The sequence below is a fragment of the Streptomyces sp. NPDC004327 genome (assembly GCF_042873935.1).
In the GTDB taxonomy this organism is placed as follows: domain Bacteria; phylum Actinomycetota; class Actinomycetes; order Streptomycetales; family Streptomycetaceae; genus Streptomyces.
The window spans coordinates 288,357-508,919 of sequence record NZ_JBIAME010000001.1 but is presented as its reverse complement, the minus strand read 5'-3'; the positions used below and the strand labels follow the sequence as shown (position 1 = coordinate 508,919).

The 220,563-nt window shown below is 73.0% G+C and carries 209 protein-coding genes and 3 pseudogenes (1 of these 212 cut by a window edge); 100 read left to right on the top strand and 112 right to left on the bottom strand.

The window, feature by feature from the left end; genetic code table 11:
• Positions 1-77: 77 nt before the first annotated feature.
• A complete protein-coding gene (locus ACFYU9_RS02170; RefSeq protein ID WP_389210034.1) occupies positions 78-698 on the bottom strand; it encodes an L-threonylcarbamoyladenylate synthase in 621 nt (206 codons plus the stop codon).
• A gap of 169 nt (positions 699-867) precedes the next feature.
• Here ACFYU9_RS02170 and ACFYU9_RS02165 point away from each other — a divergent pair, with 169 nt between their 5' ends.
• Positions 868-3,678 carry a hypothetical protein gene (locus ACFYU9_RS02165; RefSeq protein ID WP_389341534.1) on the top strand — a complete coding sequence of 937 codons (2,811 nt, stop codon included), beginning with the start codon at positions 868-870 and terminating at the stop codon, positions 3,676-3,678.
• A gap of 80 nt (positions 3,679-3,758) precedes the next feature.
• Here the strand turns inward: ACFYU9_RS02165 and ACFYU9_RS02160 are convergent, their stop codons facing one another.
• A complete protein-coding gene (locus ACFYU9_RS02160; protein ID WP_389341531.1) occupies positions 3,759-4,583 on the bottom strand; it encodes a helix-turn-helix domain-containing protein in 825 nt (274 codons plus the stop codon).
• A 558-nt stretch (positions 4,584-5,141) separates the two neighbouring features.
• Here ACFYU9_RS02160 and ACFYU9_RS02155 point away from each other — a divergent pair.
• Positions 5,142-5,750, top strand: a complete 609-nt coding sequence (locus ACFYU9_RS02155) for a TetR/AcrR family transcriptional regulator (protein ID WP_389210028.1) — start codon at positions 5,142-5,144, stop codon at positions 5,748-5,750.
• A gap of 132 nt (positions 5,751-5,882) precedes the next feature.
• Here ACFYU9_RS02155 and ACFYU9_RS02150 read toward each other — a convergent pair whose 3' ends face one another.
• Entirely contained in the window at positions 5,883-7,484 is a 1,602-nt protein-coding gene (locus ACFYU9_RS02150; RefSeq protein ID WP_389341528.1) for a M4 family metallopeptidase, read from the bottom strand.
• A gap of 146 nt (positions 7,485-7,630) precedes the next feature.
• Complete coding sequence (locus ACFYU9_RS02145; RefSeq protein WP_389341525.1) at positions 7,631-8,611, bottom strand: LysR family transcriptional regulator; 981 nt, start codon at positions 8,609-8,611, stop codon at positions 7,631-7,633.
• A gap of 374 nt (positions 8,612-8,985) precedes the next feature.
• Between ACFYU9_RS02145 and ACFYU9_RS02140 the strand changes: the two genes are divergently transcribed.
• The 4 genes from ACFYU9_RS02140 (at position 8,986) to ACFYU9_RS02125 (ending at position 15,002) form a co-directional block, all read left to right on the top strand.
• A complete protein-coding gene (locus tag ACFYU9_RS02140; RefSeq protein ID WP_389341522.1) occupies positions 8,986-10,551 on the top strand; it encodes a hypothetical protein in 1,566 nt (521 codons plus the stop codon).
• A gap of 86 nt (positions 10,552-10,637) precedes the next feature.
• Complete coding sequence (locus tag ACFYU9_RS02135; RefSeq protein ID WP_389341519.1) at positions 10,638-13,094, top strand: penicillin acylase family protein; 2,457 nt, start codon at positions 10,638-10,640, stop codon at positions 13,092-13,094.
• Between the two features lie 142 nt (positions 13,095-13,236).
• Positions 13,237-14,292 carry an alpha/beta hydrolase gene (locus tag ACFYU9_RS02130; protein WP_389210394.1) on the top strand — a complete coding sequence of 352 codons (1,056 nt, stop codon included), beginning with the start codon at positions 13,237-13,239 and terminating at the stop codon, positions 14,290-14,292.
• A 44-nt stretch (positions 14,293-14,336) separates the two neighbouring features.
• Positions 14,337-15,002, top strand: coding sequence for a cutinase family protein (locus ACFYU9_RS02125; protein WP_389210018.1), 666 nt, complete (start codon positions 14,337-14,339; stop codon positions 15,000-15,002).
• A gap of 107 nt (positions 15,003-15,109) precedes the next feature.
• On the opposite strand, the gene ACFYU9_RS02120 is transcribed toward ACFYU9_RS02125, so the two are convergent.
• Positions 15,110-16,168, bottom strand: coding sequence for a BTAD domain-containing putative transcriptional regulator (locus ACFYU9_RS02120; RefSeq protein ID WP_389341516.1), 1,059 nt, complete (start codon positions 16,166-16,168; stop codon positions 15,110-15,112).
• A gap of 399 nt (positions 16,169-16,567) precedes the next feature.
• Here ACFYU9_RS02120 and ACFYU9_RS02115 point away from each other — a divergent pair, with 399 nt between their 5' ends.
• The 4 genes from ACFYU9_RS02115 to ACFYU9_RS02100 all read left to right on the top strand — a co-directional run bounded on the left by ACFYU9_RS02115 (position 16,568) and on the right by ACFYU9_RS02100 (position 21,116).
• On the top strand, positions 16,568-17,380 hold the full coding sequence (locus ACFYU9_RS02115; RefSeq protein WP_389341513.1) for a serine/threonine protein kinase: 813 nt from the start codon (positions 16,568-16,570) through the stop codon (positions 17,378-17,380).
• Entirely contained in the window at positions 17,377-18,810 is a 1,434-nt protein-coding gene (locus tag ACFYU9_RS02110) for a serine/threonine-protein kinase (protein ID WP_389341510.1), read from the top strand. Before ACFYU9_RS02115 ends, ACFYU9_RS02110 begins: the two co-directional genes overlap by 4 nt.
• 310 nt (positions 18,811-19,120) lie before the next feature.
• Entirely contained in the window at positions 19,121-20,092 is a 972-nt protein-coding gene (locus ACFYU9_RS02105) for an LGFP repeat-containing protein (RefSeq protein WP_389341507.1), read from the top strand.
• A gap of 13 nt (positions 20,093-20,105) precedes the next feature.
• A complete protein-coding gene (locus ACFYU9_RS02100; protein ID WP_389341504.1) occupies positions 20,106-21,116 on the top strand; it encodes an NlpC/P60 family protein in 1,011 nt (336 codons plus the stop codon).
• An 81-nt stretch (positions 21,117-21,197) separates the two neighbouring features.
• Here ACFYU9_RS02100 and ACFYU9_RS02095 read toward each other — a convergent pair whose 3' ends face one another.
• The 3 genes from ACFYU9_RS02095 to ACFYU9_RS02085 all read right to left on the bottom strand — a co-directional run bounded on the left by ACFYU9_RS02095 (position 21,198) and on the right by ACFYU9_RS02085 (position 25,991).
• A complete protein-coding gene (locus ACFYU9_RS02095; protein WP_389210006.1) occupies positions 21,198-22,415 on the bottom strand; it encodes a DUF4185 domain-containing protein in 1,218 nt (405 codons plus the stop codon).
• A 17-nt stretch (positions 22,416-22,432) separates the two neighbouring features.
• A complete protein-coding gene (locus ACFYU9_RS02090; RefSeq protein WP_389210004.1) occupies positions 22,433-22,918 on the bottom strand; it encodes an RICIN domain-containing protein in 486 nt (161 codons plus the stop codon).
• 247 nt (positions 22,919-23,165) lie between these two features.
• Positions 23,166-25,991 carry a BTAD domain-containing putative transcriptional regulator gene (locus ACFYU9_RS02085; RefSeq protein ID WP_389341501.1) on the bottom strand — a complete coding sequence of 942 codons (2,826 nt, stop codon included), beginning with the start codon at positions 25,989-25,991 and terminating at the stop codon, positions 23,166-23,168.
• Positions 25,992-26,163: 172 nt separating this feature from the next.
• Between ACFYU9_RS02085 and ACFYU9_RS02080 the strand changes: the two genes are divergently transcribed.
• Positions 26,164-26,379 (top strand): hypothetical protein, encoded by a 216-nt coding sequence (locus ACFYU9_RS02080; RefSeq protein ID WP_389210000.1) that lies wholly within the window; start codon positions 26,164-26,166, stop codon positions 26,377-26,379.
• Between the two features lie 348 nt (positions 26,380-26,727).
• Here the strand turns inward: ACFYU9_RS02080 and ACFYU9_RS02075 are convergent, their stop codons facing one another.
• Both ACFYU9_RS02075 and ACFYU9_RS02070 read right to left on the bottom strand, forming a co-directional pair.
• The gene (locus ACFYU9_RS02075; RefSeq protein WP_389341498.1) at positions 26,728-27,345 is read right to left on the bottom strand and encodes a hypothetical protein; all 618 of its coding nucleotides are present in this window, start codon (positions 27,343-27,345) and stop codon (positions 26,728-26,730) included.
• Between the two features lie 108 nt (positions 27,346-27,453).
• A complete protein-coding gene (locus tag ACFYU9_RS02070) occupies positions 27,454-28,194 on the bottom strand; it encodes a DJ-1/PfpI family protein (protein WP_389341495.1) in 741 nt (246 codons plus the stop codon).
• A gap of 151 nt (positions 28,195-28,345) precedes the next feature.
• Here ACFYU9_RS02070 and ACFYU9_RS02065 point away from each other — a divergent pair, with 151 nt between their 5' ends.
• From ACFYU9_RS02065 to ACFYU9_RS02055, 3 genes are read left to right on the top strand one after another with little or no spacing between them, the layout of a single operon-like run.
• The gene (locus tag ACFYU9_RS02065) at positions 28,346-28,981 is read left to right on the top strand and encodes an ATP-binding cassette domain-containing protein (protein ID WP_389341492.1); all 636 of its coding nucleotides are present in this window, start codon (positions 28,346-28,348) and stop codon (positions 28,979-28,981) included.
• A complete protein-coding gene (locus ACFYU9_RS02060; protein ID WP_389209992.1) occupies positions 28,978-29,856 on the top strand; it encodes a metal ABC transporter permease in 879 nt (292 codons plus the stop codon). Before ACFYU9_RS02065 ends, ACFYU9_RS02060 begins: the two co-directional genes overlap by 4 nt.
• Positions 29,805-30,614 (top strand): metal ABC transporter solute-binding protein, Zn/Mn family, encoded by an 810-nt coding sequence (locus ACFYU9_RS02055; RefSeq protein WP_389341489.1) that lies wholly within the window; start codon positions 29,805-29,807, stop codon positions 30,612-30,614. The genes ACFYU9_RS02060 and ACFYU9_RS02055 overlap by 52 nt, the downstream gene beginning before the upstream one ends.
• Positions 30,615-30,666: 52 nt before the next feature.
• Here ACFYU9_RS02055 and ACFYU9_RS02050 read toward each other — a convergent pair whose 3' ends face one another.
• Both ACFYU9_RS02050 and ACFYU9_RS02045 read right to left on the bottom strand, forming a co-directional pair.
• On the bottom strand, positions 30,667-32,328 hold the full coding sequence (locus ACFYU9_RS02050; RefSeq protein WP_389341486.1) for a class I adenylate-forming enzyme family protein: 1,662 nt from the start codon (positions 32,326-32,328) through the stop codon (positions 30,667-30,669).
• A complete protein-coding gene (locus tag ACFYU9_RS02045) occupies positions 32,325-34,094 on the bottom strand; it encodes a CoA transferase (protein ID WP_389341483.1) in 1,770 nt (589 codons plus the stop codon). Before ACFYU9_RS02045 ends, ACFYU9_RS02050 begins: the two co-directional genes overlap by 4 nt.
• A 118-nt stretch (positions 34,095-34,212) precedes the next feature.
• On the opposite strand from ACFYU9_RS02045, the gene ACFYU9_RS02040 reads away from it, so the two are divergent.
• Positions 34,213-35,397 carry an acyl-CoA dehydrogenase family protein gene (locus tag ACFYU9_RS02040; RefSeq protein WP_389341480.1) on the top strand — a complete coding sequence of 395 codons (1,185 nt, stop codon included), beginning with the start codon at positions 34,213-34,215 and terminating at the stop codon, positions 35,395-35,397.
• Here the strand turns inward: ACFYU9_RS02040 and ACFYU9_RS02035 are convergent.
• Positions 35,384-36,481, bottom strand: a complete 1,098-nt coding sequence (locus ACFYU9_RS02035) for a sugar ABC transporter permease (RefSeq protein ID WP_389341478.1) — start codon at positions 36,479-36,481, stop codon at positions 35,384-35,386. The two genes, ACFYU9_RS02040 and ACFYU9_RS02035, sit on opposite strands and share 14 nt — an antisense overlap.
• Before the next feature lie 243 nt (positions 36,482-36,724).
• Positions 36,725-37,951: an MFS transporter gene (locus tag ACFYU9_RS02030; RefSeq protein WP_389341475.1), complete on the bottom strand. Its 1,227-nt coding sequence runs from the start codon at positions 37,949-37,951 to the stop codon at positions 36,725-36,727.
• Between the two features lie 238 nt (positions 37,952-38,189).
• Between ACFYU9_RS02030 and ACFYU9_RS02025 the strand changes: the two genes are divergently transcribed.
• The 3 genes from ACFYU9_RS02025 to ACFYU9_RS02015 all read left to right on the top strand — a co-directional run bounded on the left by ACFYU9_RS02025 (position 38,190) and on the right by ACFYU9_RS02015 (position 42,444).
• Positions 38,190-38,924: a hypothetical protein gene (locus ACFYU9_RS02025; protein ID WP_389341472.1), complete on the top strand. Its 735-nt coding sequence runs from the start codon at positions 38,190-38,192 to the stop codon at positions 38,922-38,924.
• 150 nt (positions 38,925-39,074) lie between these two features.
• Positions 39,075-39,761: a sigma-70 family RNA polymerase sigma factor gene (locus ACFYU9_RS02020; RefSeq protein WP_389341469.1), complete on the top strand. Its 687-nt coding sequence runs from the start codon at positions 39,075-39,077 to the stop codon at positions 39,759-39,761.
• 448 nt (positions 39,762-40,209) lie between these two features.
• Positions 40,210-42,444 (top strand): heavy metal translocating P-type ATPase, encoded by a 2,235-nt coding sequence (locus tag ACFYU9_RS02015; RefSeq protein WP_389342941.1) that lies wholly within the window; start codon positions 40,210-40,212, stop codon positions 42,442-42,444.
• Positions 42,445-42,477: 33 nt separating this feature from the next.
• Here ACFYU9_RS02015 and ACFYU9_RS02010 read toward each other — a convergent pair whose 3' ends face one another.
• The 6 genes from ACFYU9_RS02010 to ACFYU9_RS01985 form a co-directional block, all read right to left on the bottom strand.
• Positions 42,478-42,702: a hypothetical protein gene (locus tag ACFYU9_RS02010; protein WP_389209974.1), complete on the bottom strand. Its 225-nt coding sequence runs from the start codon at positions 42,700-42,702 to the stop codon at positions 42,478-42,480.
• A gap of 194 nt (positions 42,703-42,896) precedes the next feature.
• The gene (locus ACFYU9_RS02005; protein ID WP_389209972.1) at positions 42,897-43,559 is read right to left on the bottom strand and encodes a deoxynucleoside kinase; all 663 of its coding nucleotides are present in this window, start codon (positions 43,557-43,559) and stop codon (positions 42,897-42,899) included.
• A gap of 871 nt (positions 43,560-44,430) precedes the next feature.
• Entirely contained in the window at positions 44,431-45,462 is a 1,032-nt protein-coding gene (locus ACFYU9_RS02000) for a LacI family DNA-binding transcriptional regulator (protein ID WP_389209970.1), read from the bottom strand.
• 109 nt (positions 45,463-45,571) lie between these two features.
• Entirely contained in the window at positions 45,572-46,405 is an 834-nt protein-coding gene (locus tag ACFYU9_RS01995; RefSeq protein ID WP_389209968.1) for an ATP-binding cassette domain-containing protein, read from the bottom strand.
• Positions 46,402-47,397, bottom strand: coding sequence for an ABC transporter permease (locus ACFYU9_RS01990; RefSeq protein WP_389341466.1), 996 nt, complete (start codon positions 47,395-47,397; stop codon positions 46,402-46,404). Before ACFYU9_RS01990 ends, ACFYU9_RS01995 begins: the two co-directional genes overlap by 4 nt.
• Positions 47,398-47,513: 116 nt before the next feature.
• On the bottom strand, positions 47,514-48,524 hold the full coding sequence (locus ACFYU9_RS01985; protein WP_389341463.1) for a sugar ABC transporter substrate-binding protein: 1,011 nt from the start codon (positions 48,522-48,524) through the stop codon (positions 47,514-47,516).
• A 179-nt stretch (positions 48,525-48,703) separates the two neighbouring features.
• Between ACFYU9_RS01985 and ACFYU9_RS01980 the strand changes: the two genes are divergently transcribed.
• Together ACFYU9_RS01980 and ACFYU9_RS01975 are read left to right on the top strand one after the other, a co-directional pair.
• Complete coding sequence (locus tag ACFYU9_RS01980) at positions 48,704-49,675, top strand: carbohydrate kinase (protein WP_389341460.1); 972 nt, start codon at positions 48,704-48,706, stop codon at positions 49,673-49,675.
• A 154-nt stretch (positions 49,676-49,829) separates the two neighbouring features.
• Positions 49,830-52,388, top strand: coding sequence for a GH32 C-terminal domain-containing protein (locus ACFYU9_RS01975; RefSeq protein ID WP_389341457.1), 2,559 nt, complete (start codon positions 49,830-49,832; stop codon positions 52,386-52,388).
• A gap of 26 nt (positions 52,389-52,414) precedes the next feature.
• Here ACFYU9_RS01975 and araD read toward each other — a convergent pair whose 3' ends face one another.
• From araD to ACFYU9_RS01955, 4 genes are all read right to left on the bottom strand, one after another.
• The gene (gene araD / locus ACFYU9_RS01970) at positions 52,415-53,119 is read right to left on the bottom strand and encodes an L-ribulose-5-phosphate 4-epimerase AraD (protein ID WP_389209959.1); all 705 of its coding nucleotides are present in this window, start codon (positions 53,117-53,119) and stop codon (positions 52,415-52,417) included.
• Between the two features lie 41 nt (positions 53,120-53,160).
• A complete protein-coding gene (araA, locus tag ACFYU9_RS01965; protein WP_389341455.1) occupies positions 53,161-54,669 on the bottom strand; it encodes an L-arabinose isomerase in 1,509 nt (502 codons plus the stop codon).
• Positions 54,670-54,744: 75 nt separating this feature from the next.
• Positions 54,745-56,451, bottom strand: coding sequence for a ribulokinase (araB, locus tag ACFYU9_RS01960; RefSeq protein ID WP_389341453.1), 1,707 nt, complete (start codon positions 56,449-56,451; stop codon positions 54,745-54,747).
• A gap of 416 nt (positions 56,452-56,867) precedes the next feature.
• Positions 56,868-57,914: a LacI family DNA-binding transcriptional regulator gene (locus ACFYU9_RS01955; protein WP_389209953.1), complete on the bottom strand. Its 1,047-nt coding sequence runs from the start codon at positions 57,912-57,914 to the stop codon at positions 56,868-56,870.
• A gap of 223 nt (positions 57,915-58,137) precedes the next feature.
• Here ACFYU9_RS01955 and chvE point away from each other — a divergent pair, with 223 nt between their 5' ends.
• Genes chvE through mmsB form a run of 3 tightly spaced genes read left to right on the top strand, consistent with a single transcriptional unit; the run spans position 58,138 to position 62,074 of the window.
• Positions 58,138-59,247 carry a multiple monosaccharide ABC transporter substrate-binding protein gene (chvE, locus tag ACFYU9_RS01950; protein WP_389341450.1) on the top strand — a complete coding sequence of 370 codons (1,110 nt, stop codon included), beginning with the start codon at positions 58,138-58,140 and terminating at the stop codon, positions 59,245-59,247.
• Positions 59,244-60,833 (top strand): multiple monosaccharide ABC transporter ATP-binding protein, encoded by a 1,590-nt coding sequence (mmsA, locus tag ACFYU9_RS01945; RefSeq protein ID WP_389341447.1) that lies wholly within the window; start codon positions 59,244-59,246, stop codon positions 60,831-60,833. The genes chvE and mmsA overlap by 4 nt, the downstream gene beginning before the upstream one ends.
• Positions 60,830-62,074 (top strand): multiple monosaccharide ABC transporter permease, encoded by a 1,245-nt coding sequence (gene mmsB, locus ACFYU9_RS01940; protein ID WP_389341444.1) that lies wholly within the window; start codon positions 60,830-60,832, stop codon positions 62,072-62,074. Before mmsA ends, mmsB begins: the two co-directional genes overlap by 4 nt.
• Positions 62,075-62,211: 137 nt before the next feature.
• Here mmsB and yjfF read toward each other — a convergent pair whose 3' ends face one another.
• The 6 genes and pseudogenes from yjfF to ACFYU9_RS01910 form a co-directional block, all read right to left on the bottom strand.
• Positions 62,212-63,213: a galactofuranose ABC transporter, permease protein YjfF gene (yjfF, locus tag ACFYU9_RS01935; RefSeq protein WP_389341441.1), complete on the bottom strand. Its 1,002-nt coding sequence runs from the start codon at positions 63,211-63,213 to the stop codon at positions 62,212-62,214.
• On the bottom strand, positions 63,210-64,325 hold the full coding sequence (locus tag ACFYU9_RS01930) for an ABC transporter permease (RefSeq protein WP_389342938.1): 1,116 nt from the start codon (positions 64,323-64,325) through the stop codon (positions 63,210-63,212). Before ACFYU9_RS01930 ends, yjfF begins: the two co-directional genes overlap by 4 nt.
• Positions 64,322-64,447 carry a hypothetical protein gene (locus tag ACFYU9_RS01925; RefSeq protein ID WP_389343032.1) on the bottom strand — a complete coding sequence of 42 codons (126 nt, stop codon included), beginning with the start codon at positions 64,445-64,447 and terminating at the stop codon, positions 64,322-64,324. Before ACFYU9_RS01925 ends, ACFYU9_RS01930 begins: the two co-directional genes overlap by 4 nt.
• Positions 64,448-64,451: 4 nt before the next feature.
• Positions 64,452-64,811 (bottom strand): annotated as a pseudogene (locus ACFYU9_RS01920) (ATP-binding cassette domain-containing protein); the annotation flags it as partial.
• Positions 64,812-64,878: 67 nt separating this feature from the next.
• Positions 64,879-65,871 carry an ABC transporter substrate-binding protein gene (locus ACFYU9_RS01915; protein ID WP_389341438.1) on the bottom strand — a complete coding sequence of 331 codons (993 nt, stop codon included), beginning with the start codon at positions 65,869-65,871 and terminating at the stop codon, positions 64,879-64,881.
• 493 nt (positions 65,872-66,364) lie between these two features.
• The gene (locus ACFYU9_RS01910; RefSeq protein WP_389341435.1) at positions 66,365-67,378 is read right to left on the bottom strand and encodes a LacI family DNA-binding transcriptional regulator; all 1,014 of its coding nucleotides are present in this window, start codon (positions 67,376-67,378) and stop codon (positions 66,365-66,367) included.
• A 298-nt stretch (positions 67,379-67,676) separates the two neighbouring features.
• Between ACFYU9_RS01910 and ACFYU9_RS01905 the strand changes: the two genes are divergently transcribed.
• Positions 67,677-68,642 (top strand): glycoside hydrolase family 6 protein, encoded by a 966-nt coding sequence (locus ACFYU9_RS01905; RefSeq protein ID WP_389341432.1) that lies wholly within the window; start codon positions 67,677-67,679, stop codon positions 68,640-68,642.
• 145 nt (positions 68,643-68,787) lie between these two features.
• Complete coding sequence (locus ACFYU9_RS01900) at positions 68,788-70,068, top strand: glycoside hydrolase family 6 protein (protein WP_389341429.1); 1,281 nt, start codon at positions 68,788-68,790, stop codon at positions 70,066-70,068.
• Positions 70,069-70,177: 109 nt separating this feature from the next.
• Here the strand turns inward: ACFYU9_RS01900 and ACFYU9_RS01895 are convergent, their stop codons facing one another.
• The 5 genes from ACFYU9_RS01895 to ACFYU9_RS01875 all read right to left on the bottom strand — a co-directional run bounded on the left by ACFYU9_RS01895 (position 70,178) and on the right by ACFYU9_RS01875 (position 73,775).
• Positions 70,178-70,699 carry a universal stress protein gene (locus ACFYU9_RS01895; RefSeq protein WP_389209931.1) on the bottom strand — a complete coding sequence of 174 codons (522 nt, stop codon included), beginning with the start codon at positions 70,697-70,699 and terminating at the stop codon, positions 70,178-70,180.
• A 3-nt stretch (positions 70,700-70,702) separates the two neighbouring features.
• Positions 70,703-71,962: an SLC13 family permease gene (locus ACFYU9_RS01890; protein ID WP_389342935.1), complete on the bottom strand. Its 1,260-nt coding sequence runs from the start codon at positions 71,960-71,962 to the stop codon at positions 70,703-70,705.
• A 381-nt stretch (positions 71,963-72,343) separates the two neighbouring features.
• Positions 72,344-72,787, bottom strand: a complete 444-nt coding sequence (locus ACFYU9_RS01885; RefSeq protein ID WP_389209929.1) for a DUF2267 domain-containing protein — start codon at positions 72,785-72,787, stop codon at positions 72,344-72,346.
• A 58-nt stretch (positions 72,788-72,845) separates the two neighbouring features.
• On the bottom strand, positions 72,846-73,241 hold the full coding sequence (locus ACFYU9_RS01880) for a DUF2267 domain-containing protein (protein ID WP_389209927.1): 396 nt from the start codon (positions 73,239-73,241) through the stop codon (positions 72,846-72,848).
• 102 nt (positions 73,242-73,343) lie between these two features.
• Positions 73,344-73,775, bottom strand: a complete 432-nt coding sequence (locus ACFYU9_RS01875) for an Hsp20/alpha crystallin family protein (protein WP_389209925.1) — start codon at positions 73,773-73,775, stop codon at positions 73,344-73,346.
• Between the two features lie 128 nt (positions 73,776-73,903).
• Between ACFYU9_RS01875 and ACFYU9_RS01870 the strand changes: the two genes are divergently transcribed.
• Positions 73,904-74,533, top strand: a complete 630-nt coding sequence (locus ACFYU9_RS01870) for a type III effector protein (RefSeq protein WP_389209923.1) — start codon at positions 73,904-73,906, stop codon at positions 74,531-74,533.
• A 208-nt stretch (positions 74,534-74,741) separates the two neighbouring features.
• Here the strand turns inward: ACFYU9_RS01870 and ACFYU9_RS01865 are convergent, their stop codons facing one another.
• A complete protein-coding gene (locus ACFYU9_RS01865) occupies positions 74,742-75,707 on the bottom strand; it encodes a pirin family protein (RefSeq protein ID WP_389341426.1) in 966 nt (321 codons plus the stop codon).
• 188 nt (positions 75,708-75,895) lie between these two features.
• On the opposite strand from ACFYU9_RS01865, the gene ACFYU9_RS01860 reads away from it, so the two are divergent.
• The 4 genes from ACFYU9_RS01860 (at position 75,896) to ACFYU9_RS01845 (ending at position 78,714) form a co-directional block, all read left to right on the top strand.
• Positions 75,896-76,183, top strand: coding sequence for a tetratricopeptide repeat protein (locus tag ACFYU9_RS01860; protein WP_389210387.1), 288 nt, complete (start codon positions 75,896-75,898; stop codon positions 76,181-76,183).
• 255 nt (positions 76,184-76,438) lie between these two features.
• A complete protein-coding gene (locus ACFYU9_RS01855; protein WP_389341423.1) occupies positions 76,439-76,879 on the top strand; it encodes a DUF6153 family protein in 441 nt (146 codons plus the stop codon).
• Between the two features lie 94 nt (positions 76,880-76,973).
• Positions 76,974-77,630, top strand: a complete 657-nt coding sequence (locus tag ACFYU9_RS01850) for a DUF305 domain-containing protein (protein WP_389341420.1) — start codon at positions 76,974-76,976, stop codon at positions 77,628-77,630.
• A gap of 193 nt (positions 77,631-77,823) precedes the next feature.
• Positions 77,824-78,714, top strand: coding sequence for a F510_1955 family glycosylhydrolase (locus ACFYU9_RS01845; RefSeq protein WP_389341417.1), 891 nt, complete (start codon positions 77,824-77,826; stop codon positions 78,712-78,714).
• 49 nt (positions 78,715-78,763) lie between these two features.
• Here the strand turns inward: ACFYU9_RS01845 and ACFYU9_RS01840 are convergent, their stop codons facing one another.
• The 5 genes from ACFYU9_RS01840 to ACFYU9_RS01820 form a co-directional block, all read right to left on the bottom strand.
• Entirely contained in the window at positions 78,764-82,528 is a 3,765-nt protein-coding gene (locus ACFYU9_RS01840; RefSeq protein WP_389341414.1) for a choice-of-anchor D domain-containing protein, read from the bottom strand.
• A gap of 272 nt (positions 82,529-82,800) precedes the next feature.
• The gene (locus ACFYU9_RS01835) at positions 82,801-83,205 is read right to left on the bottom strand and encodes a VOC family protein (RefSeq protein WP_389209910.1); all 405 of its coding nucleotides are present in this window, start codon (positions 83,203-83,205) and stop codon (positions 82,801-82,803) included.
• Positions 83,202-83,717: a cupin domain-containing protein gene (locus ACFYU9_RS01830; RefSeq protein WP_389341411.1), complete on the bottom strand. Its 516-nt coding sequence runs from the start codon at positions 83,715-83,717 to the stop codon at positions 83,202-83,204. The genes ACFYU9_RS01835 and ACFYU9_RS01830 overlap by 4 nt, the downstream gene beginning before the upstream one ends.
• Before the next feature lie 227 nt (positions 83,718-83,944).
• The gene (locus ACFYU9_RS01825; protein ID WP_389209906.1) at positions 83,945-84,448 is read right to left on the bottom strand and encodes a hypothetical protein; all 504 of its coding nucleotides are present in this window, start codon (positions 84,446-84,448) and stop codon (positions 83,945-83,947) included.
• 518 nt (positions 84,449-84,966) lie between these two features.
• Positions 84,967-86,400 carry a dihydrolipoyl dehydrogenase family protein gene (locus tag ACFYU9_RS01820; protein ID WP_389209904.1) on the bottom strand — a complete coding sequence of 478 codons (1,434 nt, stop codon included), beginning with the start codon at positions 86,398-86,400 and terminating at the stop codon, positions 84,967-84,969.
• 120 nt (positions 86,401-86,520) lie between these two features.
• Here ACFYU9_RS01820 and trxA point away from each other — a divergent pair, with 120 nt between their 5' ends.
• Positions 86,521-86,886 carry a thioredoxin gene (gene trxA / locus ACFYU9_RS01815; RefSeq protein WP_389209902.1) on the top strand — a complete coding sequence of 122 codons (366 nt, stop codon included), beginning with the start codon at positions 86,521-86,523 and terminating at the stop codon, positions 86,884-86,886.
• An 88-nt stretch (positions 86,887-86,974) separates the two neighbouring features.
• Here trxA and ACFYU9_RS01810 read toward each other — a convergent pair whose 3' ends face one another.
• From ACFYU9_RS01810 to ACFYU9_RS01800, 3 genes are all read right to left on the bottom strand, one after another.
• Entirely contained in the window at positions 86,975-88,162 is a 1,188-nt protein-coding gene (locus ACFYU9_RS01810) for a thiolase family protein (protein WP_389341408.1), read from the bottom strand.
• 127 nt (positions 88,163-88,289) lie between these two features.
• A complete protein-coding gene (locus tag ACFYU9_RS01805; protein WP_389209899.1) occupies positions 88,290-88,616 on the bottom strand; it encodes a hypothetical protein in 327 nt (108 codons plus the stop codon).
• A 33-nt stretch (positions 88,617-88,649) separates the two neighbouring features.
• Positions 88,650-89,672, bottom strand: coding sequence for a LacI family DNA-binding transcriptional regulator (locus ACFYU9_RS01800; protein ID WP_389209897.1), 1,023 nt, complete (start codon positions 89,670-89,672; stop codon positions 88,650-88,652).
• A gap of 248 nt (positions 89,673-89,920) precedes the next feature.
• On the opposite strand from ACFYU9_RS01800, the gene ACFYU9_RS01795 reads away from it, so the two are divergent.
• From ACFYU9_RS01795 to ACFYU9_RS01785, 3 genes are all read left to right on the top strand, one after another.
• Positions 89,921-91,192: an MFS transporter gene (locus ACFYU9_RS01795; RefSeq protein ID WP_389341405.1), complete on the top strand. Its 1,272-nt coding sequence runs from the start codon at positions 89,921-89,923 to the stop codon at positions 91,190-91,192.
• Between the two features lie 119 nt (positions 91,193-91,311).
• Entirely contained in the window at positions 91,312-91,536 is a 225-nt protein-coding gene (locus tag ACFYU9_RS01790; RefSeq protein ID WP_389209892.1) for a hypothetical protein, read from the top strand.
• Between the two features lie 82 nt (positions 91,537-91,618).
• Entirely contained in the window at positions 91,619-93,025 is a 1,407-nt protein-coding gene (locus tag ACFYU9_RS01785; protein ID WP_389341402.1) for a flotillin family protein, read from the top strand.
• A gap of 70 nt (positions 93,026-93,095) precedes the next feature.
• Here the strand turns inward: ACFYU9_RS01785 and ACFYU9_RS01780 are convergent, their stop codons facing one another.
• The 3 genes from ACFYU9_RS01780 to ACFYU9_RS01770 all read right to left on the bottom strand — a co-directional run bounded on the left by ACFYU9_RS01780 (position 93,096) and on the right by ACFYU9_RS01770 (position 94,632).
• Positions 93,096-93,470, bottom strand: coding sequence for a hypothetical protein (locus tag ACFYU9_RS01780; RefSeq protein WP_389209888.1), 375 nt, complete (start codon positions 93,468-93,470; stop codon positions 93,096-93,098).
• An 82-nt stretch (positions 93,471-93,552) separates the two neighbouring features.
• A complete protein-coding gene (locus tag ACFYU9_RS01775) occupies positions 93,553-93,729 on the bottom strand; it encodes a hypothetical protein (protein ID WP_389209886.1) in 177 nt (58 codons plus the stop codon).
• A gap of 81 nt (positions 93,730-93,810) precedes the next feature.
• Positions 93,811-94,632: a TIGR02452 family protein gene (locus ACFYU9_RS01770; RefSeq protein ID WP_389341399.1), complete on the bottom strand. Its 822-nt coding sequence runs from the start codon at positions 94,630-94,632 to the stop codon at positions 93,811-93,813.
• Between the two features lie 164 nt (positions 94,633-94,796).
• Between ACFYU9_RS01770 and egtA the strand changes: the two genes are divergently transcribed.
• From egtA to egtD, 4 genes are read left to right on the top strand one after another with little or no spacing between them, the layout of a single operon-like run.
• Entirely contained in the window at positions 94,797-96,065 is a 1,269-nt protein-coding gene (gene egtA / locus ACFYU9_RS01765) for an ergothioneine biosynthesis glutamate--cysteine ligase EgtA (RefSeq protein WP_389341396.1), read from the top strand.
• A complete protein-coding gene (egtB, locus tag ACFYU9_RS01760) occupies positions 96,062-97,381 on the top strand; it encodes an ergothioneine biosynthesis protein EgtB (RefSeq protein WP_389341393.1) in 1,320 nt (439 codons plus the stop codon). The genes egtA and egtB overlap by 4 nt, the downstream gene beginning before the upstream one ends.
• Complete coding sequence (gene egtC, locus ACFYU9_RS01755; RefSeq protein WP_389341390.1) at positions 97,381-98,133, top strand: ergothioneine biosynthesis protein EgtC; 753 nt, start codon at positions 97,381-97,383, stop codon at positions 98,131-98,133. Before egtB ends, egtC begins: the two co-directional genes overlap by 1 nt.
• Positions 98,130-99,095 (top strand): L-histidine N(alpha)-methyltransferase, encoded by a 966-nt coding sequence (gene egtD / locus ACFYU9_RS01750; protein WP_389209877.1) that lies wholly within the window; start codon positions 98,130-98,132, stop codon positions 99,093-99,095. The genes egtC and egtD overlap by 4 nt, the downstream gene beginning before the upstream one ends.
• Here the strand turns inward: egtD and ACFYU9_RS01745 are convergent.
• The 3 genes from ACFYU9_RS01745 to ACFYU9_RS01735 form a co-directional block, all read right to left on the bottom strand.
• Complete coding sequence (locus tag ACFYU9_RS01745; RefSeq protein WP_389342932.1) at positions 98,990-99,979, bottom strand: lysophospholipid acyltransferase family protein; 990 nt, start codon at positions 99,977-99,979, stop codon at positions 98,990-98,992. The genes egtD and ACFYU9_RS01745 overlap by 106 nt on opposite strands.
• Before the next feature lie 14 nt (positions 99,980-99,993).
• On the bottom strand, positions 99,994-100,782 hold the full coding sequence (locus tag ACFYU9_RS01740; RefSeq protein ID WP_389210383.1) for a GNAT family N-acetyltransferase: 789 nt from the start codon (positions 100,780-100,782) through the stop codon (positions 99,994-99,996).
• Between the two features lie 201 nt (positions 100,783-100,983).
• Complete coding sequence (locus tag ACFYU9_RS01735) at positions 100,984-102,231, bottom strand: extracellular solute-binding protein (RefSeq protein ID WP_389209875.1); 1,248 nt, start codon at positions 102,229-102,231, stop codon at positions 100,984-100,986.
• Positions 102,232-102,466: 235 nt separating this feature from the next.
• On the opposite strand from ACFYU9_RS01735, the gene ACFYU9_RS01730 reads away from it, so the two are divergent.
• Entirely contained in the window at positions 102,467-102,682 is a 216-nt protein-coding gene (locus ACFYU9_RS01730; protein WP_389209873.1) for a dodecin, read from the top strand.
• Positions 102,683-102,897: 215 nt separating this feature from the next.
• Here the strand turns inward: ACFYU9_RS01730 and ACFYU9_RS01725 are convergent, their stop codons facing one another.
• The gene (locus tag ACFYU9_RS01725; protein ID WP_389341387.1) at positions 102,898-103,386 is read right to left on the bottom strand and encodes a hypothetical protein; all 489 of its coding nucleotides are present in this window, start codon (positions 103,384-103,386) and stop codon (positions 102,898-102,900) included.
• Positions 103,387-103,824: 438 nt separating this feature from the next.
• Here ACFYU9_RS01725 and ACFYU9_RS01720 point away from each other — a divergent pair, with 438 nt between their 5' ends.
• Both ACFYU9_RS01720 and ACFYU9_RS01715 read left to right on the top strand, forming a co-directional pair.
• Positions 103,825-103,995 (top strand): hypothetical protein, encoded by a 171-nt coding sequence (locus ACFYU9_RS01720; RefSeq protein ID WP_389209869.1) that lies wholly within the window; start codon positions 103,825-103,827, stop codon positions 103,993-103,995.
• Positions 103,996-104,070: 75 nt separating this feature from the next.
• A complete protein-coding gene (locus tag ACFYU9_RS01715) occupies positions 104,071-104,331 on the top strand; it encodes a GlsB/YeaQ/YmgE family stress response membrane protein (protein ID WP_389209867.1) in 261 nt (86 codons plus the stop codon).
• Between the two features lie 219 nt (positions 104,332-104,550).
• Here ACFYU9_RS01715 and ACFYU9_RS01710 read toward each other — a convergent pair whose 3' ends face one another.
• The 8 genes from ACFYU9_RS01710 to ACFYU9_RS01675 all read right to left on the bottom strand — a co-directional run bounded on the left by ACFYU9_RS01710 (position 104,551) and on the right by ACFYU9_RS01675 (position 108,432).
• Entirely contained in the window at positions 104,551-104,946 is a 396-nt protein-coding gene (locus tag ACFYU9_RS01710; RefSeq protein ID WP_389341384.1) for a gas vesicle protein K, read from the bottom strand.
• The gene (locus ACFYU9_RS01705; protein ID WP_389341381.1) at positions 104,943-105,152 is read right to left on the bottom strand and encodes a gas vesicle protein; all 210 of its coding nucleotides are present in this window, start codon (positions 105,150-105,152) and stop codon (positions 104,943-104,945) included. The genes ACFYU9_RS01710 and ACFYU9_RS01705 overlap by 4 nt, the downstream gene beginning before the upstream one ends.
• On the bottom strand, positions 105,149-106,060 hold the full coding sequence (locus tag ACFYU9_RS01700; protein WP_389341378.1) for a GvpL/GvpF family gas vesicle protein: 912 nt from the start codon (positions 106,058-106,060) through the stop codon (positions 105,149-105,151). Before ACFYU9_RS01700 ends, ACFYU9_RS01705 begins: the two co-directional genes overlap by 4 nt.
• Positions 106,057-106,488 carry a gas vesicle protein gene (locus ACFYU9_RS01695; protein WP_389341375.1) on the bottom strand — a complete coding sequence of 144 codons (432 nt, stop codon included), beginning with the start codon at positions 106,486-106,488 and terminating at the stop codon, positions 106,057-106,059. Before ACFYU9_RS01695 ends, ACFYU9_RS01700 begins: the two co-directional genes overlap by 4 nt.
• A gap of 18 nt (positions 106,489-106,506) precedes the next feature.
• Positions 106,507-106,755 carry a gas vesicle protein GvpG gene (locus tag ACFYU9_RS01690; RefSeq protein ID WP_389341372.1) on the bottom strand — a complete coding sequence of 83 codons (249 nt, stop codon included), beginning with the start codon at positions 106,753-106,755 and terminating at the stop codon, positions 106,507-106,509.
• 63 nt (positions 106,756-106,818) lie between these two features.
• Positions 106,819-107,529, bottom strand: a complete 711-nt coding sequence (locus ACFYU9_RS01685; protein ID WP_389209855.1) for a GvpL/GvpF family gas vesicle protein — start codon at positions 107,527-107,529, stop codon at positions 106,819-106,821.
• Positions 107,530-107,532: 3 nt separating this feature from the next.
• Complete coding sequence (locus ACFYU9_RS01680; protein ID WP_389341369.1) at positions 107,533-108,018, bottom strand: gas vesicle structural protein GvpA; 486 nt, start codon at positions 108,016-108,018, stop codon at positions 107,533-107,535.
• A 27-nt stretch (positions 108,019-108,045) separates the two neighbouring features.
• A complete protein-coding gene (locus ACFYU9_RS01675; RefSeq protein ID WP_389209851.1) occupies positions 108,046-108,432 on the bottom strand; it encodes a gas vesicle protein in 387 nt (128 codons plus the stop codon).
• A 234-nt stretch (positions 108,433-108,666) separates the two neighbouring features.
• Between ACFYU9_RS01675 and ACFYU9_RS01670 the strand changes: the two genes are divergently transcribed.
• Entirely contained in the window at positions 108,667-109,629 is a 963-nt protein-coding gene (locus ACFYU9_RS01670) for a histone protein (RefSeq protein WP_389341366.1), read from the top strand.
• Positions 109,630-109,632: 3 nt separating this feature from the next.
• Complete coding sequence (locus tag ACFYU9_RS01665; RefSeq protein ID WP_389341363.1) at positions 109,633-110,682, top strand: SRPBCC family protein; 1,050 nt, start codon at positions 109,633-109,635, stop codon at positions 110,680-110,682.
• A 174-nt stretch (positions 110,683-110,856) separates the two neighbouring features.
• Here the strand turns inward: ACFYU9_RS01665 and ACFYU9_RS01660 are convergent, their stop codons facing one another.
• Together ACFYU9_RS01660 and ACFYU9_RS01655 are read right to left on the bottom strand one after the other, a co-directional pair.
• Positions 110,857-111,030, bottom strand: coding sequence for a CsbD family protein (locus ACFYU9_RS01660; protein ID WP_389209845.1), 174 nt, complete (start codon positions 111,028-111,030; stop codon positions 110,857-110,859).
• A 131-nt stretch (positions 111,031-111,161) separates the two neighbouring features.
• Positions 111,162-113,615, bottom strand: a complete 2,454-nt coding sequence (locus ACFYU9_RS01655; RefSeq protein WP_389341360.1) for a SpoIIE family protein phosphatase — start codon at positions 113,613-113,615, stop codon at positions 111,162-111,164.
• Between the two features lie 383 nt (positions 113,616-113,998).
• Between ACFYU9_RS01655 and ACFYU9_RS01650 the strand changes: the two genes are divergently transcribed.
• From ACFYU9_RS01650 to ACFYU9_RS01640, 3 genes are all read left to right on the top strand, one after another.
• On the top strand, positions 113,999-115,225 hold the full coding sequence (locus ACFYU9_RS01650; protein WP_389341357.1) for a PP2C family protein-serine/threonine phosphatase: 1,227 nt from the start codon (positions 113,999-114,001) through the stop codon (positions 115,223-115,225).
• A 120-nt stretch (positions 115,226-115,345) separates the two neighbouring features.
• Positions 115,346-116,395 (top strand): mechanosensitive ion channel family protein, encoded by a 1,050-nt coding sequence (locus ACFYU9_RS01645; RefSeq protein ID WP_389209839.1) that lies wholly within the window; start codon positions 115,346-115,348, stop codon positions 116,393-116,395.
• Positions 116,396-116,480: 85 nt separating this feature from the next.
• Entirely contained in the window at positions 116,481-117,941 is a 1,461-nt protein-coding gene (locus ACFYU9_RS01640) for a catalase (RefSeq protein WP_389341354.1), read from the top strand.
• 113 nt (positions 117,942-118,054) lie between these two features.
• On the opposite strand, the gene ACFYU9_RS01635 is transcribed toward ACFYU9_RS01640, so the two are convergent.
• Together ACFYU9_RS01635 and ACFYU9_RS01630 are read right to left on the bottom strand one after the other, a co-directional pair.
• Complete coding sequence (locus ACFYU9_RS01635; RefSeq protein WP_389341351.1) at positions 118,055-118,309, bottom strand: hypothetical protein; 255 nt, start codon at positions 118,307-118,309, stop codon at positions 118,055-118,057.
• Positions 118,310-118,335: 26 nt separating this feature from the next.
• On the bottom strand, positions 118,336-118,521 hold the full coding sequence (locus tag ACFYU9_RS01630; RefSeq protein ID WP_389209833.1) for a hypothetical protein: 186 nt from the start codon (positions 118,519-118,521) through the stop codon (positions 118,336-118,338).
• 66 nt (positions 118,522-118,587) lie between these two features.
• On the opposite strand from ACFYU9_RS01630, the gene ACFYU9_RS01625 reads away from it, so the two are divergent.
• Complete coding sequence (locus ACFYU9_RS01625; RefSeq protein WP_389341348.1) at positions 118,588-118,989, top strand: CDGSH iron-sulfur domain-containing protein; 402 nt, start codon at positions 118,588-118,590, stop codon at positions 118,987-118,989.
• Entirely contained in the window at positions 118,986-120,017 is a 1,032-nt protein-coding gene (locus tag ACFYU9_RS01620) for an iron-containing redox enzyme family protein (protein WP_389341345.1), read from the top strand. Before ACFYU9_RS01625 ends, ACFYU9_RS01620 begins: the two co-directional genes overlap by 4 nt.
• 96 nt (positions 120,018-120,113) lie before the next feature.
• On the opposite strand, the gene ACFYU9_RS01615 is transcribed toward ACFYU9_RS01620, so the two are convergent.
• The gene (locus ACFYU9_RS01615) at positions 120,114-120,413 is read right to left on the bottom strand and encodes an STAS domain-containing protein (RefSeq protein ID WP_389209827.1); all 300 of its coding nucleotides are present in this window, start codon (positions 120,411-120,413) and stop codon (positions 120,114-120,116) included.
• A 199-nt stretch (positions 120,414-120,612) separates the two neighbouring features.
• On the opposite strand from ACFYU9_RS01615, the gene ACFYU9_RS01610 reads away from it, so the two are divergent.
• From ACFYU9_RS01610 to ACFYU9_RS01595, 4 genes are all read left to right on the top strand, one after another.
• Complete coding sequence (locus tag ACFYU9_RS01610) at positions 120,613-120,942, top strand: MarR family transcriptional regulator (protein WP_389209825.1); 330 nt, start codon at positions 120,613-120,615, stop codon at positions 120,940-120,942.
• Between the two features lie 170 nt (positions 120,943-121,112).
• The gene (locus ACFYU9_RS01605; RefSeq protein ID WP_389209823.1) at positions 121,113-121,451 is read left to right on the top strand and encodes an STAS domain-containing protein; all 339 of its coding nucleotides are present in this window, start codon (positions 121,113-121,115) and stop codon (positions 121,449-121,451) included.
• A 147-nt stretch (positions 121,452-121,598) separates the two neighbouring features.
• Positions 121,599-122,204: a hypothetical protein gene (locus ACFYU9_RS01600; protein WP_389341342.1), complete on the top strand. Its 606-nt coding sequence runs from the start codon at positions 121,599-121,601 to the stop codon at positions 122,202-122,204.
• Positions 122,201-123,223, top strand: a complete 1,023-nt coding sequence (locus tag ACFYU9_RS01595; protein ID WP_389209819.1) for an NAD-dependent epimerase/dehydratase family protein — start codon at positions 122,201-122,203, stop codon at positions 123,221-123,223. The genes ACFYU9_RS01600 and ACFYU9_RS01595 overlap by 4 nt, the downstream gene beginning before the upstream one ends.
• 267 nt (positions 123,224-123,490) lie before the next feature.
• Here the strand turns inward: ACFYU9_RS01595 and ACFYU9_RS01590 are convergent, their stop codons facing one another.
• From ACFYU9_RS01590 to ACFYU9_RS01545, 10 genes and pseudogenes are all read right to left on the bottom strand, one after another.
• Entirely contained in the window at positions 123,491-124,594 is a 1,104-nt protein-coding gene (locus ACFYU9_RS01590) for a glutamate--cysteine ligase (RefSeq protein ID WP_389341339.1), read from the bottom strand.
• A gap of 427 nt (positions 124,595-125,021) precedes the next feature.
• A complete protein-coding gene (locus ACFYU9_RS01585) occupies positions 125,022-126,059 on the bottom strand; it encodes an SDR family oxidoreductase (RefSeq protein ID WP_389341336.1) in 1,038 nt (345 codons plus the stop codon).
• Positions 126,060-126,142: 83 nt separating this feature from the next.
• Positions 126,143-127,099, bottom strand: coding sequence for a TIGR03557 family F420-dependent LLM class oxidoreductase (locus ACFYU9_RS01580; protein ID WP_389209813.1), 957 nt, complete (start codon positions 127,097-127,099; stop codon positions 126,143-126,145).
• A gap of 67 nt (positions 127,100-127,166) precedes the next feature.
• Entirely contained in the window at positions 127,167-128,912 is a 1,746-nt protein-coding gene (locus ACFYU9_RS01575) for a glycoside hydrolase family 15 protein (RefSeq protein ID WP_389341333.1), read from the bottom strand.
• Between the two features lie 57 nt (positions 128,913-128,969).
• A complete protein-coding gene (locus ACFYU9_RS01570) occupies positions 128,970-130,079 on the bottom strand; it encodes an enolase C-terminal domain-like protein (RefSeq protein WP_389341330.1) in 1,110 nt (369 codons plus the stop codon).
• Positions 130,076-133,165, bottom strand: coding sequence for an FAD-binding and (Fe-S)-binding domain-containing protein (locus tag ACFYU9_RS01565; RefSeq protein WP_389341327.1), 3,090 nt, complete (start codon positions 133,163-133,165; stop codon positions 130,076-130,078). Before ACFYU9_RS01565 ends, ACFYU9_RS01570 begins: the two co-directional genes overlap by 4 nt.
• A gap of 3 nt (positions 133,166-133,168) precedes the next feature.
• Complete coding sequence (locus tag ACFYU9_RS01560; RefSeq protein ID WP_389341325.1) at positions 133,169-134,953, bottom strand: thiamine pyrophosphate-requiring protein; 1,785 nt, start codon at positions 134,951-134,953, stop codon at positions 133,169-133,171.
• 123 nt (positions 134,954-135,076) lie between these two features.
• The gene (locus ACFYU9_RS01555; protein ID WP_389341323.1) at positions 135,077-135,562 is read right to left on the bottom strand and encodes a flavin reductase family protein; all 486 of its coding nucleotides are present in this window, start codon (positions 135,560-135,562) and stop codon (positions 135,077-135,079) included.
• A 117-nt stretch (positions 135,563-135,679) separates the two neighbouring features.
• Positions 135,680-136,345 carry an HAD family hydrolase gene (locus ACFYU9_RS01550; RefSeq protein ID WP_389209802.1) on the bottom strand — a complete coding sequence of 222 codons (666 nt, stop codon included), beginning with the start codon at positions 136,343-136,345 and terminating at the stop codon, positions 135,680-135,682.
• Positions 136,346-136,675: 330 nt separating this feature from the next.
• Positions 136,676-137,134, bottom strand: a pseudogene (locus ACFYU9_RS01545) (SRPBCC family protein); the annotation flags it as partial.
• A gap of 222 nt (positions 137,135-137,356) precedes the next feature.
• On the opposite strand from ACFYU9_RS01545, the gene ACFYU9_RS01540 reads away from it, so the two are divergent.
• The 7 genes from ACFYU9_RS01540 to ACFYU9_RS01510 all read left to right on the top strand — a co-directional run bounded on the left by ACFYU9_RS01540 (position 137,357) and on the right by ACFYU9_RS01510 (position 145,670).
• Entirely contained in the window at positions 137,357-138,478 is a 1,122-nt protein-coding gene (locus ACFYU9_RS01540) for a glutamate--cysteine ligase (RefSeq protein WP_389341320.1), read from the top strand.
• 231 nt (positions 138,479-138,709) lie between these two features.
• A complete protein-coding gene (locus ACFYU9_RS01535) occupies positions 138,710-139,648 on the top strand; it encodes a SigB/SigF/SigG family RNA polymerase sigma factor (RefSeq protein ID WP_389341317.1) in 939 nt (312 codons plus the stop codon).
• 200 nt (positions 139,649-139,848) lie between these two features.
• On the top strand, positions 139,849-140,310 hold the full coding sequence (locus tag ACFYU9_RS01530) for an ATP-binding protein (RefSeq protein ID WP_389209796.1): 462 nt from the start codon (positions 139,849-139,851) through the stop codon (positions 140,308-140,310).
• Positions 140,311-140,430: 120 nt separating this feature from the next.
• The gene (locus tag ACFYU9_RS01525) at positions 140,431-142,857 is read left to right on the top strand and encodes an ATP-binding cassette domain-containing protein (RefSeq protein ID WP_389341314.1); all 2,427 of its coding nucleotides are present in this window, start codon (positions 140,431-140,433) and stop codon (positions 142,855-142,857) included.
• A 134-nt stretch (positions 142,858-142,991) separates the two neighbouring features.
• Positions 142,992-143,765: a CPBP family intramembrane glutamic endopeptidase gene (locus ACFYU9_RS01520; protein WP_389341311.1), complete on the top strand. Its 774-nt coding sequence runs from the start codon at positions 142,992-142,994 to the stop codon at positions 143,763-143,765.
• A gap of 16 nt (positions 143,766-143,781) precedes the next feature.
• Positions 143,782-145,074: a sensor histidine kinase gene (locus ACFYU9_RS01515; protein WP_389341308.1), complete on the top strand. Its 1,293-nt coding sequence runs from the start codon at positions 143,782-143,784 to the stop codon at positions 145,072-145,074.
• Positions 145,026-145,670, top strand: a complete 645-nt coding sequence (locus ACFYU9_RS01510; protein WP_389209788.1) for a response regulator — start codon at positions 145,026-145,028, stop codon at positions 145,668-145,670. Before ACFYU9_RS01515 ends, ACFYU9_RS01510 begins: the two co-directional genes overlap by 49 nt.
• Positions 145,671-145,679: 9 nt before the next feature.
• Here the strand turns inward: ACFYU9_RS01510 and ACFYU9_RS01505 are convergent, their stop codons facing one another.
• The 3 genes from ACFYU9_RS01505 to ACFYU9_RS01495 are packed head-to-tail and all read right to left on the bottom strand — an operon-like array spanning position 145,680 to position 149,081.
• Complete coding sequence (locus ACFYU9_RS01505; RefSeq protein ID WP_389341305.1) at positions 145,680-146,426, bottom strand: succinate dehydrogenase/fumarate reductase iron-sulfur subunit; 747 nt, start codon at positions 146,424-146,426, stop codon at positions 145,680-145,682.
• Positions 146,423-148,366, bottom strand: coding sequence for a fumarate reductase/succinate dehydrogenase flavoprotein subunit (locus ACFYU9_RS01500; protein ID WP_389341302.1), 1,944 nt, complete (start codon positions 148,364-148,366; stop codon positions 146,423-146,425). The genes ACFYU9_RS01505 and ACFYU9_RS01500 overlap by 4 nt, the downstream gene beginning before the upstream one ends.
• Position 148,367: 1 nt before the next feature.
• Positions 148,368-149,081, bottom strand: coding sequence for a succinate dehydrogenase (locus ACFYU9_RS01495; RefSeq protein WP_389341299.1), 714 nt, complete (start codon positions 149,079-149,081; stop codon positions 148,368-148,370).
• Positions 149,082-149,176: 95 nt separating this feature from the next.
• On the opposite strand from ACFYU9_RS01495, the gene ACFYU9_RS01490 reads away from it, so the two are divergent.
• Positions 149,177-150,073 carry a LysR family transcriptional regulator gene (locus tag ACFYU9_RS01490; RefSeq protein ID WP_389209781.1) on the top strand — a complete coding sequence of 299 codons (897 nt, stop codon included), beginning with the start codon at positions 149,177-149,179 and terminating at the stop codon, positions 150,071-150,073.
• An 85-nt stretch (positions 150,074-150,158) separates the two neighbouring features.
• Here ACFYU9_RS01490 and ACFYU9_RS01485 read toward each other — a convergent pair whose 3' ends face one another.
• The 3 genes from ACFYU9_RS01485 to ACFYU9_RS01475 all read right to left on the bottom strand — a co-directional run bounded on the left by ACFYU9_RS01485 (position 150,159) and on the right by ACFYU9_RS01475 (position 153,866).
• Positions 150,159-152,396, bottom strand: a complete 2,238-nt coding sequence (locus ACFYU9_RS01485; RefSeq protein ID WP_389209779.1) for a putative bifunctional diguanylate cyclase/phosphodiesterase — start codon at positions 152,394-152,396, stop codon at positions 150,159-150,161.
• Entirely contained in the window at positions 152,396-153,208 is an 813-nt protein-coding gene (locus ACFYU9_RS01480; RefSeq protein ID WP_389209777.1) for an SAM-dependent methyltransferase, read from the bottom strand. Before ACFYU9_RS01480 ends, ACFYU9_RS01485 begins: the two co-directional genes overlap by 1 nt.
• Before the next feature lie 529 nt (positions 153,209-153,737).
• On the bottom strand, positions 153,738-153,866 hold the full coding sequence (locus tag ACFYU9_RS01475) for a hypothetical protein (RefSeq protein WP_389209776.1): 129 nt from the start codon (positions 153,864-153,866) through the stop codon (positions 153,738-153,740).
• A 292-nt stretch (positions 153,867-154,158) separates the two neighbouring features.
• Between ACFYU9_RS01475 and ACFYU9_RS01470 the strand changes: the two genes are divergently transcribed.
• The 3 genes from ACFYU9_RS01470 (at position 154,159) to ACFYU9_RS01460 (ending at position 155,878) form a co-directional block, all read left to right on the top strand.
• On the top strand, positions 154,159-154,323 hold the full coding sequence (locus ACFYU9_RS01470) for a hypothetical protein (protein WP_389209774.1): 165 nt from the start codon (positions 154,159-154,161) through the stop codon (positions 154,321-154,323).
• Between the two features lie 48 nt (positions 154,324-154,371).
• Positions 154,372-155,136, top strand: coding sequence for a hypothetical protein (locus ACFYU9_RS01465; protein ID WP_389209772.1), 765 nt, complete (start codon positions 154,372-154,374; stop codon positions 155,134-155,136).
• Between the two features lie 178 nt (positions 155,137-155,314).
• Positions 155,315-155,878: a hypothetical protein gene (locus ACFYU9_RS01460; protein WP_389341296.1), complete on the top strand. Its 564-nt coding sequence runs from the start codon at positions 155,315-155,317 to the stop codon at positions 155,876-155,878.
• Between the two features lie 89 nt (positions 155,879-155,967).
• On the opposite strand, the gene ACFYU9_RS01455 is transcribed toward ACFYU9_RS01460, so the two are convergent.
• Positions 155,968-156,498 carry a hypothetical protein gene (locus ACFYU9_RS01455; protein WP_389209768.1) on the bottom strand — a complete coding sequence of 177 codons (531 nt, stop codon included), beginning with the start codon at positions 156,496-156,498 and terminating at the stop codon, positions 155,968-155,970.
• Between the two features lie 386 nt (positions 156,499-156,884).
• Between ACFYU9_RS01455 and ACFYU9_RS01450 the strand changes: the two genes are divergently transcribed.
• On the top strand, positions 156,885-157,547 hold the full coding sequence (locus ACFYU9_RS01450; RefSeq protein ID WP_389341293.1) for a class F sortase: 663 nt from the start codon (positions 156,885-156,887) through the stop codon (positions 157,545-157,547).
• A 74-nt stretch (positions 157,548-157,621) separates the two neighbouring features.
• On the opposite strand, the gene ACFYU9_RS01445 is transcribed toward ACFYU9_RS01450, so the two are convergent.
• Positions 157,622-158,509 (bottom strand): polysaccharide deacetylase family protein, encoded by an 888-nt coding sequence (locus ACFYU9_RS01445; RefSeq protein ID WP_389341290.1) that lies wholly within the window; start codon positions 158,507-158,509, stop codon positions 157,622-157,624.
• 91 nt (positions 158,510-158,600) lie between these two features.
• Between ACFYU9_RS01445 and ACFYU9_RS01440 the strand changes: the two genes are divergently transcribed.
• A complete protein-coding gene (locus tag ACFYU9_RS01440; protein ID WP_389341288.1) occupies positions 158,601-159,047 on the top strand; it encodes a universal stress protein in 447 nt (148 codons plus the stop codon).
• 15 nt (positions 159,048-159,062) lie between these two features.
• On the opposite strand, the gene ACFYU9_RS01435 is transcribed toward ACFYU9_RS01440, so the two are convergent.
• Positions 159,063-160,280 (bottom strand): CapA family protein, encoded by a 1,218-nt coding sequence (locus ACFYU9_RS01435; RefSeq protein WP_389341285.1) that lies wholly within the window; start codon positions 160,278-160,280, stop codon positions 159,063-159,065.
• Between the two features lie 241 nt (positions 160,281-160,521).
• On the opposite strand from ACFYU9_RS01435, the gene ACFYU9_RS01430 reads away from it, so the two are divergent.
• From ACFYU9_RS01430 to ACFYU9_RS01420, 3 genes are all read left to right on the top strand, one after another.
• Positions 160,522-161,112 (top strand): sigma-70 family RNA polymerase sigma factor, encoded by a 591-nt coding sequence (locus tag ACFYU9_RS01430; protein WP_389209758.1) that lies wholly within the window; start codon positions 160,522-160,524, stop codon positions 161,110-161,112.
• A gap of 5 nt (positions 161,113-161,117) precedes the next feature.
• Entirely contained in the window at positions 161,118-161,537 is a 420-nt protein-coding gene (locus ACFYU9_RS01425; protein WP_389209757.1) for a PaaI family thioesterase, read from the top strand.
• A gap of 187 nt (positions 161,538-161,724) precedes the next feature.
• A complete protein-coding gene (locus tag ACFYU9_RS01420) occupies positions 161,725-162,168 on the top strand; it encodes a hypothetical protein (protein WP_389341282.1) in 444 nt (147 codons plus the stop codon).
• Positions 162,169-162,175: 7 nt separating this feature from the next.
• On the opposite strand, the gene ACFYU9_RS01415 is transcribed toward ACFYU9_RS01420, so the two are convergent.
• The 7 genes from ACFYU9_RS01415 to ACFYU9_RS01385 all read right to left on the bottom strand — a co-directional run bounded on the left by ACFYU9_RS01415 (position 162,176) and on the right by ACFYU9_RS01385 (position 170,914).
• Positions 162,176-163,381: a sensor histidine kinase gene (locus ACFYU9_RS01415; RefSeq protein WP_389341279.1), complete on the bottom strand. Its 1,206-nt coding sequence runs from the start codon at positions 163,379-163,381 to the stop codon at positions 162,176-162,178.
• Positions 163,378-165,204: a cation acetate symporter gene (locus tag ACFYU9_RS01410; protein WP_389341276.1), complete on the bottom strand. Its 1,827-nt coding sequence runs from the start codon at positions 165,202-165,204 to the stop codon at positions 163,378-163,380. The genes ACFYU9_RS01415 and ACFYU9_RS01410 overlap by 4 nt, the downstream gene beginning before the upstream one ends.
• Positions 165,205-165,220: 16 nt before the next feature.
• Positions 165,221-165,604, bottom strand: coding sequence for a hypothetical protein (locus ACFYU9_RS01405; RefSeq protein WP_389209749.1), 384 nt, complete (start codon positions 165,602-165,604; stop codon positions 165,221-165,223).
• Positions 165,605-165,699: 95 nt separating this feature from the next.
• Positions 165,700-166,458 (bottom strand): LytR/AlgR family response regulator transcription factor, encoded by a 759-nt coding sequence (locus ACFYU9_RS01400; protein WP_389209748.1) that lies wholly within the window; start codon positions 166,456-166,458, stop codon positions 165,700-165,702.
• A 29-nt stretch (positions 166,459-166,487) separates the two neighbouring features.
• Positions 166,488-167,363, bottom strand: a complete 876-nt coding sequence (locus tag ACFYU9_RS01395; protein WP_389341273.1) for an Fpg/Nei family DNA glycosylase — start codon at positions 167,361-167,363, stop codon at positions 166,488-166,490.
• Positions 167,364-167,432: 69 nt separating this feature from the next.
• Positions 167,433-169,502: a SpoIIE family protein phosphatase gene (locus tag ACFYU9_RS01390; RefSeq protein ID WP_389210381.1), complete on the bottom strand. Its 2,070-nt coding sequence runs from the start codon at positions 169,500-169,502 to the stop codon at positions 167,433-167,435.
• Between the two features lie 200 nt (positions 169,503-169,702).
• Positions 169,703-170,914: a DUF6777 domain-containing protein gene (locus ACFYU9_RS01385; RefSeq protein ID WP_389341270.1), complete on the bottom strand. Its 1,212-nt coding sequence runs from the start codon at positions 170,912-170,914 to the stop codon at positions 169,703-169,705.
• 214 nt (positions 170,915-171,128) lie between these two features.
• Here ACFYU9_RS01385 and ACFYU9_RS01380 point away from each other — a divergent pair.
• From ACFYU9_RS01380 to ACFYU9_RS01365, 4 genes and pseudogenes are all read left to right on the top strand, one after another.
• Positions 171,129-171,941, top strand: a pseudogene (locus tag ACFYU9_RS01380) (YndJ family protein); the annotation flags it as partial.
• Positions 171,942-172,111: 170 nt separating this feature from the next.
• Complete coding sequence (locus ACFYU9_RS01375) at positions 172,112-172,693, top strand: DUF1990 family protein (protein ID WP_389341267.1); 582 nt, start codon at positions 172,112-172,114, stop codon at positions 172,691-172,693.
• A gap of 48 nt (positions 172,694-172,741) precedes the next feature.
• On the top strand, positions 172,742-172,912 hold the full coding sequence (locus tag ACFYU9_RS01370; protein WP_389209740.1) for a hypothetical protein: 171 nt from the start codon (positions 172,742-172,744) through the stop codon (positions 172,910-172,912).
• A gap of 34 nt (positions 172,913-172,946) precedes the next feature.
• The gene (locus ACFYU9_RS01365) at positions 172,947-174,374 is read left to right on the top strand and encodes a lipase maturation factor family protein (RefSeq protein WP_389209739.1); all 1,428 of its coding nucleotides are present in this window, start codon (positions 172,947-172,949) and stop codon (positions 174,372-174,374) included.
• Between the two features lie 95 nt (positions 174,375-174,469).
• Here ACFYU9_RS01365 and ACFYU9_RS01360 read toward each other — a convergent pair whose 3' ends face one another.
• From ACFYU9_RS01360 to ACFYU9_RS01350, 3 genes are all read right to left on the bottom strand, one after another.
• Positions 174,470-174,643 (bottom strand): hypothetical protein, encoded by a 174-nt coding sequence (locus ACFYU9_RS01360; RefSeq protein WP_389209737.1) that lies wholly within the window; start codon positions 174,641-174,643, stop codon positions 174,470-174,472.
• Positions 174,644-174,917: 274 nt separating this feature from the next.
• Positions 174,918-176,399, bottom strand: coding sequence for an SDR family NAD(P)-dependent oxidoreductase (locus ACFYU9_RS01355; protein WP_389209735.1), 1,482 nt, complete (start codon positions 176,397-176,399; stop codon positions 174,918-174,920).
• A gap of 88 nt (positions 176,400-176,487) precedes the next feature.
• Complete coding sequence (locus ACFYU9_RS01350; RefSeq protein WP_389209733.1) at positions 176,488-177,210, bottom strand: (2Fe-2S)-binding protein; 723 nt, start codon at positions 177,208-177,210, stop codon at positions 176,488-176,490.
• Between the two features lie 120 nt (positions 177,211-177,330).
• Between ACFYU9_RS01350 and ACFYU9_RS01345 the strand changes: the two genes are divergently transcribed.
• Together ACFYU9_RS01345 and ACFYU9_RS01340 are read left to right on the top strand one after the other, a co-directional pair.
• On the top strand, positions 177,331-178,050 hold the full coding sequence (locus tag ACFYU9_RS01345) for a carbonic anhydrase (protein WP_389341264.1): 720 nt from the start codon (positions 177,331-177,333) through the stop codon (positions 178,048-178,050).
• A 116-nt stretch (positions 178,051-178,166) separates the two neighbouring features.
• Complete coding sequence (locus ACFYU9_RS01340) at positions 178,167-179,150, top strand: DMT family transporter (RefSeq protein WP_389209729.1); 984 nt, start codon at positions 178,167-178,169, stop codon at positions 179,148-179,150.
• On the opposite strand, the gene ACFYU9_RS01335 is transcribed toward ACFYU9_RS01340, so the two are convergent.
• Complete coding sequence (locus tag ACFYU9_RS01335; RefSeq protein WP_389341261.1) at positions 179,031-180,392, bottom strand: transglycosylase family protein; 1,362 nt, start codon at positions 180,390-180,392, stop codon at positions 179,031-179,033. The two genes, ACFYU9_RS01340 and ACFYU9_RS01335, sit on opposite strands and share 120 nt — an antisense overlap.
• 704 nt (positions 180,393-181,096) lie before the next feature.
• Positions 181,097-181,522, bottom strand: a complete 426-nt coding sequence (gene panD / locus ACFYU9_RS01330; RefSeq protein ID WP_389341258.1) for an aspartate 1-decarboxylase — start codon at positions 181,520-181,522, stop codon at positions 181,097-181,099.
• A gap of 843 nt (positions 181,523-182,365) precedes the next feature.
• Here panD and ACFYU9_RS01325 point away from each other — a divergent pair.
• Entirely contained in the window at positions 182,366-182,575 is a 210-nt protein-coding gene (locus ACFYU9_RS01325; RefSeq protein ID WP_389341255.1) for a DUF6479 family protein, read from the top strand.
• Between the two features lie 47 nt (positions 182,576-182,622).
• Positions 182,623-182,904 (top strand): hypothetical protein, encoded by a 282-nt coding sequence (locus ACFYU9_RS01320; protein WP_389341252.1) that lies wholly within the window; start codon positions 182,623-182,625, stop codon positions 182,902-182,904.
• A 120-nt stretch (positions 182,905-183,024) separates the two neighbouring features.
• On the opposite strand, the gene ACFYU9_RS01315 is transcribed toward ACFYU9_RS01320, so the two are convergent.
• A complete protein-coding gene (locus ACFYU9_RS01315) occupies positions 183,025-183,168 on the bottom strand; it encodes a hypothetical protein (RefSeq protein ID WP_389341249.1) in 144 nt (47 codons plus the stop codon).
• Positions 183,169-183,597: 429 nt separating this feature from the next.
• Between ACFYU9_RS01315 and ACFYU9_RS01310 the strand changes: the two genes are divergently transcribed.
• The 4 genes from ACFYU9_RS01310 (at position 183,598) to ACFYU9_RS01295 (ending at position 186,480) form a co-directional block, all read left to right on the top strand.
• Entirely contained in the window at positions 183,598-183,822 is a 225-nt protein-coding gene (locus tag ACFYU9_RS01310; protein WP_046910562.1) for a DUF6458 family protein, read from the top strand.
• A 60-nt stretch (positions 183,823-183,882) separates the two neighbouring features.
• Positions 183,883-184,257, top strand: coding sequence for a PRC-barrel domain containing protein (locus ACFYU9_RS01305; RefSeq protein ID WP_389341246.1), 375 nt, complete (start codon positions 183,883-183,885; stop codon positions 184,255-184,257).
• A gap of 86 nt (positions 184,258-184,343) precedes the next feature.
• Complete coding sequence (locus ACFYU9_RS01300; protein ID WP_041132393.1) at positions 184,344-184,796, top strand: SRPBCC family protein; 453 nt, start codon at positions 184,344-184,346, stop codon at positions 184,794-184,796.
• A gap of 481 nt (positions 184,797-185,277) precedes the next feature.
• Complete coding sequence (locus ACFYU9_RS01295; RefSeq protein WP_389341243.1) at positions 185,278-186,480, top strand: IS110 family transposase; 1,203 nt, start codon at positions 185,278-185,280, stop codon at positions 186,478-186,480.
• A gap of 18 nt (positions 186,481-186,498) precedes the next feature.
• Here the strand turns inward: ACFYU9_RS01295 and ACFYU9_RS01290 are convergent, their stop codons facing one another.
• From ACFYU9_RS01290 to ACFYU9_RS01280, 3 genes are all read right to left on the bottom strand, one after another.
• A complete protein-coding gene (locus tag ACFYU9_RS01290; RefSeq protein WP_389341240.1) occupies positions 186,499-186,732 on the bottom strand; it encodes a hypothetical protein in 234 nt (77 codons plus the stop codon).
• A 936-nt stretch (positions 186,733-187,668) separates the two neighbouring features.
• On the bottom strand, positions 187,669-187,845 hold the full coding sequence (locus ACFYU9_RS01285) for a thiamine pyrophosphate-binding protein (protein ID WP_389341237.1): 177 nt from the start codon (positions 187,843-187,845) through the stop codon (positions 187,669-187,671).
• Positions 187,846-187,897: 52 nt separating this feature from the next.
• Complete coding sequence (locus ACFYU9_RS01280; RefSeq protein WP_389209710.1) at positions 187,898-189,490, bottom strand: FMN-binding glutamate synthase family protein; 1,593 nt, start codon at positions 189,488-189,490, stop codon at positions 187,898-187,900.
• Positions 189,491-189,612: 122 nt separating this feature from the next.
• Between ACFYU9_RS01280 and ACFYU9_RS01275 the strand changes: the two genes are divergently transcribed.
• The gene (locus ACFYU9_RS01275; RefSeq protein ID WP_389341234.1) at positions 189,613-189,963 is read left to right on the top strand and encodes a hypothetical protein; all 351 of its coding nucleotides are present in this window, start codon (positions 189,613-189,615) and stop codon (positions 189,961-189,963) included.
• Positions 189,964-190,071: 108 nt separating this feature from the next.
• Positions 190,072-190,233, top strand: a complete 162-nt coding sequence (locus ACFYU9_RS01270; RefSeq protein WP_086829420.1) for a DUF5670 family protein — start codon at positions 190,072-190,074, stop codon at positions 190,231-190,233.
• Positions 190,234-190,336: 103 nt separating this feature from the next.
• Here ACFYU9_RS01270 and ACFYU9_RS01265 read toward each other — a convergent pair whose 3' ends face one another.
• Positions 190,337-190,564: a DUF5133 domain-containing protein gene (locus ACFYU9_RS01265; protein ID WP_389209705.1), complete on the bottom strand. Its 228-nt coding sequence runs from the start codon at positions 190,562-190,564 to the stop codon at positions 190,337-190,339.
• Between the two features lie 280 nt (positions 190,565-190,844).
• On the opposite strand from ACFYU9_RS01265, the gene ACFYU9_RS01260 reads away from it, so the two are divergent.
• The 4 genes from ACFYU9_RS01260 to ACFYU9_RS01245 all read left to right on the top strand — a co-directional run bounded on the left by ACFYU9_RS01260 (position 190,845) and on the right by ACFYU9_RS01245 (position 198,392).
• Positions 190,845-194,321: a HAMP domain-containing protein gene (locus ACFYU9_RS01260; protein ID WP_389341231.1), complete on the top strand. Its 3,477-nt coding sequence runs from the start codon at positions 190,845-190,847 to the stop codon at positions 194,319-194,321.
• Complete coding sequence (locus ACFYU9_RS01255) at positions 194,318-196,720, top strand: SpoIIE family protein phosphatase (protein ID WP_389341228.1); 2,403 nt, start codon at positions 194,318-194,320, stop codon at positions 196,718-196,720. Before ACFYU9_RS01260 ends, ACFYU9_RS01255 begins: the two co-directional genes overlap by 4 nt.
• 51 nt (positions 196,721-196,771) lie before the next feature.
• Positions 196,772-197,140, top strand: a complete 369-nt coding sequence (locus ACFYU9_RS01250; RefSeq protein ID WP_389341225.1) for an STAS domain-containing protein — start codon at positions 196,772-196,774, stop codon at positions 197,138-197,140.
• Between the two features lie 79 nt (positions 197,141-197,219).
• Entirely contained in the window at positions 197,220-198,392 is a 1,173-nt protein-coding gene (locus tag ACFYU9_RS01245; RefSeq protein WP_389341222.1) for a PP2C family protein-serine/threonine phosphatase, read from the top strand.
• 117 nt (positions 198,393-198,509) lie between these two features.
• Here ACFYU9_RS01245 and ACFYU9_RS01240 read toward each other — a convergent pair whose 3' ends face one another.
• Positions 198,510-199,022 carry a MarR family winged helix-turn-helix transcriptional regulator gene (locus ACFYU9_RS01240; protein WP_389341219.1) on the bottom strand — a complete coding sequence of 171 codons (513 nt, stop codon included), beginning with the start codon at positions 199,020-199,022 and terminating at the stop codon, positions 198,510-198,512.
• 107 nt (positions 199,023-199,129) lie between these two features.
• On the opposite strand from ACFYU9_RS01240, the gene ACFYU9_RS01235 reads away from it, so the two are divergent.
• Both ACFYU9_RS01235 and ACFYU9_RS01230 read left to right on the top strand, forming a co-directional pair.
• Positions 199,130-200,332 (top strand): PP2C family protein-serine/threonine phosphatase, encoded by a 1,203-nt coding sequence (locus tag ACFYU9_RS01235; protein ID WP_389341216.1) that lies wholly within the window; start codon positions 199,130-199,132, stop codon positions 200,330-200,332.
• Between the two features lie 112 nt (positions 200,333-200,444).
• The gene (locus tag ACFYU9_RS01230; RefSeq protein ID WP_389209692.1) at positions 200,445-200,930 is read left to right on the top strand and encodes an ATP-binding protein; all 486 of its coding nucleotides are present in this window, start codon (positions 200,445-200,447) and stop codon (positions 200,928-200,930) included.
• 68 nt (positions 200,931-200,998) lie between these two features.
• Here ACFYU9_RS01230 and ACFYU9_RS01225 read toward each other — a convergent pair whose 3' ends face one another.
• On the bottom strand, positions 200,999-201,256 hold the full coding sequence (locus ACFYU9_RS01225; protein WP_389209690.1) for a WhiB family transcriptional regulator: 258 nt from the start codon (positions 201,254-201,256) through the stop codon (positions 200,999-201,001).
• Positions 201,257-201,817: 561 nt separating this feature from the next.
• Here ACFYU9_RS01225 and ACFYU9_RS01220 point away from each other — a divergent pair.
• From ACFYU9_RS01220 to ACFYU9_RS01210, 3 genes are all read left to right on the top strand, one after another.
• Positions 201,818-203,488, top strand: a complete 1,671-nt coding sequence (locus tag ACFYU9_RS01220) for a SpoIIE family protein phosphatase (RefSeq protein ID WP_389341213.1) — start codon at positions 201,818-201,820, stop codon at positions 203,486-203,488.
• The gene (locus tag ACFYU9_RS01215; protein ID WP_389341210.1) at positions 203,485-203,637 is read left to right on the top strand and encodes a hypothetical protein; all 153 of its coding nucleotides are present in this window, start codon (positions 203,485-203,487) and stop codon (positions 203,635-203,637) included. The genes ACFYU9_RS01220 and ACFYU9_RS01215 overlap by 4 nt, the downstream gene beginning before the upstream one ends.
• 225 nt (positions 203,638-203,862) lie before the next feature.
• Positions 203,863-204,285 (top strand): SsgA family sporulation/cell division regulator, encoded by a 423-nt coding sequence (locus tag ACFYU9_RS01210; protein ID WP_389209684.1) that lies wholly within the window; start codon positions 203,863-203,865, stop codon positions 204,283-204,285.
• 22 nt (positions 204,286-204,307) lie between these two features.
• Here ACFYU9_RS01210 and ACFYU9_RS01205 read toward each other — a convergent pair whose 3' ends face one another.
• Positions 204,308-204,730, bottom strand: coding sequence for an ATP-binding protein (locus ACFYU9_RS01205; protein ID WP_389341207.1), 423 nt, complete (start codon positions 204,728-204,730; stop codon positions 204,308-204,310).
• Between the two features lie 170 nt (positions 204,731-204,900).
• On the opposite strand from ACFYU9_RS01205, the gene ACFYU9_RS01200 reads away from it, so the two are divergent.
• From ACFYU9_RS01200 to ACFYU9_RS01190, 3 genes are all read left to right on the top strand, one after another.
• Positions 204,901-205,758, top strand: coding sequence for an RNA polymerase sigma factor SigF (locus ACFYU9_RS01200; RefSeq protein WP_389341204.1), 858 nt, complete (start codon positions 204,901-204,903; stop codon positions 205,756-205,758).
• Between the two features lie 231 nt (positions 205,759-205,989).
• Complete coding sequence (locus ACFYU9_RS01195; RefSeq protein ID WP_389341201.1) at positions 205,990-207,072, top strand: YihY/virulence factor BrkB family protein; 1,083 nt, start codon at positions 205,990-205,992, stop codon at positions 207,070-207,072.
• Between the two features lie 121 nt (positions 207,073-207,193).
• Complete coding sequence (locus ACFYU9_RS01190; RefSeq protein WP_389209680.1) at positions 207,194-208,027, top strand: class II glutamine amidotransferase; 834 nt, start codon at positions 207,194-207,196, stop codon at positions 208,025-208,027.
• A gap of 187 nt (positions 208,028-208,214) precedes the next feature.
• Here the strand turns inward: ACFYU9_RS01190 and ACFYU9_RS01185 are convergent, their stop codons facing one another.
• Entirely contained in the window at positions 208,215-208,646 is a 432-nt protein-coding gene (locus tag ACFYU9_RS01185) for a VOC family protein (RefSeq protein ID WP_389341198.1), read from the bottom strand.
• A 477-nt stretch (positions 208,647-209,123) separates the two neighbouring features.
• On the opposite strand from ACFYU9_RS01185, the gene ACFYU9_RS01180 reads away from it, so the two are divergent.
• A complete protein-coding gene (locus ACFYU9_RS01180) occupies positions 209,124-210,410 on the top strand; it encodes a hypothetical protein (RefSeq protein WP_389209676.1) in 1,287 nt (428 codons plus the stop codon).
• 97 nt (positions 210,411-210,507) lie between these two features.
• Here the strand turns inward: ACFYU9_RS01180 and rpsR are convergent, their stop codons facing one another.
• The 4 genes from rpsR to rpmG are packed head-to-tail and all read right to left on the bottom strand — an operon-like array spanning position 210,508 to position 212,402.
• Complete coding sequence (rpsR, locus tag ACFYU9_RS01175) at positions 210,508-210,744, bottom strand: 30S ribosomal protein S18 (protein WP_389209674.1); 237 nt, start codon at positions 210,742-210,744, stop codon at positions 210,508-210,510.
• Between the two features lie 43 nt (positions 210,745-210,787).
• Complete coding sequence (locus ACFYU9_RS01170; RefSeq protein WP_389341195.1) at positions 210,788-211,939, bottom strand: CobW family GTP-binding protein; 1,152 nt, start codon at positions 211,937-211,939, stop codon at positions 210,788-210,790.
• Positions 211,939-212,184: a type B 50S ribosomal protein L31 gene (locus ACFYU9_RS01165; RefSeq protein WP_389209670.1), complete on the bottom strand. Its 246-nt coding sequence runs from the start codon at positions 212,182-212,184 to the stop codon at positions 211,939-211,941. The genes ACFYU9_RS01170 and ACFYU9_RS01165 overlap by 1 nt, the downstream gene beginning before the upstream one ends.
• 53 nt (positions 212,185-212,237) lie before the next feature.
• Positions 212,238-212,402, bottom strand: coding sequence for a 50S ribosomal protein L33 (rpmG, locus tag ACFYU9_RS01160; protein ID WP_362529086.1), 165 nt, complete (start codon positions 212,400-212,402; stop codon positions 212,238-212,240).
• Positions 212,403-212,500: 98 nt separating this feature from the next.
• On the opposite strand from rpmG, the gene rpmB reads away from it, so the two are divergent.
• The 4 genes from rpmB to ACFYU9_RS01140 all read left to right on the top strand — a co-directional run bounded on the left by rpmB (position 212,501) and on the right by ACFYU9_RS01140 (position 214,865).
• On the top strand, positions 212,501-212,737 hold the full coding sequence (gene rpmB, locus ACFYU9_RS01155; RefSeq protein WP_389209667.1) for a 50S ribosomal protein L28: 237 nt from the start codon (positions 212,501-212,503) through the stop codon (positions 212,735-212,737).
• A complete protein-coding gene (gene rpsN, locus ACFYU9_RS01150) occupies positions 212,737-213,042 on the top strand; it encodes a 30S ribosomal protein S14 (protein ID WP_389341192.1) in 306 nt (101 codons plus the stop codon). The genes rpmB and rpsN overlap by 1 nt, the downstream gene beginning before the upstream one ends.
• 485 nt (positions 213,043-213,527) lie before the next feature.
• Positions 213,528-213,698 carry a 50S ribosomal protein L32 gene (gene rpmF, locus ACFYU9_RS01145; protein ID WP_389209663.1) on the top strand — a complete coding sequence of 57 codons (171 nt, stop codon included), beginning with the start codon at positions 213,528-213,530 and terminating at the stop codon, positions 213,696-213,698.
• Between the two features lie 6 nt (positions 213,699-213,704).
• Positions 213,705-214,865: a GTP-binding protein gene (locus ACFYU9_RS01140; RefSeq protein WP_389341189.1), complete on the top strand. Its 1,161-nt coding sequence runs from the start codon at positions 213,705-213,707 to the stop codon at positions 214,863-214,865.
• 90 nt (positions 214,866-214,955) lie between these two features.
• Here the strand turns inward: ACFYU9_RS01140 and ACFYU9_RS01135 are convergent, their stop codons facing one another.
• Entirely contained in the window at positions 214,956-215,783 is an 828-nt protein-coding gene (locus ACFYU9_RS01135) for a TrmB family transcriptional regulator (protein WP_389341186.1), read from the bottom strand.
• 233 nt (positions 215,784-216,016) lie between these two features.
• On the opposite strand from ACFYU9_RS01135, the gene ACFYU9_RS01130 reads away from it, so the two are divergent.
• A complete protein-coding gene (locus ACFYU9_RS01130) occupies positions 216,017-218,038 on the top strand; it encodes a putative Ig domain-containing protein (protein ID WP_389341183.1) in 2,022 nt (673 codons plus the stop codon).
• Positions 218,039-218,126: 88 nt separating this feature from the next.
• Here the strand turns inward: ACFYU9_RS01130 and ACFYU9_RS01125 are convergent, their stop codons facing one another.
• The 3 genes from ACFYU9_RS01125 to ACFYU9_RS01115 form a co-directional block, all read right to left on the bottom strand.
• On the bottom strand, positions 218,127-218,522 hold the full coding sequence (locus ACFYU9_RS01125; protein WP_389341180.1) for a hypothetical protein: 396 nt from the start codon (positions 218,520-218,522) through the stop codon (positions 218,127-218,129).
• A 232-nt stretch (positions 218,523-218,754) separates the two neighbouring features.
• Positions 218,755-219,297 carry a contact-dependent growth inhibition system immunity protein gene (locus ACFYU9_RS01120; protein WP_389341177.1) on the bottom strand — a complete coding sequence of 181 codons (543 nt, stop codon included), beginning with the start codon at positions 219,295-219,297 and terminating at the stop codon, positions 218,755-218,757.
• 157 nt (positions 219,298-219,454) lie between these two features.
• Positions 219,455-220,563: the end of a hypothetical protein gene (locus ACFYU9_RS01115; RefSeq protein WP_389341174.1), read on the bottom strand. It continues 2,296 nt past the right edge of the window; the window shows 1,109 of its 3,405 coding nt (coding positions 2,297-3,405); its start codon lies off the right edge, out of view — the gene reads right to left on this strand; its stop codon occupies positions 219,455-219,457.

Below are 220,563 nucleotides of genomic sequence, written 5' to 3'. Positions count from 1 at the left end.
TGTTCGGCCGCACCTAACGGCCGCCGCGGTCCGGCCGACCCGGTTCGGCCGTCGCCGTCCGGCCGGGGCGGGCGGCTCTACTCGAAGCGGCTCGGGTCGCCCGCTCCGCGCCGGACGATCTCCGCCTCGCCACTGGAGAAGTCGACGACGGTGGTGGGTTCCGTGCCGCAGTCGCCGGAGTCGACGACGGCGTCGAGGACGTGGTCGAGGCGCTCCTTGATCTCCCAGCCCTGGGTCATCGGCTCGTCCTCGTCGGGGAGCAGCAGGGTGCTGGAGACCAGGGGTTCGCCGAGGGCGGCGAGCAGGGAGAGCGTGACGGCGTGGTCGGGGATGCGGACGCCGACGGTCTTCTTCTTGGGGTGCTGGAGGCGGCGCGGGACCTCCTTGGTGGCGGGCAGGATGAAGGTGTAGCTGCCGGGGGTGGCGGCCTTCACGGCCCGGAAGACGTCGTTGTCGAAGCGGACGAACTGACCGAGTTGGGCGAAGTTCTCGCAGACCAGGGTGAAGTGGTGGCGGTCGTCGAGACGCCGGATGGTGCGGATCCGCTCCATGCCCTCGTGGTTGTCGATGCGGCAGCCGAGCGCGAAGCAGGAGTCGGTGGGGTAGGCGATCAGGGCGCCGGCGCGGAGGCTGTCGACCACGGTGCCGATGGTGCGGGGCTGGGGCGAGATCGGGTGCACGTCGAAGTACTTGGCCATTTCCCGACCCTACGGGATGGGTCGCCGGGCGGGTCGAGGCAACCCGCGGGCCCGTGGCACCGTCCTCCCGGGGCGAGGGGGGAACTCGGGGCCGGTGATGCCCGGGAGACCGGGCGACGGGGAGGTCCCAGGCGTTTCCCCACGAGAACCGATCGTGAGGAAGACCGCTTTGATACGTGTCACACGCGGAGTGACCACCGCAGTGGCCTTACTGGCTCTGACGGCTGCGGCGCCGGGCATCGCGTCCGCGCAGCCGGCGCCGCACCAGCCGCCGACGGCGTCGCCGGACGGCGGGCTCGGCCTGCCCGACGGATGGCACTTCGCCGGGACCGGCGCGGGCCGGCAGCTGGTCTGGACGTCGCCGGAGCCCGTACCCATGGGCGATGCCCGGGTCGAGTTCCGGGACGGGGACCGGCTGCTCGGGCATCCGGTGGCCCAACCCGATGGAAAAACGTTTCGGTTGACGCTCGGGGCGACCTCCGTCGACCGGGGCGCCGAGCTGAGCGTGACCGCCGCCGGCCGCCGTCTCGACGCACCCGCGTCCGCGTCGGGCGCCGCCCGCGTGCCCGGGCTCGCCCCCGCCCGCCCGCTCGCCCCGTCCGTACGGCCGGAGCCGCCGCTGCCGGCGAACCCGGTGGACCCCGGCGTGCCCGGCCGCTACCGGACCGTACGCGGCGAGTACGACCTCGACGCGGTGAAGCTGCCCGGCTTCCCCGCGCCCGTCGAGATGCGCGCCACCGTCGTCGGCCCGGCGAACGCGCCGGGCAAGCGCCCGGTCGCGCTCTTCCTGCACGGCCGCCACGGCACCTGCTACACCCCGGGCAGTGCCGAGGTCAGCGGCGCGTGGCCCTGCCCGGCCGGCACGAAGCCGATCCCGAGCCACCAGGGCTATCTGACGGCCCAGAAGCTGCTCGCCTCGCAGGGCTACGTCACCGTGTCCATCTCCGCCAACGGCATCAACGGGCAGGACTACCAGGCCCAGGACGGCGGCGCCCAGGCCCGCTCGTCGCTGGTCCGGCTGCACCTCGCCCGCTGGGCCGACTGGGCCGCGCACCCGGACAGGGCACCGGCCGCGGTGCGGGGCACCGCGCCCGCCGACCTCTCCAAGGTGCTGCTCGTCGGCCACTCCCGGGGCGGCGAGGGCGTCAACCGGGCCGCGCTCGACAGCCTCTACCCGCCGCCGGCCGACCAGGACGGCTACCGGGGTCCCGTGCGGTGGAAGATCCGCGGCAACGTCCTGATCGGGCCCACGATCTTCGGCCAGAACCCGGTCCCGGACGTGCCGTCCATGACGATCCTGCCGGGCTGCGACGGTGACGTCTCCGACCTCCAGGGCCAGATCTACGTCGACGGCACCCGGGGCGTCAGCAAGGGCGCGGCGCTGCACAGCGCCGTCTACGTGGTGGGCGCCAACCACAACTTCTTCAACAGCGAGTGGACTCCGGGGCAGGCCAAGGCGCCCGCCGAGGACGACTTCGGCACCGAGCCGGGGACGACCGACCGGGTCTGCTCGCCGGGCACCGCGAGCCGGCTGACCGCCGCGAAGCAGCAGGCCGCCGGCGCCACGTACATCGCGGCCGCGGCCCGGGTGTTCGTCGACGGCGACGACAAGGTCCGCCCGCTGATCGACGGCACCGGACGCCGCGCGCCCTCGGCGGGCCCGGCGCGGGTGCTCACCCACGCGGTCGGCGGCCGGCGCACGCCCGCCTTCCTGCCGGGCTCCTCGGTCACCGTGTCGGGCGCGGGCCGGCTGTGCGCCCAGATCGACCCGGACCCGGCGCGCTCCTGCCTGAAGCCCGACGAGGGCGGCCAGTCGCCGCACTTCGCGTTCTGGGAGACCGGCCGCGAGCCGGGCCGCGACGCGATCGCGCTGCGCTGGACCCGTCCGGGCACCCCGGTGACCGTGCGCTCCGCGCGCCCGGTCGCGGTGAACGGCGCCGAGTCCCTCGCGCTCCGGCTGTTCGTGCCGCCGAACACCGCGGGCACCGAGTTCGACGTGGCCGTGACCGACGCCTCGGGCCGCCGCGCGTCCCTCGGCAGGGTCCGCGTGGACGGGCTGCCCGCCAGCGAGCGGACCACCGCGCTGTGGGCCCGCGAGGTCCGCGTCCCGCTGTCCGCCGCCACCCGGGCCCACCTGGACCTGGGGAAGATCACCGCGCTCGGCCTCACCCCGCGCAGCGCGGCGGGACAGGCGTGGCTGATGGACGTCTGGGGCTGGCGCCCCGGTCTGCCGGCGGTCACCGCGGCGCAGCTGCCGCGCGTCGACATCGGGCGGCTGACGGTCAAGGAGGGCGACTCCGGCGTCCGCACCTACCGGGTCCCGGTGCGGGTCTCCGGCCAGGGCAGCGGCCAGGTACGGCTGTTCGTGCCGAAGCCCGGCACGGACGAGGTCGTCTCGCGCCTGGTCACGGTCCGCCCGGGCCGCCAGGACATCGACGTGAAGGTCGAGGTGCGCGGCAACACCCGCTTCGGGTACGACGTGTCGCAGGACGCCTTCGTCAAGGCGGTGCGCGGCGCGGTGGTCGGCGCCCACCACGGCGGCGTGACCGCGAAGAACGACGACCCGATGCCGAAGGTGCGGCTCACCCCGGTCGCGGCCGACGTGACCGAGGGCGGCACGCTGACCTGGCGGGTGACGCTGTCCGAGGCGGCCGACGCCGAGGTCTCGGGCGGGATCACCTTCCTGCCGGTCACCGGCGGCGCGGAGCTGAGCACTGCGGACCTCGACCCGGCCTGGCTGGAGATGTACTTCGGTCATGTCCCGAACCCGGCGGTGCCGCTGTCCGCGCTGACGGCGGACATGTACGTGGGCTTCTCCGTCCCGGCCGGCCGGACCTCCGCCGACGTGACCCTGCCCACCGCCAAGGACACGCTACGGGAGCCCGTCGAGTCGCTGCGCGCGCGGATGTTCACGTACGACGACAAGTGGGAGCAGGTCCAGGGCCCGGAGTTCACCGGGACGGTGCGCGACGCCGCCTGAGCCGGAATGAGTCGGCACGACCCGGCGGCCGCCGGCCCCTCCGGGGGCCGGCGGCCGTCCGCCGTTCACGGCGCGTCGCGTCAGCGGGGGGCGCGGAGCACGGGAAGGCGGGCCTGGTCACGGGGAGCGCCCGGGTGGAAGACCAGGATCATCAGCCGTGAGCCCGGGGCCGTCATCGGCTGCGCGGCGCACATGGTGACGTACCCGGGCCCGTGCCGGGCGTGCCGCAAGGGGCGTTCGTCGCCGTCGGGGTGGACCTGGGCCCCGCCTGCCTCCCACAGCGGCCGCAGGGCCGGGTCCCCGACCGCCTCCCGGGCGATCCGCAGCAGCGTCTCGTCGTGGGGGCGCAGTGCGAGCGCTGCCCGCAGCTGCGGCAGCACCAGCGGCGCCCAGACGGTCCGCCAGTTCATCAGGGTGACGCGGCCGTCGGGGTCGAGCAGCATCCAGCTCATCATGTTGTCCGGGGTCCGGCCGCCCGGGAACGCCTCGGCCAGCGGCTCGTTGTAGGCGAGCAGGTTCCAGGAGGCGTCGGTGACGTACGCCATGTGCGCGATGCCGTCGACGGCCTCCTGCCAGGCCGCGTGCACTTCGAGGCCCGAGACCGTGGAGAGCGGGCCGGGCGGGTCGCCGATGCCGGCGTAGCGGCAGAGACTGTCCCACTCCTGCTCGTTGAGCCCGAAGAGCCGGCCGATCTGGCGCAGGTAGTCGACCGGCGGGTTGGGATAGCGGCCGGTCTCCAGTCTGCTGTAGGTGTGCAGCGCCCGCGCGGTCAGCCAGTCGACCTGCTGCTGGGACAGGCCGTGGGCGCGGCGGCCCTGGCCTCTGGGGCGGGTGAGGCCGTGTTCCGCCGGGTCGGTCAGCGCCCGGCGTTCGGTCAGCAGCGCCTTCAGCGCGGGTTTGTTCATGGCCATCGTCGTGTCGTCCCCCCGTGGTACCGCCGGCGCCGCCGGCGAGGGAATTAGTGGCGCCGGTATTCCTCATAAAAACTGCGCGTAGATATCGCCCGGCCGACGGGACAAGCTGGGTGGTGTGGACGTCTGACCTGCCGGGAAGCGGGGCGGGACGGCCACACTGCATCACGGCGGGGCAATGTGCGAGCCGGGCGGCCAGATCCGTCACGTCGGCTCGTTGGGGCAGCCCCGTCCGTCCTCGCCGAAGCTCCGGCGGGGCGGCCGGCCGGCGCTCGGGCGCCGCACCGGCCCGCCCGCGCCGGTGGTTCGGGGGGCCTACCGCTGCGGTCGGTGCCGACAATCGCCACGATGTCGCGTCCTCGGCACCGACCGTACGAGCGGCCGTCGGCGTACGCCCGTGGCGCCGGCCGGCCGGTTCGTGGGCCCCGGGCAGATCCCTCCACCTCTGCCCGGGGCCCCTCCTCGTCTCCTCGCGCGAAGATCCGCACCGGTGGGGTAGCGTGCCCGGAGCCCGCCCACCGGCACGCCACCGACCGCATCCTGGAGCCGCGCATGACCCGACGTTCGGCCGACGAGCGCCGCGAGGAGCTGATCGAGGCGGCGATCCGGGTCATGATCCGCGACGGCGTGGCCAAGGCGACCACGCGCGCGGTCGTCAGCGAGGCCGGACTGCCGCTCGGCGCGTTCCACTACTGCTTCCGCTCCAAGGAGGAGCTGCTGCAGAGCGTCATCGAGCGGATCATGGTGCGCGCCTCGACGCCGGCCGTCGCGGCGGCCGGCGAGGGCGCCTCGGCCGAGGAGACGATCAGGGCGGGCCTGCGGGCCTACTGGGAGGGCATCCGCCGCAGCCCGGACGAGCACCTCCTCACGTACGAGCTCACCCAGTACGCGCTGCGCCAGCCCGGTCTCGCGGAACTCGCGCGCCGGCAGTACGCGCACTACGCGGAGGTCACCGTCGCCTCCCTGGAGACGATGGCCCGGCTGGCCGGCGTCGAGTGGACGGTACCGCTGCCGGTCCTCGCCCGGCACGGCCTGGGCGTTCTCGACGGTCTGACGCTCACCTGGCTGATCGACCGCGACGACGCCCTCGCCCTCGCGGCCCTCGACGAGTACGCGGCCTATCTGGTCACGGTGGCCCGGCCCCGCGACGCCCGGGCGTAGTCCGGACGAAGGCGCCCTCTCCCGGCCCTGCCGTGGAACGCCGAGGCCCGGGCGACGGCCGAGGGGGTCCTCGGCGCCGTCCGGGCCAGGGTGTCACCGGACCAGGCGGTCCGGCGGTGCTTCTCGGTCGCGTCAGGCGACGTTGACCGCGCTCCAGGCGGCGGCGACGGTGGCGTACTCGGGGCTGGTGGCGCCGTACAGGTCCTTCGCCGCGCTCAGGGTCGCGACGCGGGCGCCCTTGTAGTCCGTGGTGGAGGTCATGTAGACGGTCAGCGCCCGGTACCAGATGGCGGACGCCTTCTGGTTGCCGATGCCGGTGACGGTGGAGCCGTTGTACGTCGGGCTGTTGTAGGTGATGCCGTTGATGGTCTTGGTGCCGCTGCCCTCGCTGGCGAGGTAGAACCAGTGGTTGCCGACGCCGGAGGAGTTGTGCACGTCGAGGCGGCCGACGGTCTTCGACCAGTAGTCGGCGGAGCGGCCGTCCAGGGACGGCTTGTCGAAGCGGCGCAGCCACGGCGGGGTGGACTGGTCGCTGAAGAGGTAGTCGGGGGTGTCGACCGGGCTGTTGGCGTACCACTCGACCATGGTGCCGAGGATGTCGCTGGTGGCCTCGTTGAGGCCGCCGGACTCGCCGCTGTAGCGAAGGTTGGCGGTGGCGGAGGTGACGCCGTGGGTCATCTCGTGGCCCATGGTGTCGAGGTCGACCTGCTCGGGGTCGGTGGTGCCGTTGCCGTCGCCGGTCATCATGCAGAAGCAGGCGTCCGACCACTGGGCGTTGTCCCAGTTGGTGCCGACGTGGACGAAGACGGTGGCGCCGCGGCCGTCGTTCTTGATGCCGTTGCGGCCGAAGGTCGCCTTGTAGTAGTCGAACGTCTTCGCCGTGTTGGCGTGCGCGTCGACGGCGGCGGTGGCGCGGTCGGTGGAGAACTTCTTGCCGTCGCCCCAGATGTTGTCGGCGTCCGTGTACAGGGTGCCGGAGCCGGCGTTCAGCGACGAGGACGCGACGTTGTGCGCGTCCTTGGTGATGTGGCCGCGGACCGGGTCGATCAGCGCGTAGGTGCCGTTGGCCTGGAGCGTGGTGTCGAGGCTGATGTCGCCGGTGTACTCGGAGTGGCCGGTGCCGGTGGCCTCGTGCTCGGTGTCGTAGTTCTCGATCGCCGCGCCGGTGGTGGCGTCGGTGACGAAGACCTCGCCGTGCGGCTGGCCCTTGTCGCCCAGGCCCTGGACGGTGGTGCGCCAGGCGAGGCGCGGGGTGCCGTCGGCGGCCCACACGATCAGCTCGGGGGTGGACTTGGCGTCGCTGATGACGCCCTGCGAGCGCTTCAGGGCGCCGGCGGCGGTGCCCTTGGCGTCGGCGGTGGGGGTGACGGACTTGAGCGCCACGCCGTGCGCCTTGGCGTGGCTGGAGCCCTTGAGCGAGCCGTTGGCCTTCTGGTGGACGACGAAGTCGCCGCCGACGACGGGGAGGCCCTGGTAGGTCCGCTCGAAGCGGACGTGCTGGGTGCCGTCGGCGTCGATGATGACGTCCTTGACGTGCAGCGCCTGGCCGGCGCCGAAGCCGAAGGTGGCGGCGTGCCGGGTCACGTTCGCCTCGGCCCGGGCTATCGCGGTGTCGCGGACGGAGGTCACGCGCTGCGTCGCGTTGGGCTGCGAGTAGGCCGGCGCGGCCAGCGCACCCGCGGTGATGACGCCGGCGGCGACCATCGTGGAAAGGGCAAGGAGGGGACGGGACATGGCGGGTGGTTCCTTCGCTCGTCGTGGGGGTGACGACGTCCTGGGACGTTGACGCGAAGTGTTCACCAGGTGACATGTTCCTGACGTGATCCCATGTGGGATATAACCGCGGCGCTATAGGGCCTGGTGCGGCGTGACGCAGCAGGTCACAGGTCCGCGCCGAGCGCGAACCCCTCGCCGCCGTCCTGCCACCAGGCCAGGTACTGCGGCCGCTGCCGCACCAGCGACAGATAGGCGTCCAGCACCCGCTCGCCCGCCGCCTCGGCGAGCTCGGCCGGGACCGAGTCCGTGTTCCACGCGAGCAGCAGCCGCCGGTGGAACGGCACGTCCACGAGCGGCCGCAGCACGGTGCCCTGGGTGGGGACCTCGGCGGTCGGCCAGACTCCGCAGACGGCGCGCCCGCTGGCGACCAGGATCTGCGCCACGGCCAGATCCGGTGTCACATGCGCGATGCGCGGGGTGAAGCCGGCCGCCTGGCAGGTGAGGTGGAGGTACGCGTGCACCCCACTCTCGTCGGCCTCCGGCATGGCCCACTCCTCGCCCGCCAGCTCGTGGAGGCCGACCTTCTCCTTGCGGGCCAGCGGATGGTCCTCGGCGAGCAGGACGAAGACCGGCTCGCGCAGCAGGGTGCGCGTCGCCACCGACTCGCCGACCGGCAAGGGGAAGCCCGGAAACTCACCGAACGCCGCGATGTCGCATTTCGACTGACCGAGCGCTTTGACCAGAGTGTGCACGGAACGCCGGGAGTCGATGGTGAGCCGCCGCTCCGGGTCGAGTTCGAAGAGGGCGGAGATCAGCAGCGACACCAGGGGCCCGGCGGTCCCGCCCGCCCGCAGCGGCGCGACGGCCTCCCGGTGCGCCTCCGCGGCCGACCGGGCGTGCTCGCGCAGCCGGTCGAAGCCGACCACGAGGTCCCGCGCGCAGCGCAGCACGTACTGACCGTTCTCGTTGGGCTTCACTCCGTCGGCGCTCCGGATGAAGAGCGGGCCGCCCAACTCCTGCTCGATCCGCTTCAACTGGGCGCTCGTGGCCGGCTGCGAGAGCTGCAGCCGCGCGGCGGCCTTGCGGATGCTACCGGCCTCGGCGACGGTGAGCAGGACACGGAGGTGGCGGAACTCGAGGTGCATGTACATTCCCCGCTCAGGGCGAAGGGCCTCTCGCACCCCCCGTGACCAGCAGAAATCAGCTGCGCAACCGCATGGTGACCAAGCGTCTGACGGCGCCGCGGGAGCGGCAACCACGGGACGGCAAAATCTGCGTGCGCATGCCATGGACGCGGCGCGTTCCCGCAGGTGAACGTCGCATCGGCGGAGCCGGCGGGCGATCGCCCGGACCGCGGCCCGACAGCGGGATCCACCCGTCACCCGGAAGGACTTCGGCCGTCTCCGCGCTACACTCCCGAGCACCTTGAACCATTTTGTCCATATTTACCCTCGCTTCGAACACCGACATTCCATTCCCTTGGGTATGAATCGCCCACCACCTTGCAGGGGGCAGCCGGATGACGGCCACCGCGACGATCGAATCCCGCTCCCGTCCGGGCCGGCGGGGACCGGGACCGAGCGGCACGCTCCTTCTCGCGGCGGTGGCCGCGATGTTCTTTCTGGCCCAACTCGTCCTCGTGGGTCCGGATATGGGCCTCGGCTGGGACGAGACGGTGTACGTCAGCCAGGTCAGCGGCCACGCCCCGGCGGCGTTCTTCAGTGCGCCGCGCGCCCGTGGCGTGTCCCTGCTGGTGGCGCCGGTCACCTCCTGGTCGTCGTCGACGGCGCTGCTGAGGGTGTACCTCGCCGCGTTGTCCGGACTCGGACTGTTCCTGGCCCTGCGCGCCTGGCGGGGACTCTTCCCGGTGCGGGTGGCGGCCCTGGGCGGGGCGCTGTTCGCCTCGCTGTGGGTGACCCTCTTCTACGGGCCGCAGGCCATGCCCAACCTGTGGGTGGCGCTGGCCGCACTCGCCGGTGTGGGCTGCTTCCTGCGCGCACGGGCGGACCGGACGCTACGCGGGCCGGTGTGGGGGCTCGTCGCGAGCGCGGCGCTGGCGGCGTTGATGCGGCCCATGGACGCGGTGTGGGTGAGCCTGCCCCTCCTGCTCGCGCCGGTCGTCGTACGCCGGTGGCGTGGCGGATGGCTGCCGGTCGCGGTCGCCGCGGGGCTCGCGGCCGGTGCTGCCGCGTGGGTGATCGAGGCGTACACGGGCTACGGCGGCCTGAGCGGGCGGCTCCACGACGCCTCACAGATCCAGGGCGGGCTCAGCTGGAACAACGCCGTCGACGACCAACTGCGCAGCCAGAGCGGGCGCACCCTGTGCCGGCCCTGCACGGGCGGGTGGCCGAATCCGGTGCTGTTCGCCTGGTGGCTCGCCCTTCCCGCACTCGCCGCGGCCGGACTCGCGGCGGCCGTCCGGGCACGGCGGGCGGCAGCCACCGCGCTGCCGCTGGCCTGCGCGGCGACGGCCGCCTTTCCGTACCTCTTCCTGATCGGGTACGCCGCTCCCCGCTTCCTGCTGCCGGCCTACGCCCTGCTGGCGATCCCGGTCGCCGACGGGCTGCTCGCCCTGGTGCTGCGCCGGCGCGGCACCCGGCGGACGGTCGCGGTGGGACTGGCGGCGGTCGCCCTCGCCGGGCACCTGGCGGTCCAGTTCGCCGTGCTGCACCAGCTCGTCGGCCGTGCCACGGCGAGCCACCGCGAGTGGGCCCGGACCGCCGCCGCGCTGCACCGCGCCGGGATCGAGCCGCCGTGCGTGCTCACCGGCGACGGAAAGGCCGCACCGCACATTCCCATCGCCTTCTACGCGGCGTGCCGGTCCGCCGACACCGACGGCCACAACGCCAACACCACGGCGGCGTGGCTCGCCGGCACGGCCGGGCGGATCCCGGTCGCGCGGCTCACGGCCCGGGCGGCCGCTCCCCCTCCGTACGCCCGCGGCTGGCGGCTGATCCACGTGCGCGGACAGGTCTACGCGTATGTGGGCCCGGCCGTCCGGGAGTCCGGCACAGCCGGGAAGGCCCGGCGCGGGGCGGCGCCGGCGGCCCCGGCCACCGGGACCACGGCGCCCCCGGGCACGTGAACCGGCGCCGTCATCGGGATTTCATCGCTCCTTCTTAGCGTGACCGGGTTCGGACAACGGCTGAACCACAAGGGGAGGACGACTCGATGGCGCGGTGGAGACTCAGCGCGAGGCTGCCGATGGCGGCCATGGCCGCGGTGGCGGTGATCAGCACGGTGTCGGCCGCCGGACCGCGGGCGACCGCGGCACCGGCCGCCGGACCGGACAGACCGGTGATCCGTTACACCGAGTACGGCATCCCGCACATCATCGCCTCGGACTGGGAGGGGCTGGGTACGGGCTACGGATACGCGGCGGCCAAGGACAACATCTGCACCCTGGCCCAGACCTATCTGATGGTCAACGCCCAGCTGTCCCGCTATCTGGGGCCCGACGGCCGGGCGAGCCCCGGCGAGCAGCAGAACACCACGACCAACCTCAACAGCGACATCTACTTCCAGCGGATCAACGACAACCGGGTGGTGGAGCGGCTGCTCGACAAGCCCGCGCCCGAAGGGCCGGAGCCGGAGGTCGAAGAGGCCATCCGCGGCTACGTCCAGGGGTACAACAGGTATCTGGCCGAGACGGGCGTCGGCAACATCACCGACCCGGCCTGCCGCGGTGCGGCCTGGGTGCGGCCGATCACCGAGCTGGACGTCTACCGGCACGCGCACGCCGAGATCATCATGGGGACGGCCGACGCGCTCCTGGACGGCGAGGTGAACGCCGCGCCGCCGGGGGCGTCGGCCGCCGCCGCGGCTCCGGCGCCCCCGCCCGAGCGGACCGCGAGGAAGATCCGTGACGCCATGGCCGCCGCCCGCCGGCAGAGCATGGGCAGCAACGCGCTGGCGGTCGGATCCCAGGGCGTGTCCGGAGGCACCAGCATGATGCTGGCCAACCCGCACTTCCCGTGGCAGGGCAAGAACCGTATGTGGCAGAGCCAGCTGACGATCCCGGGAAGGATCAACGTCACCGGGGGCAGTCTGCTCGGCTTCCCCGCGGTCAACATCGGCCACAACGACAACGTCGCCTGGAGCCACACGGTCGCCACGGTGGCGCCGTTCGGGCTGTTCGACGTCCAGGTCGATCCGCTCGACCCCACCAGCTACCTGGTGGACGGCGCCTGGCAGAGGATGACCTCGCAGCAGGTCAGCGTGGACGTGCTGAACAAGGACGGCTCCCTCGGCAAGGTCACCAGGACCCTGTGGGCCACCCGCTACGGCCCCGTCACCGCGTCGGTCCAGGGCATCGCGCTGCCCTGGGTGGTCAGCGCGCACGCGGTGCGCGACGTGAACATGGACAACCTGCGGGCGCTGAACACCTGGTTCCACCTCGACCAGGCCACGGACGTCCACGACGTCGTGAACACCCTGGAGACCACCCAGGGCGTGCCCTTCTTCAACACCATCGCCTCCGACCGCGAGGGCAACGCCCTGTACGCGGACATCCAGGCCACCCCGAACATCACCGACGAGCACGCCCAGTCGTGCCTCACCGCGACCGGCCGGCTGCTGTTCTACCAGTCGCTGCGGCTGCCGAACGTCCCGCCGGTCTCCGTCTTCGACGGCAAGCGCAGTGAGTGCGACTGGCCCGACGACCCGAACGCGGTCGCGCCGGGCCTGCTGGATCCGCACAAGCAGCCGCGGCTGATCCGGTCCGACTACGCGGGCAACGCCAACGACAGCGCCTGGCTGCCCAACCCCGAGCAGCCGCTGACCTTCCCCAGGGTCATGGGCGACATGGCGGCGCCGCGCTCGCTGCGCACCCAGGAGCTGCTGCTGACCGCGCAGAACCGGATCGACGGCACCGACGGCCTGCCGGGCCGCGGCTTCACCCCGGCGAACATGCGGCAGTTGCTGTTCGCCGACAACAGCAGGGCCGCCGACCTGGCACTGGACGCCACGGTCACGGCGTGCCGGAACACCCTGTTCGGGCTCGTCGTGGTGGACGGCAACCTGGTCGACATCAGCGGGGCGTGCCCGGTCCTGGCCGCCTGGAAGAGCCACAAGTACACGTCGGACAGCAGGGGTTCCTGGCTGTTCGAGAACTTCTGGGCCTACCTGCAGAACGGGCAGGCGATCGAGAAACTGCCGTGGCGGGTCGGCTTCGACGCCAAGGATCCCGTACACACGCCCAATTCGCTGGACTTCGGGAACGACGTCGTACGCAACTCGCTCGCCCGCGCGGTCCTCGCGCTGCGCAACGCGGGCATCGCGCTGGACGCGCCGCTGTCGAGCATCCAGAACGTCACGCGCAACGGCGAGAAGATCCCGGTCCACGGCTCACTGCACGAACTGGGCGTGCTCAACGTGGTGACCCCGGCGATGGTCGACGGCACGGTGGACATCGTCTTCGGGTCCAGTTTCATCCAGCAGACGCGGTTCACCGCCGACGGGCCGCCGGAGGCGTACTCGCTGCTGGCCTACTCCCAGTCGGCCGACCCGACCTCACCGCACTACTCCGATCAGACCCGGCTCTACTCGGCGGGCCAGTGGGTGCCCGAGCGGTACACCGAGGAGCAGATCGCGGCCTCGCCGGTACTGGAGATCAAGGTCCTTTCCTGACTCCCCCGGTCCCGTCCTTCATCGGCGTTTCATCGCCGCCTCATAGCTTTCGATTCCCGCGACGACGACGTCCAGCTCCACGTCCAGGTCCAGGCCCAGAAGGGGGAACTCCGTGACGAAGAAGCCGAGTCGATGGTGCGTGATGCCGGCGGTGATGGTCGCCGTCCTGGGACTCGCCGCGCCGGCGGCCACGGCAGAGGCCGCCGACGGCGGGACCGCGCCGCCGCCGCTGACGGACGGCTACGGCCTGACCCAGGTCGACACGGCGCAGGGCGGTCCGAACAACTTCACCCTCACCGTGACCACGCCCGAGGTCTCGGGCAGACACCACATCAAGATCATTCTGCCGAGCGGCTACTACGACGACCCGGCGAGGCGCTACCCCGTGCTCTACTTCCTGCACGGCTCGCCCGACGACCCGATCCAGCAGAACTATCCGGCCCTGACCACCTCGGACCAGATGATCACCGTCATTCCCGACGGCGGGGCCCGGGGCTGGTACGCCAACTGGCTCAACCAGAACACCGCGATCGGCGCCCAGAACTGGGAGAACTTCCACCTGGGGCAGGTCATCCCGTTCATCGACGCGAACCTGCGGACGATCGCCACCAAGAAGGCGCGGGCCGTCGCCGGCGTCTCCATGGGCGGGTTCGGGGCCTTCCACTACGCCCAGGACCGGCCGGACCTGTTCAGCCAGACCGCCTCCCTGTCGGGCGACATCGACCTGTCGGCCGACTCGATGGACCTGCGGCTGGCCGCCGTCGCCACCGTCGTCGACGCGCAGGGCGCGGTGTGCGCCTCGTCGTCGGGTGTCTGCGACCCGAACGACGACCCCTACAAGCCCGGTGTGGACAGCGACGCCCTGTTCGGTTCGCCCTACCCGGTGTTCAACGTCGACTGGCGGTGGAACGAGGTCGACCCGTCCCAGCACATGGACAAGCTCAAGGCCGGCGGGGTCGGCGTGTCCGTCTACGTGGGCAACGGGCGCGGCGACGCCACGAACCTGGAGTTCTGGGTCGAGGGCGCGTCCAAGCACGTCAAGGACCGCATGGACGCCCTGGGCATGTCGTACCACTACGTCGACTACGGCGACGGCGCCGCCTGGGGCCCCCACTGCAACGGCGGCCACAACGGCTGGTGCTGGGAGAGGGACCTCCAGGACCTGATCCCCCGGCTGGAGCGGTCCTTCGCCTCCTGAACAGAACAACACCCTTTCCACCCAAGCGATTCGAGGAGCTGCACATGCGCAGGAAAAGGATCACGTCCGCGCTGGCCGGTCTGCTGCTGGCCGTGGGGGTTTCGGCGACTCAGGCGTCCACGGCCACGGCCGAGGCCACGGCCTCCTGCGACGGCACGTACACGATCGTCGTCGGCGGCACGGGCAGCTCGTGGAACAACGACGGCTTCCGGGGCGACATCCAGCAGCACGTCGGGTATCCCACCCAGATCCCCAACGGCGCGAGCGCCCGCGCGGGCGTCACCGAGCTGAACCGGCTCGTCCGCAACCAGCGTGCCGCCTGCCCCGACCAGCACGTCAAGATCGGCGGATACTCGCTGGGCGCCGGCGTGGTGCACATCTGGGTCACCGAGAACTGGCAGACCTTCGGCAACGTCAACGCGATCCTCATCGCCGACCCCAAGCGCCAGGGCCCTCCCGGGGCCAACGGCGGGGCCGTGCCCTTCGGCGGCTTCGTCGGCGCCCCGCTGGCCGGCGCCGACAGGTTCTTCGGCGACATCCCCGTGAAGACGATCTGCAACTGGGACTACGTCTGTGACGAGTCCGCCGGCATCTGGACCTACCCGGGCAACCACATGCACAACTACGACGTGGACTTCGACATGGATCACCACAACGACGTCGCCAACGAGGAGTGGTACAACGGCGCCTGGAATCCCGCCTCCTGGTAGCCCTACGCCTCCCCCGCGCCTCCGAACCCCCGCGCGCCCGGTGACCGTCGGCGTCCCGGGCGCGCGGTGACGGTCGGCGTCCCGGGCGCGCGGGGTGAGCGTTCCGGTCAGCTCGCGTTTCCGGTGCGGCCGAGGCCCGCCTCGTCCCCGCGCCGGATCATCTCGTACGTCCCGCGCAGCATCCGGCTCGGCGGCACCCCGAGGTCGTCGGCCAGCCGGCGGCGGGTGCGGTCGAACACGGCCAGCGCGTCGGCCTGCCGTCCGCCGCGCGACAGCGCACGCATCAGCATCGCCGCCACCGGCTCGTGCAGGGGGTGCGCGACGGACAGGGCGGACAGTTCGGCCGTCGCCTCGGCGAGCCGGCCGAGCCGCAGCCGCGACTGCGCCCTGCGCTGTCCGAGGGAGATCCCGAGTTCGGTGAGCCGCACCCGCTCCAGCTCGGCGAGCGGCCCGGGCAGGCCCGCCAGCGGCTCCCCGCGAAACAGGTCCAGGGCCTGGGAACAGAGCCGGACCGCCTCGGCCGGGTCATCGGCGCGGACGGCCGCCCCGGCCTCGGCGGCCAGCCGCTCCAGGCGGGCGACGTCCACCTCGGCGGCGCCGGGCACCAGCCGGTAGCCGTACGGGCCGTGCTCGATCAGCGCGTGCGGGCCGTCGCCGACGCGCAGGGCCTTGCGCAGGCGGTACACGTACACCGGCACCACGTTCGTGGCCGGCTGCTCCGTCCCCCATACGCCGTCGAGCAGTTGCCGCCGGCTGACCGCCCGCCCCGCGGACAGCGCGAGCGCCGCCAGGACGGCCTGCTGGCGCGGGTGCCCCGGCTCCAGGGGCCGCCCGTCGGCCCATGCCCGCAGCGGCCCGAGGGCGGAGATCCGCACCTTCGGTCCGGCCACCCGGCCCCCGCCCGGCGCCGGCCCGGCCGTGCGGGGACCCCGGCCGGGCACGACCAGTCCGCAGTCGAAGGCGTGGACGATGGCGGCTGACCGGTCGCGCAGGCCGAGTGCGGCGAGGATCCGCGCGACGTGTCCGGCCACGGTGTCCTCGGGGACGCCGAGGGCGGCGGCGATCTCGTCGTCCCGCAGCCCGCAGCCGATCGAGTGGAGCACCTCTCGCTCCTGCCGCCCGAGGGCGGCGCCCAGGGGCCGGCCGATGGTCGCGGTCGTCGGCATTCACTGCTCCCCGGGTTCCGGGCGGATCGGGCTGGCGGACTCGGCGGACAACGTAGCCGCGGCGGCACCGGGCGGGGCATCCGGAACGATCCGGGGTGACAGGGCTCCGAGGTTCGACTGGCCGGAAGTCGAGGTACCTTCAACTCCTCCCGCGCCCTGCCTCCCCCGTCGAACGAGAACGCGTTCTACTGCGCGGATCCGGTGTCCGCGGGCCACCGAACACCCCCTCGGGAGCCGTGGATCAGCCGGTCTCGGCCTCCCGTATTTGTGACGGGAAACGTGATGGACCCGCGCGCTTCGGCCGCGCCATCCTTCATGGGTGCCGCGCCCACCAGGGAGGTTGGTCCGTGTGTGGCGGACGGGCCGGGCGTGCACGGGGGTGCCGAGGCAGTAGGGGTCATGAGCGGGATAGTCATTCATCTGCCGGAAGGCGGCCGCGGCCCGCAGGCCGGGCCGGACGCGGGCCCCGTGACGCTGCGGCTCGGCCCCGGCGAGGTGGCCCGGTTCGGGCGGGGCTCCGCGACGTGCCCGGTGGAGCTGCGCCTCGTGGACGCGGCGATCTCCCGCCTCGCCGGCGAGATCCGGGTGACCGACGACCACTGGCAGCTCAGCAATCACAGCGCAACCCAGAGCTATCTGGTGGAGAACCCCGAGGGCGCCGGGGAGTACCTGAGGGTGCCGCCACGGCGGGCCGGGGCACCGATCCCGTTCGAGTTCGCCCGCGTCGTGCTGCCCACCCGCAGCGGCAGCGCGGTCGCCTTCCAGGTGTTCGCGCCCGACCACGTCTACCTCGACCCGGACCGCGCGGGCGGCCCCCGGGACAGCCACACCCTCATGGCGTACTCGCTGGACGAGACGGCCATCTACTTCCTCGTGCTGGTCGCGCTCTGCGAACCACGGCTGCGCGACGAGTCGCCGCTCGCGGTGCCGACCACCCCCGAGATCGTCGCCCGACTGGGAGGCCATCCCGGCTGCTCCGGCCTGACGTCACGGGCGGTCAGCTCGCACATCGACTACCTGGCCGAGGAGAAGATGCGGCTCACCACCCTCACCGAACGGCAGGAGCAGGGCCGGGGCGCCCGCCGCAACGGCAAGCGCGAGGCGATCGTCTCCGTCGCGCTGCGCTTCGGCCTCGTGCGCGAGGAGCACCTCGCGCTCCTCCCGCCCCGGGGCGCCACCGGGGCCCGGGAGGAGCGGGCAGCGGCGCGATGAGGGCGGAGAGCGGTGCGACGGCGGCCACGGCCGGCGCCCCGGGCGGCGGCGAGCGCACGGACGTGCTCCCGCGCGGTCACCGCGTGGGGCGCTGGGAGGTCGGGGAGCCGATCGGCGCCGGCGGCTGGGCGACGGTCCACGCGGGCCGGGACACCGAGGGCGACGGGAGCCTTCCGGCGGCTGCGCGCGAGGTGGCGCTGAAGTTCCTGCCGACGGCCGGGCTCGCGCCCCGCCAGGCGCGGAAGGTCGCCGAGGCGGCCCGGCGCGAGGTCGAGCTGGCCCGCACCGCCGGCCACCCCCGGCTGATCCGCCTCCTCGACTCCGTCGTGCTCAGCGAGCCGGACCGGCCGTCCCTGGACGGCGCGATCGTCCTGGTCATGGAGCGGGCCCGGGGCAGCCTGCGGGACGTTCTCGGCGCCGGGATCGCCGAGGCCGAGGCCGCCCGGCTGTTCGCCGGGATCTGCGAGGGCCTCGACCATCTGCACCGCAGCGGCTGGGTGCACGGCGACCTCAAGCCGGACAACGTCCTGCTGATGCCGGACCGTTCGGTCAAGCTCTCCGACTTCGGGCTCGCCACGGAGCTGACGGGCGCCGACGGCACCCACGGCTACGCGCCGCCCATGGGCACCATGGACTACCTCCCGCCGGAGCGCTGGAAGGCCTCGCTCGGCGAGCAGGGCGTACGGATCCGGCCCACGGCCGACATCTGGGCCCTCGGCGTCATGATCCACGAGGTGTTCACCGGTGGCGCCTCCCCGTTCCCGGGTGCCACGCCCGTCTCTCGCGGCGCAGCGGCACAGGAGTACGCGGACGGGCGTGCCCCGCTGCGCATGGACGACGCCGTGCCGCCGTTCTGGCGCGCGCTGGCCGCCGACTGCCTGGCCCCCGGCCATGCCGAGCGCGCCGCGCACACGGCGGAGGCCCTGCTCGCCCGGATCACCGCCCACCGGGCCGCCGGACCGGCCGGGCGGCCCCGGCACCGGGGCCGTGCCGCGCTCGTCGCCCTCAAGGCGGGTGCGGCGGCCGCGGTGCTCTGGGCGGCCGCCGGCGGCGACGGCGCGGCGGCCCGGCCGGTGCCGCTCGACGGCGGAACCGTCGCCCACGTACGGGTGTTCAACGCCGACCTGCCGTGCCGGCTGCGGCCCACCCGGGATCCCGAGTGCAGCCTCGGCCTCGCGGTCGACCCGACGCGGGCCTACACCGCCGACAACGTGGTGGCGCACCGGGTGTGGCACGGCGATGTCCTGGACGCCGACTGCGCGCTGGCGGACGGCAAGCCCATCATCGACGAGAGCGATGTCGTCTCCACCGAGTGGTTCCGCGTGCGCCTCGCCCCGGACGCCACCCCGCCGGTCGCCTGGCTGCCCGCGGTCCGCACCCATGACCACCCCGCGCTCCCCGCCTGCCCCGCCCCCTCCCGGCACCGGTAGGCGCCCCTTCGACGCACCCCGACGCACCCCGACGCACCCCGACGCACCCCGACGCACCTCGGCCCCCTCGGCATTCCTCGACGCGTCGCATGCTCTGCGCCTCCCGGCGGCGCTGTCACTCCGGAGCGTTCCGGGTGCCGGGTGCGGCGCCCCGCTGGCTAGCTTGCCTGCCCGGTGCCGGGTGTTCCGCCCGGGCATCCGAACTCCCTTCGCCTCAGGGCTACTTACGGAGCAGAGGAGCAGGAACGTGTCTGGTACAGCCTCACGTCGTACGAGCCGCGCGAGACGCGGCGCAGCGGTTCTGCTGATCATGACGGCCCTGTCGCTGCCGGGCGGCCCGGCCTGGGCCCACGGCCCGAAGCCGCTGCCCGGCCCGCTCGCGCACGCCGCGCCGGCCACCACGTACTGCGACATCCCGCCGGACCGGGACATCGCGGTGACGCGCAAGGTGTACGAGGTCGGACAGCGCCGGGGCGTCTCCGACAAGGTGATGCTGGCCGGCTTCGAGACCGGCTGGATCGAGTCCCGGATGAACAACCTGGCCTGCGGGGACCGGGACTCGCTCGGCGTCTTCCAGCAGCGGCCCTCGCAGGGCTGGTGCGAGCCCGCGCAGTGCCTCGACGTCGACTACGCCGCGAACAGGTTCTTCGAGGTCGCCCAGCAGATGGAGCCCGACTGGGTGGGCAGCACCGCCGGCGAACTGGCGCAGGCCGTGCAGCGTTCCGCCTACGGCTGGAAGTACGACACGGCCGAGGACAAGGCCCGCGCCATGCGGGACGAGGCGTTCCAGCCGTACGGCACGATCGGCGCGAAGTACGCGGCGACGGGCGGCGACGGCGGTCCGCTCGGCGCTCCGGTGCGCGCCGAGGAGGACGCGTCGCTGGGCGGTCGCTTCCAGCTGTTCCGGAACGGGATCGTGATCTGGCATCCGGACGTGGCGTACGCCGTGTACGGGGACATCCTGCAGCGGTTCTGGGCGACCGACGCGGAACGCCGCTGGGGCTTCCCCACCATGGACGAGGCCGACGCTGCCACCGCGCCCGACGGCACCCGGGGCCGCTACCAGTTCTTCGAACACGGCCTCTTCCTCTGGTCACCCCAGACCGGCACCCACATCGTCCACGACGCCATCTACGACGCCTTCCACAACGCCGGACACGAGGCCGCCCTCGGCTACCCCACCACCGACGAGGTCGCCGAACCCGGAGGCGTCAAGCAGACCTTCCAGAAGGCCACCATCCACTGGAGCGCCACCCGCGGCACCTGGATCACCACCAACTGACCTGGAGGCACTGATGAGATCATCGAATCTCCGGCGAGCTCTGGGTGCGCTGGCCCTGCTCCTCGGCGTGCTCACGGCGACGCTGACCACGGCGCCCGCCGCGAGCGCCTCGGTGCCGGACGGCGCGATCGGGCGCGGCGAGGTGATGGACCGCTCGTGGTCGTGGGTGGCCGAGCAGGTGCCGTACAGCTGGGACGGCTGCCACGAGAACCAGTACGGCTGCTACCGCCCCGACTGCTCCGGCTTCGTGTCGATGGCCTGGAACCTCGGCAGGGCGCTGACCACCTGGGACCTGTGGAACGTCACCCACGACATCCCCGCGAGCGACCTCCAGCCCGGCGACGCCCTGCTCATGGACGTCGACGGCGGCACGCACCACGTGGCGCTGTTCGTGCGGTGGGCCGATCCGGCGCACACCCAGCCGGTGGTGCGCGAGGAGTACGACTTCGGGCACGTGGCCGAGGAGCGCGTGTGGGGCAACGGGCTGCGCGGGTTCTCGCCGCGCCGCTACGACCGGATCGACGACCTGGTCCCGTACGGCAGGATCGCCGTGAAGTACGACAGCATGGGCGGCCCGAACGGCGTCCTGGGCACGCCGGCCACCGGTGAGCGCGACTCCGCGCTGGGCGGTCGCTTCCAGGTCTTCCAGAACGGCATGATCATCTGGCATCCGGACGTGGCCTACGCGGTGCGCGGGGACATCCTGCAGCGGTTCTGGGCGACCGACGCGGAACGCCGCTGGGGCTTCCCCACCATGGACGAGGCCGACGCTGCCACCGCGCCCGACGGCACCCGGGGCCGCTACCAGTTCTTCGAACACGGCCTCTTCCTCTGGTCACCCCAGACCGGCACCCACATCGTCCACGACGCCATCTACGACGCCTTCCACAACGCCGGACACGAGGCCGCCCTCGGCTACCCCACCACCGACGAAGTGGCAGAACCCGGAGGCGTCAAGCAGACCTTCCAGAAGGCCACCATCCACTGGAGCGCCACCCGCGGCACCTGGATCACCACCAACTGACGCCCGGCGCGGCACACGTGAGGCGCGGCCCCGGTGTCCGGGGCCGCGCCTGTGCCGTGTCCGGGCCTCCCGCTCAGCGGATCACGGGTTGATGCCGTCGTACTGGAGGACCCGGTAGGCGGTGGTCTGCCGGTTCGCGTCCGAGGACCACTGCGACACGATCAGGGTCAGCGACGTCGCACTGGCGCTGCCCGGGTGGATGTACCCGCCGTACAGGAAGGGCAGTTGGGGCTTGCCCCAGTGGCTGACCGGCCACGAGCCGTCCCCGACGATCTGCACCTTGGGGGCGGTCCAGACGGCGTCGGGCCGGGCGGCGGTGCGGGTGCAGATCGAGTAGTCGGTCACGTCCAGGTAGCTCATGCAGTACCTGCCGCCGATGCGCTTCACGGAGAACTCGCCGATGTTGTTGCCGGAGAGGATGACCGACGGGCCGACGTCCCTGGTCCACTGCCAGCGGTCGTTCAGGTAGGCCCAGTTCTCCTGGGCCCCGAAGTTCCCCGCCCGGAAGTCGTCCGGCGTGATCCGGAACAGCTGGATCGCGCCGCCGTCCCCGGTGTTCTTGTGCCCGCCGTTCCAGCGCTTGGAGAAGATGTACAGATAGCCGTTGTCGATGCCGGCGAACGACCACATGCCGTACATGCTCTGGTTGGCGCCGAGACGGTCCCCGGGCCAGTGGTACGGGTAGTCGTGCCAGGTCACGCCGTGGTCGTCGGAGTAGGCCACGCCGGACATCAGCGACCCGTCCCACCCGGGCGGCGGGTCCCAGGTGAACACCGAGGTGTACTGGATGTAGGTGCGCCCGCCGAACTCGATGCAGTCGTTGGGGATGCGGGAGACCTCGGTGTCGCCGTAGCCGTTGTCCTCGTTGTGCCGGTAGTCGAAGAGCTGGCGGGCCGCGCCGCCCGTGGGCATCGCCCAGGTGAAGGAGATCGGCGTCCGGCCGGAGCTGTCGAAGCTCGCCTGGTTCAGCATCACCGGCGAGCCGATCCAGTCACCGGTCTGCCGGGGCCCCGTCCAGCTGTCGCCGAAGACGTAGCCCCATGTGCCGTCGTGCTCCCGGTAGTACGGGATGCCCAGGTCGCCCGAGACCAGGCCCTGCGCGCTCGCCGAGTCCCCGGGCTGTTCGCACAAGGGGGCACCGACCTGCCCCATGAGGGTGGCGCCCTGAGCGCCGCGCGGCGCGGCGGACGCGGTGCCGGGCGCGGCCACGGCCAGTCCCGCGCCCACCGCGAGGCCCATGCCGGCCTTCAGCGCGGTCCGCCTGCTGGGCACGCGGCCGGGCTGGGACGGGTTCGTCATCTCTCGGTCCTCCATGGTCACGACCAGCTCTGGAACGGGGTGGAGTTGCACGCGAAGGTGCGGAAGCCGTAGGCGTCGCTGTCGTCGATGCAGCGGCCGGTGAGCTGGTTCTGGAAGCGGACGGTGCCGTCGCCCCACACCTTGACCCACCAGCTCTGCTCGGCGTTCGAGTTGCAGTACACGGTGCGGAACCCGTTGTCGGTGTCCTCCACGCAGCGCCCGGTGTTCACGTTCCTCAGCTGGCGGGTGCCGTCGGCCCAGACGTGCACGGACCACTGCTGGGGGCTGGTGCCGTTGCAGCCCCACGTGCGGAAGCCGTTGGAGGTGTCGTCGATGCAGCGGTGCGTGGCCTGGTTCTGGAACGACTGGACGGCGTCCGCGGCGATCCCGGCGGCCGGCCGCGCTCCCGGGGCGCCGGCCTCGCCGGCGAAGGCGCTGGGCGCCACGGTCAGGGAGGTGAGCGCGACGAGCGCTCCCAGCAGGGCAGTTCGCGTTCTGCGCACGGGACCTCTTCCTCGTAGGGAGTCGTGTGCGCGGCGGCGTGGTCCGCCGTCGGCGACCCGCAAGGTAGCCAGCGCCATGCTGCGCGAGGCATCCGGAACGTTCCGGGTTTCGCCCCTTCTCCCCCGCGGCTAGAACCTGTCCGGCAGGGTCGGACAGGCCGTGATCCGCCGGACAGGCCCCAGCGCACCGCCCGGCGTCGCGGACCGACGGCCGTGGGCGGGCTTCGATGAGTCGGGCGGGCTTCGGTCAGTCGTCCGCCGCGGCCGGACCGCTCAGCGCGGCCCCCAGGCGGCCCACTCCCCCTGCCTCGACCAGCGAGGCCCCGTGGGCGTCCACCCGCCGCATCAGCGGTGTCATCAGAGGCAGCCCCTCGGGCGGCCGGTCCGCGCCCACGGCGACGTGCAGGCGGGCCACGAAGCGGGCGAAGCCGGCCGGGCTCGCCGGGTCGTCCGGATCGCCCGCGAAGCGCTCGGCCCTGGCCATCGCCGCCTCCGACTCCCCGACGCGTCCCATGGCGCGCAGGGCGAGCGCGAGCAGCACCCCCGACATGTGCAGGCGCCGGGCGCTGCCGGCCGCCTCCGCCCAGTCGAGCGCCTCGCGCAGATCCGTCTCCGCCGCCGCGTGGTCGCCCACCAGAGAGGAGAGCCAGGCCCGCGAGTGCAGCGCCCGGGCCCGGTACTCCGGTTCGCCGGCCTCCGCCGCGTGCCGGGCGACCGATCCGGCGAGCCGGCAGGCGTCCTCGTAGTGGCCCCGGCTCGGGAACAGGCTGCAGACCGCGATCAGCGTCAGCAGGTCCACGGCCGTCCGCAGGGCGCCGGGAACCGAGGCGAGCGCCTGTTCCACGGTGGAGGTCAGCACGGCGTGCTCCGCGCGGAACCAGGCGCGGGCCTGCTCGGTGCCTTCGAAGGCGATGCCCGGGTGGCCGGCCGGGTGGAGCCAGGGGGCTGCGGGGATGTCGTCGGCCAGTGCCGTGCGTGCCACCCTCACCGCGGTGGCGTGCAGCAGGGCCAGGACCCGGCGCAGTGCCGCGGCCCGGTCCTCGGCGGGATCGGTGGATTCGGCACGGCGCCGGCCGTAGAGCCGGAGCAGGTCGTGCAGGCGATAGCGCCCCGGGGCCGGGGACTCCAGCATTCCGGCGTCGACCAGGTCCTCCGCGAGCTTCTCGGCCGTGTGCTCCCCGGCGCCGAGCAGAGCGGCCGCGACGGACAGGGGCACGTCAGGGGTGTCGAGGAGGGACAGAAGACGGAACGCCCTGGCCCGGTCGGGCGTCAGGGCCCGGTAGCCGAGCCGGAAGGCGGACTCCACCGCGTGGTCGCCGTGGCTCAGTTCACCGAGCCGGGTGCGGGTGTCGGCCAGCCGCGCCCCGAAGGTGCGCAGGCTGTGGTCCGGCCGGGCGGCGAGGCGGGCGCCGACGATGCGTACGGCGAGCGGCAGCCGGCCGCAGGAGTCGACCAGGGCCCGGGCGGCGGCGGGTTCCGCGGCCACGCGCGCCGGGCCCGCGAGGGTGCCGAGCAACGTCACCGCCTCGGCCTCGGCGAGGACGTCGACGGCGAAGGAACGGGCGCCGGGGACCGTGAGGTGCGGTGCCCGGGTGGTGACGATGACCGCGGAGCCGGCCGTCCCGGGCAGGAGGGGGCGCACCTGGGCGGCGTCCCGGGCGTCGTCCAGGACCAGCAGCACACGGCGGTCGGCGAGCTGGGTGCGCAGCAGCGCGGCCCGCTCCTCCAGGTCCAGCGGCAGCCGGTCGGGCGGGATGCCGAGCACGGAGAGGAGATCGGCGAGCGCGCCGGCCGGGTCCGCGGGCGTGGCGCCGGCACGCAGGCCGACGTACAACTGCCCGTCGGGGAAGGCCGCGCGCAGACCGTGTGCCACGTGGACGGCGAGCGCGGTCTTGCCGACGCCGCCGATGCCGGTGACGGTCGCGACGGACATCGCCGGGCTGTGCCCGGAGCGGGCCCGCAGCAGGTGGTCCCTGATCTCGCCGATGAGCCGGCCGCGCCCGGTGAAGCAGCCGATGTCGGAAGGAAGCGGTGCCGCGGTGCTCCGCGCGCCGCCCGGCACGGTGCCCGTGGCCGCGGGTGCCGAGGGCCGGCGGCGGTCCGTCGCCGCGGGTGCCGAGGGCCGCCGGCGGTCCGTCGGCGCGGACGGCTGCCGCTGGTGGCCCGGGGCGCCGGCCGGTCGGCGCGCGGCGAGGGACGGGGCGGGTGTTCCCGGTCGGCGATCGTCCGGGGCGGCCGGGCGGGACGAGGACGAGGGGCGGGCGGCCGTGGCACCGCGTGGTGCGGGGGCGGGGGCGCTTCCTCCCGTACGGAGGCCACGGTGCAGCTCCGTCAGCTCCGCCGAGGGCCGCGTCCCCAGTTCCCGCGCCAGCACCTCGCGCGCCTCGTCGTACGCCCGGGCCGCCTCCACCTGGCGGCCGGTGCGCTGCAGCGCCAGCATCAGCAGCCCGTGCGCGCGCTCCCGCAGCGGAAACTCCGCAACCATCGAGCGGAGTCCGGTGACCACCTCCCCGTATCGCCCCAGTTCGACGGCCGCGGCGTACAGGTCTTCGCGTGCCGCCGCGAGGGACTCGGTCAGCTGTTCGCGGCGGCGCTCCGCCCAGGGCCCCGGTACCCCGGCCAACGGGACGCCCTGCCAGCGTCCGACCGCACGCGTCAGCCGCTCGTACACGGCCTCGGCCGTCCCGTCCCGGTCCGCGGTCTCGTGCGCGAACACCTCGGCGTCCACGACGACCGCCGGCGCCGGGAACCGATAGCCGCCCTCCGCGGCGACGATCGGGCGGCCTCCGGCCCGCGCGGACCCGTCCGGTTCCAGGGCCGCGCGTAATCGTGAGACGTACGTGCGGACGGCGGCGGTCGCGCTGCGCGGCGCGGCGGCCGGTCCCCACACCCCCTCCACCAGCTGCCCGGTCCCGACGACGTGGCCGCGCCGCAGCACCAGCATCGCGAACACCGCCTGCTGCTGCGGCGGTCCGAGCTCGATCCGCTCCCCGCCGAGCCGGGCGCGGAGCGGCCCGAGGAGCCGCACCGCCAGGTGCTCCGGCGGTGTCCGTGTCACTGTCGACCTGTCCATGACCACCCTCCCCCTGGCCCGTGCCGGGCCTCGCCGCCGCCCGTTCCGCCCGGCCGGCACCGGGACGTTCATCGAACGTTGAGCACTTCCCCGCAGCCCGCGCCGAAGCTCGGACAGCCGACACCGGCACACGACACACGACACACGACACACGACACGATGGAGTGGATCCATGAAGCAGCACAGCACCGGCGGGTACCGCCGGGCCGTCCTCGGCCGCCTCCTGCCCGTACTCGCCTTGGGCGGCCTGCTCTCCGCCGCCCTCACCGGGGCCGCGCACGCGGAACAGTCCGGTGGCGGCCGGGGCGAGCGCCCCTACGCCGAGCTCGGCCTGCAGGCCGGCCGGCACGCGGTCGTCCCGTGCCTGGAGCATCCGTCGAACTGCTGAGTACGGCGAACGCCGGGTGACACCGGCCCACGGCAGCCGGCGCTCGCGCGTGGGCCCGCCTTCAGAAACAGCCCAGAGGACTGGAGCCGCAGGCCCTGGAGGACACCGGGCCGGCGGCTTCCACCCCAGCACCTCCGCCGGCCGGTGCGACCGCGGCGCCCAGCGCCAACGCCACCGCCACACCGACCACCACGCGAACCGTCCGCCTGAGCACGATGGCCCTCCAGGAAACCGAACCGAAAAGGTGGTTCCCAGTAGGCCCGTCATCGATGGACGGCTGATCAACAACCGATCAACGGCCCGTTTCGCGGCCCCTCGTCACACGGAAGGCCGGGCCGGCGGACGTCGTCAGACGCTCCAGATCTCCTTCATCGTCTCCACGTCGCCCTTGGCGTTCAGCGTGATATCGAAGATGTTGCCGAAGCAGCCGTAGGGCGCCTCCACCTTGGGGTAGTCGGCGGTGGGAGCACCGATCTCCTCGGCCAGACAGCGGTCGATGTGCAGCGACAGCTGCTCGTGGTCGACCTGCTTCCACTGGCCGGGGCCGGCGGCCAGGGCCAGATACGCCTTGACGTTCTCGGGCAGGACGTAGTGCTTGGTCGGAGCGTCCTTTTCGGCGCCGTAGATCCAGTCGTTCGGCGTGCAGTGCGGCGTGGCCACCGCGGCCTCGAAACCGCCGGCGTCACGCATCAGCTGGACCTTCACCTTCGTGTGGCCCGCGGGCAGGATCGGCGGCTTGCCGCAGTCGCCGCCCTTTCCGTCACCGTCGACGTCGTCGGCCGGGCCGCCCTTTCCGGCCCCGCCGGAGTCCGCCGCCCCGGATGCCGTGGCCGACGGCGCGCTCGACGAGGCGCTGCCGCCGGAACCTCCGGCCGCGCCTTCGGCGTCGTCCGGACCGCAGGCGGCGACGCCGCTCAGCGCGGTGAGGAGCGCGATCGCGCTGAGAACACGGCGAGTTGAGGTCATTCTTCCATTCCCCCGAATGAGAGTGCTCGATGTCGTGATCATGATTGATCGACGGAGCTTTCTACACCACGGAGTTGTTGAAGATCCAATTGGCGCCTCGGCGCCCGTTCAGCGGGCCGGATCCGCCGCGCTCCGGGGCGGCGTCCAAACGGTCCCCCGCGCCTCGTACTCCAGCATCTCCTCCAGGTTCGTCGCCGCGTCGGCGCCGAGTGCGCGGCGGACCAGCCAGAGGGCGAGGTCCAGGCCCGAGGTGACGCCGCCGGAGGTGACGAGGTCGCCGTCGTCGACGACACGGGCGTTCTTCACCAGGCCGCCCTGTGCCTGGAGGTCCGGCTTGGCCTTGTGATGGGTGGTGCACGGACGTCCCTTGGTGAGCCCCGCGGCCGAGAGCAGCATGACGCCGGTGCACAGAGCGGCGACGGTGAGACCCGGGCGGGGCGCGGCCGCCAGGGCGCGGGGCAGGGTGCCGCGGTCGATCTCGGCCCGGACGCCGGGGCTGTCGCGGCGGGCGTAGCCGCCGCCGGGGACGACGAGCAGGTCCGCCTCCTCGGGGGCCCACGGGTGGATGCCGCGCACCACAGTGCCGTACGCGCCGGTGACGCCGCGGGCCCCGGTGGCCGAGACGTAGCGGACCTCCACCGGGCGCGGGGTGAAGAACCCGGCGGCCGAGAGGACCTCGTAGGGGCCGGCGAAGTCGAGTTCCTCCACGCCGTCGAACATCACCAGGTGGACGCGGAGGGGGCGGCCCGGATCGGGGGCCGCCGCGGACGCGGGAGGGGCGGCCGTGGCGGCGAGGGCTCCCGTGGCGCCGAGGGCGGTGGTGGCGCGGAGTAACTGCCTGCGGTTCATGGGGTGGTGCTCCTGTTCCTGGAGTGCCGGGTGACGACATGACAGGGGTCGGGCGGCGGCACTCCCCGGTTCCCGCCGCTCGCCGGGAACCCGCCGCCCGGTCCGTCCGACTCCTGAAGCGCACGACGACGGCGGCGGTGAAGGGCACGGGATGGGCGGACTGGACATACGGATGCGGGCGGTCACCTGCCGGCACGGCCGCAACGAGGCGGTCGCCGGAGTCGACCTGGAGATCGCCGCTGGTGAGCGGGTGGCCCTGACCGGGACGAACGGGTCCGGGAAGACGACGCTGCTGCGGGCGGTCCTCGGGCTGCACCGGCAGGTCGGCGGCACCATCGAGGTCGGTGGGCGGCCGGCCCGTACGGCGGCCGAGTGGGCGTGGCGACGGCGGTCGTGCGCCTGGATCCCGCAGAAGCCGGCCGCGGGGCGGTTCCCCTTGCGCGGGCACGAGCTCCTGGCGAGCGGCGGCGCGCCGGCCGACGCGGCCGCGGCCGCCGGGCGGCTGGGAGTCGGCGCGCTGAGCGGCCGGCCCGTCGACACGCTGTCCGGCGGGCAGTTGCAGCGCATGTACCTGGCCCGAGCCATGGGATCGGTCGCCGCCGGGGCGGGGGTGCTCCTCGCCGACGAGCCGACCGCCGCGCTCGACTTCGCCGGGCAGGAGGAGGCGGCCGACGCCCTGACCGCCCTGCCGGTGACGCTGGTCGTCGTCACGCACGACCGGGCCCTCGCCGAACGCTGCGACCGGGTCCTGGAGATGGCCGCCGGCCGGCTGCGGGAGGTGCGGTGAGCACGCTCGCGACGGCCGACCTCGGGGTGATGCTCCAGCTCGAAGCGGTCCGGCGGGCCGGTCTCGCCCTGCTGCTCGCGGCCGTCGCGCTGCCCGTGATCGGTGTGGTCATCGTCGGGCTCGACATCATGCCGGTGCGGTTCGCGATGATGCACGTCGCCCTCCTCGGCATCGCGGTCGGGCTGCTGACCGGGCTCGATCCGATGCTGTGCGCGCTGGTGGCGTGCGCGCTGTCGGGCGCGGGGGTGGCGCCACTGGCCCGGACGCCCGACGGACTGTCCGGCGCCATGGGCCTGTTGATGAGTCTGGCGATCGCCGCCGCGCTCCTCGTCCTCGCCGTCTCCGGCGTCAACGCCTCGGGCGCCTTCGCCCTGCTCTGGGGCTCGATCCTGTCCGTCGGCACGGCCGACCTTGTCGTCCTCGGCGTCCTCGCCGTGGTCGTGCCGTCCCTGTTCTGGTGGAAGCGGCGGGAGGTCGCCCTGCTCCTGTACGACCGGGAGCTCGCCCAGTGCTCGGGCGTCCCCGTCCGTCTCCTCACCACCGCGCTCCTCGTGCTCGTCGCGGTGGCCGTCGCCGGGGCGATCAAGCTGACCGGCGCGCTGCTCGTCGACGCGCTGACCCTGCTGCCGGCGCTCGCCGCGCGGCGGCTCGGCCGCTCGCTGTGGTCGATCACCCTGTGGGCGGTCGGCGTCGGCGTCGCGGTCGATCTCACCGGCTTTCTGCTGGCCCTCTGGCTGGACTGGCCTCCGGGCCCGGTCCTCGTCCTCACGGCGGGGGCCGTCGTCCTCGCCGCGCATCTGATCCCCGAACGGAGAAACAGCTCATGGCGCGCAACCGCGTCCGCACGGCCCGTATCGCTTCCCTCCTCGCACTGACCGCGGCGCTCGCCCTGCTCACCGGGTGCGGCGGCGAGGACGCTGCGGGGCCGGCGGCCCACAAGGGGGCCGGCCACCGGCCGGCGGTGGTCGTCACGACCACCTGGGAGGGGGCCTTCGCCAAGGCCGCCGGCGCCGAGGACGTCACGGTGATCGTGCCGCGGTCGGTCCACCACGCCCCCGACTACGACCCGAAGCCCTCGGACCTGGCCGCCGTCGCGCGGGCCGACTTCGTGCTGTACGCGCCCTTCGAGCCGTACGCCGCGAAGATCAAGGAGGCGGCCGGGTCGAAGGCGAGGCTGGTCGAGGTGAACCTGGACAACGAGCCGGCGAGGGCCAGTGCCGAAATCACCCGCCTGGGCGGCCTGTTCGGCACGAAGGGCGCCGCCGAGCGGTTCACGGCGCGGCTCGACGGGGAGGTCGCCCGGCTGAACGGCGAGCTCGAGTCGGCGTGGCCGGGCGGGAAGAGCCCTGTCGTCGTCACCCAGGTCTTCACCGGCTGGGCGGCCGGCCTCGCGGGCGCGACGACGGTGGGGACGTACGGCCCCGAGCCGGTCACCCCGGCCCGGCTGGCCGCGCTGTCGGCGAGGAAGCCCGCCCTCGTCCTCGACAACGCCCACATGTCGACGGGCACGGTGCTGCCCGACGTGGCTGCGAAGCAGGTGGAGGTCGTGAACTACCCGGGCGAGGACCTGGACCTGCTCGCCGTGTACCGCGACGCGGCCGCGGCGATGAAGAAGGCCATGGGCGGGGCCTGACCCCGTACGGGAAGGGGGAGGGGCACGCTTCGGCGTCCCCCTCCCCCTTCGCTCATCCCCGGACGGGTGCGGGAGTGCGGCGTTCGCCGGCGGCTCTGCGCCGGAGGGCGGCCCGGTCCGTCTTGCCCGCGGCGGTGAGCGGCAGCGCGTCCACGAGCAGCACGTGCTCCGGGTGCTTGTAGCGGTCCACACCACGGGCGGTCAGATGCGCGCCCAGGTCGTCCGGCGTCGGCGCCGCACCGCCCCTGACCACCACACAGGCCACCAGGCGCTCCCCCATCAGCGGGTCGGGGACGCCCACGCAGACGACGTCGCGCACGGCCGGGTGACCGGCCAGTTCGCGCTCCACCTCGGCCGGGCTGATGTTGGCGCCGCCGCGGATGACGACGTCCTTGAGACGTCCGACGACGTGCAGGACGCCGTCCTCGTCGAGGTGGCCGAGGTCTCCGGTGCGGACCCAGCCCTCGGCGGTGCGGTAGCGGGCGTCGAGCTCCGGAGCGGCGACGTAGCAGAGCGGCGTCATCGGGCCGCGCGCGACGATCTCGCCGGTCCGCCCGCCGGGCAGCGGCTCGTGGGTCTCGGTGTCGACGACCCTGATCTCCGCCACGCGCGGGTCGGGGCGTCCCGCGACGACTCCGGAGCGGTCGGTGGGCGGGACCTTGTGGTCCAGGCCGGTGTGGCAGTTGACGCCGTCGGCCGATCCGTACAGGTTCACGACGTGACAGCCGAAGGCCTCGGCGGCGGCGGACGCGGTGGCCTCGTCGAGCGGGGCGCCGCCGAGGACGAGCGCCGTCGGGGCGGGCACGCGTTCTCCCGTCCGCTCCTTGTGCTCCAGCATCATCCGGATCATCGTCGGGACGCCGAGGACGTGGGTGGGGGCGTGCTCGCGCATCGCCGCCAGCGCGGCCTCCGGGGTGAAGTGATCGAGCAGGACGAGGGATCCGCCGTGCCGGGCGAGGGTGACGGCGGTGCCGTTCGAGCCGAAGGCGGAGGCGAGCGGGACGAGGAAGAGGCAGCGGGGCGGGGTGGCGTCGGGTATGAGGGAGGCGAAGAAGTTGCCCCGTCCGCCGGCGAGGGCGTTGTGGGAGTACGCGATCATCTTCGGCTCCGCCTCCGAGCCGGAGGAGACGAGGATGCGGGCGGCGCTGTCGGGGTCGGGGCGGGCCGGGACGAAACCGGTGGGGTCGGTGCGCAGCAGTTCTCTGAGCGGAATCGTTCCTGCGGGCGGGGTCCCCGGTCCGGCGGAGATCACGTGCCGCAGGGCCGGCAGGGCGGGCGCGATCGTGACGAGGCCGGCGGCAGGCGTCCGGGACCGGTGTTCGGTGGCGGCGATGACGGCGACGGCCTCGGCCCGGCGCAGCAGGCACTCCGCCTCGACGGCCCCGCGCCCGACCGGGAAGGGGAGGGCGACGGCGCCGAGGGCGGCGATCGCCAGGTCGGCGATGACGGCGTCGCGGCGGTCGGGGAGCTGGACGGCGACGACGTCCCCGGGGCCGATGCCGAGGCCGCGCAGGCCCTCGGCCAGGCTTCTGGCCCTGCGGTCGAGCGCCGTGTAGCAGAGCGTGCCCTTGGCGTCGTGGATCGCGGTGCGGTGCAGGTCGGCGATCTGCCGGGCCCGGAACAGGCTGTAGAGGTCGAGGTCCGGGCAGGTGCCGTCCACCGCCCACGAGCGGCGGAGTCCGGCGGGCAGCAGGTCGGTGAGGGTGACGGTCACGCGAGGCTCCAGGGGTCGGGAACGGCGGGGGCACCGTGCGTGTCCCGGCTGATCGGGCCGGACAGGCGCGGGTCGTGTGCGAGGCCGGTGAGATCGGTGGTGACGGCGGTCGCCGTCAGGCCGCGGGCCCGCAGCCGGTGCAGGGCGTCCTCGGTGCACAGCCCGCTCAGGTCGTGCGCGGCCGCTGCCGTCGCACTGGCGTCGCTCGGCGCGATCCAGCCGTCCGCGGTCCGCAGCGGGCGCCGGAATCCGGCCGGCGGGCGGGGGTCGTGGCCCTGGCGGACGCGTTCCAGGGCGGGGGCGAGCAGGGTGTCGGCCGCGCCGAGCAGCGAGGATTCGACCCGTACGCCGTGGCCGGTGCGCTCGCGCAGGAGCAGGCCGGCGAGCACGGCCTCCGTGCCGTGGAGGCCGCCGAGGACGTCGAGCAGGGTCATGAGGGAGGGCGCGGGCGGTTCATCAGCGGGGTGGACGGCCTCGCCGACGCCGGTGCGGGCCTGCACCATGAAGTCCGTGCCCATGGGGGCGTGCGCGATCCGGTCCGCCCAGCCGCCGGTGTAGGCGTGGACGAGGGAGGGGTTGGCGGCGGCCAGGTGCTCGGCGTCGAGTGCGAGCGCGGCCGCCTTGCCCGGGGCCCAGTTGTGCAGGAACACGTCCGCCTCGGCGGCCAGTTCGCGCAGCCGTCCGCGCTCGCCGGGCGACGTGATGTCGATCTCGACGGCCTCCTTTCCCCGGTTGAGGGCGAGCCAGCGCGCGGAGACGCCGGCGCGGGCGGGCGGCATGCCGCGCAGCGGGTCGCCGCCGGGCGGCTCGACCCGGATGATCCGCGCGCCGAGGAGGCCCAGCAGGTGGGCGGCCAGCGGCGCCTGGATCCGGCGCCCGGCCTCCAGCACGGTCATTCCCTCCAGCGGACGGGCCGGGGAGGCCGGCGGCCGGGCCACGGGGGCGCCGGGCCGGAGGGCCCGCAGGGTCCAGGGGTCGGCACCGTCGTCCTCGTGCGCGCGCTCCGCGAGCGTGCGCAGCCGGCAGACCTCGGCTCCGGAGGCGTCGGCCGCCTGCCGGATCCGTTCGATCGGCTGCGCACGGGTGACCTCGTGCAGGGACCGCGGGAGGGGCGCGCAGGCCGTGGCGTACCGGAACTGGAAGGGCCGCCAGCCCGCCCGTATCGCCTCGGCCGGCGCTCCGAGGGCCCGCCAGAAGTCGGCCCAGGCTCCGGGATCGAGCGTCTCCAGCTCGAAGACGACGCCGTCGGCCGAGGTGAACGGCGGGACGCCCGGGGCGAGTTCGACGGCCTCCGGCTCGTCGGCGCCGGACGCGGCCAGGTACTGCGAGACGGCGAGCAGGCCGGCCCGGTCGGCCGTGACGTCCGCGTGCCGGGGCCCGGAGCCGCCGCGCGCCTGGGCGACGAGGGCCGCGAGCAGCCCCTGGACGGCGAGCACGCCGGTCGCGGTGGCCAGGTAGTCGACGCCGAGGCCGCGCGGGGCTCCGTGGCGGCGGCCGTGCACGGCCATCACACCGGTGGCGGCCTGCGCGGTGGCCTCGTCGTCGATGCCGGAGCCCCGGGCGCCCCAGGCGGCACGGGCGGTGACCGGCGCGAACCCGGCGCCGCCGAGGGCGATCTCCCCGCGGTCCGCGTCCCGGACCCGTCCGCCGAGCCGCCGCAGATGGTCGGCGACGACCGCCGTCATGGACCGCGGCCCGGCGATGCCGAAACCCAGTGCGTCGAGCGGGCGGCGAACCGCGGTGTACGTGGTCGCTGGTGACGCCATGGCTGTCCTCTCGTGGTGGCGATGCGAAGGCGGGAACTGGCGGGCCGGTACGCCCGACCACTTCCACGGGCAGGCAGTCGGACGTGTGTTCTGTCGAGTTCCCATGACGGAGGAAACAGTGACGGATCATGACGTAAGGGATGTCGACCTGCTGGAGAAGCGGGTGGAGGCTTTCGTCCGCGAGCGGGTGTTCCCGTGCGAGGCGCGGCTCGACGCCGGCGGGCCGCCCGCCCGGGAGCTGCGGGCCCGGCTGCGCACGGAGGCACGCGCGGCCGGCCTGTGGGCACTGCCGCTGCCGGCCGGACTGGGCGGCGGAGGGCTCCCGTTGAGCGCCTACGCGGCCGTCGCGGAGTCCGAGGGGGCCAGCGACCACGGCCCGGCGGCCCTGGGGTCCGCGTCCCTGCTGGACGTGACCATGCTGGCCCGGCACGGCTCGTCCCGGGTGCGCTCGGAATACCTCCGCCGCGTGGTCTCGGGCGAGCTCCGTACGTGTTACGCGATGACGGAGCCGGACGCCCCCGGCACCGAGCCGCTCCTCACCACCGCCCGGGCGCGGCGGCGAGCCGGCGGCGGGTGGACCGTCACGGGACGCAAGTGGTTCGTGTCGGGGGCGGCGGAGGCGGATCTGGTGACCGTGCTCGTGCGCACGAGCGGCTCCGCCGGGGACCGCGACGGCCTGTCCCTGTTCCTCGTCCCCACCGGCTCCCCCGGCTTCCGCGTCGTTCGTGAGCTGCCCGTGCTCGGCGCCACCGGACAGTACGAGATCGGGTTCGACCGTGTGCGCGTCGACGGGGACCATCTCGTCGGCGAGCCGGGCCAGGCCCTGGCGATCGCCGGCGAACGGCTCCTGCTCGGCCGCACCTTGCGGGCGCTGCGCTGGATCGGGCAGGCACAGCGCGCCTTCGACCTGATGTGTGCGCGCGCCGTGGAGCGGCAGGGCGCGCGCGGCCCGCTCGCGGACCGGCAGCTCGTGCAGCGGCACGTCTTCGAGTCGCTCCTGGCGCTGCGGAGCGCCCGCGCGCTGGTGCGCGAGGCGATGGCGCTGGTCGCGGAGGGGCGCGACGCCCATGTGGAGGTGGGCCTGGCGAAGACGGCGGCGGCCCGCACCCTCCAGGAGGTCGCCGACCGCGCCATCCAGGTGTTCGGCGCCGCCGGGCTCGGCCCGGACACGCCGCTGCCCGCCCTGTTCCGCACGGGCCGGACGGCACGGATCCTCGACGGCCCCGACGAGCAGCACGTCTCCTCGGTCGCCCGGCGGGTGCTGCGGGGCCGGCGGCCGGGATCCTCCGTCACACCCGCGTGAGGTCGACGCGGCCGAGGAGGGCGGCCAGGCCGAGGGCCAGGAAGAAGTCTCCCCAGACCAGTTCGTGGCGGACGGCGGTGCCGCTCCGCGCGTCGTAGCAGCCGTCCAGGAGCATGCCGGCGGGCCCGGGCCCGCCGGGCCGGGTGAGGTGCGCGTCGACGAGCCGGCGCAGGACCGCCTCCGCGCGGGCCGCCGCCTCCCCCGCCCAAGCGGCTTCGGTCAGGCACCCGAGCTTCAGCAGGGCGACCGCGGCGATGGCGGCCGCGGAGGTGTCCGGCGGCCCCTCGGGGGCACCGGCTTCGGCAGGCGGGACGACCGGCCCGTCGAGGAACTCCCCTCGCAGGAGCAGACGTTGGGCGTCGGTGGCCAGCCGGTCCGTGTGCCAGGACGGGCCGTCCGCGCGCAGCAGACCGTCCGCGACCGCCAGGAGCAGCCATGCCTCGCCCCGGCTCCAGCCGGGCGCGGGATCGGCCTCCGCCGCCCAGCCGCCGCGCGCCACGTCCCAGCGCCACGCCGGGCGGGGCCGCCATGAGCCCTCCCGCGTCAGGCACAGGTCGAGGTGGCGGTGCAGATGCGCCGACGCCGCCGCCCGCCCCTCGTCTCCGGCGCACGCCAGGAGGGGTACGAGGCCGGGGACGCCGTCCGCGCGGGCCCGCAGCCGGGGCCCGCCGAGCGCGGCGCCCCACGGGACCAGGCCGAGCGCCGGGTCCCAGGCCGCGAGCGCGGCCTTCGCCGCGCGCTGGCGCAGCACGGCGGCGGCCGCGTCGTCCTCGTCGGCCAGGGCGGTCCCGTACCAGACGACGAGACCGCGGGTCGCGGTGTCCGCCTCGGCCCAGGGCGCGAGCCGGGCGGTCGCGGCGGCGGCCGCCGCGCGGTCCGCGGCGCCGCCGGTGTGCCGGGCGCGCAGCCGGAGCAGGCCGGCCCAGAAGCCGCCGGTCCACGAACCTCGCCCGGTGGTCGTCCAGCGGCCGCCGTCCGGGTCGGCGTACAGCGGAAAGCGCTCCCCCACCTGCCCGGCGGTCTCGGCCACCCGCCAAAGCAGCAGCTCCAGCGCCTCCTCGGCCCAGCCCCTCGCGCCGCTCACGTCGCGACCCCTCGGACCGATCGCGTCGCGACCCCTCGCCCCGCTCACCTCGCGGCCTTCGCACCGCTCACGTCGCGGCCCCCCGCCCCGCTCATGTCGCAACTCCTCGCACCGATCACCTCGCGACCCCTCGCCCCCATCACGTCGCGACCCCTCGCGACCCCTCGGACCGATCACCTCGCGACCCCTCCCACCGATCACCTCCGGCCCCTCGCCCGCTCACCTCGCGGCCCCCCGCACCGCTCACGTCGCGGCCCCCCGCCCCGTACGGCGGTCCCTGACCGCCCAGAGGACGGCGACGGCGCCCGCGACGGCGAACTCCCCCGCGACCAGGGCCCAGCCCTCGCCGTACCGGCCGCGCTCCGCGAGCAGGCCGAAGAGCGGCGGGCCCACGGCGAAACCGGCGAAGAAGCCGGCCGCGACCAAGGCCGAGTCCTGCCCGGCCCGCCCCGGCGCCGAGCGCTGCAGCACGAGGACCATCGAGACGGCGTTGCCGGACACGGCGAAGACGCCCACCGCCACGGCGGCCGGCCACACCAGCGGCTCGACGCGAACGGCGAGGACCAGCAGCGCGGCCGCGCCGACGGCGCCGCCCGCGAGCAGGCCGGGGAGCCAGGGGGCCCGGCCGGGCGTGGCGGCACGGGACCAGCCGACGCGGCCGGCGATCCCGGCGAGGCCGAGGACCGCGACGAGCGCACCGGCCACCGTCGGCCCCATGCCGAGCCGGCGGGCACCGAACAGCGCCAGATAGGTGTTCACGGAGGCGATGCCCGCGCCCAGGAAGAGCGAGAAGCCGGCCAGCCACGGCACGGGGCCGTCAGGTGCGGCCGGTGCACGGAGCGCTGGGCCGGCCTTGGCCGGCGGGTCGGCCGGCAGCGCCCGCCAGGCCCACAGGGCGGCGCCGAGCGCCGCCGCGGACGCCACCCACACCGCGCCCCGCCAGCCGAGCGGGCCGGCCGCCGCCGCGAGCGGCAACCCGGCCGCGAAGGCGCCGAGTTGCACGCCGGACTGCTTGGTGCCCGTGACGGCACCGCGCCTCGGCGCCGGGACGGCGGCCAGGATCGCCTTGTTCGTCGCCGGGTTGGCGAGCGCCTGCGGCAGACCGCCCAGGGCGACCGCCACGAGGAGCAGGGCGGGGCCGGGAGCCGCGCCCGCGAGGCCGAGCGCCGCTCCCGACACGGCGAGCAGGGCGACGAGCGCGCGCCGGGGGCCGACCCGGTCCACGATCCGGCCACCGGCCGGCGAGAGCACGGCGGCGGTACCGAACCCGACCGTGGTCGTCAGGCCGAGCAGCGTCGGGGAGACGCCGAGCGCGTCGACGAGGCGCGGCCCGAGCGCCCCGAGCAGGAAGAGCTGCATCATCGAGAAGGCCATGGCCGTCGTCAGCAGCGCGGTCAGCCCGCGCGGCGCGACGCGCCCGGACTCCACCGCCTCTCCACCTGCGGCCGCCGCCGTACCCGCGGACTTCACGTGGCTCCCCCTCCCGTGCGACGGCCGGGCCACCCGGAGTCGCCACCGAGAAGTCGTCGCGGGGGTGCCGGGAGTTCCCGAGGCGCTCTTGTGGGCCGCGCCACAGTCGCGTACTCATGACCCGACAGGTCGAGGGGGCGGCCGTGAGTGCCGCACCCGCCCTCATGCCTCCGGAGAGGGGTGCAAGGATGGGCGCGCCATGACACCAGGCCGATGTTCGCGAGGAGTGCGAGCCGCGATGTTCGCGGCCGTCTGTGTGCTGCTCGCGGCCACCGGCCACGTCCTGATGTCGGGTCAGGACCTGCCGGCGCCGGCGCTCGGACTCGCGTTCGCGGGGACTCTCGCCGTCGCCTGGGTCCTGGCGGGCCGCGAGCGCGGCCTGTTCGCGGTGACGGCGGCGGCCGTGGCCGTCCAGAGCGCCCTGCACCAGGCGTTCTCCTGGTCCCAGCGGCCCGGGGCCCTGCCGCCGCGTCAGCCCGCCGTGGAGCACATGGCGATGGCTCACACGGCCATGGGGCACATGGACATCGGGCACATGGACATGGACATGGACATGGGCATGGGCATGGGGCTGATGCACATGGGCATGGGGCGGATGGACACGGCCTACGCGACCATGGGACACGCGGCCATGGAACACGTGCCCGCGGGCTCGGGGGCCGGCGCCCACGACATGACGGACATGTCGTCGTCCCTCGGGATGCTGTCCGCGCACCTCCTCGCCGCGCTCCTGAGCGGCCTGTGGATGGCGTACGGGGAGCGGGCCGTCTTCCGTCTCGTACGGGCGCTGCCACTGTGGCGCTTCCGGCCCCTGTGGCCGCTGCGACTCCTGCTCGCCGCCGTCGTCCCCGTACCCCCGCGGCATCCTCGGATCCGGCCCGTCCGCGCCGGTGACGAGCACGCTCCCCGGCAGCTCCTCCTCGCTCATTCCGTCATCTCCCGGGGTCCCCCGAGGGCACTCGCTGTCTCCTGACAGCCGGCTCCCCGAGCTCGACCGCTGACGACCGTCACCGCTGTCGCTCGGGCATCGGCCCTGCCCTCCCGGCGGGCCGCGACCCCTCACCGGCGCCGCCGGACTCCCGCGCGTCGCCGGATTCCCCTTGCCTCTTAAGGACTTGTGGCGATGACTCCTGCCCACGACACCCTCCACCAGGGTCCGGCGAGACCCGCTCGCTCCGCGCACACCCCGGACGCCGGGGCGGACGCGGCGACGACCCTGCTCGCGCTGGCCGCGCGGGACGGCAACCCCGCGAAGGCCGACCTGTTCGTCCGGGCCCTGCACCGCGACGTCTGGCGGTACGTGGCGTATCTGAGCGCCGACCGCCAGGCCGCCGACGACCTCACCCAGGAGGTCTTCCTGCGCGCGATCGCCGCACTGCCCCGCTTCCAGGGCCGGTCCTCGGCGCGCACCTGGCTCCTCTCCATCGCCCGCCGGACGGTGGTCGACAGCCTGCGCCACGCCGCCGCCCGCCCGAGGCTGTCCGACCGCGACGACTGGCAGGCGGAGGCGGAGCACACCCAGCCCCTGGGCCTGCCCGGATTCGAGGACGGTGTCGCGCTCGCCGAACTCATGGCCTCGATCCCGGCCGAACGGCGCGACGCCTTCGTGCTCACGCAACTCCTCGGCCTGCCGTACGCCGAGGCGGCCGAGGCCATCGGCTGCCCGGTCGGCACGGTCCGCTCGCGCGTCGCCCGCGCCCGCGCGTCCCTGGTCTCCCTGCTGCGGGGCGACGGGGAACCGGAGTCCACGGGTGGGCCGGCGGCCGGCACCGCGCGGCGGAGGTTCACCGGGGCGCTCGCCCTGGCCTGACCTCCGCGCTCGGGCGGCGGGAGGGGCCGGGACCCCAAAGCCGGGACCCCGACCCCTCCCCCTGCCTCTCTCCCCGCGCCGGAACCGGACTGCCCGGTGGTCCGACTCCTCAAGGGCGCCCCCGATCCGAGCGGCGGCGCCGTCGAGCTCTGAAAGGGCGGCCGGTGGACACCATCCGAGAATCCTCGTCGCGTTCGCGGCGACCGCGTACGCGAACGGCCTCGCGCGGAGGCGGGCCGCCCGCCGCCCTGTGGGCGTTCCTGGCCGTGCTGGCGCTGGTCTTCGCCGGCTCGTACGCGCTCGGTGCGGCCGTCGGGCCGGTCGGTCGGGAGGACCGCCCCTCGCCGGCGGACGCCCCTCGGGTGCCGGAGCACGTCCACGGGGGTGAGCACCGGTGACGGCCGGAACGGCGCGAGCCCTGCAGACGACGGACCTGGTCGTCGGCGGCATGACGTGCGCCGCGTGCGTCAACCGCGTCGAGAAGAGGCTGTCCCGGCTGGCGGGGGTCACGGCCGCCGTCAACCTGGCGACGGGACGGGCCCGCGTCCGGCACCCCGCGTCGGTCCCGGTGGCGGAGCTCGTCGCCGCGGTCGAGAAGGCCGGCTGCACCGCCACGCTGCCCGGGCCTTCCGCCCCTCAGCGCTCCGAGCCGGACGAGGCTCCCACCGCGCCGGCCGTGCGCGAGGGCGAACGCCTGCTGGTCACCGCGCTGTTGGCGCTGCCGGTGCTGGTCCTGTCCATGGTGCCCGCGTTGCAGTTCCGCCACTGGCAGTGGCTGTGCTTCGCGCTGGCGGCACCGGTCGCGGTGTGGGGGGCGTGGCCGTTCCACGCCCGGGCGCTGCGCGGGCTGCGGCACGCGGCGTCGACCATGGACACACTGGTGTCGCTGGGTGTGGTGGCCTCGTTCGCCTGGTCCACGTACGCGCTGTTCCTCGGCGGCGCCGGGGAGCCGGAGGCGCGGATGCCGTTCACCCTGCTCCCGGCGGCATCCGACGGCATGGCGCACGTCTATCTCGAAGCGGCCGTCGGCGTACCGCTGTTCGTGTGGGCGGGCAGGTTCCTGGAAGGGCGGGCCCGGCACGGGACGGGAGCGGCTCTGCGCTCGCTCGCCCGACTCGGCGTCAAGGACGTGTCGGTCCGCGAAGGAGGACAAGAACGCCCGGTCCCCCTGGAGCGGTTGCGTCCCGGGCAGGAGTTCGTGGTGCGCCCCGGCGAGCGGATCGCGACCGACGGCGAGGTGGTGGAGGGCGGCTCGGCGGTCGACCTCTCGCTGATCACCGGGGAGAGCGAGCCGGTCGACGTCGGACCTGGGGCGGCCGTGGTGGGCGGGTCGGTGAACGTCGGCGGCCTGCTGCTCGTACGGGCCACGGCGGTCGGCTCCGCCACCCGCCTCGCCCGCATCGCCCGCCTGGTGGCCGACGCGCAGGCCGGCAAGGCGCGGGCCCAGCGGCTCGCCGACCGGGTCGCCGGGGTCTTCGTCCCCGTGATCCTGGCCCTGGCCGTCGGCACCCTCGGCTTCCGGCTCGGCGGCGCGAGCGGTACGGGCGGTGGCGCCCAGGCGGCGATCACGGCCTGCGTGGCCGTCCTCGTCGTCGCCTGCCCGTGCGCGCTGGGCCTGGCGACGCCGACGGCGCTGATGGCCGCGACCGGCCGGGGCGCGCGGCTCGGCGTGCTGGTCGGCGGCCCCCGGGCGCTGGAGGGCCTGCGGCACGTCGACACGGTCGTCCTCGACAAGACGGGCACCCTGACCTCCGGCCGCATGAGCGTCGTCCGGATCACGGCCGCGCCCGGCGGACTCGACCAGGAGGCGGTCCTGCGGCTCGCCGGGGCCGTCGAGCGGGGCTCGGAGCATCCCCTGGCCCGGGCGATCGCCGCCCATGCCGAGCGCCGTGCGGCCCTGCCGGCGCTGCCGGCGCTGCCGGGCGTCACCGGTTTCCGTGCCCTGCCGGGACGCGGAGCCCGGGGCCGGGTCGAGGGCCGGCTCGTGGAGGTCGGTGCCCCGCCTCACGGCGACGAGCTGCCCGCCGCTCTCGCCGCCGCGCTCGCCTCGGCCGGCGCGAACGCCCGTACCCCTGTCCTGGTCCGCGTCGACGGGGCGGCCATGGCTCTGATCGAGCTCGGCGACACCGTGCGCCCGGGAAGCTACCGGGCGGTGGACGCGCTCCGCCGCCTCGGCGTGCGTCCGGTGCTCGCGACCGGGGACGCCGAGGGCCCCGCGCGGGCGGTGGCCGCGGAGCTGGGCATCGACGAGGTGCACGCCCGCTGCGCCCCAGAGGAGAAGGCGGCCCTGGTCCGGTCGCTGAGGGAACGGGGGCACCGGGTCGCGGTCGTCGGCGACGGCGTGAACGACGCGGCCGCGCTCGCCGCCGCCGACATCGGCATCGCCCTGGCCGACGGGACGGACGCCGCCATCGGCGCGGCGGACGTGACGCTGGTGCGCGCCGGCGTCGAGGCCCTGGCCGATGCCGTACGCCTCGCCCGGCGCACCCTGTCCACGATCCGCGTCAACCTGATCTGGGCGTTCGGCTACAACGCGGTGACCGTGCCCCTGGCCATGGCGGGCCTGCTCAATCCGATGGTGGCCGCCGCCGCGATGTCGGCGAGTTCCCTGCTGGTGGTCGGCAACAGCCTGCGCCTGCGGACCTGGCACCCCTGGCCCGCGGCCCGCCGCCGGGCGCGGTGACGCGCGCACCGCGCCCACCGGCGGACGGTGTCCTCAGGGGGATGCCGGGGCGGCCGCGAAGCGGTCCAGCGCGCCGGCCTTGGCCTGCGCGACGAGGTCGGCGAACTGTTCCTCGCTCATCTGCACCCGCTGGCCGAAGTCGTCGGTGATGCGGACGCGCCGTTCCGCGGGCGCGTCCGCGTCCACGAAGAGCTGCGGGCACCCGCAGTCGCAGTTGCCGCAGAAGGTCGCGATCGGATCCGGAGTCGTGTCGGGCATGTGCGCCACCTCACCTCTCGGGGTTCGTGGTCGTTCGGGCACATCGACACTGCCCAGCGGGCATTCCCGCCCAAACCAACCCCAAAGGTGAGGAAAACCACCATCGTCTCCGGGAACCAGGAGGACGTCGCGCACGACCGCGCGCGACGTCCCGGGCCGCCTCGTTCCGCCCGCTCCCCGAGCCCGCGGAACCCTCAGGCGCGGGCCCTGGCGGCGGCCAGGGCGTCCTTGACCTCCTGCGCCACGCGGACCGCGTCCTCGGGGTTGTGCACCACGTCGGTGTGGTTCATGTCGATGACGAGCACCTCACTGGCCGAGTAGTGCTTGTGCACCCAGTCGTCGTAACCGGACCACAGCGTGCGGTAGTACTCGACGAGGGCCTCGTCCTGCTCGAAGTCACGGCCGCGCATCCCGATGCGCTTGAGCACGGTCGCGAAGTCCGCCTTGAGGTAGACCATGAGGTCGGGCGCCTTGCGGTACGGCAGGGAGTCGATCTCGCGCATCATCTCGTTCAGCAGGCCCTCGTACACCTGCATCTCGAGGGAGCTGATGCGGCCCAGGTCGTGATTGACCTTGGCGAAGTACCAGTCCTCGTAGATGGACCGGTCGAGGACGTTGTCGCCCTGCTTGTACGCCTCCTTGATCGCCGCGAACCGCGTCTGCAGGAAGTACAGCTGGAGCAGGAAGGGGTAGCGCTTGGCCTGGATCTCCTCGGGGCTCGCCGTGTAGAAGAGCGGCAGGATCGGGTTGTCGTCCACGCTCTCGTAGAAGACGTCGCTGCCGAGCTCCTTCGCGAGCAGCTCGGCCACGCTCGTCTTGCCGATCCCGATCATGCCTCCGACGCAGATCACTGCCATACCTCACTTCTCCCTGGGACTTCTGTTCACGGCGAGAGCCGGGCCACCCCCAGCGCCCTGGCACGTTGCGGCGGTCACCTGATTTCCCAGGATCTTCATGATCGATGTCACGTGGCCCCCCGCCCGGGCCGAGCCCCGACGCGGACCGTCATCCCCGGCCGGTCCCGGAACAAGCCATCGCCTCGCGGCCGCTCAGAAGCATAGATGACCGCTGACCTGCGTCGGTCCTGGCGAGGGCGGGGAGGACGAGGGCGCCCGGGAGACGGAGTACGGCCACCCGCCGAAGGCGGGAGGGGGCGCCGTGGCCGGCGGGGGGGGACCGGCCGTCGGGTGGATGCCCCCGCGCGGCCCCACGCGGCCGGCGGCGAGGGCGAAGCCAAGGACGAAGCGACACCGTCGGCTTCCCGGCCGCCGCCTTCCCGACCCGTACCCGGCGCCCACGCCCGCATCCGTACCCGCACCCGCACCCCGCACCCCGCGCCCGGTGCCCGGTGCCCGGTGCCCGCACCCACGCGTACCCGTCCCCGTGCCGGTACCAGCGCCTCCGGGCGCCCGCGTTCCCGGCGCTTCCCCGGCAGCGCCGGGGCACTGGGGTCGGCTCTTCTCACACGCGCGGCCGGGGTGCTCCCGACCCAGCCGGCCCACGCCGCGTCGCTCCGGCCGGTGATCCGTCCGCGATCTGAGCGAACTACCCTCCCTGACCGCACGGTTCACCCGCACCGGGACCCGGAGGGGCGCTTGCGGAGGTCGATGCCACCGGCCGCCGCATGGTGATGGCCAACGCAGGCGCACGCGGCGCACAACGCCCTGCCGCACAGCTGGGCCACCGGCGGTGTCGCCGCCGCCGACCGCGATCTGGGTCCGTCCCGCTTCACTGCCGAGCGGCTTGGCAGGGAGGGAGTTCGCTGGAGCCGCGGACGACCAGGCGGGTGGGGACCATGAGGGTCCGGGCGCGGGTGCGGTCGCCGTCGAGGCGGGCGAGGGCGGTCCTGGCCGCCGCCTCGCCGATGGCCGCCGGGTCCTGGGCCACGACGGTCAGGGCCGGTTCGAGGACGTCGGCGAGCGGGAGGTCGTCGAAGGTGACCAGGGCGATGTCCCGGCGTCCCGCGCGGGTGAGCTGGGCGATGACTCCGAGGGCCGTCATGTTGTTCGCCGCGAACAGGGCGGTGGGCGGGTTCGGCAGGTTCAGCAGTGCGGTGGTCTCGGCGGCGGCCTCGTCCTGGCTGTGGGCTCCGGTGACCAGGCTCCGGTCGTGGGGCAGGCCGGCCTCGGTGAGCGCCGAGCGGTAGCCGGCGAGGCGCTCGCGCCGGGTGTAGAGCTTGGCGGGAAGGTCTCCGATGAAGCCGATCCGGCGGTGCCCGCGGGCGATGAGGTGGGAGACGCCCTCGTGGACGCCGGCCTGGTTGGAGCTGACGACGCAGTCGGCGGACAGTCCGACTCCGGGCCGGTCGAGGAACACCACCGGCAGACCGGCCGCGCGCGGTCCCTTGAGGTGGCTGTGATCGGCTCCGAACGCGGGGACGACCATCAGCATGCTGACGCGCCGGGCGAGGAAGGTCTGGATCAGTTCCCGTTCCCGGTCCGGGTCTTCGGCCGACGAGCCCATGAGCAGGGTGAGCCCCCGGCTGCGCACGATGTCTTCTATGCCGCCGGCGACGGTGCCGAAGAAGGGGTTGCCGAGGTCGGGCACGACCAGGCCGACGGTGGTGTCGGGGCCGCCGACGCGGATGTTGCGGGCCATCAGGTTCGGCTGGAAGCCGAGCTTCGCGACCGCGGCCAGCACCCGCGCGCGGGTCTCCGGGGAACTCGGCCCGTCCTCGTTGAGCACCCGGGACACCGTCTTGGCGCTGACGCCCACTTCCCTGGCGACATCGGCCAGTGTGGGGCGGCGGTTCGCAGCCATGTACCACCGTTCCTGTACGTTCGTCGGGCCCGGCCCCTGCCCGGGGCCGGGCCCGCTGTCCTGAGTGTGCGGCGACCCTGTGGTCCGCGCGGCGTTGCCCCGCGGCGACTCAGTGGGCGGACACGCCTGCCGCCTCGGCGGCATCCGCGTCGGCAACGACCGTACCTCCATCGTCGCTCACCCTGAGCGCCCCCGTCATGATGGCGACGACCTCCGCCATGGAATGGTCGGACGGCTTGATCAGCGCCTCGCGGCGGCCGAGCCGGTGGATGTGGATGCGGTCGGCGATCTCGAAGACGTGCGGCATGTTGTGGCTGATCAGCACCACGGGCATGCCCTTGTCACGGACCCGGCGGATCAGGTCCAGGACCTGCCCCGACTCCTTGACGCCCAGCGCGGCGGTGGGCTCGTCCATGACGACGACGCTCGATGCCCAGGCGACGGACCGCGCGACCGCCACGGCCTGGCGCTGACCGCCGGAGAGTGTCTCCACCGGCTGCGTCAACGACCGGAGTCCGATCTTGAGGTCGGCCATGTGGGCCGCTGCCTCGTCGCGCATGCGCTTCTTGTCGAGCATGCGCAGCGCGCTGCCGAGGAAGCCGGGCCGGCGCAGCTCGCGGCCGAGGAACATGTTGGAGGCGATGTCCATGGAGGCCGCGACGGCCAGATCCTGGTACACGGTCTCGATGCCGTGCTGCCGGGCGCTCTGCGGCCCGGTGAACCGGATGGGTTCGCCGTTCAGCCGGATCTCGCCCTCGTCGGGGGTGAGCGCACCGGTGAGGGCCTTGATCAGGCTGGTCTTGCCGGCGCCGTTGTCGCCGATGACGGCGAGGACCTCGCCGGGCAGCAGGTCGAAGTCGGCGCCGTCGATGGCGGTGACATGGCCGTACCGCTTGACCAGGCCGCGGGCCTGGAGCACGGGGGTGACATCGGCGGTGGTCATCGTGCCTTCCTCCGGGAGATCTGGTCGACGGTCACGGCCAGGATCACCAGCACACCGGTGATCAGGGTCTGGTAGATGGAGGCGACGCCCATGAGCTGGAGGCCGTTGCGGAACACCCCGACGATGAGGACGCCGATGAAGGTGCCGAGGACGGAGCCGCGCCCGCCGAAGAGACTGGTGCCGCCGAGGACGACGGCGGTGATGCTGTCCAGGTTGTCGGTCTGGCCGGCCTGCGGGTCGCCGACGCCGGTGCGGGAGATCAGGAGCAGCGCGGCGATCCCGTAGACGGCTCCGGCCAGGGTGTAGAGGCCGATCGTCAGCCGGGAGGTCCGGATGCCGTTGAGGCGGGCGGCCTCCGGGCTGTTGCCGAGCGCGTACACGTGCCGGCCCCAGGACGTGCCGCTCAGCGCGTACGCGAAGAGCAGGAACAGGGCGATCGTCACGAGCGAGCCGTAGGTGATGTCGGTGTTGCCCAGGGGGAAGGTCTCGCCGAGGGCGGTGAGCGGCGCCGGGAGGTCCGTGATCGTCTGCTCGGCCGAGTAGACGTGGGTCAGGGCGAACGCCACGTTCAGCATGCCGAGGGTGACGATGAACGGCGGGAGCGGGATCAGCTGCACCAGCAGGCCGTTGACCAGGCCGAAGGCCGCACTGACGGCCAGACCGAGAGCGATCGCGACGAGTGATGGCAGGCCGCCCCCGGCGGCCGTCTTGGCGATGACGATGCTGCCGAACGCCATGACGGCACCGCACGAGAGGTCGATGCCGGCGGTGAGGATGATCAGGGTCTGGCCGATGGCCAGCGTGCCGACGACCATGACCTGCTGGACGATCAGCGAGAAGTTGCCGCCGGAGAGGAACTGCTCGCTCGTCAGGGAGAAGAAGACGCAGGCCAGCAGCAGGGCGACGAGTGGGCCCGTGGTCGGTGTGGCGAGCAGCCGGCGGACCGTGCTCGGTCCTTTCAGCTGGTCGTAGGGCAGCGAAGTGGCAGTCATGGTGGTCCTTGCCGGTGGTCGATGGGCGGCGGAGCGAGGTGCGTCAGGGGTACGCGCCGGAGGGCTGTGCGCCGGGGGAGGCATCCGGGTTCGCGGCGCGCCCCGGCGCCCGGGGCTCAGCCCCAGCACTTCTCCAGGCCGTACGCGGTGTCCTTGGCGTCGACACCCGGCTTGGCCGCGTCGGTGACGAGCGTGACGCCGGTGTCGGTGTAGCCGGAGACCTTCTTGCCGCCCTTGGCGAAGGCGGCGACCGCCTTGACGCCCTGGGACGCCATTTCGAGCGGGTACTGCTGCGAGGTCGCCGCGATCTTGCCTTCCTTGACGGCCTTCGTACCGGTACAGCCTCCGTCGACGGAGACGACCAGCACCTTCTTCTCCAGGCCCTTCGCCTTGAGCGCGGTGTAAGCGCCCAGTGCCGCCGGCTCGTTGATGGTGTACACGACGTTGATGTCCGGGGCCTTCTGGAGGCAGTTCTCCAGGGCCGTCTGGCCCTTGGCCTGGTCGCCGCCGGTGTCCTGCCTGCACACGACCGACGGGTCGCCCTCCGCGACGCCGAAGCCCTTGAGGAAGCCCTGGTGGCGCTGCACGCCCACCGCGACGCCGGGCGCGAGGTCCAGGGTGGCGATCCTCGCCTCCTTGCCGGCCATGGCGGCCTTGGCGTAGCGGCCGATGAGCTCGCCCGCCTTGACGTTGTCGGTGGCGAAGAGGGCGTCGGTGGCGTCCTGCGGCTCGGTCGGGCTGTCGAGCGCGATGACCAGGATGCCCTTGGCGCGTGCCTTCTCCAGGGCGGGGACGATCGCCTTGGAGTCGTTGGGCGTGATGAGGATGCCCTTCACACCGGAGTTGACCATGTTCTCGATGGCGGTGACCTGGCCCGCGTTGTCGCCGTCGAACTTGCCGGCCGCGCTGACGAGTTCGACACCGTTCTCCTTCGCGGCCCGCTCGGCGCCCTCCTTCATCTTCACGAAGAACGGGTTCGTGTCCGTCTTGGTGATCAGCCCGACCTTGGTTCCGCCGCCGGATCCGCCCTGCGCACCGGAGCCGCAGGCCGTCAGGGTCAGCGCCGATACGGCGGCGAGAGCGGTGAATCCGAGGGAGGCGCGGAGGGTGCGGTTTCTGCGAGGCATGACTGAACTCCTGCTGGACGAGGGCGGAGAGAGGGTGTCAACGATGACACCTGTCATCGTTGACACTGCTTGCGGAGGATGATGAACTCCGTCACCCGGAAACGTCAATGCCTTGGCGTCGTCACACAGCCGCAACGCCGTCCGCCCCGCCGCACACGCCTGCCTGGAGAGAACGAGTCATGCGCCTGCCTCTGGTCACCGTCCTCGGAGAATGCGTCGCGGACGCCTTCACCGTCCCCGCACCCGCGCCGGGCGAGCTCTCCTTGCGGGTCCTGCCGGGCGGCGGCCCGGCGAACACCGCCGTGGCACTCGCCCGGTTGGGCACACCGGCCCGTTTCCTGGGGCGGCTGTCCGACGACGTCTTCGGCCGGCTGTTCCGCGCCCACCTGGAGTCCTCGGGTGTCGATCTCACGGCCGCCGTGCGCGCACCCGAGCCCAGCACGCTGGCCGTCGCCGAACTCGACGGACGGGGCCAGGCCTCGTACTCCTTCCACGCCCAGGGCACCGCGGACTGGCAGTGGACGGCGGACGAACTCGCCGCGACGGACCTCGCCTCCACGGCCTGCCTGCACTCGGGCTCCCTGGCCCTGGTGCGCGAGCCCGGCGCCGCGGTCGTGGAGGAGTTCCTCGGCCGCGCCTCCGCCACGGCCACGGTCTCCGTCGACCCCAACGTCCGGCCGCTGCTGGTCGGGTCGGAGGTCTACCGCGAACACCTGCCGCGCTGGTGCGCGCTCGCGGACATACTCCGGCTGAGCGAGGACGACCTGGAACTGCTGCTGCCCGCCCACACGATCGAGCGAGCCTGCGACGTCTGGCACGCGGCGGGCGTCCCGCTGGTCGTGATCACCCGCGGGGATCGCGGCGCGGTCGCCTCGCTGGACGGCGAGCGGGTCGTCGTGCCGTCGCCGCCGACCGACGTGGTCGACACCGTCGGGGCCGGCGACTCCTTCACCGCGGGGCTTCTGCACCATCTCGGCGCCAAGGGACTCCTCGGTGGACGTCTGACGGAGCTTCGGGTCGACGACGTCTTCGACGCCTGCGCTTTCGCCTCCCAGGTGGCGGCGCTGACCTGCGGCGTCGCCGGCCCGAACCCGCCGTGGGCCGCGCAGTTGAGGCCGCCGGCACCCGTGGCCGGACGCGCCGCCCGCTGAACGGCGGCCGGGCAGGTGGCCCGAACGAACTCGGGCCGGGCCATTGACGGGCCGCCCGGAACCCGCACATCATCACTCCGCATCGGGTGTCATCGCTGTCACATGTCATCGATGACACCCGATTTCCGGGCCGCACCCAGTGCAGGAGAAAACCATGAGCCGAGCCCCCGCGCGCCGCCGTGTCCCGCTCCGCCTCGTCGCCGCCGCGGCCGCGACCTGCGCGCTCGCCGTCACCTCCGCCGCCCCTCGGGCGGCGGCGGAGGCCGGCCGGCCGTACACGGAGGCGTACCGCCCCCAGTTCCACTTCAGCCCCGCGAAGAACTGGATGAACGACCCCAACGGACTGGTCTGGTTCCAGGGCGAGTACCACCTCTTCTACCAGTACAACCCGAGCGGAAACACCTGGGGCAACATGTCCTGGGGCCACGCCGTCAGCAAGGATCTGGTGCACTGGCGGGAACTCCCCCTCGCCATCCCGCACGACGACGAGGAGATGGTCTTCTCCGGCAGCGCCGTCGTCGACCGCGACAACACCACGGGCTTCGGGACCGAGGAGAACCCCGCGATGGTGGCCGTCTACACCAGCCACTTCAAGGACGGCGGCAAGCAGGCCCAGTCCTTGGCGTACAGCACCGACCGCGGCCGCACCTGGACCAAGTACGCCGGGAACCCCGTGCTCGACATCGGGTCGAAGGACTTCCGCGACCCCAAGGTCCAGTGGTACGCACCCACCAGGAGCTGGCTGATGACGGTGTCGCTGTCCGCCGAGCACAGGGTCCGGTTCTACTCCTCCAAGGACCTCAAGAGCTGGAAGCACCTGAGCGACTTCGGCCCGCGGAACGCGGTCGGCGGCGTCTGGGAGTGCCCGGACCTGTTCCCGCTGCCCGTCGACGGCGACCCCAAGCGCGTCAAGTGGGTGCTCGTCGTCAACATCAACCCCGGCGGCATCGCCGGCGGTTCGGCCGCCCAGTACTTCGTGGGCGACTTCGACGGCGAGCGCTTCACGGCCGACGACGACGGCTCGTACACGCCTCCGCCCGGAGTGGTGACGCAGGACTTCGAGGGGGCCGACTACGGCACGTGGCGGACGGCCGGTACGGCCTTCGGCGACGGGCCGGTCCCGGCACCGGCGCCCGGCACCTCGGGCACGAGCGGCTTCGAGGGCAGGGGCCTCGTCGACAGCTTCCACCACTCCGACGAGGAGACCGGCACCCTCACCTCACCGCCCTTCACCGTCGACAGCGACTACCTCAACTTCAAGGTGGCCGGCGGCCGTCACCCGCACGTGCCCGGCTCGGTGACGGGCGACTCCCCCGCGCCCGCGGGAGAGGTTCTCGCCGACTTCGAGCAGGACGGCTACGGCTCCTGGACCGCCACCGGCACCGCCTTCGGCAACGGCCCCGCACACGGAACGCTCCCCGGGCAGAGCCCGGTCACCGGCCAGCACGGCGACGGCCTGGTGAACAGCTTCGTCGACGGCGACGGGACCACGGGTACCCTCACCTCGCCCGAGTTCACCCTCACCGCGCGGCACATCAACTTCCTCATCGGCGGCGGCCACCACCCCTCCGGATCCGGCTCGCCCACCGCCGTCCGGCTCGTCGTCGACGGCAAGACCGTACGCAGCGCCACCGGCACCGACTCCGAAGAGCTCAACTGGGCCTCCTGGGACGTCGGCGACCTCGCCGGCCGGACCGCGCACATCGAGGTCGTCGACCAGAACACCGGCGACTGGGGCCACATCCTGCTCGACCGGGTCATGCTGTCCGACACCCCGGCACGGCCCCGCTCCACCGAGACGGCGGTCGATCTCCTCATCGACGGCGAGGTGGTCCGGAGCGAGACCGGCGGGAACAGCGGCAGCCTGGACTGGGCGTCCTTCGACCTGCGCGCTTACCGGGGCAGGCAGGCCGTCGTCCAGATCGTCGACATGAACCGGGGCGGCTGGGGCCACATCCTGGCGGACCACTTCGTCGCCGCCGACCGGCCGGCGACCCCGAGCGTCCGGCGGGCCAACTGGCTCGACCACGGCAAGGACTACTACGCGGCCGTCTCCTGGGAAGGGTCCCCGGACGGCAGGCGCCGCATGATCGGCTGGATGAACAACTGGCAGTACGGCAACGACATCCCGACCTCGCCCTGGCGCAGCGCGCAGAGCGTTCCCCGGGAGATGGCGCTGCGCACCGTGAACGGCCAGCTCCGGCTCGCGCAGCAGCCCGTGTCCACGATCGAGTCGCTGCACGCCGGAACCGCGGTCGGCGTGCGCGGTGTGAAGGTCGCGGAAGGCTCCGTACCGCTGGCGGGCGGCCGTGCCGACGGCAAGGCGCTCGACATCCGGGCCACGTTCACCCTCGGTGACGCAGAACGTTTCGGGTTCAAGGTGCGCACGGGCGAAGGCCAGGAGACCGTCATCGGCTACGACATCGGGACCCAGGAGCTGTACGTCGACCGGACGCGGTCGGGCGCGGTGGACTTCCACGACGACTTCCCCGGCGTCCAGCACGCGCCGCTGACCGCCCGGAACGGCAAGGTCGAGCTCCGCGTCCTGGTCGACTGGTCCTCCGTCGAGGTGTTCGGCGGCGACGGCGAAGCCGTCATCACGGACCAGATCTTCCCCGGCCCGGACAGCGAGGGAATCCGGCTCTTCGCCGAAGGCGGCTCCGCCCGCCTGGACAGCGCCAAGGTCTGGCAGATGCGTTCGTACCGCGACTGACCACACGCGTATGGCGGCCCATCACCTCAGGAGTTGCCGTAGTAGGCATCCGGGCCGTGCTTGCGGGTGAAGTGGCGGTCCAGGACGTGTCGCGGGGGTTCGACCGTGCCCAGGGCGATGGTGTGGAGGGCCATCTCGGCCACCGCCTCGCAGATGACGGCGTGCTCCAGGGACGTGGTGGCGTCGATGCCCCAGGTGAAGGGGCCGTGGTGGGCGACCAGGGCGCCGGGGACTTCCTTCGCCCGGGTGTCGTCACGGCCCAGCAGGTCCACGATGACCTGACCGGTGTTGTACTCGTAGTCCGTGGCGCACTGCTGGGGGGTGAGGACCGCGGTGACGGGTACGGGACCGTTGAACGTGTCCGCGTGGGTCGTGCCGAGCACCGGTATGGGACGCCGGGCCTGGGCGAAGGCGACGGCGTGGGTGGAGTGCGTGTGGGTCACGCCTCCGATGGAGGGGAAGGCCAGGTAGAGACTGCGGTGCGTCTCCGTGTCGGTGGACGGTCGCAGGTGGCCTTCCACGACACTGCCGTCGGACAGGGAGACGACGACCAGGTCCTCCTCGCTCAGCACGTCGTAGGCCACGCCCGAAGGCTTGATGACGAAGACGCCGGCCTGCCGGTCCACACCGCTCACGTTGCCCCAGGTGAGGGTGGCGAGGCCGGCTCGGGGGATGCGGAGGTTGGCCTCCAGTACCTCTCGGCGCAGCTCCTTGGAAACGGTCGTGCTCACGGAGGACTCCGTCCTGGTGGGAGGGGAGGCGGCGGGGGTGTTCACAGGCTCTGGGCCAGACGGTGATAGGCCTGGTTCCAGCGCAGCTCGCGCGTGAAGCGCCGGATGGTGGTGTCCGCGTCGATGACGGCGAGTTCGGTCCGCAGCATCTCGGCGAGGTCGTCGAGCTCCTCGCCGCCGAGAGCGGTGGTCAGGACGGTGTGGTGCGGCGCTCCGGCCGTCAGCCAGGCCTCGGTCGAGGTACGGAGGTCGGGGCGGGGGCGCCAGACGGCGCGGGCGACGGGAAGCCGGGGCAGGGGCTCGGGCGGGGCGACGACGTCGATGTGGTTGGCGACGAGACGGAACCGGTCTCCCATGTCGGCGAGACCGACGACGACGGCCGGACCGGGATCCGCGTCGAAGACGAGGCGGACCGGGTCCTCGCGTCCGCCGATGCCGAGCGGGTGGATCTCGCAGGCGGGCGTGGCCGTCGTGAGCGAGGGGCAGACCTCGAGCATGTGGGCGCCGAGGATGAGTTCGCGGCCGGGCGTGAGGTCGTAGGTGTAGTCCTCCATGAAGGAGGTGCCGCCGGGCAGGCCGTGGGCCATCGCCTTCAGCGTGCGCAGCAGGGTGGAGGTCTTCCAGTCTCCTTCGCCGCCGAAGCCGTAGCCGTCCGCCATCAGGCGCTGCACGGCGAGGCCGGGCAGCTGACGCAGGCCGCCGAGGTCCTCGAAGTTCGTGGTGAAGGCGCGGAACCCGCCTTCCGTGAGGAAGGTACGCAGACCGGCTTCGATGCGGGCGGCGTAGCGCAGGGAGTCGTGGCGCTCACCACCGGACCTCAGCTCGGGCGCGAGGGCGTAGAGGTCCTGGTACTCCTTGACGAGGGCGGTGACGGTGTCGTCGGGGGTGGCGTCGACCGCGGCGACGAGGTCGTTGACGCCGTACGTGTTGACCGAGACCCCGAACCGCAGCTGGGCCTCGACCTTGTCGCCTTCGGTGACGGCGACGTCGCGCATGTTGTCGCCGAACCGGGCGAGCTTGAGGGTGGCGAGTTCGGATCGGCCGACGGCGGCGCGGGCCCATCCGGCGATGCGGTCGACGACGTCGGGGGTGGAGACATGGCCGGCCACGGTCTTGCGCGGGACACCGAGGCGGGTCTGGACGAAGCCGAACTCGCGGTCGCCGTGGGCGGCCTGGTTCAGGTTCATGAAGTCCATGTCGATGGTGGACCAGGGCAGTCGGCGGTTGGCCTGGGTGTGCAGGTGCAGCAGCGGCTTGCTCAGGGCGTCGAGGCCGGCGATCCACATCTTGGCCGGGGAGAAGGTGTGCATCCAGGCGATCAGGCCGATGCAGCGGTCGTCGGCGTTGGCCTCCAGGCAGACCGCGCGGATGGCGGCCGCGTCGGTGAGGACCGGCTTCCACACCAGGCGCACGGTCATCCGGGGCTGGTCGGCGAGGGTGGCGCAGATGGCGCGGGACTGGTCGGCGACCTGGGCCAGGGTCTCGTCGCCGTAGAGGGACTGGCTGCCGGTGAGAAACCAGATCTCGCGGTCGGGCTGGGCGGGCGTCATGTCGGGTGTGCTCCTCGGAGGTGCTGGGGCGGAGAGGTGGGGCCGGTGGAGACCGCGGGCGGGGAGGCTTCGTGGTCAGCCGCCGGCGGCGGCGCGTGCGGCGTTGCGGATCCGTCGCAGGCGGTGCAGGAGGAGGTCCGCGCCGGTGCCGAAGTGCTCGTGCAGGGCGCGGTACTCGGCGAACAGCGCGTCGTAGGCGTCCGCCCGCGCGGGGTCGGGCACGTACGCGTGGCGCCGGACGCTTCCCATGACGGAGGCGGCGGAGCGGACGTCGGGGTAGGCGCCCGCGGCGACGGCGGCGTGGATGGCCGAGCCGAGCGCCGGCCCCTGCTCGGAGGTGCCGAGGGAGACGGGGCGGCGGAGCACGTCGGCGTGGATCTGCATGAGCAGCGCGTTCTTCTTCAGGCCTCCGGTGACGATGAACTCCTCGACGGGGATGCCACCGTCCTCGAAGGCCTCGATGATCAGCCGGGTGCCGTAGGCGGTGGATTCGAGCAGGGCCCGGTAGACGTCCTCGGGCCTGGTGTCGAGGGTGAGGCCGGCGATGACTCCGGAGAGGTGGTGGTCGACCAGGGGGGAGCGGTTGCCGTTCATCCAGTCCAGGGCGACCAGGCCGTGCGCGCCGACCGGCCGGCCGGCGGCCTTGCGGGTCAGGAGCTGGTGGAGGTCCTCGCCCGAGGCCTGCGCCTCGGCGCGGTAGTCGTCCGGTACGCCCTGCCGGAGCCACCAGGCGAAGATGTCACCGACCGCGCTCTGTCCGGCTTCGTAGCCGTAGGCGCCCTCGACGATGCCTCCGTCGACGACCCCGCAGATGCCGGGGATCTCGGCGAGGGCGGCGCCGTTGAGGACGTGGCAGGTGGAGGTGCCCATGATGGCGAGCATCCGCCCGTTCCCGACGGCGCCCGCCGCGGGCGCGGCCACGTGGGCGTCGACGTTGCCGACGGCGACGGCGATGCCCTCGGGGAGGCCGGTCCAGTGAGCGGCGAGGGGGCTCAGCCCACCGGCCCGCGAGCCCAGGGGGGAGAGCGGGTGTTCCAGGCGCGTGGCGGGGAAGTCGGCGAAGTCCGGGTGGAGCCCTGCCAGAAAGCCGGGCGAGGGGTAGGCGCCGTCCTGGTGGATGCCCTTGTAGCCGGCGGTGCAGGTGTTGCGGGACTCGCTGCCGGTGAGCTGCCAGACGATCCAGTCGGCGGCCTCGATCCAGCGGGCGCAGGCGGCGTAGACGGCGGGGTCCTCCTCCAGGACCTGCAGGGCCTTCGCGTACTGCCACTCGGCGGAGATCCTGCCGCCGTACCGTGCGATCCACTTCTCGCCGCGGGCGTGGGCGAGGGCGTTGATGCGGTCGGCCTGGCCCTGGGCCGCGTGGTGCTTCCACAGTTTGGGCCAGGCGTGCGGGCGATCGGCCCACTCGGGCGTCAGGGCGAGCGGGGTGCCGTCCGCGGTGGTCGGCAGGACCGTACAGGCGGTGAAGTCGGTGGCGATGCCGATGACGCGGTCCGGGTCGACTCCGGCGTCGGCGAGCGCCGCCGGAACGGCGGTACGCAGGACGTCGCGCCAGTCCTCGGGGTGCTGCAGTGCCCAGTCCGGGCGCAGGGGCGCGCCTGTGGAGGGAAGGCGGTCCTCGATGACCGCGTGGCGGTACTCGACGACCGCCGAACCGAGTTCGGCGCCGTCGCGAACCCTGACCACCACGGCGCGCCCGGAGAGGGTGCCGAAGTCGACTCCGATGGTGCAGGCCTCGGGATGGTGACGGGCTGCGGGGTCGGAAGGGGCGTGTGTGGTCACGATGGGGTCTCTCTCGTCATGAGCGGGGGCCAGAGCAGCATCCTGATTGTTAACGCTCACAATCGGAAAGGACAAGGGTGGTGTGCACTTCTGCCGAACATTCAGCAGGAAATGGAGCCTCTGAAGTGAGCGCTCACTTACCCCTCAGCACACAGCCGCCAACAACCGCGATCAGTCGGGCAGGAGGCGGTGGGTGCGGTCACGGCGAGGAGCCGAGCGATCGGCGGGGCGGAGCGGCCGGCGAGGGCGGTGCGGCCGGCGAGGGCGGTGCGGCCGGCGAGGGCGGTGCGGCCGGCGAGGGCGTTTGCGCGGGTGGACCGACGGGCGTGCGCCGCGCGACACCAGGCGACCGACGGCCGGCCGAAGGCCCACCACCCGCGGCCGGACGGCGGTGACGGGAGCCGCCGCCCGGCGCGTCAGCCCTCGCCCGGCGGGCGCGTGCTCGCGCGCATGATGAGCTGCGGTTCCACCAGGAGGTGCTCGGCCTTCCGGGCGCGGCCCTCGATGTGGTCCACCAGGAGCCCGATGCTCCGGCGTCCGATGGCGGCGAAGTCCTGGCGGACCGTCGTCAGCGGCGGAGGGAAGTACTCCGCCTCCGGGATGTCGTCGAAGCCGGCGACGGCCACCTGCGCGGGAGTGCGGATCCCGCCCTCGCGCAGCGCCCGCAGGACGCCGAGCGCCATCTGGTCGTTGGCGACGAAGACGGCGGTGACCGGTGTCGCACCGCGGCGGGCCAGGGCCAGGCCGGCGAGTTCCTGCCCCGCCCGGTACCCGGACAGCGGGCTCCAGTCCCCCGTCAGTACGCGCGGAGGCTCGATCCCGCTCTCCTCCAGGGCGGCGCGCCATCCCGCGGTGCGGGCCTCGCTCTCCAGCCAGTCGCCGGGACCCGCCACGTGCCAGACGTTGCCGTGCCCGGCGGCGAGCAGGTGCTCGGTGACCATACGGGCGCCGAGTTCCTGATCGAGGGAGACGCCGGGCAGGTCGAGCTGATGACCGCCCTCCACGGTGACCACGGGGAAGGGCGCGTCCAGTTCGGCGAGCGCCTGCACGTGCGAGCGCTGTGGGGTGATGGCGACGACGCCGTCCACTCCCCAGGCCGCGAGGTGGTCGACGGCATCCTTGAGCCCCTGCCCCTCTCCGGTGCGCAGGCTGACGGTCGAGACGAGGTAGCCGGCCTCCCGGGCCGCTTCCTCCAGGCCGGTCAGGGTGCTGGCGGGGCCGTACAGGGCGGTGTTGACGGCGATGACGCCCAGCGTCCTCGTACGGCGCGTCACCAGGGCACGCGCGGCGGAGTTGCGGCGGTAGCCGAGCCGTTCGATGGCCAGGGTGACCTGTTCCCGGGTGGCCGCGCGCACGTTGGGGTGATCGCTCAGCACCCGGGAGACGGTCTGGTGGGAGACCCCCGCCTCTCGTGCGACGTCGGCCATCGTCGGCGGGCGGACGTCTTCCGCGGGATGCGCCACGTTCGCCTCCCTTCTCCCTGCTTACGGCTGCGTATCGATACGAGAAAAACCTTAGCGCCTCTTGTATCACGCTGTTGTGAGCGCTAACAATCTAGCTCGACCGGGGCGCCGACGCCCCGGGAACCCAGCCGGAACGGTGCCGTCCCGGTGGTGCGAGGACACGCGCTGCCATCGAGCCCGTACCCGGTCGGAGCCGCCCTCGACGACGGGATGGGTAACGCCCATGAAGAAGTTCCGATCCGTATCCGCCCTCCTGGCCGTGACCACCGGCTGTGCCCTGCTCCTGACCGCCTGCGGACAGAACAGCGAGGGCGGCAGCCAGGAGTCGAAGGAGAAGAAGGACCTCACCATCGGCATCGCCATGCCCACCAAGTCCTCCGAGCGGTGGATCGCCGACGGCCGGAACATGACCGAGAGCCTGAAGAAGGCCGGCTTCTCCACGACCCTGCAGTACGGCGAGGACGACCCCGACCAGCAGGTCGCCCAGATCGAGAACATGATCACCCAGGGCGTCGACGCCCTGGTCGTGGCCGCCATCAACGGCGAGGCACTGTCCAACGTCCTGCAGCAGGCGGCGGACGCCCACATCCCGGTGATCTCCTACGACCGGCTCATCCTGGGCTCCCCGCACGTCGACTACTACGCCTCCTTCGACAACGAGAAGGTCGGCGAGCTCCAGGCCACGTACATCGTCGACAAGCTGGGGCTGAAGGGCGGCGCCAAGAAGGGCCCCTTCAACATCGAGCTGTTCGCCGGGTCCAACGACGACAACAACACCAAGTACTTCTTCAACGGCGCCATGAAGGTGCTGAAGCCCTACCTCGACAAGAAGCAGCTGGTCGTGCGCTCCGGCCAGACCCGGCTCAACCAGGTCACCACGCTGCGCTGGGACGGAGGGACGGCGCAGAAGCGCATGGACGACCTGCTGACCTCCTCGTACGCCACGGCCCGGCTCGACGCCGTGCTGTCCCCCTACGACGGCATCTCCATCGGCATCCTGTCCGCCCTGAAGTCCGACGACTACGGCAGCGCCACGAAGCCGCTGCCGGTCGTCACCGGCCAGGACGCGGAGGTCGCCTCCGTGAAGTCGATCATCGCGGGCCGGCAGACGCAGACCGTCTACAAGGACACGCGCGCGCTCGCGAAGGTCGCCGCCGACATGGTGACCGCCGTCCTCTCCGGCAAGAAGCCCGAGATCAACGACGACACCACCTACGACAACGGCAAGAAGGTCGTCCCGGCCTTCCTGCTCGACCCGGTGAGCGTCGACAAGTCCAACTACCGGAAGGTCCTGGTCGACTCCGGCTACATCGACGCCGGAGCCCTGCGATGACGTCCATCCTCCAGATGCGGTCCATCGTCAAGACCTTCCCCGGGGTCAGGGCGCTGTCGGAGGTGACCCTGTCCGTGGAGCGCGGCGAGGTGCACGCCCTGTGCGGAGAGAACGGCGCCGGCAAGTCGACGCTCATGAAGGTCCTGTCCGGCGTCCACCCGCACGGGACCTACGAGGGCGAGATCCTCTTCGACGGCGAACCGTGCCGCTTCAAGGACATCAGGGCCAGTGAGCAGCGCGGCATCGTCATCATCCACCAGGAGCTCGCGCTCGTTCCCCACCTGTCGATCGCCGAGAACATCTTCCTCGGCAACGAGCCCTCCCGGCGGGGGATCATCGACTGGTCCGAGGCGCTGCGCCGTGCCTCCGGACTGCTCAGGCGGGTCGGGCTCGGCGAACACCCCGAGACCCGGGTCGCCGACATCGGTGTCGGCAAGCAGCAGCTCGTGGAGATCGCGAAGGCGCTGGCGAAGAACGTGCGCCTGCTGATCCTCGACGAGCCCACCGCGGCGCTCAACGACGAGGACAGCGCGAAGCTGCTGCGGCTGATGCGGGAGCTGAAGGATCAGGGCATCACGTCGATCATCATCTCGCACAAGCTCAACGAGATCGCCCGGATCGCCGACTCCGTCACCATCCTGCGCGACGGGCGCTCCATCGAGACCCTCGACGTCAGGGACCCCGCCACCACCGAGGAGCGCATCATCCGCGGCATGGTGGGGCGGGACCTGGACAGCCGGTTCCCCGAACGCACGCCGTACGAGGGCCCGGCCGACGCCGAACCCGTCCTGGAGATCCGGGACTGGACCGTGCGGCATCCGCTCGACCGCGGCCGCAAGGTCGTCGACGGCGTCTCGCTCCGGGTCCGCCGCGGGGAGATCGTCGGCGTCGCCGGACTCATGGGGGCCGGCCGCACCGAACTCGCCATGAGCGTCTTCGGCCGTTCCTATGGCCACTACGAGCGGGGCTCCGTGCTCAAGGACGGCCGCGAGGTGCGGACCCGTACGGTTCCCGAGGCGGTCGCCCACGGCATCGCGTACGTCACCGAGGACCGCAAGCACTACGGTCTCGACCTCGCGGACTCCGTGAGCCGGAACATCTCCCTCGCGTCACTCGGCGCCCTGGCCCGCCGCGGAATGGTCGACGGGCACGAGGAGCGGAAGGTGGCCGAGCGGTACCGGCGGACCATGAACATCAAGGCGCCGAACGTCCTCGAACCGGTCGGCCGTCTCTCCGGCGGCAACCAGCAGAAGGTCGTCCTCAGCAAGTGGATCCTCGCCGGGCCGGACGTCCTCGTCCTCGACGAACCCACGCGCGGCGTCGACGTCGGAGCCAAGTACGAGATCTACACCGTGATCGACCGGCTCGCCGCCGAGGGCAAGGCGATCCTCCTCATCTCCTCCGAGCTGCCCGAACTGCTCGGCATGTGCGACCGCATCTACACCATGGCCGCCGGCCGGCTGACCGGCGAGGTCACCCGCGACGACGCCACACAGGAAGTGCTGATGCGGCACATGACGCAGGACTCCCCCGCACCAACGGCGGTCACCGCACGCGCCGCCTCCAGCGAAGGACACCAGGTATGAGCACCGACGTCAGCACGAATACGACCACCCCGGCACCCCCGGGCAGCGGGTCCCCGTCCGCCGGGACGCCGATGGCCCGGGTGCTCCTGGACGGCGTCCGGCGGAACATGCGCCAGTACGGGATGCTCTTCGCGCTCGGCCTGATCGTGCTGCTGTTCCAGATCTGGACGGGCGGCGACCTGCTGCTGCCGCGCAACGTCTCCAACCTGGTGCTGCAGAACAGCTACATCCTCATCCTGGCCATCGGCATGATGATCGTGATCATCTCCGGTCACATCGACCTGTCCGTGGGCTCCCTGACGGCCCTGGTGGGTGGCATCGGCGCCGTGCTCATGGTCCAGCACCACGTCTCCTGGCCCGTCGCGGTGCTCCTCGCCCTGCTCCTCGGCGCCGTCGCCGGCGCGCTCCAGGGCTTCTTCGTCGCGTACGTCGGCATACCGTCGTTCATCGTGACCCTCGCCGGCATGCTGCTGTTCCGCGGACTCACGGAGATCTTCCTGAAGGGGCAGACGCTCGGACCGTTCCCGGACGGGCTGCAGAAGATCGCCAACGGCTTCCTGCCGGAGGTGGGACCGCGGACGAACTATCACAACGTCACCCTGCTCCTCGGCCTGGGACTGATCGCCTATGTGGTGTTCCAGAAGCTGCGGGACCGGCGCCGCCAGCGCGAGTTCGCCCTGGAGCCGCTCCCCACGGGCCTGTTCGCGCTGAAGGTGACCGCGCTGGTCGCCGCGGTCCTGGTCACGACCCTGCTCCTCGCCAGCTACAAGGGTGCGCCCGTGGTGCTGCTGATCCTGGCCGTCCTGCTCGTCGGCTTCGGCTACGTGATGCGCAACGCGGTGATCGGACGGCACGTGTACGCGATCGGGGGCAACCTGCCCGCCGCGAAGCTGTCCGGGGTCAAGGACAGGAAGGTCACCTTCGCGGTGTTCCTCAACATGGGAATGCTCGCCGCGCTCGCCGGTCTGGTCTTCGCGGCCCGCTTCAACGCGGCCTCGCCGAAGGCCGGTGTGAACTTCGAACTGGAGGCCATCGCCGCCGCGTTCATCGGTGGCGCGTCCATGAGCGGCGGTGTCGGCACCATCCTCGGAGCCATCATCGGCGGCCTGGTCCTCGGCGTGCTCAACAACGGCATGAATCTCGTCGGGGTGGGCACCGACTGGCAGCAGGTCATCAAGGGCCTCGTGCTGCTCGCGGCGGTCGGCTTCGACGTCTGGAACAAGCGCAGGGCCGGCGCCTGACGCCGCTTGGGACATGGCTGTGCCCGCCGTCCTCCCCCGGCGGGCACAGCCGTGCCGGCATGCTGCCCGGAAGGGGGGCAGGGAGTCCCTGCCCCCCTTCCGGGCGCGGTCGTGACGCGGGCGGTTCGGCCGGGAGGTCATCGCGCCGGGCGGGATCCGCCGAAGAGCCGTTGGAGGAGGATGAAGACGAACAGCAGACCGCCGATGACGATGCGCGTCCACCACGAGCTGAGCGTGCCCTGGAAGTTGATGACGGTCTGGATCAGACCGAGGACCATCACGCCCAGCGCTGTTCCCAGGACGAAGCCGGAACCTCCGGTGAGCAGCGTCCCCCCGATGACGACGGCGGCGATGGCGTCGAGTTCCATGCCGACGGCGTGCAGGGCGTAGCCGGACAGCATGTAGAAGGTCAGCAGCAGACCGCCGAGGGCGGAGCACAGGCCGCTCACGGCGTACACCGCGACCTTGGTGCGTCCCACGGGCAGGCCCATGAGACGGGCCGAGGACTCGTTGCCGCCCAGGGCGTGGACGGTGCGGCCGAAGCGGGTGTGGTGGAGGACGACGAAGGCGAGCGCCAGCACGACCAGGGCGATGACCACGGCGGGTGAGACGAACAGGCCCCCGGGCAGGAGCACTCGCGTCTGGGCGATCCGCGTGGTCGTCGGGTCGGTGAGGGAGATGGACTCGGTGCTGATCATGTAGCAGAGGCCGCGGGCGAGGAACATGCCCGCGAGGGTGACGATGAAGGGCTGGATCTCGAAGGTGTGGATCACCCAGCCCATGAGGGCGCCACCGCCTGCTCCCACCAGCAGGACCAGGGGCGCCGCCAGGGCGAGCGGCAGGCCGTGCTGTTCGACGAGCCAGGCCGTCAGCATGGTCGACAGGGCCGCCATGGAGCCGACGGACAGGTCGATTCCGCCGGTGAGGATGACGAACGTCATGCCGATCGCCACGACGAGCAGGAATCCGTTGTCGATCAGGACGTTGAGCAGGACCTGAGCGGAGAAGAAGCCTTCGTACCGCAGGGAGCCGATCGAGAACATCGCGATCAGCAACGTGGCCGTCACCATGAGCGGCAGACGCGCGGTGTGCCGTGGCGAGATCCGCTGGAGCGGCTTGGTGCTGAGAGTGGTGCTCACGGGTGGACCTCCTGGCGGCGGGCGCCCGCGTCGCCGGCCGCGGGGGCCCGGTCCGGGGCGGCCGGCCGGCGACGGCGTGAGAGTCGGGCGCGGAACGCGGGCGACTGGACGAGAGACACGACGATGACGACCAGGGCCTTGAAGACGAGGGTGGCCTCGGGTGGTACGCCGAGCGTGTAGATCGTGGTCGACAGGGTCTGGATGACGAGGGCGCCCAGGACCGTGCCGCCGAGGGAGAAACGGCCGCCCGTCAGGGCGGTGCCGCCCATGACGACGGCGAGGATCGCGTCCAGCTCGATCCAGAGGCCCGCGTTGTTCCCGTCGGCGCTGGACACGTTGGAGCTGATCATCAGACCGGCCACCGCGGCGCACACGCCGCTGACGACGTAGACCATGACGAGGAGCCCGGACGCCCTGATGCCGACGAGTCGGCTCGCGACCGGGTTGCCGCCCACCGATTCGATGAGCATGCCGAGCGCGGTGCGCCGGGTGAGGAGGGAGGTGACGCCGACGAGGGCCGCGGCCAGCAGGACGGCGAAGGGCAGGGTGAGCCAGTAGCCGCCGCCGATCATCTTGTAGGAGCCGCTGGACACGCTGATGATCTGGCCGTCGGTGATCAGCTGGGCCACGCCCCGCCCCGCGACCATGAGGACCAGCGTGGCGACGATGGGCTGGACGCCCAGCCGGGCGACGAGGAGGCCGTTGAGGAGGCCGATCGCGGCGGCGACGCCGAGCGCCACGGCGATCGCCGGCATGACGGTGCCGAGGCTTCCGGGGTCCTGGGCCGTGGCGATGTGCTCGCACGCGAGGGCGCCGGCGATGGCGACCGTCGAGCCGACCGAGAGGTCGATGCCCCGGGTCGCGATGACCAGCGTCATGCCGAGCGACACCAGGATCAGCGGGGCGCCGAACTGGAGGATGTCGATCAGACTGCCGTACAGGTGTCCGTTCTGGACGCGGACGGCGAAGAAGTCGTGGGTGAGCACGACGTTGGCAAGGAGCAGAGCGGCCAGGACGGCGGCGGGCCAGAAGAGGCGGTGTCCGGTGAGCCGCCGGGCGCCGGGCGCCCGGCCCGGACGCCCCCCGGCGCCGGTGTCGTCAGGTGGTGTCATGAGGTGGCTCCGGTGGCGATGGTGCCCAGGATCCGGTCGGGCGTCAGGGTCGGGTCGTTGGGGAGGGTGGCGACGAGCCGGTGGTCGCGCAGGACGCCCACGCGGTGGCTCAGCCGCAGCACTTCCTCGAGTTCGGCGGAGATGAAGGATGTTCTCGGCGACCGAGAGGTTGGGGCACAGGTTCACCTCCTGGTAGACCGTGCTGATTCCGGCGTGCTGTGCCTCCAGGGGTTCGGCGAACCGCTGGGGGCCTCCGTCGACGAAGACCGTTCCCGCGTCGGGCGGGTGGACCCCGGTGAGCACCTTGATGAGGGTGGACTTGCCGGCGCCGTTCTCGCCCATGAGCGCGTGGACTTCGCCCGGGAACAGGCGCAGGTTCACGCCGTCGAGGGCGACGACCCCGGGGAACGCCTTGCGGATGCCGTGGGCCTCCAGGACCGGCCGGTCGGTGCGGGTGGGTGTGCGGGGGGTGGGTGGGGCTGCCATCCGCCCTCCTCTCCTGAGGGACCGGGGGCGGCGGTCGGGCCGCCCCGGGTCCGGTGCGGGCGGAAGGTCAGTACTGGCGGCTCGGCAGGGCGGCCGCGGCCTGGTCCTGGGTGTAGACGCCCTCCTTGACCTCGACCCGTCGCGGGACGTTCTCCCCCGCCGCGACCTTCTTGGCGAGTTCCATGAGCTGGTCGCCGAGGAGCGGGTTGCACTCGACCACCACGTTGATCTTCTTCTCCCGCATGGCGACGAAGGCGTCCTTGATGCCGTCGACGGAGATCACCTTGATGTCGACGCCCGGCTTCTCGCCCGCCTCCTCGATGGCCTGGATGGCGCCGAGGGCCATGTCGTCGTTGTGGGCGTACAGGACGTCGATGTCCTTGTGGGACTTGAGGAAGGCCTGCATGACCTCCTTGCCCTTGGCTCGGGTGAAGTCCCCGGTCTGGGAGGCGACGATCTTGAACTTGGGGTCGCCCTTGATGACGTCGGCGAAGCCCGCCTTGCGGTCGTTGGCGGGTGCGGAGCCGGTGGTGCCCTGGAGTTCGACGAGGTTGACCGGCGCGGAGCTGCCCTCGTACACCTTCACGAGCCACTTGCCGGCCTCCTGCCCCTCCTTGACGAAGTCGGAGCCGAGGAAGGTCCGGTAGAGGGAGGTGTCCTGCGAGTCGACGGCGCGGTCGGTGAGGATGACGGGGATGCCGGCGTTCCTGGCCTCCTTCAGGACGGTGTCCCAGCCGGACTCGACCACCGGCGAGAAGGCGATGACGTCCACCTTCTGCTGGATGAAGGTGCGGATCGCCTTGATCTGGTTCTCCTGCTTCTGCTGCGCGTCGGAGAACTTCAGGGTGATGCCGGCCTTCTCGGCCGCCTCGCGTACGGACTTGGTGTTGGCGGTGCGCCAGCCGCTCTCGGCCCCCACCTGGGCGAACCCGAGCACCAGCTTGCCGTCGGAGGAGCCCTTGCCGGTGGTGCGGGTGGTCGCGGGCTCGGTGGTGCAGGCGGTCAGCACACTGCCGGCCAGGGCGGCGGCGGCGATGATGCGGAGGGCTCTGTGGGCCATGTCGTGGTTCCTCTCGGGACATGCGGCGTACCAGGCGGAGCTCTGAAGGAGACGGGCCCGGTCAAGGCGGGGCTGCGCGGGGGTGGTTGAGGCCGGGCGAGGCAGGACGAGTCGTCGGCCCCGTCGATCGGCGGCTGGCGAATGCGAGCCATTGTGAGCGCTAACACATCTGTAACTCAAGGGCCTGTACGGCTGTTACCCGCTCTTGACGCGAAAGAGCGAGCCGGCGGTGGAGCACGGCAAGACCCAGGAAGCCTGGAGGAGCGGATGGTTGTCGAGGATTCCTTGTCCCTCCGAGCGGCGCGCACGGCCCTCGCCGGATCGAGGTGCCCCTCCGCTGCCGACAGACCCGACGCGACGTGACAGGCAACATCGACCCAAAGTTGTGAGCGTTAACACCCATGGGCATCATCTTGTGCCGCCGGGATCCGCGGCAGCGATCGTCATGACCTGGACCCAGGGCCGGCCGGAAGGCCGGCCGCGAGACGGCCCGTCAGGCGCTGGCGCGGACGACCAGCCGCGTGGGAAGGATCAGCGGCGTGGGGTCCTGTCCGTTGATGAGAGCGACGAGCATGCGCGCCATCTCGCGGCCGAGACCCTCTACGGGCTGGTGCACCGTGGTCAGCGGCGGATCGGCGATCCGGGCCGCGGCCAGGTCGTCGAAACCGATCACGGCGACGTCGGCAGGAACGCGGCGGCCGGCCCCGCGCAGCGTGCGCAGCGCCCCCGCCCCCATGTTGTCGCTGGCGGCGAACACCCCGTCCAGGTGCGGGTGCCGCGCCAACAGCGCGGCCATGGCAGCCGCTCCGCTCGCCTCGGTGAAGTCACCGGCTTCCGGTGGACACGGTTCGAGGCCCGTCGCCAGCATGGCGTCCCGGTAGCCGCGGTATCGGGCGCGTCCCACCTCGGTGTCCAGCCGCCCGCAGATCGTCGCGACCCTGGTCCGGTCGAGCGAGATCAGGTACTCGGTCGCCGCGCGCGCCCCGCCGACGTTGTCGACGTCCACATACCACCGCGGGTCCAATCCGACCGGACGCCCGCCGAACACCACGGGAATCTCCGCCTCTTGCGCCATACGGGCCAGCGGATCGTCCTCGCGCAGCGCCATCAGCATCACCCCGTCGGCCCCCTTGGACCGCAGGAGCCGCTCCACGCGCCGGCGCCCCCGGTCGGAGGCGGCCAGACACAGCATCAGGTGCAGCTCGGCGTCATCCAGCGCGGCCGCGGCGCCCACGATCACCTGGGCGAAGAACGGGTCCGCGAAGATCGACGGATCCTCTCCCGAGACGACCAGGGCGGCCACACCGGTCTGACGGGTCGCCAGCGCGCGGGCGGTCGGATGGGGAACGTAACCGAGCTGATGGACGGCCCGTTCGACCGCCTCGCGTCTGGCGCGGCTGACGTGCGGGGCGTCGTTGAGCACACGAGAGGCCAACGACCTCGATACGCCGGCCAGTTGGGCCACTTCGTCAAGCGTCGGCCGCCGTCGCGGTACGCCTTCGGCCATGATCCGCCCTCCTGCCGCGACCTGAACGCCCGGAAGGCTGGAAGCGCTTCCAGTTCCAGGACTGTAAAGCCTTGTCGCCGTCATGTGAAGTGCCGCTTGAACAGGCCCACTTGACAGGCACAACAGGGCGTCACACGATACCGGCCACACCTCAGGGCAGCCGAAGCGCACACGGGGACCGCTTCCAGTGGGAGCGCTTCCACCTCCAGGAATGCCGTACCACCGCACTTCCTCAGTGCGCCGCCCGCTCGGGACGAGAGCGTGCGGCGCGTCCCCCGTCAGGAATCGAGGTACCGTCATGCACCACCGGATCCGCGCCCTCGCGGCGGCCTTCCTCGCGCTCCCGCTGGCGCTCGCCGTCGCGCCGTCCGCCCACGCGGCCGATCCGACCACGATGACCAGCGGGTTCTACGTGGACCCGGACTCGAGCGCGAAGCAGTGGGTCGCCGCCCATCCCGGTGACGGCCGGGCGCCCGCCATCAGCGCGTCCCTCGCCGACACTCCCATGGCCCACTGGTTCGGCTCCTGGAGCGGCACCATCGGCACCGCCACGGGCGCGTACGCCGGGGCCGCGGACTACCGGGACAAGCTGCCCATCCTGGTCGCGTACAACATCTACCACCGCGACTACTGCGGCGGGCAGTCCGGAGGCGGCGCCTCCTCCCCGTCCGCCTACGCGAGCTGGATCGCCCAGTTCGCCGGTGGGATCGCCGCCCGCCCGGCCGTCGTCGTCCTCGAACCGGACTCCCTCGCGGACTACGGCTGCATGAACGAGGCCCAGATCAGCGAGCGTCAGGGCATGATCACCGGCGCCCTCGCCGAGTTCAACCGCCAGGCCCCCAACACCTGGGTCTACCTCGACGCGGGCAACCCCGGCTGGGTGAGCGCGGCGACGATGGCCCAGCACCTCCACGAAGCCGGGCTCCGACAGGCGCACGGCTTCTCCCTCAACATCTCGAACTACTACACCACCGCCCAGAACACCGCCTACGGCAACGCCGTCAACAGCGAACTGGCCGCCCGCTACGGCTACACCAAGCCGTTCGTCGTCGACACCAGCCGCAACGGCAACGGCTCCAACGGCGAGTGGTGCAACGCCGCCGGCCGCCGCACAGGCACGCCCACCCAGCTGGGTGGCGGCGCCGAGATGCTCCTGTGGATCAAGGCCCCGGGCGAGTCCGACGGCAACTGCGGCGCCGGAACCGGTTCCACGGCCGGCCAGTTCCTCCCCGAGGTCGCCTACAAGATGATCTACGGCTACTGACATCCGGCTCCTGTGACCCGGTGTCCGCCGCCCCACCGCCCCGCCGCCCAGCCGCCCCACCGCCCTGCCGCCCCACCGCCCCGCCGCGACCGGGCCACAGGTACCACCCGCCCTCCTCACCCCATCCCTCCGACCAGGAGCCCTCATGAAGCCACGCAGCCTACGGCGCCGCGCGACCGCCGCCCTCGCGGCACTCGCGGCCTGCGCCGCCCTCACGGCGGCGCAGGGTCAGGCCCGGGCCGCACCCGCCGCGGACACGCTCACCCCGGCCACGAGGTTCTACGTGGACCCGCACGGCAAGGCCGCCGAGCAGGCGCTCGCCGACCTCAGGAGCGGCGACTTCGCGAACGCCGTGAACATGGCCCAGCTCGCGAGCTGGCCGCAGGCCGAATGGTTCACCGAGGGCACACCCGACGAGGTCCGGGCCAAGGTGAGAAGCCTGGTCCGCGATGCCCGGGTGGTGAACCGGACCCCCGTCCTGGTGGCCTACAACGTGCCGGGCCGGGACTGCAGCCAGTACTCCAGCGGCGGTGCCGCCTCCTCCGCCGCCTACCGGCAGTGGATCGACGCCTTCGCCGCCGGTATCGGCGACGGCAAGGCCGTCGTCGTGGTCGAGCCCGACGGCCTCGCCCTCCTCCCCGGCGACTGCGGGCCGGGCGTGGACCCCACCGGCGAACTCACGGCGGCCCGCGTCGCCGACCTCGCGTACGCGGTCAGGACCATCAAGTCCAAGGCCCGCACCGCGGTCTATCTCGACGCGGGCAACGTCCTGTGGCGGCCCGTGGGCGAGATGGCGCGGCGACTGCTCGACGCCGGCGTCCAGGACAGCGACGGCTTCGCCCTCAACGTGTCCAACACCCACCCCACCGACCACAACGCGCGCTACGGCACCTGGATAGCGAAGTGCATGTGGTTCGCCACCGAGGGACCCGAGTACGCCCGCGGCCACACCGACTGGTGCGCCACCCAGTACTTCTCGCCCGCCGCGCCCAACGACGGCGTCCCGGGCAACGCGGTCGACTCCGCCGACCCCGCCACCTGGCGCTGGACCGACGCCTGGTTCGACCAGAGCGTGGGCACCCCGCCGAACGACGCGCTGCACCACTTCGTCATCGACACCAGCCGCAACGGCCTGGGCGCCTGGACCCCGGAGCCCGGCAAGTACACCGGCGACCCGGAGATCTGGTGCAACGCGCCCGGCCGCGGCCTCGGCCCGCGCCCGACCGCCGACACCGGTGTACCGCTCGTCGACGCCTACCTGTGGATCAAGGTCCCGGGCGAGTCCGACGGCAGCTGCACCCGCAACACCGGCGGCACGACCGACCCCGAGTACGGCATCGTCGACCCGCCCGCCGGCACCTGGTGGCCCGACCAGGCCCACACACTGGCCCGCAACGCGGCACCGCGGCTGACCTTCAACCGCTGAGCTCCGCTCGTCCCCCGTCCCCCGTCCACGTCGGCCACGGGACGGCTCCCGCGCGGGAGCCGGTCGCCCGGGCGGCCCCCGCCGGTGGCCGGTCGGGGGGCGTCGCCCGTCAGACGGTGTGATGCGGAGGAGGGGGAGGCATGGTGGGCAGCCCCGGCGGCGGTTCGGGCCACACGAGCAGCACCGGACAGGGGGCGTGGTCGACGACGAAGCGCGCCGCGGGGCCGAGGCTGTGCGGTCCGAGGTGGGTGCGGTCGCCGTCCCGGGCCAGGATCAGCAGGTCGCTGCCCTCGGCCGCGGCGACGACCTCGCGCTCGACGCGACCGGTGCGTTCGGTTCGCGTGCAGGGGCGTTCCAGGCGGTCGGCGGCGTCCTGGAGCAGTTGCCGCGCGGAGGTGGCGGCGAGGTGTTCAAGGCGCGTGCCGGGGTCCCTCCCCCAGCCTTCGGCCGGGCGGTGCCCCGCGGGGTGTCCGCGGCCGAGGAGTCCGGCGAAGGCGCCGTGCGCGGCGCCCGGGACGTCGGCGGGGGTGACGTGCAAGAGGGCGATGTCGGCGTCCTGCGGGGCGTGTGCGCGGGCGGCGTCCACGCAGGCGCGCCAGGTGCCCTCGACGATCCAGACGACCACGGCCATGGGTCAGCCTCCTCCGATGACGGTCAGCGAGAGCCACAGTGCCAGGACTGCGGCGGCCAGGCTCGTGGGTACCGCGTACACGCCGAGCCGGGTGAACTCCTTCAGCTCCACCTCCCCGTCGTGGGCGTGGACGATGCGCCGCCACAGCAAGGTGGCCAGCGAGCCGGCGTAGGTGAGGTTGGGGCCGATGTTCACCCCGAGCAGGACGGCGAGGACGGCGCCGGGCCCGGACGGGGCGGTCAGCGGCAGGAGTACCAGGACCGCGGGCAGGTTGTTGATGACGTTCGCGAGGACGGCGGCCAGTCCGGCGAGGGCGAGGAGTTCCGGCAGGCCGGTGCCGTCGGGGATCAGGTGTCCCAGGGCGTCGTCGAGACCGTTGTCCACCACCGCCAGGACCACGATCCCGAGGGCCAGGACGAAGGCGAGGAAGGGCACGGAGGCGGCGCGGACCAGTGCACGGGGAGTGGTGCGGCGGCGGACGAGGGCCCGTACGGCGAGGGCGAGGGCGCCTGCCAGGGCGGCCCACGCCGGGTTGACGCCGAGCACGGAGGTCAGCACGAAACCTGCGAGCGTGCATCCGACGGTCACCAGGGCGAACAGCGGCAGCGGCGGCGGTTCGACGACGGCCGGGGCCGTCGCTCCCGCGTCCAGGTCGGTGGCGAAGAAGCGCCGGAAGACCAGGTATTCGACAGCGATCGCGGCTGCCCACGGCAGGGCCATCAGGGCGGCGAACCGGGTGAAGCTGAGCCCGCTGGCCGCGAAGGCCAGGAGGTTGGTGAGGTTGGAGACGGGCAGCAGCAGGGAGGCCGTGTTCGACAGGTGGGTGCAGGCGTACACATGGGGCTTCGGCCGGGCGCCGATACGGGCCGCGGTGGCGAACACCACCGGGGTCAGGAGCACGACCGTGGCGTCCAGGCTGAGCACGGCGGTGATCACCGACGCGGCCAGGAACACCTGGGCGAGCAGCCGGCGCGGCCGGCCCGCCGCCGTACGCGCCATCCACGCCCCGCAGGCCTGGAACAGCCCCTCGTCGTCGCAGAGCTGAGCCAGCACCAGTACGGCCGCCAGGAAGCCGATCACCGGCCCGAGCCGTTCCGCCTCGGCCAGGGCGTCGTCGAGGGAAATGGCCCCGGTGACGATCACCAGGACGGCGGCCGGGACGGCCACGACCGCCTCCGGCCACCCGAAGGGGCGGATGACCGCACAGGCCAGCACGAGGACGAGCAGGGTCGCGGACAGGACCTCCGCGAGCTGGGCGTTCAGAGTCGGGTCCTTCCGTCGCGGCGGTCGACCGCCTGCAGCATTGCCCCGAACGCTACCCGCACGGACATCGACTCGCGTGAACCGGCCAGCGGGTCGACTTCGCGCCATCGCGTCGATCCCGTGTCGGTGCGGGCGTGCTGACGACCCGCACGGAGCCGCACATGCCACCGTCTCGCTCGTCCCGTCTCTCCACCGCCCTGCTGGCGGGGGCCCCGGTGTCCTGCTCGCCGAGTCGGGCGCAGTGAGCGACAGGGCGGAAGTCCCCGAGTGCGGCGGAAAGGCGGAAGTCCCCGATCGCGACGGATCGGGGACTTCCTCACGGGCCCGGCCGGAGGGGATCGCGGCGGGGCCCGGTTGCCGCCCGGGTGCCGGGTGCCCCCCTTACGCGGCGGGGTTGAGTTCGGCCTGGCCGAACAGCAGGGCCCAGCCGGCGGGGAGCTGGCGGAGGATGCGGGTGATCAGGTCGGGGCCGGCGTGGGCGGTGACGGCGGCGAAGACGGATCCGGTGTCCCAGCGGGTGGTGGCCAGGGAGGCGCCGGAGCGGGCGGCGAGGTCCTTGACGAACTCCCAGCCTCCCAGCGGCTGAGGGTCGGGGATCTGCGCGGCCAGGACGCGGGCGGCCTCCAGGGGCAGGCGGGCGGCCAGGTCGACACGTTCGTCGCCGGTCAGCTGGCGTCCCAGCCCCGCCAGGACCAGGCGGATGGCTTCGTCCGCCCGCTCGCGGTCGGGATAGGCGCCTTCGTAGCGGACCCTCTCCAGCATCTGCTCATACGCCGTCGAGTACGACTGCTGGTGCTCAAGCGGTACGCGCACGTCGGTGATCATTTGCGGTGGATGCCTTTCGTCAAGCCAGGGTCGGGGTGCCGGTGTGCGGCACCGGTGGTCAGGTGGATTGGGGGCGGCCGAAGAGGAGGTCGTAGCCGGTGGGGAGCTGGAGCAGGATCTGCCCCAGCATCTCGTCGCCGGCGGTGTCGGCGACCGTGGACAGCACGGCGCTGACGTCCCACGTCGCGGTCTGCTCGGTGGCACCCTCGATCCAGGCCGCCGTCGCCCGCACGAACCGCTCCGCCGACAGCGGCTCGGCGCTCTGCAGCGGGTTGAGGAGGATCAGGGCGAATTCCTCCGGCAGGCGTGCCGCGAGATGGGCGCGGACCTCGCCGACCAGGTGTGCGCCGAGCAGGGCGAGGACCACACGGGCCGCGCGCTCGGCTTCCTCCACGGTGCCGTACTTGCCGCGTTCCTTGACGTGGTCGAGGAACGCTTCGCGTCGCATTGTCATCTCGCAGTCACCCCTCCTGGTTCTCCGGCCTGCCCACGGGGGTGCGGAGGACGGGAGTGAAGGGGAGATGAGGTGCCCGTCCTCCGCACCGGTCCGGCCGTGTCAGCCGGAGATCTCCTTGTGGCCGGTCCCGACGCCGATGGAGATCTTGCGGGGCTTCGCGCGCTCGGCGATCGGGATGCGCAGGGTGAGCACGCCCGCGTCGTAGTCGGCCTTGATGTGCTCGGTGTCGAGGGTGTCGGCGAGCACGATCTGGCGGGAGAAGACGCCCAGCGGCCGCTCGGACAGTTCCATCTGCACGTCGTCGGACTTCGCCACCGGCCGGCGCTCGGCCTTGACGGTCAGCATGTTGCGCTCGACGTCGATGTCGATCGCGTCCGCGGTGACGCCGGGAAGGTCGAAGGCCACCACGTACTCGTCACCCTCGCGGTAGGCGTCCATCGGCATCACCGACGGCCTCGACCAGGTCCCCGGGCCCATCAGCTGCTGAGCCATCCGGTCCAGCTCACGGAAGGGGTCAGTGCGCATCAACATCGTGAAACACCTCCAGCGGGTTGTAGGCAATGGCTGCCAATGCGCTGCACTGACACTGTTGTAACATGTCATCCAATGGATGACAAACATGATGTCGTCAGCATGATGACAACCCGAGGGAGGTGTCCGTGACCCCGGCCGACCAGCCGTCTCCGTCCCGCGCCGACGCCCACAGTCCGGCGTCGTTCCTCGCCGCCGCGGCGGCTCTCAACGCCATAGACGACGCCTTGCGCGAAGCCCAGCAGGAGGCCCCGAACGCCTCCGATGCCGGGCCGGGCCCGGAGCAGGCCCTCGCCTCGCTGATCCTGTTGCGGCAGGTGCGCGAGCAGCTCGCCGGGTGGGAGACCGGCCTGATCGAAACGGCCCGCGACGCGGGCGCCAGCTGGGCCGACCTCGCCCACCCCCTCGGCGTCGCCAGCCGGCAGGCCGCGGAGCGCCGCTACCTGCGCGGGCGCCCCGGGCCTGCCGGGACCACCGGCGAGCAGCGCGTCCAGGCCACCCGTCAGGCCCGGGCCGCCGACCGCAGCACCGCCGCCTGGGCACGGCGCAACGCGGCCGATCTGCGTCGCCTCGCCGGCCAGATCACCGCTCTCACCGACCTTCCCCCGGCCGCCCGCCGCCCGGTCAGCGAGCTCCACGCGGCCCTCGCCCACGACGATCCCGCCGACCTCATCGCACCCCTGACCGCCGCCCGCCCGCATCTGGCCGCAGGCCACCCCGACCTCACCGCCCGGCTCGACTCCCTGACACCTCCCTGACCCCGCCCGGCGCACCGCGACGACAACCCGGTCAACGTCCGCCCTCAGGCGAACGACGGAGAGCCGCAGACCAACGCGGCCGCCCTGCGGGTCCACCCGGCCTGCCCCCTCACCAAGCAGTGCCTGGACAGGGGGCGGCGGGTGGCCGGGGCGGCCGGTTGATGTGCTCGGTCCCTTCAGACACGAGCCACGAGGAGGAAATCCCAGGTCAGCGCACCCGTCCCCGTGCCTTCAGCTGGGTCGCCGGGACCTCCGGCGCGTCGAGGCGGGCGCCGTCGTAGCCCTTGACCTCGCCGAAGCGGTCGCCCGTCATCCACTGCTCGCGGGCCGTGCGGATCTCCTCGTCCGTGCGGCCCACGAAGTTCCACCACATGACGATCTCCTCGGCGAAGGGCTCGCCGCCGAGGAGCATCAGGCCCGCGTCGGAGACGGCGCGCAGCGGGAGTTCGGTGCGGCCGCAGCCGAGGTAGAGCATCGAGCCGGGCAGGACGGGCACGCCGTCGACGTGGGCCTCGCCTGACATGGAGAGGACCGCGTACTCGAAGTCGGGTTCGAGCGGCAGCCGGGTCTCGGTGCCGGCGGCGAGGGCGAGGTCGGCGCCGACGATGGGGGTGTACGCGGTGCCCGGCGAGGCGGCGCCGTCGAGTTCGCCGAGGATGACCGTGGCGGTGAGGCCGGGGGCCGTGACGTGCGGGAGTTCGGCGTGGTGCTGGAAGTGGGGCTCGACGTGCCGGTGGGCGTCGGGCAGGGCGACCCAGAGCTGGGCTCCGTGCAGATAGCGGGCGTGCGCCCGGGGGCTCTCCTCGGAGTGGGAGATGGCCCGGCCGGAGGTCATCAGGCCGAGTTCGCGCGGCCGGATGGTCTGCAGGCTGCCGGTGGAGTCGCGGTGCAGCACCTCGCCCTCGTGGAGCCAGCTGACGGTCTGCAGCCCCATGTGCGGGTGGGGCGGGACCTGCATGCCCGGCTCGTCGGCGATGTCGTCGGGGCCGTAGTGGTCGACGAAGGCCCAGGCGCCGACCATGCGGCGGCCCAGGTTGGGGAGCAGCCGGCGGACCTCGGTGGATTCGCCGAGCTGGACGTGGCGGGGGCTGAGGAGTTCCCGCACCGGTTCGGCGGCCACGAAGCCCCGGCCGCCGCAGACCTGAAGGGCGGCCTGGCGATCAAGATTGCTCATGGCGCTCAACCTATTCCTGTCGGGGTGCCGTGGGGCGGGGACCCGCACCACAATATTGATGGAATGTTCAACCATAGTCATGTGTTGTGGCAAGCGTCAGTAAGGGCGACAGGAGAGACGAGGCCCCGGTGAGCGACGAGACCTACTACGAGTTCGGCACGGCAGCCGACCGCTGGGACCGCGCGCAGATGTTCTTCGAGGCGAAGGAGTATCTGACCGCGGCCCGGATCCTGCGCGGCCTGGTGACCGAGCACCCGGAGCAGACGGCACAGCGACTGCTGCTCGCCCGGGCCTACTACCACTCCGCCCAGCTCGCCCGGGCCGAGGAGGAGCTGCGGGTCATCGTGGAGCGCGATCCCGTCGAGCACTACGCCCGGCTGATGCTCGGCCGCACCCTGGAACGCCAGGGCCGCCGCGAGGAGGCCGCGCCGCATCTGCGCCTGGCCGGTGCGATGGTCGGCGACCTGCCGGAGTGACGTGCGCGGAGGACGTGCACGGAAGTACGTGCGCGGAAGTACGCCAAGGACGTACGACGTACGCGGAATGACGGTCCCGAAGTGACATACGCGGAGTGACGCGCGAAGCCGTTCCGGGGCCGGACCCGAGGCCGGCGGCGCCCCTGCAGAGCGGGGCGCCGCCGGCCTTTCGCCGTCCGTTCGGGCATCCCGATGGGTACCCGCATGGGGTATCCGGTAGGGTCGGCCGGAGAGGAGTGGAAGGAGGTCGAAGCGGTGCACACCGGACGAGAGCGGATCGTCGGCGGTCGGGCCGGCGGCGCCCTGGCGCGCCTGCTGCTCGTCGTCGTGCTCGCGCTCGGCGTCTTCGTGATGCACTCGGTCGGCCACCCGGAGGGCTCCGCCGCCATGGACGGCGGCACCATGACGCACTCCGCCGCACCGGCCCACGTCGACGGCCCGGCCACCGGCTCGGCCCACCACTCCTCCCCCGCGCCGTCGTCGCCTTCCTCGCACGACTCCGGCACCGGAATGGACATGACCACGCTCTGCGTGGCCGTCCTCGGCGCCTGGCTGCTCGCCGCGCTCGTCCGCGCCGCCCTGGCCCGCCGGCCGGACGGCATCACGCCGCTCCAGGCGCGGCTGCGCCCGGCCCTCGGCCCGAACGCGCCGCCCCGGCCGCCCGACCTCGCTCGACTGTCGGTCCTGCGGATCTAGGCCGTACCGCCACCGTGCGGGCGCATCACGCTGCCCGCGGACGCGTACGACCGAACCCAGCAGGAACCACCGACACACACGAGGTGTGATCCACATGCGTGCCCAGACGCCTTTCAAGAACCGCACCGCCCGCAAGCTCGCCGTGACCGGCGGCCTGGCGGCCGCCGCGCTACTGCTCGCCGCCTGCGGCGGCTCCGACAGCGGCTCCGGCGGCTCCATGGCCGGCATGGACCACGGCGGCAAGACCTCCGCGAGCGCCGCCGCCCCGGCCGCCACGGGCGGCGGCGACAGCGCCGGGAAGTTCAACGACGCGGACGTGATGTTCGCGCAGATGATGATCCCGCACCACGAGCAGGCCCTGGAGATGGCGAAGCTCGCCGACACCCGCGCCCAGGACCCGGAGATCAAGGAGATCGTCGGGGACATCGAGAAGGCGCAGGACCCGGAGATCCGGAAGATGAAGTCCTGGCTCAAGGGCTGGGGCGAGCCGGAGTCCATGGGCGGCTCCGGCCACAACATGGGCGGGATGATGACCGACCAGCAGATGAAGGACCTGGCCGCCACGAAGGGCACGGCCTTCGACAAGAGGTTCGCCGAGCTGATGATCGCCCACCACGAGGGCGCGGTCTCCATGGCGAAGACGGAGCAGCAGGGCGGCGGCGATCCGGCGGCCAAGCAGGTGGCCGACGACGTGGTGCGCACGCAGACCGCCGAGATCGCGCAGCTGAAGAAGATCCTCGCGCGGCTCTGACCCGCGCCGGGCGCCCGTCTCCCCCGGGCGCCTGTCCCCGCGGCGCCCGCGTCTCCGGCGCCCGTCTCCCCTGCGTGCGTCTCCCCGGCGCCCGCGTCCCCTGCGCGCGTCTCCGGCGCCCGCGTCTCCCTGGCGGCCCCGCACCGATCGTGCGGGGCCGCCCTCTCCCCCGTACCCCTGGAACCACACCACCGTGAACAAGCACCGCACCGCGTGGGCGGCCTCCGCCCTCCTCGCCCTCTCCCTCGCCCTGACCTCCTGCGGCTCCGATACGGGCTCGGGCTCCGATACGGGCGACGGCAGCGCCGGCGCCCTCAGCCACATCCACGGCGTCGGCGCCTTCCAAGGCACGCTCTACGTCGCCACCCACAACGGCGTCTACACGCCCGGCGCCGACGGGCGGCCCGTCCTCGTCGGCACGCGCCGGGACGACTTCATGGGCTTCACCGTGACCGCGCGCGGCAGCTTCCTGGCGAGCGGCCACCCGGCGCCCGGCGGCGACGGCCCCGCCGACCTCGGGCTGATCGAGTCCACCGACCGGGGCGCGACCTGGACGACGAGGTCCCTGGCCGGGGAGGTCGACTTCCACGCCCTCGACACGGCCGCCGGCGCCGCCGCCGACTCCACCGTGTACGGCTACGACGCCACCAACGGGCGGCTGCGCGCCAGCGCGGACGGTGTCACCTGGGAGGACCGCGCCGAGCTGCGCGCCCTGGACATCGCGGCCTCGCCCGCCGCCCCCGGAACCGTCCTGGCCACCACCGAGCGGGGCGTGGTCCACAGCACCGACGGCGGCCGGACCTTCGGCGCGCCGGCCTCGCCGCGGCTCGTGGCGTACGTCTCCTGGGCCGCCCCGGACGCGCTGTTCGGCGTCGACCCGCAGGGCGTGCTGCTGCGCAGCACGGACGCGGGCGGGACCTGGAGCCGGGTCGGGACGGTGCCGGGCGGGGCTCCGCAGGCGCTGACGGCGGTCGACGCGCGCCGGGTGCTCGCGGCCACGCGGGACGGGGTGTACGAGTCGGCGGACGGCGGCCGGACCTTCGTCCGCCGGATGGCCGTGACGACGGGCGGCGACGGCCACTGAGGCCGCCGCCGCCCGGACGCTCCCTGCTGGTCTCCTGTCAGTAGCCGACTCAGTAACCGACCCGCACGCCGGTGATGGTGTGCCGGTCGGTCCGGCCGCCGGTCGACCCGCTGAAGCCGACCAGGACGTTCTTCGGCAGGGTCACGGCGACGTCGATGACCCGGGTGCCGTCGATGCTGACCTGGAGGTGTCCCGTACTGGTGACGACGGCGTCGACGGTGTGGCTGCCGGAGCGCAGGTTGGGCACGTTGGTGGCCGTGGCCGCGTACGTGAGGTCGGTGCCGCTGCCTCCGGTGGCCACGGCCACGAAGTTGGCCGAGGGGTCGTTGGCTCCGTTCTTGTAGGTGTCGAGCGTGACGGCGATGCCGGGCAGCCCGGCGAAGCCGAGGCTGCCGCCGCTGTTGGCGGCGAGCGCCTTCGGCGTCGTCTTGCTCGCGTCGAGGAACATCAGGGTGAGTCCGTCGGCGCCGGTGCCGCCCCCGATGGTGGCCGTGAAGCGGGCCTTGAGGTGCGCCGAGGGCACGGCGGTGGCCTGGACGGCCGAGCCGCGCTGGTAGGTCTGGACCGGGGTGAGTTCGAGGCTGGTGCCGGACATCGCGGCGCTGCCGTTGTACGTCCAGCCGTTGGGGCCGGGCGGCGGCACGGCGTACGCGCCGGCGGTGACGCTCGCCCTGCGCACGGCGTGGATGTCGGTCTTGCCGCCGGTGCCGCCGGTGAAGGCGACGAGCGCGCTCGGCGGCAGCGAGGCCACGCTGGTGCTGAGCCGCTGGGTGCCGTCGATCGAGACGGTGAGGGTGGTGCCGCTGACGGCGAGGTTCACCGTGTGCCCGCCGGAACGCAGGTTGGGGACGTTGGTCGTGGTGGAGGCGTAGGTGAGGGTCGGGCCGCTGCCGCTGGTGGCGATGCCGACGAAGTTGGCCGACGGGTCGTTGGCGCCGTTGTCGTACGTGTCGAAGGTGACGGCCACGCCGGGCAGCCCGCTGTAGCCGAGGCCGCCGCCGCCGGCGCCGAGGGCGCCCGGGGTGGTGCGGGCCGGGTCGAGCAGGGCGAAGCCGAGGCCGTCGGCGCCGGTGCCGCCGCCGATGACGGTGGTGAAGGTGGCCTTGAGGCCGTCGGTGAGCACGGGCACGGGCCAGACGGCGGTGCCGCGCTGGTTCGCGGTGGCCTGGGTGAGCTGGAGGTCGTTGCCGGAGATCTGGGCGTTGCCGTTGAGCGTCCAGCCGCCCGCGTTGGGGCCGGGGATGGTGACGCCGGTGCCGGCGGCGCCGGTGCCGACGAGGCCCTCGGAGAGGGCGCCCTGGCCGTCGTCCGCGGTGAGGTCGTAACTCGCGTTCACGGTGCCGACGGATGTCGGCGCGAAGGTGACGGCCTGGTGGATCACGTCCTCGGGGCCGATCACCTGGCCCTCGCTGAGCGGGTTGCTGACCTGGAAGGGCGCCGCGGGCGCCTTGGCCTTGGTGATGGTGAGCGGGATGTTGCCGGTGTTGCTGATGTCGAAGGTCTTGGTGACGGACTGACCGACCTTCACGGTGCCGAAGTCGGTCGACGTCGGGGTGATGGTCAGCTTGGCCTGGCCGGTGACGGCGCTGCCCTTGAGGTCGACGGTGACGGTGCCGTTCTGTCCGGTGACGGAGAGGCTGCCGGTGTCGTCGGCGTTGGCCGTCGGCGCGTAGGTCACCTGGACGGAGACGGACTGCTGGGGCTGGACGACGGTGCCGTTCGCCGGCAGTCCGGTGGCGCTGAACGGGGCGCCGGGCGGGACGGTCGCGGAGACGGTCTCGGACGCCGTGCCGGTGTTGGTGAGGGTGACGCCGAGCGACTTGCTCGTGCCCGTGGCGACCGTGCCGAAGTCGAGGGAGGCGGGCGAGGCGTAGAGGCCGGGCCGGGTGCCGTAGCCGGTCAGGCCGACGGCGCTCTCGCCGAGGTTGGTGGCGAGGGTGAGCACCGAACTGTCGGCGCCGGGCGTGGTCGGTGAGAAGGAGACGGGTACGGAGTAGGTGTCACCTGCGTGGAGGGTACGCGGCAGTCCGCTCGGGCTCGCGGAGAAGGCGCTGCCGGACGGGGTGCTCACGGAGTTGACGGTGACGTCACGGGTCGCGGTGACGGTGGCCGTGGCGTTTTTGGTGGTGCCGACGGCGACCTTGCCGAAGTCGACGGGATTGCTGTTGAGCGCGGCGTTGGCGGGCCGGCCGAAGCCGAGGACATGGCCGTCGCGGGTGCCGACGTACACCCGGCCGCCGTCGGTGGCGGGGGTGGAGAACTTGGCGGCGGTGCCGATCGGCGCGGACCAGCGCAGATGGAGCGTGCCGTTGACCGGGATGGCGTCGTACGCGCGGAGCTGGCCGTTCGCGCCGTTGCTGCCGTCCGTGTAGACCGCCCAGACGAGCGCGGAGCCGGGGTTGGTGCCGGTGGAGGTGATCACGGGCGAGCCGGAGGTGTAGCCGAAGGTCTCGGGGCTGCGGCCGGTGTTGGTGAGGGCGGGCATCCCGGCGCCGGTCAGGCCGTACTGGAAGGCGCGCAGCGGGCCCTTGGAGCCGATGGTGTAGACGTAGCCGCCCTCACCGCCGTACACGGCCGGGTGGCCCCAGACTCCCTCGTACGGACCGAACTTGCCGAGCACCTTGTCGGTGCCGTTCGGTCCCTGGCTGCGGCCGCCGAGGTCGTCGCGGTCGAGGAGGAAGAGGCGGCCGTCCTTGCCGATCTGCACGAGGAGGTGGGGGTGGGCGCTGGTGCCGAAGGCGGAGTCGGGAAGGCCGACGGGGGCGCCGGAGCCGAAGTCGGTGTCGTTGAGGTCGAGCTGGTTGGCGTTGCTCGGGGCGAAGAAGTCCTGCGCGGACATGGTGCCGTCGCTGTTGACGCCGAGCCGGACGACCGATTCGGAGAGCTGGCCGGGCGGCATCTTGCCGGGGCCGGGCGCGGGGGTGACGCCGTTTCCGGTGGTGACGATGATCCGGCCGGGGCCGTCGGAGACCGGACCGCCGCCGCTCATCCAGATGCCGGCCTTGCCGTCGGCGGAGGAGTCCTCGGTGGCCCACAGAGTGGTCTTGCGGGTGCTGGTGTTGACGCCCAGGACGTAGCCGACGTAGGGGCCGCGGTCACAGTGGGAGGCGAAGGTGGCGTAGACCGAGCCGCCCATGAGCAGCAGTCCGGGGCGCTGGTTGGCGGTGTACGGGTTGAAGGCGCGGGACGGGTCGTTGGTGGGGGCGCCCGCGACCTTGACCGGCCAGCCGCTGCGTTCGGCGCCCGTGGCGGGGTCGATGGCGTGCACGTACCAGTTGGGGTGCTGGGCGTCCGCGCCGTCGTTGACCTTCGCGGTGAGGTAGAACGCGCCGCTCGCCGGGTCGTACACCGGGGTCGAGGTGACGCCGATGTTGGGCACGAGGTCGCCGCAGTTGATGGTCGAGGCGGGCCAGGGCTCGCCGAGGTCCTTGGTCCAGTTGGTCTTCCCGGAGGCCGGGTCGAGTCCGTAGACCTTGTTGTTCTCGGTGGCGACGACCAGGGTCCCGCCGAGGACGAGGGGCTGGGCGTAGACCTGGCCGTCGACGGTGGCGGAGAACTGCTGGCCGAAGTCGGAGCTGGAGACCTGGCCGGGGGCGAGACCGGGTTCGTTGCGGTCCCAGCCGGTGCGCAGATTGTCGGTGGAGATGGTGGTCTGGTCGGCGGCGGCGGCCGCCCGGTCCACGGCCGGGGCACCTGGGGCCGCCTCGGCGGCACCGTCCCTGGCGGTGGCCGCCGCGGACGGCAACGCGCCGCCGGTGCCGAGGATCAGACACATCGTCAGGATTCTGGCGAGCGCCCTGCGTCTGCCGGTCATCGTCTCCACCCTTGTGTGCGCGGGGGGCGGAGACCGGAGCGTGCCCCGCCGGAGGACATGGTGGCGCGAGCCTGCCTTACTCGGCGGTGTCCGCGTCACCGAAACGGCATGCTTCACCTGGTCGGGTGGTGGGGGAACCCCCTGGACGGACGTTCCTGCCACCGCATGGCCGCTTCACGCCGGCGGCACGCGACGGGTTCCGGCCGCCGGCGTGGCGGTTGGGCGGTTGCGGGCTCGATCTCGGGTCACGGCCCCGGGTTTCGGCCCTGGTCTCAGCCCCAGGTGCGGGAGCAGAGCACGAGACGGTAGCCGTCCGGGTCGGCGACGGTGGCCCCGTACTCGTCCCAGTAGGGGTTGTGGGACCGCACCCGGGTGCCCCCGGCGGCGACCAGACGGTCGATCAGGGCGTCCTCGACCGGCCGGCCGAGATAGACGACGAAGAGGTCGTCGACGGTCGGCGCCGGTACGAGGGGCTGCTCGGCGGCCGGGTCGAGGGTCAGCTCGAAGTGCCAGCCGCCGCCGGCCGGGCCGACCATCAGCAGCTGGTGCTCGCCCGGCGCGGGGTCGGACGTGCGCCACAGCACGTCGAGGCCCAGGCCGTCGACGTAGAAGCGCTCGGCGGCGGCGAGGTCGAGGGAGGGGCGGGCGACGCGGACGTGGGTGGTGGCGTCGATCACTTGGCCGCCTCCAGGGCGGCGCGCCAGACCGGGCTGTCGACGTAGTGGTTGTCGTACCGCTCGGCGGACTCGGCGATCTCCTTCGGGTCGGCCTCGCCGCGCATCACGCGGCCGAGCAGGCGCAGGTAGTCGAAGCGGCCCATGCCGGGCGTGAAGACGAACAGCACGTCGGCCTCGCATCCGGGGGCGGCGGCGAAGGCGTGCGGGGTGTGCGGCGGCACGGCGAGGAAGTCGCCCCCGTTCAGGACGGTGATCTCCTCGCCGACCAGCACCTGGAGGGAGCCGCTGATGACGAAGAACAGCTCGGTCGCCTTGGTGTGGAAGTGCGCGGGCGCGCCGACGGCTCCCTCGGCGAAGCTGGAGCGATAGCTGGTGAAGCCGTCGGCGGTCTGGTGCGAGTCGGCGAGGAGCGTCATGACGCTGCTCGGGTCGGCGCAGGTCTCGGCCTCGGTGTGGCGGCTGAGGACGGGGGCGAAGGGGGCGGTGGTCTCGGCAGTCCCGTTTTCGATCATGGCGAGACCTTAGGGTCCGGGAATCCGAGCCCACCAGTCCGTTTGCGCGCCGGCGCCGTACGCCGAAGCCGGCCGGCGCCGGCTCACGGCGCCCACACCGCCGGTGCGGCGCGGCGGCCCCGGTGCAGGTCGTGCAGGTACGCGCCGCGGGTGCGGGTGCCATGGGGCAGCAGGACGAGGAACTCGCGGGGGATCTTCCTGCCGTGGCGCGCCGGAAATCGGCCGGGTCAGCGCTCCGACGGGCCCTGGTCCGGCGGCGGCTCCCAAGGCCGCGGCTCCACCGGGGTGAACGGCCAGTCGGTGGCGTCGGGGTGACGGCTCGTCTGCTCCGCGTTCCAGAGGATCTGCTCGGTGTGGAGGGCCGGACGGGAGAGCCGGGCCAGCGGCGCGTACCGGGCGGCGATCTCCTCGGCGAGCAGCAGCGCCGCAGCGGCGTCGGATCCGGGATCGCCGGGATGCGCGTGCGGCACGCCGTACCACTCGGCGACGGACCGCAGGGAACGGCTGCCGGGGCGGTAGCGGTCCGCGTGGCGGTCGAGCACGAGGGGGTCGCAGATCGGGGCGACGCCGGCGGGGAGGCGGGTGGTGAGCGGGGCGAGGTCGTGGCGGAGGAGCTCGGCGTGGAGGGTGGAGAGGACGTGGGGGGCGTACCAGACGACGAGGAGGTGATGGGCGGCGAGGTGGGCGGTGACGAGGGTGGCGAGTTCGTCGAGCGCGGCGGCTGGATCCACGAGGTCGGATCCGGTGTCCGGGGTGTTGGATCCACCATCCGGGAGGTCGGATGGTGGATCCGGGAGGTCGGCTCCAGGATCCCGGAGACCGGATCCAGGATCCTGAAGATCGGATCCAGAGCGCGGGATGTTGGATCCAGGATCCAGAAGGCCGGATCCCGGGCCTCGGATGTTGGATACCGGATCCAACATCCCGGATCCGGTATTCGTAGGCTGGATTTCGGATCCGACGTCCAGGATCCAATCGCGGGCCGTGCCGTCGCTGCCGCGCAGCGCCGCGGACCGGATCCGGTCGACGGCCGGGCGGTGGCCGGTGGATCCGATGTCCAACGACAGCAGTAGCCGTCGGTGCCAGCCCTGATGGTCGCCGCGCGGCGGCGGACCCGGCTCGGGAGCGTGTGCCGGGTGGTAGACCTCCCAGCCGTGGGGGCCGTGCCGCAGCAGCCCGGCTCCCGCCGGGACCGGGCGGCCGCAGCCGGCGCAGGCGGCGTCGTACTCGTTGGCGCGCTCCGGTGGGGTCATGAGGTGCCCGCTCCGTCGCGGTACGCCTCCAGGAGCCGGAGCCAGATCTCACTCAGGGTGGGGTAGGCGGGAACGGCGTGCCAGAGGCGGGAGAGGGGGACCTCGGCGGTGACGGCGACGGTGGCGGAGTGGAGGAGTTCGCCGATGCCGGGGCCGACGAAGGTGGCGCCGAGGACGGTTTCGCGGTCGGGGTCGATGACGAGGCGGGCGTGGCCGCGGTAGCCGCTGGCGTACAGACCGGCGCCGGCGACCGAGCTCAGGTCGAGGTCGACGGCCAGCGCCCGGTGGCCGGCGGCGCGGGCGGCGGCGAGGGTCAGTCCGACGGCGGCGGCCTCGGGGTCGGTGAAGACGACCTGGGGCACGGCGGCGTGGTCGGCGGTCGCGCTGTGCGGGCCCCAGGGGGCGGGGTCGGAGTCGCCCTTGGCGCGGGCGGCGATGGCGGCGCCGGCGATCCGCGCCTGGTACTTGCCCTGGTGGGTCATCAGGGCGCGGTGGTTGACGTCGCCGACGGCGTACAGCCAGTCGAATCCGGCCACCCGCAGGCTGTCGTCGACGTCGAACCAGGAGCCGGGCGCGAGACCGACGGTGTCCAGGCCGATGTCCTCGGTGCGGGGCCGCCGCCCGGTCGCGAACAGCACCTCGTCGGCGTCGACGTGGCCGCCGTCCGCCAGGACGACGGTGACGGGGCCGCTGCTGCCGTCCCGTACGACCGCGGTGACCGAGACGCCGGTGCGGACCTCGCCGCCGCGCTCGGTGAGGGCGGCGGCGACGTGCTCGCCGGCGAACGGCTCCATCCGGGACAGCAGTCCGCCGCCGCGTACGAGCACGGTGACGTGCGAGCCCAGGGCCTGCCAGGCGGTCGCCATCTCGGCCGCGACCACTCCCCCGCCGACCACGACGAGCCGGCCGGGAACCTGGCTGGAACTGGTCGCCTCACGACTGGTCCAGGGCCGGGCTCCGGTGAGTCCGGGCAGTTCGGGCAGGACCGCGCGGCTGCCGGTGCAGACGGCGACGGCGTGCCGGGCGGTGAGCGTGTGCCGGTCGCCCTCGGGCGTCCGTACGGTGACGCGGCGGGGGCCGTCGAGCCGGCCGTGACCGCGGTAGAGGTCGGCGCCGGTCGACCGCACCCAGTCGGCCTGGCCGTCGTCCTGCCAGTCCCCGACGACGGAGTCGCGGTGGGCGAACACCTCGTGGGCGTCGAGCGGTCCGAAGGCGTGGCCGCGCAGTCCGGGCACCCGCCGGGCCTCGGAGCGGGCGATGGCGGGCCGGAGCAGCGCCTTGCTGGGCATGCAGGCCCAGTACGAGCATTCGCCGCCGACCAGTTCGCTCTCCACCACCGCGCAGCTGAGCCCGGCGGCCCTGACCCGGTCCACCACGTTCTCCCCGACCGGCCCGGCGCCCAGGACCACCACGTCGTACTCGAGTGTCATGGGTTCCAGTCTGGGGGCGGCGACGTGGAATAGCGCGGCCCGATACGCCGTTGTGCGTGGCGGGTCCCGAGGGGACCGTGAGGAAACCGCCAGGAGACCGCCCCCGGAGAGGCAGGCAGCATGAGCACCGTAGAGCTCACCAAGGACAACTTCGACCAGATCGTGAGCGACAACGAATTCGTTCTGATCGACTTCTGGGCTTCCTGGTGCGGTCCCTGCCGTCAGTTCGGTCCGGTCTTCGAGGCGGCGTCCGAGCGCCATGAGGACCTGGTCTTCGCGAAGGTGGACACCGAGGCGCAGCAGGAGCTGGCCGCGGCGTTCGAGATCCGCTCGATCCCGACCCTGATGATCGTGCGTGACAAGGTCGCGATCTTCGCCCAGCCCGGCGCGCTGCCGGAGGCGGCCCTGGAGGACGTCATCGGTCAGGCCCGCAAGCTGGACATGGACGAGGTGCGCAAGTCCATCTCCGAGGCGCAGCAGCAGTAGCGCCGGAGGCGGCACCAGGGGCCGCGGGCCGTCGGGTGAGGGTTTCCGGAAGTCACCGGAAACCCTCACCCGTGCGCGCGCGGAAGGGTCAGCGCTCCAGGACCAGCGCGAGTCCCTGGCCCACGCCGATGCAGAGCGCCGCGAGGCCCGTGCCGGAGCCGGCCGCCGCGAGCTGGTGGGCGACCGCGCCGGCGAGGCGGGCGCCGGAGGCGCCGAGGGGGTGGCCGATGGCGATGGCGCCGCCGCGCGGGTTGACCACGGCGGGGTCCAGTTCCGGCCACTCCGCGAGGCAGCCGAGCGACTGGGCGGCGAACGCCTCGTTCAGTTCGAAGGTCGTCAGGTCGGCGAACCCGCGCCCGGCCTTGTCCAGGGCGCGGCGCACGGCCTGCACCGGGCCGAGGCCGAAGAGCTGCGGCTCGATGCCGGTGACGGCGGAGGCGCGGATCCGGGCGAGCGGTTCGCGTCCGGTCTCGCGCAGGCCGGCCTCGTCGACGAGGAGCAGGGCCGCGGCACCGTCGTTGAGCGGAGAGGCGTTGCCGGCCGTGACGGTGCCGCCGTCGGGGCGGAAGGAGGGCTTCAGCTTGGCCAGGGCCTCCATCGAGGTGCTGTCGCGGATGCACTCGTCCCGCGCCAGGTCGACGCCCCCGTAGGGGACGACCTCGCCGTCGTACAGCCCCTTGGCCCATGCCTCGGCGGCCTTCTGGTGGCTCGCGAGGGCGAAGGCGTCCTGCTGCTCACGGCTGAGGGCGTGCTTGTCGGCGACGAGTTCGGCGCCCTCGCCGAGGGCGACGGTCCACTCGGCGGGCATCCGCGGGTTGGTCATGCGCCAGCCGAGGGTGGTGGAGTGCAGCTGCTGGTGGCCGGCCGGGAAGGCGCGCTCGGGCTTCTGCAGCACCCACGGGGCACGCGACATCGACTCGACGCCGCCGGCGATGGCGACGGAGGCGTCGCCGACGGCGATGGCCCGGGCGGCCTGGATGACGGCCTCCATGCCGGAGCCGCAGAGCCGGTTGACGGTGACGCCGGGGACGGAGACGGGCAGCCCGGCGAGCAGCACGGCCATGCGGGCCACGTCGCGGTTGTCCTCGCCGGCGCCGTTGGCGTCGCCGAAGAAGACGTCGTCGACGCGGGCCGGGTCGAGGGCGGGGCTGCGGTCGACGAGGGCGCGGACGACATGGGCGGCCAGGTCGTCGGGGCGGACGGCGGAGAGTGCGCCGCCGAACTTCCCGATCGGGGTGCGGACGGCGTCGACGATGTAGACGTCGCGGATGCTCATCGGTTCTCTCCCACGTGACCTGCGCCTGGACGGACCGTACGAGGGCTTCGCTCACCCGGAACTGTTCGCCTGGTGAAACAAACTTCGCCCCCGCCGGGCCCGAGTCTCCGCCCGGCCGACCGTTCTGTCAACGGCCCTTGGTGCCGCCGCCCCGCTCCGCGGTCTCCGGACCCCTGATCAGCGCGGTCAGGCCGTAGTCGAGTTCCCGGCCGTCGACGAGCAGCTTCTCCACGGTCCGTGTCTCGGGGTCGATGTCGGCGACCAGGCCGTGTCCCTCGTAGATCGGGTAGCCGGACTCGCCGACACGTCCGCTCGCCTCGACGACCGCGGAGCGGACGGCGCTGTCCTCCACGGAGGCGCCGCCGCGGTCCTCCACGTGCTCGGGCACGAGGATGATCTCGAAGCGCTGCGGATGCCTGCCCTTCGGGCGCGGGCTCTTGGCGTGTGTGCTCATGTCCCGACGCTAAGCCGGTGCGGCCGTCGGCGCTCAGCTGGACTCGCGGTGCACCACCCGCGAGTCGAGCAGCTCGTGCCGCTCGGGCGCGGCCTCGGGGTCGCGGACCGCACGGTCGACCAGCTCGGCCAGCTCCCGCACGCCGACCATGTCGACGTGCACCGTGCTCAGCCGCGGCCGCAGCAGCCGGCCGAGCACGAGGTCGTCCGCGCCGACCACGGCGGTGTCGTCCGGGATCGTGATCCCGGCGTCCTGGAGGGCCCGCGCGAGCAGCATCGCGTACTCGTCGTTGTACGCGAAGACCGCGTCCAGGCCCAGCTCGCGCCAGCGCGCGGCGAGCGCGTCCGCCGGCTCCTCCTCGTACCGCAGCGGGAGCGGTACGACGGTGGCGCCGGCCGCCTCGGCGGCGGCCCGGACGCCCGCCAGGCGCGGCACGGAGAACATCTCCAGGCCGGGCTCCTCGGGCATCACGACGCCGATGGTCCGGCGGCCCCGCTCGACGAGATGGGCACCGGCGACGTGACCGACCCGTGTCTGGTCCATGACGAGGGCGTGGGTGCCCTCGATCCGCTGCGGGCCGAGCGTGATGACGGCGCGGGCGCCGGCCCGCTTGAGCAGCTCGACGCCGCCGGCGGTCAGCTCCACCTGACCGAGCGAGATCACCGCCACCGGCCGCAGCTCGGCCCAGGCGCGGGCGGCCTCGTCGGGGTCGAGGCCGACGCTGCCGTGCTGCACCACGGTGTAGTCGAGACGGCGCAGGGCCCACTGGAGCTCGCTGAGGAAGCGGCTGTAGAGCGGGCCGATCGGCACATGGGCGGTGGGCAGCAGGACGGTCCGGCTGTGGCCGGCGCGCAGGCTGCGGGCGGCCGCGTGCGGGACGTAGCCGAGTTCCTCGGCGGCCTCCCGGACACGGCGGCGGGTGGGCTCGCTGATCCGCACGGCCGCGGTGTTGTTCAGGACGTAGCTCACGGTGGCCCTGGAGACCCCCGCGAGCCGCGCCACATCAGCGCTGGTGGGGACGGAGCGTCCGGCGGACGCCTTGGGTGACTGGCTCATCGATTCGGCATCTTTCCAGAACGATCCGGCGCAGGGTCTGGCGGATGGCCGGATTCGAGTGCTACACAAGGTTTACACGCGTCACTGACACGTGTCACCACACCGTCACCACCCACACCATCCGCACCACCCGGCGCATGAACGCGCGCGTCACCAAGCGCCTCACCACGCGCGCCGCGCACTCGCACCACCCCTCGTTCATTTCCGCTCCCCGCCCCCGCATCGGGCGATCACTCCAGGAGGGCAACGTGGCCCTTTCCTCTCCCGGCACGTCCCCCGGCGCCGCTCCCGGCGCCGCCGACGCCGGCCCCGTCTCCCCCGCCGGCCCGCGGCCGACGCGCGGGCTGCTGCCGCTGCTGCTCGCCGGCAACACCGCGATGTACGCGCTCTACATCGGCGTTCCCGGCATGCTTCTGGCGCTCCAGATCGAGGACATAGCGCCGGCCGACAAGGTGGCGAACTTCGGTCTGGTCTCGGGTGTCTCCGCGATCTTCGCGACCGTCTTCAACCCGGTGGCCGGGGCGCTCTCCGACCGCTCGGGGCGCCGCAACCCGTGGATCCTGGCGGGCGGTCTGCTGGCCCTGCCGGTGATGCTGCTGCTCGGCAGCGTGCACACCATCCTGCTGGTGATGATCGCCTGGTGCCTCGGCCAGGCCGTGATGAACATCTACCAGGCGGCCCTCACCTCCGTGGTGCCCGACCGGGTGCCGCTCGCCTCGCGCGGCAAGGCGTCGGCCGCCGTGGGCCTCGGCCTGCCCGTCGGCTCGACCATCGGCGCGCTGGTCGGCGCCGCCTTCTCGGAGCACTACCGCACCGGCTACCTCGTCTTCGGCGCGATCGTCGCCGCGACCGCCGTCCTGTTCACCTCCTTCGCCCGCGAGGAGCGCATGCCGGCCAGGGCTCCGATGCCGGTGAAGGCGCAGCTCGCCGCCTTCGGCAGTGCCCTGAAGGCCCATGACTTCCGCTGGGCGTTCATCGGCCGGGCGCTGCTGATCCTCGGCTACTTCGCGGTGGCCGGATTCCAGCTCTACATCCTCAAGGACCACACCGAACTGCCCGCCGGCATGACCGCCGAGGCGGCGGTCGCCATCCTGACGCCGCTCAACGCGGTGGCCATGGTGGTGTCCACGGTCCTCGGCGGCTGGCTCTCCGACCGCTTCGACCGGCGCAAGCTGTTCGTCGGGGCCTCGGCCGCGCTCGCCGCCATCGCGCTGGTCATCCCGGCCGTCTCGGCGAGCTGGCCCGCGATGCTCGCCTTCTCCGTCGTCAACGGCCTCGGTTTCGGCTGCTACATGGCGGTGGACACGGCCCTGGTGACGATGGTGCTGCCGAAGGCGGAGGACGCGGCCCGGGACATGGGCGTGCTGAACGTCGCCAACGCCGGGCCGCAGATCGTGGCGCCGTTCGTCGCCTCGGTGATCGTCTCGCTCAGCGGCGGCTACACCGCGCTGTTCGTCGTCGCCGCCGTGCTGTCGGTGCTCGGCGCGCTCGCGGTGCGTCCGATCCGCTCCGTACGCTGATCGGTCCGTACGCCGGACCGGTCAGTACGCCGATCCGCCCCGAACGCGGTCCGTACCGCGCGAAGATCCGTATCCCGCGTGGTCATCTCCGCCCCGAACTGCGGTTTCTGACGTACCGTGTGCCCATGGACGACGCTTCCATGGTGGGAATGCTCGGCCGGGTGACCGGCACCGTCGGCCCCGGCCTCGTGGGCGAGGTGATCGTCCGGATCCGGGGCGGGGCCGAGCACTTCCTCGCGTACCCGGCCTCGGGCGCGGACCGGATCGAGCTCGGCACGGTGGTCGTGGTCATGGAATATCTCCCTCCGCGCACCGTGTATGTCACAGCCGCGTATGACAGTTGACCGCTCCCTTGATCGCCGGGTGCCCCGGGCGCACACTCCCTTCACCGGAACCGCACGGCTCCGGTGAAGGGGGAACTGGCCCATGAGCCTCGGGATCCTGGCGGGCGTCGTCGCAGGCGCCGTCGTCGTTCTGATCGCTCTGTTCAAAATGATGTGGCGCGTCGCCGAGCCCAACGAGGCGCTGGTCATCTCGGGTTCGAACCACAAGACGGAGGGCCTCGGCGAGGGCATGGGCTTCCGGATCGTCACCGGACGGGGCACGCTCGTGGTGCCCGGCGTCCAGGCGGTGCGGAAGCTGTCGCTGGACCTCAACGAGACCCAGTTGTCGGTGGACTGCGTCACGCACCAGGGCATCCCGCTGAAGGTGCGGGGTGTCGTGATCTTCAAGGTGGGCGACGACTTCGTGTCGATCGCCAACGCCGCCCGTCGCTTCCTCGACCAGCAGAAGCTGATGTCGGAGCGGGTGCACATCGTCTTCGCCGGTCATCTCCGTTCCATCGTGGGCGGGTTGACGGTCGAGGACATGATCCGTGACCGGGAGAAGCTGACCGGGCAGGCCCGGCAGGCCTGTGGCACGGAGATGGAGAAGCTGGGGCTGATCGTGGACTCGCTCCAGATCCACGAGATCGAGGACCCCACCGGCTACATCAAGAACCTGGCCGCGCCGCACGCGGCGGCCGTCCAGCGCGATGCCCGCATCGCGCAGGCGGAGGCCAACCGACGGGCGACCGAGGCGGAGCAGATGGCCGCGGCGCGCATGTCGGAGGCGACCAGGGACAGCGAGATCCTGCAGGCCGGCTATCAGGCCGAGCGGGACCAGGCGGCGGCGAAGGCGCGGCAGGCGGGTCCGCTGGCCGATGCGGCGGCCCGCCAGGAGGTCGTGGTCGAGGAGACCCGGGTCGCCCAACTGGAGGCCGACCGCAGGGAGCAGCAGCTCCAGGCGGACGTCCGCAAGCCGGCCGACGCGCGCGCGTACGAGCAGCGGACGCTGGCGGCGGCCGAGCGCGACGCGCGGATCCTGGCCGCCGAGGCCGAGGCGAAGAAGACCGAACTGGCGAGCGCGGCGACCGCGACGGCCACCCGGGTGACGGGTGAGGCGGAGGCGGCCGCGGCCCATGCCAAGGGTCTCGCGGTGGCGGAGGCCACCCGGGCGAAGGGTCTCGCCGAGGCCGAGGCGATCAAGGCGCGGGCCGCGGCCCTGGCCGAGAACCAGGAGGCCGTGGTCGCGCAGCAACTCGCCGAGCGGTGGCCGGAGATCGTGGAGGCGGGCGCGTCGGCGTTCGGCAACGTCGACCAGATGGTCCTGCTCAACGGCGCCGACGGGATGGCGGAGATGTTCGCCAAGGCGCTGACCATGGGCGGTACCGGGCTCGGCCTGGCCCGTCAGCTGCTCGCCAACATGAAGCCGGACGCTCCGGCCGGCGCCGTTCCCGCCGCCGCGGTGCCCGCGCAGCGTACGGAGGAGATCACGGTCGGCGACGACACGTAACCGGGCACGCGAAAAGGGGGCCCGGCGCGGTGGATCGCGCCGGGCCCCCTTTCGCGTACGGCTCACACGGTCAGCACTTCTCGTCCTTCTTCACCGCGCCGAGGACGATCGTCTGCCCCGGCTCGATGCGGGCGCCGGGCGCGGGGTTCTGCGTGCAGATCTTCCAGTCCTCGGCGTTCATGGGTACCGAACGGCCCTGACCGGAGGCGTCCTCGAACTGCATCGAACCGGTGATCTGGGCCGCCGCGCCGGCGACGCTGCCGCCGGCGAGGTCGGCCATGAACTCCCCGCCGCCCTGCGCCATGTTCGCGGGAGCGGTCGGCGCCGAGGTGCCCGGTTCCGGCGCCCCGTCGGCCTTGGGCTCGGACGTGCCGCACGCGGTGAGTGCGGCGAACAGGGCTGCGGACAGGACGGCGGCGCCGGCCGTGCGGCGGATGATGCGCATGTTCCCCCCAGGGACGAGCGTGAACGGAGGTACATCATCCACACGCCGTCCCCTCGACGGTCAACCGCCCCGGTTCCGTGCCTCAGTTGTGCCCGAACTTCCGTTCCTTGCGGTGCGAGGTGACGTCCAGGACCGGGCGTGGCGCCTCGGACCTGGCGGGCTCGTGCGGGGTCTCCTTGGCGGCGGCGGCCGTGCGGTGCTCGTGGCCACCGGTACGGGCGCCCTTGTTGACCCGGGTCTGTTTCTTGCCCACGATCATGCCTCCCGTTCCTGGCTGGATCTCGTTCCAGACTCGCACGGGGGCAGGAGAGCCGCATGTCAGGCGGGCCCGGTCACCCGGTCAGCCCAGAACACGCCGGAAGGCCCCGAGGGTGGCCTGGTCGCGGGTGCGGTCCAGGACCCCGAAGACGATCTCGTCGAAGTGGCGGGCGAACCGTCCGTCGCCGGTGAGCAGCTCCTTGAAGGCGCCCGCGACCCGCGCCGGGTCGTTGCGGAAGACCCCGCAGCCCCAGGCGCCGAGCACGAGCCGGCGGTAGCCGTGCGCGGCGGCGGTCTCCAGGACCCGCTCGGCGCGGGCGGCGAGGGCGGCCGGGACGCGGTGGGCGAGCTCGGGCGTGCGGCGCTCGATCACTCCGGCGTTGGGCGCCGGCGAGGTGAGGAAGCCGACGGTGAAGGGCTCGTCGAGCAGCCGTCCGCCGTCGTTCCGGAAGACGGGGACGCCGGGCGAGTGGATGACCCGATCGGTGTAGAAGGGGTCTCTTTCGGCGCGGTGGTGCTCGTAGTACCCGGGCGCGCGCAGCAGGGTGGCGTACAGGGCGGAGCAGCGGCACAGGGCCTCCTCCTGGGCCTGGGCGCCGTTGAGGTAGCCGCCGCCGGGGTTGCGGGCGGAGGCGAAGTTGAGGACGGCGACGGGGGTGCCGGGGTCCTCGCGGGTCATCCGGCGGGCGGCGGCGAGGCTGCTCTCGCCGGTCACCTGGAGGGTGGTCGTGCGGTCGGTGCCGGGGGCGACGGAGACGGGTTCTGGGCCGTGCAGGGTGGTTCCGGCCAGGGCGGCGGCCAGCTGTGCGGCGATGTCGACGGTCCGGCCGTCGGGTGCGGTGTAGCGGCCCGCCGCCACGATCTCCTCGGTCTCGCGGGCGAGGGCCCGCAGTCGTGCGCTCATGTCCCGAAAGCATGATCGACCGGTGTACGGGGCCACAAAGGGTTTTCCCGGCCCGTGGTACGGGCGTGGCCGAACCGGGGGCCGACCGTGGCCCGGGAGGCGCTCTTGCACGCCCCGGAGTCGTGGCTTTAGGTGGAATCAGCGCTTTCCCAGGAGGTGGAGCGATGACGACACCGTCGTCGAGCGGCATACCCCGGGGCGGTCCTCCGCTGTCGGAGGAGGAGGCCGAGGCCCTGCTGCGGGGCATCTGCTTCAAGACGGGGCCGCCGCGCACGGTCGGGGCGGAGCTGGAGTGGCTCGTCCATGAACTGCGCGATCCCCGTCTTCCCGTCCCGCCCGGCCGGCTGGCCGCGGCGATCGACACCGTTCGTGCGCTGCCGCTGACGGCGGCGCTGACCTTCGAACCCGGTGGGCAGCTGGAGCTCAGCTCGCTGCCCGCCGCCTCGCTCATGGAGTGCCTGGACTCGCTCGCCGCCGATCTCCGGGCGGTGCGGGAGGCGCTCGCCTCGCTCGGACTCGGCCTCAGCGGTTACGGGGTCGACCCGTGGCACGCGCCCCGCGCGCGTGTGCTGCACGAGCCGCGCTACGACGCCATGGAGATCGTCCTCGGCCGTACGGGGCCTGCCGGGCGGGCCATGATGTGCGAGTCGGCGTCGGTGCAGGTCTGTCTGGACGCCGGGGTCGACGGGCCGGGGCCGCTGGGCTACCGGCGGCGCTGGCGGCTCGCGCATCTGCTGGGCGCTGTGCTCGTGGCGGCGTTCGCGAACTCGCCGGTGCACGGCGGCCGGCGGACCGGCTGGCGGTCGACCCGGCAGGCGCTGTGGACGGACCTCGATCCGTCGCGGGCGCTCGCCCCGTCTGCGGACGGCGAGCCGCGCGCGGAGTGGGCGGCGCACGTTCTGGACACGCCGGTGATGTGCGTGCGGACCGAGCGCGGGCCGTGGGCGGTGCCGGAGGGGCTGACCTTCCGGGAGTGGCTGCGCACGAGTCGTCCGCGCCGGGCCGACGCGGACGACCTGCGCTATCACCTGACGACCCTCTTCCCGCCGGTGCGGCCGCGCGGGCATCTGGAGCTGCGGATGATCGACGCGCAGTCCGGCCGGGACGGCTGGATGGTGCCGGTGGCGGTGACCACGGCGCTCTTCGAGGATCCGGTGGCCGCCGAGGCGGCCGAGCGGGCGGTCGCGCCGCTGGCGGCGCTCGCCGGGCCCGCTCCGGCGCCGCGCAATCCGCTGTGGCGGGTGGCGGCGCGGGACGGGCTCACGGATCCGGCGCTGCGCACGGCCGCGCGCGCGGTGTTCGCCGCCGCTCTGGAGGCGCTGCCCCGGATCGGGGCGGGTGCGGAGGTGACGGGCGCGGTGGCCGCGTTCCACGAACGGTATGTGCTGCGGGGCGCGTGCCCGGCCGACGAACTGCAGGAGGTGGCGTCATGACCGCGCCGGCCGAACAGGATCTGAAGCAGCGGGCGGTGGTGGCGCTGACCAGGGCGCGTGAGCGCACCGCGCTGCTGACGTCGTGCGTGGACGACGGTGAACTGACCGCCCAGCACTCGCCGTTGATGTCTCCGCTGGTGTGGGACCTGGCGCACATCGGGAACCAGGAGGAGCAGTGGCTGTGGCGGGCCGTCGGCGGGCGGGAGGCGCTGCGTCCCGAGATCGACCCGCTGTACGACGCCTTCGAGCATCCGCGCGCGACCCGGCCGTCGCTGCCGCTGCTTCCGCCCGCCGAGGCGCGGGCGTACGCGGCGGACGTACGCGGCCGGATCCTGGACGTCCTGGACGGTGCCCGGTTCGACGGGGCCGGGCCGCTGGTCGAGGCGGCTTTCGCGTTCGGGATGATCGCGCAGCACGAACAGCAGCACGACGAGACGATGCTGATCACCCATCAGTTGCGGAAGGGGCCGCCGGCGCTGTCCGCTCCTCCCCCGCCGGCCAGGGATTCCGGCGGCCCGCTGGAGCGCGAGGTCCTGGTGCCGGGCGGCCCGTTCACCATGGGGACGTCCGAGGAGCCGTGGGCGCTCGACAACGAGCGGCCCGCGCACACCCGGATCGTCCCGTCGTTCTTCATCGACACCGTGCCCGTCACCAACGGCTCGTACCTGGCCTTCATGGCCGACGGCGGCTACCGCGACGAGCGGTGGTGGCACCCCGAGGGCTGGGCGCAGATCCGTGAACACGCCGTCGAGGCACCGCTGTTCTGGCGGCACGAGGGCGGCCGGTGGCTGCGCCGCCGGTTCGGGGTGACCGAGCCGGTGGCCGAGGACGAGCCGGTGCTGCACGTGAGCTGGTACGAGGCGGACGCCTACGCGCGCTGGGCGGGGCGCCGGCTGCCCACGGAGGCCGAGTGGGAGAAGGCCGCCCGGCATGACCCGGCGACCGGACGCTCGCGCCGCTACCCGTGGGGCGACGCCGACCCCGGCCCCGTACACGCCAACCTGGGGCAGCGGCACCTGGGGCCCGCGGCCGCCGGAAGCTATCCCGGGGGCGCGTCCCCGCTCGGGGTGCGGCAGCTGATCGGTGACGTGTGGGAGTGGACGGCGAGCGACTTCCTGCCGTACCCGGGCTTCCGGGCCTTCCCCTACAAGGAGTACTCGGAGGTCTTCTTCGGGCCCGCCCACAAGGTGCTGCGCGGTGGCTCCTTCGCCGTCGACCCGGTGGCCTGCCGGGGCACCTTCCGCAACTGGGACCTGCCGGTGCGGCGCCAGATCTTCTCCGGCTTCCGCACCGCGCGGAACGCGGAGCCCGTCTGATGTGCCGTCATCTGGCCTTCGTCGGCGACCCGTTGGCCGTCGGCGAACTGCTGCTGCGGCCCCCGCACTCCCTGGAGCGGCAGTCCTGGGAGCCCAAGTCGCAGCGCAGCGGGGTGGTGAACGCGGACGGCTTCGGCGTCGGCTGGTACGCCGAGGGCGATCCGGTGCCCGCCCGCTACCGCCGGGCCGCCCCGATCTGGGGCGACCCGGGCTTCGCCGACCTGGCCCGGGTGGTGCGGACCGGGGCGCTGCTCGCGGCCGTGCGCGGGGCCACCGTGGCGGGCGCGGACGGGGAGGCCGCGGCCGCGCCGTTCGCGGCGGACCGGTGGCTGTTCAGCCACAACGGGGCCGTCCCCGGCTGGCCGGACGCGCTCGCGCCGGTGGCGGCGACGCTGCCCGCCCCGGCGCTGCTCGCCCTGGAGGCGCGGACGGACTCGGCACTGGTGTGGGCGCTCGTGCTGCACCGGCTGCGGTCCGGCGAGGCGCCCGGGCGGGCGCTCGCCGGCACCGTGCGGGAGGTGGCGGAGGCCGCCCCGGGCGCCCGGCTCAATCTGCTGCTGACCGACGGGACGTCGATCGCGGCGACCGCGTGGGGGGATTCGCTCTGGTATCTCACCGGGCCCGGCCGGACGGTCGTGGCCTCCGAACCGTACGACGACGATCCGCGCTGGACGCCGGTGCCGGACCGCACGGTCCTCGCCGCGTCGCGCGTGGACGTCGTCCTCAGCCCGATCGAGGAGCCCTCCCCGTGAGCCCCTTCCAGCTGACCCGCACCCTCCCCGAGGACGCCACGGGCGCCGCGCTGCGCGCCGACGTGCTCCACGGTCTGACCCGCACCCCGAAGGAGCTGCCGCCCAAGTGGTTCTACGACGCGCACGGCAGCGACCTGTTCGAGGAGATCACCCGGCTGCCCGAGTACTACCCGACACGGGCCGAGCGGGAGATCCTGATCGCCCGCTCGACGGAGATCGCGGCGGCGACCGGGGCGCGGACCCTGGTGGAGCTGGGCTCCGGGTCCTCGGAGAAGACCCGGCACCTGATCGACGCCCTGCTGCCGGGACTGGCCGCGTACGTGCCGGTGGACGTGAGCGAGTCGGCGCTGAAGGGCGCGGGCGCGGCGCTCCTCGCCGACCTGCCGAATCTCGCCGTGCACGCCCTGGTGGCCGACTTCACCCATGGGCTCGACCTGCCGGCGACGCCGGGGCCGCGCCTCGTGGCCTTCCTGGGCGGCACGATCGGCAATCTGCTGCCGGCCGAGCGGCGGGAGTTCCTGCGGGCGGTGCGGGGGATGCTGGCGCCCGGTGACGCGCTGCTGCTCGGCACCGACCTGGTGAAGGACGAGGCGACGCTGGTCGCGGCCTACGACGACGCGGCCGGAGTGACGGCGGCGTTCAACAAGAACGTGCTCTCCGTCATCGACCGCGAGCTCGGGGCGGACGCCCGCCCGGAGGACTTCGACCATGTGGCGCTGTGGGACCGGGAGCAGGAGTGGATCGAGATGCGGCTGCGGGCGCGGCACGCGCTCGTGGTGAAGATCCCGGAGCTGGATCTGGTGGTGCCGTTCGAGGCGGGTGAGGAGCTGCGGACGGAGATCTCGGCGAAGTTCCGTCAGGAGGGGGTGCGGGCGGAGCTGGCGGAGGCCGGGCTGACGCTGTCGCGCTGGTGGACGGACGAGGCGGGGCGGTTCGCGCTCTCCCTGGCGACGGTGGGCTGAGCGGGTACGCCGGGGAGGAGGGCCCGGGAGACCGGATTCTGGATGTCGGAGATCGGATCCAGAGCGACGGCGGTGTGGGCGGCGCGGGCGAGGGCGCGGCGGTCGGGATATCGGATACCGGATCCGGGATATTGGGCACTGGATCCCGGATATTGGATGCTGGATATCGGATCCAATATCCGTATCTCAGCGACCAGTCGGCGTGCCGTCGCGATCCGCCACAGCGAGGCCCCGAGGGAGTCGTCCCCGACGTACGCGGCGGCTCCCACAGGTGTGTAGTCGATCCGTACGGGCTGGATATCGGATCCGGTATCCAGCGCGGCCTGAAACGCGGCCGCCCGGAACGCCCCCCGCTCCCGCCCGCACCACGTGGAGCCCTCCGGGAAGACGATCACCCGGCCGCCGCCCGCGAGGACGCACGCCATCGCGCCGACCGTGCCCGGCAGGCTCCTGAGCCGGTCGCGGTCGATGAACAGGGTCCCGCCGAGCGCGGCGAGCGGTCCGAGCACGGGCCAGCCGCGCACCTCGCGCTTGGCGAGCATCCGGCCCGGGAGCACGGCGGCGATCAGCGGGATGTCCAGCCAGGAGATGTGGTTCGCGACGACGAGCAACGGTCCGGACGGCGGCACGGCCCGGCCGGTGACCCGGATCCGTACGCCGAAGGCCCACAGCACGCTCCGGCACCAGCCGCGGACCAGGTGCCGGCGCCCCGCCGCGGGCAGCGGTGCCGCGAGCGGGGACAGCAGCACGCCGAGCAGCACCGCGGTGAGCCCGGCCACCAGCCGGAGCACGCCCGCGACCGCGCCGCGGGCCGCGGCCACCGGCCCGGGGTGCGCGGAGCACCGGCCGGGCGTACAGGGTGCCGTGGGCAGCCACGGCGACACGGCGGCGGGGGTGCTCACCGGGCCGGGGCGAGCGAGAGGAAGTGACGCAGGTAGCGGGGGTTGGTCCGCTCGAGCGACAGCAGCACGTACAGGTCGGCGCAGTCGAAGTCCGGGTCGTGCGCGGGCGCGCCGCACACCCAGGCACCGAGCCGGAGGTAGCCGCGCAGCAGCGGCGGCAGTTCCACGCGGCCCTGGACGGGCGGCACGGCGGCGTCGGGGGTCCACAGCCGGTGCGGGGTGACCCAGTACTCCTCGGGCGCGAGGTGCTTGGCCTTGACGGTGTCCCAGGTCGCGGCGGCGAGGGAGCCGCCGTCGGCGAGCGGCACGGAGCAGCAGCCGGCCAGCCAGTTGTGCCCGGTGCGGGTCATGTAGCGGGCGAGGCCGGCCCAGACCAGGGCGATGACGGCGCCGTTGCGGTGCGCGGGGTGCACACAGGAGCGGCCGACCTCGACGAGGTCGTGGCGGACGGGGCCGAGCCGGGTGAGGTCGAACTCGCTCTCCGAGTAGAGCCGTCCGGCGACGGCGGCCCGCTCGGGCGGCAGCACCCGGTAGGTGCCGACGACCTCGCCGGTGTCCTCCAGGCGGACGAGCAGGTGGTCGCAGTAGGCGTCGAAGGCGTCGCTGTCGAGACCGGGCTCGGGCCCGTCGAGACGGGCGCCCATCTCGCCGGCGAAGACCAGGTGGCGCAGCCGCTGGGCGGCGCGGACGTCCTCCTGGTCGCGGGCGAGGCCCACGACGTAGCGGGGCTGCGGGGCGCCCTCGGGCTGGGGCTGCGCCGGTACGGCGGCGAGGGATCCGTCCATCGGTACGGCGACGGGCTGGGCGAGGGGTACGGCGGCCATGTCGGGCTCCTCCGGCGCTACGGAAGGGACGGTCGGGGCCGGGCCGTGCGAGCGGTGGCCCGGCCCCTCGTTTCTTCCGCTGCCGACTGGATTCGACGTGACCGTCCGGGGGCCGGTTGGTGTGGAGGCGCTGAATGGTGGGCGGAGCGCCCCGCGCGTGGCCTACTCGGCCAGGCTGTCGGTGATCTTCTCGGAGGCGGCCTCGGCCGCCTTCTTCGGGTCGTCACCCATGAGGACGGAGGTCATGTACGGCTTGATGGGGTTGTCGGCCTCGACGTCGGCCCACTGCGGCGAGTTGGGGGTGGCGCGGCCCCGGGCCGCGGCGGCGGCCATGGTGGCGGTGGCCTCCTGGCCGGCGACGAGGGAGGCGAGGGAGCTCTTGTTGGGCACGTAGTTCATGGCGCGGGCCAGTTCGCCCTGCCACTTCTCGCCGGCGAGGGCCTTGACGACGTCGATGGCGGCGGTGCGCTCGGGCGCGTTCTCCGGGACGATCAGGTCGGAGCCGCCGGTGAACACGGCGCAGGGCTGTCCGGACTTCTTGCCGGGTATGGGGAAGTAGCCCAGCTTGCCCTTGAGCGCGGGGTTGGCCTTGGTGATGGCGGGGACCGCGCTGGGCGGCGCGATGATCTGGGCGACGTCGCCCTTGGCGAAGACCTCGGCCTGCGGCGGGTTCTGCTCGTCGGCGTTCTTGGGGCCGTCGCCGAGCGACTGGAGCTCCTTGTAGAACTCCATGCCCCGCAGCGCGGCCGGGCTGTCGAGGGCGCCGGCCCAGACGCCGCCCTTGTCGACGGCGAGTTCGCCGCCCTCGTCCCAGATGAACCCGGAGAGCGTGTACCAGTCCTGGCCGGCGAGGTAGATGCCCTGGCCGTCGCCCTTGTCGAGCCTCTTGGTGTCGGCGAGCCATTCGGCGCGGCTCTTCGGTGGCTCGACGCCGGCCTGCTCGAAGAGGTCCTTGTTGTAGATGACGATGCGGCTGGCCGCGTACCACGGGATGCCGTACTGGGAGCCGTCGATGCTGCCGGGCTCCGCGAGACCGGGCAGCCAGTCCTTGCCGCCGAGGTCGCGGACGGACTCCAGGGTGAGGTTGTAGAGCTTCTCGGTGTCGGCGTACTGGGCGACCTGGGTGTTGCCGACCTCGATGACGTCGGGGCCGCCGGGGCCCTCGATGGCCTCGGTGACCTTCTTCCCTATGCCGGTCCAGTCCTGGATGGTGACCTGGAGTTCGACGCCGTCGTGCTCGGCCTCGAAGGACTCCTTGAACCGCTTCAGGAAGTCGTCGCTGACGCTGTCGCGCATCAGCCAGACGTGCACCGTCCTGGTGGAGCTCCCCCCACCGGGGAGCAGCCCGCACCCGGAGAGGGCGAGGGCGGAGACGACTGCCAGGGGACAGACGAGACGGCGGTTCTTCACGTAGGTCACCTTCTGCGTAGGGGGCTGACCCGACGTGTGGGGGGACCGAACGGGAGGTTCGCGCGGGTTGGTGGCCTGGATTCTGGTCTGGACCAAAGGGGATGGTCAAGTCCTCGCCGGGTGATCCGGGCGCCGGCCGAGCCGCCCGGCCGGCGGCGGACGTGTCGCGGAGCCCGGCCCGGTGGGGCACGGTGGAGGGAACGCACCGGGGGCACCCCGAGAGGAGTCCGGCTCCATGTCGAACCACACCTACCGCGTCACCGAGATCGTCGGAACGTCCACCGAAGGCGTCGACCAGGCCATCCGCAACGGGATCGAGCGGGCCTCGCAGACCCTGAGGGGTCTCGACTGGTTCGAGGTCACGGAGGTGCGCGGGCATCTCGCCGACGGGGCGATCGAGCACTACCAGGTGGGCCTCAAGGTGGGATTCCGCCTGGAGGACGGCGCCTGATCCGGGATCCGGTATCCAGGATCCCGGATCCAGGAGATTGGATCCCGGATCCCGGATGCCGGATCCTGGAGGTTGGATCCCGGGCCCCGGAGGCTGGATCCCCGACGCTGGAGAGTGGATCCCGGACCCCGGAGGCTGGATCCCGGACGCCTGATCCTGGAGATTGAATCCCGGACGCTGGATCCCCGACGCTGGAGCTTGGATCCAATCCCCCCTCAGGTCCGGCCCTCCGTCTCCTGCGCCTCCGTCAGCGCCTCCGACGCCGCCGCCCACCGGGCGCGCACGACCGTGAACCCCGCCGCCTCCGCGGCGTCGCACACCAGCTCGTCGTCGTCCACGAGCATCCGTACCTCGCGTTCGCGCTCCAGCCGGCGCAGCACGTCCAGCTTGGTCTGACGCGCCGGGCGGAAGTCCCGGTCGCGGCGCATGTGCACCGGGCCGTCCGGGAGCCCCTGGGCCGCCAGCCAGTCGAGGGTGTCGCGGCGGCAGCGCTCGGGGCGGCCGGTGAGATAGACGATGTCGCACTCGACCGCGGCCTCCCGACAGAGCGTGATGCCGTCCGGGAGCGGCGGGTCCTTGGGGGCGGCGGCGAAGAAGCCGTCCCAGTCGCGCGGGCGCCCTTCGAGGAAGTGCTGGCGGTGGGCGGTGGAGGCGAGGGTGTTGTCGAGGTCGAAGACGGCCACGGGCCTGGAGTTTCGGGTCACTCCCCCAGCGTAGGCAGCGCGCCCCGCGGCGCCACGGGCATGACGGCCGACGTTCTCGCTGATCTCTTGGCATCTCCCCGGTTCCTGAATGTTTAAAGTCGAACTTATGGTGCACTCGCAGGTCTAGAAGACGAAAGCGAAGGCCACCGCGATCACTTCGGTCACCTGCGTCTTCGAGGGCAGCTGCCCGGCTGCGCCGAGCGTCAGGAGGGCCGGGTGAAATACGGAGTGGGCAGCCACCGGCACGGGGTGCTCTCCCGATGGAAACCACGGGCCGTAGTACGCCGGAGTCTGGTGCGCATCACGAAGTGGGAGCTCCACCTGATGGCTTGGAGTGTCCGGATGACGGTCCGGCGGGCCCTGCACAACGTGTCGCCGACGGCGGTTCGGCGCAAGTGGTAGCCCGAGGTGTGGAAAGAGCCTGCGGAAGGGCGAGAGATGAGCACCTGGGAGAAGACGAAGGGGCAGATGGAAGAGGTGGCCGGCAGCGCCATCAGGAAGTCCGCCCACGCGATGGGGAACGAGAAGCTCGCGGCCAAGGGCAGCGCGCTGCAGATGCGGGGCAAGGCCCGGCGCCTGAAGGAGAAGGGGAAGGACGCGCTTCCCTGATCGGATCGGGGGTACGCGCAGCCGAGCTGGTCGACCCAGCTCACCGGAACGTCACATCGGGAGACATCAGGAATCATGGGAATACTTGCTTGGATCCTCCTCGGGCTTCTCGCGGGCATCATCGCCAAGATGCTGATGCCGGGAAAGGACCCGGGCGGCATCATCGTCACCACGCTCATCGGCATCGCGGGCGCCCTGCTCGGCGGCTGGCTGGGCAAGGTCATCTTCCACGTCGATTCCATCGACGGCTTCTTCGAGATCTCGACCTGGATCGCCGCCATCGTCGGATCGTTCATCCTGCTCGCGGTGTTCCGCTTGTTCACGCGGCACAGGTGATGCGGGAGGCGACGGACGCGACGCATGCGACGCGCGAATGCGTCGGCGACCCGCGCTCCGATCCGTCCCGCACATGGCCGAGCGGCTTCCTTCCTGTCCCGTCCAGGGGTAGGAAGGAAGCCGCTCGGCCGTTCTTCCGCCGTACGCGCGGCTCGGCCGTTCTTCCGCCGTACGCGCGGCCCCGCCCTCTCCCGCACCCTCCTGCGCCGGATCTCCGTGTCAGTCCGAAGGCGGAAGCAGGGTGCCCAGCGGGCCGAGGTCCAGGTTGAGGTCCTCGAGCGTGTATCCGTGCTCCCTGCACAGCTCGGTCATGCGGTCGTGGAGGGCGAGGAGAGTCGCTCCGAGTTCCTCTTCCTGCGCGTCGGTGAGGTCGCCCGAGTCGACGCGGCGAAGGGCCTGGCGTTCGATCAGCTGCCGGAGGAGTTCGACGATGGTGAGGACCAGCTTGAGGAGGTCCTCGCCGACCGCGTCGGGATCCGTGCGGATGCGGTGTGCCGGGGGCCGGGTTTCGCCGGGCGGGGCCGGAGGCTCCTGGACCAGCCGGAAGGCGCGGGCCAGCGGGGCGCCGAGGGCGTCCAGGTCGGGAGGCGGCCGCCCGTCGGGATGCGCGTTCATGACCGGCTCCTGAGGGCGTGGGGGTCGTCGGAGTGGGTGACGGAAGTGATGAGGGCCCGCAGGGAGATGCGTACGAGGTCGATGTCGGCGATCGTCAGGACGATGTCGCCTGTGATGACGACGCCTCCGGCCAGGAGCCGGTCAAGAAGGTCGACGAGGGCGACCTGCCGGCCGGGCAGGGCGTCGTCTCGTCCGGCCACGGTCATGATCGAGCGCCTGGGCGGTCGTCCGGGTCGTCGGCTGGGACCGCCGGCGGCATGGCGAAGGAGTAGGGCGCCCAGGGCCCGGTGACTTCGATGCGGATGCCGGGCAGGCCCTGGCCCGCCTTGTCGAGTGCCGCGCGGAAGGCCTCTGCCTTCTCGTCGGGGACGAGGTAGGCGTCGTTGAGGACGTTCTCGCCGTTCTCGCCGCGGGTGAGCGGTCCGGTCTGCGCGGGGTGGCGGACGGCGTGCGTGGCAAGGGGGGCCGCCACGGCCGCGATGCGATCCGCTGCCTGCCGGGCCTGCAGGTAGCGGTCCTCCCGGGCGTGGTGCTGGGCCCGGCGAGCCCGGAGATAGGCCTTGCCGGGGCTCGGGTCGTCCGCCGGGGCGGTGGAGTGGGCCCGGGCCTGGTCGTGGGGGGCGTCGGCCGCCGGCGCCGTGGGCTGGGCGGGGGCCTCGGCGTGGATGTCGTCGGCCGTGGCGGCTCCGGCGGCGATGTAGACCTTGACTCCGTACTCGGCGTGGCGGGCCAGGAGGGCGAGTCGGGCGGCGAAGGCGTCCTGTTGCTCGCGCAGGGCTTCGCGTGCGCGGTCGTCGTTCTGGTAGAGGGTGGCCAGTCGCAGGGGCAGGACGATCGTGTGCTCGGTCAGGGCCTGGATGACGCCGTGGTGGGCCCTGGCGGTGCCCTCCAGCCAGCCCAGGTCTTCGAAGCGGGATCTGAGGGCTTCTTCCCGCCACTCGTCGGCGGGGACCCGGCTGACGACGAACACCGGGGCGGGCGATCCGGGCCGGCCGGGATCCAGGAAGGTGACCGGAGCGTCTCCTACGCCGCGCAGTCCCGTCAGCGACTCGTCGAGCCCCGGGGTGCCGGCGGCCACGGCGTAGACGTAGGTGAGGTCGGGCTCGCCGTTCATGGTGCGCGCCTCTCTCTCGTGGCGTCCTTGGACCGAACCCCTTCGTCCCGCTCCGCGCCTTCCTCTGTCGGGCTCTGCGGGACGGCGTCCAGTCGCTCACGTCGCAGGGCTTCCACCTCGGCACGCAGGCGACGGTTCTCCTCCGCGAGCGGGTCACCGCTGTGGCGCGAGGAGAGCGAGGGATCGTGCTCCCACCAGTCGATGCCGATTTCCTTGGCCTTGTCCACCGACGCTATGAGGATCCGCAGCTTGATGGTGAGCAGCTCGATGTCGAGGAGGTTGATCCGGATGTCCCCGACGATCACGATGCCCTTGTCCAGGACGCGTTCGAGGATGTCGGCAAGGCTGGCCGACGAGGACGGCGGGTACGACGCCGGCATCGCCCGGGACGGCACCGGGGGGATCCTGTGGGCAAGCGGGTCAGTCACGGCACCCGACCTCCTGGGTCACTGCCGGCTCTGCCGGAATCGCGCGATCTCGTCGAGCCGGTCGAGGAGTTCGTCCTCCTGGCTGTCGAACGTGGCCTGGTCGATCTCTCCGTCCAGCAGGCTGCGCTCCAGTTCGGCAAGGGCCGCGTAGACGGGGCCCGGGTCGTAGTACTCCTCGTTCGCCTGGTCCAGGACCCTCTCCGCCGCCCACGTCACGAGCCGTACGGGCAGCAGCGGCGCGGTCAGTAGCTTGGCCAGCATTCCCATGACGTTCTTCCTTGGTGTTCCCCTGCCGAGCGCGCCTGAGCGCACCTGCCCGCACGCACGTGGCTACACGAAGCTGTACGGGGGCAGCGGCCCGTTGAACCGGAACTCCACGTCCTCCACCTGCTCGGCGAGGCGGGCCTCCGCCTCCAGGAAGGCGTTCTTGTCGTCGTCGTGGACCAGGAGGGAGATGTTGAGGATGTCTCCGTCGGCCGGGGCGCGGACGCTGTGGTCCCGTGCGAGAGGGACGAGCGAGCGGATCAGTCCGGCGGCCAGGTCCTCCCGCCTGTCCCTCACTTCCGCGGCGACGAGCTCACCCAGCTCCAGCGGCAGCCGGGGATCGGGGTCGCCGCCCCGGATCCGGTCGTTGAGCTGCCGCGCCCGGTCCGACGCGTAAAGGATCTCCCTCAGGAGGACGTCCTCGTCCTGAGAGGCCTTCACCTGGTACTCGGCGCAGCCCCGCAACCGCTCCAACGCCTCCAGATAGCCGTCCGCTTGTTCCAGGAGCACCTGGGCGACCGCCTGGTCGTCGGGGGCGGTGTAGCCGAACTGCAGCGGGAGGACCGTGCCGTCGGCCATGAGCCGGTCCTGTACCTCCTGGTGGACGGCGAGGTCGCGGCGTCTGGGCCGGATCTCCTCGTCGACGTCCGAGACGACCGCTCGCAGTCGCCCCGCGGTGACGGCGCGCACCGGCGCGGGTTCCGTTCCGACGCCCGTCAACCCGTCCAGCCGGCAAGGGTGTTCGGCGGCGATGACGGAGTACACGTAGAGGGACATCGTCTACTCCCTCTCTCGGTGAGCGGTGCGCCGGGCGGGGCGACGACGTCGGGGAGCTTCTTCCTCCACCGCCACTTCTTCCGGCTCTTCCTGTTCTTCTTCCGGCTCTTCCTCTTCTTCGTCGTCGGACGAGCCGCTCAAGGACTGCGTCACCGCGTCCACGACGCCGCTGATGGCCCCTTTGGACTTGCCACGCGCCCCGCTCTCGACCGTGTCGCCGATGACGTCGGTCAACTGGGTGGGGGCCTTGCGGCCGGCTTCCAGGTCCAGGCGGTTGCAGGCTTCGGCGAAGCGCAGGTAGGTGTCGACGCTGGCGACGACGATGCGTGCGTCGATCTTCAGGATTTCGATGCCCACCAGAGAGACGCGCACGAACACGTCGATCACCAGGCCGCGGTCCAGAATCAACTCCAGGACGTCGTAGAGGCTGCTCGTGCCTCCGCCCGCGCTTCTGCTGACATCGCTTCCGCCCTGCGGCACCATGGTCATGGCCGCTTCCCTTCACGCCGGCCCGGGTCAGGTCGGCCTGTCGATCATGCCCCGGCTGTATCGCCGAGTGCGCTCGTACGAGATCAATTCGCCCTCCGCGTCCACCGTGACCTTGTAACTGGCGAGGATGCTGGTGGTGTCCGGTATCCGCTCCAGCTCGAGGACCTCGACCTGGGCCTCCCAGCCGTCCTCGATCGGCCGGAGAGACGAGACCGACTCGGGGACGCGCCCCAGGAGCTCCGAGACCTGTTCCACCGCGGACCGCATCGCCGCGGCCGCACCGGAGGTCTTCCGGCGCGTCGGCGTCTTACGCGCGGACTTCGCGCGAGCGACGGCCTTCCGGGCGGGCACCTCTCGGTCCTGATCCTCCTCCGGAGGAGGACGTCGGCTGCGGCCCGGCTGTGCTGAGGCCATGAGCCTGCTCCCCTCGCGAACTGAATCGTGCGGCTGCCCACCCATGCCCGTACCAAACACCGTGATTCCTACGAGATTTCTTCACTCTCCACATTTCACGCATATCTGCCACGTGTCAGAGCAGTCCCCGTAGTGACAGCGCGAGCGGTGGCGTCTCGTCGCCCGCACCAGGGCGTCCCCCGTGGCGCACGGAATCGCGGCGACGTCCGGCGCACCAGGTGAAGGGAAAAGCTCATGGAGGACACGACCAAGATCGCCTTGGCGGCCGCAGTCGCCGGGGGCTACGTACTGGGGCGGTTCAAGAAGGGGCGTCTGGCCTTCTCCCTGATCACGTACGCCGCGGGTCGGCGTTTCGGCCTCGATCCACGGGAGCTCGCGACGCAAGGCCTGAAGAAGCTGGCCGACATGCCCCAGATGGCCGAGCTCAGCGACCAGATCAAGGGTGAGGCGCTCGACGCCGGACGCAAGGCGCTCGTGGCCACCGCGAACCGCCGGATGGCCGATCTCGCCGACTCCCTGCACGAACGCACTCTCGCCCTGGAGCAGGGCAACGGGGACGACGCGGAGGAGGACGACGAGGCGGAGGGCGACTACGAGGAGGAGCCCTACGAGGACGAGTGGGACGAGGAGGAAGAACCCGAAGAGGAGGAGCCGGGGTCCGCGGAGCCCTCGGACGAGGAGGAAGAGGAGGAGGACCTCGACGAGGAGGACGAGGAGGAAGAAGACGAGGGAGCGGAGGAGGAAGCACCGCCGGCTCGCCGCCGCACTTCCTCCGCGTCGGCCTCCAGGACGACCCGGCGCCGGGCCCCGGCCCGCAAGACCGCCCCGGCGAAGAAGACCGCCCCGGCGAAGCGTGCGGCCCCGGCGAAGAAGACCGCACCCGCGAAGAAGACCGCCGGCAAGAGCGCGAGCAAGGCCCCGAGCAAGACCGCGGGCAGGAGCGCGAGCGCCGGGACGAAGACTCCCACGCGGCGGACGGGCACCGGCACGACGGGCACGCCCTCCTCAAGTGGGACGAAGCGCAGCACCCCTGCCAAGAAGGCTCCGGCCAAGAAGGCTCCGGCCAAGAAGGCCGCGTCGAAACCGGCGGCCAGGAAGACGGCGGCGAAGAAGGGTGCGGGGCGTGCTCCCGCGTCCAAGACCGCGGCGAAGAAGACCGCCAAGACGACCAGCCGCAAGACCACTGCTCGGAGGTGAACCATGGCCACCACACGTGCGAACAGCGACGACCGGTCCGGGTTCGACCGGCTGATGGAAGAGGCCTCCGCGTATCTGGCCACTCAGGCGGACCATCTCGCGGACAAGGCCGTGGACAAGCTGGGCGATCTGACCGACGGCCTCCAGGACGTCGCGGAGAACGGCGGCAGTCTCGGGGACATCGGCGGCCGCCTGCTTCAGGGCGACTCACCGGTCAAGGCCATGCTCGGCCACACCGTCGGGGGCCTCAAGGACAAGGTCAAGGACGTGGGCTCCGGACTGCTCGGTGGCAAGAAGCGGGGCCGCAAGGGCGGCGGCAAGTCCATGAACATCGTCGAGACCATCGACGTCGGCGTGCCCCTGCGCACCGCTTACAACCACTGGACGCAGTACGAGGACTTCAGCAGTTTCGCCAAGGGTGTGCGCAGCGTCTCCCAGGGTGACGACACGACCAGCGACTGGAAGGTCAAGGTCGGCCCCTCCACCCGCAGCTGGAAAGCCACCGTGCAGGAGCAGATACCGGACGAGAGAATCGTCTGGACCTCGGAAGGAGCCAAGGGGACCACACGCGGTTGCGTGAGCTTCCACGAGCTCGCGCCCTCCCTCACCCGGATCCTCCTCGTCGTGGAGTACTACCCCTCCGGGCTCTTCGAGAAGACCGGAAACCTCTGGCGGGCGCAGGGCAGGCGATTGCGCCTGGACCTGAAGCACTTCGATCGCTTCGTGTCTCTCTCCAACGAGGAGCCAGAAGGCTGGCGCGGGCAGATCGAGGACGGCGAGGTCGTCCGCACCCACGAGGAAGCCCTGGAGGAGGAGGGCGAGGAGCGGGACGAGGAGGAACCGGACGAGGAAGCGCCGGAAGACGAGGACGAGGAGGGTGCAAGGGACGAGGAAGCCGAAGGGGAAGAGGGCGAGGGCGAGGAGGAACCGGAGGAGGAGTCCGAGCCCGACGAGGACGACGAGGAGTACGACGACGAGGAGTACGAGGAAGACGCCGACGAGGACGAGGAGCCCAGTCCCTCGCGGCGTCGTCCCTCGCGGCGTCGACGCTGAACCCCACCCACCGGACCGTCCCGTCCCGTCGTGGCCGTGCTCGCGCACGGCCACCTGCTTGGCTCCCGCCTCTACAGCAGGGGCACTACAGCAACAAGCAGGTGACTACAGCAGGTGAGGAGGCCACGGCTCCCGCCGTCGGCCTCCTCACCTGCTGTAGTCACCTGCTGCAGATCAGTGCTTGAGCGTGTCCTTCGCCTTCCGGCCGGCCTGCTTCGCGTCGGAGGCGGCCTGCTCGGCACGCCCCTTCATCTCCAGGCTCTCGTTGCCGACGGCCTTGCCCGTGACCTCCTTCGTCTTGCCCTTGGCGGTCTTGCCCATGTCCTTGGCCTTCTTGCCAGCGGCCATGCCCGTCACCTCCAGAGAGAGCTATTGATCCGCTACCCGGATAAGACCGAACAAAGCATGTCGATTCATCCAGGATCGCCCTGCGTTCTCGTGGCCGTCTCCGGCGCGGGTGCTGGTGCGTGGCCGGGTCGTCACGAAGGAGGCGGATCCGGATGCGTCCGGTCCTCATCGGCCGGGGATTCGGGACGGGGCAGGTGGATGTCGAGGACGCAGATGTCGTCGCGGTGGCGCGGGTGCCCGGCGACCAGGGTGCGGGCGAGGGTTCGGGCGTTCCCCTCCCGCACGAGGCGGGCCGCCGTGTCCGCCAGTCGTGTGAGCCCCTCGTCGATGTCCTCGTGGGGAACCTCGACGAGGCCGTCGGTGTAGAGAACGAGGTGGTCGCCCGGCACGAAGGTGAACGAGGCCTGCCCGTACGGCGCCTCGAACGACGCACCGAGCAGGCATCCTTCGGGCTGAACCAGATACCGTGCCACGCCGTCGCGGATCAGCAGGGGCGGCAGGTGCCCGGCCCTGACCCAGGTCAGCTGGTGGTCCTCGGGCCGGTACCGCGCCATGACCATGGTCGCGGTGGCGGAGTACGACTCGGTGGCGGTGTGGAGCAGCAGCGCGTTGAGGCGGCTCAGGACGATGGGGAGCTTGGATCCGGTGATGACCATCCCCTTCGCGCTGAAGCGGAGTTGAGCCATGGTGCCGACGGCTGCCAGGCCGTGACCGGCGACGTCGCCGACGACGAAGAGGGCGCCGCCGTCGGGGAGCTCGATGGCGCTGTACCAGTCTCCTCCGACGTTCACGCCCGTGTCGGCGGGCAGGTAGGCGACGTCGACGCGCAGGCCGGTGAGGTCCAGCGACTGTTCCGGGATGGGCAGCAGAGTCTCCTGCAGCCGGGCGGCGAGGGCACGTTCGGCCTTGAGCATGCCCCGCTGGACCAGGTTGGCCCGTTCGCTCTCGCGGAGGGCGATCTCGGTGCCGCGCTGGGCGGTCAGGTCCTGGAAGAAGCCGTGGACCTCGACGGGGGTGCCGGCCGAGTCCACGTGGGCCTCGGCGACGATCCGGAGGTGCCGTACGCCGCGCGCGGTGGCGATGCGGAAGGGCTCGTCGATCGCCGTGCCGTCGCCCAGCAGGCGCTGAACGGCCGCTCCGAGCCGCGCGAGATCGTCCGGCAGGAGGTGGCCGGGGAGTTCCTCCAGGGGCATCGGCCCCAGTCGCGGATCGCGGACGAAAATGGTGTAGACCTGATCCGACCAGGTGATGGTGTCGGTCCTCAGGTTCCAGCTCGCCCAGCCGAGGTTGCCCAGGCGTTGCAGGTCGTCCAGGCGGCGCGCTTCGCGCTCGCTGGTGTCGTGGCGGATCCAGCAGACCACCAGTCGGCCGCCCAGGGGTGAGACCCGCACCGAGTAGACGGACTCGTAGGGCACCCCCAGGGCCGTCTCCTCGTACGTGAACGGCGGCCCTTCGTAGACCTTTCCCGTCGTCAGGGTGTCGAGGTATCCCTCCCACAGGTCGCTGCCGGCCACCGTCGGATACGTCTCCAGGATCCTGCGGCCGACCAGGTCCCTGCCTCGCCGCCCGGCGACGTCGACCGATTCGGCGGCCGCCGCGTCGATCCGGAAGTCCTCGACGCGGCCGTCGGCCGAACGCATCGGGGTGAGCAGGACCGCGGGGCCGGAGAGGACGTCGAAGATCGTCTGGACGGCCACCACACTGTCGTCCTCGTCCGTCGACGCGTGAGCGCCCGGCCGCCCTGAGCCGCGCAGGCGTCCTTCGCACAGCCGGACCGCGCGGCGGAGGAGGCTCCGGGTGCTGTTGGAGAAGGGCCCGGCCACGGTCCGGAAGAAGCCGATGGCGAGGGTCGCCGGTTGCTCCCCCGGCAGTGGGATCCAGGCACGCGAGGGCCACGGGCCGGCGATGAGCTGGTACCGGTCGGCGTCCAGCCTGGCGTTCTCCAGCCACACCGCACGGGCCTCGGTCAGGGCCTCCCGTGCCGCCACGCCCGCCATGGGCGGGACGTGACTCCACTGTTCGGTCAGCGACGGGTCGAGCCCGGCGTGGCCCGTCAGCTCCAGACTTCCAGAGCCATCCACGGCGTAGATCATGACCGCGTCGATCTGCTCGGCATCGCCCAGGACGCGCAGGAGCAGCTGGGCCACCTCGCTCGCGGTGTTCGCGGCGGCCAGGCCGTCGGCCAGGCGGGCGAGGAGCACGTGCTGGGCGTTGCCGGCCGGACGTACCGCGTACCGCGCGGCGTCGAACGGAGACGGAGACGGCGCGGCGCCGACAGGGGCGGGAGGCGGTGGGGCGGCCGGGCTGAAGGCCGGCGTCCGGCCGGTACTTCCCAGCGTGAGCCAGCATTCCTCGGCGAGGGTGCGGTCGTACCGCGCGGCGCGCTGCCTCAGGAGTTCATGTGCTTCTTCGGCCGAGGCCCCCTCCCGGGCCATGAGCACGCCCGCAGCCCGTTCGAGGACGGCGGCCGCCGCAGCTCCGGCCTCGAGGTCCGCGACCTCGGCTCGCAGCCTGCTCACCACCTTGGCCAGCGCCAGCACCTCCGGAGACGCGCCGCCGACCGAGGACGCGGGCTCAGCCTCCATATGCCGAGCATGACACAGCCCCGGCGCACGGGCGCTCCGGTCGTGGTCTCCCGGCCTGTGCCCCTCCCGCGTAGCCTTAAACGCGGTGGGCCGCGCACACATAGCCTTAACGCGATGGGCCGCACACATACAGACGCGGGGTGCGCGCTCGCCGTCAGCCGCCGTTCCGCCGCCGAACGTGACGGGTCGGTGTCGATGGGGGCGCCCTGGGGGCGTGCACGGGCCGGCCGGTGCGGAGCTCGGCGGCGTCAGGACACAGGGACGCAGGCCCGGTGCTCCCCCTCGTCGCGCGCGGCGCCGCCGCGGCCGGCGCTGTTTCCGCCCATGATGAGACGGTCACCGGGGTCGGCCGGTGACCAGTGGCGAAAGGCGGGCGGGTGCCGGTGGAGAGCGACACTCTGGGAGCGGTCCTGGCGGACGTGCTGGCCGCGTCCCACCGCGCCGGACCCCGTGCGATCTCCGATCTCGTACGGGATGCGGGGCGGCGCCTGGGACTGACCGATGCCGGCGTGTACGTGGCCGACCTGCAGCAGCTCGGCCTCGTCGCGCTGCCGACCTCCGAGCAGGCGCGAAGCCGCGACGCGGACGGTGAGACCGTGGGCCCGGAGACGCTGCCCGTCGACAACTCACTCGCCGGACGCGCCTACCGCACCGAGACCGTTCAGGTGAGCCTGCCGGACGCCGACGACACCGAACGGACGGGATGGATCCCGGTCGTGGACGGCATCGGCCGGCTCGGGGTGCTGCGGGTGACGGCGCCGGACCTCGACGCGTCGCTGCTGCACCGGTGCGAGGCCCTCGCCGGGTTGGTCGCTCTGATCCTGGCGACCAAGCAGCCGTACAGCGACCTCCTCGCCGACATCATGCGCACCCGGCCCATGAGCCTGCAGGCGGAGCTGCTGTGGGCGTTCGTGCCACCACGCACCATCGGCACCCCGGCGGTGACCTCCAGCGCCCTCCTGGAGCCCGCGTACGAGGTGGGAGGGGACGCGTACGACCACAGCCTGGCCGGAGAGGTGCTGCACCTGGCGCTGCTGGACGCCATGGGCCACGACCTCGCCTCCGGCGGCTGCAGCGCCGTCGCGCTGGCCGCCTGCCGCTCCACCCGGCGCGCGGGCGGGCAGCTCTCCGACGTCGCCGAAGAGATCGGCCGCACCTTGGACCGCTGGATCCCGGAGCGGTTGCTGACCTGCGTCCTGGCGGACCTCGACACCACCACCGGCCGGCTCGACTGGATCAACTGCGGCCATCCCGCACCGCTGTTGATCCGTGACGGCCACGTCGTGTCCGGAGCGCTCGACCGCGCGGCCCACCCACCGCTCGGGCTGACCGGGTACGACTTCCCGGCCCCGGCCCTGCACAGCACGTACCTGCAGCCGGGTGACCGGTTGCTGCTGTTCACCGACGGCGTCACCGACGCACGCTCCTCCGCGGGCGAGCTCTTCGGCGAGCAGCGTCTGACCGACGCCGTCGTCCGTTCCCTCGCGGCCGGTCTCCCCGCTCCCGAAGCCCTGCGCCGCCTCATCAAGCAGATCCTCGTGCACCAGGACCATCACCTGCACGACGACGCCACGGTCCTCCTCGCCGAGTGGCATCCGCGGGGCCGGTGAGCCATCGGCGCGCGGCTCGATCCCCGCGACCGCCGAGGAGACGCGCGGGCAGTGTGTTTGCCGAACGGGCCGGCGGTGAGGTGAGAAGGACGACTGTGTTCCTTCGTCGAGTGGGGAGTCATGGAAAGCGTTGTCCGACTGGCGCTCGTCCTCGGCGGCTCGGTGCTGGTGGCACTGGCCGTCGGCAGGGCGGCGGAACTCTTCGCACGGTACGCGGACGCACGCCACCGCGACACCCCGCTCTGGGGGTTGCTGAGGCGCTGTCGTACGCCGCTCCACGCCGTCCTGCTGTGCGCCGCGTTCCGATCGTCCTACCGCGCGACCGGGTGGCCTCCGCTGCTGGACCGTGCCGGGGTACTGGACCACGTCCTCCTGCTGTGCCTGATAGGAGGCGGCGCCTGGCTGACGATCCGCCTCGTCTCGGCCGTCGTCGAGTCCGCGTACGCGCGGTACGCGGGGCGTACGCGCGACGCGGCCCGGCTGCGCCGCGTACGGACGCAGGTCACCCTGCTCACCCGGGTGGTGTCGGTGGCCGTGGGCGTGATCGCCGCCGCCTTCGTGCTCGTCACGTTCCCCTCGTTCCGCGGGCTCGGCACGTCGCTGCTCGCCTCCGCCGGGATCATCGGCATCGTGGCGGGCGTGGCGGCGCAGTCGACGCTCGGCAACCTCTTCGCGGGTTTCCAGATCGCCTTCGGCGACATGGTGCGCATCGGCGACACGGTGGTCGTCGACGAGCAGTGGGGCATCGTGGAGGAGGTGACGCTCACCTTCCTCACCGTCCGGACGTGGGACGAGCGCCGCGTCACCCTGCCGATCTCCTACTTCACCTCCCGGCCCTTCGAGAACTGGTCGCGCGGCGGCAACGAGCTGACGGGCACGGTCTTCGTCCACTGCGACCACTCCGTGCCCGTCGATCTGATGCGCGCCCACCTGCGCACGTTCCTCGGCACCTGTCCCGGCTGGGACGGCCGGGCCTGGGACCTCGCCGTCACCGACACCTCGCCGACCGGCATCACCGTCCGCGCGCTCGTGACCGCCAAGGACCCGGACGACCTGTGGACGACCCGCTGCGCCGTACGGGAGGAGCTCGTCGGCTGGCTCACCAGGGAGCACCCGGCCGGGCTCCCCCGCATCCTCACCTCCCGGGCGACCGACGCCGCACGGCCCTGACGCGCCGGACTCTCCGGTAGCGGCTTGTGCCGATCCGGACGAGGGTGGGTGGGCGTGTGCGTGTGCCACGACGAAAGGCAGAGCAATGACCGAGATCCGCCCCGCGACGACGACCGATTCCGGCGCCCCGGTGGAGAGCGACGAACACTCGCTCACCGCGGGGCCCGGCGGCCCTGTCCTCCTCCAGGACGCCTACCTGATCGAGCAGATGGCGCAGTTCAACCGGGAGCGGATCCCGGAGCGCCAGCCGCATGCCAAGGGCAGCGGGGCGTTCGGCCGTTTCGAGGTCACGCATGACGTGAGCCGCTACACCCGGGCGGCGCTGTTCCAGCCGGGTGTCCGTACCGATCTGGTCGCACGGTTCTCCACCGTGGCCGGTGAGCGCGGCAGCCCGGACACCTGGCGTGACCCGCGCGGCTTCGCGTTGAAGTTCTACACGTCCGAGGGCAACTACGACATGGTCGGCAACAACACGCCGGTCTTCTTCGTGAAGGACCCGATGAAGTTCCAGCACTTCATCCGGTCCCAGAAGCGCCGGGCGGACAACAACCTGCGCGACCACGACATGCAGTGGGACTTCTGGACCCTGTCGCCCGAGTCCGCGCACCAGGTCACCTGGCTGATGGGAGACCGCGGCGTCCCCCGGACCTGGCGGCACATGAACGGCTACACCTCGCACACGTACATGTGGATCAACGCGTCCGGTGAGCGCTTCTGGGTGAAGTACCACTTCAAGACCGACCAGGGCGTCGAGTTCCTCACCCAGGACGAGGCCGACCGGATGGCCGGCGTCGACACGGACGTCCACGTGCGGGACCTGTTCGAGCACATCAGGGACGGCGACTTCCCGTCGTGGACCCTGCACGTCCAGGTCATGCCGTACGAGGACGCCCCCGGGTACCGGTTCAATCCGTTCGACCTCACCAAGGTCTGGCCGCACGGCGACTACCCGCTCATCCCGGTCGGCCGGATGACGCTGGACCGCAACCCGACCGACAACCACGCCGAGATCGAGCAGGCCGCGTTCCAGCCGAACAACTTCGTCCCCGGCATCGGGCCGAGCCCCGACCGGATGCTGCTGGCCAGGCTCTTCTCGTACGCGGACGCCCACCGTGCCCGCCTCGGCACCAACTACCAGCAGCTACCGGTCAACGCGCCGGTCGTCGACGTCCACACCTACTCCAAGGACGGGGCGATGGCGTACCGGAAGACCTCCGACCCGGTCTACGCGCCGAACTCCAAGGGCGGGCCCGCGGCGGACACCGAACGGTACGGAAGTCCGCCGAGCTGGAGCGTCGACGGCGAGATCACCCGGACGGCGTACGTCTCGCACCCGGAGGACGACGACTGGGGTCAGCCCGGCACCCTCGTGCGCGAGGTCATGGACGACGCGGCCCGGGACCGGCTCGTGAACAACGTGGTCGGCCACCTTCTCGACGGCGTGAGCGAACCGGTCCTGGAGCGCGCCTTCGCGTACTGGAACAACATCGACGCGGGCGTCGGCAAGCGCATCACCGAGGGGGTCCGCGCCGGGCAGAAGTCGTAGTAGAGGGCAGGCCTCCGACAGCGCGCCGGAGACCCGTCGGCGAGGGGCGTCCCTCGCCGGCGGGTCTGGCGGCATGTCACCGGTGCGGGCATGCCGGTGCCTCCGCCCCGGGATCAGACGCCCGGCTCTTCGTCGGGGCTGCTCGGCAGCGGGCCGGGGTAAGGGCCGGGCCGTTCCGGCTCGGGCCGGTCGGAGCCGCGCGCGTCGCCGTCTCCCGGCTCGGCGCCGGGCTCGGCCGGACCGTCGGCGGGCTCGGCCGGACCGTCGGCGGGACGGTCCCCGCCGCGTCGGCCGCCGTTGGCGCCGTCGCGTTTCTCGGCGAAGCGCGGTGGCGCCTCCGCCGCGGTCGTCTCCTTGTCCACGCCCATGGTTCCTCCTCGGTCGGTCCGCCGGGTCAGTGGGCGGCGGCCCCGAACTCGGCGTGCTGGGTGCGCAGGGCGTAGTCGGGCTCCGCCCGCGGCGCGTCACCGAGCCGGCGCCGCCGCAGCTCGGCGCGCGCCTCCGTCATCAGGTCCCGGAACTCCGCGTCGCTGAGCGCGTGCCGGTCGCCCGCCGTCGTGCCGTCGTCGTTCCCGCGCATGTGAGCCTCCTCCGTCCGGTCGTTGTCCCGCTCTGGCGACTGCCCGCTGCGGCCGGCCGGAATCCAATGCTCCGCGGCCCGTCCCGGGCTCGGTTCGGGCCCGGAGGAGCGGGCAGTCGTGCGGTACCGACGCAGTCGACGCGATGGGTGGTGTGGGTGATGTCTGCTTCCCCGAACGAGGACACCCCGCGGGTGCGGTCCGCGGAAGACGACGGAGCGGGAGGGCCCGGGCCCCGGCGGGCCCGTTCGGATCCGCCGCGCGTCCGGCCGCTGCCGGAGGGTCCGCTGCTCGTCGAGGGGCCCGCGGAGATCGTCATGCCGGACGGGACGGTGATCCGCTGCGAGCGGCCCGTGATGGCCCTCTGCACCTGCCGGCGGAGCCTGCGGGCGCCGTTCTGCGACACGAGCCACCGGCCGCGCGTGCGCCGCCGCTCCCGCCGTGCGACCGGGGAGGCGGAGAGGTCATGACGCTGCTCCTGACGGCTCCCGCCGCGGAACCCGAGACGCCCGAGGCGCGCGGCGAGGTCTCCCGCGCCGTACGGGACCGGCTCCTCGGCGGCGGTCCCGCGCGACTGCCCCGGGCAGCGGAGATCGCGCGCTGCTCCCCGTACGGCGAGGACCTCCACCTGGCCCTCCACCTCTGCTACGAGCTCCACTACCGAGGCTTCGCGGGGGTTCCCGACACGCTGGAGTGGGACCCCGGCCTGCTCGGGGTGCGGGCCGTGCTGGAGCAGCGCTTCGAGAGCGCGCTGCGCCACGACTGCCGGCATCGCGCGGACCTCGACGAAGCCCTGTCGGCCCTGCTCGTCGAATCGGACGACGACTCCGGCGTCTCGCACTTCCTGTTGTCCCGGGGCGAGCTGTGGCACCTGCGGGAGTACGCGGCACTGCGTTCCGTGCACCAGCTGCGTGAGGCCGATCCGCACCTGTGGGTCGTGCCCCGGCTGCGCGGGCGCGCCAAGGCGGCGATGGTCGCGGTCGAGTACGACGAGTACGGCGCCGGGCGGGCGGAGCGGATGCACTCCCGGCTCTACGCGGACCTCATGGCCGACCTGGGTCTCGACCCCTCGTACGGGGCCTGCACGGACGCCGCCGGTGCGGAGCTCCTCGCCGTCTCGAACCTGATGTCGCTGTTCGGCCTGCACAGGAGACTGCGCGGGGCGCTCGTGGGGCACTTCGCCGTGATGGAGACGACCTCGCCGCCCGCCGCCGCCCGCATCGTCGCGGCGATGCGCCGGACCGGGGCGGGCCCCGCCGCCGAGCGGTACTTCGAGGAGCACGTGGAGGCCGACGCGGTCCACGAGCAGCTGGTGCGCCGTGAGGTCGTGGGCGGTCTCCTGGAGGACGAGCCCGCACTCGCCGGCGAGGTCGCCTTCGGCATCGCCGCGACCACCCTCCTGGAGGACCGGCTCGGCAGCCACGTGGTGGACGCCTGGACCCGCGACGAGAGCGCCCTGCGCACGCCCCTGCCGCCGCTCTCCGGGAACGAACGGTGACTGCCCCGGCGGCACGGCTCCTGACACGACGACGCCCGCCGCGTGGCATCGTGCCGCGCAGCGGGCGTCTGTTCTCGGCCTGATGCCGCGGAGCTGTCAGGTCTTCTCCGCGAAGAGCGGGGCGGCCCCGGTCATGTCCAGAAGGCGGGCCATCTGAGGGCTCGCCGCGTTGATGATCAGGGCGCGGTGTTCGTCCAGGGCCCAGCGGCGGGCGCGGAGCAGGACGTTCAGACCGGTGGAGTCGCAAAACGTCACCCGGGAGAGGTCGAGCGTCACCACACCGCCCGCGACGCACTCCTCCAGAGCCTGCAGGAGGGCCGTTCTCACGTAGGTGGCGCTGGCGACGTCGAGTTCGCCGCGGATGGTGGCGGCCGTGCCGCCCGGAGTCGTTCTCACGGAGACGCTGACCTCTCCGTCGCCCTCGCTTTCCGGACGGGAGGCGGGGCGAGGAGCGTCGGAGAAGTGAGTCATCACGCCTTCAGGAGGACGGCACCTTTGGTATGAATTGTCCGATAAAAGGGATTACCTGTCAACGATTGCATGAAATCCACTTCAGGTGATTGCCGGGGTCCGTCCCCGGGTGCACCATGTCCGTATGAGGAGGACCGGAGACTCTCACCCGGAGTGGACTTTCCTCACCAGCCACGCCCGAGTCCTGTTGACGATCGCTCGCGATCCTGGTCTGCGCCTCCGGGACATCGCGTCGATCTGCGGCGTCACCGAGCGCACGGTACAGGCGATCATCGCCGACCTCGAAGAGGCGGGCTACCTCACGCGCAGCCGCGCGGACGACGCTCGCCGCAACCGCTACGGCATCGTCCAGGGCTCCCTCTTCCGGCACCCCGCCGAGGCCGGCCACCAGATCGCCGGCCTCCTCGCGCTCCTCGCCGAGCCGCACGGCACGGCCGAAGCCGGTGAGGGCTAGGGCCTGTCCGGCGGATCAGGCGCGACCCCGGCCATGATCCGCCCGGCAGGCCCTGGTCCAGCGCGCACACCTCCGCCCGGCGCACGGCCGCCCCGTCGGAACGACGGGATCGGCAAGGCATGGAGCGGGCCGCACCGGGCAGGGGCCCGACAGCACACAGGAGGTGCATCATGGCCACCGGTGCCACCCACTCGGACCGCCCGGCCGCACGCACGGAACGCGGCCGGAACGTGGTCCGCGTGAGCGGCGAAATGGACTACGAACACGCGGAGGAACTGCGCGCATCGCTTGCGGCAGCCCTGGACCGGGCCCCCGCCGGTTCGGACATCGTCGTCGACCTGCGGAACTCCTCCTTCTGCGACTCCTCGGGCCTCAACGTGCTCCTGTCCGCCAGACTGCAGGCGCTGAATCAGGGCGCCCACGTCGTCCTGGCGGCGCCGAGCCACCAGATGATCAGACTGCTGGAATTCACCGAGTCCGACGATCTCTTCACCTACGTCCCGTCGTGACGGATCGAGCCGCCCGCGGGGCCGCACGCCGACATGCCGAGAGGCAGACATGCCAGGTTTCAAACGGAAGCGGCCGCGCGCCGCGCCCGAACTTCGTTCACGGTCCGTCCTTCCGGCCGGGCCACCGTTTCGACGGGAGTTGGTGACATGTCTTCCGACCGCGGCCGTTCCCGGTCCCCCTCCCCGGATCCGGAGCGCCTGCTCCGCATCTACCTCAACGACCACTACGCGGGCTCGGCTGCCGGCGACGCACTCGTCCGCCGTGTCAGCAGGGCGCACGGCCACGGGCCCGCCGGACGTCGGCTACGGGAACTGGCCGACGAGATCGCCGAGGACCGCGAGAGCCTGGTGAGGATCATGACCGCGCTCGGCGTTCCCGTGATGCGGACCCGGGCCCTGATCATGCGGTGCGCCGAGAAGGTCGGCCGGGCCAAGCTCAACGGCCGGCTGGTGTCCCGTTCGCCCCTCAGCGACGTGCTGGACCTGGAGTCGCTCCGTCTGGGAGTGGAGGGCAAGCTGGCCCTCTGGCGGTCTCTGGGCGAGGTCGCCCGCGACGACGACCGGATCGACGCCGGCACGGTCCACCACCTGGCGGACCGTGCCGAGCGCCAGATCGAGCAGCTGGAGGACCTGCGGCTGGCCGCCGTGCGCAGGGCCCTCACACCGGGCGCCCGACCGGTGCCGCACCGGTCTTCCGCTGCCGGCCGGCAGCGGTCGCACCGCCCGTTCGTCAAGGTCAGGTGGGCGTCATGAAGGTCGTGGTGACGGGTGCGACCGGCAACGCGGGGACCAGCGTGGTGCACGCGCTCGCCGCGGAGCCGACGGTCACGGACGTGCTGGGCCTCGCCCGCCGCACACCGGACCTGAAAGTCCGCGGGGTGCGCTGGGAGGCGGCGGACATCGACCCGGGAGGGGCCGACCTCGACCGGCTGTTCGCGGGGGCGGACGCCGTGGTGCACCTCGCCTGGAAGTTCCAGCCCACCCACGACCCGGTGGAGACCTGGCGCACCAACGTACTGGGCGGAATCCGCGTCTTCGAGGCCTGCGCCCGGGCCGGGATCCACGTCCTGGTGCACGCCTCCTCGGTCGGCGCCTACTCGCCGGGCCCCTCCGACGGCCGGCCCGTCGACGAGTCCTGGCCGACCCACGGGTGGCCCGGTGCCGCCTACACCCGGGAGAAGGCCTACCTGGAGCGGTACCTCGACGGCTACCAACTGGCCCACCCGGACATGCGGGTGGTACGGATGCGGCCGGCCTTCCTCTTCAAGGCCACGTCGGCGTCCGAGCAGCGCCGCATCTTCGGGGGCCCGCTGCTCCCCGGCCGGCTCGTCCGGCCCGGCCTGCTGCCGGTGCTGCCCGCGGTCACGGGGCTCCGCTTCCAGGCCCTGCACACCGACGACGCGGCCGACGCGTACCGGCGGGCCGTGGTGCGCCCCGTCCGCGGTCCCTTCAACCTGGTCGCGGACCCCGTTCTGGACAGCGCGGCCGTGGCACGGCTGCTGGATGCCCGCGCCGTGCCGCTGCCCGCCCCGGCGGTCCGCGCCGCGCTGGCCGCGGCCTGGCGGCTGCGCCTGGTCCCCGCCGCGCCCGGGCTGCTGGACGCCGTCCTGCGGCTGCCGCTCCTCGACGCGGGCCGGGCTCGCGAGGAACTCGACTGGGTTCCCACCCGCACGGCCTCCGAGGCGGTCGCGGCCTTCCTCGAAGGCCTCCGCGAAGGCACCGGACTGGCCACCCCGCCCCTGGTGGGGGCCCTGGACGGCGCAGCCCGGTAGGCGTACGACAAGCCCGGCCGGCGGGGCGTCACCCGACCGGCCGGGCGACGGCGGCATCCACGCCGAGCGAGCCGGGCGAGCCGGGAACGCCGCCATCCGGAGGGGGGAGGCCGGACGGCGGCGTTCGTCCGGCACCTGCCCATGGTCCGCCGCTTCATGCACACGATCCCGCGAGGAGCCCGACGAGACCCTTCCTGTGCCGGCCGCTCCCCCGGCTCGCCTCCGTCCACGCCCGGCGCGGGCCCCGGCGCGCCGGGGCCGGACGCGTCACGTGTCCTCGCCGACGGTGATCCGGGCACACTCCCGTACGACCTCCGAGAGATCGCAGCCGCGGTCGCGGAGGTCGCGCTGACGCCGGGCACCGCCGCCCCGCTCCTTCAGGGCGGCCACGGCGCGGTGGGCCCCGGCCCGGTCGCCGGTGGCGCCGAGCGCCGCGTCCGTGTGCTCCAGCAGGGCGTCGAGGGCGACCTCGGCCGGCGTCTCGCTCATCGTGCGGGGGTCGAGGAGCGGTCCCTGGAGTCCGGAGCGCGCGGCACGCCAGGAGGCGAGCCGCAGCAGTCCCACCAGGATCCGGGCGAGCGGCTCCCCGGCGCGCCAGGCACGCGCGGCGGTCTCGACGAGAGCCCGGGCCAGGGTCGCCACCAGCACGGTGGTGTCCGGCTCCAGGCACACGTCGGCGACGCGGATCTCCACGGTCGGGTAGGTGTGGGAGAGCCGGGCGTCGAAGTAGATCATGCCCTCGTCGCGCAGCACCCCGGTCGCCAGCATGTCGCGCACGCGCGCGTGGTAGCCCTCGGCGCTGCCGAAGGGCTCGTACGGCCCGGCGGACGGCAGGCGGTTCCAGACCCGGCTGCGGTAGCTGCTGTAGCCGCTGTCCTGGCCGTCCCAGAACGGCGAGTTGCCGCTGATCGCGCTCAGGAGGGGGAGCCAGGGCCGGATCCGGTCCAGGACGGCGACCCCCTCCTCGTCGGATTCCACGGCGACGTGGACGTGGCACCCGCAGGTCAGCTGCTCCTGCGTGGTGAGCGCGAACTGCTCCGCCATCCAGCGGTACCGGCGGCCGGGGTTGCGCGACGGTTCCACCGGCAGCGGCGAGGTCGCCAGGGCCGCGACGCGGGCGCCGGCCGCCTTCGCGTGGCGCGCCGCCTCGGCGCGCCACCGGACGATCTCCGCGCGCAGTTCGCGCATGTCGCTCAGGGGCCTGGTGGCGAACTCCACCTGCTCCTGCTGCAGCTCCTTCTCGAAGCCGCCGCCCGCCTCCTCGCCGCCCCCTGCCGCCGCCGCGGCGAGCACGGAGGACGACACCGCGAGCGGCTCGCCCGTCGTGGCGCTGACGAGCAGCAGTTCCTCTTCGACCCCTACGGTGCGCATCGATGCTCCTGTACGACTCCGGGCGCGTTCCGTCCCGCGACCCGGCCCTCCGTGGCCCGTGAGCCTGGTCGCCGCCCTCGCGCGCGCCGGTACGGGTGGCGCGTCGAGGGTCACCCGCGCGGCGCGGCGGACCGTCAGTCGGGTGGCTCCGGCGGACCGGGTTCCCCGGGGGCGGGCGGCCCGGGATTCGGGGGCTCGGGCTCGGGCGCCCCTGGATCCGGCGGCCCGGGCGGCCCGGGCTCGGGCCTTCCGGGCGGCGCCGGAGGCACGCCCGGATCCGGTGGGCCCGGTGGCCGGGGCGGTGCGGGCGGGGGCACCGGCACGGTGTCGGGGTCGGGCGGCACCGGCACGGTGCCCGCGGTCAACGGGACCCGCTCCCCTTCGCGGTACCACCGCTGTCGTGCGAGCGTCGGTCCTCGGCTCATGGTCACACCTTCCTCACGTACGGTCGCGTGGCTCGCGTCCCCCACCTCCACGACGCGCAGCCGCCGCGGGAGGCGGACAGGACCGCCGCCACCCGTCCGGCGAGGGCGCCGAGGGCGTGCGCGGCCTGCTGCTGGCGGCTGCGCCGGCGAGCCCGGTCGTCGAAGCGGCCGTGCGCACCGAAGTCCTCGTCCTCGTCGGCCGGGGCGAACAGGTTGTCCGGGTCTCCGGGCGAGCGCCGCCGCCCGTCCTGCTGGGCGTCGAACCCGGTCCGGGCGAGGTAGCGGTCCAGCAGCCCGGGCACGACGGCGTTCGCCAGCAGGGTGGCCACGGTGCTGCCACCGACCCAGTACTCGCGGCGCCGGGGGTGGTCGGCCGCGTACAGCACGGCGCGGGCGGCGACCTCGGGCTGGTAGATCGGCGGTACCGGCTGCGCCCCCTCCGAGAGGTGCGAGCGGACCCAGTCGAACTGCGGGGTGTTCACCGCGGGCATCTGGACCATGGTGGTGCGCACGCGGGTGCCGGAGGCCAGGAGTTCGCAGCGCAGGGCCTCGTGCCAGCCCTGGATGGCGTGCTTGGCGCCGCTGTACGCGGTCTGCAGCGGTATCCCCCGGTAGGCGATCGCCGATCCGACCTGCACGATCACGCCCGCATCGCGCGGCAGCATCCGCTGGAGGGCGGCCCGGGTGGCGTAGACGTAACCGAGGTAGCTGACCTCGGTGACCCGGAGGAACTCCTCCGCGCTGATCTCGGTGAAGGGGGCGAAGACCGAGGCGAACGCGTCGTTGACCCATACGTCGATCGGACCGAGCTCCTCCTCCGCCCGGCCGGCTGCCTGCTCCACGGCCCGCGCGTCGGCGACGTCCGCCGGGATGGTGATCACCTCGGCGGCGCCCGCCCGCTCGGCGTCGCGCTGCGCGCCGTCGAGACCGGCCCGCCCCCGGGCGATCAGTGCCAGCCGGTCGCCGCGGGCGGCGAACGCCACCGCGCAGGCGCGCCCGATGCCGCCGCTGGCTCCGCTGATCACGACGGTTCGCGGCATGGTTCCCTCCTCGTCCATATCCGTCCTGCTTTCCGCGATCCCGTGTCGCAAACGGCCGTGGCCGTGCGGGAGGGGAAGCGGACTCAGTGCCGCAGGGCGGCCAGGACGCGCTCCTGGTACGCGTCGAAGAAGGCCTCCTGGTCGGGACCGATCTGGCCGACGTAGACCTCGTCGAATCCGGCCCGCGCGTAGGCACGCAGGGTCTCCACGTGCTCGTCGACGTCGTCGCCGCAGGTCACCGCGTCGGCGACCGCCTCCCGGGTGACGAGCTCGCTCGCCTGCTCGAAATGGGCCGGCGTGGGGAGGAGCTGGGCGAGCTCGCCCGGCAGCAGCTCGGTCGGCCACAGCCGGTGGACCAGGTCGACGGCTTTGTCCCGGTCGCCGCTCCAGCACACCTTCACTCCGCCCACCACCTTCTTGCCCGCGCCGCCGTTCTCGCGGAAGGCACCCACCAGGTCGGAGTCGGGTGCCATGGTGACGAAGCCGTCGCCGATCCGGCCCGCCAGCTCCGCGGCCTTCGGGCCGAACGCGGACACGTAGACCGGCAGAGGGCCTTCGGGAGCCGTGTAGAGGCGGGCGTTGTCGACGGTGTAGTACCGGCCGCGATGGCTGACGAGATCGCCGGTGAACAGCTTGCGCATCACCTCGACGGCCTCCTCCAGCATCTCGGCCCGCTGGTCGAAGGACGGCCACGCATCGCCGTGCACGTGCTCGTTCAACGCTTCTCCGGTCCCCACTCCCAGGGCGAAGCGCTCGCCGAGGAGGACGCTGGACGTGGCGGCGGCCTGCGCCGTGACCGCGGGGTGGAGGCGCACCGTCGGACAGGTCACCAGTGTGGTGACGGGCAGGTCCACCGTCCGGGACAGCGCGCCGATCACCGACCACACGAACGCGCTGTTGCCCTGGGCGTCGTTCCAGGGGTGGAAGTGGTCGGAGATCGCCAGTCTCGTGAACCCGGCCTGCCGGGCCCGGCGAGCCTGGTCGATCAGCTCGTCCGGGGTGAACTCCTCACACGACAGGAAGTAGCCGTACTCCGTCATCGCGGTTCGCTCCTCTCGTCATCGCCCCCTGCCCCTCGGTGCGGCTACCCCCGCCCGCTCGTGGGAATCACCTCGCGAGCCGGGCGGCCGCCTCGAGCATCAGCGCGTGGACGAAGGTCTGCGGAAGGTTGCCGCGCAGCTGGCGCTGGGCGACGTCGTACTCCTCCGCGTACAGGCCCGGCGGACCGCAGGCGGCGCGGTTCCGTTCGAACCAGCGCACCGCCTCGATGTCGTCGTGCCGGCTGTGCTCGGCCATCGCCAGGGCGAAACCGCACAGCAGGAACGCGCCTTCGGCGTCCTCCAGGGGCCGCTGGTCGTGGCGGAACCGGTAGACGTAGTGGTCGCGGCCGAGATCGGCGCGCACGGCGCGCAGGGTGGCGACGGTGCGGGGGTCGTCGGCCGTCAGGGCGCCGCGGAGGGCGGGCAGGAGCAGGGCCGCGTCGACTCCACCGTCGGTGGGGGAACGCTGCCACCGTCCCGTGGGGTGCAGGCACGTGGCGGAGGTGTCGGAGACGATCGTGTCCGCGAGCGCCTCCCAGCCGGCGGCGCGCCCTCCGTCCGCCCGGGGTGCCACGGCGGCGATCGCCCGGAGTCCGGCCGCGCACGCCAGACGGCTGTGCGCCCAGTGGTCGTCGTGGAGCTCCCAGATCCCGGCGTCCGGTTCCCGGCGCCGGGCGGCGATCGCGTCGGCCGCGGTGAGCGCCGCGCGCCAGCCGTCCGCGTCGAGACGGTCGTGGCGGGCGCCCGCGGCCAGGAGGAGCAGCGCCTCCCCGAACACGTCGAGCTGGAACTGGCGGTTGACGTGGTTTCCGACGACGTCGAAGCCGCCGGGGTAGCCCGGCAGGTCCAGGGTGCGCTGGTCGGGCACCGCTCGTCCGGTGGTGGTGTAGGCGGGGGCGAGTCGGGGGCCGTGCTCCAGGAGGCGGGCGGCCACGAAGCGCACCGAGTCGTCCAGCAGCCGCTGTCCGCCGGTCGCGGCGACGGCCTGGCCGACGAAGGCCTGGTCCCTGATCCACACGTACCGGTAGTCGTAGTTGCGGCCTTGCTCGGCCCGTTCGGGCAGGCTGGTCGTGGCCGCCGCGACCGTGCCGCCCGCCGGTGAGGTCAGGCCGGTCATGACCGCGTACGCGTGCCGGGCGTCGCGCCCGCTCAGCGTGCCTGTCAGGTCGGGCACGCATCCGGCCCACGACGCCTCGGTGGACCGCCACAGCACCTCCGCGCTCTCCGGTGCCGGCAGCGGCGCGTCGGAGACCTCCAGGACGAGGTCGTGGTGCCGGCCCGCCTCCAGCGTGACGGTGGTGTGCAGTCCGTCGTCGAGGCGGGCGTCCGGTGCGCCGCTGAAGCGCACCCGGAGGTCTCCCGCGCGGCCGGTCCAGCGTCCCTGTCCGTCGCGACGCACCTCACGCAGCCGTGACCTTCCGAAGCGGGCCGCCAGGTTCAGCGTCACCCGCAGGCGGGCTTGGCCGTCGACGGCGAGGATCCGGCGCAGCACGACCGCGCGGTGGGGGTCACCGGGATGGGCCAGGGCTTCGCGGCACTCGACGACGCCGCCCGTGGTGATCCAGCGGCTGCGCCATATGAGGCTGCCCGGCTCGTAGTAGCCGCCCCATACGAACGGGCCCTCGGGGGTGACGCCGTACCATCCGTCGCCGCCGATGAGCGCGGCGAAGACGGCGTCGTCGTCCCAGGCGGGCGCGCACATCCACACGATGTCGCCGCGTGGCCCGACCAGGGCGCCGCGCTCCCCGTCCGCGACCAGGGCGTAGTCCCGCAGGGCGTGCGGGTCGGGTCGGCCGGCGGCGGGCGGTGTCATCGGCGGCTCCGTTCCGGGGTGGCCCGTGCGGATGCGTCGCACGGGGCGAGAGGCCGGCTATCCGCGGGCACGGTGCCGGTCCGCGACATCGGGGCGAATCGCCAGGCCCAGGCCCGGCTCTCCGCTCAGGCCCGGCCGGAGGGTGCCGCCGGACGGGTCGAGGGTCCCGTCGAAGAGCAGGTTCTCGATGCGGACGTGGTCGTGGAACCACTCCAGGTGGCGCAGGTTCGGCACGGCGGCGGCGGCGTGCGCGTGGACGTGCGGGGCGCAGTGGCCGGAGAGCTGCAGGCCGTGGGCCTCGGCGAGGGCGGCCGCGCGCAGCCACACGGTGATGCCGCCGCAGCGGGTGACGTCGGCCTGCAGGCAGTCGACCGCCGGGATCATGCGGGCGAAGTAGGACAGGTCGTAGCCGTACTCGCCCGCGGCGACGTCGGCCGTGACCGTGTGGCGGAGCTGGGCGAGGCCGACGAGGTCGTCGGAGGAGACGGGCTCCTCGAACCAGCTCACGCCCGCGTCGGCCAGCGCCCGTCCGATCCGGGCCGCCTGCTTGCGGGTGTAGGCCCCGTTCGCGTCCACGTACAGCTCGGGCTCGGCGCCGAGCAGCGTCCTGGCCCGCTCGACGCGTTCCAGGTCGCGCCGCTCCCGGGTCCCCCACTCCTCACCGATCTTGATCTTGAAGCGGCTGATGCCCTGGTCCGCCCACCCTTCGAGCTGCTCAGCGAGCCGCCCATCGGTGTACGTGGTGAAGCCGCCGCTGCCGTAGACGGGCACGTCGCTCCGGGATCTGCCGAACAGGTCCGCCAGCGGCAGTTCCAGCAGGCGCGCCTTGAGGTCCCACAGGGCGATGTCGATCGCCGAGACGGCACCGGCGATCAGCCCCGGCCGGCCGGCGTTGCGCACCGCCCGGTTCATGGCCTCGTTCGCCGCCGGGACGTCGAGGACCGGCCGCCCGACGACCGCGTCCTGGAGGAGTCCGGTGACGACGCCTGCGGTGGCCCGGTCTCCGTAGGTGTACCCCAGGCCCGTCGCACCGCCGCCGCGGGCCTCGACGAGGACCATCGTCGTCAGGTCCCAGGCGAAGGTGCCGTCCGCCTCGGGGGTGTCGGTCGGGAACTCGAGGACGTGCGTGCTCAGGCTCTCGACGGTCGGGGCACCGGTGGTGGTCATGCCGCACCCCGTCGGGTCGCGCCCCGCCGGGTCCGTCGGTGGTGGCGGACGGCGGCGGTGCCCGCGGCCGCGGCCAGGCCGGCCGCGGCGCCGGCGAGGCCCGCGGACAGCAGGCGGGGAGGCACCGGTCGGAGGCCGGGGCGCGGGACCGCCTTCTCGGGGTGGTCGGCGGGCGGCGGTCCGTCCATGGCCAGGGCGAGGGCCTCGGCCAGGTGCAGGGCTCGCCGGCCGGTCCCGGCCTGTTCGATCTGCGTGCGGCAGCTGAATCCGTCGGCCAGGACGAGGGCGCTGGGCGCGGTCTCGCGCACGGCGGGCAGCACGCCCTGCTCGCCGATGGCGAGCGACAGGTCGTAGTGGCCCCGTTCGAATCCGAAGTCGCCGGCCAGGCCGCAGCAGCCCTCGTCGAGCACGCGCGCGTCCAGCCCGGCCCTGCGCATCAGTTCGACGTCGGGCGAGGTGCCGAGGACGGCGTGCTGATGGCAGTGGGTCTGCACGGTCGCCGCCCGGCTGATCCTGGGCGGCCGCCAGCCCTCGGGGGCCTGCCCGACGAGGTGCTCGGCGAACGTCCGGGTCTGCGCCGCGAGGCGGACGACGTCCTGGTCGCCGGCGAGCAGGTTCGGGGCGTCGGCCCGGAAGACCCCCGTGCACGACGGTTCGAGGCCGATGATCGGCGTGCCCGCCTCCAGCCACGGCCGCAGCGCCCGCGTGGTCCGCCTCAGGACGCGCCGGGCGATGGCGAGCTGGCCGGTGGAGATCCAGGTGAGACCGCAGCACACCGGGCCGGGCGGCACCGCCACGCGGAACCCGGCGTCCTCCAGAACGCGGACCGCGGCGGCGGCGATGTGCGGGTGGAAGTGGTTGGTGAACGTGTCCGGCCAGATCAGCACGGTGCGCGCGTCGCGCGGATCGGGCTGCGCACGGCCCGATCGCAGCCACGTCTCCTGGAACGACCGGGCGGCGAAGAGGGGGGCGTCGCGGCGCGGGTCGATCCCGGCCAGCAGCTTCCCGGCCCGGGCCGGACCGGGGGCGTGCAGGGCGGCGTTCGCCAGTTCGGGTGCGGTGCGGGCCAGCCGCGCCCACAGCGGCAGCCAGCCCAGGGCGTAGTGGGCCGCAGGGCGTGGCCTGCGCTTGTAGTGGTGGGCGAGGAACTCGGCCTTGTACGTGGCCATGTCGACGCCCACCGGACAGTCGGTCGCGCAGCCCTTGCAGGCCAGGCACAGGTCCAGGGCGTCCCGGACCTCGGGAGAGCGCCAGCCGCGGGTGACCGGGGAGTCGTCGTGGCCGCCGAGCATCTCGAAGAGCAGCCGCGCCCGCCCGCGGGTGGAGTGCTCCTCCTCCCGGGTGGCCCGGTAGGAGGGGCACATGACTCCGCCCTGATGGGTACGGCAGTTGCCGATGCCCACGCACCGCTGGACCGCCCGGCCGAAGTCGCCGTCGTCATCGGGATACGCGAAGTACGTGTGCCGCGGCTCGGGCCGCCAGGCGGGGCCCAGCCGCAGGTTCTCTTCGACGGGGCGGGGGTGGACGACCTTGCCGGGGTTCATCCGGTCGCCGGGGTCGAACAGCTCCTTGACCTCGCTCATCGCCCGCATCAGGGCGGGGGTGAACATGCGCGGAAGCAGTTCGCCGCGGGCCTGCCCGTCGCCGTGCTCGCCCGACAGCGAACCGCCGTAGGAGACCACCAGGTCGGCCGCGTCGATCAGGAACGCGCGGAACGCCTCGACGCCCCTGCCCTCGCGCAGTTCGAAAGGGATCCGGGTGTGCACACACCCCTGGCCGAAGTGACCGTACAGGGAGGCCTGCTGGTAGCCGTACCGGCGGAAGAGCCGTTCCAGGTCCCGCAGGTAGGCGCCGAGGTGCTCCGGGGCCACCGCGGAGTCCTCCCAGCCCTCCCACGTCTCGGATCCGTCCGGCGGGCGGGCGGTCACTCCGAGGCCCGCCTCCCGGGCCTTGAGCATCTCCCGCTCCCGTGCCGGGTCGTCGGACAGGGCCACGCGCGGGTCGTCCTCGTCGCGACCGAGCGACGAGAGCAGCTCGTACGCCTGCGCGTCGGCCTGTTCCCTGGTGTCGCCGGTGAACTGGACCATCAGCCAGCTGTCGCCCTCGGGCAGCCGCTCCAGGCTGTCCAGGTAGGCGTGCTCCTCGCGCATGAGCTGCGCCATGCGCCCGTCGACGGCCTCCAGCTGGGTGGGGCTGCTGTGTTCGAGGAGGGCGGGCACGGCGTCGGCGGCGGCGTAGATGTCGTCGAAGCCGAGGACCAGCAGGGCTTCGGCGGCCGGCACGTCGACCAGCTCCAGCTCGGCCCGGAGCACGGTCACCAGGGTGCCTTCGCTGCCCACGAGCGCCCTGGCCACGTCGAAGCGGTTCTCCGGCAGGAGCGAGTCGAGGTTGTATCCGGAGACCCGTCGGGGGATCTTCGGATAGCCCTGGCGGATCTCGGCCAGACAGCGCCCGGTGATGTCCTTCAGGCCCTGGTAGAGCCGGGCGCGGTTCCCGCCCTCCGCCATGATCCGCGCGAACTCCTCCGGTTCCGTGCGGCCGGCCCAGAACCTGGTCCCGTCATAGGTGAGCACGTCCAGCCGGCGGACGTTGTCGACGGTCTTCCCATAGGCCTGGGCGGAGGCCCCGCAGCTGTTGTTGCCGATCATCCCGCCCAGCGAGCAGTGGCTGTGCGTGGACGGCTTCGGTCCGAACCTCAGCCGGTGCGGGGCGAGTCGCCGGTTCAGTTCGTCCAGGACGATGCCCGGCTCCACCACGCAGGTCCGGGCCCGCGGATCCACGGACACCAGCCGGTCGCAGTACTTCGTCCAGTCGAGGACCACCGCCTCGTTGGTGCACTGCCCCCCGAGGCTGGTCCCGCCCCCGCGCGACAGGACCGGCGCGCCGAACCGGGCGCACACGGCGACCGCGGCGGCCCCGGCCTCCACCGTGCGCGGCACGACCACGCCGAGCGGGACCTGACGGTAGTTGGACCCGTCGGTCGCGTAGGCCGCACGGCTGCCCGGATCGAAGCGCACCTCACCGTCCACCTCACCGCGCAGTGCCCGCTCCAGGGCGACGAGGTCGACGCGCCGGCCGGTGGTCATCGCTCAGCTCCGTCCGCCGGGCAGGAACTCCTGGATCTTCGCCTTCAGGCCCTGCCGGACGACGGACTTCCGGTCGCTGTCGCCCTTCAGCACCGAGGAGGCCGCGGCCTTGATCTGGTCCCAGTCGGCGTGGGGAGGGATCGGGGGCACCGCCGGATCCGTGCGGAAATCGATGACGAACGGCCGGTCCGCGGCCAGGGCCTGACGCCACGCCGTCTCCACGTGCTCCGGGCGCTCCACCCGCACACCGTGCAGACCCAGCAGCTGCGCGATGTCGGCGTAGGGCACATCGGGCAGGCCCTGCGAGGGCTCGAACTGAGGGGATCCCTGCATCGCGCGCATCTCCCAGGTCACCTGGTTGAGGTCCTGGTTGTTGAGCACCGCGACGACGAGGCGCGGATCGGACCACTCGCGGTGGTACTTCGCGGCGGTGATCAGTTCCGCGAGGCCGTTCATCTGCATGGCGCCGTCGCCGACGATCGCGATGCCGGGCCGGTCGGGGTGGGCGAACTTCGCGCCGATCACGTACGGCACTCCCGGCCCCATGGTCGCCAGGGTGCCCGAAAGCGAGCCCCGCATGGCACCGCGCATCCGGAGGTGGCGGGCGTACCAGTTCGCCGCCGAGCCGGAGTCCGCGGCGATGATCGCGTTCTCGGGCAGCAGCGCGTCCAGGGCGTGGACGACGTGCTCGGGGTTGACCGGGTCCGCGGACACCTCGGCGCGCCGTTCCATCACCTCCCACCAGCGTGCGGTGTTGTCCTCGATCGTCTTGCGCCACGTGCCGTCCTTCTTGGGTTCGAGCAGCGGCAGCAACCGGCGGAGCGTCTCTCCGGCGTCACCGACCAGGTTCACCTCGAACGGGTAACGCAGGCCCACCATGAACGGGTCGACGTCGATCTGCACCGCCCTGGCCTGGTCGAACCCGGGCAGGAACTGGGTGTAGGGGAAGCTGGAGCCGACCACGAGCAGCGTGTCGCAGTCCCGCATCATCTCGTAGGAGGGACGGGTTCCGAGGAGACCGATCGATCCCGTGACGTACGGGAGCGTGTCGGGCAGCGCGTCCTTGCCGAGCAGCGCCTTCGCCACGCCCGCGCCGAGCAGCTCGGCCGCCCGTTCGACCTCGGCGCGGGCGCTCCGCGCGCCCTGCCCGATGAGCATGGCCACCCTCTCACCGGCGTTGAGGACCTCGGCCGCCCTCTCCAGGTCCTCCTCGGCCGGGACCGGCGTGTAGCGGGGAGTGCCCAGGCTCGACGGGACCTGCTTGAAGGCGTGCGCCGGAGGTTCGTAGTCCAGTTCCTGCACGTCGGCAGGGATGATCACCGCGGTGACCGTGCGCCGGGTGGCGGCCGTGCGCATGGCCCGGTCCAGTACGTTCGGCAGCTGCGCGGGTACGGTGACCACCTCGCAGAACTCCGAGGCGACGTCCTTGTACAGGGCGGCCAGATCGACCTCCTGCTGGTACGAACCTCCCATCGCACTGCGGTCGGTCTGACCGACGATCGCCACGACGGGCACGTGGTCGAGCTTCGCGTCGTACAGGCCGTTCAGCAGGTGGATCGCCCCCGGTCCCGACGTCGCCGCACACACCCCGGTCCGTCCGGAGAACTTCGCGTACCCGACCGCCTCGAACGCCGCCATCTCCTCGTGCCGCGCCTGGACGAAGCGCGGCCGGTCCTCCGCACGCCCCCAGGCCGCCAGCAATCCGTTGATGCCGTCACCGGGATAGGCGAAGACGTACTCCACCTCCCAGTCCCGCAGCCGCTCCAGCACGTAGTCGGAAACCTTCATCACGCGACTCCTTCCCTGCGCGGTCATGGCGTCTCGGGCCCCGGGCGACCTCGTTGCGCGGCTAACCGCTGGCGCCCGGCTGAAACCCCCGCCCCGCGGCCCCGGCACGATCCGCGAGGGCCGTCAGGCCGGGTGGCCGGGTGAGAGGTCCACCACGTCGGCGAACCGGAGCAGCGGCGGGCGGACCGGTCCGGGCGGGCTGTGCGTGACGGGTGCGAGCAGGAAACCGACGTGGTCACCGCCGCCGACGCGGCCTTCGACCCGCCCCACGAACCAGGCACAACAGTCCTCCAGGACCGGCGCTCCGCCCTCCCCCGGCCGCCAGGCCACCCGGCCGAACTTGTCGGTGTCGTCCCCGGTCCGGCCCCCGAACAGCGCGGCGAGCGGCTTCTGTTCGCGGCCGAGGGCGTGGACGGCGAGGTGGGAGGCACGGCGCGCGACGCGGTACGTGTGGTTGGCGGTGGACACCCACGCCATGAAGCGCGGAGGGTCGATCGAGCACTGCGACGCGAAGCCCACGAGGCAGCCGCCCCGCTCGCCGTCGGCCGCCGCCGTGACCACGAACATCGGGTAGTCGAGTACGTCGGTGAAGCCGTCGAGGCCGGTCATGGCCGACACCTCCGGTACGGGGCGGGTCTCGTCGCGGTCATGACGCCCTTCCGAGCTCAGCGGGCCCGCTCTGGCAGGTGCGGTGCCCGAAGGCCACTTCGGCAGACGAACGTCCGCTCAGGCCGGACCCGTGAACGGGCTGGTGCCCAGACGGGCGAGGAGGTCGGCGGGGTCGTCGAACACGGCCGCCGCGCCCGCCTCGGTGAGGTCGGCACGCGGGATGCCGCCGGACAGCAGCCCGGCGGACACCACGCGGGCGCGGTGTGCGGCCTTCATGTCCCAGACGCTGTCGCCGACGAACACGGCCCGGTCCTCGGGCACGCCGACGAGCGACAGGGCGTGCCGGAGCGGGTCGGGGGCCGGCTTGCCCTCCTCCACGTCGTCGGAGGTGGCGGTGTCCGTGAGGGCGTCGTCGGCGTCCAGGGCCCGGAGCAGGGCGGTCAGCTCACGGTCCTTGGCCGAGGTGACCAGGACGATCTTCCAGCCGTCGTCCGCGAGCGTCCGCAGCAGCTCGCCGGCCATGTCGAAGGCCTGCAGGCGTGGGAAGAAGGTGCCGTAGAGCGTGTCGTGCGCGGCACTGAGACGGGCGTCCTCCTCCCGGTCGCGGGACGGGCCGAGCAGATGGTCGATGAGCCGCTCCCCCGGCAGGCCCAGGGCTCGGTGCACGGCGTGGGTCGGCACCTGGTGGCCGCCCTGCCGGAAGGCCTCCCACCAGGCGACGACGTGCAGGTGGTTGGTGTCGACGAGCGTTCCGTCGATGTCGAAGAGTGCGGCGCGGTCCATGTCCGGGCTCCTTGAGGTCGCGGAGGGCGGGGAGCGGGGTCGTCTCCGCCCGGCGGGGGAACGCGCACGGCGACGAGGAGTCCGCGTTGCGGCTCCGTGGCGGAAACGGGTGGGATGCGGCCGAGTGGCCGGCTCCGGGGCCGGCCACCGGGCCCGGGCACGAGGAGGAATCGGTCAGCGCATGCCCGGGTCGTCGGGCGGCAGGGGCCACGACTGGGTCCCCCGGGCCGGGCCCCTCGGCCCCGGCGTCTCCACCGGCCCCGGCGCCTCCCTCATCGTGTCGGGTCCCTTGGCGGGGCTCCCCATGGGCCTGCCCGGGGCCGCGTCGGCGTCCTCGGGGCGGATCCGGCCGCGCCAGCCACCGGTCGCGTCCGCACGGTCCTCGATGTATCCCTTGAAGCGCCTGAGGTCGCCCTTGACCCTGCGGTCGAGCATCCCCATCGCGTCGGCGGCCTTCTGAGCCATGCCGTCGGGCTCCACGTCCATCGCGAGCCGCACCCGGGTGTGCTGCTCGTCCAGGGGCTGGAAGCTGACGACGCCCTTCTGCCGTACGTCGCCTCCCGTCGTGCGCCACGCGATGCGCTCGTCCGGAAGCTGGTCGACGATCTCGGTGTCGAACTCCCGCCGGACACCGGCCACCTTCGTCCGCCAGTGGCAGTGCCGGTCGTCGATCTGCCGGACGTCCTCGACGCCCTCCATGAACCTCGGGAACTCCTCTAACTGCGTCCACTGGTCGTACGCGCTCCTCAGCGGCACGTCCACGTCGATCGTCTGCTCCACCTTGCTCATGGTCAGGCCTCCTTCGCCTGGTCGGGGCGCTGTGGGAACCGGCTCTCTCCGGCCGGTCCTCACCGGCGACTGCCCACGGCGGGTTGCCGTATGCGGCCTCCCCTCGACGGCACCGCTCGCGGTCGCGGCCGGGAGACCGGACCGTGGCCGGCCCGTGTCGGTCCGGGCCCGGCATGGAGGGACGAGGGGCGGGTAGACGCGCGCCGACGCGAGGAGTCGGTGATGGAGATCCTGACCATGGGAGTCGAGGAAGAATTCGTCCTGGTCGACCTGACGACGCGGGCCCCGGTCAACCGCGCCCCGCAGGTCATCCGGCGCGCGGGCCAGAGGCTCGGCGATCAGGTGCAGACCGAGCTCTTCGAGGCGCAGATCGAGATCTGTACCCGGGCCACGGCGAGCCGCGGGGACCTCCACGACGAACTCGCCCGCCTCCGGGCGGAGGTGGGCGCGGCCGCCCGTGAGGCGCACTGTGTGCCGGTCGCCTGCGGCACTCCCGTCCTGCCGCCCGAGGAGACGCTGACGGTGACGGACAGTGCGCGGTACCGGCTGATGGCCGGCCGCTTCGCGTCCCTGCTCACTCGGGAGAACGGAGTCGCCCGCGAGGACGGGCTCGTCTGCGGCTGCCACGTCCACCTCGGTACGTTCGACCGCGAACGCGCCCTGGCGCTCGCCCAGCACATGCGGCCGTGGCTGCCCGTGCTTCAGGCACTGGCGGGGAACTCGCCCTACGCCCGCCGGCACGACACCGGCTACCAGAGCTGGCGCGCCGTCGAGCACGCGCGATGGCCGACCGTCGGACCGACGCCGGTCCTGGACGACGAGCCCCAGTACCTCGCGCATGTGGAGCGCCTGGTCAGGGACGGGACGATCCTCGACAACCGCATGGTGTACTGGCACGCCCGGCCCTCGGAGCACGTGCCGACCCTGGAGATCCGGATCGCCGACGCCAACGCCGAACTCGACACCGTGGTACTGCTCGCGATCCTGATGCGCGGACTCGCCACCACCCTGCTGAGCCGCGTCCACGCCTCGGTCCCTCCGCCCCGGGTCCCCGGCTCCTGGCTGCTCCGGGCCCATCGGCTCGCGGCCGCCCGGGGCCTCACGGGGACGGGTCTGGATCCGGCGGACGGCCGGGAGCGGCCGGCCGCGGATCTGGTGGACACGCTGATCGCCGAGGCCCGGCCGGGCCTCGACCTGACAGGCGACACCGCCTGGGCCTACGAGCAGTGGCAGCGGATCCGTACGGACGGCGGCGGCGCCGCACGGCAGCGTGCCGTCTTCCACCGCCATGGCCGGCTCATCGAGGTGGTCGACTCTCTGGCCGCCGCCACCACGAACAGCTGATCGCGCCGCCGCCATGAAGCGCGCCGCGGGGTCAGGCCCCGTCCGCCGCGAACACCCTTTCCTGGCCCTCCGGGCCGACGCGACCGCGTCGCAATTACATGACATCTCCTGATATTCGCGTCAAACGGCCACAAAGCGGGCATCTTCAAGTCAACGAACATCCGCCCGACGGACCCGCCGCCGCCTCCATGACCGTGACGCAGGCCCCTCGCCACCACCGATGGAGCCCTTATGTTCACCGCCCGTGAACGCTCGCCCTCCACTACCGCCACCGACCCGCACCCCGGGAGCAGGACGGCGGGGGCAGCCGGCGTCGAGGCGGTGACCCGCCGCCGGGCCCTGGGCGGGCTGCCAGAGCCGGTGCGTCCCAGCGCCGCCTCCACGGACGACTCCCGGACCCTGTCCGTCGCGCTGTTTGCCCGGCTGCGGGCCCTGGAGGAGGGCACTCCCGAGTACGCCTACGTCCGCAACACGCTGGTCGAGCTCAACCTCAGCCTCGTCAAGTTCGCCGCCCGAAGGTTCCGCAACCGCGCCGAGCCCGTCGAGGACATCGTCCAGGTCGGCACGATCGGCCTGATCAAGGCGATCAACCGGTTCGACCCCGACCGCGCCGTCGACTTCTCCGCCTTCGCCCTGCCGACGATCGTCGGCGAGATGAAACGGTTCTTCCGGGACACAAGCTGGGCGGTACGGGTCCCCCGCCGGCTCCAGGAACTGCGGATCAACCTCGCGAAGGCCGCGGACGGCCTGGAACAGCGGCTCGGCCGCCGCCCCACCCGGGCGGAGCTGGCCGCCGAGCTGCACCTCACGGAGGCGGAGGTCTCCGAGGGCCAGCTCGCCGCGCACGGCTACGCGGCCCGGTCCCTCGACGTCCCCGTCGGCGACGAGGACGCCGTCCCCAGCGCAGGCGACCGTCACCTGGCCAGCTCGGAACCGTCGTACGAGCTGATCGAGTCGCTGACGGCGCTGCGGCCGCTGCTCTCCCGGCTCGACGACCGCGACCGGCGCATCCTGGAGCTCCGGTTCGGCGAGGAGCTCACCCAGGCGGAGATAGGCGACCGGATCGGCCTGTCCCAGATGCACGTCTCGCGACTGCTCACCCGTATCCTCCACGAACTCAGGGACGCTCTGCTCCAGGACGACGCGGCGACCGAGCGCGCGAGCGGTTGAACCGGGAGGGAGCGCCGGCAGCGGCGTCCGGATCCCGCGGCGGCCCCGGAGCGGCGTGGGAGGAGACGGGTGAGCGTCATGGGAACCGGTTCCGGGAGCACGAGGACGCCGCCGCCGCGCTCGGCGCTCCGGACGGACGTGGACCGCGGGATTTCCCACCCCGCAGGGTTCGCCGGGCCGGGGCGGGGCAGCCGCCGCACATGACCAGTCCGCGCATGCGGCCCCCGACCGCCCATTCCCGCCGGTACGAGTTGACTCCCGGTGACGGCGTGGTGCGCGAGTGTCGCGAACTCACCGGGCGGGCCCTGAGCGACTGGTTCGGGCCCGCCGGGGAGCCCGGGCAGGTCGCCGCCGAGGACGTCCTGCTGCTCGTCTCCGAGGTCGCCACCAACGCCTTCACCCACGGCGGCGTTCCGTACGAACTGCGGCTCGACCGCACCGACGGCCGGCTGTGGGTGCAGGTCAGCGACACCAGCCCGGTACGGCCCCGGCCCCACGGCCCGCACCACGCCGACCGCCCCTCAGGGCACGGTCTCTACCTCCTCGGACGGCTCGCGGACGCCTGGGGCTGTGTCCCCCGGGGCAGCGGCAAGGCCGTCTGGTTCGAGGTGGAGGTGCAGAGCCGGGCGGGCGCGCCCCGCCGACGGGGAGCGGAGCGGTGACGAGGGGCCGCCCACCAGCACCGCGCACGTTGCGCGATCGGCGCGCCGCTCGTACCTCTCGCTCGGGGGCCCGCGGGGCTGACCAGGGCAAACGCGGCAAGCCGGGCCTAGAATCATCGGATGCGCGACACCGGCTCCGATCCGTTCCCCGCCCGCCCCACCGTACCCCTGGACCCGTTCGTACGGGTGCGGGGCGCGGCCACGCACAATCTGCGGAGCGTCGACGTCGACATCCCGCGCGACGCGCTGACCGTCTTCACCGGGGTGTCGGGTTCGGGCAAGTCGTCGCTCGCCTTCGGCACGATCTACGCGGAGGCGCAGCGGCGCTACTTCGAGTCGGTGGCGCCGTACGCGCGGCGGCTGATCCACCAGGTGGGGGCGCCGAAGGTCGGGGAGATCACGGGGCTGCCGCCGGCGGTCTCGCTGGAGCAGCGCCGGGCGGCGCCGAACGCGCGCTCCTCGGTGGGCACGGTGACGACACTGTCCAACTCGCTGCGGATGCTGTTCTCCCGCGCGGGCAGCTATCCGCCCGGTGCGGAGCGCCTGGATTCCGACGCCTTCTCCCCCAACACCGCCGCCGGGGCCTGCCCTTCGTGCCACGGCCTGGGCCGGGTGCACGAGACGAGCGAGGAACTCCTCGTGCCGGATCCCGGGTTGTCGATCCGGGAGGGGGCGATCGCGGCCTGGCCGGGCGCCTGGCAGGGCAAGAACCTGCGGGACGTCCTGGACACCCTCGGCCACGACGTGGACCGGCCGTGGCGGGAGCTGGACGCGAAGGACCGGGAGTGGATCCTCTTCACCGACGAGCAGCCGGTGGTGACGGTGCACCCGGTCCGCGAGGCCGGGCGCATCCAACGGCCCTACCAGGGCACGTACATGAGCGCCCGGCGCTATGTGATGCACACCTTCTCCGACTCGAAGAGCGCGACGCTGCGGGCGAAGGCCGAGCGTTTCCTCACCAGCGCGCCCTGCCCGGTGTGCGGCGGCAGCAGGCTGCGGCCGGAGGCGCTCGCGGTGACGTTCGCGGGCCGTACGATCGCCGAGCTCGCGGCGCTGCCCCTGAGCGAGCTGGCGCGGACGCTGGAAGGCGCCCCGGAGTCCTCGGACGCTCCGGGCACCGCTGACGCCTCGGCCGTTTCGGAGACGGCCCGGGTGCTCACCGGGGACCTGGTGGCGCGGATCGGCACGGTGACCGAGCTGGGGCTCGGCTATCTGAGCCTGGACCGGGCGACGCCGACGCTGTCCAGCGGGGAGCTGCAGCGGCTGCGGCTCGCCACCCAGCTCCGTTCCGGTCTCTTCGGGGTCGTGTACGTGCTCGACGAGCCGTCCGCCGGGCTGCACCCCGCCGACACCGAGGCGCTGCTCGTGGTCCTGGAGCGACTGAAGGCGGCCGGGAACACGGTGTTCGTGGTGGAGCACCATCTGGACGTGGTGCGGCGGGCCGACTGGCTGGTGGACGTGGGGCCGCGGGCCGGCGGGCACGGCGGCCGGGTGCTGCACAGCGGCCCGCCGGGAGACCTCGCGGAGGTGGCGGAGTCGGCGACCCGCCGGTTCCTGTTCGACCGGACGGCGCCCGAGGAGCGGGGGGTGCGCGAGCCGGCCGGCTGGCTGCGGCTCGGGCCGGTCACCCGGCACAACCTGCGCGGCCTGCGCGCCGCGTTCCCGCTCGGGGTGCTCACGGCGGTCACGGGCGTGTCGGGCTCGGGCAAGTCGACGCTGGTGGGCGCGCTGACGGAGGCGGCGGAGGAACAGGCGGACGTGGCCCGGGTCGTGACGGCGGATCAGAAGCCGATCGGCCGTACCCCGCGCTCCAACCTGGCCACGTACACGGGCCTGTTCGACGTCGTGCGCAAGCTCTTCACGGAGACGGAGGAGGCACGGGCGCGCGGCTACAAGGCGGGCCGGTTCTCCTTCAACGTCACGGGCGGGCGCTGCGAGACCTGCCAGGGTGAGGGGTTCGTCTCCGTCGAGCTGCTGTTCCTGCCGAGCACGTACGCGCCGTGCCCGGACTGCCGCGGTGCCCGCTACAACCCGGAGACGCTCCAGGTGCGGCTGCGCGGACTGACCATCGCCGAGGTGCTCGACCTCACCGTGGAGGCCGCGGCCGCATTCTTCGCGGACACCCCGGCGGCGGCCCGCGGTCTGGGCACGCTGCTCGACGTGGGCCTCGGCTACCTGCGGCTCGGCCAGCCGGCGACGGAGCTGTCGGGCGGCGAGGCCCAGCGCATCAAGCTGGCCGCCGAACTCCAGCGGCCGCGCCGCGCGCACACCCTCTACGTCCTGGACGAGCCGACGACGGGGCTGCACCCGGCGGACGTGGAGGTGCTGATGCGGCAGCTGCACGGCCTCGTCGACGCGGGCCACACGGTGGTCGTGGTCGAGCACGACATGGACGTCGTCGCGACCGCGGACCGGGTTCTGGACATGGGCCCGGGCGGTGGCGCGGAGGGCGGACGGATCGTCGCGGAGGGTTCGCCGGCCGAGGTGGCGGAGGCGGCGGGGAGCCGTACCGCGCGGTTCCTCGCGGCCCGGCTCTCGGGCTCCTGACCCCGGCCCCGGCTCCGGCCCCGGAAGCGAGGGGTGCATCTGGGTACACCCCGGCCCGGCGGCTGGCTGCATTGGCCGTGCCCGCGCCCACCGGCAGAGTCGACGGCGACAGACGTCGAGAGGGAGGCCGAGGCATGGATGCGCGGGCGTGGAAGGCGGAGACGGGGGTGTTCCTCGCGGTCGCGTTCATGGCGGCGGGGGCGCTGGGGGCGGTGCAGCCCGCTACGGGGATTCCGGACGAGGTGGTGCAGCTGACCCAGTTCGGACCGGCGGCCGGGGTGCTCACGGTGGCGCTGCTGTGGCCGCGGCGGATCAGGGCGCGCCTGGCCGGAACGCTGACCGCCCCCGTACGAACGGGGCCGGCGGTGTGGCTCTTGCTCACGGCACCGCTGATCATCGCGCTCGCCGCGGGTGCGTACGGTCTGGCGCACGGCGACGCGGTGGTCACGGATCCGCGTTCGCTGGGCCATCCCTTCGCGCTGATCGTGGTGGCGCAGCTGGTCGGGGCCTGCGGGGAGGAGATCGGCTGGCGGTGCTGGCTGCAGCCGCTGCTGTCCGTGCGGTTCGGGCCGCTCACCGCGTCCGTCGTGGTGGGGCTGCTGTGGGGCGTCTGGCACGTGCAGGTGTTCGCGCAGGCGCCGGCGTACGCGGCCGGGTTCCTGGTGGCGACGGTGGCGATGTCGGTGGTGCTCGGCCTTGGCCTGGAGCGGATCCGGGCGGGGCGGCTGGCGCTGGCGGGCGGCTTCCACACCCTGGTCAATCTGGGGATGCTGCTGTTCATGGACGAGGAGTCCGGAGCGGTGCCGCCGATGCTGCTCTTCGGCGGGGCGTGCGTGCTCGCCGCGGTGCCGTGGGTGCTCGGAACGGCGGGCGTTACGATCGCGGCGGCGCGACGGGGCGCGCTCTGACATGGGGGAACGGTCGATGGGGAGAGCGCGCGGGAAGGCGATCGGCACGGCGCTCGTCGGGTCGCTCGGCGAGGCGCTCGGGCGGTGCCAGCTGGCCTCCCTCAGCGCCCTCGCACTCCCCTTCTACGGCGGCCTCGTCGTGGCCGCCCTACTCCTGTTGCCCGTCGGCCTCGGCTTCCCGCTGCTGCCGCCGGCCGCGGCGGCCCTGCGCCGCCACGTCGACCGGCAGCGGAGCCGCACCGCCCGATGGACCGCCACCGGCCCGCCCAGCCCCCGCCCGCTCCCCCGCCCGCTCCCCCGCTCGGCCCGCGCCGTCCTCGGTGACGAGGAGTTCTGGCGGGAGCTGCGCTGGGCGTGGCTGGATCCGGTGACGGGCGGGCTGCTGGTCGCCGTGCCGCTCTCGCTGTTCTGGTACGGGGTGTTCGGGGCGCTCGTCCAGCCCTTCGTGTGGCGGGAGTTGGGGGACGGCAACTGGTACGGCTTCGTGCGCGTCGACTCCCCCGGCACCGCCGTCGCCGCCCTGCTCCTCGGCCTGGCCCTGATCGCGGGCGCCCTGCGGCTCGCGCCGCTCGCCCTCGACCGGCACGCCCGCTGGACGCGGTGGGCACTGTCCGCCCCGTACCGCGCCGAGCTCGTCCGCAGGATCGACCACCTGACCGGCACCCGCGCCGACGCGCTCGACACGCAGGCGGCCGAACTGCGCCGCATCGAGCGGGACCTGCATGACGGGGCGCAGGCGCGTCTGGTCGCCCTCGGGATGACCCTGGAGCGGGCGACCGGGCTCGTGGACAGCGATCCGGCCGCGGCCCGCGTGCTGCTCACGGAGGTTCGGGCGGCGTCCGAGCGGGCGCTGCAGGACCTGCGGGAGCTGGTGCACGGCATCCTGCCGCCGGTCCTCGCCGACCGCGGGCTCGGCGACGCGGTGCGTTCGCTGGCCCTGGACAGCTTCCTCGACGTCGAGGTGGAGGTCGCGCCGGCGCCGGGCCGGCTGCCGGCGGCCGTGGAGTCGGCCGCGTACTTCGCGGTGGCCGAGCTGCTCGCCAACGCGGCCAAGCACTCCGGCGCCCGCGAGGTGCGCATCGCCCTCGGCCACGCGGACGGGCTGCTGCGGGTGAGCGTCGCGGACGACGGGCGCGGCGGCGCGGACCCGGACCGGGGCGGCGGGCTGCTCGGTGTGCGGCGCCGGCTCGGCGCCTTCGACGGAACCCTCGCCCTGGACAGCCCGCCGGGCGGACCCACCCTCGCGATCCTGGAGATACCGTGCGCGTCGTCCTCGCCGAAGACCTCTTCCTGCTCCGGGACGGACTGACCCGCACGCTCCAGGAGCACGGCTGCGAGGTCGTCGCCGCCGTGGACAACGGCCCGTCGCTCGTGCGCGCGCTGCGCGAGGAGCGGCCGGACGTCGCCGTGATCGACGTCCGGCTGCCGCCGGACTTCACCGACGAGGGCCTGCGGGCCGCGCTCGAGGCCCGCCGGGAGCGGCCGGGCCTGCCGGTCCTGATCCTCTCCCAGTACGTCGACCAGCTGTACGCCCAGGAGTTGCTGGCCGGCGGGGAGGGCGGCGTCGGCTACCTCCTGAAGGACCGGGTGACGCACACCGCCCAGTTCGTGGACGCGGTACGGACGGTGGCCGCGGGCGGCACGGTCCTCGACCCGCAGGTGGTGGCCCGGCTGCTCGCCCGCGGCGACGCCCGCGGCACCACCGCGGCGCTCACGGCGCGCGAGCACGACGTCCTGGGGCTGATGGCGGAGGGCCGCTCCAACGCGGCCGTCGCCGCCACGCTCCACATCAGCGAGAGCGCGGTGGCGAAGCACACGGCGAGCATCTTCGGAAAGCTGCGCATCGAGCCGTCGGCGGACGACAACCGCCGGGTGCTCGCGGTCCTCGCGTACCTGCGGCGCTGAACCGCTCCGCTAGCGCGCGGACTTGCGCCGGGCTCGCAGCCACTCCTTGTTCATGGCCGCGATCGACGGCAGCGGGATGCCCTTGGGGCAGGCGGTGGCGCACTCGCCGGTGAGGGTGCAGCCGCCGAAGCCCTCGGCGTCCATCTGGGCGACCATGTCGAGGACGCGGGTCTCGCGCTCGGGCGCGCCCTGCGGGAGCGCGCCGAGGTGGTTGACCTTGGCGGAGGTGAAGAGCATGGCCGAGCCGTTGGGGCAGGCGGCGACGCAGGCGCCGCAGCCGATGCACTCGGCGTGTTCGAAGGCGGAGTCGGCGTCGGCCTTGGGCACCGGGGTGGCGTGGGCCTCGGGGGCGGAGCCGGTGGGGACGGAGACGTAGCCGCCCGCCTGGATGATGCGGTCGAAGGCGGAACGGTCCACGACCAGGTCCTTGACGACGGGGAAGGCGGCGGCCCGCCAGGGTTCGACGTCGATGGTGTCGCCGTCACGGAAGGAGCGCATGTGCAGCTGGCAGCTGGTGGTGTGCTCGGGGCCGTGGGCGTCGCCGTTGATGACGAGGCTGCAGGCGCCGCAGATGCCCTCGCGGCAGTCGTGGTCGAAGGCGACGGGGTCCTCGCCGCGCAGGATGAGTTCCTCGTTGAGGGTGTCGAGCATCTCCAGGAAGGACATGTCGGAGGAGATGCCGTCCACCTCGTAGGTGGCCATGGCGCCTTCGGCGTCGGTGTTCTTCTGGCGCCAGACGCGCAGGGTGAGCCTCATGCGTAGCTCCGCTGGGTGGGGTGGACGTGTTCGAAGACGAGGTCTTCCTTGTGGAGCACCGGGGTGCCGGACTCCCGGAACTCCCAGGCGGCGGCGTACGCGAACTCCTCGTCGCGCCGAGCGGCTTCGCCGTCGGCGGTCTGGGACTCCTCGCGGAAGTGGCCGCCGCAGGACTCCTCCCGGTGCAGCGCGTCGAGGCACATCAGCTCGGCGAGTTCGAGGTAGTCGACGATGCGGTTGGCCTTCTCCAGGGACTGGTTGAACTCCTCGCCCGTACCGGGCACCTTGATGCGGCGCCAGAACTCGTCGCGGATCTCGGGGATGCGGCGCAGCGCCTTGCGCAGGCCCTCCTCGGTGCGGGCCATGCCGCAGAACTCCCACATGAGTGCGCCGAGTTCGCGGTGGAAGGAGTCGGGGGTGCGGTCGCCGTCGACGGCGAGGAGGAGGTGGAGCCGGTCCTCCGTCGCGGCGAGGACGTCGCGGACGGCCGGGTGGTCGTCGGTGACGGCTTCGGCGTGCGGGTGGCGGGCCAGGTAGTCGTTGATGGTGGCCGGCAGGACGAAGTAGCCGTCGGCGAGGCCCTGCATGAGGGCGGAGGCGCCGAGCCGGTTGGCGCCGTGGTCGGAGAAGTTGGCCTCGCCGATGGCGAAGAGCCCGGGGACGGTGGTCTGGAGGTCGTAGTCGACCCAGAGTCCGCCCATCGTGTAGTGCACGGCGGGGTAGATCCGCATCGGCACCTCGTACGGGTCCTCGGCGGTGATCCGCGCGTACATGTCGAAGAGGTTGCCGTACTTCTCCTCCACCCCGTCCCGGCCCATCCGGCGGATCGCGTCGGCGAAGTCCAGGTAGACGCCCTGGCCGCCGGGGCCGACGCCGCGGCCCTCGTCGCAGACGTTCTTGGCGGCGCGGGAGGCGATGTCTCGCGGGACGAGGTTGCCGAAGGAGGGGTAGATGCGCTCCAGGTAGTAGTCGCGCTCGTCCTCGGGGATGTCGGCGGCGGGGCGGGTGTCGCCGACGGCCTTGGGCACCCAGATGCGGCCGTCGTTGCGCAGCGACTCGCTCATCAGGGTGAGCTTGGACTGGTGGTCGCCGGTACGCGGGATGCAGGTGGGGTGGATCTGGGTGAAGCAGGGGTTGGCGAAGTACGCGCCGCGCCGGTGGGCCCGCCAGACGGCGGTGGCGTTGGAGTTCATCGCGTTGGTGGAGAGGTAGAAGACGTTGCCGTAGCCGCCGGTGGCGAGCACGACGGCGTCGGCGTAGTGCGTGGAGATCGCGCCGGTGACGAGGTCGCGGGCGACGATGCCGCGGGCCCGGCCGTCGACGACGATCAGGTCGAGCATCTCGGTGCGCGCGTGCAGTTCGACGTTGCCGGCGGCGATCTGCCGGGACAGCGCCTGGTAGGCGCCGAGGAGGAGCTGCTGGCCGGTCTGGCCGCGGGCGTAGAAGGTGCGGGAGACCTGGACGCCGCCGAAGGAGCGGGTGTCGAGCAGTCCGCCGTACTCGCGGGCGAAGGGGACGCCCTGGGCGACGCACTGGTCGATGATCTCGACGGAGATCTGGGCGAGGCGGTGGACGTTGGACTCGCGGGCGCGGAAGTCGCCGCCCTTGACGGTGTCGTAGAAGAGCCGGTGGATGGAGTCGCCGTCGTTGCGGTAGTTCTTGGCGGCGTTGATGCCGCCCTGGGCGGCGATGGAGTGGGCGCGGCGCGGGGAGTCCTGGTAGCAGAACTGGACGACCTGATAGCCCTGTTCGGCGAGGGTGGCGCCGGCGGATCCGCCGGCGAGGCCGGTGCCGACGACGATGATCCGGTGACCGCGGCGGTTGGCGGGGTTGACCAGCTTCGCCTCGAAGCGGCGGGTGTCCCAGCGTTCGGCGACGGGGCCGGCCGGGGCCTTGGTGTCGGCGATCGGGGCGCCCACGGTGTAGTCGGGGGCGTTCATGTCAGCTCACCACTCCGGTCATGACGGCGACGGGTACGGAGACGAAGCCCGCGGTCAGGACGAGCGCGAGGGCGTTGGCCAGGAACTTCAGGACGCGTTCGCGGCGGGCGTTGCCGACGCCGAGGGTCTGGGCGGCGCTCCAGAAGCCGTGCCGGACGTGGAGTCCCAGGGCGAGCATGGCGACGATGTAGATGACGTCGCCGTACCAGGTGGAGAAGGTGTCCACGACGTTCTGGTAGGGCTTGCCCTCCTCGAAACCGCCCGGGTGCACGGTGCCGGTGGTCAGGTCGAGGATGTGCCAGACGACGAAGAGGCCGACGATCACCCCGCCCCAGCGCATGGTGCGGGTGGCGTAGGAGGAGCCCCTGCGGCGGTGTACGTAGCGGGTGGGCCGGGCCTTGATGTCGCGCCGGCTGAGCTGGTACGCGGAGACGGCGTGCGCCACGACGGCGGCGAGCAGCACGACGCGGGCGATCCACAGGCCCCAGTGGTGGTGCAGGACGGGGGCGCCCATGACGCGCAGCCAGTGGCCGTAGGCGTTGAACTCCTCCGGGCCGAAGAAGACCTTGAGGTTGCCCGCGACATGGGCGACGAGGTAGGCGAGCATGATCAGGCCGCTCACGGCCATCACGGTCTTCTTGCCGAGGGTCGACGCCCAGAAGCCGCGCGCGGGCGGGGCTGTGGGGGGTCGGCCGGTCTTGGTTGCCAGAGCCATGCCAGCGACGGTAGGGGCGAAGGACCCGAGAGGTCCAAGACATGGTTCGGCTGATCTCAATAGGTGCAGGCTATGCATGCGGGTAGGCTGGGGGCATGCAGTTCCAGCAGCTCCTGTACTTCGTCGCCGTGGCCGAGACCCGGCACTTCACCCAGGCCGCCGAGCGCGTCCATGTCTCGCAGCCCTCGCTCTCGCAGCAGATCAAGGCCCTGGAGCAGGAGCTGGGCGCGGAGCTGTTCAGCCGGGCCCGGGGCAACATCACGCTGACCGACGCGGGCGAGGCGCTGCTGCCACTGGCCCGCCGGATCCTCGCAGACACCGACACCGCGCGGCACGAGGTGCAGGAGCTGGTGCAGCTCAAGCGCGGCCGGGTGCGGCTCGGCGCGACGCCCAGTCTGTGCACCGGCCTGCTGCCGGACGTGCTGCGCACCTTCCACGACCTGCACCCGGGGATCTCGCTGCTCATCGAGGAGGGCGGCTCGCACGATCTCGTACGGCACCTGGCGCGCGGCGCGCTCGACCTGGCGCTCGTGGTGCTGCCGCTGCCGACGGCGTCACCCGCGCTGACCACGGTGGAGCTGCTCACCGAGGACCTGGTGGTGGTCTCCGCGGCCTCGGCGCCGGCGCCGCGCCGGCCGGTCAGGATCGCGGATCTGCGCGACCAGCCGCTGGTGATGTTCCGGCACGGCTACGACCTGCGGGAGCTGACCGTGGCGGCCTGCCGGGCGGAGGGCTTCGAGCCGTCGTTCACCGTGGAGGGCGGCGAGATGGACGCGGTGCTCGGTTTCGTCCGGGCCGGGCTCGGCCTCGCGGTCGTCCCGTCGATGGTCGCCGCCCGCACCGGCCGCGACCTGCGGGTCACGGCCCTGGCCCGGCCCGGGCTGCGCCGGACCATCGCGCTGGCCCACCGCAGCGACGTGGCGCCCCCGCGGGCGGCGCGCGAGCTGCAGAAGCTGCTCATGGCCTCCCGCAGGGGGACCGCGAAGCCGTGACCCCTCCCGGGCCTCCCGGGCCTCCCGGGCCTCCCGGGCCTGCCGGACCTGCCGGATCTTCCCGACCTGCCCGATCCTCCGGGCCCTAGACCGCGTCCGCCAGGACCAGCGAGCGGATCCGGTCCGGGGCGCCCGGGCGGGCGTAGTACCAGCCCTGGGCCGTGTCGCAGCCGAGGGCGCGGAGCTGCTGGGCCTGGGCGCCGGTCTCGACGCCCTCGACGGTGACGGCCAGCTCCAGGCTGTGGGCGAGCTGCACGATGCCCTCGACGATCTTGAGGTCGACCGGGTCCGCCGGGTGCTGCTGCATGCCCTGGGTGAAGGAACGGTCCAGCTTGAGGACGCTCACCGGGAGCCGGCGCAGGTTCGCCAGGTTGGAGTAGCCGGTGCCGAAGTCGTCGAGCGCGATGTCCACGCCCATCTCGGCGAGCTGCCGCAGCGGCTTGAGCAGGTCCTCGTCGGCGCCGATCAGCGCCGACTCGGTGACCTCCAGGCACAGCGCGCCCGGTTCGAGCCCGGCGCGCTCCAGGACGTCGACCGTCTCGGCGACCAGGCCCGGGTGGTGCAGCTGGGTCGGCGAGAGGTTGACGTTGATGCGCAGCGGGCCGGTGGCGGGCTGGCCGCCGGGGCCCTCGTCCTGCCAGAAGCGGGCCTGGCGCACGGCCTCCTGGAGCACCCAGCGGCCCAGCGGCACGATCAGGCCGGTGTTCTCGGCGAGCGGGATGAAGCGGTCGGGCCCGAGCACCCCGTGCTGCGGGTGGCACCATCGCACGAGCGCCTCGGCGCCGTGCACGCTGCCGTCGCCGAGATGGACCAGCGGCTGGTACTCGATGAAGAACTCGCCGCGCTCCAGGGCGGCGGGAAGCGCGGTGGTCAGTCCGTGCCGGGTGATGGCGCGCGCGTCGGCCTCGGCGTCGGCGTACTCGAAGCGGTTGCCGCCCGCGGACTTGGCCCGGTACATGGTGATGTCGGCGCTGCGCAGCACCTCGGCCGCGGTCCGCTCGCCCGCCGGGCCCTCGACGATGCCGACGCTGCCGCGCACGGTGAGGTCGCGGCCGTCGATGCCGATGGGCGAGGCGAGCGCGGCGAGCATCCGGTCGGCGAGCTCGGCGACCTGGCGCTCGGTGCCCGGTCCGGTGGTCAGGGCGACGAACTCGTCGCCGCCGAGCCGGGCGACCATCTCGCCGGGCGCGTTGACGCAGCTCTGCAGCCGGTCGGCGACCTCGACGAGCAGCCGGTCGCCGGTGGAGTGGCCGAGGCTGTCGTTGATGACCTTGAAGCCGTCGAGGTCGAGGTAGCAGAGCCCGAAGCGGCTGTCGGCGCCCGGCCCGAGGGCCTTCTCCAGCCGTTCGAAGAACAGCGTGCGGTTGGGCAGTCCGGTCAGCGCGTCGTGCGTCGCCTCGTAGCGCAGCCGCAGGTTGAGCAGCCGCCGCTCGGTGGTGTCCTCCATGAGCGCGAGCTGGTAGCGGGGCACACCGCCCGCGTCGCGCAGCAGCGAGACGGTGAGGTTGGTCCACAGGGCGGTGCCGTCCGTGCGGTAGAACGGCTTCTCCACGCGGTAGTTCTCGCGCTCGCCGCGCACGAGCTCGTCATAGAGCCGCCACACGTGCGGACCGTCCTCGGGGTGCGCCCACTCGACGATGTTGCGGCTCAGAACGGTCTGCTCCAGGCCGCCGAACATCCGGGTGAGGGTCTCGTTGACCTCCAGGACGTTGCCGTCGAGGTCGGCGATGCCGATGCCGATCGCCGCGCCCTCGAAGACCGCGCGGAAGCGGCTCTCCGTGGCGTGCAGGGCGATCTCGGCGGCGCTGCGGGCGGAGAGCGCCGAGTGGGCGATCGACTCCTGCTCGGCGAGGGTCCGTTCGCGCAGGGCCTGGGCGAAGCCGGCGGCCATGGCGTGCTGGAGCCGCGAGCAGCGGGCGCGCAGCTCCTCGGCGTCGAGCGGGGTCTCCGGGGCGGCGCCGGCCAGGGCGGCGGCCGCCCGGTCCGTACCCTCGGGGCCGCCCGCGGAGCCCTCCGCGCAGTAGAGCACCAGATACGCGTCGACCACGCCGAGGCTGCGGGCGAGCGCGTCCGGGTCGGTGCAGTGGGCGGCCACCAGGGCCTGGCCGACGCGGTGCGCGGGAGCGGTGTCGAAGGGCCGGGCGTGCAGGGCGGCGCACAGCTCCCGGGCCGGCGGCAGCAGGTGCCGCTCGAACTCCTGGCGGGTCATCGAGGTGGCGGTGACCGGGAACACGGCGCGGCTCCAGATCGTCACGAACCGCCTGAGTCTGTCCTCGGGTCCGTCGGCGTCGGCGACGGAGCCGGAGGTCGTGGACGGGACCATCACGCCTTGCGCCCCACCCCTGCGTAGCCGGAGAAGGCGTACGGATCCTCCTCCTCGTCCGGGCTGTCCGGCCGCCACAGCGGCATCGGGACGAGTCCGGGCTCGGCGAGCTCGGTGCCGTCGAAGAAGCGGGCGATCTCTTCCGGGGAGCGCATCACCAGCGGGTTGCGGATGTCGCGGTACACGTCGACGACGCCGCCGGCCCGCTCCTGCGGGACCGGGATGCCCTCGAAGGAGGCGTGCGTGACGACGAGGAGGCTGCCGGGCGCGAGCGCGTCGAGGAGTTCGGCGACGGCCGCGGCGGGCTCGTCGGCGTCCTCCATGAAGTGCAGCACGGCGACGAGCAGCAGGGCCACCGGCCGGTCCAGGTCGAGGAGTTCGCCGACCTCGGGGCTGTGCAGGATCTCGCGCGGCTTGCGCAGGTCCGCGGCGGCCACGGCCGAGCGGTCGTCGCCTTCGAGCACGGCCCGGCTGTGGGCGACGGCGACCGGGTCGTGGTCGACGTAGACGACGCGCGCCTCGTCGCTGGCGGCCTGGGCGACCTCGTGGACGTTGCCGAAGGTCGGTATGCCGGAGCCGATGTCCAGGAACTGGGTGACGCCGCCCGCGACGGCGTGGCGTACGGCGCGGCGCATGAAGGCACGGTTCGCCTGCATGATCTTGGGCAGCCCCGGCAGGAACTCCATGGCCTTCCGGGCCGCTTCCCGGTCCACTTCGAAATTGTGCGAGCCGCCCAGATAGAAGTCGTACATACGGGACACGCTCGGCACCGAAATATCGATGCCCGGCGGAGCCCAGGCGGGACGCTCCATCAAAGTCTCCAACAAGTCGCCATGGGGGATGCGGCCAGGTGTGCGCGGCCGACGTTCGAGCTGAGGCTACTGATCGCCCGCCGAGAGAGCGAGCAGAAACGGAAATTCGCGATCCGTTCTTGGTCACACGCCATTGGCACGTGCACGCGGTAAGGAAGAGTTCACGCCTTCAGGTCGTGCAAATTCACGTGCATATGGTCGCGCCGAGGGCCGAACCCGGCTTCCTCCGCAGCCCGGAGGGCATGTTCACGGCCGGGCCGGACCAACGAACGTCGACATTCGGCCAGTTCCGGGCCCGCGCGCGTCCCGGCCACTCCGAGCGTCCTTCAATACTGCCGAACAACCCGCAACGGCAAGGGTGTTGGCGGCGTTGATCACGCGTGAGACGACAGAACACGGCAAGACGTCAAACCCGCACACCGCGAGATCCGCTCCATCCGGGGAATCCTGGGCCGTTCCTGCCCGCCGGGCGGACACCTGTGATCAAGCTGCTCGGCGTGTCTCTCTTGTCTCAGAACGGGTTGTCCCGCTACGGGCCGCTCCTGACCCGGCCGCTCGCGGCCGGCGCGCTGGTGTGGCTGCTCGCCACACCCGTGCCCGCGGGCGCCGACGCGTGCGCGTACGCCTCCACCGGGCCCGACGGGTCGAGCGTCGCCATCGTGTCCGCGGGGCCGGGGCCCTGCCGCCCGCACCCGTCGCATCCTCCGCACCCGAGCCATCCCCCGCACCCGTCGCACCCTCCGCACCCCACGCATCCGCCGCACCCCTCCAAGCCGCCGGAGCCCGAGCCGGAGCCCACGCCGAAGCCGACGCCACCGCCGTCGCCGAAGCCGCCTCGGCCCGCTCCCCCGCCGAAGCCGGTCCCGCCGCGACCCGCGCCGCCGCGGCCGGCCCCGACCACACCGGAGGCGGAGCCGCCACCGCCGACGCCACCGGCGCCTTCGCCGACCGTGCGACCGCGCCCGCCGGCCCCGGGGCCGGTCGCACTGCCGCACTACAAGCGCGCGGCCCGGGTCAAGCCCAAGAGCTCCCCGAACGTGCTCACCACGACCCTGCTCGTCACCGCTCCCGCGGTGCTCGCGACGGCGATCCTGCGCCCCCGCTCGTCCCGCTGACCGGGCCGGACCGCCGATCGCCCCCTGACTTACGATCCTGGAGAAAACGTGTCCGAATGGCTTGTTCTCACCCTTGCGATGGCCGCGGCGTGCGCCGTCGTACTCGCCATCGTCGTCATCAACCACCGCCGGATCCCCGAGGACGACGATCCCAGCGAGACCCCTGACGTCATCGAGTACATGACGATGATGATCGGCGTGGTGTACGCGATCGTCCTCGGCCTCGCCATCGCCGGCGTCTGGGAGGCCCGCAGCGCCGCCCAGGAGACCGTGCGGCAGGAGGCGCAGGCGCTGCACGAGATCTCCGAGCGGGTCGAGGTCTACCCGCTGCCGGTGCGGGAGCGGATCCGGGCCGACATCGACGCGTACGCGAAGTACGTCGTCGACGACGAGTTCCCGTACATGGCCGATCACGGCGAGCTCAGCGACAAGGGGACCGAGCTCCTGGAGAAGGTCCGCCGCGGGGTGACGGACTACCAGCCCGCCAACGACTTCGAGGGCCAGGCGTACCAGCCGCTCGTCGACCAGGTGGCCGTCGTCGACGACGCGCGCGGCGCGCGCGGGCAGAACGCGGGCGAGACGATGCCGGGCGTGGTCTGGTTCGGTCTCATCATCGGCGCCCTGGTGACGGTGGGCCTGATCTTCACGCTCCAGATCCGGCGCACCGGACGCGAATTGCTGCTCGCCGGCCTGTTCAGCGCGCTCATCGCCTTCCTGCTGTTCCTGATCTGGGACTTCGACGCGCCGTTCGGCCGGGGCATCGCGGCCACCGCCGGTCCGTTCACCGATCTGTTCCCGCAGATCTCGGGCTGACCCGGAACCGTCCCGGGCGGCCCGCGGATGGGCCGGGCGGGGGACCTCGGTGCCCCATTCGCACGCCTGGGATCGCGGCTGTGATAAGGGGCTCCTAGCGTTTCGGGCATCGAGGTGCATCCCCCGCCTTGTGGAAACCCCTTCCGCGGCTGCTCCTCGGGGACCCGGAGGTCTGACCATGCGCGCGATACGTGCCGCTTCCACCACGCTGTTGGGGGCGGCCGCCCTCGCCCTGGCCGCCCCCGCCGCCGTCTCCGTCGCCGCCGACGGCGTCCCCGCGCCGAAGGCCGGCGGACGGCCCGCGAAGGCCTCCAGCGCCTTCCTCATCTCCCCCGCGGTCGTCGCGCCGGGCGGCCGGATCACGCTCAGCGCGCCCGGCTGCGCCAGTACGGCCACGGCCTCGTCCGGCATCTTCGACACGGTCACCATCGCGCCGGGCTCCTCGGCCACCGCCACGGTGGACCTGGACGCCAAGCGCGGCGCCGTCTACACGGTCTCGTTCAACTGCACCGGAGGCGTCCAGGGCTCCGTGGACCTGACCATCACCGGCGGCGCTACCGCGACGGCCACGGCCCTGTCGACCGTGCTCGTCCCGCCGCGCGGAGTGCAGGGCGGTCTGGGCGGCTCGACGAGCTCGGCCGACGCCTGGACGATGGCCGGCGGCGGGGCCATGGTGCTCGTCGCCGTGGGCGGCGTGGCCTATGTGATCCGCCGCAAGGCGGCCGCCGGCCGGCGCCACTGACCCTCACCGCGACAACGCCCGTCGCCCCCGAGTCCTGGCCGGGACTCGGGGGCGACGGGCGTTGCGGGCCGACCGGGAGGTTCGGCCGGTCAGACCCCCGCGCCGGTCATACGGCGCCGGCGGGCGACGAACACACCGCCGCCCAGCGCGGCGGCGGCGACGAGCGAGCCGCCGACGGCCATCTCCGTGGAGGTCGGCGCGAGCGAGCCGCCGAGGCCGCCCGCCGCGCCCTGGCCGGCGAGAACGCGGAACTGCGCGGTGAACGTCCGGCCGTTGGTGCACGAGGCGGTCGCCGTGTACTGGCCGGGCGTGGCGTTGTTGAAGATGCGGACCGTGGCACCCGAGAAGCCTGTGTTGAACGGCGAGAGGGTGGTGGTCGTGAACGCGGGGGACGACACCGTGCCCCCGGCGCAGTCCCTCGTGGTGATCGTCAGCAGCCCGCCCTGGTGTACCTGGAAGGGGGAGACGTCGATGCCGTGGTTGTTGTCACCGCCCTTGGGGGCCTGGAAGGAGCCGACGGTCACGCTGCTGGGCCCGTTGGTGGCGGTGGCGAGGGGGGCCGCGAGCCCGAGCGCCGCGAACGCGGTCGCGGTCACCGCCAGAGTGCGTGCAGCACGCATGGTTGAACCTCCACTGGAAGGCGCCCCAAAGCGGTGCTCCGGGAGATTCGACGAGTACGCCTTCCATGACGAACCATCACAAACGGTAAGAAGGCGCGCATGTCGGCACTGGGCCACCCCGGTGAGCCCGGGCAGCGGCCGAATGGGGGGCGAATCCGACGGATGCGCAGGTCACACGAGGCCGACGCGATGATCTGACGATTACTCGGATGGATCATCAGCCCGTCACCCGCACGGACAGCGGCCCGTGCCGCCGCCGCACCGCGCCGGGCGGCCTCATCCGGGGTCCTCGGGGGCCCCGCCACCCGTTCGCACGCGCTCGGATCGCGGGCCGCCGCACGCGCCCTTACCGTTCCCGTGACGCCGTCGAGGGAGACCAGAGAACCATGAGTCCCAAGGACTTCAGCCTCTTCGAAGCCGCCAGGAGACGTCAGCCCTGGGGCGCCCTGGCTCTCGTCATGCTGTCCGGCGTGGCGATAATGCGCAACGGGGCCGGCTTCGAGTCCGGCCCGCCCCAGCCCACCGCCGCCGCGCGCCCGGTCACCCGGCCGGCCGGCCCCGCGCCCACCACCGCCGACGGCCTCGGTGCGCTGCCGTTCGCCCCCGCCTCGCGGATCAGGATCCCGGCCATCCAGGTGGCGGCGCCCATCACCGACGTGGGCCTGGACGAGAACGGCTGGATCGCCGCCCCGCCGCCCTCGGACGCCAACCTGGCGGGCTGGTACCAGAACGGCATCGCGCCGGGCCAGCGCGGCACCTCGGTCATCGTCGGCCATGTCGACAACATGGCCGGGCCCGCCGTCTTCTACGGCCTCGGCTCCCTGCAGAAGGGCCAGCACATCGAGGTCGAGCGCTACGACGGGCGGATCGCCGTCTTCGAGATCTACGGGGTCGAGGTGTACGCCAAGAACGACTTCCCCGGCGTCCAGGTCTACGCCGACACCGGCTCGCCCGAGCTGCGCGTGATCACCTGCGGCGGCGGCTACACCCGGGCACACGGCTACGACGGCAACGTCGTCGTCTACGCCCGGCTGGTCGGCTCGCGGTAGCGACGCGCGAGGCGGGCACGCGGAGGGCCCCGGCACCGAGACGGGTGCCGGGGCCCTCGTGCGCTCCGTACCGCTCAGCGGTGCGGGACGGTCATCCGGTAGCCCTGGTCGAGGAGTTCGGGCAGATAGCGCTTGAGCGCGGCGACGCTGTGCGAGCGGTTGCCGCCGGCGTCGTGGTTGAGGACGACGACGCCCGGAGCGGCGCCTTCCAGGACCCGGCTGACGATGCTGCTGGTGGGCGGCTCGGTCCAGTCGAGGGTGTCGACGGTCCAGGCGAGCGGTTCCATGCCGAGCTCGGCGCCGATCTCGAACGACAGCTTGTTCCACGCCCCGTACGGCGCCCGGTACCACAGCGGCGGGGCACCGAGGGCCTTCTCGATGACGTCGCTCGTGGAGCCCAGCTCCTGGCGGATCCGGGAGGGCCGCAGCTTGGGCACCAGGGGGTGGGTCCAGGTGTGGTTGCCGACGATGTGGCCGTCGTCGGCCATCTCCTTGAGCAGGTCCTGGTTGTCGACGGCCATCTCGCCGCAGACGAAGAACATGGCGCGGCAGCCGTAGCGGCGCAGGGTGGCGAGGATCTCCGGGGTGTAGCGCGGGTCGGGCCCGTCGTCGAAGGTGAGCACCATCGACCGCCCGACGCCGGTGAGCTGGAGGAAGGGCCGGGTCCGCACGGGCGGGAGCGCCCGCCGGAAGGCGGGCGGCGCCTCGCCGGTCATCGGCTGGAGGCGGTACGCGGCGGGCTTCAGCCGGGCGGCCTGCGCGCGCGCCTTCGCCTGGGCTCGTGCCTGCGCCCCGGCCTGTGGCCCGGCCGCGCCGGGCGTGGCCCGCGCGGACGGCGGGGCGGCGGGGTCGTCGCCGGTCAGGCGGTCCGTGGCGAAGACTCCGACGGCGGTGGTGGCGCCCAGGGCGGCGGCGAGACGGAGCAGCGACCGGCGCCCAAGGGTCGTATCGTCCTTTTTCATGACCAATAGTGCGAACGGTGGACGGCGCGGGCCGCGCAGCGACACCCGACCCCGCGTCCGAAAACACCTGATGAGCCGATAACCTCGGAGGGTGAGTGGTTTCGAACGGGGCACGGACGGCCCGAAGGTGATCGTCGCCGGGCTCGACGGGTCCGCCTCCTCGATGCGCGCCGCGTCCTACGCGGCCGGGCTGGCCCGGCGGCAGCACGCGCTGCTCGCGCTGGTCTACGTCCAGCCCGTGCTCGCGGCGGGCGCGGCGCTCGGGGCGCCGGTCTCCGACACCACGGAGGAGATCGCCGAGGGCCTGGTGGCCGACATCCGGAAGGCGGTCGACCACGTCAAGGACACCTGGCAGGTGCGCTGGGAGTTCCACACCTTCCGCGGCGACGCGTACGCGGGCCTGGTGGCGGCCGCCGACGAGCTGAAGGCGGACGCGGTGGTCGTGGGAGCCTCGGAGTCGGCCGGCCACCGCATCATCGGTTCGGTCGCGGTGCGCCTGGTCAAGGCGGGCCGCTGGCCGGTCACCGTCGTGCCGTGACCCGCCCTTCGGGAGCTACTCCCCCATGACCAGGCCGTCCCGTGCCGCCCCCCGGTCGAGGACGACCTCGCGGATGGCGTCACGGGTCTCGGTGTACTGCTCCTCGCCCTCCTTGACGGCGGCACCCAGGTTGACCACCCGGCCGCGGGTGGTGTCGAAGAACTGCGGCACGAACTCGGCCCTGGTCACCTCCCAGCGCCGGCCGGGCGCGGTCGGCGGGGCGAAGGTGAAGCGGGCCAGGGTCCCCATGTTGCCGCGGCGGTCGTTGACCCCCTCGTAGTTGATCATGTCGCCGGCGATCTGGTCGCCCATGCCGTAGACGATCCAGGTGCCGTTGACCTTCTCGTAGGGCTGCGGCACATGGGCGTGGGTGCCGATGATCAGGTCGATGTCGGGCCGCTCCCCGGTGCGCGAGGCGGTCAGCGAGCGGCCGAGGGTGAGCTGGCGCTCGTCGGGGGCGGTCTCCCATTCGGTGCCCCAGTGGATGGAGACGACCACCACGTCGGCGCCGGCCTTGCGGGCGGCCCGGGCGTCCTGGACGATCCTGTCCTCGTCGATCAGGTTGACCGCCCAGGGCTGCCCCTCGGGCAGCGGATAGCCGTTGGTGTCGTAGGTGTAGGCGAGCTGGGCCACGGTCGCCCGGCCGGCCTTGAGCAGCGTGGGCCGGGCCGCCTCGGCGGCGGTACGGGCGGAGCCGGCGTGCCGCACGCCCGCCTTGTCGAGCGCGTCGAGGGTGCGGCGCAGGCCGTCGGCGCCGTCGTCCAGGGAGTGGTTGGAGGCGGTGGAGCAGGAGTCGTAGCCGGTCGCCTTCAGGGCGGCGGCGATCTCGGGCGGCGACTTGAAGGCGGGGTATCCGGTGTAGGGGCCGCCCTCCTCGCCGTACACGGTCTCCATGTGGCAGATCGCCAGATCGGCGCGCGAGACGACGGGCTTGACGCCGGAGAGCATCGGGCGGAAGTCGTAGCCGGTGCCGCCGGCGTCGGCGGCGGCCTGGCGGATGATCGAGTCGTGCGGCAGCACGTCACCGGAGGCGACCAGGGTGAAGGGGGCCGGCGCGGACGCTCCCCCGGGTGCGGCGGACCGGTGCGGGGCCCGGCTCTGTCCCGCGGTGCCCGCGGCGCCCGGAGTGCCCGGCGTGCGGTCGGGGGTGCGGGCGGTGACGGCGCAGCCGGTGGCCGCGGTGAGCAGGACGACGGCGAGGGCCGCCGCGGCGGGACGGGTGCGTGAGGTCATCTGCCGGGCTCCGCGGGTTCGTAGGATGAACATCTGTTCAGCCGAATTGACCGTGCGGAAAAGCCTCAGTCAAGAGTCAATGCCGCAGTTCCTTGCAAACCCCGCTGAATCGGACGCAAGGCTTCCGTCCGGCCGTTCAGCGGACCGCTCGTCGCGCCATTCACCGCTCATCGCGACCGTTCGTCGCAGACCCCTGTCCGATCCCTGTCCGTCGCCGCCCGGATGCGTTGCGATACCGCGCATGACGACGGCGACGGCACGGGCGACGACCACCGACGAGCAGGAGCTGGCGGCGCTCCAGCGCGAGCACGGCCAGGCGCTCCTCGCGTTCCTGCTCGGACTGACCCACGGCGACCGGCAGCGGGCCGAGGACCTGGCGCAGGAGACGCTGGTCCGGGCCTGGCAGCACCCGGAGGCGTTCGACTCCGCGTACGACTCCATGCGGCCCTGGCTGTTCACGGTCGCCCGGCGGCTCGCCATAGACGCCCGCCGCTCCCGGCTGGCCCGGCCCGCCGAGATCGGCGACGGACTGCTCGCCCTCACCGCCGACCCGGCCGACTCCACCGAGTCCCGCGACGCCGCGCTCGACGTACGGGCGGCGGTCCGCGGCCTCAGCCCGGAGCACCGCGCGGTGCTCGTCCGCCTCTACTTCCGCGGCCTGACCGTCAGCGAGGCCGCCGCCGAGCTCGGCATACCGGCCGGCACCGTCAAGTCCCGCTCGCACTACGCGCTGCGCCAGCTCGGCCACCGGCTGCCCGGCTACCGGCCGCGCCGCCGCCCGGCCACCGCGGGACCGGCCGTTGCCCGGCCCGCGACCCCCACCCCACAATGACCCGCGTGACACTGACTCTCGCCGCCGCCGAAAAGGTCCTCGCCGACAACTTCGCCCCGTGGGTGCTCGATCTGGGGCTCTCGGTGGCCTCCGTCGACACCGCCGGCCACGCCGCCGTCCTCCGCCTCCCCTGGTCCGACCGGCTGGCCCGGGAGGGCGGCGGACTCTCCGGCCAGGCCCTGATGGCCGCCGCCGACACGGCCACGGTGATCGCGGTGGCCGCGGCCCGCGGCGGCTTCGTCCCCATGACCACCGTCCAGCAGTCGATCAGCTTCCAGCGCGCGGTGATCGGCGCGGACGTCCTCGTCCGGGCCCGGCTCACCAAGGCCGGCAAGCGGATGGCGTTCGCGGACATCACCATGACCGCCGACGGCACGGACGAGGTCGCCGCCCAGGCGACGGCCGTGTACGCGCTGCTCGGCTGAAGCCCCGCCGCCTCCCGCCGCTCCGGACTTCACTCGCGTCACACGGCTCCCACCTGCACCGATGCGGCCGGGATCCGTATCCGAATCCGTCCCGGCGAGTTGAGCCAAGTGCGCCCCGCGCGCACCGTTCTCGGAGCAGGCTCGGTGTCGGGGCCTCGTCCAGGACATCCGGGAGAAGGTGGAAACGGTGCTGCCCGAAAGCATCCCCATGGACTGGCTGTGCGCCGAGTACGTGGCCGACGACCTGCTGCGCGCCAGCGGGCTCGTCGCGCCGGGCTCGCTGGAGTTCCGGGCCGGGGTGCAGACCCTGGCGCTGACCATCCTGCTGTCGCGGGCCGGCGGGGACGGCACCGGCACGGACGGCTGGCTGCGCCGCACGGCGCACGACCATCCGTGGTCGTCGTGGGTCGAGGAACGGCTCGCCGAGGCCGGGGCGGGTCTCCCGTCCTCGGATCTGGACCTCGCCCGGGACACCTGGCGGCGGCTGCGGGCGACCGAGCTGCGGGCCGCGGACCTGGCGGGCCTCGCCGGGCTCGCCGGCCCGCGCGGCATCGACGAGGAGCGCCAGGTGTGGCTGCCCGCCTGGCAGCTGGGCGTCGCGCTCGGGCATCTGGCGCTCCACCTGTGCTGACGGCCACTCAGATCGCGGGGTGAACTCCCGGGCGGTACTTGGGGATGCGGACCGTCACCTTCATGCCCGCGCCGATCCCGGTCTCGATGACCAGGCCGTACTCCGGCCCGTACACCTGGCGCAGCCGCTCGTCCACGTTGGACAGGCCGACGCCGCCGGCCGAGGGCCGCTCGCCGCGCAGGACGGCGCGCAGCACCTCCGGGTCCATGCCGACGCCGTCGTCCTCGATCGTGACGACGGCCTCGGCGCCCGCGTCGCGCGCGGCGATCACCACCCGGCAGCCCTCGGCGGAGTCCTCCAGGCCGTGCTTGACCGCGTTCTCCACCAGCGGCTGGAGGCACAGGAACGGCAGCGCGACCGGCAGGACCTCGGGCGCGATCCGCAGCGTGACCGTGAGCCGCTCGCCGAAGCGCGCCCCGGCGAGCGCCAGGTACTGCTCGATGGCCCGCAGTTCGTCGGCGAGCTGGGCGAATTCGCCGTGCCGCCGGAAGGAGTAGCGGGTGAAGTCGGCGAACTCCAGGAGAAGTTCGCGGGCCTGCTCGGGGTCGGTGCGGACGAACGAGGCGATGGCGGCGAGCGAGTTGAAGATGAAGTGCGGGGAGATCTGCGCGCGCAGCGCCCGTATCTCGGCCTCGACGATCCGGGTGCGGGAGCGGTCCAGCTCGGCGAGTTCGAGCTGGACGGAGACCCAGCGGGCCACCTCGGTCGTCGCCCGCACCAGCACCGCCGACTCGCGCGAGCCGTACGCGACGAGCGCGCCGAGCACCCCGTCCTCGCCGGTCAGCGGGGCGACCACGGCCCAGCGCAGCGGGCAGTCGACGTCTTCGCAGCCGGTGTGGGCGGAGCGGCCGCGGCCCGAGGCGAGCGTCTCGTCGACCAACTCCCGCACCCGCTCACGGTGGTGGTCCTCGCCGGGCCCGTCCCAGGCGAGGACGGCGGACCGGTCCGTGAGGCAGAGCGTCTCGGTGCCGAGCAGGGAGCGCAGCCGGCCGGCCGCCTTGCCCGCGGTCTCCTCGGTCAGGCCGGCGCGCAGCGGGGGCGCGGCGAGCGAGGCGGTGTGCAGGGTGTGGAAGGTGGCGCGTTCGACGGGGGTGCCGAGGCCGAGGCCGGCGGCGCGCCGCCCGCGCCGGGCGGTGATCCGGCCGAGGACGAACCCGGCGGTGAGCAGCACGGCGCCGACGGCGCCGGCCGCCGCCAGCTCGATGCCGCTCACCGCTCGCCCCCCGCCACGGCCTCCGGCCGGGAGCCGCCCCGGCCCGCGCCGCCCGGCTGCGGCTTGCCGCTGAACTCCTCGGGCAGGTGCAGCCGGGCCAGGATGCGGGGAGTCCCGGCCGGGACGCGGCGCGGGGTGGCGAGCGAGACCAGGATCATGCTGAGGAAGCCGAGCGGCACCGACCAGACGGCGGGCCAGGCCAGCAGGGTGTGCGGCCAGCCGGCGGGGACGAGCCCGGCCCGGGTGGCCATCACGGCGGTCAGCGCCGAGCCGCCGCCGAGCAGCAGTCCGGCGACGGCGCCCGGCGGGGTGAGCCGGGGCCACCAGATGCCGAGCACGAGCAGCGGGCAGAAGGAGGAGGCGGAGACGGCGAAGGCGAGTCCGACGGCGTCGGCGACCGGCACGTCGGAGGCGACGACTCCGGCGCCGAGCGGTACGGCGGTGGCGAGCAGGGTGGCGAGCCGGAAGTGCCGCACGCCGCCCCGGGCGGTGGCGCGCGCGGGCAGCACGTCCTGGGTGAGCACCCCGGCCACCGACAGGGTCAGTCCGGACGCCGTCGACAGGAAGGCCGCGCACGCCCCGCCCGCGAGCAGCGCGCCGAGCAGGTCGCCGAGGAGCCCGCCGAGCATCCGGTCCGGCAGCACGAGCACGGCGGCGTCGGCGGCACCGGTCAGGGCGAGTTCGGGGGCGTAGATCCGGCCGAGCGCCCCGTAGAGCGGCGGCAGCAGGTAGAACACGCCGACCAGGCCGAGCACCACGAGGGTGGTGCGGCGGGCGGCCCGGCCGTGCGGGCTGGTGTAGAAGCGGACGGCGACATGGGGCAGGCCCATGGTGCCGAGGAAGGTCGCGAGGATCAGCCCGTAGGTGGCGTACAGCTGGTGGCCGTCGCGGCCGCCGGCCAGCGGCTGCGACCAGCCGAGCGGAGCGGGTCGGGGGTCGCCCCGGCCGAAGGCCGGGGGAGTGTCGTCACCGGTCGACGCCCTCTCGGGGACCATCGCGCCCGCGGGGAAGGCGAGTTCGGTGCCGTGCTCCACCCGGTGGGTGCCCGGGGTGAGGGTGAGCGTGTCCCGCTCGTACGCCCGCCCGTCGACGCGGCCGGTGACGGTGAGCGTGACCGGGGCGCCGACCTCGATCCGCAGCGTGTCGGCGACCCGCACGGCGGTGTGCGCGCGGAAGACGGCGGGCGCGTCGAAGCGGGCGCGCGGCGCGCCGTCGCCGTACCAGGCGGCGACGAGGAAGAGCGCGGGGACGAGCAGGGCGGTGAGCTTCAGCCAGTACTGGAAGGCCTGGACGAAGGTGATGCTGCGCATGCCGCCGGCGGCGACGGTGCCGGTGACGACGAGCGCGACGACCAGGCCGCCGAGCCAGTCGGGTGCGCCGGTGAGGATCTCCAGGGTGAGCCCGGCGCCCTGGAGCTGCGGCAGCAGGTAGAGCCAGCCGATGCCGGCGACGAAGAGGCTGGCGACCCGGCGGGCCTGTGGCGATTCGAGCCGGGCCTCGGCGAAGTCGGAGAGCGTGTAGGCGCCGGAGCGGCGCAGCGGCGCGGCGACGAGGAGCAGCAGGACGAGGTATCCGGCGGTGTAGCCGACCGGGTACCAGAGCATGGCCGGGCCCTGCATCAGGACGAGTCCGGCGATGCCGAGGAAGGAGGCCGCGGAGAGGTACTCGCCGCTGATGGCGGCGGCGTTGAGGCGCGGGCCGACGGTGCGGGAGGCCACGTAGAAGTCGGAGGTGGTGCGGGAGATGCGCAGGCCGAGGGCGCCGACGAGGACGGTGGCGAGGGCGACGGCGGTGACCGCGCCGACCGCGTAGGTGTGGTTCACGCCGTCCTGCCGCGCTTCACCGCTCGACGAGGCCGGTGAAGTCGCGCTCGTTGCGCTCGGCACGGCGCACGTACCAGCGGGCGACGGCCCAGACGACCGGGTGGACGCCGACGCCGAGCGCGAGCCACACGGCGGCCTCGGGCGCGGGCAGGGCGAGCAGCAGCGGCAGCGGGCCGACGAGCAGGACGAGCGCGCCGAGGCCGGTGAGCGCGGCGCGGAGCTGGCTGCGCATCAGCGAGCGGACGTAGGTGTGGCCGAGGGTGGTCTGCTCGCTGATCTCGGAGCGGGCCGGCGGGTGCTGCGGCCGGGTCCGGGGCCTGGGCACGGGTCCGCCGCCGACGGCCGAGGCGTAGGTGACGGTCTCACGGCGCGGCCGGCGCGGGGCGTGCTGCTCGGACATCGAACGTCCGCTCTCTCACGGTCTGGTGGGCCCGTGGAGTGTACGCGGAAGGGCTCCGGGCCCGGTAGGGGGCGACTCGGACAGGTCATGGCCGGTCAGCCGCCCGCGCGCCGCATCAGCAGGTCGCGCAGCTGGCGGGCGTGGCGGCGGGAGACGGCGAGTTCGGCGGCGCCGACGCGGACGGAGGTGGCGCCGCCGTCGAGGCGCAGTTCGTCGATGCGGGCGAGGGCGACGAGGTGGCTGCGGTGGATGCGGACGAAGCCGCGGGCGGCCCAGCGCTCCTCCAGGGTGGAGAGCGGGATGCGGACGAGATGGCTGCCGTGGTCGGTGTGCAGGCGGGCGTAGTCGCCGTGCGCCTCGGCGTAGGCGATGTCGTCGACGGACACGAAGCGGGTGACGCCGCCGAGTTCGACCGGGATCTGCTCGGGCGCGGACGCCTTGTGCGCGGCGGCCGAGGCGTGGACGAGGTCGTGGACGCGGCGCACGGCCTCCGCGAGCCGCTCCCGGCGCACCGGCTTGAGCACGTAGTCGACGGCCTTGAGGTCGAAGGCCTGGACGGCGAAGCCCTCGTGGGCGGTGACGAAGACGATGAGCGGCGGCCGGGCGAAGCCGCCGAGCAGCCGGGCCAGGTCGAGCCCGCCGAGCCCGGGCATGTGGATGTCGAGGAAGACGACGTCGATGCCGTCGGGGCTGCCGCGTTCGGGTCCGGCGTCCAGCGCCCGGCCGATGCGGCGCAGCGCCTCGGTGGCGTCGGCGGCGCCCTCGGCGGTGGCGACGCGCGGGTCGGCCCGCAGGAGGTAGAGGAGTTCGCCGAGGGCCGGCGCCTCGTCGTCGACGGCCAGTACGCGCAGCATGCGCGGGAGTCTATTTCAGGTGCCTGGCGCTATTTCAGGAGCTTGGACAGCCGGCGGTCGGCGAGCGGCTTGCCGCCGGTCTGGCAGGTGGGGCAGTACTGGAGCGAGGAGTCGCTGAACGAGACCTCGCGGATGGTGTCCCCGCACACCGGGCACGCCTCTCCGGTGCGGCCGTGGACGCGCAGGCCGCTCTTCTTCTCGGCCTTGAGTTTGCCGGCGGCGAGGCCGTGGGAGCGGGCGACGGCCTCGGTGAGGGTGGTGCGCATCGCCTCGTACAGGCCGGCGGTCTCCTCGGCGGTGAGGTTCTGGGTCGGTTTGAACGGGGACATCTTCGCCGCGTGCAGGATCTCGTCGCTGTACGCGTTGCCGATGCCGGCGATGAGGCCCTGGTCGCGCAGCGCGCCCTTGATCTGGCGCCGTTCGCCCGCCAGGAGCGCGGTGAAGGCGGCGAGGTCGAAGTCCTCGGCGAGGGGGTCGGGGCCGAGGCGGGCGATGCCGGGGACGTCGGCGGGGTCGCGGACCACGTACACGGCGAGCCGCTTGGTGGTGCCCGCCTCGGTGAGGTCGAAGCCGTCGCCGCCGGTCAGCGCGACCCGCAGCGCCAGCGGGCCCTTGCCGGGCTTCGGCGGCCCGGACGGCAGGACGTCCTTCCAGTGCAGCCAGCCGGCCCGGGCCAGGTGGGTGACGAGCCTGAGCTGCCCGGCCGCGCCGCCCTCGGTGGCGATGTCGAGGAACTTGCCGTGCCGGGCGACGCCGGTGACCCGCGCGCCGTCGAGCGCGGTGACGGGCGGGTCGTACGTCTTGAGCACGCTGATCGCGGCGGGCAGCACGCGGGCGATCTCCTTGCCCACGAGGTGCTCGTCGAGGAACTCGCGGAGGGCTTCGACCTCGGGCAGCTCGGGCATGCCACCACCCTGCCGCACGGGCGCGGCCCGCGCCCGTCGGACGCGGGCCCCGGGGGGTGCGGGTCCGGGTCAGTCCCCCGGCTCTTCGGTGGCGGACTGTTCCGTGGCGGTGGCGGACTGCTCGGGTCCGGGCTGTTCGCTGCCCGGCTGTTCGGCCGCGGGCTGTTCGGTGACGAACTCGCACCACACGCACTTGCCGCCACCGCGCGGTTCGACGCCCCACTCGTCCGAGATGCGCTCGACGAGGAGGAGCCCGCGGCCGGAGACGCCCGAGTCGCCGGCCTCGCGACGGCGCGGCAGGGCGCTGGAGCGGTCCTCGACCTCGACGCGCAGCCGGCGTTCGGGACCGGGCAGCATCCGCAGGGTGACGATCGCGCCGCCGTCGGTGTGCATGAGCGCGTTGGTCGTCAGCTCGTCGGCGACGAGCTCGATCTCGTCGGCGCGGCTGGTCGCGCCCCAGGCGCGCACGGCGGCGCGGATCATGTGGCGGGCGGATCTGAGGGCCTCGGGGTCGTTCTGGCCGACGTGCTGCTGGAGCCGGCCGCCGGCCCGCTCCGGGGAGGCGACCTCGCGGCGCAGCAGCAGCACGGCGACGTCGTCCTCGCCGCCGCGCTCGTCGACGACCTCGCAGAGGTGGTCGGCGAGTTCGTCGAGGTCGCGGGGGCCGCGCTTGACCAGCGAGCAGAGCCACTGGAGGCCTTCATCGAGGTCGGCGCCCGGCTTCTCGACCAGGCCGTCGGTGTAGAGCAGCAGCGTCTTGCCGGGGTCGAGCTCGACGGTGTTGACGGGGTAGTCGAGGCGGCCGAACTCGGCGGAGAGCCCGAGCGGGAGCCCGCCCTCGACCGGGACGCGGTGCGCGGTGCCGTCGGCGTCCTGGACGAGCGGGTCGACGTGACCGGCGCGGACGATCTGGATGAGTCCGGTGGCCGGGTCGGTCTCGGCGTAGGTGCAGGTCGCGAAGCGGTCGGTGTCCAGCTCGTGGAGGAAGACGGAGGCCCGGGCCATCACGGTGGCCGGGGTGTGGCCCTCGGCGGCGTAGGCGCGCAGCACGATCCGCAGCTGGCCCATGACGGCGGCGGCGTGGGTGTCGTGGCCCTGGACGTCGCCGATGACGGCGCCGACGCGGCCGCCGGGCAGCGGGATGATGTCGTACCAGTCGCCGCCGATGTCCCGGCCGAGCCGGGCGGAGCGGTAGCGGACGGCTATGCGGGCGCCGGGCACCTCGGGGATGCGGCGCGGCAGCATCGCCTGCTGGAGTCCCTCGGCGAGGTCGTGCTCCTGCTCGTACAGCATGGCCCGCTGGAGGCTCTGGGCGATGGAGCTGCCGAGGGCGACGAGCAGGTTGCGCTCGTCGGGGCTGAAGCCGGTGCGGTCGCTGTAGAGCAGGCCGAGGGCGCCGATGGGGCGGGCCTGGGCGATGAGCGGGAGATAGGCGGCGGAGGTGATGCCGAGGCCGCTGATGTGCGGCCAGAGGATCGGGTAGGAGGCGGCGAAGTCCTCGGCGGACTCGATGAAGCGCGGGCGCAGGGTGCGGATGACCTCGCTCATCGGGTAGGGCTCGTCCACTCGGGTGAAACGGGTGCCGGGGACGAACGCGCCTTCGCGGCCCTCGGCCACCAGGTGGATGCGGCCGGCCTCCAGGAGGCCCACGACGAGGCTGGCGGCGCCGAAGTGCTCCAGGCCCTGGGAGTCGCCGAGCAGCTCGATGATGTCCTGGACGGTGCGGGCGTGGGCGAGGGCCGCGGTGGTGCCCTCGACGACGCTGGTGCGCTGTCTGCGGCCCTCGTCGAGGCCGAGCCGGGCGGCGGACTCGGTGAGCTCCTCGGAGGCGTCGCGGATGATGCCGACGATGCGGACCGGGCGGCCGGTGCCGTCGCGCCGGACCAGGCCCTGGGTGTGGGTCCAGCGCTGGAGGCCGGACCGGGTGCGGATCCGGAAGTAGGCGCCGTAGTGGGTGCTGCCGTCCTTGAGCGCCTGGGCGACCAGGGTGTCGAGGCGGTGGCCCTCGTCGGGCAGTACGCGCGAGCCGAGGGTGGCGGGCAGGCCGTCGTATTCGGCCGGGTCCATGTCGAAGACGTTCAGGGCGCCCTTGTCCATGGCCATCCGGCCGGTGACCAGGTCCCAGTCGAAGCTGCCCATCCGGAACTCCTGGCCGAACTCGTGCAGGAAGCAGCACGACTGTCCCGCCGGCTCCGCCTCGCAGCGGCACCGCCCGGCCGCCTCCCCATCCGGTCGTCCCGCGCTCATGGGGGCCAGGCTAGGCGCACCCCCGGCCGAGCGCACGGCGAAGATCGCCCGCCCCGCCCCCGCGACGCCGTCCGGGAACGGACCGCGCGCGATCAGCCCTGGAAGGTGTCGGGCTGCCGGCCCGCTCCGGTGTCGGCCGGGAACAGGTCGTCGGAGGACGGCGGCGGCTCCGGGGTCGGGAGGCCGCCCGGACCGTCCGGCGTGTCCGGTGCGTCCGGTACGGCGGGGAGGTCCGGGCCCACGGGTGCGTCGGGCCCGACCGGCGCGCTGGGCACGTCCGGCGCGCTCGGCACGTCCGGCGCGCTCGGCACGTCCGGCGCCGGGGAGACCGGGTCCGGCGTGCCGCGGTCCGGCGTCGTGGGCGGCGGGCTCGCCGGCTCGCTCGGGGCCGGGGGCTGCCGCGGGGCGGTGGGACCGTCGGGCAGCGGCGCGGGCGGTGCGGTGACGACGTCGCACGAGGCCGGGTCGCAGGGCGGGAGCACGTCGGGCCGGCGGTCCGCGCTGCCGTCGCTGCCGGTGCGCCGCTCGATCCAGGTGTCGTCGGCGGCGTTCACGATGACGAGGCTGGTGACGACGGTGCTGGTCGGGGTGACGGCGACGACCCGGTCGGGGCGGTAGCCGGGCCAGGGCTGGCCCGCGTGGACGGCGCCGGGGGCGGCGGCCGGGGCGCGCAGCGGGTTGCCGCATGCGCAGCGGACCCGTGGGGCGCCGTAGCCGTCGACGAGGACGGCTGTGCCGGCCTGGAGCACGGACTGGAAGGCGGTGGCGTGGCCGCCCTGGAAGCCGTGGTTGGTGACCCGGGCGTCGGCGCGCAGCAGGACCGGGGTGAGGCCGCGCAGCCAGCCGCCGAGGTTGGCCTCGGGGATGCCCGCGGCCTCGGCGAAGGCGCGGCCGCGGGCCGGTTCGGCGGCGAGGAAGGCGATCTGCTGCTCGACGTTGCAGCTGGCGACGGAGCGGGTGCCGCCGTAGAGGCCGGGGGTGGCGCCGGTGAGCGCGCGGCCGGCCGGGGCGGGGCCGTCGACGCCGGTGGCGGGCGGGGCGCCGGGAGCGGCCGGGGCGCCTTCCTGCGCGGTGGAGGCGGTGAAGGGGGCGGGGCCCTGGCTGCCGGCGGGCTGGAGCACCACCTCGCGGGCGACGGCGGGGGCGGCGGCCTGTTCGGCGCCCGGTTCGCCGTTGTCGCCGCGCAGGGAGCAGCCGGCGAGCAGCGCGGCCGAGGCCAGCGCGGCGAGGGCGTACCGGCCGGCGTGCGCGGGGGCCGATGGGGCGGCGGGCCGCGGGGGCCGTCGTCTGGTTGCGTCGCGCACGGGGTCTCCCACCTCGGTCCTTGCCTTCGGTCCTTGCCGTTGATCGTTCCTTCCTGTCTGCCGCAGGGCCCGGGGCGCCGCAATCCGGGCGCGTCCATCCGGCACGGGCCGCCCGTGCCTCCTCTCCGGGACCCCGGCCTTGAACACGTTCAAGCGACCCTCTACGCTCAGCGGACGAAGGGTTGAACGCGTTCAACAGGGGGTGGGCGGTGCCATGTCCGTGCTCGTCGGACTGATCGTGATGCTGGGGATGTTCGCCGTGGTGCCGGTCGGGCTCCGGCTCCTCGACGACTCGCCGCCGGGCAGCCTGCGGCTGTTGCGCCGGGCCTGGCCGCTGCTCGCCCTGCCCGGCGCGGTCTCGCTCTGGCTCCCGCGCTCGCCGCTGGCCGCCGCCCTCGCGGGCGGCTACGCCTGCGCCACCCTGGCCCTCGCCCTGCACGCCCCGGCCCGCCTCGCCCGCACCCGGTCCCTGGCCCCCGCCGAGGTCGCCGCGCTCACCGCCCTGGTGACGCCGGCCGTCGCGGGCCTGGCGCTGGTCGCCGAGCGGGCCGGGCACCAGCTGTTCGGCTTCGAGCTCGGCATCCTCGCCCTGACCGTGCCCCACTTCCACTTCGCGGGCTTCGCCGCGGCCCTGGTCGCGGGCCTCGTCTGCCGTACGGCCGAGAGCCCGGCGACCCGGTTCGCGGCGCTCAGCGTGCCGCTCGGCACCCTGCTGGTGCTCTGCGGCTACTTCGTCGACGACTGGGCCGAGCTGGCCGGCGCCGTCGTGCTCACCGCGGGCATGTGGGCGGTCGCCCTCGCCACCTGGCGCGAGCTGCGCCCGGCGACGGCCGACCCGGTGACCCGCGCGCTGCTCGGCGTCTCGGCCGCGGTCCTGGTGGCGACGATGCTGCTCGCGCTGAGCTGGGCGCTCGGCGAGGCCACCGGGCTGCCGCATCCCAGCCTGACCTGGATGGCCGCCACCCACGGCCTCGGCAACGCGCTGGGCTTCGCGGTCTGCTCGCTGCTCGCCTGGCGCCGCCTCGCCCCGGCCCGTACCGGCGTCCCGGCCCGAACCGGCGCCCCGGCCCAAAGCGGCGCCTCGTCCCGTACCAGCGCCCCGTCCCAAACCGGCGCCCCATCCCGTACAGGCGCCCCGGCTCATGAGACCACCGCCCACCCCCGTACGCTCGCCGCTCGTCGAACGGAGTCCCCGGCATGACCCGCCTCATTCGCAGCCTCTCCGGCCACGCCGCCACCGGGCCGAACTACCCCGAGGTCGGTGCCACCCGCACCGGCCCGCTGCCCGCCGGCTACCACTATCTGCACCACACGGTGCGGGTCGGCGAGGGAGCCGCCGCCTACCGGACCGCCGGCGAGGCCGTGACCACCTGGGCCATGCACCGGGCGACCGGCGCCCGGGTGACCAGCGCGGCCGTCCGGGCGGAGCCGGGGGTGACCCTGGAGGTGTCGCTGGGCTTCGGCCCGGTCCGCTTCATCGCGCCCTGCCAGGTGATCTGGACGACGTACACCGCGACGGAGACCGGCTTCGGGTACGGCACCCGGACCGGGCACCCGGAGTGCGGCGAGGAGTCCTTCGTGGTCACCCTGCACGAGGACGGCTCGGTGTGGTTCACGGTGACCGCGTTCAGCCGGGCCGCCGCCTGGTACGCCCGGCTCGGCGGACCGGTCGTGCGGGCGCTCCAGCACGCGTACGCCCGGCTCCTCGGCCGGGCCCTGACGCGGCTCGTCGCGGAGCGCGTCACGGATCCCGCCGCGGACCTCGCCGACGGCCGATGAGAGCTACGCTCGTTCTGTACTCACCCGTGCTCCTCGAAGGAGGCGGCCATGAGCCAGTACGACGAGTACACGAGCCCTTCGCAGGCCGAGGGCGAGCGCCTCGACGAGGACATGGACGAGCAGCAGAAGGCCCATGTCCACCCGCAGGTCGCCCGCACCACTCCCTCCCAGGCGGAGGGCGAGCGCACCACGGACGACGACCAGGACCGCAAGGGCTGACCCACCGCCGGGGCGACCGCGCTGACCGCGTGCGATGGAGTGGTTCACCGCCCCCGACTACTGGCTGAGCCGGATCGTCTTCCAGCGGGGGCTCGCCGGTCTCTATCTCGTCGCGTTCCTGTCGGCCGCGCTCCAGTTCCGGGCGCTGATCGGCGAGCGCGGCATGCTGCCGGTGCCGGAGTACGTGCGGCGGGTCCCGGCGCGCCGGGCGCCCAGCCTGTTCCAGTGGCGCTATTCCGACCGGCTCTTCGCGGCGGTCTCCTGGAGCGGCGCCGCCCTCGCCCTCGCCCTGGTGGCGGGCGCGGGCGACGCGGTGCCGCTCGCCGTGTCGATGCTGCTGTGGCTGCTGCTCTGGGCGCTGTACCTGTCGATCGTGAACGTCGGGCAGACCTGGTACTCCTTCGGCTGGGAGTCGCTGCTCCTGGAGACCGGTTTCCTCGCCGTGCTCCTCGGCAACGACGACACCGGCCCGCCGGTCGTCGTCCTGTTCCTGCTGCGCTGGCTGCTGTTCCGGGTCGAGTTCGGCGCCGGGCTGATCAAGATCCGCGGGGACCCGTGCTGGCGGAACCTGACCTGCCTCTACCACCACCACGAGACCCAGCCGATGCCGGGACCGCTGAGCTGGTTCTTCCACCATCTCCCCCGGCCGCTGCACAAGGCCGAGTGCGCCGCCAACCACGTCGTGCAGCTCGGCGTGCCGGTGCTGCTCTTCACCCCGCAGCCGGTGGCGACGGTCGCCGCCGGGCTGATGATCGCGACCCAGCTGTGGCTGGTGCTCTCCGGGAACTTCGCCTGGCTGAACTGGCTGACCATCCTTCTCGCCCTGTCGGCCCTGGACGGCTCACTGGTCGCCGGACACGACCACCCGCAGCCGGGCGCCCCGGTCTGGTACGTGGTCGTGGTGTGCGCGGCGGCGGTCCTGATCCTCGTCCAGAGCCGGCACCCGGTGCGCAATCTGCTCTCCCGGCGGCAGACGATGAACCGCTCCTTCGACCCGCTGCACCTGGTCAACACCTACGGCGCCTTCGGCACGGTCGGCCGGGTGCGGGACGAGATCGCGGTCGAGGGCACGGACGAGCCGGTGCCGCACGAGGGCACCGTGTGGCGCGAGTACGGCTTCAAGGGCAAACCGGGCGACCCGCGCCGGCTGCCGCGCCAGTTCGCCCCGTACCATCTGCGGCTCGACTGGCTGATGTGGTTCGCGGCGCTCTCCCCCGGCTACGCCCGCGACTGGTTCGGGCCGTTCGTCGAGCGGCTGCTCGCCGGGGACCGCGACACCCTGCGGCTGCTGCGCCACAACCCGTTCCCGGACGCGCCGCCGACGCATGTGCGGGCCCGGCTCTACCGCTACCGGTACACGACCTGGCGCGAGCTGCGGGAGACCGGGGCGTGGTGGCACCGAACGCTGGTGCGGGAGTACATGCCTCCGGTACGGCTGCGCGAGCCGGCCGGACGGCGCTGACCGAGGCCCTCGCCCTCACCCTCACCTCCGCGCACGCCCGTGCCCCCGGCCGAGGGGGGCGGCCGGGGGCACGGGCGGCGAAGCGTGGTTGCGGATCAGTCGATGCCGGGCAGGATGTGCGGCTCGGCGAGGTCGTCCTCGTAACCGGCGAGGCGGATCGGGGCCGAGCGGGCCCAGACTTCGAGGCTGCCCAGCTCCCCGGTCCGGCGCTTGCGCTCGGTGGCCGGTGGGGCGGGGGGCTGCTCCTGCTGCGTCAATTCTGGTGTCACCGCGCACTCCTTCGTGTCGCGTCGATGGGAACTCATGGCCGTTCGGTCGCGGTTGCGCCGTTCTTCCGGGCGGGACCGCGGCCCAGGTGCAGGCCAGTCCCCAGGCCGCCCGTGGGGGTTCGGTGAAACCCCGTGTGGACGACCGTGGACATCAGATTAACCAGATGAGCGCGTCAGCGCTCTATGGGGCACGAAACTGTGACGCGATCGAGTGACACTGGCCCGTTTACCGGCCCCCACCAGGCCAAACGCTCGATCATCGATCAGAATTCGGTCACCACTTTCCGGGGTTGTAGTCCTTCAGGAACACGCCGAACACGTCGTCGCCCTGCTCGCCCCGGACGATCGGATCGTAGACCCGGGCCGCGCCGTCGACCAGGTCGAGCGGGGCGTGGAATCCCTCCTCGGCGAGCCGCAGCTTGTCGAAGTGCGGGCGCTCGTCGGTGATCCAGCCGGTGTCGACCGAGGTCATGAGGATGCCGTCGGCGTCGAACATCTCCTGGGCGCTGGTCCGGGTCACCATGTTCATGGCGGCCTTCGCGGCGTTGGTGTTCGGGTGCCCGGCACCCTTGTAGCCGCGACCGAAGACGCCCTCCATGGCGGAGACGTTGACGACGTACGCGCGCCTGCTGGCGGCCTTCGCGGCGGCCTCCGCCATCGACGGGCGCAGCTTGCTGATCAGGATGAACGGCGAGGTGTAGTTGCACAGCTGGGTTTCCAGCAGCTCGACCGGGGAGATCTGGTCGATGGTCTGCACCCAGGTGTTGCTCTCGACGACGTCCGGGACCAGGCCGCCGGCGTCGATGGCCGTGCCGGCGTGGTGCCGCTCGATGCTGGCGTTGCCGGCGACGAGGGCGAGGTCGGCGACCTTCTGCGCGTCGAGGCCGCTGGTGCCGATGGGCAGCGCGGCGAGGCCGTCGACCGCGCCGGAGTTGAAGGCGCCGATGACGTGGTGGGCGGGCAGCTCGCCGGCGGGCAGCGGCGCGCTCTCGCCGTCGACGAGGGCGGCGTACGCGGAGGGCAGCCGGCGCACGGTCTGGGTGGCGTTGTTGACCAGGATGTCCAGCGGGCCGGCGTCGGCGACCTGGTCGGCGAGGGCCACGGCCTGGGCCGGGTCGCGCAGGTCGATGCCGACGACCTCCAGGCGGTGCATCCACTCCGCGGAGTCCTCCATCGCCTTGAAGCGGCGGATGGCGTCCTTGGGGAAGCGGGTGGTGATGGTGGTGTGCGCGCCGTCGCGGAGCAGTCGCAGCGCGATGTACATGCCGATCTTGGCGCGGCCGCCCGTGAGCAGCGCGCGCTTGCCGGTCAGGTCGGCGCGGGCGTCGCGCTTGGCCCGGTTGGTGCGGGCGCAGTCCGGGCAGAGCTGGTGGTAGAAGTAGTCGACCTCCACGTAGCGGCTCTTGCAGGTGTAGCAGGAGCGCGGGCGCTGGAGTATGCCCGCGATCCGGCCCTCCTCGGTGGCCGACGACGGCAGGATGCCCTCGGTCTCGTCGTCGATGCGCTGCGCGGAGCCGGTCGCGGTGGCCTCGGTGACCGCCTTGTCGTGGGCGGTCTTGGCGGCCCGGCGCTCCTGGCGGCGGCGCTGCTTCACGGTCCGGTAGATGCCGGCGGTGGCGCGGCGGACGGCGATGGCGTCCGGGTGGTCGACGTCCAGCTGGTCGAGCTCGTCGAGCACGCTCAGGCAGACGGCCAGGCGCTCGGGGTCGATCCCCGGCCCGTACTCCTGGGACAGGGTCTCTTCGGTCACCGTCATGGCCTTCGTCGTTCCTCGATCGCTCGCGCCCGCACGCCTGCACCCCCGCAGCACGTCCAGTACTTCCACTGCTTCCAAAGACGCAACTTTACGGAGCCGGGGGCCGCCGCTCCAAACCCGTACGGGGCGGGTGGTCGAACACACAGTCGCCGCACAGACCGCCGGACGCGGACCGGTAGTAGAGGCAGCAGCTGGTACGGCGTAGGGCCGGGCCGCGTACGGTGCCCGCCAGGTCGGGGTGGCCGAGGAGGCCCCGGGTCAGGGCAACGGCCCGCTCGGCGGCGTCGGGGCGGTCATGGGCGCGGGCCCAGCGCAGGAGTTCGCGCAGCGCGCCGGCGAGCGCGGAGCCGGCGTTGCCCCAGAGCAGCCGCGGGGAGATCCGGCCGTCGCGGGCGAGGGCGGCGTGCAGCGGGACGAGGTGGGCCTCGACGACGGCCGCGCGCAGCCCGGCGACGGTGCCGGGGCGGGTGGCCGTGCCGGACCACCAGAGGTCGTCCGGCGCGCTGCGGGCGCCGTCCCAGTGCAGGGTGTCGGGCGCGAGGTCGGGGAAGCGGCCGGCCAGGGCGGCCGGGCCGAGGGCGGTGGACCAGAGCCGGGCGGCGAGGCCGAGGTGGGCGACGGAGGCGGCGACCCGGCGCTCCGGGGTGCCGAGGGTGGCGGCGACGCGGTCGAGGCGGGCGGTGAGCGGGGCGTCGTCCCGGCCGGCGTACAGCTCCGCGAGCGGACGGTGGGCGGCCTGGGCGGGCGGGCTGGTGCGCAGCGCGAAGAAGCCACCGAGCTGCGCGCCTGCGTCGAGTTCATCGCGATCCACGCGGGCATCCTTCCATCCACTGAGACAAAACCGATCACCTCTGGCCAGCTATGGTCAACTACCGGTCAAGTCCAGACCAAGGGGATTCCAAAAGCGCAGGTCGGTCGCCACGCTCGGCGCATGTCCCTCACGACTCCCACCCCCGTCCCCGCCGCCAGACCCGGCCGCCGCGGCGTCCTCGCGCTCGGCCTCGCCGCCCTGACGGCGACCACCGTCGGCGCGGCCGCGCCGGTCGCCGTCCCGGCGCCGCGCCGCCCCGCGGCCGGCCTGCTCGACGCGTCCGGCGCGCTCGCCGAGCTGCGGGCCGGCAACGACCGGTTCGCCGCGCTCCGCCAGCGCCACCCGCACCAGGACGAGGCCCGCCGCGCCACCGTCGCCGTGGCCCAGCACCCCTTCGCCGCCGTCCTCGGCTGCATCGACTCGCGCGTCCCGCCGGAGCTCGTCTTCGACCAGGGCCTCGGCGACCTGCTCGCGGTGCGCTCGGCGGGCCAGGCGCTCGACGAGGCCGTGCTCGGCTCGCTCCAGTACGGCGTCGAGGAGCTGCACGTGCCGCTGGTCCTCGTCCTCGGTCACGAGCGCTGCGGGGCCGCGGCCGCCGCCGTCGAGTACGTGCGCACCGGCAACCCCGCCGAGGGACACCTGGAGCGGGTCGTGGAGGAGCTGGCCCCGGCCGCCCGGGCGACCCGGCACCTGCCCGGCGACTGGGTGGAGAACACGGTGCGGGCCAATGTGGACCGGATCACCCGCCGACTGGCTCGGGATGCGGCTTTTTCCCACGCGCGCATCGTCGGCGCCCGCTTCGACCTGGACACCGGAAAGGTCGCGTTCCACCCGGCCTGACCTGCACGGGCGTACACCCGTGGGCGTACGAGGCGGCTTCGTACTCCATCCGCGGTACCTCCGATCGCGTTCCCGGGTACGACGACGGGAGCGCGCTGAAGAGAGATCGTGGAGTCATGAGCCCCCTGGTGCTGTCCGTGCTCCTCTCGCTGGTCTCCGCGGCCGCCTACGCGGCCGCGGCGATCGTGCAGGAGCGGGTGGCGGCCTCGGCCGCCGTCCCGCGCTACGCGCCCGTGCGCCGGCCCGCGTGGTGGGGCGCCGTGCTGCTCACCGGCCTGGGCGCGGCCCTGCACGTGGCCGCGCTCGCGTACGGGCCACTGAGCCTGGTCCAGCCGCTCGGCGCCCTCACGATCGTGTTCGCGCTGCCGATGGCGGCGCTCTTCGTCGGCCGCCGGGCCGGCCGCGCCGCGTGGCGGGGCGCGCTCATGGCCACCGCCGGACTCGCCGGGCTGCTCAGCCTCACCGGCGGCACGGCGGCCCAGTCCCTCGACGGCGACGAGCGGCGGCTGCTCGCCTTCGTCACCTTCGGCGCGGTGGCGCTGCTCTTCACCGCGGCGCACCTGGTCCGGCGTCCGGCGCCGCGCGCCGTCGTCCTGGCCACCGCGGCCGGCATCGCCTTCGGCATCGCCTCGGTCTTCACCAAGACCGTCGCCGTCGACTTCCGCCTCGACGCGCCGCTCGCCCAGTGGCCGAGCCTGCTCGTCCTGTCCGCGCTCGCGGTCGGCGGCCTGCTGCTCTCCCAGGCCTCGTACCGCGGCGCCGGGCTCGCCGCCCCGCTCGCCACGGTCACGGTGGTGAACCCGGTGGTCGCCGCGACCGTCGGCCTCACCCTCTTCGGCGAGTCCTTCCGTTACGGCACGGCCGGCGGCGTCGCCGCGCTGATCTGCGGAGCGGTGGCGGCGGGCGGGCTGGTCGAGCTCACCCTCGACCGGATGTCGAAGCCCGCGGACCACCTGTCGGTGTCAGATGCGCCCGCCTTCTCAAATAGAGACGCCCCGGGCGCGGAGGTACGCCAGCGGGTCGATGTCGGACCCGTACCCGGGACCCGTGCGCATCTCGAAGTGGAGGTGCGGTCCCGAAGTGTTGCCGGTCGACCCTGAACGTCCGATCCGCTGACCGGTGTTGACCCGCTGCCCCTCGCGCACGGTGAGCGCGGAGAGGTGCGCGTACTGGCTGTAGCGGCCGTCCGCGTGCCGGATGACCACCTGGTAGCCGTACGCCCCGCCCCAGCCCGCGGAGACGACCCGGCCGACGGCCACGGCGCGCACGGAGGTGCCGGTGGGGACGGGGAAGTCGACGCCCGTGTGGTAGCCGCTGGACCAGGAGGACCCGGCGACCCGGTAGCGGGTGCCGATGTCGGTGTCGGCGACGGGCGAGACGAAGGAGTGCGCGGCGGGCTCGGGGCGGGGCGCGGGCTTGTGCGCCGTAGGCTTCGGGGCCGGCTTGTGGACCGGCTGGGGCGCGGGCTTGTGGACGGGCCGCGGGGCCGGCTTCTGGACGGGCTTGGCGGCCGGGGGCTTGGAGGCCGGCTTCGTCTGGGGGTGGGGGTTGGCCTGCGGATGGGGGTTGGTCTGGGGGTGCGGCTTGTTCTCCGGGTGGGGCTTCGGCTTCGACACGGGCTTCGACGCGGGGCCCGGCTTGGCGGGCGCGGGGGCGGGAGCGGTCATCCGCAGGGTGAGCCGCTGACCGGGGAGGATCAGGTCGGGGTCACCGCCGACGACCGTGCGGTTGGCCTCGTACAGGCGCGGCCAGCCGCCCCTGACGTGCTCGTCGCGGGCGATCTTGGAGAGCGAGTCGCCGGGCTCCACGGTGTACATCTCGCGCACGGTGGGCACGGTGGTGGGGCTCGCCGGCTTGCTCCGCTGCGTGGGTAACGCGGCCTGGGTCAGCGGGCGGATGCCCTCGGTCTGCGTGGTGGGCCCGGAAGCGCCGTCCGCGCCCTGCCCCTCGCCGCTCCCCCGCTCGAGCCCGGCGCGCGGGCCGCAGGCGGGCCAGGCACCGGGCCCCTGCCCCTTGAGCACGCGCTCGGCGACCTCGATCTGCTGGTCCCTGGAGGCCAGGTCGGCGCGCGGCGCAAAGTGCGTGCCGCCGTACCGCTCCCAGGTGGACTGGCTGAACTGGAGTCCGCCGAAGTAGCCGTTGCCGGTGTTGATCTGCCAGTGGGAGGACGACTCGCAGTCCGCGAGCTTCTCCCAGACGTCCAGCGAGGCCGCCTGCGCCGTCCCCGCCCCGATCAGCGGCAGGGCCATGCCGGCGCCGCCGGCGGTGACGGTGAGCGAGGCCCGGTTGATCCGGCTCGGCTGGTACCGGCGGTGCTTCCCACGTGTTCCGCGCACGGCCATGGGCCCCCCTCGAACGCATCGGCAGTCGCCCACGGTAAGGGTGGGCAACGGTGCGTGACAAGGGCTTCGCCCCAATCCCCGCATGGTCCGTCACCTTCCAACGGTCACCCTTCGACCGGGGCCTCGCGTCCGCGCCCTCACGCCCGGGGCCTCTCGCCGGTGATCTCCCGCCCGCGACCTCCGCTGGTCACGACCGCCCGGCGGGCCCGGGCTGCGGCTGAGGTTCGGGTTCGGGCATGGGGTTGGGCGAGGGTTCGGGCTCCGGTACGGGATTGGGCGGCGGCACCGGCGGGGGCGACGGCGGCCCGGGCGGCGGCCAGGGATCCGGGATCGGGGGCTGGGTCATGAGGGGCTCCGTGGGTACGGGGGCGGGCCCGGGAATCCGGGCCGGGATTCCGGACGACGGATCGGACCGCTGAAGGACCACTGACCGGACCGAATCCGATCCGCGGCCCGGGACCGAACCGCGAATCCGGGCCGCGGACCGGACCAGGGACCGGGATCGGGAACCCGGGACCGGGGCGGCGTATCCGCTTCAGCGTCCCCCGGTCCGACTGCCCGCGCTCGCGGGGCCCATTCATTCGGGTGGCGCCGACCGGGTCACCACAGCGCCGGCCGGGCCTTCGGCTGCCGCTCGGCGGCCGGTCGGCCATGCCGGCTCCCTCGTCTAGTACGCGGCCCCGCGAACCGGTGCGCTCCGGAGGTCAGCTCCCTGCGGGCACGGCGTGCGGCGCCCGCACGGTGTCGGTCCCCGGCACGGGCGCGGACGCGTCGCCGCCCAGCTCCACGATGCGGTTCTCCGCGTCCACGTGCACGACGCGCGGCACGAGCGAGCGCGCCTCCGCGTCCGTCACCTGCGCGTAGCTGATGAGGATCACCAGGTCACCGGGGTGGACCAGATGGGCGGCGGCCCCGTTGATCCCGATCACACCGGAGCCGCGCTCGCCCTCGATGACGTACGTCTCCAGGCGGGCCCCGTTGTCGATGTCGACGATGTGCACCAGCTCACCGGGCAGGAGGTCAGCGGCCTCCATCAGCTCGGCGTCGATGGTGACGGAACCGACGTAGTGCAGGTCGGCCTGGGTCACGGTGGCGCGGTGGATCTTGGACTTGAACATGGTGCGTATCATCGAGGTACTCCCGGAATAGGCTCCCTGCCTGCGTTTTTGCAGGTCAAGGGCTGTTTCCACACCCTACAACGAGTCGCAAGTCCGGGCAGCTGTCCCCAGGTTTCCGGGACTCATGCTGACCACTTGCCAACTTCCCTGACGCATCGTCAGGCGACGTGCAGGAAGGCTTCGCCCCCCTCCCGGACCTCACCACGACGACGGCACAAGCCTACGCAGCATCCCCCGAAGGGCGTCCGTGATCACCGTCACTCCGGTGGCCTCGGCAGCGGTCAGGGGCGAGGACGTGCGACTGGAAGCCGGGCTGCGGGCTGCGATGGGCCAGCCCGCACAGGCCACCCAATAGGCGCCTCAAAGGGGCGGGCGATCGCCGTCACCGCGCTCCGGCCGCGCCCGGCCGTCCGTCCGGAGGGCCGGGCGTCGCCCGCCCGCCCGTGCGTGCGATCACGGAGACGGGGTACGCGCATCTTCCGGAACGACCCGGAGCCGTACGCGCGCGGAAGGAGACGTCATGGGCCCGGAGCCCGGATACAGGCGGGCACCACCGGCCGGGGACGGCGCGGCCGGGGTCCGGCTGCTGTTGGTGCGCCACCGAAGGCGTGCACCAGGACCGGCGGGTCGACGACTTCGACCGCCAGCCGAGCGAGCGAGGCAGGGGGGCGACGCGCCCCGGACCGGCCGCCGGCTCGCGGGCTCCGGTCTCGAACCCGACTTCGTGCTCCGCTCCCCGCCGCGCAGGACCCGCCGGACCGGGCGGCTCGCAGCCTCCGCGCTGGAGGACCCGCCGCCCGGCCCGGCGGGAACGGAACGCAGCACCCCGTTCTGATCCGTGAGAAAGGAAGAATCATGACCCTCTCCTTGGCCGCCGCCTCCGGATCGTCCTCGCTGTTCCTGATCCTGGTGGGAGTGGTGCTGGTCGTGGTGCTGATCGCCGCCTTCTGGTGGGGTTCACGGCGCGCCGCCCGCCGACGGCGGGACGCCCGTGTCGCCCAGCCGCCACCCATGGAGGCGGGGCGGGATTCCTGGTCGACCCCGGAGGAGGGGCCAGAGCGATGAGAAGGGGCGCACACGCCCCGCGACGGAACGGAGACGGAGGAGGGACCATGGGCGAGCAGAAGCAGTACAGGACGGACGAGGACCGCGCCGGCCGGCCGCGCACCACGCCTGCCGACGCAAAGGGAGAGAGCGGCGACGAGGAGGCCCGCAGGGAGGCCGACGAGGCCGTGTCCTCCCGGGGACTGCCCGGCGGCCGGCGCGAGACCGGCGAGCGGCAGGGGGTCACGGGCCGTGAAGCCACCGACCCGGAGGGCGCCGGCGGTCACACCGCCAAGTACCAGCGCCCCGGGGTGGGACGCGAGGAGCAGACGCGCGGGCACGACGGCTGACGGCCCCGCGCCCCCACCTCACCGGGTCGGTGGCACATCCGGCACCGCTCCCGTACGCCGGCGCCCCGCGCGATGTACCGCGCGGGGCGCCGGCGTACGGCCGTGAGGGGCGGGCTGGCGTCAGCGATGGCGCAGCCTGCCGAACAGGCGGCGTGCCTGGGCGCGCCTGCGCGGGTCGGCCGCGGCGCGGCGAAGGGACGCCGCCGCGTCACGGCCCTGGGGGCTGCGGGCGAATCGCTTGATGCGGTCCAGCAGTGCGGTCATGGGCTTCTCCTCCGATGTCCGTGTCCTGGCACTCCGTGTTGCCCCGGGCGGCCGTCTCACACCCCCCTTTATTGACGGCCAGTCAGGACTGTTGTGCGGGAAGGTCGTTCTCGTACGGGCGCGGCGCGGTCAGGGCGGCCCTCCGGGTCCCGTCCGCCGCCTGGCCGACAGGTGCGCTGCCCGGCGTGGCCGGCCCGCTGCCGACGGGCCGGGAATCGGGTGCGCCGCCCGCCGGTCGTGCGCGGGCCCGCGGCTGAACGCGTGCCCCCCTCCGTCCATGAACATCCCCTGAAGGACGTCGAATCGGCGGTTCGCCGTGCCCACGGGCCCGGACCGGCCCGTTCCGACCGTCTCCGAGGACGGCGGAATGATCCCCGCGGACCCGGGTACGCGGACGCTGTCCAACCCGCAGGGGAGGAGCAACCAACCATGGGTCTGGGACTGTTCATCATCATGATCGCCGTCGGCGCGATCCTCACGTTCGCGACCGACTGGGAGATCCAAGGGGTCGACCTCGATCTGGTCGGCCTGATCCTCATGGGCGTCGGCCTGCTCGGGACCGCCGTCTACACCAGCGTGCTGCGCCGCCGTCGGATGGTGGTCCCGCCAGTGGCGCCCACGGTCACCGACGACGACCGTCGTGACCTGCTCTGAGGCGGCCCGCGCGTCCGGCGCCGCGCCCTGCACGAACACAGCGACAGAGGAGTGACAGCGATGACCGACCATCTGTGGTCCTTCAGTGCCGAGTCCGGCCACCTGGCGGGTACCGACCTCACCGGGTGGCGCGTCGAGGCCGCCGACGGGCACATCGGCAAGGTGGACAAGCACTCCGACGAGGTGGACGACTCCTACCTCGTCGTGGACACGGGCGTCTGGATCTTCGGCAAGGAGGTGCTCATCCCGGCGCGGGCGGTGACCCGCGTCGACCTGGAGCAGCAGACCCTGCACCTCGCCCTGTCGAAGGAACAGGTCAAGGACTCGCCCGAGTTCGTCTCCGACAAGCACCTCGCGGACCGTCAGTACCGCGAGGAGATCGGCCAGTACTACCGCACGTCCTGGCCCTTCGGGGGAGGCGTGGGCGGCTTCTGACGGCCGCCGGTCCGCCCCGGTCCGCACAAGCTCGGCAGCACGTCCCCGACAGGGGGACGATGCGCCTGCGAGAGAAAGGTGTCGCCATGTCCAAGGTGGAGGAGTCGGTCGAGGTCGAGGTCCCGGTGCGCGCCGCGTACGACCAGTGGACCCAGTTCGAGACGTTCCCGCAATTCATGGACGGCGTGGAACGGATCGAGCAGCGTACGGACACGCTCACGCACTGGGTCACGGAGATCGGCGGTGCGCGGCGCGAGTTCGACGCCGTCATCACCGAGCAGATCCCGGACGAACGGGTCGCGTGGACGACGGTCGAGGGCGAGGCCCGCCAGGCGGGCGTGGTGACGTTCCACCGCCTCGACGAGACCCGCACGAAGGTCATGCTCCAGATGGACTTCGCCCCCGAAGGGCTGACGGAGCAGGCGGGCGACAAGCTCGGCTTCGTCAAGCGCAAGGTGGCCGGCGACCTCAAGCGGTTCAAGTCGTTCATCGAGGAGCGCGGTGGCCTCCAGACGGGCGGCTGGCGCGGATCGGTCTGAGGGCCCGGCGCCGGCGCGCCCGTGGCGGGGCCCCGCCCCCCCTGGCCGCGCGCCGACGAACGCGGCCGCCCCGCTCGGGCCCCCTTCCGATGCGGGGCGGCCGCATGTCCCGGCCGCCCCCGGCCGTCCCCCGGCGTGCTGTGCTCCGGCTCGAAACCGAGGGGTGTGGATCCCGATCGGCGGAGCAGGCGGGGATCGAGCGAGGGACACGCTCGCGCCGGGCGATCCACGGTCCCCCCCCCCCGTTACCTTCTTCGTGGCTCCGCAATGGGGCCTCCGGCCTTCGGGTCCGGCATGACTTCCCCCCCCTTGTTGTTCATGATCCGGGGGGTGGTGTCACCGGGTCCGGAGGCATCGACGGACCGCTGATGACGGGCTTGAGCACCGGCTTCACCCGAGCCGGAAGAGCTCTCCGTAACGTGGATGTGGCAGCTCGATGCCGTGCCTGGGCCGGACGAAAGCGTGATGGAGGGGCCTGCACGTGATCGACACCAGCGACATCGACGTCTTCCTCGGCCTGGACGTCGGCAAGGGCGAACACCACGCCACCGCCGTCACCCCGGCCGGGAAGAAAGCCTTCGACAAACGGCTGCCCAACACCGAACCCAAGCTCCGCGAACTGTTCGCGAAACTCCAGGCCAAGCACGGAACGGTGCTGGTGGTCGTCGATCAGCCGGCCTCGATCGGGGCCCTGCCGCTGGCGGTCGCCAGGGACATGGGATGCCCGGTCGCCTATCTGCCGGGGCTGACGATGCGGCGGATCGCCGACCTCTATCCGGGCGAGGCGAAGACGGACGCGAAGGACGCGTTCATCATCGCGGACGCGGCCCGCGCGATGCCTCACACGCTGCGGGCGATCGACGGCGAGGACGAGACGATCGCCGAGCTGGAGATGATCGTCAGCTTCGACGACGACCTCGCGGGGGAAGCAACCAGGGTCGCGAACCGGCTGCACGGCCTGCTGACGCAGATCCATCCGTCGCTGGAACGGGTGCTGGGGCCGCGGTTGCAGCACCCTGCCGTCCTCACGCTGCTGGAACGGTTCGGGTCACCGGCCCAGATACGCAAGGCCGGTCGTCGGCGGCTGGTGACCCTGCTGCGGCCGAAGGCACCGCGGATGGCCGAGCGGCTGGTCGAGGAGATTTTTGCCGCGCTGGACGAGCAGACCGTGACGGTCCCAGGGACCGAGGCGGCCGCGCTGATCGTCCCGAGCCTGGCCGCATCCCTGACGGCGGTGCTTGACCAGCGCAAGCTGCTGGCCGCGCGGATCGAGGAACTCCTAGAGGCCCACCCTCTTTCCAAAGTCCTGACCTCGATACCGGGCATCGGAGTCAGGACCGGAGCCAGGATCCTGATCGAGGTCGGAGACGGCAGCACCTTCCCGACCGCCGGCCACCTCGCCGCCTATGCCGGGCTCGCACCCGCGACCCGCAGCTCGGGGTCCTCGATCCGCGGCGAACAGCCGTCCCGGAGAGGAAACAAGCAGCTCAAACGGGCCTTCTTCCTCTCCGCATTCGCCGCACTCGGCGACCCGGCGTCGCGCACCTACTACGACAAGAAGATCGCCCAGGGCAAACACCACACCCAAGCACTGCTCTACCTCGCCAGACGCCGGGCCGACGTCCTCTTCGCCATGCTCCGCGACGGAACCTTCTACGAACCCCAACCCGCCGCAGCCAGGTGAGGAGTTGAGACCGCTCGATCAGTCCTCCGGCCGCAGCCTCTGACGGGCGGCCTCAAGCTGCTGGTCATAGTCAGGCGCGAACAGCGCGGGAAGCGCCTTGTCGAGCGTCCCGGCGATCCGATGAATCGGCGCCCAGACCGCCGGATCGTCGACCACACGACTGAGATCCGTCATCTGGAGCTTCTCCAGCCAGTGCGACAGCACCAGTGCCTCATCGCTCGTGAGCTTGATCGTCACCTGGCTATCCCCCATGCACACCCCTACGGCTCGGCCCTTCCTCGACCACACGAACCTACTGGCCCGAGACCTTGACCAAACACATAGGGGCACCCCCCCTTGCCGTGGATCGGTGGTACCCGTGAGTGGCCCGCACCCGTGGAGGGTGCGGGCCACTCGCCTGCCGTCCCGAGCCGCGGCCCCGCGCCACTGCCCCCGGCCGTCGCTCCGAGCCCGTGCCGCGGGGTCGCGGTTCCCGGCTCATCCGAGGGCCGAGGCGGTCTTTCCGCGTCCTCGGGGTTCGACCCGGGAAGAGCGGGAAGCCGAACTTGTGGGCCACGGAAGCAGGCTGACGGGCGATCGGCCCACGGAACCCACCCAGGAGGCGCTCATGTCGAACCCGACCCGAGCCCTCGGCCGCGTGGCGCCGTGCGCCGCGCCGGTGGGACCGACCGTCCCCGCGCCGGCCGTCCCCGCGCCGGGTGCCCCCGTGCACGGCATCTCCGTACGCGGTGTCCCGGTGCGGGGACTCCCCGCGGGGACGGGGCCACGCCCGCGCGCTCCGGAGGCCGCAGTCCCGTCAGAGGACCCCAGTGCCCCGGGCCGGAGCGGGGAGGGCCGTACGTACGCTCCCGCCGCGACCCCCGGCGCACCGCGCCGACGGGACGGACAGGAGGGGCGGGAGGGGCCGGGCGGGCGGACCGCCGGCCCCGCCAACGGCGACGGTGGCCACCCGCCCCCGCGAACGGCCGGTACGCCGCGGGCCTGACTCCGCACCGTGCCGCGCCGGACGGAAGCCCCCGCACCCGACGGGGGCTTCCGCCGTGGGACGGGGCGGTTCCGCTCCCGACCCGTGCCGCCCGGGACGGCCGCTTCCGCCGGGTTGGTCAGCACGTCGAGGAGGGCCCGGCAGGGCGAGCGCCTTGCGCACGGCCTCGTCCCGTTCGCCCGGCGCGGTGACGCGGATGCCGGTCAGCCCGAGCGCCTCGGCCACGCTCCGGCGGCGAAGGCCGCGGCCTCCTCGTGGCGGAAGCGGGTCCAGTCGGTGCCCTCGGTGGTCCGGATGGCATCGGTGATCGGGTTGAGCGCGTCGCCGACCACGCCGAAGACGCGGTCGGCGCCGAGGTCTGCGAGCCGGTCGGCGATCACCTGTGCACGGTACGGGACATGGGGTCTCCTTCCTCTGGGGCTGTCGACCGGTTCACCGGAGGGTGAACCGGTCCGGATGGGCCGCCTTCCAGTCGCCCGCCCAGGTGTCCGGAACCGATGCGGGCGACAGGAGCAGACCGGGTTCGAGCGGTTCGTACAGCTCGGCGTGGGAGCGCACGGCATCGGGTCCGACCCGGCGCAGCAGCATGCCGGGCTCCAGATCCCCGGGGCCGTCGGCGCCCATGGCGGCCATGAGCGCGAGGGCGCTGCGGACGGTCGCCTCCTGGAAGCGCCGGACCCGCTCCGCCTTGCTCTGCACGTCGAGGGCGCGGGCACGCCTGTGGTCCTGGGTGGCGACTCCGACGGGGCAGGTGTTGGTGTGGCAGCGCTGGGCCTGGATGCACCCGAGGGCGAACATCATGGCCCGGGCGGAGTTGGTGTAGTCCGCACCCTGGATCAGCCGCTTGACGATGTCGCTCCCGGTGGCGACCTTGCCGGAGGCGCCGATCCTGATCCGGTCGCGCAGCCCCGTGCCGACGAGGGCCCGGTGCACCGTGGTCAGTCCCTCGGTGAGGGGAAGGCCGACGGTGTCCGCGAACTCGAGCGGCGCGGCCCCGGTGCCGCCCTCCGCCCCGTCGACGACGATGAAGTCGGGCGTGAGGTCCTCCTCCAGCATCGCCTTGCAGACGGCGAGGAAGTCGCGGCGCGCGCCCACGCACAGCTTGAAGCCGACCGGCTTGCCGCCGGAGAGCTCCCGCATCCGGCCGAGGAAGCGCACCAGCTCCCGGGGGGTCCGGTAGACGCGGTGGTACGGCGGGGAGATCACCGTACGGCCCTCGGGGACGCCGCGGACGGCGGCGATCTCCCGGCCGACCTTGGAGCCGGGCAGCACTCCCCCGATGCCGGGCTTCGCGCCCTGGCTGATCTTCAGCAGGACGCAGGCGACCTGGTCGAGCGCGGCCTTCTCGGCGAACAGCCGCGGGTCGAAGCCGCCGTCCTCGGCACGGCAGCCGAAGTACCCGGTCCCGATCTCCCAGACGAGGTCGCCGCCGGGGGCGAGGTGGTGCTCCGACACCCCGCCCTCGCCGGTGTCGTGGGCGAAGCCGCCGCGCCGGGCGCCCTCGTTCAGGGCGCGGACGGCCGGGGCCGACAGGGAGCCGAAGCTCATCGCCGACACGTTGAGCAGGGCCATGTCGTAGGGCCGCGCGCAGTCGGGGCCGCCGATCCGGACCCGGGGCGCCTCGTCCGGCACCGGGCGCGGCGCCATGGAGGGGACCAGGTACTCGGTGCCGGTCCGGTCCAGCTCCAGCTCGGTGCCGAAGGGGTCCTCGGCGTCCGTCCCCTTCGCCCGCTCGTACACGATGGACCGGGTGTCACGGTCGAAGGGCACGCCGTCGACGTTCCTCTCGACGAAGTACTGCTGCACCTCGGGGCGGATCGCCTCCATCGCGAACCGCAGGTGCCCGAGGAGCGGATAGTTGCGCAGGATCGAGTGGCGCCGCTGCACGACGTCGTACGTCGCGACCGCGGCGAGCAGCAGGGCGGGTCCGGCCGCGCACCACCACCACGGGGACACCAGGACGGCCGCGAGGCCGGTGGCGAGCGCGGCGAGGACGGAACAGACCACGAGCAGTGACGTCACCATGGACGGTCGTCTGTCCCGGACGGGCGCGGTCAAGCGCGCGGTCGAGCACTCGGGGAAAGGGGGCGGGGCCGGGGCCGTGATCCACCAGGTTTACCGTGCGGGGCTCCGGCCAGACGGTGCCCATGAGCGCTTCGGAGAACAACGGACGAAACCCCCTCCCCTGGACCGGCCCCTACGCCGTCCCGGACCGCCCCGGCCTGACGCGGGTGGATGACCCCGACGGGGACGGGACGTACGGGCCGGCCGTTCTCGCGGGCCTGCGCCCCCTTCCCGCGCCGTCCGCGGAGACGGCCCGCGGGACCGGGGGCGGCCTGCGGGCCGCCGCGCGCGCCCACCGGACCGTGACGGCCGGTGCCGCGGCCGGCGCGGCGGCCGCGCTCGCCCTCGCGTACGGATGGGGGCGCCGGACCGAGCGCCTGGCCGCACGGCGCGACCTGGGCCCGGTGGCCCTGTTCTTCGAACGCCGCGGCTGAGCGGGCGGCGCTTTTCGCCCCCGCGCGAGGCCGGCGCGCGTGTCCGCCGTCCGCCGCCCTTCCCTTTCACCTTTCCGTCAGTCACCGTCTCCACGGAGGTCGACCCCCATGGTCCCCCTGCTTCTCGTCCTGCTCCTCGCCCTGCTGCTCTTCGGCGCCGGCTTCGCCGTCAAGGCGCTCTGGTGGATCGCCGTCATCGTGCTCGTCCTGTGGCTGCTGGGCTTCGTGGCCCGGCCGAGGGGCGGCACGAGCCGCTGGTACCGCTGGTAGGCGGCCCTCCGGGCGGGCGCGCTCCCGCCCGCCGCACGGCCGAGCCCGGCACCTTTCGTCAGGAGGGTGCCGGGCTCGGCCGCGTGCTCAGGCGCTCAGGCACTCAGGCGCTCAGCACCGAGTCGTCCTCGGGGCGCGCGCCCGGCAGACGGTGGCGGGCCGCGATCAGCGCCGCGTCCACGTCCCGCGTACCGGTGGACACGCACAGCGTGTAGGCGAGGTCGTCCATGCGCCGCCGTGCTTCTTCGCCGCCGTTCTCGGCCTTGAGCAGCTTGAGCGTCTCGTACTGCTCGATGAGCTCGCGCAGGACCGCGGGATGGGCCATCAGCACGTACTGCTCCCCTCGTCGTCGGGGCGGGGGACCGCCCGGTTCGACGCGCGTGTACCCCGGTCGCGGCGTCGCACACCCCGTCCCGAGGCCGGGCGAGGACGGGTTCCGGCCGGATGAGCGGCACCGACCTCCTGTTGTCGATCACGGAGGGGTAGTGTCGTCATGATTGCCGTACGGCAACGATCGCGGCAGCCGGAGCCGACCCGGGGGAACGGTCGGCCGGCGCGGGGCGTGGGCCGGACGGTCCGTGCGCGCACATGGCGGGGAACGAGGATGGGGCATGTCTGAGACGACGACCAGGGGTTCCTCCGGACGGGAGCGGTCCGGGCCGGCCGCGGTGGTCGAGCCTGGACTCCGCCAGCTGCTGGCCGGGCTCACTGCGGTGCGGGACGGCGACTTCGGCACCCGTCTGCCGGACGAGGCCGACGGGCTGATGGGCGAGATCTCCCGGGTGTTCAACGGGATGGTCGACCAGCTCTCCCTGTTCACCTCCGAAGTGACGCGGGTGGCGCGCGAGGTCGGCACGGAGGGGACGCTCGGCGGGCAGGCCGCCGTGCCCGGCGTCTTTGGCACCTGGGCCGATCTGACGGACTCGGTCAACGCGATGGCCGGCAACCTCACCACCCAGGTCCGCGACATCGCCCACGTGGCGACGGCCGTCGCCAAGGGCGATCTCTCCCAGAAGATCGACGTGGACGCGCGCGGCGAGATCCTGGAGCTGAAGAACACCATCAACACGATGGTGGACCAGCTCTCGGCCTTCGCCGACGAGGTCACGCGCATGGCCCGGGACGTGGGCACCGAGGGCATCCTCGGAGGACAGGCCGACGTGAAGGGCGTCTCCGGCACCTGGCGCGATCTGACCGACTCCGTCAACTCGATGGCGGGGAACCTCACCGCCCAGGTCCGGGCGATCGCCCACGTCGCCACCGCCGTCGCGGGAGGCGACCTGTCGAAGAAGGTCGACGTCGACGCCCGGGGCGAGATCCTGGAGCTGAAGACGACCATCAACACGATGGTCGACCAGCTGTCCTCGTTCGCGGCCGAGGTGACCCGGGTCGCCCGCGAGGTCGGCACCGAGGGCCGGCTCGGCGGCCAGGCCAGGGTGCCGAACGTGGCCGGGACCTGGAAGGACCTCACCGAGAACGTCAACGAGCTGGCGGGCAACCTCACCCGCCAGGTTCGCGCCATCGCCGAGGTCGCGAGCGCCGTCGCCGAGGGCGACCTCACCCGCTCGATCACCGTCGAGGCGTCGGGCGAGGTGGCCGAGCTCAAGGACGACATCAACGCCATGGTGGGCTCGCTGCGCGAGACGACGCGGGCCAACCAGGAGCAGGACTGGCTCAAGTCCAGTCTGGCCCGGATGTCCGCGCTGATGCAGGGCCACCGCGACCTGGCCGTCGTCGCCGAACTCGTCATGGACGAGCTGACCCCGCTCGTGGGCGCCCAGTACGGCGCGTTCTACCTCGCCGAGGAGGGTGCCGGCGGCGTCGAGCTGGGCCTCGTCGGCTCCTACGGACGCCCCGCGGGCGACCGGGACCGGGTGCGCTTCCGGCTGGGCGAGTCGCTCGTCGGGCAGGCCGCCCGCAGCCGCCGCACCGTCACCGCCGAGAACGTCCCCGAGGACTACGTCACGATCTCCTCGGGTCTCGGCAGCACGTCCCGGGGCAGCCTCGTGGTGCTGCCGGTCGTCGTCGAGGAGCAGGTGCTCGGCGTCATCGAGCTGATGTCCTTCAGCCCCTTCACCTCCGTGCACCGGGACTTCCTGGAGCAGCTCATGGAGACCGTCGGCGTCAACCTGAGCACCATCGTCGCCAACGTCCGCACCGACGAACTCCTGGACGAGTCCCAGCGGCTGGCCGGCGAACTCCGCTCGCGCACCGAGGAACTCCAGGCGCGGCAGGAGGAGCTGCAGCGCTCCAACGCCGAGCTGGAGGAGAAGGCGGCCCTGCTCGCCACGCAGAACCGCGACATCGAGGCCAAGAACCTCCAGATCGAGCAGGCCCGGCAGGAGCTGGAGGACCGCGCCCAGCAGCTCGACCTGGCCTCCACGTACAAGTCGGAGTTCCTGGCCAACATGAGCCACGAACTGCGCACGCCGCTCAACAGCCTGCTGATCCTGGCCCAGTTGCTGGCCCAGAACCCGACCCGCAACCTCACGGCCAAGCAGGTCGAGTACGCCGGCATCATCCACTCGGCCGGATCCGACCTGCTCCAGCTGATCAACGACATCCTCGACCTCTCCAAGGTGGAGGCCGGGAAGATGGACCTCAACCCGGAGCGCGTGCCGCTGCGCAGGCTCCTCGACTACGTCGAGGCCACGTTCCGCCCCCTCACCTCGCACAAGAGCCTCGCCTTCACGGTCTCCACGGCCGCCGGCGTCCCCGTCGACCTCGTCACCGATGACACGCGGCTCCGGCAGGTGCTGCGCAACCTGCTGTCGAACGCGGTCAAGTTCACCGAGCACGGCAGCGTCGAGCTGCGCATCGAACCGGCGTCGGACGACGAGCTGCCCGTGTCGGTGCACCGCGGCGGCCCCGTCGTCGCCTTCCGCGTCACCGACACCGGCATCGGTATCGCCCCCGAGAACCTGGAGGCCATCTTCGGCGCCTTCCAGCAGGCCGACGGGACGACCAACCGCAAGTACGGCGGCACCGGCCTGGGCCTCTCCATCAGCCGCGAGATCGCCCATCTCCTCGGCGCCGCCCTCACCGTCACCAGCGTGCCGGGCGAGGGCAGCACCTTCACCCTCTACCTCCCCGTCGCCCGCACCGACTTCGCCGAGCAGCCCGCCCCCGACGCCTTGCCCGCAAACTCCCCGGCAGGGCTCGCCGTCCCGGCCCCCGCCCGGGGCGGCGCGCTCGCGCTGCCCGGCGGCGCGGCCGCCCGGCCGCCCCGGCGCCTCCTCGTGATCGAGGAGCGCCCGCGCGGGCTCCTCGCCGTCGTCGCCGAGAACGCGGTCGGCCGGCTCTCGGCCGACGGCGGGCAGACGGGCCGGTCGGACATCGAACTGGTCGCGGTCGTCGGCCCTCAGGAGGCCGCCGCCGCGCTCGCCACCCAGTCGTTCCACTGCGTCGTGCTCGACGTCGACATGGCGGACGGCGACGCCCTGCGCTTCCTGGACGCCATGGACGGGGACGAGGCGCTGCGCGCCGTCCCCGTTCTCGCCCACAACAACCGCCGGCTCCCCGCCGACGAGGAGGGCGCCCTCCAGGACCTCGCCCGCAGCCGACCGCTGGAACTCCTCTCCAGCCTCGACGAGCTGCGCGAGCGGATCGCCCTGCACCTGTCCGCGGAGCAGCCCGGCGACGTCGTGCCCCTGGTGCGCGGCGACCACTGGGCGCCCGCGCCCCGGGCCGTCGACAGCACCCTGAGCGGCAGGACCGTGCTCGCCGTCGACGACGACGCCCGCAACCTGTACGCCCTCAGCGGCATCCTGGAGCTGCACGGCATCACGGTGCTCCACGCCGAGAACGGGCGGAAGGGCATCGAGACGCTGCTGGCGAACCCGGCCGTCTCCCTCGTCCTGATGGACGTGATGATGCCGGAGATGGACGGCTACACCGCGACCGCGCGGATCAGGGAGCTGCCCCAGTACGCGGACCTGCCCGTGATCGCCGTCACCGCGAAGGCCATGCCGGGCGACCGGGAGAAGAGCCTCGCGTCGGGGGCCAGCGACCACGTCACCAAGCCCGTCGACGCCGACGAACTCATCGCCTGCGTCCGCCGCTGGCTCGACGGAGGGACGGCCTCGTGACCACTCCCCCGCCCTGCGACAGCGGCGTCCCGCACCCCGGCGACGACGTCCCGGCCGTCCCGGACACCGCGGCGATCGACGGCCGGCTGGCCGCCACGGTGGAACGGCTGCGCGGCGAGGTGCGCGCCGCGCACGCGGCGGCCGAGGGCCGCGCCCTGATCGAACTCGCCAAGGGAGTCATCGTCGAGCGCCTGGGCTGCGGTCCGGCCCAGGCGGCCCGCCAGCTCGCGGAGCTCGCCGACCGGGCCGGACTGTCCCGGCTGGAGCTGGCCGCGGACATCATCAACCAGGCGGCCCGTGACCGGATGGCCGAGGCGACGGACGAGTTCGTGAGAACGGCCGTCGGCGAGCCCCCGGCCACCGCCGCCGCCTCGGTCGCCGTGCGGCTGCGCACGGCGGAGAGCGCGGCGCTCGGCGCCGGCGACACCCAGGCCGTCGCCGAGTCCCTGCTCCGGCACGCCCTCGAACCGCTGGGCGCCGTCGCCGTCGCGATCTGGACCGCCGGTCCGGACACCTCGCTGAGCCTGCGCGGGCACGCCGGCTTCGGCCTCGACGAGGCGGCCCGCTGGCACTACGTGCCGCCGGGCGTGACCACCGCGGCCCGCCAGGCGCTCATCGGACGCCGAACCGTCCGCCACGCCTCCCTGACGGCCTCGGGCATCCCCTCCATCGGCCGCGGGCGTCATCCCGACGGCGGCCGGGTCGTCGTCCCCGCCGGGACCGGCGGCCGCATCCACGGCGTCCTGGAGATCTGCTGGGCCCGCCCGCTCGACCCCCTGCCGCAGGTCGTGGAGCGCCAGATCGAGGCCCTCGCCGAGCTCTGCGCCCACACCCTGGAGACCCTGCCCGAGGCGTCCCCCGGGGGCTTCTTCGTCCCCGGCGGGGAGGGGGTGACGGCGCTGGCCGAACTCTCGGACGGGCTCTACGACCCCGCGCTCGTCCTGACCCCCCACCTGGACCAGGCGGGAGAGCTCGTCGACTTCCGCATCCGGCACGCCAACGCGCACTTCCAGGATCCGGCCGGACGGCCCCGCGGCTCCGTCGACGGAGCCCTGCTCCTGGAGGCGTACCCGGCGACGGCGGGCGGCAGCGAACTCTTCGAACGGATCGAGCGGGTCTACGCCACGGGGGAGCCGTTCCGCGCCCGCCGGGTCCGGCTCACGGCCCTGGTGGACCAGGTGCCGCTCGCCTCGCTCGCCGACATCAGCATCAGCCGGTACGGCGCGGGCGTCCTGTTCATCTGGCGCGTCGAGGACGAGTCGGCGCGCCTCGCCAGCCTCCTCCAGCACGCCCAGCGCCTCGGCCGGGTCGGTGCCTTCGAGGAGGACCTCGTCACCGGTGACATCACCTGGCACGGTGAGCTGTACGAGCTCTTCGGCCGCAGGACGACGGAGCCGCCGGTCGCCCTGCGCGACCTCGCCGGCCACGTCCACCCCGACGACGCCGACACTGTCCGCCGCTTCCTCCAGACGGTGCTGCACCAGCGACGGGTGGGCTCCGCCGCCTTCCGCATGCTCCGCCACGACGGCGTCACCCGGCACATCCGGGTGACCGCCGAACCCGCCCCGGGCGGCGACGGCGGTCTGCAGACCGTCCGGGGCGCGTACCAGGACATCTCGGCGCAGCACTGGACCGAGGTCGCCCTCACGGCCACCCGCGACCGGCTGGCGGCGACCGAGGAGGCGGCCGAGGAACGCAACCGGCTCACCCTCCAGCTCCAGCACGCGATCATGCCGCCGGCCATGCCGCCGCTGGACGCGCCGGGACTCGACGTGGCCGTGCGCTACCGGCCCGCGGAGTCCGAGTCCCTGGTCGGCGGCGACTGGTACGACGCGGTCGTGCTGCCGTCCAAGAAGGTGCTGCTGTGCGTCGGGGACGTCGCCGGCCACGGCGTGGAGGCCGCCACCGGCATGGTGGTGCTGCGCAACGCCCTCCGCGGCCTGGCGGTCACGGGCGCGGGCCCGGGGCAGCTGCTGTCCTGGCTCAACAGCGTCGCCCACCACCTCACCGCCCACGTGACGGCCACCGCCGTCTGCGGCGTCTACGACCCGGAGAGCCGTACGCTGCGCTGGGCCCGCGCGGGACACCTCCCGCCGGTGCTGGTGCGCGCGGAGGAGGCGCTCGACCTGCCGCTCCTGCGCGGGGTGCTGCTGGGAGCCCTCGCGGAGACCGAGTACGAGGAGACGGAGCTGCGGCTCGAACCCGGCGACACGGTGCTGATGTACACCGACGGGCTCGTCGAGCGGCGCGACACCGCCGTCCACGATTCCGTCGCCCAGCTGCTCACCGTCGCCCGGCAGCCGTCCGACAGCCTCGAACACCGGCTGGACCAGCTGCTCGCGCGCAGCAAGTCGGACACGGACGACGACACGTGCGTGGTCGGTGTCCAGGTGTGCTGACACCGCCCGCCCGCCCCGAGACCGGCCCCTCCCCCACGGAAAGCAGGAGACATGTCCGAGCGTGAACCGAACCTTGATGTCGACGTCGAGATCCGCGACAGCCGCACGGCGGTGCTGACCGTGGTGGGCGAGCTGGACATGGAGACGGCCGACCGGCTCCAGGAGCTGCTGACGGAGCAGTTCGGCCAGGGGCGGCGCCGCCTCGTGCTGGACCTGTCCGCCCTCGACTTCATGGACTCCTCGGGGCTGAACGTCCTGATCAAGGCGGTCAACAAGGCGCGGGAGAGCGACGGCGACCTGTACCTCGCCGCGCCGACCCCGGCCGTGCGCCGCATCCTGGAGATCACCGGCGTGACGACGACCATCCCGCCGCACGACGCCGTGGCGGACGCGCTGGCCGCGGCCGGCGGCACGAGGTAGCGGACGGACGGCACGGTCCCGTGCACAGGGACCGTGCGCAGGGAAGAGGAAGAGGAAGAGGAAGAGGAAGAGGAACACCGTGCGCGAGATCGCCGAGATCGAGCAGGCGCTCCGCCGGGCGGCTCCCCACCGGCTCGTGGGAGTCGTCGAGGACGCCCTGAGGGACGACGGGGTGCCGCGGGTGGAGCTCCGCATGGCCGACTACGGCCTGCGGACGCTCCAGCTCGTCGGGCACGTTCCCGGGGCGGACCCGTCGGTGCCGATCCACGACAGTCCCCAGGGGCGCGCCTTCGGTGCCCAGGAGCCGTACGTGGCCCGGGAGTCCGGGGCGCTCCTGCTCCATCTGCCCGTCACGGTCCGCGGGGACCGGCTGGGGGTGCTGACGGCCGAGCTGCCCCCTCGGGCAGACGTCGGGCAGCTGCTGCCGGGGCTCGCCCAGCTCTGCGAGGCGCTCGGCCACGAGATCCTGGTGGCGGAGCGCGACACGGACCTGTACGTCCTGGCGCGGCGCGCGACCCGGCTGACGCTCGCGGCGGAGATGCAGTGGCAGCTGCTGCCCGGCCGTTCCTGCGCCCGTCCCGAGTTCGCCCTGGCCGCCCACCTGGAGCCCGCCTACGCCATCTTCGGCGACAACTACGACTGGTCGGTCTCGGACGGCCGGCTGACGCTGACGGTCACCAACGGCATGGGAGAGGGCATCAAGGCCGCCCTGCTGACGAACCTCGCGATCAACGCGCTCCGCAACGCCCGCCGGGCCGGCCTCCCGCTGGCGGACCAGGCCGCGCTGGCGGACCAGGCCGTGTACGCCCAGTACCGGGGCGAGTCCTTCGTGTCGGTGCTGCTGCTCTGCTTCGACCTGACGACGGGTGAGGTCGAGGCCGTGGACGCCGGTTCGCCCCGGATGTGGCGGCAGCGGGGACAGGTGGTGGAGTCCGTCGGCTTCGAGGCGCAGCTGCCCCTCGGCATGTTCGAGGACACCGTGTACGTACCGGAGCGGTTCTCGGTGCGGCCGGGCGACCGGCTGCTGTTCGGGAGCGACGGCGTGTACGCGGCCGTCTCGCCGGCCGGGGAGAGCTACGGGGACCGGGCACTGGCCCGCGCGCTGCGGGGGACGAGACTGCTGCCGCCCACGCACGTGCCGCAGGCGGTGCTCCGGGAGCTCGCCGTCCACCACGGCGGCAGCCCGCTGGAGGACGACGCCCTGGTCGTCTGCCTCGACTGGCACGGCACCCCGTCAACAGTTGCCGTATGACAACTGTATCCTTGGGGCAACACCCGGGCGGTGCCCGGAAGAACGCGTCGAGGACGACCAGAGGTGGCAATGAGGACATGGGGTGTGCGCCCGGCCGGAGCCGGCGTCGCGCGGGGGTCAGGCCGAACTGACGTCCTTCAGCGGAGTGCGGGCGCGTGACGAGGCGACCGCTCCGCCCCCTTCCACCGCGTCGTGGAACCCGGTGAGCCCCCGCAGCAGCGCCTTGCGGCTCGTCGGCGACATGTCCGCGATGACCGCGAGCAGGGCCTCCTCGCGCTGGGTCCTGAGGTCCCGCAGGTACGCCTTGCCATGCGCGGTCAGGTGCAGCTCCAGCTGCCGGCGGCTCACGGGGCTGGGCAGCCGCTGCACGAAGCCCAGCGCCTCCAGCCGGTCGCACATGCGGCTCACCGAGGGCGGGGCGGAGCCGAGCAGCTCCCCCAGGGTGCGCAGGCTGATCCCCTCCTCGCGGTCAAGGCTGTACAGCACGCGCAGCTGACTCGCCGAGACGGGTGTCGACGACACCATGTCCCGGCCGCGCTCCCACAGCACCTCCAGCAGCTCGATGAGCTCCCGGGCGGACTCGGCCGTCCGCTGCGGCTCCCGTGGCGGCGGGGCGGGGTTGCTCGTCATGCCTGCCGACCCTCCTCGGACGTCCGGGGCCGCGGACAGCGGCCTTGCGACGGACCGGTCATCTCCACATCTCTCCAGAAGGCGGTACGGATCCGGTGGATCGACACGTGACAGTGGAAGGCGCGCTGCGCGGGGCGGCACCACACCTCCTCCTGGACTCCCTCCGTACCAGTCTCGCGCAGCTGTACGCCGCGACCTCCGCCGACCTGCTGCTCGTCGACTACGGATGCACGACCCTGCGCCCCGTGGAGCCCGTCCAGGCCCCTGCCGGGATGTCGCACACGCCCGTGGACGCGGGCCCCGCCGGCCGCGTCTTCCGCACCCAGCAACCATATCTTTTCCGTGATGTCGGGCCCACGGCGACCGTTTACCTGCCCGTCACGGTCCGCGGAGAACGGTTCGGCGTCCTGGTCGTCGTCCTGCCCGCCGAGCGCTCCGCGCCGCAGACCACCGCGAGCCTCGCCCTGGTCGCCGAGACCCTCGGGCACGCCCTGCGCGTCGCCGACCGCCACACCGACCTGTACCGCCGCACCCGCAGGACGCACGCCCTCAGCATCGCGGGGGAAATACAGTGGGACACCATGCCGGGCCGGGCCTGCGCCGGACCCGCCTTCGACCTCCACGCCCACTGGGAGCCCGCCTACGCCTCAGGGGGGCACCTCCTCGACTGGAGCGCCACCGAGCGGGACCTCGTGATCGCCGTCGCCGACAGCGCCGGCCCCGGCACCCCGGCCGCCCTGGCGAGCACCCTCGCCCTGATGGCGATCCGCAACGCCCGGCGGGCCGGGCTCGACCTGGTGGCCCAGGCCAGCCTCACCGACCAGGCGCTCTACGGGCAGTACCGCGGCCGGCACCCGCTCTCCGCCCTGCTGCTCCGGATCGACCTGGCCACCGGCGAGGCCGAGGTGGTGGACGCCGGGTCGCCGACGCTCTGGCGCCTGCGCCCCACCGGGACCGAGCGCATCGACCTGGACCGCCAACTGCCCCTGGGGATGTTCGAGGACACCGTCTACGCTCCCCAACACCTGCGCCTCGTGCGCGGCGACCGGCTGGTCTTCGTCGCCCACGGCGCCGGGGAGCCGACGGCCGGCGGCGGGGACGAGGCACCGGACGGTCCCGTCGCCCGCGCCCTCACCCGGGTACGCCACCGAAAGGGCGCGGACGTCCCCCGGGCCGTCGTACGGGCGCTGCGTGACACCCGCCGTGGCGCGCCGGCCCCCGTCCTCGTACTCTGTCTCGACTGGCGCGGCCACGGGGCCGAGACGCCGGACGGGAGAGGGCACGGGGGGACCGGGCCGGCATCCCTCTGACGCGCCGCCCCCGGGGTGATCCGCGGGGCGTGCGGTGTGAGAACCATGAAGAGGGGAAAGGCGGGTACGAGGAGCCCGGCCACCGGCCCAGGACGAGGGGAGTACCAGCGCCATGACGGACGCGATCACCGCGGAGCGCGCGGTCCCGGAGCCCCTGCTGTCCGCGGGCGTCGTCTACGGCGACGCCTCCCGGGGCGGGGTGATCGCGTCGGCGCGTGCCTTCACGGCCGAATTCCTCGCGGCCGCCCCGGCCGTGCTGCGCGGACCGCTCGGCGACGAGCGCGTCGAGCTCGCGCAGCTGGTGGTCAGCGAACTGGTCACCAACGCGATCCGGCACACGGCCGGTCCCTGCCGACTCCTGCTCGAACTGGGCCCCGACGTCCTGGAGATCTCGGTCTTCGACCAGGAGGCCGCCGCTCCCGTACCCCGCGGGCACGACCCCCGCCGCATCGGCCAGCACGGCGTCGAGATCGTCGTCGCCGTCTGCGAGAGCCTGACCGTGGAGCCCGCCCCGGCGGGGAAGCGGGTCCGTGCCCGCCTCTCCCTGCTACCGGAACCCGCCGGCCCCGCGGCCCCGCGGAACCGGCGGACGCGGTGACGCACCGGCACCACGCCCGGGTCCCCGGACGCCTCCGGGAACGTCCGCGGGCGTGATCCGCGGGCCGGTCACCCGCGGTCGTCCGCCCGCCGGCGTGCCCGGCGTGCCAGGGACCGCCGCTCGGCCTCGGTCAGGCCGCCCCACACGCCCGACGGCGGATGCGGCTGCGCCAGGGCCGAGCGCAGGCACGGTTCGCGTACCGGGCAGCGCCGGCAGACCCTCTTGGCCTCCTCCTCCTGCGCGAGCGCGGGAGCCCCGGTCCCCACCGGGAAGAACAGATCGGGGTCGACCTCCTGACAGGCCGCGGCCGCACGCCAGCCTTCCATGTGAGCCTCCTGGCACATGAGTAGGGATTCGTGTCCCCGTCCGCCTGACCGCTCGTCCGTCCGTGAAACCCGCGCGGCGGCCGCGCCGGGGCGTCACCGGGGACCGCGCCGCGGACCGCGCGGGACGGGCACGACGCTCCACCACGTCATCGCCACACCGACACCGAACACCAGGACCAGCAGGACCGGCATGGCGGAATCCTTCCGGGAGCGGACCGCTTTCCGGGATCCGACTGACCCCGAACACCCCACCGAAACCCCTTCCTCCGTCATGAATCGCGGCGCTCGCCGTCGAGCGGCAGCGGGCCGAGGACGCCCGCACCGCGTCGCCACGGCCGCCCAGGACATCGACGACGACCGGGGGGTCCTCGTCCTTACCGCCACCTGAGGCCTCTCCCGGTGAAGCATCCGTGCCGGAATCGTGGGGATCGTGCGGGGCCGGGCGGTACGCGTACCGGAAGAGAGGGGTTCACTTGATGTGCGGAGCCCCCTGCGCAAGGGTGGACGGACGAGCTGTCGTCGAGTGGGAAGGTGGCGGGCCACGATGCGCGGGCCACGCTTATGACTGTTTTCGAGGACGAGTCCAGCCGCTCCCGGGAGACCGCGGAAGCGAGGAACCCCTGGTGGCGCGGTTCGCCGCACCCTGCGGTGGTGGCCGACCGCGAGGGCGGCGTCGTGGAGTTCAACGCCGCCGCGGCCGACCTCTTCCCGCGACTGGGGGTCGGCAAGGGGCTGGACGAAGCCGTCCCGCGATGGCTCGCCGACGCCCACCGGCGGCTGGCCTGCCCGGCGCGCGCACCCGCCGGGGCGGGACCCGCCCCGCTGCGCGGCAGCCACGACGGCAGGCTCCTGAGGGCCCACCCCACCGAGTCCGGCCACGGCGACGTGGCTTGGTGGCTGGTCGACGACTCCGACCTGACGGCCGCGCAGGACGCCCTGCGCACCGAACGGGAGCGCCACGCGATCCTGGCCGAGGCCTCCACCCAGCTGCTGGCCTCGCTCAACCCCGACCGCTGCCTGGAGAGGGCGGCCCTGCTCGCCGCCGACCACCTCGGCGACGCGGCCCTCGTGATTTCCCCGCCCGGGATGCGCAACCGCTCCACCGTGGTCACCGCCATGGCCGGGGGCTTCGAGCGGACGCAGCTCACCCTGGACCCGGCCGCCGTGCCCGGTCTCGCGGAGGCGCTCCGGGGTTTCCCGCCGGTGCCCGCCCGCTGGATCGACCCGGCCGAACTGCCGTCCTGGGCCGTGCCCGAGGGCTTCGGGGGGACCCCCGGGTCCGTCGCCATCACCCCGCTGCCCGGCCACGGCGTGCCCGCGGGCGCCCTGGTCCTGCTGCGGCGCGGCGGACAGCGGGCCTTCGACGCCTCCGAGGAGCACTTCGCCCGGCTGTTCGCCGCCCGCGCGGGCGCCGCCCTCTCGGCCGCGCGCCTCTACGCGGAGCAGGCCCGCGTCACCCGCGCGCTGATCGCCGAACTCCTCCCGCCCCGGCTCCACCACGTCGACGGCGTCGACTTCGCCGGCGGCTACCGCACGTCCCGGGACACCGAGCGGATCGGCGGCGACTTCTACGACGTGCACCCCGGCACCGACGACGGCCGCGACACGCTCGCCGTCCTCGGCGACGTGTGCGGCAAGGGGCTGGACGCCGCCGTGCTCACGGGCCGGATCCGCAGCTCCGTGCAGGCCCTGCTGCCCCTCGCCGGCGACCACCAGGACGTCCTGCGGCTGCTCAACGGCGCCCTGCTGACCGCCCGGCACACCCGCTTCGCCACCCTGGTCCTGGCCTCGGTGCGGCGCACGGGCGGCCGGGTGCGGCTCCGGCTCACCAGCGCCGGCCACCCCCGCCCGCTCGTCCTGCGGGCCACCGGAGAGGTGGAGGAGGCCGACACCGGCGGGACCCTGGTGGGCGCCCTCCCCGTCGTCACCAGCCGGTCCGCGACCGTGGACCTCTCCCCCGGCGAGACCTGTCTGCTCTACACGGACGGGATCACGGAGGCCCGGGGCGGGCCGCTCGGCCCCGCCATGTTCGGCGAGGACCGGCTGCGCTCCGCGCTCTCCGAGTGCGTGGGGCTCCCGGCCGAGGCCGTCGTCGAGCGCGTGCAGATGATCGCCGGGACCTGGGTGGGCGACGGTCCTCACGACGACATGGCGGTCGTCGCCATCACCGCGCCGCACACCACCCATCTGTCCGCGGTGAACGGCCACACCCGGGGCGGGTACACCGCATGAACACGCAGACCACCACCCCGGCCGACGTCCTCGCCGCCACCCGCCAACGGCTGTGGGAGCCCTGGATAGGGACGAACCGGCCGCCACCGCCGCCGTCCTCGGCGCCCACGACGCCGGGGTCCCCGCCGAGGACCTCCTCCTCGACGTGATCGGCCCCGTCCAGGCCGGAATCGGCGCGGAATGGGCCGCCCCGGCCGCATCGGCGTCGCCCAGGAGCACGCCGCCACCGCCATCCAGGACCGGGCCTTCACGGCCTTCACCGAATCGCGACACCATCGACGCATCCGCCGCGAGGGCACGAGGTGTAACAGGGACGGGACGGGACAAGCGGACACCGCACCCGCTCGCTGACAGCCCCTCAGCCGGAGGACCTCATGCCCCACCCCGTCGCACCGCTCCCCGAACCGCGCGGCCTCATCCAGCCGATGGCCATGGACCTGTTCACCGCGGACGCGGCGGTCCGGATCGGCACCACCGTCGGCTACGACTCCCGCGACCCCTTTGCCCTGAGCATCGCCTTCCACCTCCTCGACGAGGACCCGGTGGTGTGGCGCGTCGACCGCGAGATGATCCTCGCCGGATCGCTCGGTCCCACCGGCGACGGCGAGGTCCGGATCCGCCCCACCCCCGACGGCGGGCTCCTGCTCCGGCTCGGGCCGGCGGCACGGTGCGCCGTCGTCCGCTGCGAGCAGGAGGCGGTCGGCCTCTTCGTGCGCGAGACCTTCGCCCTGGTGCCGCGGGGCACGGAGGAACGCCACATCGACTGGACTCCGCTGCTCGCGTCCCTGGGGCGCTGAAGTGCGGCGGGAAGCGGCTCCCTCAGCCGGGACGGCCGCGGTCGGCCGGACGGAAGCAGGCCGTGACGTCCTTGCCCCGCGGGCAGGGGCGGGTCCGCACGTCGTCGGCGAGGGCGTCGACCAGGAGGAGTCCGCGGCCGCCCAGCGCGCCGTCGTCCGGGCTGCGCTGCTCGGGCACCCGCGGGGAGGCGTCGTGCACGGTGACGTGCAGGCACTCCTCGTCCCAGGTGAGGATCAGCTGCACATCGCTGCGGGCGTGCACATGGGCGTTGGTGACGAGTTCGGAGACCGCCAGCACGACGGAGTCCGCCACGCCGGGGGCGGTACGGTCCCAGCCGAGCGCCGCCAGGTGCTCGCGCGTCCACTCGCGGGCCGTCTTCACGCTGCTGCCCATCGGCAGCGAACGCGCCCAGCCGACGGCCCTCATCGAGGGGTCCCGTGTCATGTCTCTCCTTCTGAGGACCGGTCAGGGATTCCGTCTGCCCCTCGCACAGCGGGGAGAAACCGATCGGAAACTCATGCGGACTCGACAGGTCTGAACGCGAGAAGTCGGGGTAGGCGGCACGCCTCGGGCAGCGCACACCCGATGAGGAACACACGTGAAAGGGGACAGGTGTGACGGTCACCACGATGTCGATGGCGGGAGTCGAGTCCGGAACACGGGCGCTGCCGGAGATCCCGGACACGTTGGCGGTCGCACCCAGGGACGCGAGGGCCCTGTCGAAGGTCTTCTTCCAGGAGCTCGCGACACTGGAGGAGGGGACGCCCGATTACCAGTACGCGCGGAACACCCTCATCGAGATGAACATGAGCCTGGTCCGCTACGCCGCCGGGCGCTTCCGGCACCGCGCCGACGAGATGGAGGACATCGTCCAGGTCGGCATGATCGGCCTGATCAAGGCGATCGACCGGTTCGAGCTGTCGCGCGAGGTCGAGTTCACCACCTTCGCGGTCCCCTACATCGTCGGCGAGATCAAGCGGTTCTTCCGGGACACCTCCTGGGCGGTGCACGTTCCCCGCAGGCTCCAGGAGGCGCGCGTGGAGCTGGCCAAGGCGACCGAGGAACTCAGCACCCGCCTGGGACGGATGCCGACGGTCAAGGAACTGGCCGAGCTGATGAGCCTCAGCGAGGAGGAGGTCACCGAGGCGCGGCTGGCGTCCAACGGCTACAACTCCTCGTCGCTCGACGCCGCCCTCAGCGGCGAGGACGACGACAGCGACGCCTCGCTGGCCGACTTCATCGGCACCGAGGACCCCGCCATGGAGCTGGTGGAGGACTTCCACTCGCTGGCCCCGCTCATCGCCGACCTCGACGAACGCGACCGCCGGATCATCCACATGCGGTTCGTCGAGGAACTGACTCAGGCGCAGATCGGTGAGCGGCTGGGCTGCTCGCAGATGCACGTCTCGCGGCTCCTCTCGCGCACCGTGAAGCGCCTGCGCGAGGGTCTGCTGGGCACCAACGCCGACTGATCCGGCCGCCCCGAACGGCTCCGGGGTGCCCGCACCGGACACGCCTCCGGCGCGGGCACCCCGGAGCCGTTCTCCTGCGTACGGGCGCCGGCCCCGGCCTCGCGCCCGGGAGGCCGCCGGCGGGGCTCATGCGTCGGTTCCCGCGGCCGGGGCGGCCGGGAGTATTGCGCTCCCTCCGGAGCCACGGAGGGCTCCGGCATGGGGCCGGCCGGGGCGGGTAGCCGTCGGGGCATGGCCGAACGCAGCGTCCCCGAACGCCGGACTCCCGAGCCCCTGGCCCCGGCCCCCGACCCGTCCGGCGCCGAGGGCGCCGGACCGGGCACCGCCGTCGAGGCGCGCGCCCCCGATTCGCCCGCCGACCTCCCCGCGTCCTCCTGGTTCGCGGTGCTGAGGGGGTCGGTGCGCGAGTTCACGGACGACGAGCTCATGGACCGGGCGGCGGCGCTGACGTACTACGGCGTCCTGTCGCTCTTCCCCGCACTGCTCGCCCTGGTCTCGCTGCTCGGGATCAGCGGACGGCGGACCACCGACCAGGTGACGGAAAGCCTCCGGGAGCTGGCGCCGGGACCGGCCCGCGACGTCCTGGAACAGGCCCTGCAGGCCCTGAGCGGCAGCACCGGCACCGGCGCCTTCATGACCGGGGGCGGGCTCCTGGTGGCGCTGTGGTCCTCGTCCGGCTACGTCGGCGCCTTCATGCGCGCCGCGAACCGCGTCCACGACGTCCCCGAGGGCCGCCCCCTGTGGAAGCTGCTGCCGGCCCGGCTCGGCCTGACGGCGGCGCTCATGGTGACCGCCGCCGCGGGTGCCCTGCTGCTCGTGCTCAGCGGCGACGCGGCACGTCGGGCCGGAGAAGCGCTGGGCGTCGGCGACACCGCCCTGACGATCTGGTCGGTGGCCAGATGGCCCGCCCTCCTCCTGCTCGCCGTGGTCATGATCGCCCTGCTGTACCGGGAGAGCCCGAACGCCAAGGGCCGCGGATGGCGCTGGATCACCCCGGGCAGCGTGCTCGCCCTGCTGATCTGGATGGCGGCCTCGGCGGGCTTCGCGGTGTACGTCTCCGCGTTCGCCTCGTACCACCGGGTCTACGGCACCATGGCCGGCGTCGCCGTCTTCCTCGTCTGGCTGTGGATCGGCAATCTGGCCGTGCTGCTGGGGCTGGAGTTCGACGCCGAGCTGCTGCGCCGGCGAGCGGTGTCCGGCGGCATGCCGCCGGACCGGGAACCGTACGTCAGGCCGCGCGACACCCGGGCGTGGAGCGACGAGGAGCGCCGCGAGGCGGGTCTGCCGGACCGGACGCACCACCACGACGCATGAGGGGCACGACGGACGCCGCCGGGGACACCGCCGCTGTGGCGGCCCGGAGCGGCGGTGCCGAGAATGAGAGGACCCGACGGCGTGCCGGACGGGTGCCGCACAGGGATTCAGGTGATCGCGTATGTGCAGGTGGCTCGCGTACCGGGGGACGCCGGTGCTGCTCGAAACGCTCCTCTACCAGCCCGCCCACTCCCTGATCGATCAGAGCCTGCACTCCAAGATGGGCGTGGAGACGACCAACGGCGACGGATTCGGCATCGGCTGGTACTCGGAGCACGCCGGCACCCCCGCGCTGCTGCGGGAGATCGGGCCCGCGTGGAACAACCGCAATCTGCGCGAGCTGGCGGACCACGTCAAGTCCCCGCTCTTCTTCGCCCACATCAGGGCCTCGACCGGCACGGCCGTGCAGCAGTCGAACTGCCACCCCTTCCGGCACGGCCGCTGGATGTTCATGCACAACGGCGCCATCGCGGGTTTCCCGCTGCTGCGCCGCGACCTGACCCTGCTCGTCGACCCCGCGCTCTACGCCGACATCGAGGGCACCACGGACTCCGAGGTCATGTTCTACCTGGCCCTCACCTACGGCCTCGACGACGACCCGCCCGCGGCCGTCGCCAGGATGGCGGGCGTCGTGGAGCGGGTCGGACGCGATCACGGGGTGGAACACCCCCTCCAGATGACGCTCGCCCTCACCGACGGCGAGCGCGTCTGGGTCTTCCGCTACTCCACCGCCCGGGCGTCCCGCTCGCTCTTCTACAGCAGCCGCGTCGACGCCCTGCGCCGCCTCCACCCCGACGTCGCGTTCCTGCGCGGCGTCTCGGCGGACTCCCGCCTCGTCGTCTCCGAGCCCCTGGGAGACCTGCCGGGCGCCTGGAACGAGGTGCCGGAGAACAGCTACGGCGTCGTACAGCCGGGCGCGGACGAACTCCGCCGCTTCGCTCCGGCGGCGGTCTGACCGAGGAGCAGACCGTCACCTGTCCCCCGGACCAGGCCGGGGGGAACAGGGGGGTACGGCGGCCCTGGGTCTCCTGCCGCTCGTGGCCGTTCCCGTGTACGTACCGCCGCCGCGAGGGCGAGGACGCCCGACTGGAAGCAGGCCCCCGACAAGAGCCAAGAGCCCGCCTCTCAGTCCCGGAGGTGAATCAGGCGAGGCAGAACTCGTTGCCCTCGATGTCCTGCATCGTGATGCACGACTCGTTGACGCCATCCGCGCGCTGCGTCAGCACGTGCTTCGCGCCGAGCGCCATCAGGCGGGCGCATTCGGCCTCGAGTGTGGCCAGGCGCTCCTCACCCACGAGCCCGGTGCCGGCCCGCACATCGAGATGCACCCGGTTCTTGACGACCTTGCCTTCGGGAACCCGCTGGAAGAGCAGGCGCGGGCCCGCACCCGAGGGATCGGCGCACGCGAAGTAGATCTCATCCTCGGGCGGCAGTGAGCGGTGGTACTCGTCCCACGTGGCAAAGCCCTCCGGGACCGCCGGCAGGACGTACCCCAGCACCTCGCACCAGAAGGCGGCGAGGCTCGCGGGCTCCGCGCAGTCGAAGGTCACTTGGAACTGTTTGATCGTTGACATCGGCGCACGATAACAGGGCTCCGCTCATCTCCCCAGGTCGGGAGGGCCGCACGTTGTCGGGAGGAGTCGTCTGCTCACCGCTGTCGTGTCGTGCGGTCGCAGGGGTGAAGGCCGCCGCGTTGTCGTACGCGACGGTGTGAAGTCGGCGCCCCCGAGCCGGCGGTGCTTCGCTGACGGGTGTCCGCCGTTCGCGCGTAAAACCTCCGTAGACGCGCGGCAAACACACGTCAAAGGGGCCACTCCTGACGCCTCCGCGCACAGCCAAGGAAACGGCAGGTCAGCGGCCCGCGCCCATCGACTCGACGAGGATCACGGCGCACCCGGCACGATGCGTCGCGACCTGCGTTCGGTCCGGGTTCACTCGGCACACCGACCCAAATGACGAGCTTATCCGTTTATAGCCCCTATCGTGCAGAGGTCAATTGCCGTGAGGTAGGACGAACAACGCGCCCTCGCACGGTGTGGATTGGGGTGTCGATGAGCGGAATCAGCCGCAGAGACGCGGCGCGTCTGGGCCTCGGGATCGGACTGGGGGCGGCCGCCGCCGCGGCCCTCGCCGGATGCGGGAGCGGCGAGGAGGCCGACAGGCCGGCCTCCGGGCCCGGCCGCCAGCCGGAGCGGCCGGGCACTCCCGGAAAGAAATCCACCGTGCGGTTGATCGGCGACGGCTCGACCTCGTACACGGGTAAGCAGCCGGGTCAGCCGGGCGCGCCCGAGCGGCTCGAACCCGGTCAGCAGCCACCGCAGTTCGTGATCTTCTCCTGGGACGGCGCGGGCGAGGTCGGCAACGGCCTCTTCCCCCGCTTCCTCGACCTCGCCCGCCAGCACGGCGCCCACATGACGTTCTTCCTGTCGGGCGTGTATCTGCTGCCCGAGTCGAAGAAACGCCTCTACCGCCCGCCGAACAACCCCGTCGGCGCCTCCGACATCGGCTACCTCACCGATGACCACCTCAAGCAGACCCTGAAGTACGTGCATCAGGCATGGCTCGACGGGCACGAGATCGGCACCCACTTCAACGGGCACTTCTGCGGCGGCAGCGGCTCGGTCGCCAACTGGAGTCCGGCGCAGTGGCGCAGCGAGATCGAGCAGGCCCGCGCGTTCGTCAAGTCCTGGCGCACCAACACCGGCTGGCACGACCACCCGTCGCTGCCCTTCGACTACGACACCGAGCTGATCGGCGGGCGCACCCCGTGCCTGCTCGGCCAGGACAGCCTCCTGCCCGTGGCCCGGGAACTGGGCTGGCGCTACGACGCGTCCTCGCCCGGCGGTCTGCAGCGCTGGCCCGGGAAGAAACTGGGCGTCTGGGACCTGCCGCTGCAGGGCATCCCGTTCCCCGGCCATCGTTTCGAGGTCCTGTCGATGGACTACAACATCCTCGCCAACCAGTCCCAGAACTCCACGCGCGCGCCGTCCTACAACTACCCTGCCTGGCGCGAACAGGCTACGCAGTCCTACCTGGACGGTTTCCGGCGGGCTTACGAGACCAATCGTGCTCCCTTCTTCGTGGGCAACCACTTCGAGGAGTGGAACGGCGGCATCTACATGGACGCCGTCGAAACCGCCCTGAAGCAGATGGCCGACAAGAAGGACGTACGGCTGACGTCCTTCCGGCAGTTCGTCGACTGGCTCGACGCCCAGGACCCGGCCATCCTCGCCAGACTTCAGGAGCTGGAGGTCGGCGAGCGGCCACCCGGCGGCTGGTCCAGGTACCTGCGTCCCTCCAGGCCCGAGCCGACCACCTCCGGACGGCCGGCCACCTGAAGCCAGGTCGACAGGAGTCCGGTCAGGTCCGGTCGGGTCAGGTCAGGTCCGGTCGGGTCGGGTCGGGTCGGGTCGGGTCGGGTCGGGCGGAGGATCGTCACCGGCCGGCGTACGGCAGCAGGGCCATCTCGCGGGCGTTCTTGACGGCGGTGGCGACGGCGCGCTGCTGCTGGGCCGTCACCCGGGTGACGCGGCGGCTGCGGATCTTGCCTCGGTCGGAGATGAACTTCCGGAGCAGGTCGGTGTCCTTGTAGTCGACGTACGTGATGCCGGCCGCGTCGAGCGGGTTGGGGCGGGACTTCACGGGCTTGCGGGGGTCGGGGCGTCGGGCCATGGCGGCGTCTCCTTGGGTTGGGGGGTTCGGTTGCGGCAGGAGGTCAGGCGGCGTCGAGGAGGGCGTCGAACGCGGCGGGCAGGCGCCGCCACGCCTCGCGCCCCGCCTCGTATTCGGCGTCCGTCAACAGGCAGGAGTCGAGGAGTCGTTCGAGCCCGTCGCGGTCGAGGCCGGGTGAGGTGAAGACGAGGTGCTGGCAGCAGTCGCCGTGCTCGGGGTGCCAGTCGAGGGCGGCCGCCGCGCGGCGCACGGGCGGGACCATCTCCCAGGCGGCGTCGGGGAGTGACGCCAGCCAGGGGCCGGCGCTCTCCACGCACAGCGCTCCGCCGGCCGCGTCCCAGGCGAGGAGCGTGTCGGGGCGATCGGCGAGCCAGAACCGGCCGCGGCTGCGGGCCGCCGCGCAGCACAGGTCCTCCAGCGCCTCGTACAGCCGCTCCGGGTGGAAGGGCCGGTGGCGGCGCCAGACGAAGGTGGCGACGCCGGCCTCGTCCGCGTCCTGGGGCAGCAGCGCGCAGGCGGGGTGCTGGGCGGCCGCCGCGGCCTCGACGTCGAAGCCGGCGAACGCGGCTTCGGCGAGTTCCCCGGAACCGGCGGCGACGTGCCGCGCGGTGGGATGGAGCTGCGCGAGCAGGGCGTGGTCCTCGTCGTCGGCCGCGGCGTTGTCGACGACAGCGAGGACGGGGGCGTACTCCAGCTGGCGGGCCCAGGTGTCGCCGACGGTCCGCTGATCGGTCGGGGCCGCGGCCAGGCCGGCCTCGGCGAGGTCGTCGCCGTTGCCCAGACAGGGCAGGACGAGCGCGGGGTCCACGGCGGTGATCACGTTCGTGACGAGCAGCCGGTCTCCGCCGTGGTGGGCGATGACCTCGGCCATGGCCCTGGGTTCGACCGAGTCCCACAACTCGACGACAGCGAGCCGGGTCAGACCGCCGTCCGCCAGCCGTTCCAGTTCCGGGACCAGGTCCTCGCGCAGCGCGCAGCACGCGCAGTCGTTGGCCAGGGGCGTCTCGCCGGAGGAGACGGTGCCGGTGGCATCGCGTACGAGACGCAGCACGGTGCCGTCGGGCGCGCCGGCGAGGTCGTGGTGCAGGGCCACGCTGCCGGGGACGGTGCGCAGGAGTCGTTCGACGACCTCCTTGCGGGCTTCGGCGTGGAGTCCAGCGACGATCACGACGGGCATCCGCTGTCCCTGGTCCATCAACGCGCTCCGTAGCGGCGCTGGAACTTCTCGACGCGGCCGGCCGTGTCGAGGACGCGCGCCGTGCCCGTGTAGAAGGGGTGGCTCGCGGAGGAGATCTCCACGTCCACGACCGGGTAGCTGTTGCCGTCCTCCCACTCGACGGTCTTGTCACTCGTCATCGTCGACCGGGTGAGGAAAGCGGTGCCCGAGGCGGAGTCGCGGAAGACGACGGGCTCGTAGGCGGGGTGGATTCCGGGCTTCAAAGCGGGGCCTTTCGGTGGTCGGGAGTCTGGCGGGGCTGCGGAGTCGTACGGGGTCAGCGCTCTTCGCGGAAGTCGACGTGGCGGCCGGCCACGGGGTCGTACTTGCGCAGCACCAGGCGGTCGGGGTCGTTGCGCCTGTTCTTGCGCGTCACGTAGGTGAAGCCGGTGCCTGCCGTGGAGCGGAGCCTGATGACGGGGCGGATCTCGTTGCGTGCCATGCCGAGGAGTATATGGGAACGATTTTCATTTTCGATACCGCTACAGTGAGCACCACACCGAGCACCACACCTCCGTCAGCAGGAAAGGCGCATCACCCATGTCAGCCCACTGCCAACTGACCGGCTCCAAGCCGGGCTTCGGCAACGCCATCTCTCACTCCCACCGGCGCACCTCGCGCCGTTTCGACCCCAACATCCAGCGCAAGCGCTACTGGCTGCCCAGCGAGGGCCGACACGTCCGGCTCACCCTGAGCGCCAAGGCGATCAAGACGGTGGACGCGATCGGCATCGAGGCCGCCGTGGCGCGCATCCGCGCACGAGGAGGGAAGGTCTGATGGCGAAGCGAAGCAAGATCGCGAAGAACGAGAAGCGCAAGGAGACCGTCGAGCGGTACGCCGCCCGGCGCGCCGAACTCAAGGAGGTCATCCGCCGCCCGTCCTCCACCACGGCCGAACGGGACGCCGCCCTCGCCGAGTTGCGGCGCCAACCGCGCGACGCCAGCCCCACGCGCGTACGCAACCGCGACAGCGTGGACGGCCGCCCCCGCGGCTACCTGCGCAAGTTCGGGCTCTCCCGCGTACGGGCACGCGAGCAGGCGCACGCCGGCTTCCTTCCGGGAGTGACGAAGTCATCCTGGTAGACGCTCACTTGGCGCATCTTCGGCCCGGTCGGCACCTCGGCCCAGTCGGCCGGCATCCGAGCACGCGAACACCGTAGACATCCATTGAAAATGGATGCCATGAGCGTTTAGGGTCGTCCCGTCCGCGTGCGAACCCTGCGGGCCCGCGAGGGGGGCCCAGGGTCGCACGCGGACACCCGAAGGCCGAAGTGCCCCACGAGGCTCGGCACGCCCGCAGGGCCTCACCCCACCGCTCCGCCTCCCCCATTCGCCGGGGCGCCCCCGCGCGGCCGCCCGTCGACACTCGCAGCGATCACCCTCTCCGTCGCCGTCCAGGCCGGCCCAACCGGAGCCCAACCGGCTCCCAACTTCGGCTCCCAACCGATGCTCCAGCGCCAGGTGACCATCGAACACGCCCCCTCTTCAGCCACGCGAGGTCAGATTGATAATGGGATCCATTTTCATATAGCCTCCGTGTGTCAGCAACCGGACCAAGGAGACCCACCATGGCCGTCCCCAAGCGGAAGATGTCCCGCAGCAACACCCGTCACCGCCGCGCCCAGTGGAAGGCGACCACGTCCCAGCTGGTGCCGGTCACCGTGGACGGCGTCGTCCACCGGGTCCCGCAGCGCCTGGTGAAGGCGTACGAGCGCGGCCTGATCCAGCCGGAGGGCTGAGTACTCGTGACGCCCACCGACCGGCTTCCCGTGACCGTGTTGTCCGGGTTCCTCGGGGCCGGCAAGACCACCCTGCTCAACCACGTGCTCGGGAACCGCGAAGGGCTGCGGGTCGCGGTCGTCGTCAACGACATGAGCGAGGTCAACATCGACGCCGCGCTCGTGCTTGGCGGCGAGGCGGCCCTGTCCCGCACCGAGGAGCGGCTGGTCGAGATGACCAACGGGTGCATCTGCTGCACCCTGCGCGACGACCTGCTGGAGGAGGTCGAACGGCTCGCCCGCGAAGGCCGCTTCGACTACCTGCTCATCGAGTCGAGCGGCATCTCCGAGCCCATGCCCGTAGCCGCCACCTTCTCCTTCCCCCGCGACGACGGAGCCACCCTCGGCGACCTCGCCCGCCTGGACACGATGGTGACCGTCGTGGACGCCGCCGGTTTCCTTCCGGAGCTGGGCGCCGGCGACGAACTCGTCGCGCGCGGCCTGGATCAGTACGAGGACGACGAGCGGACCGTCAGCGATCTCCTCATGGACCAGGTCGAGTTCGCGGACGTCATCGTCCTCAACAAGCTCGACCTCGTCGGACCGGACGAGGCGCGCCGGCTCCGTGCGACGCTGTCCCGGCTCAACCCGGAGGCGCGGATCGTTCCCGCCGTCCGCGGGCAGGCACCTCTCGAACACATCCTGGGGACCGGCCTGTTCGACGTCGAGCGGGCGCAGCAGGCCCCCGGTTGGGTGAAGGAGCTCAACGGCGATCACGTACCGGAGACCGAGGAGTACGGCATCTCCTCACTCGTGTTCCGCTCGGACCTGCCGTTCCATCCCGGGCGTCTGTGGACCTTCGTCACCAAGGGGCTGGACAGCGGCACCTTCGGGCGGGTCCTGCGCTCCAAGGGCTTCTTCCGGCTCGCCAGCCGGCCCCGGGTGACGGGCCTGTGGTCCCAGGCCGGCGCCGTCGCCCGGTTCGAACCGTCCGGCGCCCTGGGCCCGGAGACCACGCAGGGCCAGGAGCTCGTCTTCATCGGCACCGGACTGCGCGCCGCCGCCCTGCGCGCGGCACTGGAAGCCTGCCTGCTGGTGCCGGGCGAGGCCGTTGCCGCCGACGACGACTTCCCCGCCTGGGAGACGTACGGCATCGACGGCGCCTGCGAACACGAACAGGCGGCCTGAGACACACGGCCCCGCACACTCCGGGCCGGACGGTGGTCGCAGCCACGGCACCGTCCGGCCCGGCCCTCTTCGTCGGCTTGGCCCGGCCCTTCAGAGGTGTCCGGGGTGGCTCAGCTCGGGCAGCGCCTCGGCCTGGTCCCAGACCGCCAGGAACGACATCCTCAAACACGCCGCGAGAGCCGGGTGTTCGATGAGCAGGGCCGTGGTGGCGCCGGTACCTGCCATGGGATCCGGCATGTCGCACAGGACCAGTGAGGCATCGGCCACGACCAGCTTCAAGGGAAGCTCCGGCGCGAACCGGGACTCCTCCCCCGCCTCGCGGAAGCGGCGTACGTTCTCCAGCACGTCCGCGTCGTCGAGTGCGTCGTAGGTGTAGACGGCGCGGGCCGTGCCACCCGCCCGGCGCAGCCTGCGGACGGTCGTGATGCCTTCGGCGTTGGCCGCCGGGGCGACGAAGGGCGGTTTGCAGAAGGTGAGCAGCTCGTGTTCCGCCTGCTCCTGGATGCTCGCGAACCGCTCGGCGATCGCCTTGGGGTCGCGCAGTACCTCGATGTAGTCGAGCGGGTCGGTGTGGGCCTGTCCGGCGGTCCAGATCGGATTCAGCGCCGCGGCCAGGGCGGCCGAGGCCTGGTCCAGCCGCTCCAGCGACTCTCTCTGAAGGGCCATCAGCCGTGTGAGGGCCAGCTCGGGTGACACGGCCGAGAACCCCGCTACCCGTCCGGGACGCGGGATGGCGAGGTGCCTTCGCACCAGCGCGTCGAGTACGTCGTAGACCCGCTGGCGAGGGACTTGCGCGGCGCGCGCCACCTCCGCCGCGGTGTGCGACTCCCTCGTCACCAACGCGAGGTAGACCCGTGCCTCGTAGCGCGAAAGGCCCAGCGAGACAAGGTTGTTGACCGCACCGTCGTCCGACTCCATGGCAGCACACGGTATACCCGTAGATCACTGACGGAGAGCAATCCTTTGCTTTTCGCGGGTATCCCCTTGGGCCTCTTCTCACTACGTTCTGCGGTGGCCACCACTGCATGTGGTGACAGCCGGATCAATGGACCAGTGCCACTCGAAGTCCGAGGCATCCCCGCACACGAAGACATGTCATGAACCTGTCATTCCGTGTGCCCGCAAACCCACGCCGCGGACCCGAACCCCCCATGGAGGGCAGTTCATTGCAAGCGAAACCCACCAGCCGCGCCGGAAGACTGACGCGCCGCGCCGTGACGTCCGTGATCGGAGCCGCGGCCCTGATATCCGGCGGCCTGCTCGCCGCCGCCTCCCCGTCCGCGGCCTCGACGGCTCCCCCCACGCCCGCCCCCTCCGCCGTGCACACCCAGCGGCTCTGCTCCGAGCCGACGAAGCACGGCTTCATGGCCTGCCACGCGCTGGCCCGCACCGACCTCAAGCAGCAGCTCAGCCTCGCCCCCAACCTGACCCCGTCCGGCTATGGACCCACCGACCTGCAGAGCGCGTACGCCCTGCCCGCCTCGGCCGGCGCCGGCGCGACGGTCGCCATCATCGACGCCTACGACGACCCGAGCGCCGAGTCCGACCTGGCGACGTACCGCTCCCAGTACGGTCTGCCGGCCTGCACCACGGCCAACGGCTGCTTCAAGAAGGTCGACCAGAACGGCGGCACCAACTACCCGACCGCCGACTCCGGTTGGGCCGGCGAGATCTCCCTCGACGTGGACATGGTCAGCGCCGTCTGCCCGTCGTGCCACATCCTGCTCGTCGAGGCGAACCAGCCGTCCATGGCCGACCTGGGCACCGCCGTCAACCGCGCCGTGACGATGGGGGCGAAGTACGTCTCCAACAGCTACGGCGGCGGCGAGGACTCCACCGACCCGAGTTCCGACGCCTCGTACTTCAACCACCCGGGCGTCGCGATCACCGTCAGCTCCGGTGACAGCGGATACGGAGTCGAGTACCCGGCGGCCTCCCAGTACGTCACCTCCGTCGGCGGCACCTCACTGACGCGCGCGAGCGGCACCCCGCGCGGCTGGTCCGAATCCGTCTGGGGCAGCAGCGCCGGCGGCAACGGCGCGGGCTCCGGCTGCTCCACCTACACCACCAAGCCGTCCTGGCAGCACGACACCGGCTGCGCCAAGCGCACCGTCTCCGACGTCTCCGCCGTCGCCGACCCGGCCACCGGCCTCGCCGTCTACGACAGCTACCAGGCGAGCGGCTGGAACGTCTACGGCGGAACCAGCGCCTCCGCGCCGATCATCGCCGCCGTCTACGCCCTGGCCGGAACCCCGGCCGCGGGCAGCTACCCGTCGTCCTTCCCGTACGCCCACACCGCCTCGCTCAACGACGTGACCAGCGGCGCCAACGGCTCCTGCGGCAGCAGCTACCTCTGCACCGCCAAGGCCGGCTACGACGGCCCGACCGGTCTCGGCACGCCCAACGGCACCGCGGCGTTCACCGGCGGCTCCACCGGCGGGAACACCGTCACGGTGACCACCCCCGGCAACCAGTCCACCGCCGTCAACACCGCCGCCTCCCTGCAGATCCAGGCCACCGACTCCGCCGGCGGCGAGACCCTCTCCTACAGCGCCATCGGACTCCCGGCGGGCCTGTCGATCAACACCTCGACCGGCCTGATCAGCGGCACCCCGACCACCGCGGGCACCTACAACGTGACGGTCACGGCCAAGGACACCACCAACGCCGCCGGCAGCGCCTCGTTCACCTGGACCGTCACCCCGGCCGGCGGCGGCTGCCCCGCCACCCAGCTCCTGGGCAACCCCGGCTTCGAAACCGGCAGCGCCAGCCCCTGGACCGCCACCGCCGGCGTCGTCGACAACGGCAGCGGCGAGGCCGCGCACTCCGGCTCCTGGAAGGCATGGCTCAACGGCTACGGCTCCAGCCACACCGACTCGCTGTCCCAGACGGTGACGATCCCGGCCGGCTGCCACGCCACCCTCACCTACTACCTGCACGTCGACACGGCGGAGACGACCACCTCGACCGCCTACGACAAGCTGACGGTCCAGGCCAACTCCACCACCCTGGCCTCGTACTCCAACCTCAACACGAACACCGGCTACGCGCAGAAGTCCTTCGACCTGTCCTCCTTCGCGGGCCAGACCGTGACCATCAAGTTCAACGGCACCGAGGACTCCAGCCTGCAGACCTCGTTCGTGATCGACGACACCGCGGTCAGCACCAGCTGACCCGCGCATGACCCGCACATGACCCGCACATGAAGTGGACGGGCCCGGACCGCAGGCATCGGTCCGGGCCCGTCCGGCCATGAGGCGTTCAGCGGACCACCACGGTGACCTGCCAGGCCACCACCGCCAGGCAGCGCACCCCGCTGCGCTGAGGAGTCGACGAACACGCCGGGAACGAGGACGCCAGAACCGCCGTACCCGCCGAAACACCCCGGAAGACATGGTCCGAGACCTCGGCCAACGCCGCGCCCGACACGGTCACGGGTTCGGCGGGCGTCCCCGGCAGCGACACCCGGACCGTACCCTGCCGCCCCAGGCAGACCCGATGCCCGTTGTCCGCCGCCGTCACGGTCACCTCGGTGCCGCCCACCGCCGTGGCCGTCCCACAGTCGACGCCGACGGGCACCGGGACCGTATCCACCGGTCCCGTCCCGGAGGTCCCGGCGCCCGAGCCGCAACCGGCCGCGAACAGCAGTGCCGTCACGACCATTCCCGCCCGTACCCGCATCCCACGACCTCCCCACACCTCGGCAGCACGCAGGGCTGGGACGTGTCCACCGCCCTCCAGGTTCCATCGAACTCCGCCTGCCGCGGGTCGAAGGACGGCAAGGGTCGTGGAACCGCACGCGCAGTCCGACGCGACACAGGGCAGGATCGTCGCCCGCGTGCAGGCCGCTCCGGCGCGCCCGAAGACGCTCGTGCGGCCCGGGGAGCGGTCAGCCTCGCAGTCGTGCGGCGAGCATGGCGAGCCAGGCGCCGGGGGTGTACGGCACCGGGGGCTCGACCTCCGCGCCGAGCGTCACCAGCGCCAGGGCCAGGCCGTCCTCGGGGAGGCCGAGGGCGAGGAGGTCGTGCAGTTCCCCCGTCAGCTGGGCGGCCAGGCCGGGATCGGTGCCCTCCAGATAGTCGGCGAGCGCGGACTCGTGGTCGCCGAACTCCGCAGGCATGTCCTGCGTGAACCAGCCGCCGAGCAGTTGCGCCAGCTCGGGGAAGCGGGCCCGCCACTCCCAGGGCGTCGCGGGCGGGCCGGGCGGCGGCGCCTGGCCGGTCGCCAGGCTCTCGTCGAGCCGGTCGGCGAGGCCCACGAGCCAGTCCCGGACCTCCTCGGGCGGCAGCCCCAGGTCGGGCAGCCGGTAGTACTCGCCCAGCCGCAGCCGGAGCCGCCCGGGCGGGGTGTCCGCCAAGGTGCGCAGCTGCTCGGCGGCGACGGCGATGGCCCACGGCCGGGTGCGCCACGTCTGCCGCAGATAACCCGCCACCGCCTCGGGCGCGCGCGGACCGACGCCCAGGGCGGGTGCGTCACCGGCTCGTCCAGCCGTGGCGAGGACGCCATCGGCGGGCCATGACCGTCACCAGCAGGTTCGGCGTGAGCACGAGTGGCGGACCGCAGGCCGCCATGGCCGTTGCCGTGGACGTCTACTTCCCGGTGCCGCTCATCGGGACCGGCTCCATGGGATTGCCGGGATCGGTGGTGGTGAGGTGGAAGACCGCCGTGGCGATCCCGGTCGTGGTGGGCTGGAAGCGCATGGTGATGTCCTGCTCCTGGCCGGGCTGCAGGGTGAACGGGAAGCCGGGGCCACCGCCGGCGAGGGAGAAGGCCGTGCTGCCCGAGGCCCGCAGGAAGCCGGTCACCAGGAGCGGTGCCGAACCCGCGTTGAACACCTTGGCCACCAGGTCGGCCGAGCTGCCCACCGCCACCTTGGCGAAGCCGAGGTTGGCGACGACGGCCACCCGGGGGGTCACTGAGGGGACCAGTTCGAAGACGCTGCGGCCGTTCGTGCCGACGCGCAGCAGCGACGGCGTGCGCGACCAGTCCAGGGCGAGCGACATGCACGGAGCCGTGGGCAGTCCCGCGCCGAGCACGCGCCAGGTCGCGCCGTCGTCGGTGCTGAACAGCACGCCGGTCTCGTTGCCGCAGATGAGCGCCGGCGGCACGGCGGGGATGCCGTGGACGGTCCACGCCAGCCCGTCGGCGGAGGTGACCACGGTCCCGGAGTCGCCGACGGCGATGAACTTCGAGCCCGTCCAGACGATCGCGTTGAGCCGGCGGTCCGATCCCGTCGCCTGAAGTGCCCAGGTGATCCCGTCCGAAGACGTGACCACCTCGCCGGTGTTGACCACGCCGACGAAGCGCACGCCGGACCACGCGACCTGGTTGATCTCGTTGGCGGTCGGCGACACGCGCGCCGTCCAGGTGCTGCCGTCCGGCGAGGTCAGGATGGTGCCGATGCCGGTGGCCACGTACTGCGTGCCCGACCAGAGGACGGAGACGAGGTTGGCCGCCGTCGGGGTCGTGTGCGCGGTCCAGGTGAGGCCGTCCGGCGAGGTGATCACGGTTCCCGAATATCCGACAGCGACGAACTGGCCATTGGCCCAGGTGACGGCGAGCAGCGCCTGGGGGGAGACGTTGTCGACCAGCGTCCAGGTGACGCCGTCCGTGGAGCGGTAGACCGCACCGTACGACGCCGAGGTGACCACCAGCACCGAGCCGGACCAGGCCACGCCCTGCAGCGCCTCCCAGGACG

What these genes read in the sequence shown, in the direction of transcription:
- ACFYU9_RS02170 (WP_389210034.1), bottom strand. Translation starts at nt 698, where the DNA reads ATGGCCAAGTACTTCGACGTGCACCCGATCTCGCCCCAGCCCCGCACC.
- ACFYU9_RS02160 (WP_389341531.1), bottom strand. Translation starts at nt 4,583, where the DNA reads ATGAACAAACCCGCGCTGAAGGCGCTGCTGACCGAACGCCGGGCGCTG.
- ACFYU9_RS02155 (WP_389210028.1), top strand. Translation starts at nt 5,142, where the DNA reads ATGACCCGACGTTCGGCCGACGAGCGCCGCGAGGAGCTGATCGAGGCG.
- ACFYU9_RS02150 (WP_389341528.1), bottom strand. Translation starts at nt 7,484, where the DNA reads ATGTCCCGTCCCCTCCTTGCCCTTTCCACGATGGTCGCCGCCGGCGTC.
- ACFYU9_RS02145 (WP_389341525.1), bottom strand. Translation starts at nt 8,611, where the DNA reads ATGCACCTCGAGTTCCGCCACCTCCGTGTCCTGCTCACCGTCGCCGAG.
- ACFYU9_RS02140 (WP_389341522.1), top strand. Translation starts at nt 8,986, where the DNA reads ATGACGGCCACCGCGACGATCGAATCCCGCTCCCGTCCGGGCCGGCGG.
- ACFYU9_RS02135 (WP_389341519.1), top strand. Translation starts at nt 10,638, where the DNA reads ATGGCGCGGTGGAGACTCAGCGCGAGGCTGCCGATGGCGGCCATGGCC.
- ACFYU9_RS02130 (WP_389210394.1), top strand. Translation starts at nt 13,237, where the DNA reads ATGCCGGCGGTGATGGTCGCCGTCCTGGGACTCGCCGCGCCGGCGGCC.
- ACFYU9_RS02125 (WP_389210018.1), top strand. Translation starts at nt 14,337, where the DNA reads ATGCGCAGGAAAAGGATCACGTCCGCGCTGGCCGGTCTGCTGCTGGCC.
- ACFYU9_RS02120 (WP_389341516.1), bottom strand. Translation starts at nt 16,168, where the DNA reads ATGCCGACGACCGCGACCATCGGCCGGCCCCTGGGCGCCGCCCTCGGG.
- ACFYU9_RS02115 (WP_389341513.1), top strand. Translation starts at nt 16,568, where the DNA reads ATGAGCGGGATAGTCATTCATCTGCCGGAAGGCGGCCGCGGCCCGCAG.
- ACFYU9_RS02110 (WP_389341510.1), top strand. Translation starts at nt 17,377, where the DNA reads ATGAGGGCGGAGAGCGGTGCGACGGCGGCCACGGCCGGCGCCCCGGGC.
- ACFYU9_RS02105 (WP_389341507.1), top strand. Translation starts at nt 19,121, where the DNA reads ATGACGGCCCTGTCGCTGCCGGGCGGCCCGGCCTGGGCCCACGGCCCG.
- ACFYU9_RS02100 (WP_389341504.1), top strand. Translation starts at nt 20,106, where the DNA reads ATGAGATCATCGAATCTCCGGCGAGCTCTGGGTGCGCTGGCCCTGCTC.
- ACFYU9_RS02095 (WP_389210006.1), bottom strand. Translation starts at nt 22,415, where the DNA reads ATGACGAACCCGTCCCAGCCCGGCCGCGTGCCCAGCAGGCGGACCGCG.
- ACFYU9_RS02085 (WP_389341501.1), bottom strand. Translation starts at nt 25,991, where the DNA reads ATGGACAGGTCGACAGTGACACGGACACCGCCGGAGCACCTGGCGGTG.
- ACFYU9_RS02080 (WP_389210000.1), top strand. Translation starts at nt 26,164, where the DNA reads ATGAAGCAGCACAGCACCGGCGGGTACCGCCGGGCCGTCCTCGGCCGC.
- ACFYU9_RS02075 (WP_389341498.1), bottom strand. Translation starts at nt 27,345, where the DNA reads ATGACCTCAACTCGCCGTGTTCTCAGCGCGATCGCGCTCCTCACCGCG.
- ACFYU9_RS02070 (WP_389341495.1), bottom strand. Translation starts at nt 28,194, where the DNA reads ATGAACCGCAGGCAGTTACTCCGCGCCACCACCGCCCTCGGCGCCACG.
- ACFYU9_RS02065 (WP_389341492.1), top strand. Translation starts at nt 28,346, where the DNA reads ATGGGCGGACTGGACATACGGATGCGGGCGGTCACCTGCCGGCACGGC.
- ACFYU9_RS02055 (WP_389341489.1), top strand. Translation starts at nt 29,805, where the DNA reads ATGGCGCGCAACCGCGTCCGCACGGCCCGTATCGCTTCCCTCCTCGCA.
- ACFYU9_RS02045 (WP_389341483.1), bottom strand. Translation starts at nt 34,094, where the DNA reads ATGGCGTCACCAGCGACCACGTACACCGCGGTTCGCCGCCCGCTCGAC.
- ACFYU9_RS02025 (WP_389341472.1), top strand. Translation starts at nt 38,190, where the DNA reads ATGTTCGCGGCCGTCTGTGTGCTGCTCGCGGCCACCGGCCACGTCCTG.
- ACFYU9_RS02020 (WP_389341469.1), top strand. Translation starts at nt 39,075, where the DNA reads ATGACTCCTGCCCACGACACCCTCCACCAGGGTCCGGCGAGACCCGCT.
- ACFYU9_RS02015 (WP_389342941.1), top strand. Translation starts at nt 40,210, where the DNA reads ATGACGTGCGCCGCGTGCGTCAACCGCGTCGAGAAGAGGCTGTCCCGG.
- ACFYU9_RS02010 (WP_389209974.1), bottom strand. Translation starts at nt 42,702, where the DNA reads ATGCCCGACACGACTCCGGATCCGATCGCGACCTTCTGCGGCAACTGC.
- ACFYU9_RS02005 (WP_389209972.1), bottom strand. Translation starts at nt 43,559, where the DNA reads ATGGCAGTGATCTGCGTCGGAGGCATGATCGGGATCGGCAAGACGAGC.
- ACFYU9_RS02000 (WP_389209970.1), bottom strand. Translation starts at nt 45,462, where the DNA reads ATGGCTGCGAACCGCCGCCCCACACTGGCCGATGTCGCCAGGGAAGTG.
- ACFYU9_RS01995 (WP_389209968.1), bottom strand. Translation starts at nt 46,405, where the DNA reads ATGACCACCGCCGATGTCACCCCCGTGCTCCAGGCCCGCGGCCTGGTC.
- ACFYU9_RS01990 (WP_389341466.1), bottom strand. Translation starts at nt 47,397, where the DNA reads ATGACTGCCACTTCGCTGCCCTACGACCAGCTGAAAGGACCGAGCACG.
- ACFYU9_RS01985 (WP_389341463.1), bottom strand. Translation starts at nt 48,524, where the DNA reads ATGCCTCGCAGAAACCGCACCCTCCGCGCCTCCCTCGGATTCACCGCT.
- ACFYU9_RS01980 (WP_389341460.1), top strand. Translation starts at nt 48,704, where the DNA reads ATGCGCCTGCCTCTGGTCACCGTCCTCGGAGAATGCGTCGCGGACGCC.
- ACFYU9_RS01975 (WP_389341457.1), top strand. Translation starts at nt 49,830, where the DNA reads ATGAGCCGAGCCCCCGCGCGCCGCCGTGTCCCGCTCCGCCTCGTCGCC.
- araA (WP_389341455.1), bottom strand. Translation starts at nt 54,669, where the DNA reads ATGACGCCCGCCCAGCCCGACCGCGAGATCTGGTTTCTCACCGGCAGC.
- chvE (WP_389341450.1), top strand. Translation starts at nt 58,138, where the DNA reads ATGAAGAAGTTCCGATCCGTATCCGCCCTCCTGGCCGTGACCACCGGC.
- mmsA (WP_389341447.1), top strand. Translation starts at nt 59,244, where the DNA reads ATGACGTCCATCCTCCAGATGCGGTCCATCGTCAAGACCTTCCCCGGG.
- mmsB (WP_389341444.1), top strand. Translation starts at nt 60,830, where the DNA reads ATGAGCACCGACGTCAGCACGAATACGACCACCCCGGCACCCCCGGGC.
- ACFYU9_RS01930 (WP_389342938.1), bottom strand. Translation starts at nt 64,325, where the DNA reads ATGACACCACCTGACGACACCGGCGCCGGGGGGCGTCCGGGCCGGGCG.
- ACFYU9_RS01915 (WP_389341438.1), bottom strand. Translation starts at nt 65,871, where the DNA reads ATGGCCCACAGAGCCCTCCGCATCATCGCCGCCGCCGCCCTGGCCGGC.
- ACFYU9_RS01910 (WP_389341435.1), bottom strand. Translation starts at nt 67,378, where the DNA reads ATGGCCGAAGGCGTACCGCGACGGCGGCCGACGCTTGACGAAGTGGCC.
- ACFYU9_RS01905 (WP_389341432.1), top strand. Translation starts at nt 67,677, where the DNA reads ATGCACCACCGGATCCGCGCCCTCGCGGCGGCCTTCCTCGCGCTCCCG.
- ACFYU9_RS01900 (WP_389341429.1), top strand. Translation starts at nt 68,788, where the DNA reads ATGAAGCCACGCAGCCTACGGCGCCGCGCGACCGCCGCCCTCGCGGCA.
- ACFYU9_RS01895 (WP_389209931.1), bottom strand. Translation starts at nt 70,699, where the DNA reads ATGGCCGTGGTCGTCTGGATCGTCGAGGGCACCTGGCGCGCCTGCGTG.
- ACFYU9_RS01885 (WP_389209929.1), bottom strand. Translation starts at nt 72,787, where the DNA reads ATGATCACCGACGTGCGCGTACCGCTTGAGCACCAGCAGTCGTACTCG.
- ACFYU9_RS01880 (WP_389209927.1), bottom strand. Translation starts at nt 73,241, where the DNA reads ATGACAATGCGACGCGAAGCGTTCCTCGACCACGTCAAGGAACGCGGC.
- ACFYU9_RS01875 (WP_389209925.1), bottom strand. Translation starts at nt 73,775, where the DNA reads ATGTTGATGCGCACTGACCCCTTCCGTGAGCTGGACCGGATGGCTCAG.
- ACFYU9_RS01865 (WP_389341426.1), bottom strand. Translation starts at nt 75,707, where the DNA reads ATGAGCAATCTTGATCGCCAGGCCGCCCTTCAGGTCTGCGGCGGCCGG.
- ACFYU9_RS01860 (WP_389210387.1), top strand. Translation starts at nt 75,896, where the DNA reads ATGTTCTTCGAGGCGAAGGAGTATCTGACCGCGGCCCGGATCCTGCGC.
- ACFYU9_RS01850 (WP_389341420.1), top strand. Translation starts at nt 76,974, where the DNA reads ATGCGTGCCCAGACGCCTTTCAAGAACCGCACCGCCCGCAAGCTCGCC.
- ACFYU9_RS01840 (WP_389341414.1), bottom strand. Translation starts at nt 82,528, where the DNA reads ATGACCGGCAGACGCAGGGCGCTCGCCAGAATCCTGACGATGTGTCTG.
- ACFYU9_RS01830 (WP_389341411.1), bottom strand. Translation starts at nt 83,717, where the DNA reads ATGATCGAAAACGGGACTGCCGAGACCACCGCCCCCTTCGCCCCCGTC.
- ACFYU9_RS01820 (WP_389209904.1), bottom strand. Translation starts at nt 86,400, where the DNA reads ATGACACTCGAGTACGACGTGGTGGTCCTGGGCGCCGGGCCGGTCGGG.
- trxA (WP_389209902.1), top strand. Translation starts at nt 86,521, where the DNA reads ATGAGCACCGTAGAGCTCACCAAGGACAACTTCGACCAGATCGTGAGC.
- ACFYU9_RS01810 (WP_389341408.1), bottom strand. Translation starts at nt 88,162, where the DNA reads ATGAGCATCCGCGACGTCTACATCGTCGACGCCGTCCGCACCCCGATC.
- ACFYU9_RS01805 (WP_389209899.1), bottom strand. Translation starts at nt 88,616, where the DNA reads ATGAGCACACACGCCAAGAGCCCGCGCCCGAAGGGCAGGCATCCGCAG.
- ACFYU9_RS01800 (WP_389209897.1), bottom strand. Translation starts at nt 89,672, where the DNA reads ATGAGCCAGTCACCCAAGGCGTCCGCCGGACGCTCCGTCCCCACCAGC.
- ACFYU9_RS01785 (WP_389341402.1), top strand. Translation starts at nt 91,619, where the DNA reads ATGAGCCTCGGGATCCTGGCGGGCGTCGTCGCAGGCGCCGTCGTCGTT.
- ACFYU9_RS01780 (WP_389209888.1), bottom strand. Translation starts at nt 93,470, where the DNA reads ATGCGCATCATCCGCCGCACGGCCGGCGCCGCCGTCCTGTCCGCAGCC.
- ACFYU9_RS01775 (WP_389209886.1), bottom strand. Translation starts at nt 93,729, where the DNA reads ATGATCGTGGGCAAGAAACAGACCCGGGTCAACAAGGGCGCCCGTACC.
- ACFYU9_RS01770 (WP_389341399.1), bottom strand. Translation starts at nt 94,632, where the DNA reads ATGAGCGCACGACTGCGGGCCCTCGCCCGCGAGACCGAGGAGATCGTG.
- egtA (WP_389341396.1), top strand. Translation starts at nt 94,797, where the DNA reads ATGACGACACCGTCGTCGAGCGGCATACCCCGGGGCGGTCCTCCGCTG.
- egtB (WP_389341393.1), top strand. Translation starts at nt 96,062, where the DNA reads ATGACCGCGCCGGCCGAACAGGATCTGAAGCAGCGGGCGGTGGTGGCG.
- egtC (WP_389341390.1), top strand. Translation starts at nt 97,381, where the DNA reads ATGTGCCGTCATCTGGCCTTCGTCGGCGACCCGTTGGCCGTCGGCGAA.
- ACFYU9_RS01740 (WP_389210383.1), bottom strand. Translation starts at nt 100,782, where the DNA reads ATGGACGGATCCCTCGCCGCCGTACCGGCGCAGCCCCAGCCCGAGGGC.
- ACFYU9_RS01730 (WP_389209873.1), top strand. Translation starts at nt 102,467, where the DNA reads ATGTCGAACCACACCTACCGCGTCACCGAGATCGTCGGAACGTCCACC.
- ACFYU9_RS01720 (WP_389209869.1), top strand. Translation starts at nt 103,825, where the DNA reads ATGAGCACCTGGGAGAAGACGAAGGGGCAGATGGAAGAGGTGGCCGGC.
- ACFYU9_RS01715 (WP_389209867.1), top strand. Translation starts at nt 104,071, where the DNA reads ATGGGAATACTTGCTTGGATCCTCCTCGGGCTTCTCGCGGGCATCATC.
- ACFYU9_RS01710 (WP_389341384.1), bottom strand. Translation starts at nt 104,946, where the DNA reads ATGAACGCGCATCCCGACGGGCGGCCGCCTCCCGACCTGGACGCCCTC.
- ACFYU9_RS01705 (WP_389341381.1), bottom strand. Translation starts at nt 105,152, where the DNA reads ATGACCGTGGCCGGACGAGACGACGCCCTGCCCGGCCGGCAGGTCGCC.
- ACFYU9_RS01700 (WP_389341378.1), bottom strand. Translation starts at nt 106,060, where the DNA reads ATGAACGGCGAGCCCGACCTCACCTACGTCTACGCCGTGGCCGCCGGC.
- ACFYU9_RS01690 (WP_389341372.1), bottom strand. Translation starts at nt 106,755, where the DNA reads ATGGGAATGCTGGCCAAGCTACTGACCGCGCCGCTGCTGCCCGTACGG.
- ACFYU9_RS01685 (WP_389209855.1), bottom strand. Translation starts at nt 107,529, where the DNA reads ATGTCCCTCTACGTGTACTCCGTCATCGCCGCCGAACACCCTTGCCGG.
- ACFYU9_RS01680 (WP_389341369.1), bottom strand. Translation starts at nt 108,018, where the DNA reads ATGACCATGGTGCCGCAGGGCGGAAGCGATGTCAGCAGAAGCGCGGGC.
- ACFYU9_RS01675 (WP_389209851.1), bottom strand. Translation starts at nt 108,432, where the DNA reads ATGGCCTCAGCACAGCCGGGCCGCAGCCGACGTCCTCCTCCGGAGGAG.
- ACFYU9_RS01670 (WP_389341366.1), top strand. Translation starts at nt 108,667, where the DNA reads ATGGAGGACACGACCAAGATCGCCTTGGCGGCCGCAGTCGCCGGGGGC.
- ACFYU9_RS01665 (WP_389341363.1), top strand. Translation starts at nt 109,633, where the DNA reads ATGGCCACCACACGTGCGAACAGCGACGACCGGTCCGGGTTCGACCGG.
- ACFYU9_RS01660 (WP_389209845.1), bottom strand. Translation starts at nt 111,030, where the DNA reads ATGGCCGCTGGCAAGAAGGCCAAGGACATGGGCAAGACCGCCAAGGGC.
- ACFYU9_RS01655 (WP_389341360.1), bottom strand. Translation starts at nt 113,615, where the DNA reads ATGGAGGCTGAGCCCGCGTCCTCGGTCGGCGGCGCGTCTCCGGAGGTG.
- ACFYU9_RS01645 (WP_389209839.1), top strand. Translation starts at nt 115,346, where the DNA reads ATGGAAAGCGTTGTCCGACTGGCGCTCGTCCTCGGCGGCTCGGTGCTG.
- ACFYU9_RS01640 (WP_389341354.1), top strand. Translation starts at nt 116,481, where the DNA reads ATGACCGAGATCCGCCCCGCGACGACGACCGATTCCGGCGCCCCGGTG.
- ACFYU9_RS01635 (WP_389341351.1), bottom strand. Translation starts at nt 118,309, where the DNA reads ATGGGCGTGGACAAGGAGACGACCGCGGCGGAGGCGCCACCGCGCTTC.
- ACFYU9_RS01630 (WP_389209833.1), bottom strand. Translation starts at nt 118,521, where the DNA reads ATGCGCGGGAACGACGACGGCACGACGGCGGGCGACCGGCACGCGCTC.
- ACFYU9_RS01625 (WP_389341348.1), top strand. Translation starts at nt 118,588, where the DNA reads ATGCTCCGCGGCCCGTCCCGGGCTCGGTTCGGGCCCGGAGGAGCGGGC.
- ACFYU9_RS01620 (WP_389341345.1), top strand. Translation starts at nt 118,986, where the DNA reads ATGACGCTGCTCCTGACGGCTCCCGCCGCGGAACCCGAGACGCCCGAG.
- ACFYU9_RS01610 (WP_389209825.1), top strand. Translation starts at nt 120,613, where the DNA reads ATGAGGAGGACCGGAGACTCTCACCCGGAGTGGACTTTCCTCACCAGC.
- ACFYU9_RS01605 (WP_389209823.1), top strand. Translation starts at nt 121,113, where the DNA reads ATGGCCACCGGTGCCACCCACTCGGACCGCCCGGCCGCACGCACGGAA.
- ACFYU9_RS01600 (WP_389341342.1), top strand. Translation starts at nt 121,599, where the DNA reads ATGTCTTCCGACCGCGGCCGTTCCCGGTCCCCCTCCCCGGATCCGGAG.
- ACFYU9_RS01595 (WP_389209819.1), top strand. Translation starts at nt 122,201, where the DNA reads ATGAAGGTCGTGGTGACGGGTGCGACCGGCAACGCGGGGACCAGCGTG.
- ACFYU9_RS01590 (WP_389341339.1), bottom strand. Translation starts at nt 124,594, where the DNA reads ATGCGCACCGTAGGGGTCGAAGAGGAACTGCTGCTCGTCAGCGCCACG.
- ACFYU9_RS01585 (WP_389341336.1), bottom strand. Translation starts at nt 126,059, where the DNA reads ATGCCGCGAACCGTCGTGATCAGCGGAGCCAGCGGCGGCATCGGGCGC.
- ACFYU9_RS01580 (WP_389209813.1), bottom strand. Translation starts at nt 127,099, where the DNA reads ATGACGGAGTACGGCTACTTCCTGTCGTGTGAGGAGTTCACCCCGGAC.
- ACFYU9_RS01575 (WP_389341333.1), bottom strand. Translation starts at nt 128,912, where the DNA reads ATGACACCGCCCGCCGCCGGCCGACCCGACCCGCACGCCCTGCGGGAC.
- ACFYU9_RS01570 (WP_389341330.1), bottom strand. Translation starts at nt 130,079, where the DNA reads ATGACCACCACCGGTGCCCCGACCGTCGAGAGCCTGAGCACGCACGTC.
- ACFYU9_RS01565 (WP_389341327.1), bottom strand. Translation starts at nt 133,165, where the DNA reads ATGACCACCGGCCGGCGCGTCGACCTCGTCGCCCTGGAGCGGGCACTG.
- ACFYU9_RS01560 (WP_389341325.1), bottom strand. Translation starts at nt 134,953, where the DNA reads ATGAAGGTTTCCGACTACGTGCTGGAGCGGCTGCGGGACTGGGAGGTG.
- ACFYU9_RS01555 (WP_389341323.1), bottom strand. Translation starts at nt 135,562, where the DNA reads ATGACCGGCCTCGACGGCTTCACCGACGTACTCGACTACCCGATGTTC.
- ACFYU9_RS01550 (WP_389209802.1), bottom strand. Translation starts at nt 136,345, where the DNA reads ATGGACCGCGCCGCACTCTTCGACATCGACGGAACGCTCGTCGACACC.
- ACFYU9_RS01540 (WP_389341320.1), top strand. Translation starts at nt 137,357, where the DNA reads ATGGAGATCCTGACCATGGGAGTCGAGGAAGAATTCGTCCTGGTCGAC.
- ACFYU9_RS01535 (WP_389341317.1), top strand. Translation starts at nt 138,710, where the DNA reads ATGTTCACCGCCCGTGAACGCTCGCCCTCCACTACCGCCACCGACCCG.
- ACFYU9_RS01530 (WP_389209796.1), top strand. Translation starts at nt 139,849, where the DNA reads ATGACCAGTCCGCGCATGCGGCCCCCGACCGCCCATTCCCGCCGGTAC.
- ACFYU9_RS01525 (WP_389341314.1), top strand. Translation starts at nt 140,431, where the DNA reads ATGCGCGACACCGGCTCCGATCCGTTCCCCGCCCGCCCCACCGTACCC.
- ACFYU9_RS01520 (WP_389341311.1), top strand. Translation starts at nt 142,992, where the DNA reads ATGGATGCGCGGGCGTGGAAGGCGGAGACGGGGGTGTTCCTCGCGGTC.
- ACFYU9_RS01515 (WP_389341308.1), top strand. Translation starts at nt 143,782, where the DNA reads ATGGGGAGAGCGCGCGGGAAGGCGATCGGCACGGCGCTCGTCGGGTCG.
- ACFYU9_RS01505 (WP_389341305.1), bottom strand. Translation starts at nt 146,426, where the DNA reads ATGAGGCTCACCCTGCGCGTCTGGCGCCAGAAGAACACCGACGCCGAA.
- ACFYU9_RS01500 (WP_389341302.1), bottom strand. Translation starts at nt 148,366, where the DNA reads ATGAACGCCCCCGACTACACCGTGGGCGCCCCGATCGCCGACACCAAG.
- ACFYU9_RS01495 (WP_389341299.1), bottom strand. Translation starts at nt 149,081, where the DNA reads ATGGCTCTGGCAACCAAGACCGGCCGACCCCCCACAGCCCCGCCCGCG.
- ACFYU9_RS01490 (WP_389209781.1), top strand. Translation starts at nt 149,177, where the DNA reads ATGCAGTTCCAGCAGCTCCTGTACTTCGTCGCCGTGGCCGAGACCCGG.
- ACFYU9_RS01485 (WP_389209779.1), bottom strand. Translation starts at nt 152,396, where the DNA reads ATGGTCCCGTCCACGACCTCCGGCTCCGTCGCCGACGCCGACGGACCC.
- ACFYU9_RS01480 (WP_389209777.1), bottom strand. Translation starts at nt 153,208, where the DNA reads ATGGAGCGTCCCGCCTGGGCTCCGCCGGGCATCGATATTTCGGTGCCG.
- ACFYU9_RS01475 (WP_389209776.1), bottom strand. Translation starts at nt 153,866, where the DNA reads ATGGCGACGCTCGACCCGTCGGGCCCGGTGGAGGCGTACGCGCACGCG.
- ACFYU9_RS01460 (WP_389341296.1), top strand. Translation starts at nt 155,315, where the DNA reads ATGCGCGCGATACGTGCCGCTTCCACCACGCTGTTGGGGGCGGCCGCC.
- ACFYU9_RS01455 (WP_389209768.1), bottom strand. Translation starts at nt 156,498, where the DNA reads ATGCGTGCTGCACGCACTCTGGCGGTGACCGCGACCGCGTTCGCGGCG.
- ACFYU9_RS01450 (WP_389341293.1), top strand. Translation starts at nt 156,885, where the DNA reads ATGAGTCCCAAGGACTTCAGCCTCTTCGAAGCCGCCAGGAGACGTCAG.
- ACFYU9_RS01445 (WP_389341290.1), bottom strand. Translation starts at nt 158,509, where the DNA reads ATGAAAAAGGACGATACGACCCTTGGGCGCCGGTCGCTGCTCCGTCTC.
- ACFYU9_RS01435 (WP_389341285.1), bottom strand. Translation starts at nt 160,280, where the DNA reads ATGACCTCACGCACCCGTCCCGCCGCGGCGGCCCTCGCCGTCGTCCTG.
- ACFYU9_RS01430 (WP_389209758.1), top strand. Translation starts at nt 160,522, where the DNA reads ATGACGACGGCGACGGCACGGGCGACGACCACCGACGAGCAGGAGCTG.
- ACFYU9_RS01405 (WP_389209749.1), bottom strand. Translation starts at nt 165,604, where the DNA reads ATGTCCGAGCAGCACGCCCCGCGCCGGCCGCGCCGTGAGACCGTCACC.
- ACFYU9_RS01400 (WP_389209748.1), bottom strand. Translation starts at nt 166,458, where the DNA reads ATGCTGCGCGTACTGGCCGTCGACGACGAGGCGCCGGCCCTCGGCGAA.
- ACFYU9_RS01395 (WP_389341273.1), bottom strand. Translation starts at nt 167,363, where the DNA reads ATGCCCGAGCTGCCCGAGGTCGAAGCCCTCCGCGAGTTCCTCGACGAG.
- ACFYU9_RS01390 (WP_389210381.1), bottom strand. Translation starts at nt 169,502, where the DNA reads ATGGGCAGCTTCGACTGGGACCTGGTCACCGGCCGGATGGCCATGGAC.
- ACFYU9_RS01375 (WP_389341267.1), top strand. Translation starts at nt 172,112, where the DNA reads ATGACCCGCCTCATTCGCAGCCTCTCCGGCCACGCCGCCACCGGGCCG.
- ACFYU9_RS01370 (WP_389209740.1), top strand. Translation starts at nt 172,742, where the DNA reads ATGAGCCAGTACGACGAGTACACGAGCCCTTCGCAGGCCGAGGGCGAG.
- ACFYU9_RS01365 (WP_389209739.1), top strand. Translation starts at nt 172,947, where the DNA reads ATGGAGTGGTTCACCGCCCCCGACTACTGGCTGAGCCGGATCGTCTTC.
- ACFYU9_RS01355 (WP_389209735.1), bottom strand. Translation starts at nt 176,399, where the DNA reads ATGACGGTGACCGAAGAGACCCTGTCCCAGGAGTACGGGCCGGGGATC.
- ACFYU9_RS01345 (WP_389341264.1), top strand. Translation starts at nt 177,331, where the DNA reads ATGTCCCTCACGACTCCCACCCCCGTCCCCGCCGCCAGACCCGGCCGC.
- ACFYU9_RS01340 (WP_389209729.1), top strand. Translation starts at nt 178,167, where the DNA reads ATGAGCCCCCTGGTGCTGTCCGTGCTCCTCTCGCTGGTCTCCGCGGCC.
- ACFYU9_RS01335 (WP_389341261.1), bottom strand. Translation starts at nt 180,392, where the DNA reads ATGGCCGTGCGCGGAACACGTGGGAAGCACCGCCGGTACCAGCCGAGC.
- panD (WP_389341258.1), bottom strand. Translation starts at nt 181,522, where the DNA reads ATGATACGCACCATGTTCAAGTCCAAGATCCACCGCGCCACCGTGACC.
- ACFYU9_RS01325 (WP_389341255.1), top strand. Translation starts at nt 182,366, where the DNA reads ATGACCCTCTCCTTGGCCGCCGCCTCCGGATCGTCCTCGCTGTTCCTG.
- ACFYU9_RS01320 (WP_389341252.1), top strand. Translation starts at nt 182,623, where the DNA reads ATGGGCGAGCAGAAGCAGTACAGGACGGACGAGGACCGCGCCGGCCGG.
- ACFYU9_RS01315 (WP_389341249.1), bottom strand. Translation starts at nt 183,168, where the DNA reads ATGACCGCACTGCTGGACCGCATCAAGCGATTCGCCCGCAGCCCCCAG.
- ACFYU9_RS01310 (WP_046910562.1), top strand. Translation starts at nt 183,598, where the DNA reads ATGGGTCTGGGACTGTTCATCATCATGATCGCCGTCGGCGCGATCCTC.
- ACFYU9_RS01305 (WP_389341246.1), top strand. Translation starts at nt 183,883, where the DNA reads ATGACCGACCATCTGTGGTCCTTCAGTGCCGAGTCCGGCCACCTGGCG.
- ACFYU9_RS01300 (WP_041132393.1), top strand. Translation starts at nt 184,344, where the DNA reads ATGTCCAAGGTGGAGGAGTCGGTCGAGGTCGAGGTCCCGGTGCGCGCC.
- ACFYU9_RS01290 (WP_389341240.1), bottom strand. Translation starts at nt 186,732, where the DNA reads ATGGGGGATAGCCAGGTGACGATCAAGCTCACGAGCGATGAGGCACTG.
- ACFYU9_RS01280 (WP_389209710.1), bottom strand. Translation starts at nt 189,490, where the DNA reads ATGGTGACGTCACTGCTCGTGGTCTGTTCCGTCCTCGCCGCGCTCGCC.
- ACFYU9_RS01275 (WP_389341234.1), top strand. Translation starts at nt 189,613, where the DNA reads ATGAGCGCTTCGGAGAACAACGGACGAAACCCCCTCCCCTGGACCGGC.
- ACFYU9_RS01270 (WP_086829420.1), top strand. Translation starts at nt 190,072, where the DNA reads ATGGTCCCCCTGCTTCTCGTCCTGCTCCTCGCCCTGCTGCTCTTCGGC.
- ACFYU9_RS01260 (WP_389341231.1), top strand. Translation starts at nt 190,845, where the DNA reads ATGTCTGAGACGACGACCAGGGGTTCCTCCGGACGGGAGCGGTCCGGG.
- ACFYU9_RS01250 (WP_389341225.1), top strand. Translation starts at nt 196,772, where the DNA reads ATGTCCGAGCGTGAACCGAACCTTGATGTCGACGTCGAGATCCGCGAC.
- ACFYU9_RS01240 (WP_389341219.1), bottom strand. Translation starts at nt 199,022, where the DNA reads ATGACGAGCAACCCCGCCCCGCCGCCACGGGAGCCGCAGCGGACGGCC.
- ACFYU9_RS01230 (WP_389209692.1), top strand. Translation starts at nt 200,445, where the DNA reads ATGACGGACGCGATCACCGCGGAGCGCGCGGTCCCGGAGCCCCTGCTG.
- ACFYU9_RS01225 (WP_389209690.1), bottom strand. Translation starts at nt 201,256, where the DNA reads ATGGAAGGCTGGCGTGCGGCCGCGGCCTGTCAGGAGGTCGACCCCGAT.
- ACFYU9_RS01220 (WP_389341213.1), top strand. Translation starts at nt 201,818, where the DNA reads ATGACTGTTTTCGAGGACGAGTCCAGCCGCTCCCGGGAGACCGCGGAA.
- ACFYU9_RS01215 (WP_389341210.1), top strand. Translation starts at nt 203,485, where the DNA reads ATGAACACGCAGACCACCACCCCGGCCGACGTCCTCGCCGCCACCCGC.
- ACFYU9_RS01210 (WP_389209684.1), top strand. Translation starts at nt 203,863, where the DNA reads ATGCCCCACCCCGTCGCACCGCTCCCCGAACCGCGCGGCCTCATCCAG.
- ACFYU9_RS01205 (WP_389341207.1), bottom strand. Translation starts at nt 204,730, where the DNA reads ATGACACGGGACCCCTCGATGAGGGCCGTCGGCTGGGCGCGTTCGCTG.
- ACFYU9_RS01195 (WP_389341201.1), top strand. Translation starts at nt 205,990, where the DNA reads ATGGCCGAACGCAGCGTCCCCGAACGCCGGACTCCCGAGCCCCTGGCC.
- ACFYU9_RS01190 (WP_389209680.1), top strand. Translation starts at nt 207,194, where the DNA reads ATGTGCAGGTGGCTCGCGTACCGGGGGACGCCGGTGCTGCTCGAAACG.
- ACFYU9_RS01185 (WP_389341198.1), bottom strand. Translation starts at nt 208,646, where the DNA reads ATGTCAACGATCAAACAGTTCCAAGTGACCTTCGACTGCGCGGAGCCC.
- ACFYU9_RS01180 (WP_389209676.1), top strand. Translation starts at nt 209,124, where the DNA reads ATGAGCGGAATCAGCCGCAGAGACGCGGCGCGTCTGGGCCTCGGGATC.
- rpsR (WP_389209674.1), bottom strand. Translation starts at nt 210,744, where the DNA reads ATGGCCCGACGCCCCGACCCCCGCAAGCCCGTGAAGTCCCGCCCCAAC.
- ACFYU9_RS01170 (WP_389341195.1), bottom strand. Translation starts at nt 211,939, where the DNA reads ATGGACCAGGGACAGCGGATGCCCGTCGTGATCGTCGCTGGACTCCAC.
- rpmG (WP_362529086.1), bottom strand. Translation starts at nt 212,402, where the DNA reads ATGGCACGCAACGAGATCCGCCCCGTCATCAGGCTCCGCTCCACGGCA.
- rpmB (WP_389209667.1), top strand. Translation starts at nt 212,501, where the DNA reads ATGTCAGCCCACTGCCAACTGACCGGCTCCAAGCCGGGCTTCGGCAAC.
- rpsN (WP_389341192.1), top strand. Translation starts at nt 212,737, where the DNA reads ATGGCGAAGCGAAGCAAGATCGCGAAGAACGAGAAGCGCAAGGAGACC.
- rpmF (WP_389209663.1), top strand. Translation starts at nt 213,528, where the DNA reads ATGGCCGTCCCCAAGCGGAAGATGTCCCGCAGCAACACCCGTCACCGC.
- ACFYU9_RS01135 (WP_389341186.1), bottom strand. Translation starts at nt 215,783, where the DNA reads ATGGAGTCGGACGACGGTGCGGTCAACAACCTTGTCTCGCTGGGCCTT.
- ACFYU9_RS01130 (WP_389341183.1), top strand. Translation starts at nt 216,017, where the DNA reads ATGGAGGGCAGTTCATTGCAAGCGAAACCCACCAGCCGCGCCGGAAGA.